The organism is Streptomyces sp. NPDC005494, from assembly GCF_042872025.1.
Taxonomy (GTDB): domain Bacteria; phylum Actinomycetota; class Actinomycetes; order Streptomycetales; family Streptomycetaceae; genus Streptomyces.
Map to the genome: position 1 here is coordinate 234,508 of NZ_JBIAJR010000001.1, position 228,846 is coordinate 463,353.

The following is a 228,846-nucleotide window of genomic DNA, read 5'->3' on the forward strand; positions in this document are numbered from 1 at the left end:
CAGCTCGACGGCCTGCTGCCCGTCCCCGGCCTCGCCGACGACGGAGTAGCCCTCTTCCTCCAGCATCTCCTTGAGGTCGAGGCGGATGAGCGCCTCGTCCTCGGCGATGACGACGCGGGTCGTCAGCGGCGGGACGTGCGACTTGTCGTCGTCGACGGCGTCTACGGGCTGGGGCGACTCGGGGGTGGTCACGGGGGCTCCTTGTTCCAGGGCAGGTACAGCTCCCACGAGCCTACCTAGCTACGATATGGTGACACTACGCAGGGCAGGCGATGCCCTTACTTTCCAAGGCCCCAGTACTCCAACTGGTTAGAGAGGCCGCTCTCAAACAGCGGACAGTGTGGGTTCGAATCCCACCTGGGGCACTTTTCCTTACTTTCCAAGACTGCAGCGAATTGATCTCAATCCACGAGATCGTGTGATCACCTTTCGCGATTCTGTCTCCGCGCCAGTTTCGTGCGTCAAGGTCGACAACGTGTACGACCTCGATACGCGCAAGCACGCTCTGGCGCTCGTCGCTCAAGGCTTCAGCCAGAACTCCGTGAGCAAGCAGACCGGGATCTCCCGGGCTGCCATCCGCTCCTGGCTTCAACGAATAGAGCCTCTCGGCTATGACCGGGCCGCCGAATGCCCTCGGTGCAGCAGCACCCCGAGGCTCCCCGACGACCCCGGCTCGTACTCATACCTGCTCGGCCTGTACCTCGGTGACGGCTGCATCAGTTCCGCCAAGCGGGGCGTCTACTCCCTCCGCATCGCGTGTGCCGACGCATGGCCAGGGCTCATCGACGCCTGTGTCACGGCGGTACAACGCGCGCGGCCGGCCAACAAGGTCTGCCGAGTGCAGAGCCAGGGCTGCCAGTACGTCACGAGCTTCAGTAAGCACTGGCCCTGCTTCTTTCCTCAGCATGGGCTTGGAAAGAAGCATGATCGCAAGATAGTCCTCGAAGCATGGCAACAAGAGATCGTGGACGCCCACCCCTGGGACTTCATCCGCGGTCTCATCCACTCCGACGGCTGCCGGGTCATCAACTGGACCACTCGACTCGTCGGCGGGGAGCGTAAGCGCTACGAGTACCCCCGATACTTCTTCACCAACAAGTCCGACGACATCCGCAAGTTGTGCAGTGACACTCTCACTGCGGTCGGCGTGGAGTGGACCACGCTCGCCCGCGGCAGCAACCCGTTCAACATCTCCGTAGCCCGACGGGCGTCCGTAGCTCTCATGGACGCTCACGTCGGGCCGAAGTACTGACGACCGTTGTCTACTTCGGGCTGTCGTCCTCGCCGATGTGGTGCACCCGTACCAGGTTCGTCGAGCCGGCGACCCCGGGCGGCGAGCCCGCCGTGATGACCACGATGTCGCCCTTCTGGCAGCGGCCGATCCTCAGCAGCTCCTCGTCCACCTGGGCCACCATCGCGTCCGTCGAGTCCACGTGCGGCCCGAGGAACGTCTCGACGCCCCACGTCAGGTTCAGCTGCGCGCGGGTGGCCGTGTCCGGGGTGAAGGCCAGGAGCGGGATCGGGGAGCGGTAGCGGGAGAGGCGCTTGACGGTGTCGCCGCTCTGGGTGAAGGCCACCAGGAACTTGGCGCCGAGGAAGTCACCCATCTCGGCCGCCGCGCGGGCGACCGCGCCGCCCTGGGTGCGGGGCTTGTTGCGGTCGGTGAGGGGCGGGAGGCCCTTGGCGAGGATGTCCTCCTCCGCCGCCTCGACGATGCGTGCCATGGTGCGGACGGTCTCGACGGGGTACTTGCCGACGCTGGTCTCGCCGGAGAGCATCACCGCGTCCGTGCCGTCGATCACGGCGTTGGCGACGTCGGATGCCTCGGCGCGCGTGGGCCGGGAGTTGTCGATCATCGAGTCGAGCATCTGGGTGGCGACGATGACCGGCTTGGCGTTGCGCTTGGCCAGCTTGATGGCGCGCTTCTGGACGATCGGGACCTGTTCCAGGGGCATTTCGACGCCGAGGTCGCCGCGGGCGACCATGATCCCGTCGAAGGCGGCGACGATGTCGTCGATGTTGTCGACGGCCTGGGGCTTCTCGACCTTGGCGATGACCGGGAGGTGACGGTTCTCCTCCTGCATGATGCGGTGGACGTCGTCGATGTCGCGTCCGGTGCGCACAAAGGAGAGGGCGATGATGTCGGCGCCGGTGCGCAGGGCCCAGCGGAGGTCTTCGATGTCCTTCTCGGAGAGTGCGGGGACGGAGACGGCGACTCCGGGGAGGTTGAGTCCCTTGTGGTCGGAGACCATGCCGCCTTCGATGACGGTGGTGTGGACGCGGGGTCCGTCGACCTGGGTGACTTCGAGGGTGACGCGGCCGTCGTCGATGAGGATGCGTTCGCCTGCGGTGACGTCGGCGGCGAGGCCGTCGTAGGTGGTGCCGCAGGTGTGGCGGTCGCCTTCCATGGGTTCGACGGTGATGGTGAAGTCGTCGCCGCGTTCAAGGAGTACGGGGCCTTCGGCGAAACGGCCGAGGCGGATCTTCGGGCCTTGAAGGTCGGCGAGGATTCCTACGCTGCGGCCGGTTTCCTCGGAGGCTTTACGAACGCGGTGGTAGCGCTCTTCGTGTTCGGCGTAGGTGCCGTGGCTGAGGTTGAGGCGGGCGATGTCCATTCCCGCTTCGACCAGTGCCTTGATCTGGTCGTATGTGTCGGTTGCGGGTCCCAGGGTACAAACGATTTTCGCTCGGCGCATGGTTCGAGCCTAGACCTTACCTGCGGGTAGGTATTTGTCTCTGCATGACTGCGCAACGGCCTTTGGGTTAAGGGTTATTGCCAACTGTTGAATTGTGCGGCGGGGTGCTCCGATGAGCGTGCCCGGGGCCGCGTCGGCCTGAGCGCGGGTTGTCGCTGGTCACCAGATCGCAACCTGCCCGGGGTGTTGCGGGTGGTGGTGGCTGGGCCAGAATCTACGCGCGTTGTTCGTACGAACGAGGAGTCAAGGATGCCGTTGAACCGTAGGACGTTTCTGGGCCGTTCGGCTGTCGCCGGTGCGGGTGTGGCGCTGGCCGGAGGGGTCGGTGCCGGGCCCGCGGCGGCCTCGGAGTCGCGGGGGCACGGTCACGGCCGTCCTGCGAAGCGGTACTCGTTCACCGTGATGGGGACGACGGACCTGCACGGGAACGTCTTCAACTGGGACTACTTCACGGACAAGGAGTTCGACGACAAGGCGCACAACGATGTCGGGCTGGCGAAGATCTCGACGCTGGTGGATCAGATCCGGGAGGACCGGGGGCGCCGCAACACGTTGCTGATCGACGCCGGGGACACGATCCAGGGCACTCAGTTGTCGTACTACTACGCGAAGATCGACCCGATCACGGCGAAGCGCGGTCCGGTGCATCCGATGGCGCAGGCGATGAACAAGATCGGATATGACGCGGCGGCGCTCGGGAACCATGAGTTCAATTACGGGATTCCGGTGCTGAGGAAGTTCGAGGAGCAGTGTGATTTCCCGCTGCTGGGTGCGAATGCGCTGGACGCGAAGACGTTGCGGCCGGCGTTCGCTCCGTATGTGATCAAGCGGATGCGGACGCCGCACGGCCGTGATGTGCGGGTGGCGGTGCTGGGGCTGACGAATCCGGGTATCGCGATCTGGGACAAGGCGAATGTGGGCGGGAAGATGGTGTTCCCGGGTCTTGAGGAGCAGGCGGCGAAGTGGGTGCCGAAGCTTCGTTCGATGGGCGCGGACGTGGTGATCGTTTCGGCGCATTCGGGTTCTTCGGGTACGTCGTCGTACGGGGACCAGTTGCCGTACGTCGAGAACGCGGCGGGTCTGGTGGCGGAGCAGGTGCCGGGGATCGACGCGATTCTGGTGGGTCACGCGCATTCGGAGATTCCCGAGTACTTCGTGACGAACAAGGAGACGGGGAAGCAGGTCGTTCTTTCGGAGCCGTTGAAGTGGGGGCAGCGGCTGACGCTGTTCGACTTCGATGTGGTGTGGGAGAAGGGCCGTTGGGTGGTCGAGAAGGTCGGTGCTTCGGTGCTGAACTCGAACACCGTGGAGGAGGACCCGCGGATCACGTCGCTGCTCGGTGACGAGCACCGGGAGGTCGTGGCGTATGTGAACCAGGTGATCGGGACGTCGGTGTCGGCGATGTCGACGGTGGATGCGCCGTGGAAGGACGAGCCGGTCATCGATCTGATCAACGTGGTGCAGGCGGAGACGGTGAAGGCGGCGCTGGCGGGCGGGGAGTACGCGGCGTTGCCGGTGCTGTCGCAGGCGGCGTGCTTCTCGCGTACGGCGGCGATTCCCGCCGGTGAGGTCACGATCAAGGATGCGGCGGGTCTGTATCCGTTCGAGAACACGCTGGAGGCGCGGCTGCTGACGGGTGCGCAGCTGAAGGATTATCTGGAGTACTCGGCGCGGTATTACGTGCAGACGGCTGCGGGGGTGCCGGTGGACACGGCGAAGCTGACGAATGCGGAGGGTATCCCGGATTACAACTACGACGTGGTGTCCGGGGTGACGTACGAGATCGATGTCGCGAAGCCGGTGGGTTCGCGGATCGTGGGGTTGTCGTTCGAGGGTGCGCCGGTGGATCCTGCGGCGCGGTTCGTGTTCGCGGTGAACAATTACCGGGCGAGTGGTGGGGGCAACTTCCCGCATGTGCCGGGGGCGAAGCAGCTGTGGGCGAATTCGGATGAGATCCGGAACACGATCATCGGTTGGGTCGAGGCGAAGGGGACGGTGGATCCGGCGGAGTTCGCGTCGGTGGACTGGCGTCTGACGCGGGACGGTGTGCCGGTGTTCTGACCGGTAGGCGGTCCGCTGTGATGGGGGCCGGTGTGATGCCGGCCCTGTGATGCGGGCCGGTGTGGGGCGGCCGTTCTCCTTCTGGGGAGCGGCCGCTTCTTCGTCCCCGGTGGAGTGGGCGGGTCAGACGGCTGCCAGGGTCGCGCTGAGTGCGAGCAGGACGAGTCCTCCCGTGGTGATGACGATTCCGAGGTATCTGTAGAACGCACGGCCGACGCCGTCGGTCTGGGTGAGGCCGAGGTTGCCGGTCAGCTGCGCCCTGGCGTGCAGGACGGCGCGTCTGCGTGTAAGCGTGGCGTCTATGGCGCCGCGGATGTCGAATGCCCATTTTCCTCCGTACCAGATGGCTGCGATTCCCAGCACGGCGAGGAGTGCCAGGGCTCCGGTGGGTGTGGAGTCGGCTGTGGTCGATGCGGTGATGATCATGGTGGGCATCGTGGCACCTGGAGGTCGTGGCCGACAGGCTTTCGTCGTGGGTTCCGGTCCTGGAGGGTCCGGCTCGGGGGGCCGGCGCCGGAGTGCGCCCTGCGGTCATGGCCTTGCGTGCTTCCTTCCCTCCGCTTCTCGCTTCTCCCCGGAGGTGCTCAGTGGTCTTGTGCGAGGTGCGTGGACGGGTTGCCCTGTCCGGGGACGGTGGTCGCTGTGTGGGGGGTGAGGCCGAAGGTGGTGAAGGCGGTGCGTTGTGGGAGGGGGTAGGGGGTGGTGCCGGTGAGGTTGTTGAGGATGGTGGCGCTGCGCCAGGCGGCGAGTCCGAGGTCGGGTGCGCCGACTCCGTGGGTGTGGCGTTCGGCGTTCTGGACGTAGATGTTGCCGGTGAGGGTGGGGTCGAGGTCGAGGCGGAAGTCGGTGTGGATGCGGGGGCGTCCTTGGGTGTCGCGGCGGATGTGGGGGGCGATGCCGGTGAGGAGGGTGTCGAGGGGGCGTTCGCGGTAGCCGGTGGCGAGGACGACGGCGTCGGTGGTGAGGCGGGTGCGGGTGGCCTGCTGGGTGTGTTCGAGGTGGAGTTCGATGCGGGTGCCGGCGCCTGAGAGCCGGCCTGCGGTGCGGACGCTGACTCCGGGGGTGAGGGTGGCGTCCGGCCAGCCGCCGTGGAGGGTGCGCCGGTAGAGCTCGTCGTGGATGGCGGAGATGGTGTCGGTGTCGATGCCTTTGTGGAGTTGCCACTGCTGGGGGACGAGGTGGTCGCGTACGTGTTCGGGGAGTGCGTGGAAGTAGTGGGTGTAGTCGGGGGTGAAGTGTTCGAGGCCGAGCTTCGAGTACTCCATGGGTGCGAAGGCCTGGGTGCGGGCGAGCCAGTGGATCTTCTCGGCTCCGCGGGGGCGGGCGCGGAGGAGGTCGAGGAAGATCTCGGCGCCGGACTGGCCTGAGCCGATGACGGTGATGTGGCCGGCTTCGAGGAGTTCGTCGCGGTGGTGGAGGTAGTCGGCGCTGTGGATGACGGGGACGCCGGGGGCTTGTGCGAGGGGGCGCAGGGGTTCGGGGATGAAGGGTGCGGTGCCGACGCCGAGGGCGATGTGGCGGGTGTGGGTACGGCCGAGTGCTTCGGTTTCTCCGTCGGGGCCGAGGCGGGTGTAGTCGACTTCGTAGAGGTCGCGGTCGGTGTTCCAGTGGATGGCGTCGATCTGGTGGTTGAAGCGGATGGTGGGGAGTTGTTCGCTGACCCAGCGGCAGTAGGCGTCGTATTCGGCTCGGTGGATGTGGAACTGCTCGGCGAAGTAGAAGGGGTAGAGGCGGTCTCGGGTGCGGAGGTAGTTGAGGAAGGTCCAGGGGCTGGTGGGGTCGGCGAGGGTGGTGAGGTCGGCGAGGAAGGGGACCTGGAGGGTGGCGCCGTCGATGAGGAGGCCGGGGTGCCAGTGGAAGGAGGGGCGTTGTTCGTAGAAGGCGGTGGTGAGGGCGTGGCCCGGGGTGGTGGGGAGGCCGTGGGCGAGGGCTGCGAGGGAGAGGTTGAAGGGGCCGAGTCCGATGCCGATGAGGTCGTGGGTCCGGTCGCCTTCGGGGGTGGTCCGGTCGGTCATCGGAGGGTGCTGCCTTCCGTGGTGGCGTGGGCGTGGGTGACGTGGGTGAGGAGTTGCCGGAGGTCGTCGGGGGTGGTGTGGGGGTTGAGGAGGGTGGCTTTGAGCCATAGGCGGTCGCCGGTGCGGGCGCGGCCGAGGACGGCGTGGCCTTGTTCGAGGAGGGTGCGGCGGATGGTGGCGACGGTGGTGTCGTCGGTGTGGGTGGGGCGGAAGAGGACGGTGCTGATGGTGGGGCGGGCGTAGAGGTCGAGTGCGGGCTGTTCGTCGATGAGGTCCGCGAGTTGGTGGGCGGTGGTGAGGGTGCGGTCGATGAGGTCGGCGAGTCCGTCGCGGCCGAGTGCCTGGAGGGTGACGGCGATCTTGAGGGCGTCGGGGCGGCGGGTGGTGCGCAGCGAGCGGCCGAGGAGGTCGGGGAGTCCGGCGTCGGTGTCGTCGTCGGCGTTGAGGTAGGGGGCGTGGTGGTGGAGGGGGTCGAGGTCGTGGTGGTGGGGTACGGCGAGGATGCCGGCTGAGGCGGGTTGCCAGCCGAGTTTGTGCAGGTCGAGGGTGACGCTGTGGGCACGGTGGAGGCTGCGTAGGGCGTGGCGGTGGGTGGGGCTGAAGAGGAGGGGTCCGCCGTAGGCGGCGTCGATGTGGAGTTCGGCGTCGTGGGTGGTGGTGAGGTCGGCGATGTCGGTGAGGGGGTCGATCTGGCCGGTGTCGGTGGTGCCTGCGGTGGCGGTGACGAGGAGGGGGCCGTCGTTGCGGATGAGGGCGTCGCGGAGTGCGGTGAGGTCCATGACGCCGGTGGGGGCGGGGATGACGACGGGTTGTGGGAGGCCGAGGAGCCAGGCGGCGCGGGTGATGCTGTGGTGGGCGTTGGCGGCGCAGATGGTCTGTACGGGCCCGTGGCGTTCGCGGGCGAGGAGGAGGGCGAGTTGGTTGGCTTCGGTGCCGCCGGTGGTGACGAGGGCGTCGGGGTGGGGGGTGTGGGGGTAGATCTCGGCGGCGAGTGCGGTGGTGAGGGTGGTTTCGAGGGCGGAGGCGGCGGGGGCCTGGTCCCAGGAGTCCATGGAGGGGTTGAGGGCGGAGGCGGCGAGGTCGGCTGCTGCGGCGAGGGCGAGGGGTGGGGTGTGGAGGTGGGCGGCGCAGTGGGGGTGTGCGGGGTCGGCGGCGCCTTCGGCGAGGGCGGTGACGAGGGTGCGCAGGGCGTGGTGGGCGCCGGTTCCGTGGTCGGGGATGAGGGGGCCGGTGGTGCGGTGGAGCTGGTGGGTGACGGTGTGGGGGCCGCCGGCGGGGAGGGGGCCGTTGCGGCGGGTGGCTCCGTCGTGGAGGGCTTGGAGGACGGTGTCGAGGAGGGGGCGCAGGTGGGCGGGGCCTGCGGTGCCTCCGGCGAGGGGCGGGGTGGGCATGGGTGGTGTGGTCCTTCGGGTGGGCGGGGGCGGTGGGGTCAGCTTGTCCGGATTTCGGAGGGGGCGGCCGAAGAGCCCAACGATCTGAACCCGAAAGGGGTACTGCTGTGCGGTGTGGGTGGGTGGGTGGCGGTGGGGCTGGTATAGGCGTTCGTCGCCCGTACGACTGTGCCCGGCCTTTCTGTCGAAGGGCCGGGCACAGGGGTGTTGCGGTGTGTGGGTCAGTGGGCTTCGCGTACGGCGAGTGCGCGGCGCAGGTCGTCGAGCTGGTCGGTGAGTTTGCGGCGGAGTGCGGGGGTGAGGGCGGGGTCGTCGAGGGTGGCGGTGCCGAGCCGGAGGCTGTCGGTGTCGATGGCGTGGGCGGGGAAGGCGTAGCGTCCGGCGGCTTCGGCCATGGCGGGTCCGCGGCGGGCGGCGAGGGCGGTGGCGTCGGGGTAGTAGCGGGCGACGTAGTCGTTCAGGAGGTCGCTCTGTTCGGGTTGCCAGAAGCCTTGGGCGGTGGCGGTGAAGAGGTAGTTGGACAGGGTGTCCTCGGTGAACATGGCCTGCCAGGCGGCTTCCTTGGCTTCGGGGGTGGGGAGGGCGGCGCGGCAGCGGGCGGCGCCTTCCTGTCCGGTGGCGCTGGGGTCGTTGCCGAGTTCGTGGGTGATGGCGGCTTCGTCGGTGGCGCCGAGGACGGCGAGGCGGGTGAGGATGCGCCAGCGGAGTTCGGGGTCGAGTTCGGGTCCGCCGGGGACGGTGCCTTCGGTGAGCCAGTTCTGGATGCCGTCGGGCTGGGTGGCGGCGTCGATGAAGTGGCGTACGGCGGTGAGGCGGAGGCCGGGGTCGGGGCTGCCGGGCGGGGTGCCGTCGTGGTGGGGTTCCCAGTCCTTGGCGGTGAGGCCTTCGGTGCGGCGTAGGAGGTCGCGGCAGAGGGAGGTGAGGGTGGCGAGGGCGGTGGGGCGGTCCTGGGGGGCGAGGTAGCGGTCGGCGATGTGGGTGGCTGCGAAGCCGAGGACGCCTTGGACGAGGGCGAGGTCGGTCTCGTACGGGAGGTGGGTGCGGGCGGCGGTGAGGTAGGTGGCGGGGTGGAGTTCGCCGTCGCGGACCATGTCGCGGGCGGTGTTCCAGAGGAGGGCGCGGGTGAGGGCGTCGGGGATGCCGGAGAGGTGGGTGAGGGCGGTGTCCCAGGACGGGGTGTCGAGGCGGATCTTGGCGTAGGTGAGGTCGTTGTCGTTGAGGACGACGAGGTCGGGGCGGCGGCCGGGGTGGGTGGCGGGGGTGCCGTCCTGGGGGATGTCGAGTTCGAAGCGGTCGCGCAGGACGAGTTGTTCGGTGCCTGTCTGGGTGTCGAGGCTGTGGTCGTAGGTGCCGACGGTGATGCGGTGGGGGCGGTTGCCGGTGCGGTCGACGGTGAGGTTCCAGCTGTTGCCGGTGTTCTCGACGTGGGCGGTGAGGGTGTCGATGCCGGTGGTGCGGAGCCAGCTGGTGGCCCAGGTGTGGACGTCGCGGTCGGTGGCGGTGGCGAGGCTGTCGATGAAGTCGGCGAGGGTGGCGTTGGCGAACTTGTGCCGGGTGAAGTGGGTGTTGATTCCGGCGAGGAAGTCCTTCTCGCCGAGCCAGGCGACGAGCTGGCGCAGGGCCGAGGCGCCCTTGGCGTAGGAGATGCCGTCGAAGTTGAGGAGGGCGGAGGCGGTGTCGGGTACGGAGTCGGGGTCGGGGGCGACGGGGTGGGTGGTGGGGCGCTGGTCGGCGTCGTAGCCCCAGCCCTTGCGGGCGACGCCGAAGTCGGTCCAGGTGTCGGTGAAGCGGGTGGCTTCGGTGAGGGTCTGGTAGCCCATGTACTCGGCGAAGGACTCGTTCAGCCAGATGTCGTCCCACCAGGTGAGGGTGACGAGGTCGCCGAACCACATGTGGGCCATCTCGTGGGCGATGACCATGGCGCGGGTCTGGCGTTCGGTGTCGGTGACGGCGGAGCGGTAGATGAATTCGTCGCGGAAGGTGACGAGTCCGGGGTTCTCCATGGCGCCGGCGTTGAATTCGGGGACGAACGCCTGGTCGTAGGAGTCGAAGGGGTAGGGCTCGTCGAACTTCTCGTGGTAGCGGTCGTAGCAGGCGCGGGTGATGCCGAGGATCTCGTCGGCGTCGGCGTCGAGGTGGGGGGCGAGGGAGCGGCGGCAGTGGATGCCGAAGGGCAGTCCGGCGTGGTGGGTGGTGACGGAGTGCCAGGGTCCGGCGGCGACGGCGACGAGGTAGGTGGAGATGGGTGGGGTGGGGGCGATGGTCCAGCGGCCGTCGGTGGCCTGGGTGGTGGTTCCGTTGCCGAGGACCGTCCAGCCGGTGGGGGCGGTGACGGTGATGTCGAAGACCGATTTGAGGTCGGGCTGGTCGAAGGCGGCGAAGACGCGCTGGACGTCGTCCATGAAGAGCTGGGTATAGACGTAGGTCTCGCCGTCGGCGGGGTCGGTGAAGCGGTGCATGCCTTCGCCGGTGCGGGAGTAGCGCATGGTGGCGTCGACGGTGAGGTCGTGGGGGCCTTCGGTGAGGCGGTCGAGGGGGTAGCGGTTCCCGTCGAGGCGTTCCGGGTCCAGCGGTTGTCCGTCGAGGCTGAGGGCGCGCAGGGTTTCCGGCTTGATCTCGACGAAGGTGTCTCCGGCCTCGTGGGCGGTGAACCGGATGGCGGTCCTGGAGTCGAAGGTCTCCTCGCCCGTGGTGAGGTCGAGGTCGACCGTGTACCGGTGTACGTCGAGGAGCTGGGCGCGGGTCTGCGCTTCGTTGCGCGTCAGTACGGACATGGCGCCCATGCTGCCGTACGGCCGGGGGCGTGTGCAGTGGGGTTCTCGCAGGGCTGACGGGCGGTGCGGGCCCGCTGCGCCACGGCGTGTCCGGGGGTGTGTGCGGGGTGCCGGCCGCCTGCGGCGGGGGTGCCGCACGCGGCCGGTTCGGGTCAGGCGTCGGGGCCCGCTGTCTCCTCGGCGATGCGCTCGTGGTGGCGGATGACTTCGGCGACGATGAAGTTCAGGAGCTTCTCGGCGAAGGCGGGGTCGAGCTTGGCGCTCTCGGCGAGCTGCCGCAGCCGGGCGATCTGGCGGGCTTCGCGGGCCGGGTCGGCGGGCGGCAGGTGGTGTTCGGCCTTGAGGTGGCCGACCTGCTGGGTGGCCTTGAAGCGCTCGGCGAGCATGTGGACGACTGCGGCGTCGATGTTGTCGATGCTTTCGCGCAGTCGGTTCAGCTCGGCGGTGGCGTAGGCGTCGATGTCGCTCGTGGTCATGGTCAGCGAGCTTAGACGCACCCGTGGTGGCCTGGTCGCGGGTGGGTGCGGGGGCCGGTCCGGCAGTGCCCGGCGGGCCGGGGCGGGTGGGTGCCGGGGCGGGCGCGTGGTCAGAGGGCCGGGTCGGGCCGGCTGTCGGGGGTGGTGCGTGCCTGGCGGTCGCGGAAGCGCACGGGCGGGGCGCCGACGCGGCGGGCGAAGAGGCGGGAGAAGTAGGCGGGGTCGTCGTAGCCGACGCGGCGGGCGACGGCCGCGACCGGCAGGTCGGTGGCGGCGAGCAGTTCCTTGGCGTGGCTGAGCCTGATGTTCAGCAGGTAGTCCTTGGGGGTGTGTCCGGTGGCTCGTTTCACGGCGGCGCGCAGTCCGGCGGGGGTCATGCCGTGGCGTGCGGCGTGTTCGGCGACGGTGAGGGGCTGGAGGGCGTCGCGGGCGAGGGCCTGGAGTACGGATGTGCCGTCGGGCCCGGTGTCGGCGCGTGCGCGGCGCAGGGCGACGAGGAGTTCGTGGAGTGCGGCGCCTGCTTCGACTTCGAGGAGGGGGTTGTCGTGGCGTGCGGCGCGGACGATGCGGCTGATGGCGGCGCGGGGGCCCGCGGTGTCGGTGAGGGGGACGAGCGGGCGGTCGGGTTCGATGTAGCCGAGTTCGGTGTAGGTGGTGGTGGCGGGGCCCGTGAAGTCGACGAAGCTCTCGTCCCAGCCGGTGGGGTCGGCGCCGTAGTGGTGGGGCGTTCCGGGGGTGAGCCAGATGAGGCTGGGTGCGGTGACGGCGGTACGGCGGCCGTCGGGGGCGGTGATCCAGCCGCTGCCGGTGTTGACGAGGACGGCTGTGTGGTGGTCGAGGGTGCGGGGGCCGACGGTGGGCAGGGCGCCGTGCTGGAGGCCGACACCGAGGCAGGCGAGGCCGAGGCGGTGGTGGCGGGGGCTGGGGGTGAAGAAGCGCATCCAGGTGTGGTGCACCGGTTTCGCCTCCTCGTGGGGCGTTGCGTCCAACTGTCGGCGGTCTTTCTCCATGGACCGGGGTGTGCCCGGGGGTGATGCTGAGGGCCGGTTCGGGGATCTCGCACTCAGGAGCGTACGAGCACGATGACTGACTTCCGCGTGGAGGACGACCACTTCCTGCTCGACGGGCGGCCGGTGCGGCTGCTGTCGGGGGCTTTGCACTACTTCCGGGTGCACGAGGCGCAGTGGGGGCACCGGTTGTCGATGCTGCGGGCGATGGGGCTGAACTGTGTGGAGACGTATGTGCCGTGGAATCTGCACGAGCCGCGGCCGGGTGAGTTCCGGGATGTGGGGGCGCTGGGCCGTTTCCTGGACGCGGCGCAGCGGGCGGGGTTGCGGGCGATCGTGCGCCCGGGGCCGTACATATGTGCCGAGTGGGAGAACGGTGGGCTGCCCGCGTGGGTGACGGGGCGGTTCGGGCGGCGGGTGCGGACGAGGGACGCGGGGTACGGGGCGGCCGTGGGGCGGTGGTTCGGGGAGCTGCTGCCGCAGGTGGTGGACCGGCAGGTCACGGGGGGCGGGCCGGTGCTCATGGTGCAGGTGGAGAACGAGTACGGGAGTTACGGCTCGGACGGGGTCCATCTGGAGGAGTTGGCGGGTCTGTTGCGGCGGTGCGGGGTGACGGTGCCGCTGTTCACGTCGGACGGGCCGGAGGACCACATGCTGACGGGGGGTTCGGTTCCGGGTCTGCCGGCCACGGCGAACTTCGGTTCGGGGGCGCGGGAGGCGTTCGGGGTGCTGCGCCGGCACAGGCCGCGGGGTCCGTTGATGTGCATGGAGTTCTGGTGCGGCTGGTTCGAGCACTGGGGCGGCGAGCGGGTGGTGCGGGATCCCGCGGGGACGGCGGCGGAGCTGCGGGAGATCCTGGAGTGCGGTGCGTCGGTGAATGTGTACATGGCGCACGGGGGGACGAACTTCGCCGGGTGGTCGGGGGCGAACCGTTCGGGTTCGCTGCAGGACGGGGCGTTGCTGCCGACGGTGACGTCGTACGACTACGGCGCGCCGGTCGACGAGTACGGGCGGGCCACGGAGAAGTTCTGGCGGTTCCGTGAGGTGCTGGCCGAGTACGGGGAAGGCCCGCTGCCGGAGTTGCCGGCGGAGCCGGTGGGGCTGCGTGGACGGGTGCGGGTGGAGTTGACGCGGGGTGCGTCGCCGGGGGATGTGCTGGAGGCGCTGGGCGATCCGGAGACGGCGGAGTCGGGGGTGCCGCCCACCTTCGAGGACCTGGGTGTGGACCGGGGTGTGGTGCGTTACCGGGTGGGTGTGCCGGGGCCGCGGCAGGCGTATCCGCTGGGTGTCACGGGGTTGCGGGACCGGGCTGTGGTGTACGTGGACGGGGTGCGGGCGGGGGTGCTCACGGAGGAGGACCACACGCTGGAGGAGCCGGTGGCGGGGCCCGCCGAGGTGGAGTTGTGGGTGGAGTCGCTGGGCCGGGTCAACTACGGGCCGCGGCTGGGCGAGCCGAAGGGCGTCACCGGCGGGGTGCTGCACGAGCGGCAGTTCCTGCACGGGGTGCGGGCACGGGCGCTGCGTCTGGACGCGTTCGAGGTGCCGGGAGCGGTGGACCGGGTGGTGTTCGAGGATGCCGGGCAGGTGGGACCGGTGGGCCTGTTCCGGGGGTCCTTCGAGCTGGCGGACGCGACGGGGACGGGGCACGCGGGGCTGGAACTGCCGGGCTGGACACGGGGGTTCGTGTGGGTGAACGGATTCTGCCTGGGCCGCTACTGGTCGGTGGGGCGCCGGCGTCCGTTGTACGTGCCGGGGCCGGTGCTCCGTGACGGAACCAACGAGGTGTGGGTGCTGGAGCTGGAGGCGGCGGGCGAGCTGTTCGTGGAGCTGGGCCCGGGTGCGCCCGTCGGGGAAGACGTCCCCGGGGAGGAACTGGACTGAGCGGGGCGGGAGGACCGCCACCGACCAGGGCGGCGCACCCGCACCGCCCACCGTCGCGCACCCGTACCGCCCCCCGTCGCACAGCCGCGCACCCGCACCGGCCACCGTCGCGCAGCCGCGCACCCGTACCGGCCACCGTCGCACGGCGGCGCACCCGTAACCGCCCTCCGTCGCACAGCCGCGCGCCCGTACCGGCACCGTCCGCGCGCGGCGCCGGTGACCCGGCCTACAGTGAAGGTCCGTCGAGGGCTGCCGGAGGGGGTCTGGACGTGAGCGAGGGAAGTGGCGGGGGCGGGCCGGTGGTCCACGGTTTCCCGCATCTCGACGCCGTACGGTCCGCGATCACGGCGCTGTACCGGCGTCTGTCCCCCGAGGGTGTGCGCTCGTACGCCGCGAGCCTGTCCCCCGCGGAGGTGGCCTTCTCCGACGTGGACGACCTGTATCCGGGCGCGCAGCGGGTGGCGGGCGCGCTGGTACGGCATCTGCGGCTGCCGCAGGCGCGTGTCGTCGTCGGCTTCCGGCGGATGGAGCACGCCGCGAGTGTCGAGCTCACGGCCGGGCCCGAGTACTTCGTCGAGCTCAACGACCGCTTCCGTACGCACCGGCGGGACATCGGCGCCGCGCTCGCGCACGAGATCACCCATGTGCTGCTGCACCGGCTGGGGTTGGAGCTCCCCGGTACCCGGGAGAACGAGATCCTCACCGACACGGTGACGGCCTACCTCGGGGCGGGCTGGCTCCTGCTCGACGCCTTCCGCCAGGACGCGGTCTCCAGCCAGAAGCTGGGCTATCTCACCCCCGAGGAGTTCGGCTACGTGCTCGCCAAGCGCGCGATGGTGTTCGGGGAGGACCCGTCGGTCTGGTTCACCAGCCCTCAGGCGTACACGGCGTACACCAGGGGGCGGGCGGAGGCGTTGCGTGATCTGCAGCGGCCGCCGCTGACCGCCGCGGGATGGGCGGGCCGGCGCCGCTACGCCAAGGAACGTCGGCTGGCCGGGGACCGTCCGGGCGCGGGCCGGGACCCGTCCCTTCCGTACGCCTTCGAGACCGGGGCGGAGGGGTTGCGGGTCTCCTTCACGTGCCCCGTCTGTCACCAGCGCGTCCGGGTCCCGGTCCGCGGCAGGACGCGGGCCCGGTGCGGGCTGTGCCGCACGGTCCTGGAGTGCGACACCTGAGCAGGGTTCGCGGACGGGTGGCCGTAGGGTCGGTGTATGACGAATCGTCCGGATGGTGTCGACAGCCTCTTCGAGGCGTTGTACGACGGTGAGAACGCCGTCGTCGGGGCGCTGCGTACGGGCGTCTCTGCCGAGTCGGCCGACGCGGAGGGGACGACCGCGCTGTATCTGGCGTCCGTGCAGGACCTTCCCGGAGCGGTGCGGCTGCTGCTGGCGGCGGGTGCGGACCCGAACCGGGCGAGCGGGCCGGACCAGGGCGACCTGCCGTTGTGCGGGGCGGCCTGCGGTGGCCACGCCGAGGTGGTCGAGGCGCTGCTGGCGGCGGGTGCCGAGCCCGATCTGAGCGAGGAGTTCGGCTTCACGGCGCTGCGCTGGGCTGCGGGCCTCGGTCATGCGCGGGTGGTGGAGATCCTGCTCGCCCATGGTGCGGACCCGGACCTGCCGGGCCCGCACGGCGAGGTCCCGCTGCTGGTCGCGGCCCGGCGGGGGTCGGTGCACACCGTGCGGGCTCTGCTCCGGCACGGTGCCGGCAACCTGGCACCCGCCTTGGAGGAGGCCCGGCGTGGGCCGGCGTCGGACGTGGAGCAGGAGCTGCGGAGCGCGCTGCGGAGCCTGTACGGGGACGAGGGGCACGCGTACGAGGTGCGCCGGGCGCCGCAGGACGGCGGGGTGACCGTCACGGTCGAACTGCTGCGGGACGGCGTGCCGTTCGCGTCGCAGGACCGGCAGACGGGGCACGGGGCGATCGCGACGCTCCTGGAGGACGCGCTGGGGCTGAGGGCGCCGTTCGAGGAGCTGGCGGTCAGGGCGTTGCGGGGCGGCGGGCCGGGGGTCGACAACTGGCTGGTGGCGGTGGGGACCCTGTGGCAGCGCGGCGACGAGGAGACGTTCCAGGCTGCCGCGGCCTGGACGGTGAGCGGGGATCCGCTGCGGCAGCTGTTCGGGGTGGACGTGCTGGCGCGGCTCGGGTTCCACGCGGGCGCCAGGCCGTTCGCCGAGCGGGCGGTGCCGCTGCTGCGTGAGCTCGCCCGGGCCGGGGCGCCGGTGGCGGCCGAGGCGGCGGTGCGTGCGCTGGGCATGTACGGGGAGGGGCCGGGGGACGCCGGGGGCGCGGGCCCCGGCGGATACGCGTAGGCGCCCGCACCGCCGGGCCGGCCCATGAGGCCGGCCCGGCTGTGGGGCGCCGGGCGTGGTGACGGGCGAGGCCGGTCACCACGCCCCGGTACCAGGGTTTTCGTACGGATCGGCGGGCTCGGCGAGCCCTGCGTGCTCCGGACGGGAGGGGCCCTAGGCGGCCCGGCGGCCACGCCCGGGCGCGTTGCCGCGCCCGGTGCCACCGGCGCGGCCGGAGCCGGCCGCGCGGCCTGAGGCGCCCGCGCCGCCGCGGGTCGCGCCGGTGCCCGGTGCGGCGGCCGAGCCCGCGCCCGTACCGCCACGACGTCCACGGCCTCGGCTGCCGGAGCGGAAGGACCCGCCGGTGCCCGCGCCGGAGCCGTTGCCCGTGCCGCGCGTACGAGGCTTGGGCTGCGTGGGCTGCGGAACCTCTATGACGACCGCGACACCGGACGGCTCACGGGCGCCCGTGATCTTGCTGAGCTCCTCGTCGCTGGACTTGATCCGGGTGGTGCGCGGCGCGATGCCCGCGTCCTGCATCAGCCGGGTCATGTCGCGCTTCTCCTCGGGCAGCACGAGCGTCACGACGCTGCCGGACTCCCCGGCGCGCGCCGTGCGCCCGCCGCGGTGGAGGTAGTCCTTGTGGTCGGTCGGCGGGTCCACGTTGACGACCAGGTCGAGGTCGTCGATGTGGATGCCGCGGGCCGCGACGTTCGTCGCGACGAGCGCGGTGACCTGGCCGTTCTTGAACTGGTCCAGCGTCCGGTTGCGCTGCGGCTGGGACCGTCCGCCGTGCAGGGCCGCGGCCCGCACACCGCTGGCGAGGAGCCGCTTGGCGAAACGGTCGGCGGCACGCTTGGTGTCGACGAACATGATCACCCGGCCCTCACGGGCGGCGATCTTCGTGGCGACGGCCTTCTTGTCGGTCTCGTCCAGGACGTGGAGCACGTGGTGCTCCATCGTGGTGACGGCACCGGCGGACGGGTCGACGGAGTGCACGACCGGGTCGGTGAGGAACATCTTGACCAGCCGGTCGATGTTCTTGTCGAGGGTGGCGGAGAAGAGCATCCGCTGCCCGTCGGGCTCGACCTGCTTGAGCAGCGCGACGACCTGCGGCATGAAGCCCATGTCGGCCATCTGGTCGGCCTCGTCGAGGACGGTGATCGCGACCTGGTCGAGTCGGCAGTCGCCGCGCTCGATGAGGTCCTTCAGCCGGCCGGGGGTGGCGACGAGCACTTCGGCGCCGCGGCGCAGCGCGCCGGACTGCCTGCCGATCGACATGCCGCCGACGACGGTGGCGACGCGCAGGTTCACGGCGGTGGCGTAGGGGGTCAGCGCGTCGGTGACCTGCTGGGCGAGCTCACGGGTGGGGACGAGGACGAGCGCCAGCGGGGCGTGCGGCTCGGAGCGGCGTCCCGCGGTGCGGGCGAGCAGGGCCAGGCCGAAGGCCAGGGTCTTGCCGGAACCGGTGCGGCCACGGCCGAGGATGTCCCGGCCGGCCAGCGAGTTCGGCAGGGTGGCGCCCTGGATGGGGAAGGGGTCGGTCACGCCCTGTGCGGCGAGGGTCTTCAGCAGCGCGGCGGGCATGTCCAGCTCGGCGAACGCCTCGACGGCGGGCAGCGCGGGAGTCATGGTCTCGGGCAGCGCGAACTCGCCGCCCTGCGCGGGCGCGGGCCTGCGGCGGGCGGGTGCCCTGCCGGCTCCACGGGTGTTCGCCTGCGGCCGGTTCGCTCCGCGCCCTGCGGTCGGGCGGTTGCGGGTCGGTCGGTCCTGGCGTTCGGAGCGGGTCATACGGAATTGCCCTCCTGGGGGATTCCTGGGATTGCTTGGTGTGTCTGCCGCCTGCTGCGGACTGCTCGATGTGCGCCCCAGGATGCATGCACAGAGCAGATGTCCCGGCGGAAAGGCCGACGGGAGCCGGACGAGCCGGAAACAGCACAAACCGGGGCCCGCACCTTGACGGTGCGGGCCCCGGTTGCGAGGTACGCGTCCGGAGATTAGGCCGGGACGATGTTCTCCGCCTGCGGGCCCTTCTGGCCCTGCGTGACGTCGAAGGAGACCTTCTGGCCCTCCTGGAGCTCACGGAAGCCCTGGGTGGCGATGTTGGAGTAGTGGGCGAAGACGTCGGCGCCGCCGCCGTCCTGCTCGATGAAGCCGAAGCCCTTTTCCGAGTTGAACCACTTCACGGTTCCAGTAGCCATGTCATTCTCCTAAAAGAGGTGCAGTGCCGGAAATCCGCACTTTACGAATTCCAAGTCGCCGCATTGAGCCCCATCCGGAGAAAGCCGGAAAACAATAAAGCGCCTGATGGAGGGTTCCCGTCAGGCGCACATAAAGTTCATGGGTACCAAAACTGCAACTGGGCAACCGTAGCACGTTCTGTCGCGGAGCGGCAGATCACTCCGTACCGGCGCGCCGGAGATTTCCGCCCGCGCGGTGGGTGGCGGGGGCTGTTCACGGTGGGTTCCCCACGCTTTCCCGCACGCCCCCCAGGCAGTTCCCCCAAGGGTCCACGGGGGTTCACCCGGCGACGGAGGCATGCGTTCCGGACGTCGGCCGGCAGCGGCGCGGGGCACGCACGGTTCACCTGAATGCCACACGCGCGCCCGCGCCACCGCGCGCGCGAGGAAGGGGGATTCCGCCGGATCCGCCCCGTACCGTCACCCGGATTCGCCCCACGCCGTTACGCCGTACGGGTGCCCCGGGCCCCCGGGCCGGGGAGGGGCTGCCGGAGCCCCGAGCGGCCCCCGAGCCGGGCGGTGTCCATCCACGCCAGGCGGCGTCATCCACGCCGGGTTGTGTCACCGCGCGGCGCGAGGCCGTCCAGCAGCAGGGCGAGGTACGCGTGGGCGAGGTCGGCGGGGCCGTGTGCGCCGTCCGGCCGGTACCAGGAGGCCGCACCCCAGACCGCGTCACCGATGAAGCGGGCGGTGAGCCCGATGTCGGGGCCGGCGCTGAGCGTCCCTTCGGCGGCTCCACGCTCCAGCGTGCGGAGCCACACGTCCTCGAACACCGGCTGAGCCTCCGCGAGGTACCGGAAGCGGGGCCGGGTGGCGAGGTGCGCCGCCTCGGTCCGGTAGATGGCGGCGGCCGCAGGGTTCCGCCCGATCTGCCGGAAGGACTCGGCCACCAGGGCTTCGAGCGTCTCCCCCGGGCCGAGTCCGGAGCCGAGCACGGTGTCGTACGCGGTCCGGAGCCCGGCCAGGAAGGTGGAGAGGATCTCGTCCACCATCGATTCCTTCGAATCGAAGTGGTGGTAGAGGCTCCCGGCGAGCATCCCCGCCTCGTCCGCGATCCCGCGCATGGTGGTGGCGTCGTACCCCTGCGCGGCGAAGACCTCTGCGGCGACGGCCAGCAGTTCGGGGCGACGCCCCGGCCGCGAGGCCGCCGTGGGCTTCTTCTTGGTAGGCACTCCCCCATTGTCCGCCCGGCCGCGGGCCGCCCGGGACCGCGTGCCCGCAGGTCAGGGCGTCACGACTCGCGGACCGGGCTGTCGTCGCCCCTCCTGCGCAGGGTGCGCAGCGGCCGGCCGGGGCGCCAGACCTGAAGGACGATGTCGTCGCCGTCGAGCCCGGTGCGGACGACCTCGGCGGGGTCCGCGCGGAAGAGGAGGAAGGGCTCGGGCGGGGTCACCTCCTCGACGAAACGGGCGCGTACGGCGGGGTCGGTGACCTCCACCGCCAGGCCGGAGACGCGGATGTCCCCGTCGGCCATCTCGGCGTCCGGGCCCGGATTGGCCTGGATGGCGAAGCGGGGGTCGCGGCGCAGGTCGAGTGCCTTGCGGGAGTTCGGCATCATGCCGAGCCACAGGGTGTCCATCCGGAACTCGACCTCCAGGCCGGTGACCCGGGGGGAGCCGTCCTTGCGCAGGGTCGCGAGGACGTGGTGCTTGTACAGCTGGAACCGCTTCTGCACGGTGTCGGCGAAGGCCGGCTCCGCCGCGCGGAAGTCCTGCCAGGTGCTGGGTGTGGTGCTCGATGTCATGGATGCCATCGAACCCCTTAATCAGGACATCTGCTGTCGGGCTTTGTCGCGTGTCCTGGGATCGGCGCGGGGAATCGTCCCTGTCCTGGTGTCCGCGCCTCGCAGCGCGGCCCCGCACCCTGTCACGGCGACGGGCGGCCACACCGCTGGAGCGCGCTCATCCGACGATCCCCTGGGCGCGTGCGGACGCCAGCCACTGCGGGAACTCGCCGACCAGCCGGTCGTAGAGCTCGGAGTCCGCGACGGCCCGGGGGTCGGGGCCCGCATGGAAGAAACCGGCGTTGTCGATGGGGCGTTTCTCCGGCACGGCCAGTTCGTCGAGTCTGCGCAGGAAGTCGAACTGCGAGCTGCGCTTGTCGCCGAAGCCGATGAACTGCCAGAACAGCGGCAGCTTCGCGGCTTTGCAGAGGTGGCGTTCCGCCGCGAACTTGCTGATCGGGCCGCCGTCCGTCTGGAAGACAACGAGGGCGGGTGCGGTCGAGCCGCTGTCGAGGTAGTGGTCGATGACGGCGTCCATGGCCAGGTGGTAGCTGGTCCTGCCCATGTGCCCGAGGCCGGCCACGATCGCGTCGATACGGCCGTGGTGGTTGTCGAGGGCTATGTCGGTGACGGCGTCGACGTCCGTGGAGAAGAAGACGACGGGTACCCGCCCGTCGTCGTACAGGTGGGCCGAGAGACCGAGGACCCGGTCGGCGAGGGCCTGGACGCTTCCGTCCTTGTAGTACTCCCTCATCGAGCCGGAGAAGTCGAGCACCAGGTGGACGGCGACCCGCTCACCGCTCAACCCGTGTTTCTCCAGGGAGATCTGCGCGCTCCGGTAGGGGCCCGCGAGCGCCGGGGCCTGCTCGTGGACCTTGCGCAGACTGATGGCCGGACCTGCGGGCGTGGGTGATCCGGTCATGCCGGCTCCGATCCGTGTGCGGGCTCGTGTGCCCTTGCGCCGGCGGGAGTTCAGAGCGTAGGACACCGGGCCCGGCCCCAGGTGTGCCGCTTCGCGGGGCGGTTCGCTATCTTGAGCTGCCGCCGCCCCAGCGGCCGCCCCTCCTGCCCGTCCACGAATGAAGGAGCCGGCCATGGAGGCCGCCGCCACCACGTGTTATCGCCACCCGTCGTACGAGACGTATGTGCGCTGCACCCGCTGCGACCGCTACATCTGCCCCGACTGCATGCGTGAGGCCGCCGTCGGCCATCACTGCGTGGAGTGTGTGAAGGAGGGGCAGCGCTCGGTGCGCCAGGCCCGCTCACTCTTCGGCGGTGCGGTGCCCACGGCCACCACTCCCCTGGTCTCGTACGTGCTGATGGCGCTGAACATCGTCGCGTACGTCGTCGAGGTGGTCCGGGCCGACACGGTGGACCGGTTCGGGATGCTCGGGGCGGTGCTGGTGGACCCGGCGGGCGGGCAGTACTACTACGAGGGCGGGACCTACCCCGGTTTCGAGCTGACGGGGGTGGCGGACGGGGAGTGGTACCGGCTGGTGACGGGGGCCTTCCTGCATCTGCCGCCCGACTCGTCGTTCGGTGTGATGCACCTCGTCTTCAACATGCTGGCGCTGTGGAATCTGGGCCGGGTCGTGGAGGGCCAGCTCGGCCGGGCGCGGTACCTGGCGCTGTATCTGCTGTCCGCGGTGGGCGGTTCGGTGCTGGTGTACCTGGTGTCGCCGGAGACGACGGCGGTCGGCGCCTCGGGGGCCATCTTCGGCCTGGCGGCGTCCTTCTACGTCATCAACCGCCGTCTGGGCCGGGACATGCGGGCGGTCAACCGCTTCATGGCCGGGTTCCTGCTGTGGATGGTGATCTCCGCCGCGTTCACCTCGTGGGAGGGCCACCTCGGCGGGCTGCTCACCGGTGGCCTGGTGACGTACGGACTGGCGTACGCGCCGGCGAAGCTCCGGACGTCCGCGGCCCAGCTGGCCGGTGGTGCGGTCCTGGTCGTGGTGCTGGCCGTCGTGGTCGCCGCGCGGACGGCCTCCCTGACGGGTGCGGCCTGACCAGGACCCGCGCGTCCGGCGGGACTTGGGGGAGGTGGCACGGGCCCTGTCCGGTGGACTACGTTGTCGCGATGACTACCGGGACGGCCTCGCGCCACACACGGATCGGTGACCCGGCTCTCCCCTGAGCGCCGTACGCGCCTGCGCGGGTCCGGACCGGGACCGAGGGTCCGGTGCCGCCGCGCGGGCTCCGCCTCCTGTCGTGCTGACCACAGTCCAGCACGTCGACCACGACAGGAGATCTCATGCGCACCCGGACACGGACACTGCACGTTCCCACCGCGGACGGCCGGGCCGACGCCTTCGCCGCCTTCCCCGACGACGGTGAGCGGCACCCGGGGGTACTGATGTACCCGGACGGCTTCGGGGTCCGCCCCGTACTGCGGGACATGGCCCGCGAGCTGGCGGGGCACGGCTATCACGTACTCGTCCCCAACCTCTTCTACCGGCACGGCCCGGCACCGGTGATCGAGCTTCCCGAACACATCGGGGAGGAGGCCAGGCAGACGCTCTTCGCCCGGCTGATGCCCCTGATCGAGGCGCACACGGCACAGCGCACCCTGAGCGATGCCGAGGCCTACCTCGCATTCCTCACCGGCCTGCCCGACGTCGGCACCGGACCGGTCGGGGTGACCGGCTACTGCATCGGCGGGCTCCTCGCGGTACGCACCGCCGCGGCGCACCCCGGCAGGGTGGCCGCCGTCGCCGCGTTCCACGGGCCCGTGGGCGCCGACGGGCCCGGCGGCCTCGCGGGGCTGACCGCCCAGGTCCACTTCGGCCACGCCGAGGGCGACATGACGCCGGAGTCGCTGGGCGAGCTCGACCGGGCCCTGGAGAAGGCGGGCGTCGGCTACACCTCCGAGGTCTACCCCGGCACCGTGCACGGCTTCACGATGGCCGACACGGACGCCTTCGACCCGGCCGCGCTGCGGCGCCACTGGGACCGGCTGCTGCCCCTGCTGGGACGCACGCTGTCCGACGGCTGAGGCCCCGGATCCCGCGGTCCTCCCCCGCCCCGCCCGTCCCCCTGCCGGCGAGGGGCGTGACGAGGAACCCGCCGGTCCACGGCGTGCGTACGCCTTCTGGGATCATCGTCCCATGGCAGGAGATCTCTCGGCGGGGGAACCCGGGTCCGGCGGGCCCGGTGAGGGCCCGCGCAGCCTTCTCCGGCGGCTGCACCCGCTCGACTGGCTGGCCGGCGTCCTGCTGGCCGTGGGGCTGCTCGCGGTGGTGACAGGGCTGCTGCCCCCGGAGCCCGCCGCTGCGGAGATGCGGCGCGTCGGGCCGCTGCTGGTGTTCCTCGGCACCGTGATCGTGATGGCCGAACTGACGGGCCGTGCGCAGGTCTTCGACGTGGTGGCGGCCTGGGTGGCGCGCGCGGGGCGGGGGCGGTATCCGCTGCTCTTCGGTCTCTGCGTGCTGTTCGCCTCGATCACCACGATCACGCTGAACCTGGACACCACGGCGGTGCTGCTCACCCCGGTCATGCTGGCGCTGGCCGGCCGGGTGGGGATCGCGGCGGTGCCGCTGGCGATGACGACGGTCTGGCTCGCCAACACCGCGAGTCTGCTGCTGCCCGTCTCGAATCTGACCAATCTCCTGGCGGCGGACCGGGTGGCGCTCTCGCCGTCCGGTCTCGCCGCGGTGATGTGGCTGCCCCAGCTCGCGGCGATCGCCGTGACGGCGGCGTGCCTGTGGGTCTTCTACTGGCGGCGGGGCCGGCGGGGCACCGACCGGTACGTTCCGCCGGACGCGCCGGTGGCCGGGGATCCGGTCCTGCTGCGGATCTGTGCGGTGGCCTGCGCGGGTTTCCTGCTGGCGATCCTGGTCGCGGACGTTCCGCTCTGGTCGGCGTCGCTGACGGCGATGGTGGTGGTCGTGGTGGCGTTCGCCGTGCGGCGCAGGCAGGAGCTGCGGCTGTCGCTGGTGCCGTGGCGGCTGCTGGTCCTGGTCCCGGGGATGTTCCTGGTGGTCGAGACGATCGACGCGCACGGGCTGCACGAGTTGCTGGAGTCGCTGCTGGGCACGGACGAGGGCTTCGTGGGGATGCTGCGGACGGCGGCGGTGGGGGCGGGGCTGTCGAACGTCCTGAACAACCTGCCGGCGTATCTGGCGGGCGAGGCGGTCGTGCCGGTGGGGAACCAGCAGCAGTTGCTGGCTCTGCTGATCGGCGTCAATGTGGGGCCGCTCGTCACTCCGTGGGCGTCGCTGGCGACGCTGCTGTGGTTCGAGCGGTGCCGCTGGCAGGGGACGCGGATCGCGATGGGCCGGTTCATGGGGACCGGTCTGGTGCTCGCGGTGACGGGCACCCTGGCCGCCGTGTGCGCGCTGGCGCTGGTCGGCTGAGCCCGCGGGGCCGTGGCGGGCCCCCGACACGCCGCAGCGCCCGCCCTGGTCCGGTCGGGGACGAGGCGGGCGCCGCGTTCAGTTCCGTACGCCGTTGTACGGGACGTCTGTGTGCCGTGGAGTCAGACCGTCAGTGAACGGTCCGTCGGGCGGATCGGGGCGGGCAGTGCGCTGGCCCCGGTGAGGAAGCGGTCCACGCCGCGCGCCGCGGAACGGCCCTCGGCGATGGCCCAGACGATGAGCGACTGGCCACGGCCCGCGTCACCGGCGACGTAGACGCCGTCGACGTTGGTCGCGTAGTGCTCGTCGCGGGCGATGTTACCGCGCTCGTCGAGTTCGAGGCCGAACTGCTGGACGAGGCCGTTGGCCTGGTCGGTGCCGGTGAAGCCCATGGCCAGGGTGACGAGCTGGGCCGGGATGACCCGCTCGGTGCCGGCCTTCTGCTCCAGCTTGCCGTCCTTGAACTCCACCTCGATGAGGTGCAGGGACTGGACGTTGCCGTCCTCGTCGCCCTCGAAGTGGGTGGTGGAGACGGAGTAGATCCGCTCGCCGCCCTCCTCGTGCGCGGAGGTGACCTTGTAGAGCATGGGGAAGGTCGGCCAGGGCTGGTTGGCGTTACGCTCCGCACCCGGCTGGGGCATGATCTCCAGCTGGGTGACGGAGGCCGCGCCCTGGCGGTGTGCGGTGCCCACGCAGTCGGCGCCGGTGTCGCCGCCGCCGATGACGACGACGTGCTTGCCCTCGGCGGTGATCGGGGAGACCGTCAGGTCGCCCTCCTGCACCTTGTTGGCGAGCGGGAGGTACTCCATCGCGAAGTGCACGCCGTTCAGCTCACGGCCCGGGACGGGCAGGTCGCGGGAGACGGTGGCACCGGCGGCGATGACGACCGCGTCGTAGCGGCGGCGGAGCTTGGCGGCGTCGATGTCCTTGCCGATCTCCACCTCCGTGCGGAACTTGGTGCCTTCCGCGCGCATCTGCTCGATGCGGCGGTTGATGTGCGACTTCTCCATCTTGAACTCGGGGATGCCGTAGCGGAGGAGTCCTCCGATGCGGTCCGCGCGCTCGAAGACGGCGACGGTGTGGCCGGCCCTGGTCAGCTGCTGGGCTGCGGCGAGACCCGCCGGGCCCGAGCCGATGACGGCGACGGTCTTGCCGGAGAGGCGCTCGGGCGGCTGCGGGGTGACGTCTCCGCTGTCCCACGCCTTGTCGATGATGCTGACTTCGACGTTCTTGATGGTGACGGCGGGCTGGTTGATGCCGAGGACGCACGCCGACTCGCAGGGAGCGGGGCACAGCCGGCCCGTGAACTCCGGGAAGTTGTTCGTGGCGTGCAGACGCTCCGACGCCGCCGACCAGTCCTCACGGTAGGCGTAGTCGTTCCACTCGGGGATGAGGTTTCCGAGGGGACAGCCGTTGTGGCAGAACGGGATGCCGCAGTCCATGCAGCGGCCGGCCTGCTTGCTGATGATCGGGAGCAGCGAACCAGGAACGTAGACCTCGTTCCAGTCCTTGACGCGCTCGCCGACGGGGCGGGTCTCGGCGACCTCGCGTCCGGTGGTCAGGAAGCCCTTGGGGTCAGCCATTGGTCGCCGCCTCCATCATCTTCTCGGTGGTCTCCTGCTCGGAGAGACCGGCGAGCTCAGCGGCGTCCTTGGCGGCGAGCACTGCCTTGTAGGTGGACGGGATGATCTTGCTGAAGCGGGCGACGGCGGAGTCCCAGTCGGCCAGCAGCTTCTCGGCGACCGTGGACCCGGTCTCCTCCTGGTGGCGGCGCACGACGTCGTGCAGCCACTGCTCGTCGGTGTCGTCGAGCGTCTCGACGGCGCCGATGTTGCCGGTGTTGACGTTGTCGAGGTCCAGGTCGATGACGTACGCGACACCGCCCGACATGCCTGCGGCGAAGTTGCGTCCCGTCTCGCCGAGGACGACCGCGTGACCGCCGGTCATGTACTCGCAGCCGTGGTCGCCCACGCCTTCCGAGACCACCGTGGCGCCGGAGTTGCGGACGCAGAAGCGCTCGCCGGTCCTGCCGCGGAGGAACAGCTCGCCGCCGGTCGCACCGTAGCCGATGGTGTTGCCGGCGATGGTGGAGTACTCGGCGAGGTGGTCGGCGCCGCGGTCGGGGCGGACGATGACGCGGCCGCCGGAGAGGCCCTTGCCGACGTAGTCGTTGGCGTCGCCCTCCAGGCGCAGCGTCACACCGCGCGGCACGAAGGCGCCGAAGGACTGGCCCGCGGACCCGGTGAAGGTGATGTCGATGGTGTCGTCGGGCAGGCCCGCACCGCCGAACTTCTTGGTGACCTCGTGTCCGAGCATCGTGCCGACGGTGCGGTTGATGTTGCGGATCGCGATCTGTGCCCGGACGGGCTGGGCGGCTTCGGCGCTGTCGGCGCCCAGGGCGTCGGCGGCGAGCTTGATCAGCTCGTTGTCGAGTGCCTTGGCGAGGCCGTGGTCCTGCTCGTTGACGCAGTGGCGCACCGCGCCCTCGGGGAGCTCGGGTACGTGGAAGAGGGGATCGAGGTCGAGTCCCTGGGCCTTCCAGTGGGTGACGGCCCGCTCGGTGTCGAGGAGTTCGGCGTGGCCGACGGCCTCCTCGATCGTGCGGAAGCCGAGCTCGGCGAGGATCTCGCGGACCTCTTCGGCGATGAACTCGAAGAAGTTGACGATGTACTCGGCCTTGCCGGAGAAGCGGTCACGCAGGACGGGGTTCTGCGTGGCGATGCCGACCGGGCAGGTGTCGAGGTGGCAGACGCGCATCATGACGCAGCCGGAGACGACGAGCGGCGCGGTCGCGAAACCGAACTCCTCGGCTCCCAGCAGTGCGGCGATGACGACGTCACGGCCGGTCTTGAGCTGCCCGTCGGTCTGCACGACGATGCGGTCGCGCAGGCCGTTGAGCAGCAGGGTCTGCTGGGTCTCGGCGAGGCCGAGCTCCCAGGGGCCGCCCGCGTGCTTGAGCGAGGTGAGCGGAGAGGCGCCCGTACCGCCGTCGTGGCCGGAGATGAGGACGACGTCCGCGTGGGCCTTGGAGACTCCGGCCGCGACCGTGCCGACGCCGACCTCGGAGACCAGCTTCACGTGGACGCGAGCCGCCGGGTTGGCGTTCTTGAGGTCGTGGATCAGCTGAGCCAGGTCCTCGATGGAGTAGATGTCGTGGTGCGGCGGGGGCGAGATCAGGCCGACACCCGGGGTGGAGTGCCGGGTCTTGGCGACCCACGGGTAGACCTTGTGGCCGGGCAGCTGGCCGCCCTCGCCGGGCTTGGCGCCCTGGGCCATCTTGATCTGGATGTCGTCCGCGTTGACCAGGTACTCGCTGGTGACACCGAAGCGGCCGGAGGCGACCTGCTTGATGGACGAGCGGCGTGCCGGGTCGTAGAGCCGCTCGGCGTCCTCGCCGCCCTCACCGGTGTTGGACTTGCCGCCCAGCTGGTTCATGGCGATGGCGAGGGTCTCGTGCGCCTCCTGGGAGATGGAGCCGTACGACATGGCGCCGGTGGAGAAGCGCTTGACGATCTCCGACGCGGACTCGACCTCGTCGATGGAGATCGGCTCGCGGCCGCTCTTGAAGCCGAAGAGTCCGCGGAGCGTCATGAGGCGCTCGGACTGCTCGTTGACCCGGCCGGTGTACTTCTTGAAGATGTCGTACCGGCGGTTGCGGGTGGCGTGCTGGAGGCGGAAGACCGTCTCCGGGTCGAACAGGTGCGGCTCACCCTCGCGGCGCCACTGGTACTCGCCGCCGATCTCCAGCGCGCGGTGCGAGGCGGAGATGCCGGAGGCGGGGTACGCCTTGGCGTGCCGGGCGGCGACCTCCTTGGCGACGACGTCGAGTCCGGCGCCGCCGATCTTGGTGGCGGTGCCGTTGAAGTACGTGGCGACGAAGGCGTCGTCGAGGCCGACGGCCTCGAAGACCTGGGCGCCGCGGTAGGAGGCGACGGTCGAGATGCCCATCTTCGACATGACCTTCAGGACGCCCTTGCCGAGGGCGTAGATCAGGTTGCGGATGGCCAGCTCGGGCTCGATGCCCTCGATGAACGTACCGGCGCGGACGAGGTCCTCGACGGACTCCATCGCGAGGTAGGGGTTGACGGCGGCGGCGCCGTAACCGATGAGCAGCGCGACGTGGTGGACCTCGCGGACGTCCCCGGCCTCGACCAGCAGGCCCACCTGGGTGCGCTGCTTGGTGCGGATGAGGTGGTGGTGGACGGCCGAGGTGAGCAGCAGCGAGGGGATCGGCGCGTGCTCGGCGTCGGAGTGCCGGTCGGACAGGACGATGAGGCGGGCGCCGTCCTCTATGGCGGCGTCGACCTCGGTGGTGATCTGCTCGATCCGGGCGGCGAGGGCGTCGCCGCCGCCGCTGACGCGGTAGAGGCCGGACAGGGTCGCGGCCTTCATGCCCGGCATGTCGCCGTCGGCGTTGATGTGTATGAGCTTGGCCAGCTCGTCGTTGTCGATCACCGGGAACGGCAGCGTGACGGCGCGACACGCGGCGGGGGTCGGCTCCAGGATGTTGCCCTGGGGGCCGAGGGTGGAGCGCAGCGAGGTGACGAGCTCCTCGCGGATGGCGTCCAGCGGCGGGTTGGTGACCTGTGCGAAGAGCTGGGTGAAGTAGTCGAAGAGCAGCCGGGGGCGCTCGGAGAGCGCGGCGATCGGCGAGTCGGTGCCCATGGAGCCGAGGGGCTCGCCGGCGGTGCGGGCCATCGGGGCGAGGAGGACGCGGAGCTCTTCCTCGGTGTAGCCGAAGGTCTGCTGGCGGCGGGTGACCGAGGCGTGGGTGTGGACGATGTGCTCGCGCTCGGGGAGGTCCTCGAGCTCGATCTCGCCGGTTTCCAGCCATTCGGCGTACGGGTTCTCGGCGGCCAGGGACGCCTTGATCTCGTCGTCCTCGATGATGCGGTGCTCGGCGGTGTCGACGAGGAACATCTTGCCGGGCTGGAGGCGGCCCTTGCGGACGACCTTGGAGGGGTCGATGTCCAGGACGCCGACCTCGGAGGACAGGACGACGAGGCCGTCGTCGGTGACCCAGTAGCGGCCGGGGCGCAGGCCGTTGCGGTCGAGGACCGCGCCGACCTGGGTGCCGTCGGTGAAGGTGACGCAGGCCGGGCCGTCCCAGGGCTCCATCATCGTGGAGTGGTACTGGTAGAAGGCGCGGCGGGCCGGGTCCATGGAGGCGTGGTTCTCCCATGCCTCGGGGACCATCATCAGCACCGAGTGCGGCAGCGAGCGGCCACCGAGGTGGAGCAGCTCCAGGACCTCGTCGAAGGACGCCGAGTCGGAGGCGTCCGGCGTGCAGACGGGGAAGATCCGCTCCAGGCTCTCCGCGCCGAAGAGGCTGGAGGCGAGCTGGGACTCGCGGGCCCTCATCCAGTTGCGGTTGCCCTTGACCGTGTTGATCTCGCCGTTGTGCGCGACGAAGCGGTACGGGTGTGCGAGCGGCCAGCTCGGGAAGGTGTTGGTCGAGAAGCGGGAGTGGACCAGCGCGACCGTGGTGGCGAAGCGGCGGTCGGAGAGGTCCGGGAAGAACGGCTCCAGCTGCCCGGTGGTGAGCATGCCCTTGTAGACGATCGTGCGTGCGGAGAGCGAGGGGAAGTACACCCCGGCCTCACGCTCGGCGCGCTTGCGCAGGACGAAGGCCTTGCGGTCCAGCGCGATGCCGGTGCTGCTCCCGTCGGCGACGATCAGCTGGCGGAACTCCGGCATGACGGCGCGGGCGCCGTTGCCGAGGATGTCCGGGGTGACCGGGACCTGGCGCCAGCCGAGGACGTCGAGGCCCTCCTCGGCGGCGATCTTCTCGATCTGCTTGACCGCGTCGGTGGAGTCCTCGGCGGGCAGGAAGGCGATGCCGACGGCGTAGGAGCCGGCCTCGGGGAGTTCGAACGAGACCTCTTCGCGGAGGAAGGCGTCCGGGACCTGAAGGAGAATGCCGGCACCGTCACCCGAGTCGGGCTCGGATCCTGTGGCGCCGCGGTGTTCGAGGTTGCGCAGTACGGTCAGCGCCTGCTCGACCAGCTCATGGCTGGCCACACCGGTCAGAGTGGCCACGAACCCGACGCCACAGGCGTCGTGCTCGTTACGGGGGTCGTACATCCCCTGCTGGGCGGGGCGACCGTCCATGGGCGACCAGGCGTCGGAACGCATCGGCTCTCCCGTCGTCGTCGTGGCATGTGCTGTGCCGAGGGACGACGCTGGCCCTCTGCGAAATTTCGTGCAGGTTACATGATGGAACGCTTCTCAAAAAGCGAATAGTCCGTTCCACCATGCGGACACCACGAAGCCGTGGTGGGGGTGGGTCATGATCGAACGCGTCCGTGTGGATCACTGTCCGGGGAGACCGCAGAGAGCAGGCGTCGTTGCCCGCGGTGTCTACGGCTATTGCCCAGCGGTCATCGAATCGAAACCGCCGGGTAACGGCTACTTATGTGTAGCGCTGCATAGCGTCTCACTTTAGGGTGCGCCTGCCCCATCCGCCCAGTGACGTGCGCCAAGACGTACGTCACACCGGTGCAACACCGCACGGCGCCCCGGAAGTCCCGCGCGTGCCGCCGGGTTCGGGGGCACCTCAGCCGACGGCCACGCCGAAGAGCGCGCCCAGTCCGTAGGTGATCGCCGCGGCGGCTCCGCCGAGCACGAGCTGGCGCAGTCCGCTGAACCACCAGCTCCGCGCCGTCACCCTGGCGACCACCGCACCGCAGCCGAAGAGGCCGACGAGGGCGAGCAGGACGGCGGGCCACAGCTGGGTCGCGCCGAGCAGGTAGGGCAGCACGGGGAGCAGGGCGCCGAGCGCGAAGGCGCCGAAGGAGGAGAAGGCGGCCACGAGCGGCGAGGGCAGATCGCCGGGGTCGATGCCGAGTTCCTCGCGGGCGTGGATCTCCAGGGCCTGTTCCGGGTCCCTGGACAGCTGCCGCGCGACCTCCTGGGCGAGCGCGGGCTCCACGCCGCGCGACTCGTACAGCGCGGCGAGCTCCTCCATCTCGTCCTTGGGGTGCTTGCGCAGCTCACGGCGCTCCACGTCGAGCTCCGCCTCGACGAGCTCACGCTGCGAGGCGACCGAGGTGTACTCCCCCGCGGCCATGGAGAACGCGCCGGCCGCGAGTCCGGCCATGCCCGTGATGACGATGGTCTGGTGCGAGACCGCCCCTCCGGCGACGCCGGTCATCAGGGCGAGGTTGGAGACGAGCCCGTCCATGGCGCCGAATACCGCGGGCCGCAGCCAGCCGCCGTTGACGTCACGGTGGGTGTGGTTGTCGCGGTGGGCCTCGTGCAGTACGGCGTCGGTCTCGATGATGGACACAGCTCTCCCCTTTTCCGGGAGCGGTGTCCCGATGTTCCTCCCCCGCTCCGCACCCTCGAAAGTACGCACGAAAAACGCCTCTCGCCAGCAAGGAAGGCCGAACTTACCTGCCGTGAGGGCATCACCCGGGCGGCCGATTTGTACGAAATGCGGGCCTCGCTGCCGCTCATTCGGGGAAGCCTCGTACATCCGGTGATTCCGGGTGGGAGCGAAGGGGCGACACGATGGAGCTCATGGCGGACGGCTCGGCGGCGGGTACGGCGGACCGGGCCCGGGGGGCGTTGCTGGGGCTCGCGGTGGGTGACGCGCTCGGCGCCCCGGCGGAGAACATGCGCCCGTCGGAGATCCGCCGCCGCTGGGGCCGTATCGAGGGCTTCGTCAGCGACGACCCGGCGGGGACCGACGACACGGAGTACGCGATCTTCTCCGGGCTGCTGCTGGCCAGGCACGGCTCGGCGCTCACGGTCTCGCACGTCGAACGGGCCTGGCACCACTGGATCGCCGATCTGGACGAGGGCCCCTTCCGCGGAGCGGGCTTCAGCGAGCGCGGCACCCTGGAGAATCTGCGGCGCGGTCTCGCCGCCCCCATCTCGGCCCAGCACCGGCACGCGTGGAGCGACGGTCTCGCGATGCGGGCGGCGCCGTTCGGTGTGTTCGCGGCGGGGCGGCCCGCCGAGGCCGCCCGGCTGGTCGCCGTGGACGGCCGGGTCAGCCATGACGGGGAGGGCATCTACGGCGGTCAGGCGGTGGCGGCCGGGGTGGCCGCCGCGATGGTGGGAGCGGGGCTCGCCTCGGTGATCGCGGCGGCGCTCTCGGTCGTGCCGATGGATTCCTGGACGGCCCGCTCGCTGCGCCGGGCGGTCTCGGCGGCCCAGCGCCCGTACCCGGACAGGCTGGCGGCGGAACGCGCGGTGCGTTCGGCGGTGGTGATCGGCGGCTACCCGTGGACGGACCTGGCGCCGGAGGCGGTCGGCCTCGCCTTCGGCGCCCTGACGGCGGCGCGCGGCGATTTCCGTGAGGCGGTGCTCACGGCCGTGAACATGGGCCGGGACGCCGACACCACCGCGGCCGTCGCGGGGGCGCTGGCCGGTGCCCTGCACGGGGCGTCGGCGATCCCCCGGGACTGGTCGGCGGCCATCGGGCCGGTGCGGGGCAGCTGCCTGCCGTCGATGCGCGGCTACCACGTCCTGGACATCGCGGAACTGCTGACGCCGGACGACGCCGAGGACCCCCGGCCCGCTCCGGGAGCCGTGGCCGCGTCCGCCCCTCTCCCCACCCCGCACGAGGCGCCCGGTACGCCGCGTTCCGGCGGGCGCTCCGGTGCGCCGGGTGCCGGAGCGGCGCCGCCCGGGGACCGGGCGTGGCAGGAGCCGGTCCGGCGTGCGGGGCGGGGCGTCCGGTGAGCGCCGCCCGCCCGGCCCCGCAGGGCGCGTCCACGTCGGCGCCGGACACCGCCCCTCACGTGGCCATCAGGATCACGGCCGCACCGGCCGCCACCGAGGGCGCCCGGGAGACGGGGTCGCCCGGCAGGCGGGCCAGGATCGAGGGGCTGCTGCTGGGGCTGGCGGCCGGGGACGCCGCGGGCTGGCCCGCCGCGCGGCACAGGGCGGCGAGGATGCCCGAGTGGACCAGGCGGCTCACCCGGGAGCTGGACACCTTCGCGGAGCAGAACGCGACGACGACGCTGCCCGTGCCCATCGCGCTCAACCAGCCGCCGGAGCCGCTGCGGCTCGGGCCGTCCGACGACGCCGAGTGGGCGGCGTTCGCCGCCCGCACCGTGCTGTCCGCGGCGGCGGACCACGCGCCGGGCCTCTCGGCGGCGCACCGGATGCGGGACGCGATCGACCGGTCGTGGAACGCGCTGGCCGCGAAGGTGGCCGCCGCGAGCGCCCGTGCGCCCGAGGTCGAGGCGGCGGTCCTGCCGCTGCGGGCCCGGATCTCCGTACGGGCCGGGCTCGGCAACCTCGCCGCCGGGCTGCGCCCGCCCGCCACCGGGCACGACAATCCGCACTACTTCGACGACGCGGCCTGCGTGCGGGCCGTCGTGCTCGCGGTCGTGCACCCCGGGGACCCGGCGGCGGCGGCCGAGCTCGCCGAGTTCGACGCCCGGTACACCCAGGACGGTGACGGGGTGCACGGCGCGCGCGCCCTCGCCGCCGCGATCGCCGAGGCGCTGGCCGGGTCGGATGTCGAGACCGTGGTGAACGCGGCGCTCGACCGGCTGCCCGAGGGCACCGAGATCGCCCGCAACGCCGTCCACGCCGTGCGGCTGGCCCGGGAGTTCGCGGACGAGGCGGCCGGCGCCTTCGCCCTCGTGCCCGTGCTGGAGCATCAGATCGTGGACCACGTCTACAGCTACGGGATCGCGGCGGCCGAGACCGTTCCGGTGGCCCTCGCCCTGACGACCGCGGCCCGGGGCGCCTTCGCCCAGGCGGTGCCCGCGGCGGCCTGCCTGTCTCGGGTCGCCGACTCCGCGCCCGCCCTGGCGGGGGCGCTGACCGGCGCGCTGGGCGGTGCGGCCACGGTGCCGGCGGGCTGGCGGGAGGCCTGCCGCACGCTGGCCGGGTGCGCGCTGCCCCGGCTCGCGGGGACGGACCTCATCGAACTCGCCGGGCTGCTCGCAGCCACGGAACCGGCGGCTCCGGGTGGACAATCCCGGCATGACACACAAAACATCCGAACTGCCCGAGGCGGCCACGACGCTCACCCTGGATGACCGCGTCACCGGAGCGCTGGTGGGCGCCGCCGTGGGTGACGCGCTCGGCGGTCCCGTCGAGGGCTGGACGCCCGAGCAGATCGCCGAGCGCCACGGCGGCAGGGTGACCGGGGTCGTCGGGCCCTGGTTCGGCGACGACTGGCGCACCGCCCGCCCCATCGCCCCGTACCACAAGGGCGACGGGCACGTCACCGACGACACCCTGATGACCCACGCGCTGGTGCGGGTGTACGAGACGGTGCGCGGCCACCTCGACGCGTACTCCGTCGCCGACCACCTCGTACCGGACCTGATGTCCCGGCCCCGGTGGATTCCGGAGCTGGAGGCGGAGGCGCTCCCCCTGCAGCGGATCTTCCTCGCCGAGAAGTGGATCGTCACACGGCTGCACTACGGTCACGCCGACCCCCGTGAGGCGGGTTCGGGGAACGTCGTCAACTGCGGGGCGGCCATGTACATGGCCCCGGTCGGGCTGGTGAACGCCGCGCATCCGGAGGCGGCGTACGCGGAGGCGCTGGACGTCGCGGGGGCGCACCAGTCCTCGTACGGGCGTGAGGCGGCGGGGGTGCTGGCCGCGGCGGTGGCCGCCGCGTGCGCCCCTGGCGCGACCCCGGCCTCCGTCGTCGAGGCCGCTCTGGCGCTCGCCAAGGACGGCACCCGCTCGGCGATCGAGTCGGTGTGCGAAGCGGCCTCCCGCTACACGGACTTCGAGTCCGCGCTGATCCCGCTGCGCGCCGCCGTCGCCCCCTTCGACACGGTGGGCCCGCACTACCGCGAGCCCTCGCTGGGCGCCCGGCGGCCCTCCCGGCTCCACTCCATCGAGGAGCTCCCGGTCGCGCTGGGCATGCTCCTCGTCGGCGGGGGCGACTACCGGCACACGGTGCTCGGGTCGGTCAACTACGGGCGGGACTGCGACTCGATCGCCACCATGAGCGGGGCGCTGGCGGGTGCGCTCCACGGCGAGCAGGCGATCCCCGCCGGATGGGTGAAGACGGTCGCCGACGCGAGCCGCCTCGATCTGCACGCCCCGGCGAAGGCCCTCGCGGAGGTCGCACGCGAGGTCTTCGCGCAGGACACCGCGCGGCGCCGGGCCCACGAGGCGGCCTTCGCCGCGCTGACGGGCGACGAACGGTGACCGTCCGCCTGACGTGGGTGCAGCCCGAGGACCTCGTGGGTCACGAGCTGCGCCAGGCCGCGCAGGACGGCAGGGACGCCGGGGAGATCGAGCGGTGCTGGCGCGAGGCGGGTGGCGCGCCTGCCCCGGAGCGCGCCGGCGCCTCGGAGCCCGGCGCGCCGCGCCGGCTGCGCGCCCTCGCCGAGCGGCTGCTCGACGAACTCGCCCTGCTCCGGAGCCCGCTGGCCGGGGACGAGCCGACCGCGCTGCCCGCGATCCGTGCCGCCTGCCCGCGCTGGCCCGCCCCCCGTAGCCGGCCGGCTGCCCTCGGGCCCGAGCGCCTGCACGCGGCGTGGCTGGGGCGGGCGGCGGGCTGTCTGCTCGGCAAGCCCGTCGAGAAGCTGCCGCTGGAGGGCATCCGCGCACTGGCGCGAGCCACCGGCAACTGGCCGCTCACCACCTGGTTCACCGCCCGGGGGCTGCCGGGGGAACTGGCCGCCGCCTACCCGTGGAACCGGCGCTCCGCCCCCACGTCCCTCGCCGAGAACATCGACGGGATGCCGGAGGACGACGACCTCAACCACCCCCTGCTCACCGTGTTGCTGCTCCAGAGATACAGACGCGGGTTCCGCACCTCCGACCTCGCCCGGCTGTGGCTCGACGAGCTCCCGGCGGGACGGGTGTTCACCGCCGAACGCGTCGCGTACCGCAATCTGCTCGACGGCGTCGAGCCGCCGGACACCGCGCGTCACCGCAACCCGTTCCGGGAGTGGATCGGCGCGCAGATCCGGGCGGACGTGCACGGCTGGACCCACCCCGGCGACCCGGGGGCCGCGGCGGAACAGGCGCACCGGGACGCGGCCCTCACCCACACGGCCAACGGCGTGTACGGGGCGATGTTCACCGCGGCAGCTCTGGCCGAGGCGGCGGGCGGCGAGACCGATGTGCACGGGTGCCTGGCCGCGGGGCTGCGTGTGGTGCCGCCCCGGTCCCGCTATGCGGGCGCCGTGCGCCTCGGCATCGACACGGCGCGTTCCGGGGAGGACTTCGACACGGTCGTGGACCGGCTCCACGCCGTCTACGCACCCACCCACCACTGGGTGCACGTGCTGCCCAACGCCGCGCTGCTGGCCGCCGCCCTCACCCGTGCGGACGGGGACTTCGGCCGCTCCATCGGCCTCGCGGTCTCCGGCGGCTGGGACACCGACTCCAACGGGGCGACGGCCGGCTCCCTCGCGGGCCTGCTCGCCGGCCGGTCCGCGGAGCTGCCCGACCACTGGACGGCCCCGCTCAAGAACCGCCTCGCCACGTCCGTATCCGGATTCGGCTCCATCGGCTTCGACACTCTCGCGGAACTGACCTACCAGGAGGTACACCGCCCATGACAGCGATCGCGGTGCTCGGCAGCACCAACATGGACGTGGTCGCCTACGTCGCCCGTGCACCCGGGCGCGGCGAGACCGTCACCGGACGCGAGCTGCGGACGGTCCCCGGCGGGAAGGGCGCCAACCAGGCCGTCGCCGCGGCCCGCGCCGGGGGCGAGGTGGTGATGATCGGCGCGGTGGGGACCGACGAGTACGGCTCCAGGCTCCGGACGAATCTGGAGCACGCGGGCGTGGACACGGATCTGCTGCACACCGCCGCCGGACCCAGCGGCACCGCGCACATCGTCGTCGACGACGAGGGGGCCAACGCCATCGTGGTGATCCCCGGCGCGAACGGCACCGTGACCGCACTCGGCCCCGGTGAGAAGGCGGCCGTCGCGGCGGCCGGCCTGCTGCTCCTCCAGCTGGAGCTCCCCATGACCGCCGTGACGGAAGGGGCCATGACGGCGAAGGCGGCGGGCGTCCGTACGATCCTCACGCCCTCCCCCGTACAGCCCCTGCCCGCCGGGCTGCTGGACTGCGTCGACCTGCTGGTCCCCAACGAGCACGAGGCCGCGGAGCTCACCGGGCGGACGGACCCCCGTGCGGCGGCCCAGCTCCTGCTGGGGCAGGTCCCCGAGGTCGTGATCACGCTCGGCCGCAAGGGCTGCCTGTACGCGGCCAGGGGCGGCGAGCCCGTGCTCTTCCCGGCTCCCGAGGTCACCGCCGTCGACACGACCGCGGCCGGGGACACCTTCGTCGGCACACTGGCGGTGGCGCTCGGGGAGGGCCGGCCCGTCCCCGAGGCGGTGGCCTGGGCCTCCTGCGCCGCGGCGCTCTGCGTGCAGCGGCCCGGTGCCTCGACGTCCATGCCCTACCGCAGTGAGATCGATGCCTCATGACCGCAGCCGCTCCCACGGGCCCGCCGCCGCTCGCCGGCCTGCGGGTCCTGGACCTCGCCACCCTGTTCGCCGGGCCCCTCGCGGCCACCATGCTCGGAGACTTCGGGGCCGAGGTCATCAAGGTCGAGCACCCCCGCAAGCCCGACCCGTCACGCGGCCACGGCCCCGCGAAGGACGGGATCGGCCTGTGGTGGAAACTGCTCGGCCGCAACAAGCGCACCCTGACCCTCGACCTGTCGAGTCCGGGCGGGCGGGACGTGCTGCTGCGGCTGGCCGCGGACACCGATGTGATCATCGAGAACTTCCGGCCCGGCACGCTGGAGCGCTGGGGCCTGGGCTGGGAGGAACTGCGGGAGGCCAATCCACGTCTGGTGCTGGCCCGGGTCACGGGCTTCGGCCAGTCGGGCCCGTACGCGCACCGCCCCGGCTTCGGCACGCTCGCCGAGGCGATGAGCGGCTTCGCCGCCGTCACGGGGGAACCGGACGGTCCGCCGACGCTTCCGCCCTTCGGTCTCGCCGACTCGATCGCGGCCCTCGCCACGGCGTACGCGGTGATGACGGCGCTGGCGGGACGTGACGTGACCGGGGGCGGACAGGTGGTGGACATGGCGATCATCGAACCGATCCTGACCGTGCTGGGGCCGCAGCCGCTCTGGTACGACCAGCTCGGCTACGTCCAGCCGCGCACCGGCAACCGCTCACGCAACAACGCGCCCCGCAACACCTACCGCACCGCCGACGGGCACTGGGTCGCCGTGTCGACGTCCGCCCAGTCGGTCGCGGAGCGCGTGATGCGCCTGGTGGGGCGCCCCGAGCTGATCGAGGAACCGTGGTTCTCCGCCGGGACGACCCGGGCCGAGCACGCCGACGAACTGGACGAGGCCGTGGGCCACTGGATCGCCCGGCGCACCCGGGAGGAGGCGGTGGACGCGTTCGAGAAGGCGGAGGCGGCGATCGCGCCGATCCATGACGTACGCGAGGTGATGGAGGACCCCCAGTACCGGGCGCTGGGCACGATCACGGAGGTCGAGGACCCGGAGCTGGGGACGCTGCGGATGCAGAACGTGCTCTTCCGGCTGTCGGAGACCCCGGGGGCGATCCGCTGGGCGGGCCGTCCGCACGGGGCGGACACGGAGGAGATCCTGGCGGAGCTCGGCCTCTCCGCGCCGAGGATCGCTGCGCTGCGGGACGAAGGGGCCCTGTGAGCGGCGGGGCGGTGGCGCTGACCTGGCTGTACGTGCCCGGGGACCGGCCGGACGTGGTCCGCAAGGCGCTCGGCGCGGGTGCGGACGTGGTGATCGTCGACCTGGAGGACGCGGTCGCGCCGGACCGCAAGGAGTACGCGCGCTCGGCGACGGCGGAGCTCCTCGCGGATCCCGTCACGGCGGACTCGATGGCGGTGCCGGTTCATGTGCGGGTCCACGGCGAGGAGGACGTGAAGGCGCTGGCGGGGCTGCCGGGACTGGCCGGGATGCGGCTCCCGAAGATCACGCACGCGGGTTCGGTGCACCATGTCGCGGCGCTGGCTCCGGGTGTGGCGCTGTACCCGCTGCTGGAGTCGGCTCTGGCGATCGAGCACGCGTACTCGATCGCGGGATCGCACCACGCCGTACGGGGCATCGCTCTGGGCGAGGCGGATCTGCGCGCGGACCTGGGGGTGCGGGACGACGCCGGGCTCGACTGGCCGCGCAGCCGCGTGGTCGTCGCGGCCCGGGCGGCCGGGCTCGCCCCGCCGGTGATGTCGGTGTACACGGACGTCCGGGACGTGTCCGGGCTCCGTGCGTCCTGCGCGCACGGCCGGGATCTGGGCCTGCTGGGCCGGGCGGCGATCCACCCGAGGCAGCTGCCGGTCATCGAGCGGGCGTTCCGCCCGACGGCCCGGGAGGTCGAGGCGGCGGAGCAGATCCTCGAGGCGTCCCGCGACGAGGCGGGCGCTCAGGCGCTGCCGGACGGAAGGTTCGTCGACGCGGCGGTGGTGGCGACCGCGGAACGTACGCTCTCGCTGGCGCGGCGCTGAGCCCCGGCACACGCGAAGGGGCCGCCGGACCTGTGCGGTCCGGCGGCCCCTTCAGCGGTCTGCGGAGCGTCAGCTCCTGTCGGCCTTCTGCGGTGAGCCGTCGCTCTCCGGTTCGGCCGCTTCCGTCTCCGTCGCCTCCGCGCCGGGGGCGTCGTCGGTGGATTCCTCGGAGGGAGCGTCCTCGGACGTGGAGTCCTTCCCGTCCTGCTCGTCCGGCCGTCCCGCGTCGGGCTCGACGATCTCCTCGCGGCCCGGGCGCTTCTTGGCCGAGATCACGATGTAGGTCACCGCCAGCACGAAGACGACGATCGCGGTCCAGACGTTGAGCCGGAGCCCCAGCACGTGGTGCGCCTCGTCGACGCGCATGTACTCGATCCAGCCGCGGCCGGCGCAGTACGCCGCGACGTAGAGGGCGAAGGCCCGGCCGTGTCCGAGCTTGAAGCGGCGGTCCGCCCAGATGACGAGCAGGGCGACACCGACACACCAGAGGGACTCGTAGAGGAACGTCGGGTGGTAGGTGCCCTCGACCCGGTTCGCCCCCTCGCTGATCTTCACCGCCCAGGGCAGGTCCGTCGGCTTGCCGTACAGCTCCTGGTTGAACCAGTTGCCCCAGCGGCCGATCGCCTGGGCGAAGGCGATCCCGGGTGCCAGGGCGTCCGCCCAGGCCGGGAGCGGGATCCCCCGGCGGCGGCAGCCGATCCAGGCACCGACCGCGCCCAGCGCGATGGCGCCCCAGATGCCGAGTCCGCCCTCCCAGATCTTGAAGGCGTCCACCCAGTTCTCACCGTCGCTGAAGTACAGCTGGTAGTCGGTGATGACGTGGTAGAGCCTGCCTCCGACCAGGCCGAAGGGAACCGCCCAGACGGCGATGTCGGCGACGGTGCCGGCTTTTCCTCCCCTGGCGATCCAGCGCTTGTTGCCGAACCAGACGGCGACGAAGACACCGATGATGATGCAGAACGCGTAGCCGCGGAGCGGGATCGGGCCGAGCTCGATCACCCCGGTCGACGGGCTGGGAATGTAGGCAAGGTTCATGACGAGGTCGACGCTACCCTGCCGGACGGGACGTACGGCAAGCCGTCCGGCAACTTCTGCATAACGAGGCCCTCCGGCGGAGTACCCGCCGAAGGGCCCTCCCGCTCTACGAGCCCGACGGTGTGGGCCTGACGGTGCCCGGCTTCTTGCCCTTGTTCGCCTCCGCGACCCACTTCTTGATGTTGGCCTCGGAAATCTGCTCGTCCCCCTTCTTGGGGAAGATCGAATCGCCGTTGAGCAGTGCCGTCGGGGTCCCCTGGAAGCCGCCCTCGGTGAAGGCCTTGTTCGACTTCTCGACCCAGCTGTCGTGCGTGCCGTCCTCCACGCAGCTGCGGAAGGCCGGCGTGTCGAGGCCGTCCACCTTGCCCGCGAGCTCGATCAGTTTGCTGTTCTCGCCGAAGGCGTCGTCGGTCTCGGCGGGCTGGTTGCTGTACAGGACGTCGTGGTACGGGGCGAACTTGCCGGCGTCCTGGGCGCAGGCCGCGGCGTTGGCCGCGCGCAGGGATCCGCTGCCGCCGAGGTTGCCGTCGATGATCGTCGCGAGGTGGTACTGCACCTTGAGCTGTCCGCTCTCCGCCAGCTCCGTGATCGTGTCCCGGAAGGCGTTCTCGAACTGGGCGCAGACCGGGCAGCGGAAGTCCTCCCAGATCGTGAGCGTGGACGGCGCGTCGTCCGCCCCGACCTGGAGGGCGAGTCCGTCCTCGCCCATGGCCCCGGACGGGGTGACGGCGGGTCCGGCCTCGCTGTCCTGGTCGTCCTTCCCGGCGTTGGCGGCGATCAGGCCGATCACCGCGGCCAGGGCCAGCACGCCCACCACGGCGGTCGCGACGATCAGCGTGCGGCGGCGGCGGTCCCGCGCCCGGTCCTGCTCACGCTGCTGGGCCAGCCGGTCGCGCGCGGCTCTTCTTCGGTCTTGGTTCTTCTCGCTCACACCGCGCAAACGAACCGGGGAGGCGCGCGAGCGCCTCCCCGGTCCCATGTCCACCCGTACGGATGACGAGCGCTGTCAGCGCTTTCGAACGCCTTCGGCCAGTTCGGCCGCCAGAGCGCGGACGGCGGCGAGGCCGGCTGCCTCGTCCGGTGCGTCCAGCATCCGCTTGACGAAGGCCGAACCGACGATCACCCCGTCGGCGAAGCCCGCGACTTGCCGGGCGTGCTCGGCGGTGGAGACACCGATGCCGACGCAGACCGGCAGGTCCGAGGTGGCGCGGGTGCGGCGGACGAGGTCCTGGGCCTGCTCGCCGACCGACTCGCGGGTGCCGGTGACACCCATCAGCGAGGCGGCGTAGACGAAACCGGTGCCCGCCTCCGTGATGGTGGCGAGGCGCGCGTCCTTGCTGCTCGGGGCGACGACGAAGACGGTGGCGAGGCCGTGCTTCTCCGCGTGCTCCCTCCACAGACCCGATTCCTGGACCGGCAGGTCGGGCAGGATGCACCCCGCGCCGCCCGCGTCGGCCAGCTCGGCGGTGAAGCGTTCGACGCCGTAGCGGTCGATCGGGTTCCAGTACGTCATGACGAGGATCGGCGCGCCCGTGGCCTCGTGGGCCTCACGGACCGTGCGCATGATGTCGGCGATCTTGACTCCGCCGCGCAGCGCGATGTCGTCGGCGGTCTGGATGACCGGCCCGTCGAGCACCGGGTCGCTGTGCGGGAGGCCCACCTCGATGACGTCGGCGCCGCCCGCGACGGCCGCCTTGACCGCGGCGATGCCGCCGTCGACGGTCGGGAAGCCGCCGGGGAGGTAGGCGATGAGCGCCGCCCGGTCCTCGGATGCCGCCTGCGCCAGCGTCGATTCGAGAAGCTCTCGGTTGCCGCTCACTTGGTGACCTCTTCCTCTCCGTCGGCCACGTCGGCCTCGACGACCGCGTCGGCGCCGTCGTACAGCCCGAAGTACCGCGCCGCCGTGTCCATGTCCTTGTCACCGCGGCCGGACAGGTTGATCAGGATCAGCCCGTCCTCGCCGAGTTCCTTGCCGACCTCCAGGGCTCCGGCCAGCGCGTGCGCGCTCTCGATGGCCGGGATGATCCCTTCGGTGCGGGACAGGAGGCGCAGCGCCTGCATGGCGGCGTCGTCGGTGACCGCCCGGTACTCGCCGCGGCCGACGTCCTTGAGGTAGGCGTGCTCCGGGCCGATGCCCGGATAGTCCAGGCCGGCCGAGATCGAGTACGGCTCGGTGATCTGGCCCTCCTCGTCCTGGAGGACGTAGGAGCGTGAGCCGTGCAGGATCCCGGGCTCGCCCGCGGTCAGGGTCGCGGCGTGCTCGCCGGTCTCGACGCCGTGTCCGGCCGGTTCGCAGCCGATGAGCCGGACGCCCGCGTCCGGGATGAAGGCGTGGAACAGGCCGATGGCGTTGGATCCGCCGCCGACGCAGGCGACCGCGGCGTCGGGCAGCCGGCCGGTGCGCTCCAGGATCTGCCGGCGGGCCTCGACACCGATCACCCGGTGGAAGTCGCGGACCATCGCCGGGAAGGGGTGCGGTCCGGCGACCGTACCGAAGAGGTAGTGGGTGCGGTCCACGTTGGCGACCCAGTCGCGGAAGGCCTCGTTGATGGCGTCCTTGAGGGTCCGGGAGCCGGACTTCACGGCGACGACCTCGGCGCCGAGCATCCGCATGCGCGCCACGTTGAGCGCCTGGCGCTCGGTGTCGATCTCACCCATGTAGATGGTGCATTCGAGCCCGAAGAGCGCGCAGGCGGTCGCGGTGGCGACACCGTGCTGGCCCGCGCCGGTCTCCGCGATGATGCGGGTCTTGCCCATGCGCTTGGTCAGGAGGGCCTGGCCCAGCACGTTGTTGATCTTGTGCGAGCCGGTGTGGTTGAGGTCCTCACGCTTGAGGAAGACGCGGGCACCCCCCGCGTGCTCGGCGAAGCGCGCGACCTCGGTCAGCGCGCTGGGACGGCCGGTGTAGTCGACCATGAGCGCGTTGAGTTCGGCTGCGAAGGCCGGGTCCGCCTTGGCCTTGTCGTACTCGACGGCCACCTCGTCCACGGCGGCGACCAGTGCCTCCGGGATGAACTTGCCACCGAACGCGCCGAAATAGCCCTCGGCGCTGGGGATCAGACCCTCGGGGTCCGGGATGAAGAAGTCGGACGACATACGAATTGCTCCTGGAGATCGCTACGGGTGTTCTCACCGTGTGCGCCGTGAGCGGAGCGCCGCGCCGGCCGGGTGAACGGTCGGTGCGGTGGGGTCGTGCGGGTCTCCCGGATGGACGGGGGACCTTCCCTGTACGGGATACGACGGCCGGGGCTCGCTACGGCGCGGACCCCGTGCGCCATCGCATGCCGTTGACCTGCCCCGGCTCGTCGCCGATCACGTACCGCACGCGCCTGCCGTGCACGCGCCGGGCGGGGGCGCGGCAGCCGCGTGGGCGGCAGCCGCGCGCCAGCGGCGCGTGCGGGTCCCGGGCCCCGGCCCCGGCGGGGCGCAGGCCCGGCCGGATGCGGGATGCGGGACGGTCGGCAGGCACGGGTGCGGTCAGCCCCGTCCGTGCCGCAGCGCGGGGTGGGCCCCGGCGGCGACCAGGTCGGCCACGGCTGCCCGCGGGTCACGGCCGGTGACCAGGGACTCGCCGACGAGCACCGCGTCCGCGCCGGCGTTGGCGTAGGCGATGAGGTCGTGCGGGCCACGGACGCCGGACTCGGCGACCTTGACGATGTGGTCGGGGATCTCGGGGGCGACGCGTTCGAAGACGGAACGGTCGACCTTGAGGTCCTTCAGGTTGCGCGCGTTGACACCGATGATCTTCGCTCCGGCGTCCACGGCGCGCTCCGCCTCCTCCTCGTCGTGCACCTCGACGAGCGGCGTCAGGCCGATCGACTCGGCGCGCTCGATCAGCGAGACCAGGGCCTCCTGGTCGAGTGCGGCGACGATCAGCAGGGCGAGGTCGGCGCCGTAGGCCCGTGCCTCCCACAGCTGGTACGAGGTGACGATGAAGTCCTTGCGCAGGACGGGGATGTCGACCTTGGCGCGGACGGCCTCCAGGTCGGCGAGCGAGCCTCCGAAACGGCGCTCCTCGGTGAGCACCGAGATGACGGATGCCCCGCCGGCCTCGTAGTCCGCGGCGAGCGCGGCCGGGTCGGCGATGGCGGCAAGGGCCCCCTTGGAGGGGCTGGAGCGCTTGACCTCGCAGATGACGGTCACGCCCTCGCCGCGCAGGGCGGCGACTCCGTCCTTGGCCTGGGGAGCGCGTGCGGCGCGTTCCTTGAGCTCGTCGAGGCTGACACGCGCCTGCCGCTCCGCGAGGTCGGCGCGAACGCCGTCAATGATCTCGTCGAGCACACTCACGCGAGCGGCCCCCTTCCGAAGCGGTGATAGGAACAAGGATCAGCCATCTCGATGGTATCCGCAGGAAGCCCCAGGGCTCGCATCCGGCGGCCGCACGTCCCACTACCTGGGCACTCAGGGTGCCAGGGCGGAGCCGAAGGGCAGGTTCCGCACCACGGAGAAGATCAGCAGCACCGCGCCGACGGCCCACCAGTGGACGGGCCTGAGCTCGATGCGCAGGGGCCGGCCCCGGCTCGCGCTCACCGTCCAGGCCAGCCAGACGGCCGCGAAGGCGACGTAGCCCACGACGGCCACGGCGTTGGCACCGAGGGCGGTGACGAGATCCCCGTGGGCGAAGGCATGGGCACTGCGGAGGCCGCCGCAGCCGGGGCAGAACACTCCGGTGAACCGGAGCATGGGGCAGACCGGGTAGTGGCCGGGCTCGTTGGGGTCGACGGTGGCCACGTAGCCGAAGGCTCCGACGACGGCGGCCATGACCCCGACGGGGGTCGCGAGCCTCCGCAGCCGGGAGGCCGGCGCGGGGGCCTGCGGGGGCACGGGACCGGGGGCGTGGGGCACGGGGGCCCGGTCGGGGGCTGCGGGAGAGGCTGAGGCGTCCACGCGCCGATTGTCCCCGCTCACGCGAAGAGGCGCAGCCCGGTCCGGGCTGCGCCTCGCGTCTCGTCCGGTGTCCGGCACCCGATCAGGCGGTGATCTGGGCCTCTGAGGCGCGGGCCCTGGCCGCCGCCATCTCGGCGGACTCCTTCGGCATGCCGAGGCCGGCCAGCTTCATGGCGAACCCGACGAGGCCGCCGAGGAGGACGACCGCGATACCGGCCCAGAAGCCGAGCGTGTTCGCCGCCACCATGAAGAGGCCCGCGATGCAGAAGCCGATGAAGGAGATGATGACGCCGGTCCAGGCGGCCGGGGTGTGTCCGTGGCTGCTGCCCGCCATGAGTTGCTCCTTGTTGGTGTTGCGCTGAAGGTGTCGCTGGGAAAGCTCACTGCCATTGTCCCGTACGCGCCGGTGGACGTGAGGCTCGGGGTCATGCCTCGCGCGTCGGGTCCTCGCCGCGGTCGAGCGCCTTCCACAGTTCCTCGGGGCGCTCGGGGTCCGGGGCGGTGCGGGCGGCCTTGCGGGGGCGGGGCGTGCCGTCGCGTTCGTACCGTCCCGACATCGTGGGCCAGCGGCTGCCGTAGCGCAGGGCCAGCAGGCCGGCGAGCAGAATCAGCAGGCCGCCGGCCGCGGTGACGTAGGGCCAGGCGGTGTGGCTGAGGGCCTCGATGGTGGCGGAGGTGTTGCCGGTGGTCTCGGCGGCCCGCTCGTCCAGCGCGGCGCTGTCGGAGGCGCCCGCCCAGGCGCTCAGTCCGGCGCCGAGGCCGCTGAGGGCCAGCAGGCCGGCGACCAGCTTCCGGCCTCCGCCGCGGACGGCGAAGACGGCGACGAGGGCGGCCAGGCCGACGACGGCCAGGGCCGCGGGGACACCGGTGACGTCCTGGCCGTCGGCGCTCAGGGGCAGGGTGCCGCCGCCGACGGCTGCCACGCCCTCGGCCCAGGTCTGGCCCGAGGCGAGGAGGACGGCGGTGGCGCCGGCCGCCCCGAGGAGCAGACCGGCGGCCAGGCTTCGGCGGCTTCCTGCGCTGTCGGGCGCGGAGGCGGCTCGGGCACGGGGCTGGGGTACGGGGACGGCACTCACGTACTCCACTATCCCCTACCGGTTCAATTCGCTCCGAGGCGGTTCGCCGTGTGCACGGCCCGCAGGACCGCGGCGGCCTTGTTGCGGCACTCGGTGTCCTCGGCGGCGGGATCGGAGTCCGCGACGATGCCCGCGCCCGCCTGGACGTACGCGGTGCCGTCGCGGAGCAGCGCGGTCCGGATCGCGATGGCGGTGTCGGAGTCCCCGGCGAAGTCGAGGTAGCCGACGCAGCCGCCGTACAGGCCCCGGCGGCTGGGTTCGAGCTCCTCGATGATCTGCAGGGCGCGCGGCTTGGGCGCGCCGGAGAGGGTGCCCGCGGGGAAGCACGCCGTGAGGACGTCGAAGGCGGTGCGGCCCTCGGCGACCCGTCCGGTGACGGTGGAGACGATGTGCATCACGTGCGAGTACCGCTCGACCGACATGAAGTCGACCACCTCGACACTGCCGGGTGCGCAGACGCGGCCCAGGTCGTTGCGCCCGAGGTCGACGAGCATGAGGTGCTCGGCGCGTTCCTTGGGGTCGGCGAGGAGTTCGTCGGCGAGCGCCTGGTCCTCCTGCGGGGTGGCGCCCCGGTGCCGGGTGCCGGCGATGGGGTGGACCATGGCCCGGCCGTCCTCGACCTTGACGAGCGCCTCGGGGCTGGAGCCGACGACGTCGAAGCCGTCGAAGCGGAAGAGGTACATGTACGGCGAGGGGTTGGTGGCGCGCAGGACCCGGTAGACGTCGAGCGCGCTGGCCGTGCACGGGGTCTCGAAGCGCTGGGAGGGCACGACCTGGAAGGCCTCGCCCGCCCTGATCCGCTCCTTGACGTCCTCGACGGCGTCCCGGAACGCCTGGCCGCCCCAGAGCGCGGTGTAGGGCGGGAGCTCGGAGGGCGGCAGGGCGGCGGGGACGTTCTCCACCGGCCGTGACAGGTCGCGCTCCATGGCGTCGAGCCGGGCGACCGCGTCCGTGTACGCCTCGTCGACGCCGGTGTCCAGGTCGTTGTGGTTGATCGCGTTGGCGATCAGCAGGACGGTGCCGGTGCCGTGGTCGAGCACGGCGAGGTCGGAGGTCAGCAGCATCGTGAGCTCGGGGAGCTTCAGGTCGTCGCCGCCGTGCTCGGTGATCCGCTCCAGACGGCGTACGACGTCGTAGCCGAGGTAGCCGACCATGCCGCCGGTGAACGGCGGCAGGCCGTCGTCGCCGACGAGGTCACGCGGGGTGTGCAGGGTCTCGACCGTGGCCCGCAGGGCCTGCAGCGGGTCCCCGTCGACGGGGACTCCGACGGGCGGGGTCCCGAGCCAGTGGGCCTGGCCGTCGAGGGCGGTCAGGGTCGCGGCGCTGCGTACCCCGATGAAGGAGTAGCGGGACCAGGTGCGGCCGTTCTCGGCGGATTCGAGGAGGAAGGTGCCGGGGCGTTCGGCCGCGAGCTTGCGGTAGAGCCCGACCGGGGTGTCGCCGTCTGCGAGGAGCCGGCGGCTGACGGGGATGACGCGCCGGTCGACGGCGAGCTTGCGGAAGGTCTCGAGATCCATGGCGGGTGACCTTACCGGGGGCCGGAGAGCGGAAGGACGTCCTCGTCGAAGCAGGTGCGGGCCCCTGTGTGGCAGGCCGCGCCCGTCTGGTCGACCTTGACCAGCACGGTGTCGGCGTCGCAGTCGAGGGCGACGGACTTCACCCGCTGGATGTGGCCGGAGGTGTCGCCCTTGACCCAGTACTCCTGCCGGCTGCGGGACCAGTAGGTGCAGCGGCCGGTGGTGAGGGTGCGGTGCAGCGCCTCGTCGTCCATCCAGCCGAGCATGAGCACCTCGCCCGTGTCGTACTGCTGGGCGATGGCCGGGACCAGTCCGTCGGGGCCGCGCTTGAGGCGGGCGGCGACGGCCGGATCGAGGTTGCTGGCGGGCGTGGGGCCGGGCGTGCTGGTCATGCGCCCCATTGTGCCGCGCCGGGCGACGCCGTCCGGCCGTGCGTCCACTGGGCGGACCGGGGGCGCCGGTCGTACGCTGGCGGGCATGTCGACCCATGCGAAGCGTGAACGTCTTCTGCTCGCCGACCTGTTGGAAGCGGCGGGTCCCGAGGCCCTGACCTTGTGCAACGGCTGGAAGACCCGTGACCTGGCCGCCCATGTCGTGGTGCGTGAGCGCCGCGCGGACGCCGCGGGCGGGATTGTGCTGGGCGCCCTGAAGAACCGGCTGGAGCGCATCCAGGCCGAGTTCGCCGCCAAGCCGTACGAGGAGCTGATCCAGCTCATCCGTACGGGTCCGCCGCGTATGTCGCCCTTCGGCCTCAAGCAGCTGGACGAAGCGGCGAACACCGTCGAGTTCTACATCCACGCGGAGGACGTGCGCCGGGCGCAGCCGGACTGGTCGCAGCGTGACCTCGATCCGGTCTTCGCCGACGTGCTGTGGTCGCGTACCGAGAAGACGGCCCGGATGCTGGGCCGCCGGGCCCCGGTGGGGCTGGTGCTGCGGCGGCCGGACGGCCAGACGGCGGTGGCCCACAAGGGCACCCCGGTGGTGACGGTCACCGGGGAGCCGGGTGAGCTGCTGCTGTTCGCCGCCGGGCGGCAGGACGCGGCGCGGGTGGAGCTGGAGGGCGACAAGGACGCGCTGGCCCGGCTGCACACGGCCGAGCTCGGTCTGTAGTCCGGGGTGGGTGGGGGCGGGGCCTCGCGGTCCCCGCCCCCACCGGCGGCTCAGACGCCGCCGCGCGCGCGGGCGGGAGCCCAGCGGGCCCGGTGGCGGTTACGCGTGTCCGGTGCGGCGTCCGGGTCACGCCCTGACCCGAGCAGTCCCAGCAGGAAGCCGGCGGGGATGGTGACCAGGCCCGGTGTCTGGAGCGGGAAGACGTCGAAGTCCCACTCCGGGAACAGGGCGACGGGCGTGCCGGAGAAGGCCGGCGACATCACCATCAGGACGCAGATGAGCGGAAGGGTCCCGTACACGGTCCACCGCACCCCCCGGGCGTTGAAGCCAGGCCTGAACAGGGCGTACAGCAGCACGGGCGGCAGGATGGACGCGGCGGCCGCGAACGAGAGCGAGAGCAGCACCTGGGGGTTGCGGTCGTGGGTGTACGCCGAGAGGAACACGGCGAACGCCCCGATCCCGGCCACGGCCCAGCGGGCGTGCCTGATCTCCCTGGCGGAGGCCTTGCCCTCGCCCTGGGCGCCGGACTTCAGCGTGAAGTCGCGTGCCAGGGACGAGGCGGCGGCCAGGGTGATCCCGGCGACCGCGGCCAGGGTGGTGGCGAAGGCGGCGCAGGCGACGAGGGCGAACAGCGGGCTGTCGCGCGGTCCGGTGGCACCGGGGTCCAGGGCGCCGGTCACCATCAGCAGGGCGGTGCCGCCCGCGGGGTCGGCGGCGTGCAGCAGATCCCTGCCGATGAGTGCGGAGGCGCCGAGCCCGACGACGACGATGCCCGCGCACAGCACGGCGACGGGGACCGTGGCCCACACACCGGCACGGCGGGCGGTCCAGGCGTCGCGGATGGGATGCAGCCGCATCATGATGTGCGGCATGCAGGCCGCGCCGAGCACGAGGGTGAGCTGGAAGCCGATCAGGTCGAGTCCTCCGGCGAGTCCGTGCCCGAACTGTAGCCCGGGGAGCGCGTAGTCGCCGCCCGCCTTGCTGCCGGCCTGGGCGGCGTCGAAGAGGGCGAACGGGGACCAGTCGAAGCGCGCGAGGACGAGCCCCGCGAGCAGGGTCACGGCGCCCAGGACGACGGCCACCTTGAGGATCTGGATGTAGCCGGTGCCGCGCATCCCGCCGAAGGCCGAGTAGCAGACCATGAGCGCGCCGCTGGCCACGGTGCAGCCGGTGAGCGCGCCGTCGGGGAGCCCGAACATGGCGGTCATGACGCGCCCGGCGGTGGTGAGCTGGACGAGCAGCAGCGGGGCCAGCACCACGAGCGTGGCCACCCCGAGCGCCCGGCGCACGGAGCCGTCGCCCAGCCTGTCGGCGAGGAAGTCGCCCATGGTGAACACGCCCTGACGGCGCAGGCGTTCGGCGAACAGGCGCATGACCAGGACGAGCGAGGCGACGGTGGCCAGGGCGAACAGCAGGCCGTCGAAGCCGGCGAGCGCGACGGATCCGGTGGTGGAGAGCAGGGTGGCGGCGGAGACGTAGTCCCCGGCGATGGCGAGACCGGCGCCGACGGGGCCCAGGGTGGCACCGCCCGCGTAGAAGTGCTCCGGGTCGTCCTGGTCGGCCGCGGCGAGTCCGCACAGCAGCAGGGACACGGCGACGAACGCGAGGAAGATGACGACGGCCAGGGAGCGGGCGTCGATCGCGCCGCTCACCGGGTTCGCTCCGCCGGTACGGCTCCACAAGGGGCAGCTGATGACATGCGCGCCATGGCACCAGGTGAGGCGTGTGCGGCACAGGGGGTACGAGCCGGGCGCGGCGCCGGTACAGCCCGCCGGCGCCCGAACTGTGCGCGGGCACAACGCCGTTGGGTGAACGGTGTGGTCCGGTCCGGCCCATCGGCACGGGTGCGGGATGCGGAGCGACCGGGTCCGGCGGCCGGTGCGGACCGGGACCCTGGTGGGGGGCGGCACGGCGGAGCGATCGGGTCCCAGGTGCAGGGGCGGCACAGCGGAGCGATCAGGCCCCCGGTGCGGGGGCGGCACAGCGGAGCGGCACGGCGGAGCGATCGGGTCCCAGGTGCAGCGGCGGCTCAGCGGAGCGATCAGGCCCCAGGTGCAGGGGCGGCACAGCGGAGCGGCCCTCCCCCCTGCCCGCACGGCGCCGCGCCGTTCCCCCGGGGGCCGCGGCCGGACAGCCGCGATCCCCCGCCCCGCTGCCCTCCGGCCGCGAGGCCGCGAGGCGGCACGGGCGGCGGCGGCACGGCGCCCGACAGCAGGACGGCGGGGGCGGGAGTGCCGGCGGATTCCGGTGGGCCGGGGTGGGCCGGCGCCTGGCGGATGCGAGCTCAGCCCGCCAGCAGCCGCCGTGCCGCCAGGGCCAGGGAGACCTCGACCGCGTCCGACGGCCTGGTCAGACAGCGCCCCGTGAGCTGCTCGAAGCGCCGCAGCCGGTTGAGCACGGTGTTGCGGTGGCAGTAGAGGCGCGCGCCCGCCCGCTGCGCGGAGCCGTCCGAGTCGAGCCAGGCGGTCAGCGTCTCGATGAGTACGTCCCGGTCGGCCGGGTCCAGCCGGTCCAGCGGTCCGAGGACGCGGTCGGCGAGTGCGGTGCCGAGCCCCGGCGACGACACGACGAGCGCCGCGGGCAGGTGTTCCTCCAGCAGTACGGTGCCGCCGGACGCCGGGCAGGCCCGCAGCGCGGTCTCGGCCAGGCGCCGCGCGTCACCGACGGCCGCGAGGCCATGGACGACCGAGCTGAGTCCCACCCGGGTTCCCGGAGGCGCCGTCAGTCCGGCTGCCAGCGCGTCGAGTTCGGCGGCGGGCTCGGTGGCCGGACCGGCACTGGGCGCCGTCTCGGTTTCTCCTTCGGCGGCTGGTTCCGCGTCGGCCGGTGCGGGCCCCGCTCCCAGCGGGAGGATGGCCAGTTCTACCTCGCCCGCCGAGTGCCAGAGCGCCGGGGTGTCGTCGGACAGGGTCACGGGCGGCTTGCCTGCGCCGTGCGGGGCGCGCCGGGCGGCGGCGACCGCGAGGACGGCGTACCGGCCGTGCACCGGGAGTCCCAGCATCGCGGCGGCGTCCGGCAGGTCGGCGATCCGGGCGGTGCCGTCCAGCAGGGCCGCCGTCATCAGGCGCTGACGGTTCTCGCGGCGCCAGGAGAGCCGGCGCTCGGCCTGGCGGTACGCCTCGGCCACCACGGCGCAGTGCTCGTCGACGAAGTTCCAGACGTCCGCGGCGACGTGGACGAGCAACCGTGTGTCCTCGGGGGACCGCCGCGCGGTGTCGTCGACCAGGTCCTGCCAGACCATCGCGCCGCCCATGCGGAAGGCGTGCATGACCGCGTCGAGCGGTACGCCCTGCTCGGCCCTGCTCTCGCCGATCCACCGGGAGGTGCGGTGGGCGGCCTCGCGGAACTCCCGGGGCTGGATGAGGGAGGCGACGTTGTGCCGCAGCGAGTGGTGGACCTCCTGCCAGATCTCGGCGGCCTCGGTCTCCATCGCGGCGCGGTAGGCGGGCTCCTGCTCCCGCAGCGCCTCGACCAGCCGGTCCGTGAGCTCCGGCAGGGTGTCCAGGAGCACCCGCGCCGCCCGGTGGAGCACGGCCACGGCGTCGCGGTCGGCGAGGGAGCGTGCGCGGTGCGGCATCGGGGTTACGGGGGGCGGTCCGTGCAGCGCCCTGATCCGTGAACGTACGACCTGTGGCATGGCGGCCTCCACCGGGAATCGGCCGGCTGCGGTGGGCCGGCCCCGGTGTGTGCCCGGCCCGGTGTTGGGCGGGCGCACACCGATTGATCCTGACGACCGCAGAATGGCATACCGCCCGGTCGGTACCTAGAGGTCTGCGCGGTTCTTCTCATCACGGTCCTGCAACCTCTCCCCGCCCCGGCGGTCCAGGAGCCGCGCGAGCTCGGTCCGGGACCGGACGCCGAGCGCGGCGAAGACGTTCCGCAGGTGGTGGTCGACGGTACGCGGGCTCACCGAGAGGCGCACCGCGACCTCACGGTTGGTCGCCCCCTCCGCGACGCAGCGGGCGATCCTCTGCTGCTGCGGGGTCAGCCCGGCCAGCGGGCCGGGGCCGCTCCGGTCGGGCGCGGCGTCCACCGCCTCCCCCGCCGCCCGGAGCTCCCCGCCGGCCCGCTCCGCCCAGACGCGGGCCGAGCAGCGCTCGAAGGCGACCAGGGCGTCGCGCAGCGGGCCCCGGGCCTCGCGGGTGCGGCGCAGCCGGCGCAGCAGCTGACCGTGGAGCAGCTGGGTGCGGGCCCGCTCGAAGTCGCCGCCCGCGCGGTCGTGGTGCGCCAGCGCCTGCTCGTAGCCCGCCGCCGCCTCCTCGGGCGGCGCGAGCAGCGCGCGGCAGCGGGCCAGCTGCGCGGGGACCTGCGGGTCGGTCGTCCGGGCGGTCCACAGGGCGAATTCGCGGAGGGCCGCGGAGAGTTCGGCGGCTCCTTCCTCCGCGCGCCCGGAGAGCACCATCGCCTCGATCCAGCACGGTACGGCGAGCATCCGGGTGGCGAAGTGGCCTGTACCCGGGCCGGGTCTGACCAGCGGACCGAGGCGGGCCGCGGCCTCGCCCGGCCGCCCGGCGGCGAGGTCCGCGCGGGCGACCGCCCAGGTGGCGAGCATGGCCGCCTGGGCCAGGCCGTGCGGTCCGGCGCCCGCGAGGGCCGCGTCGGCGTGGGCGGCGCACGCCTCGGCGGGCCCCTCCACGGACGCGGCGAGCGCGAGTACGGCGTGCAGATGGGTGGCGGAGTTCTGCTGTCCTGTACGCCTGGCCGCGTGCAGCCCCTCCAGCGCGTGGGCCCTGGCCCTGGCGTGCTGGCCCGCGCGCAGTTCGGCGTAGGCGAGCTGTTCCAGTGCGTGCGGCAGCAGGGCCTCGGGTCCCCGGGTCCGTACGGCTGCCAGCGCCCGGGCGCCCGCCCGGCAGGCGGCGTCCACCTCGCCGAGCACCAGGGCGGACGCGCCGGCCCGCAGGAGTTCGTCCGCGTCCTCGGCACGGTCCGCGGAGTCCAGGCAGCAGCGCAGCAGGGCGTGGCCACGGTCGGTGTGACCGGCGAGCACGGCGCACATGCCCGCCCGGTACTGCGCCATGGGGCGGTCGGCCGCGGCGACGGGGATGCGGTGCATGGCGTCCAGGTAGGCGATGGCGTCGCCCATGGCCCAGGCGGCCTCCGCGGCACCGAACAGCGCGTCCAGGGTGCGGCGGGCGTCGTGCGGGGCGAGGAGCTCCGCCGCGGTCAGCAGCGCCTCGCGTGCGTCGGCCGCCGGACCGTCGCCCAGGGCGAGCATGCCGCGTACGTAGGGCGCGGCACCCCCGGCGGGATGAGGGCCGACACGGGCCAGCATGGCGCGGGCACGGCCGGTGTCCCCGGCGAGCCGCGCCTGCTCGGCGGCGGCGGTGAAGCGTGCGGCGCGCAGGGTGTCGTCGGTGGAGAGCGCCGCGGCGCGGGCCAGCGCCGCGGACCGTTCGCCGTGCGGGCGCGGGGCGGTGGCCGCCGCCTCCAGCTGCGCGGCGAGGGCGGCGTCGGGGCCGGGGGCGGCGCAGGCCCGCTGGACCAGTGCGGGCAGCGGGGGTGAGCCGGGGCCGGCGAGCAGCCCGGCGAGCAGCTCGTGCACGGCCCTGCGGCGGCCGGGCAGTGCCCGGTGCAGGACCGCGCGGCGCAGCAGGGGGTGGCTGAAGTGGACCCGGCTGCCCGCCCGCTGGAGGGCGCCCACGGTTCCGGCGGGTGCGAAGAGGACCCGGTCCAGGTGGGCCGCGGCCAGTCCGGCGCGGGTGCCGGCCCGCAGGAGCAGTGCCGCGTCGGCGCCCGCGCCGTCGGGCTCGTGCTCCTCCGCCGCGGCGGCCAGCAGGAGCAGGGTGCGGGTGTCGGGAGAGAGCCCGTCCAGGTGTTCGGCGTGGGCGTCGAGGACGCTCTCCGCACCGGGCAGCGGGTACGGCAGGGCGGTGCGCCCGGCGAGCTGGCCCGGGGTGAGACGGCCGACGAGACCGGCCAGCAGCCGTGGGTTCCCGGCGGCCTCGCGCAGCAGTTCACTGCGTACGACCGGATCGATGTCGGCCGCGCAGTCGGTGAGCCGGTCCAGGAGGGCCGCCCCGGCGTCGTCGTCGAGCGGGCCGAGGCGGAGCGCGGGGAGGCCGGCGAAGGCCGTCTCGTCGGCGGCGCCGATCACCACCGCGACGCGGCTGCCCTCACCGAGCCGGCGCGCGGCGAAGCCCAGTGCGGCGCGGGAGTCCGGGTCCCAGGCGTGCGCGTCGTCCACGCAGACCAGCAGCGGCTGTTCGGCGCCCAGCTCCCGCAGCAGACCGAGCAGCCCGCCGGGGGTGATCCCGGAGCGCAGGACGGTGTCGGGGGCGACGGGCAGCGAACCGGGCGCCGAGCAGAGCAGGGCGTGCAGCCCGCTGTAGGGCAGCCGTTGCTCGGTGCGGGCCGCGGCGGCGTACACGACGGGGCCGCCGTGCCGGGCGCGGTAGTCGGCGGCGGTCTGCCGCAGCAGGGCGGTGCGGCCGAGGCCGGGGGGCGAGGTCAGCACGAGCGCTCCGCCGTCCCCTGCCCGCAGCCGTCCCAACAGGGTTTCCAGGATGGCGAGTTCACCGCTGCGGCCGTACAGCCGGAGCGGACTGTGCACGGTCGTCGATGGGGTCACACTTTCACGTTACTTCCGCGTAAACAGCGTCGGAAGGCTCGCGTCCGCTCCCCGTTTCCGGGTGGCCCCGAGCGGTGCGGGCTCCCAACGGAACGGCATCGGCACTGTGCCGGGGCACAGTCGCGGCGCTGCTCGCCGAACCCGCCCGTAACGTCGGTGCATGACTGATGAATTGCGTACACACGACGGTTTGACCCTGCGTTACTGGCACTGGTCGCGTGACCCGGACACGTCCCTGCCCCCGGTGGTGCTGCTGCACGGCTTCGCCGCGCACGCGCGGCTGAACTGGGAGGGGCCCGGGGTCGTGGAGGCTCTGGTCGCGCGCGGCCGGCGGGTGTACGCCCTGGACGCGCGCGGTCACGGCGAGTCGGACCGGCCGCACGACGAGACGCGCTACGGCGAGTCGCTGATGGCCCGTGACGTGCGTCTGCTCATCGATCGCACGGGCGCGGAGCGGGTGCACCTCGCGGGCTACTCGATGGGCGCGGTGGTGGCGGTACTGGCGGCGGCCGAGGACGAGCGTGTCAGCCGTCTGGTGGTCGGCGGCATCGGCGCGGGTGCGGTGGAGGTGGGGGGCCTGGACACCCGGGTGATGCCTCCGGAGCTGGTGTCCGCGGCGCTGACGGCCGAGGACGCGGCGGACGCGCCCGAGCGGACCAGGGCCTTCCGGGTGCTCGCCGACACGGCGGGGTGCGACCGGCTGGCGCTGGCCGCGCAGATCCGCGCGGTGCACCGGGACGCGCTGCCGCTGGACCGGATAGCGGTCCCGACGCTGGTGCTCGCCGGTGAGAGCGACCCGTTGGCGACCCGCCCGCAGGTGCTCGCCTCCGCGATCGCGGGGGCGGAGCTGACCGTGCTGCCGGGTGACCATCTGACGGCCGTGCGCGATCCCGGCTTCGCCGCGTCCATCGCGGAGTTCCTCTCGCGGGGGTGACCGGTCACGCACGAAGGGCCGGGCCGCGGTACGCGCGGCCCGGCCCCCGCCCGGCAACCGGGGCCGCCCCCTCCGTCAAGGGCCCCGGTCGCCCGGCACCCGGTCACGTACCGGACAGTCCCCCGTCGCGGGACGGTGGACGGCCTCGGTGGCGGGTCCCAGGGGTGCGGCGAGGGTGAACTCCGTGCAGGAAGCGGGTTCGTCGGCCAGAGCCGGGACCGTCGTCACGACGAGGCGTACGGCGCCGTCGTCCCGCCGGTCCACCCGCCAGGGGACGGCCCGCGCGATGCGGCCGATCTCGGCGTCCGCCAGTTCCCCGTCGTGCGCGGCGTCCGCCAACTGCCGGGCGAGGCCCACCACCTGGAGGCGCTGGTTCTCCGTGCGTGTGCGGTCGGCCCCCTCGGGCAACCGGTCCCCCAGCCACCACAGGAGCGTGCCCGCGACCGTCAGGACGAACACCGCCAGGGCGACCGGGACGAGGACGAGGGTGCCTGCCGGCCGGCGCGCCTTCGCAGCGCCGGCCGGCAGGCCCGTCGGAGGGTGTTCCGTGTGATCGGTCATGTCACCGACGGTGATACCCCATCACGAGGCCGTACGTCCGGGTACGGTCGGTCTCGGCTTTGTCACGGGTTCGCTCACCTCGTCTTCATCCCGCTTCGTCCCACCCCGTCCTCAGGAGGTGTGCGGGCAGTTCCCCCTGTACTCGGCGATGGTCAGGCTCGCCGAGGGCAGCGGGCAGAGGAACTGCTCGTAGCGGGTGTCGTTGTCGATGAACCGCTTCAGCCACGAGATGCTGTACTTCGCGATCGTCGTGTTCGACGTGTTCGGGGTGAAGTGGGTGGCACCGCGCAGCTCCAGGTACGCCTTGTCCAGCGAGCTGGGCAGCGAGTTGTAGAACGGCTGGGAGTGTGTGAGGACGGGGGCGATCGTGTCACCGTCCGCGCCGATGACCAGGGTCGGGGTCTTCACCTCGGGCCACGTCTTGTCCGTGTTCCAGCCGGTCAGCGGGATCGCGGCCTGGAGCGAGGGACGGTCCTTGGCAGCTTCGAGGGTGCCGCCGCCGCCCATGGAGTGGCCCATCACGCCCAGCCGGGACGAGTCGACCCGGCTGCGCACCGAGCTGCTCCCCGTCAGGTAGTCCAGCGCCGCGAGCAGCTGGTCACCACGGCTCGCCGGCTGGTCCAGCGTGGTGTTGGTGTCGATGGTGAACACCACGAAGCCCTGCGAGGCCAGACGCGGACCCAGCCACGCGATGCTCGACTCGTACGCGGTGAAACCGGGCGAGATGACCACGGCGCCGAACGTCCCGTCCGACGTGGACGTCGGGTAGTAGATCGTCCCGCCGCCGAATCCTCTGACGCTCAGTGAGGACACGGAGGTCTGGGAGGTGGCGTAGGAGCCGCGGAGTGCCTCGATGCTGGAGTTGCTCGGGGCGGGACCGCGCTCGTACGGGTTGTCGGCGGCCTGGGCGCCGCCCGGGACGAGCGCGGTGAGCAGACCGGCGGTCGCCACGGCGGCTGCCAGGGCGCCCCTGACGCCGCGGGAGCGGCTCCTGGACGTCCGGTGGCGGCTCGGGGAGATGTCGCCGGAGGGGAGGTGCTGCTGCACGGGTGTTCCTCTCGGTAGGGGCGTCACCTCACCGCGGCGGACCGAGGCCCCGTCGTCCGGGGGCCTTCGGGGTTCACCGCGTCGGTTGGCGCCGTCATTCGCTGGCCTGCCGCCACTGTCGCGGTGGGCGCCCCGCGCGGACATCGGCGAGATCGCCGGTCTTGGCTCCGGCACCGCGCGGGAGCCGGTGGCCGGACCGCCCGCGATTCGGTAGCCGGACCACGCGCGATTTGGTGGCCGGACCGCGCGCGACCCGGAGGCCCGACCACGGCAGCGCGGAGGGCCGGACCGCGTGGTGCGGTCCGGCCCCGGTGCTGCCGGTCAGGAGGTGGTTCCGGTCAGGAGGTGTGCGGGCAGTTGCCCTTGTACTCGGCGATGGTCAGGCTCGTCGAGGGCAGCGGGCAGAGGAACTGCTCGTAGCGGGTGTCGTTGTCGATGAACCGCTTCAGCCACGAGATGCTGTACTTCGCGATCGTCGTGTTCGACGTGTTCGGGGTGAAGTGGGTGGCACCCCGCAGCTCCAGGTACGCCTTGTCCAGCGAGCTGGGCAGCGAGTTGTAGAACGGCTCCGAGTGCGTGGCGACGGGGGCGATCGTGTCACCGTCCGCGCCGATGACCAGGGTCGGGGTCTTCACCTCGGGCCACGTCTTGTCCGTGTTCCACCCCGTCAGCGGGATCGCCGCCTGGAGCGACGGGCGGTCCTTCGCGGCCTCCAGCGTGCCGCCACCGCCCATGGAATGGCCCATCACCCCGAGCCGCGAGGCATCGATCCGGGTGCGCACCGAGCTGTCCTGCGTGAGGTAGTCCAGTGCGGCGAGCAGCTGGTCACCCCGGCTGGCGGGCTGGTCGGCCGTGGTGTTGGTGTCGATGGTGAACACCACGAAGCCCTGTGACGCCAGACGCGGACCCAGCCACGCGATGCTCGACTGGTAGGCGGTGAAACCGGGCGAGATGACCACGGCGCCGAACGTCCCGTCCGACGTGGACGTCGGATAGTAGATCGTCCCGCCGCCGAAGCCCCGAACGCTCAGCGAGGACACGGAGGTCTCGGACGTGGCGTACGAACCGCGGAGTGCCTCGATGCTCGAATTGCTCGGCGCCGGACCACGCTCGTACGGGTTGTCGGCGGCCTGGGCTCCGCCCGGGACGAGCGCGGTGACCAGACCCGCTGTCGCCGCGGCGGCCGCGACGGCGAGCCTGACGGTGCGGGAGCGGCTCTTGGACATCCGGTGGCGGCGCGGGGAGACGTCGCCGGAGGGGAGGTGCTGCTGCACGAGGGGGGATCCTCTCGGTTGTGGCGCACCACACCGCGGCAGCCGAAGCACCTTTTCGCCCGGGGGCGTTCAGGATTCGGGGGAGCACCGCGTGGGTGGCGCCGTCATGTGCTGACGGCGCCACTCTGGCGGCGCGCCCCGCGTGCGGGCATCGGCGAGATCGCCGGTGTCCGTACCCCGCTCTCTCGCTGACCGAGGTCAGCGAACGGGCTTCCCGGCCTCGCGCAGAGCGCCCTTGACCTCGGAGATTCGCAGGTCACCGAAGTGGAAGACGGACGCGGCGAGTACCGCGTCGGCCCCCGCGTCGATGGCGGGCGGGAAGTCGGAGAGCCGGCCCGCGCCGCCCGAGGCGATGACGGGGACGGTGACGTGTGCCCGTACCGCCTTGATCATCTCGGTGTCGTAGCCGTCCTTCGTGCCGTCGGCGTCCATCGAGTTGAGGAGGATCTCCCCCGCTCCGAGCTCGGCGGCCCGGTGCGCCCACTCGACCGCGTCGATGCCGGTGCCCCTGCGGCCCCCGTGCGTGGTCACCTCGAAGGTGCCCTCGGGGGTGCGCCGCGCGTCGACGGAGAGCACGAGCACCTGGCGCCCGAAGCGTTCGGCGATCTCGCGGATGAGCTCGGGGCGGGCGATGGCGGCGGTGTTGACCCCGACCTTGTCGGCGCCGGCGCGCAGCAGCTTGTCGACGTCGTCGGTAGTGCGGACCCCGCCGCCGACGGTGAGCGGGATGAAGACCTGCTCGGCGGTGCGGCGCACCACGTCGTACGTCGTCTCCCGGTCACCGCTGGAGGCGGTGATGTCGAGGAACGTCAGCTCGTCGGCGCCCTCTGCGTCGTAGAGCTTCGCCATCTCGACGGGGTCGCCCGCGTCGCGCAGGTTCTGGAAGTTGACGCCCTTGACGACGCGGCCGTTGTCCACGTCCAGGCAGGGGATGACCCGTACGGCGAGCGTCATCGCGCACCTGCCCGGTAGGCCTCGACCTCGACCTCGACGACCAGGGAGGGGTCGACGAAACCGGAGACGATGATCATGGAGGCGGCGGGGCGCACGTCGTCGAAGAGCTCCTTGTGGGCGCGGCCCACCTCGTCGACGTCGCGTGCGTGCGTGATGTACATCCGGTTGCGGACGACGTCCTCGCGGCCGAGTCCGACCTGCTTGAGCGCGTCGAAGGCGACCTGGAAGGAGGCCACGGCCTGCTCGTACGGGCTGCCCGCGGAGACCTGGCCGTTGACCACCGACGTGCAGCCGGAGACCAGGACGAGGCCGCTCGGGAGCTCCACCGCGCGGGAGTAGCCGAACTTCTCCTCCCACGGCGCCCCCGAGGAGACGCGGCGTACGGAGTCCGTCATGCGGCGACCGCCTTGAGGGCCTCTTCGAGGGTGAACGCCTTCGCGTACAGCGCCTTGCCGACGATGGCTCCCTCGACGCCTTCGGGGACGAGCAGGGAGATCGCGCGCAGGTCGGCGAGCGAGGAGACACCGCCGGAGGCGACGACCGGACGGTCGGTGGCGGCGCAGACGTCGCGCAGGAGGGCCAGGTTGGGGCCCTCCAGCGTGCCGTCCTTGGCGATGTCGGTGACGACGTAGCGGGCGCAGCCCTCGGAGTCGAGGCGGGCGAGCGTCTCGTAGAGGTCGCCGCCGTCGCGGGTCCAGCCGCGGCCGCGCAGGGTGGTGCCCCGGACGTCGAGGCCGACGGCGATCTTGTCGCCGTGCTCGGCGATGACCTTGGCGACCCACTCCGGGGTTTCCAGGGCGGCGGTGCCGAGGTTGACGCGGCGGCAGCCGGTGGCGAGCGCGGCGGCGAGCGAGGCGTCGTCGCGGATGCCCCCGGAGAGCTCGACCTTGATGTCCATGGCGCCGGCCACCTCGGCGATCAGCGCGCGGTTGTCACCGGTGCCGAAGGCGGCGTCCAGGTCGACGAGGTGGAGCCACTCGGCGCCGGCGCTCTGCCAGGCGAGGGCCGCTTCCAGCGGGGAACCGTAGGAGGTCTCGGAGCCGGATTCGCCGTGGACGAGGCGGACGGCCTGACCGTCGCGGACGTCTACGGCGGGGAGCAGTTCAAGCTTCGGCATTACAGCGTCTCGATCCAGTTGGTCAGCAGCTGGGCGCCGGCATCGCCGGACTTCTCGGGGTGGAACTGGGTGGCCCACAGCGCGCCGTTCTCCACGGCGGCCACGAACCGCTCTCCGTGCGTGGCCCAGGTGACCTTGGGGGCACGGATCTTGGCGTTGGTCACTTCGAGGGACCAGTCGTGCGCCGCGTAGGAGTGCACGAAGTAGTAGCGGGCGTCGGCGTCCAGGCCCGCGAAGAGCTGGGACCCCTCGGCGGCCTCGACGGTGTTCCAGCCCATGTGCGGGACGACGTCGGCCTTCAGCGGTCCGACGGTGCCGGGCCACTCGTCGAGGCCCTCCGTCTCGACGCCGTGCTCGATGCCGCGCTCGAACAGGATCTGCATCCCGACGCAGATGCCCATGACGGGGCGGCCGCCGGAGAGCCGGCGGCCGACGATCCAGTCGCCGCGGGCCTGCTTCAGCCCGGCCATGCAGGCGGAGAAGGCGCCGACGCCGGGCACGAGCAGCCCGTCGGCGTTCATCGCGGTGTCGAAGTCGCCGGTGATCTCCACGTCTCCGCCGACATGGGCGAGTGCCCGCTCGGCCGAACGGACGTTGCCGAAGCCGTAGTCGAAGACGACGATCTTTTTCTTGTCACTCACAGTGCCACCTCAGTCCCAGAGTCCCTGGATCCGCATGACGCCCGCCACCAGGCACATCACGGAGCCGATCCCGAGGAGTACGACGACGCCCTTGGGCATGCCCTGCTTCCAGAAGGAGTAGACGCCGCCGGCCAGGAAGAGGCCGACGACGATCAGAACGGTGTTGAGGCCGGTCACAGGGCGCCCTTCGTGGACGGAAGGATCCCGGCTGCGCGCGGGTCGTGCTCGCTGGCGTACCGCAGGGCGCGGGCCAGTGCCTTGAACTGGCACTCCACGATGTGGTGGGCGTTGCGGCCGTACGGGACGTGGACGTGCAGGGCGATCTGCGCCTGGGCGACGAAGGACTCCAGGATGTGCCGGGTCATCGTCGTGTCGTACTCGCCGATCATCGGCGCCATCTTCTCCGGCTCGGTGTGCACCAGGTAGGGGCGGCCGGAGAGGTCGACGGTGACCTGGGCGAGCGACTCGTCCAGCGGGACGGTGCAGTTGCCGAAGCGGTAGATCCCGACCTTGTCGCCGAGCGCCTGCTTGAAGGCGGCGCCGAGCGCGAGGGCGGTGTCCTCGATGGTGTGGTGCGAGTCGATGTGCAGGTCGCCCTCGGTCTTGACCGTGAGGTCGAAGAGCCCGTGGCGGCCGAGCTGGTCGAGCATGTGGTCGTAGAAACCGACCCCGGTCGAGACGTCGACCTTGCCGGTGCCGTCGAGGTTGATCTCGACGAGCACGGAGGTCTCCTTGGTGGTCCGCTCCACTCTTCCTACGCGGGCCTCGCGAGTCATGCGTCGTGCTCCTTCTTCAGTTCGCGCACCGCATCGAGGAACGCGTCGTTCTCTGCCGGGGTTCCCGCGGATACCCGCAGCCATCCCGGTACGCCGTTGTCCCGGACCAGGACGCCCCGGTCGAGGATCTGCCGCCAGGCGGTGTGGCTGTCGGCGAAGCGCCCGAACTGGACGAAGTTGGCGTCCGAGTCGGTGACGGCGAAGCCGAGCTCCCGCAGTCCTTCCACCAGCCGGTCGCGCTCGCTCTTGAGCTGCGCGACGTACCCGAGAAGGGTATCGGTGTGCTCCAGGGCGGCGAGCGCGGTGGCCTGGGTGACGGAGGACAGGTGGTACGGCAGGCGCACCAGCTGGACCGCGTCGACGACGGCCGGGGCCGCCGCGAGATAGCCGAGGCGCAGACCGGCGGCGCCGAAGGCCTTGGACATGGTGCGGGAGAGCACCAGGTGGGGGCGGCCCTCGATGAGCGGGAGCAGCGAGGGGTGGTGGCTGAACTCGCCGTACGCCTCGTCCACGACGACCATCGACGGCCGGGCGGCCTGGGCGGCGTCGTAGAGCTCCACGACGGTCTCGGCGTCCACGGCGGTGCCGGTGGGGTTGTTGGGCGAGGTGATGAAGACGACCTCGGGCCGGTGCTCGGCGATGGCCTTCTTCGCGGCCTCCACGTCGATGGTGAAGTCCTCGTTGCGCGGTCCGGAGATCCAGCCGGTGCCGGTGCCGCGTGCGATGAGGGCGTGCATGGAGTAGGAGGGCTCGAAGCCGATCGCGGTGCGCCCGGGCCCGCCGAAGGTCTGCAGGAGTTGCTGGAGGACCTCGTTGGAGCCGTTGGCGGCCCATACGTTCCCGGGGCCGACCTCGTGCCCCGCGGTGCGGGTGAGGTAGCGGGCGAGCTCGGTGCGGAGCTCCACCGCGTCACGGTCGGGGTAGCGGTTGAGGTTTCGGGCGGCCTCGCGGACCCGCTCCGCGATGCGGTCGACGAGCGCGTCGGGCAGCGGGTACGGGTTCTCGTTGGTGTTCAGCCGGACCGGTACGTCGAGCTGGGGCGCTCCGTACGGGGACTGGCCGCGGAGCTCGTCGCGGATCGGGAGTGCGTCCCACGCGTTCGGGGGGGTGCTGCTGTTCGTCACGCCTGCGGAACCTTCCAGCCGAACCTGGCCTTGAGCGCGGCGCCGTGCGCGGGGAGGTCCTCCGCCTCGGCGAGGGTGACCACGTGGTGGGTGACCTCGGCGAGGGCGTCGCGGGTGTAGTCGACGATGTGGATGCCGCGCAGGAAGGACTGCACGGACAGGCCCGAGGAGTGGCAGGCGCACCCGCCGGTGGGCAGGACGTGGTTGGAGCCGGCGCAGTAGTCGCCGAGGGAGACGGGAGACCAGGGGCCGACGAAGACGGCTCCGGCGTTGCGGACCCGGTCGGCGACGGCGGCGGCGTTCTCCGTCTGGATCTCCAGGTGCTCGGCGGCGTACGCGTCGACGACCTTGAGGCCGTCCTCCAGGTCGTTGACCAGGACGATCGCGGACTGGCGCCCGGCGAGCGCGGGCTCGATCCGGTCGGTGACGTGCTTGGTCGCGGCGACCTGCGGCTTCAGCTCGGCCTCGGTGGCGGCGGCGAGCTCCTCGGAGTCGGTGACGAGGACGGCCGCGGCCATGGGGTCGTGCTCGGCCTGGCTGATCAGGTCGGCGGCGACGTGCACGGGGTCGGCGCTCGCGTCGGCGAGGATGGCGATCTCGGTGGGTCCCGCCTCGGCGTCGATGCCGACGCGGCCCTTGAGGAGGCGCTTGGCCGCGGCGACGTAGATGTTGCCGGGGCCGGTGACGAGGTTCACGGGCAGGCAGTCCTCGGTGCCGTACGCGAACATCGCGACGGCCTGGGAGCCGCCCGCGGCGTACACCTCGTCGACGCCGAGGAGGGCGCAGGCGGCGAGGATCGTGGGGTGCGGCAGGCCGCCGAACTCCTTCTGCGGCGGGGAGGCGACGGCGATGCCCTCGACGCCCGCCTCCTGGGCCGGGACGACGTTCATCACGACGGACGAGGGGTAGACCGAGCGTCCGCCGGGGACGTAGAGCCCGACGCGCTCGACGGGCACCCACTTCTCGGTGACCGTGCCGCCGGGGACGACCTGGGTGGTGTGCGTGGCGCGGCGCTGTTCGCGGTGGACGAGGCGGGCGCGGCGGATCGACTCCTCGAGCGCCGCCCGCACGGCGGGGTCGAGGCGCTCCAGCGCCCCGGCGATCGCGTCGGCGGGGACCCGGATCGACCCGACCCGCACACCGTCGAATTTCTCTCCCCACTCGATCACTGCCGCGGAGCCACGATGGCGTACGTCCTCGCAGATGGGCCGCACCGTCTCCAGGGCGGCTTCCACGTCGAACTCGGCACGGGGCAGCAGGTCGCGCAGGTCGCCGCCCTCGGGGAGGGCGGTGCCGCGCAGATCGATTCGAGAGATCACACCGCAATTCTCTCAGACCGGTTCCGGCGCCCGGTCGCCCGTATCACTGGCTGATACATGCCCCGGCTGTCACTGCTGACCGTTAGCTTTCACACGGTCACACAGAGGGAAGAACGACTGTACGAAGCGCGGGCGGACCGCGCGGGCGGAGGTGAGGCAGTGACCGAACCGCACGACGGCGAGATCCCCGACGGGCTCAGCGCGGCGGAGCTGGGTATGTGGCAGTCCTTCCGGAACGGCACGACCTACGATCTGCGCTCCCACGACCCGGTGCGCGACGATCCCTTCGCGCCGCACATCTGGGGGCCGGAGCGCAGCGTCGGGGCCAGGACGGTGGCGCGGCTGCTGCTGAGCGGGCCGCCGGCCCGGCCGGGGCGGGTGGCGGCCCTGAAGCTCCGGGGCGTACGCATCACGGGCAAGCTGGATCTGGCGGGCGGCCGTGTCTCGCCGTACGTCGAGCTGACCGGCTGCCGCTTCGAGCAGGAGGTGGTGGTCCCCGAGTGCCATTTCACGACGCTGCGGATGGTGGGCTGCGCGGTGCCGCGGCTGGACGCGGCCCGGCTGCACACGGAAGGCGATCTGCATCTGCCGCGTTGCCGGATCGAGCGCGGCATCCGGTTGACGGACGCCCAGATCGGGACGGATCTGCTCATCAACCAGCTCGGCGTCGGACCCGACAGACGCGGGCGCGCCTTCGTCGGCGACGGGATGTCGGTCGCCCAGGACCTGCAGGCCGAGATGATCGAGACGCGTGGCGAGCTGAGCCTGCGCGGGGCGAAGGTCGGGGGTTCGCTGAGCCTGCGCGGGAGCCGGCTGCGCGCGTCGGACGGGCGGCGGGCGCTGAACGCCCCGCAGCTCAGCGTGGAGCGCACGCTGTACATGACGGAGGCCTGGGTGAGCATCGACACGGGGAACCAGGGCACCACTCCCCCGTTCGGCATCGCCCGTGGCGGCCCCGCGCGCGGGACGCGTGCGCAGGTCTTCGAGTGCCGGGGCGCGGTGCGGCTCGACGACGGGCGCTTCGGTGACGCGGTGGACCTGCACAAGGCCCGGTTCGTCCTCGCCGGGCGTGAAGAGCTGTCGCTGCGCAGGATCGTCACGCCGGAGCTGCGCTTCAACGCGGAGCGCCCGCAGGAGGGCCGGGTCGTACTGAACGGCGCGAAGGTCGTCACGCTGATCGACGTGTCGACCAGCTGGCCGGGGCCGGGCGGCCTGGCGATGGGCGGCTTCGTCTACGAGAACCTCGTGCCCTACGGTCACTTCCCGCTGTCCCGGCGCCTGGAGTGGGTGCTGGCGGCGACCCCGGAGTACGTCCCCGAGCCGTACGAGCGCCTCGCGACGGTGCTCCGCAGCTGCGGGGAGGACGCGGACGCCCGCGAGGTGCTGCTGGCCAAGCAGCGGCGCCGGCGCGAGACCCTGCCGCCCGCGGGCAGGATCTGGGGCTATCTCCAGGACTGGACGGTGGCGTACGGCTACCGGCCGGGGCGTGCCCTGGTGTGGATGGCGGTGCTGTGGGCGGCGGGTGCGGTGGCCTTCTCGCAGTACCACCCGGAGTCGATCAAGGGGGACGAGCATCCGCAGTGGAACCCGGCGCTGTACGCCCTGGATCTGCTGGTGCCGGTGATCAATCTCGGTCAGGACGGCTACTGGCTGCTGGAGGGCGGCTGGCAGTGGACGGCGGCGGCGCTGGTGCTGCTCGGGTGGATACTGGCCACGACGGTGGCGGCGGGTGCCTCGCGGCTGCTGCGCCGCGGCTGAGGCCGGGGGCTCCCGCTTCGGTGCGGAGCCCTGGCCACCACCCGCTCGAACGGCCGGTCGACGCCCGGCAGGGCGGGCGGTCCCCGTCGACGGGAAGGTCTGATTCCGGCCGCCCGCGAGCGCTTCCTTTGCCCTTTCTTGACCTCGCCCAGGGCAACCCTTCCACTCGCTACAGAAGCTTCACAGTGCCCCTCTGGCGCCGCCCCCACCAGGGCTTTTCAATGGTCTGCACCATGGCTTTCCTCCGCGCCCTGCTGGGTTCCGCGCGCGCGTTCCGGTACGGCCCCGGGCTGTCCGCCGGGCTGCCGTCGGACGACGCGGTGCTGCTCGACGCCCCCGACGAGCGGCTCTCCCCGGCCCTGGTCGCGGCCGCCCTGGGAGACTTCGAGCCCGCCGCCAAGCTCATGGCCACGACCCGGGACGCCACCGACTGGGAGAGCCGCGACCGCTGCCTCGGCCGGCTGGTCGCCTTCGCCCGCAGCCGGGACGGCTGGCTCACCGGCTGGCTGGCCGCGTCCCCGCGCGACCCGGACGCCCTGCTGGTGAAGGCGGCCCTGGCGGTACGCCGCGCCTGGGAGTCCCCCGCCCACGCCGAGCTGCTGCGCGATGTCGGCCCGCTGATCACGGCGGCGGCCGAGGCGGACCCCCGTGACCCGGTGCCGTGGCGGCTGGCGCTCGACCACGCCCGGGGCACCCACGCGCCGCACACGGTCTTCGAGACGCTCTGGGAGCAGGCCGTACGCCGTTCCCCGCACCACTACGGCAGCCATGTCGCCGCGCTCCGGTACCTCTCGGCGCAGTGGTACGGCTCCCACCGCGAATGCTTCGACTTCGCCGAGCGGGCGGCCGAGGACGCCGCCGGGGATTCCCTGGTGCAGGCGCTGCCCGTACGCGCGGCCTACGCCCTGCTGCGGGACGAGAGGGCCTTCGCGCGGGCGACCTCCGTGCAGCGGGACCGGATCGACGACGCCGCCGACCTCGCGATCGGGCTCTCGGCGGCCTTTCCGGCCGGTGACCCCTGGCCCGCCGAGGTCCGCAACCTGCTCGCCTACGTCCTGGTCGCGCGGGGCCGCTCGGCCGACGCCCTGGAGCAGTTCCGGCTGATCGGGCCGTACGCCACCTCCTTCCCCTGGGCACACGTGACCGGGGAGGCGCTCGGCGGTTTCCTCGACGCGCGGGCCACCGCCCGGCTCCGGGTGGCCTCTTCCACGCCGCTGCGCGGGAGGCCGGAGCGCGTCGGGCGCCGTGGCCATTAGGCTTGGCCGCTGTGACCACCGCTCGCCTGCCCCTCTTCCCGCTGAACGCGGTGCTGTTCCCCGGCCTCGTGCTGCCGCTCAACGTCTTCGAGGAGCGTTATCGCGCCATGATGCGTGAGCTGCTCGAGATCGACGAGGACGAACCGCGCCGCTTCGTGGTGGTCGCGATCCGCGACGGCCGCGAGACCGCCCCGACGGCCACCGGGATGCCGGACACGGTCGCCACCGCGCCTCCTGCCGAACGGGCTCCGGCCGACGGCTTCGGACCCGATCCGATCCAGACCTTCCACCGGGTCGGCTGCGTCGCGGACGCGGCGAAGATCCGTGAGCGGGCCGACGGCAGCTACGAGGTCCTGGCGACGGGCACCACGCGCGTCCGGCTCCTCTCCGTCGACGCGAGCGGCCCGTTCCTGACGGCCGAGGTCGAGGAACTGCCCGAGGACCCGGGGAAGGCCGAGGACGAGACGTCGCCACCGGACGAGGCCGGGGCTCTCGCCGAGGGTGTCCTGCGGGCCTTCCGCAGCTACCAGAAGCGGCTGGCCGGGGCCAGCGAGCGTTCGCTGACGACGAGTTCGGACCTGCCGGACGACCCGTCCGTCGTCTCGTACCTGGTGGCCGCCGCCGCGGTGCTCGACGTCCCGTCGAAGCAGCGGCTGCTCCAGGCACCGGACACGGCGACCCGTCTGCGCGAGGAACTCGCCCTTCTACGCAAGGAGACCGCCGTGATCCGGCATCTCCCGTCGCTGCCGGCGATCGACCTGACCCGCGGCCCCACGCACCCCAACTGACCCGAGGACGAGCCAGGTGGCGAAGAAGTCCAGGAAACAGCAGCCCGGCGGCACCCCGGCCACGGTCGCCCTGACCACGGCGGGCACCGCGTTCACCGTCCACTCCTACGAGCACGACCCGTCCTCGCCGTCCTACGGCGAGGAGGCCGCCGAGGCCCTCGGCGTCTCACCGGACCGGGTGTTCAAGACCCTGGTCGCCGACGTGGACGGCGAACTGGTCGTCGCGGTCGTGCCGGTCGCGGGTTCGCTGGACCTGAAGGCGCTGGCGTCGGCGGTCGGCGGCAAGCGGGCCGCCATGGCTGACCCGGCCGCCGCGGAGCGCACCACGGGCTACGTACGGGGCGGAATCTCCCCGCTGGGCCAGCGCAAGCGACTGCGTACGGTGCTGGACGCGTCGGCAGGCTCCCATCCGACGATCTGTGTCTCGGCGGGCCGCCGCGGCCTGGAGGTCGAGCTGTCCCCCGCCGACCTGGCGACCTTGACGGACGCGTCCCTGGCTCCGATCGGCCGGGCCTAGCGGAGCCCGCGCGGGGAGCGCACGGAATGCGGCCCCGGACGCGGCCGTTGTCACGGAGGTGAACACATTCTCCTCAGCCGTGGGCGACGGACCGGGTGACCGGATCTCCGTCCGCGAACGGCTGGACGCGGAGCGCCGCGACACGGAGGCCCGTATCGCGGCGCTGCACGGTGACTTCGACGCGATCGTCGAGGCGAACGCGCTGGTGGCGGTCGACGACGAGCACGACCCGGAGGGATCGAGCACCGCCTTCGAACGGGCTCACACCGCCTCGCTGCTGGCTCGGGCGCGGGACCACCTGGCCGAGGTGGACCGGGCGCTGAAGCGGCTGGAGCGGGGCGACTACGGCCGCTGCGAGGGGTGCCATGAGCCGATCCCGCCGGGCCGCCTGGAGGTGCGTCCGGCGGCGACGACCTGTGTGCGGTGCGCCGCGGGCACGGGCCGCTGAGCCCGGCCGCGGCCGCCCCGACGGAGCCTCCGGGCGGGCACTCAGTGCTTGAAGGTGTCCTTCGCCTTCTCCTTGGTACCGCGGCCCTTGCCCCGGGCCTCCAGCGCCGCACCCTTGGCCGCCGTGGTCTCGTCACCCACCGCGTGGGCCACCTTGCGGACGGCCTTCCCGACGATCTGCTCGGTCTTGGCCTTGGTCTTCTCTCCGGCACTCATGTCGGTCCTTTCGTCGGTGCTCATCCACCGCATGCCCGTGCGACCGGGGCGGAAACGCCCCGAGCGGAAACGCCCCGAGCGGAAGCGGCCCGCGGGGGAGCGCTACGAGCCGTCCGACGGCCGGCCGCCCCCGGGCGCCTGCCCCTCGGCGGAGCCGGGCGCCGCGCCTTCGGCACCACCGGGCGTCTGCCCGTAGGCGCCGCCGGGTGCCACGTCGTGAGCGCCGTACGGGGACATCCACTCGGGCTCGGGGTCCCGCGGCCCGAACAGGGCCGTCAGCCCCAGGTGCACGATCATCGCCGCGACGGGCCAGGCGAGCATCCCCGCCCCCACCGCGTGCAGCTCCAGCGGTGCGTCGAACGTGACTCCCTTGCCGACCTCCTTGGCGTGGGCCACCACGTCCGACGTGGGTCCGAACCAGGTCCCGATCCCCCACGCCAGGAGTGAACCGAGCAGGCCGCCCAGAGCGAGTCCGACCACCAGCGGGATCCCCCCGCGCCTGCGGAACAGGAAGACGGCGAGGCCCGAGACGAGTCCGAAGGCCAGGGCGAGCAGCACGAAGGTGCCGTCGGCGCCGATGGCCTCCTCGCCCTCACTGTTCTTGAGGAAGACCGCCGTGTCGTCGGAGACGAGCGGCACCCTCGGCGCGAGCCACAGCCAGAGGAGTCCGAGGACCAGGCCCGCCACCGTCAGCAGGGCGGCGATCGCCGCGCCCTGCCGGAGCTCCACACGCCGCTCGTCCGCGCCCGGCCGATCGGCGGGCACGGCGTGCGAGCCCGCGGGCGGGCCCTGCCAGGGGTCGTTCGGCTGGGGCTGGTGCGGCGGCGTCAACGGTGCGGTCACGGTGCCATCGTGCCAGGCGTGTCCGGGTACCGCCTCACCGGACCGCCGCACGGCGGTACGCCCATGTGGCGACCGCCAGCGACAGCACACCGACCGCCGCGCACACCGCGAGGTCGAGGGCGACGACCGCCCAGTCGGGGTGCGCGTCGAAGGAGCGGGACAGCGCCTCGACGCCGTACGTCGAGGGGAGCAGGTCGCGCGCCCACCCCACGGGGCCGGGGAGCCGCTCGGCCGGGAGCACACCCAGCAGCAGCGCCGCGGACATGCCCAGCTGCCCGAGCAGCGTCGCCAGTTCCTGCCTCGGTGCCAGCAGCCCGAGCGCGGCGCCGAGGCCGGAGAGCGCGGCCCCGGAGAGCGGGATGACCGCGACGAGGACCCAGAGGTGCGTCATCGGCAGCCCGAACAGGGCGCTGCCCGCCACGGCCGTGACGATCGTGCCGGGCACGGTGAACGAGGCGTACGCCCCCGCCGCGCCCAGCACCACGGCGGCCGGCGGCACCGGCAGCGTGGCGTAGTGGTCGAGCCCGCCCCCGGCCCGGAGCTGGCCGAAGTACTGGGCGAGCAGATTGAGCGCGACGAAGGCCACGACCAGCACGCTGGCCCCGGCGACGACGGCCCGCGCCTCCGCGCCGCCGTCGACGACGCCACGCATCAGCACCATGATCCCGACGGACTGGAAGGTCGCGACGAACAGCAGCGGGATCCGGGCGACCCGCGCGCGTGACAGCTGCGCCCGGTACACGGCGGCCAGCGAGGGCAGCAGCCTGGCGCGGGGCGCGAGGGGGGCCGGGGCGGTGCGGGCGGGCCGGCCGGTCCGTACCGAGGGGCTCCGCGGTTTCGTACCGGACACCTGCGCCGGCTCCGTGGGAACGATGCTCGTCACCTGGCACAGCTCCCGTCGGACTCCGACACGTTCACCTTCACGTTCATGCTCACGCCTTCACCAGCCCCTCGGTGGCACGGGCCGCGTCCCCGCCGAGCGCCAGATAGACGTCCTCCAGGCTGGGAGTGGCCAGCGTGAAGTCGTCCAGCGAGGAGAACGCGGCCCCACCGGTCACGGCGGCGACCGCGGCCCGCGCCTCGTCGGCACCGAGCCGCAGCACCCAACGGCGCCCGGACTCCTGTGCGGAGGCGCGCAGCGCGGCGACCTCGGGAACGTCCAGCGGCGCGCGCTCGCGCCACACCAGCTCGACCCGGACCTCGCCCGCGACCCGTTCCTTGAGCCCGGACGGGGTGTCGCAGGCGATGACCTTGCCGCGCTCCATGACGGCGACCCGGTCGAGGACCGTCTCGGCCTCGATGACGTTGTGGGTGACGAGCAGCACCGTCACTCCGTGCTCGGCCCGCCGCCGGTCGACGGCGGACCAGACGGAGCGGCGGGCGACGGGGTCCATCCCGGTCGTCGGCTCGTCCAGCACCAGGACGGGACGCTCCCCCACCAAGGCGGTGGCGAAGCAGGCCAGCCGGCGCTGACCGCCCGACAGTTTCTTCAGCGGGCGCCCGGCGAGCTCGGTGAGCCCCAGCTCCTCCAGCACCTCGTCGCGGGCGACCCGCGCCTCCCGCACCGGCAGGCCGCGGAGGCGCCCGGTGGTCTCGGCGGCGAGCGACACGGTCAGTTCGTCGAGGGCGGTGGACTCCTGCCCGAGGTACCCGATGAGCCGGGAGGCCCGCTCGGGGTGGCGTACGAGATCGTGTCCCAGCACCTCGACGCTTCCGGAGTCGGGGCGCATCAATCCGGTGAGCTGGCGCACGAGCGTGGACTTGCCCGCGCCGTTGGGTCCGAGCAGCCCGAAGATCTCGCCGCGCCGGACGTCGAGGCCGACCCCGTCGGTGGCGCGCACCTCGGGGGTGGCGGCCCGGCCGCGTCGGCCGCGGACGGCGGGGTAGGTCTTGACCAGATCACGCACCGCGCACACGGTCCCGGTCCCGGTCTGTGCCTGTGCTGTGCCCGTACTCACGAGGTACGAGAGTACGGGGTCGGATGCCCCGTATTGCGTCCGGGGCATCGCTGAGGCGCCCCGCTCACTCCCCCACGGGGGCGTGCTCGGCGGCGGCCCGTACGTCGATCTCGCGCCAGAACCCCGCCCTGATGGCATAGCGGTCGTGCTCGTCGATCTGGTCGTCCTTGTGCGCGAGCAGGCCGAAGCGCGCCGCGTACCTCAGCAGTTCGCCGTCGATGCGGTGCGGGATGCGGGGGTACATCGTGGACAGTTTCTGCAGGTGGACGGTCTCCGGCAGCCGTTCCATCCAGCGCCGGGCGAAGACCTGGCCGACCTCGAAGGGGTCGCCGCCGACGGTGGTGATGTCCTCCTCACGGTCCGCCCACCGCTGCTCCGCGCTCGTGAGCTGGGCCAGGGTGGGCAGCGACGCGGTCTCGGCGGGCTCGCCGACCGGCCCGCCGCGCTCCACCCAGCCCCTGTCGGAGGACCAGCGCAGGGTGGCGTTGGGCGCGGGCGGCGCTGCGGGGGCCTGCGCGGCCCGGTCGCCGGGGGCGCGCAGGCCGGCCAGGTCCTTGGGTGTCGGGACGCCCTTGTGACCGGGCGCGGGCTGGGGATGCCGCACGGTGTCACCGGCCGGTGCGGCGGTGCCGTTGCGGGCCGCGGCGGCCTGGGCCTCCGAGGCGCGCTCGGCCGAGGCCGCGAGGGCCGCCTCGGGCAGCGGTGCGGAGAGGATCGCGGCGATCTCCGGGCGCGGGACGGGCGAGGGCGCGCACACGCCGCCCGTCTCCTTGGCCCGTACGGCCTTGGTGATCCAGGCCCGGTCGAGCACCCGTCGTTCGTCGGCCTCGGCCACGAGGTCCTCGGACTGGTTGTAGTCGCCGTCGGCGGCCTGGACCGCCCAGAGGTGGACGGCGACGCCGTGCTCCTTGGCGGACATGAGGCCGGGCAGCAGATCGCCGTCACCGGTCACGAGCACCACGTCGGAGCAGGCGCGGTTCCTGGCCAGTTCGGTGAGCTCGGCGTGCATGGCCGCGTCGACGCCCTTCTGCGCCCACCGGCCGTCACTGCGGGTGAGTGCGCCCAGCCGAACCGTCACCCTGGGCATGACCCGCAGCCTGCGGTGCTCGGGCTGCGGTACGCGGTCGGGGGCGCCGTCGAACCAGTAGATGCGCAGAAGGGGCTGTTCCGTATCTGCCTCGGCGCGCTCGCGCAGGCCCTGGATCAGAGCCGCGTGGTCCACGGTGATGCGGGAACGGGCGGGCTCTCCGGCCAGCAGACTCGCGGCTGCGCCCAGCAGGTAGCCGGCGTCCACCAGGACGACGCAACGGTCCACGCGTTCCACCCTCTTCCAGGAGTCGGGAGCGGAGTCAGCGGGTCCGGACATGGGGGGTGGACCCGCTCACCCGGGGAAACCGGGTTTCGCTCACTCAGGGTTTCCTTCGAGTCTGCCCGACGGCAGGGGGGTTAAGGTCCGGAACTCGATCATCGGCGTGGCGGATCCGGAAAACGGCGCATGATACCTCCCCTACTACACTGGGTAATGATCCAACATGCGGCCTTTGTGGTGATATGTGAGTCTGACAGCGGTTCTGGACCCCCCGGATCTCTCCACAGGAGGTATCACCATGGCGAAGAACAAGAATCGCAAGCAGAGCCAGCCCGACCGCGCGTCCGCGGCGGAGCGCGGCGCCGAGCAGGCCAAGTCGACGGCGTACGAGTCGCAGACACAGCCCCAGTCACAGGCTCAGGGCAGCCCGGCCGACGTCGCCCGCAAGCACCAGAAGCGTTTCGGCCACAACTGACGGCCCGCCGGGCCGACAGGCCGAGAGGGGCGCCCCGCCGACCGGCGGGGCGCCCCTCTCGCGGTTCCGGGGGAGGACGGGCCGTCAGCCGGCCAGGCAGGACGGGCCGAGCAGCACCTTCAGGTCACCGAAGAGGGCCGGGTCGGGCTTCACGCGGTGCCGGTCGAGCCGGAGCACGGTGGTCTTGCGCGGCCCCTGGAGCCTGATGCGCACCTCGGTGTCGCCGCGGTGGTTGTTCAGGACCTCGCCGAGCCGGCTGACCATGGGCGGGGTGACCCTCACCGTGGGGATGGTCAGGACGACGGGTGCGTTGGACCCGGCGTTGGAGATGTCGGGGACCTGCATCTCCATGGCGACCAGGCGCGGCACGTCCTCGCGCTTGTCGAGGCGCCCCTTGACGAAGACGACCGTGTCCTCGACGAGCTGGGTCGAGACCAGCTGGTAGGTCGCCGGGAAGAACATGCATTCGATGGAGCCCGCGAGGTCCTCGACGGTCGCGATGGCCCAGGCGTTGCCCTGCTTGGTCATCTTGCGCTGGAGGCCGGAGATGATGCCGCCCACGGTGACGATGGCGCCGTCTGCGTGCTCACCACCGGTGAGCTGGGAGATCGCCGCGTCCGACTTGTCGGACAGGACGTGTTCCAGGCCGAAGAGCGGGTGGTCGGAGACGTAGAGGCCGAGCATCTCGCGTTCCTGAGCGAGCAGGTAGGACTTCTCCCACTCGATGTCGGAGAACTCCACGTCGAGGCCGAAGCCCGGCTCGTCGCTCGCCTCGTCGCCCATGCCGCCGAAGAGGTCGAACTGCCCCTCGGCCTCCTTGCGCTTGACCTGCACCACGTTGTCGATCATCGGCTCGTGGTGGGCGACGAGCCCCTTGCGGGTGTGTCCCATCTCGTCGAAGGCGCCGGCCTTGATGAGCGATTCGATGGTGCGCTTGTTGCAGACGACCGCTTCGACCTTGTCGAGGAAGTCCGGGAACGAGGAGTACTTCCCCTTCGCCTTGCGGCACCTGATGATCGAGTCGACGACGTTCTGCCCGACGTTGCGGACGGCGGTCAGCCCGAAGAGGATCACGTCGTCACCCTGGGCGGCGAAGTTCGACTCGGACTCGTTGACGTTCGGCGGGAGCACCTTGATGCCCATGCGCCGGCACTCGTTGAGGTAGACGGCCGACTTGTCCTTGTCGTCCTTCACGGAGGTCAGCAGGGCGGCCATGTACTCGGCGGGGTAGTTGGCCTTGAGGTAGGCGGTCCAGTAGGTGACCAGGCCGTACGCCGAGGAGTGCGCCTTGTTGAAGGCGTATCCGGCGAAGGGCACCAGCACGTCCCAGAGCGCCTGGATGGCCTGGTCGGAATAGCCGTTCTTCTTGGCGCCCGCCTGGAAGAGGACGAAGTTCTTCGCCAGCTCCTCCGGCTTCTTCTTGCCCATCACGCGGCGCAGGATGTCGGCCTCGCCGAGCGAGTACCCGGCGATGATCTGGGCGGCCTTCTGGACCTGCTCCTGGTAGACGATGAGGCCGTAGGTCAGGCCGAGCGTCTCCTTGAGCGGCTCCTCCAGCTCCGGGTGGATCGGGGTGATCTCCTGGCGGCCGTTCTTGCGCTCCGCGTAGTTCGTGTGCGAGTTCATTCCCATCGGGCCCGGCCGGTAGAGGGCCGAGACGGCGGAGATGTCCTCGAAGTTGTCGGGCTGCATCTGGCGCAGCAGCGAGCGCATGGGGCCGCCGTCGAACTGGAACACGCCGAGCGTGTCACCGCGGCAGAGCAGCTCGTACGTCTTGGGGTCGTCCAGCGGGAGGGCGAGCATCTCCAGCTCGACGCCCTTGTTGGCCTTCACCATCTTGATGGCGTCGTCCATGATCGTCAGGTTGCGCAGGCCGAGGAAGTCCATCTTCAGCAGGCCGAGCGACTCGCACTGGGGGTAGTCCCACTGCGTGATGGTGACGCCGTCGGTGTGCCGCACCCAGACCGGGGCGTGGTCGACGATGGGTTCGCTGGACATGATCACGCCGGCGGCGTGCACGCCCATCTGCCGGACGAGGCCCTCCACGCCCTTGGCGGTGTCGATGACCTTCTGGACGTCCGGCTCGTTCTCGTACATCCCCCGGATCTCGCCCGCCTCGCTGTAGCGGGGGTGCTTCGGGTCGGTGATGCCGCTGAGGTCGATGCCCTTGCCGAGCACGTCGGCGGGCATGGCCTTGGTGAGGCGGTCGCCCATCGCGTAGGGGTATCCCAGCACGCGGGCGGAGTCCTTGATGGCGTTCTTGGCCTTGATCTTGCCGTAGGTGCCGATCATGGCGACCTTGTCGGCCCCGTACTTCTCCGTCACGTACCGGATCACCTCGACGCGCCTGCGCTCGTCGAAGTCGATGTCGACATCGGGCATGGAGACGCGCTCGGGGTTGAGGAAGCGCTCGAAGATCAGCCCGTGGGTGATCGGGTCGAGGTCGGTGATGCCCATGGCGTACGCGACGATCGATCCGGCGGCGGAACCACGGCCGGGGCCCACCGCGATGCCGTTGTTCTTGGCCCACATGATGAAGTCGGCGACGACGAGGAAGTACCCCGGGAACCCCATCTGGATGATGATGTCCATCTCGTACTCGGCCTGCTTCTGCCGGTCCTCGGGGACGCCGCCCGGATAGCGGCGCTCCATCCCGACGCGGACCTCCTCCTGGAACCAGGTGACCTCGGTGAAGCCTTCCGGGATCTCGAACTTCGGCATCAGGTCGCGCTTCTCGAACATGCCGGTGGTGTCGATCTGCTGCGCGACCAGGAGGGTGTTGGCGCAGCCCTCCTGCCAGGCGTCGGAGGAGTCGACGGCGTACATCTCCTCCGTCGTCTTGAGGTAGTAGCCCGTCCCGTCGAAGCGGAAGCGGTCCGGGTCGGAGAGGTTCTTGCCGGTCTGGATGCAGAGCAGGGCGTCGTGCGCGGTCGCCTCGTGGGCGTAGGTGTAGTGCGAGTCGTTCGTCACCAGCGGGGGGATGTTCAGCTTCTTGCCGATTTCGAGGAGCCCGTCACGGACCCGGCGCTCGATCTCGATGCCGTGGTCCATCAGCTCCAGGAAGTACTTGCCCTCGCCGAAGATGTCCTTGTAGTCGGAGGCCGCCTGGACGGCCTCGTCGAACTGGCCGAGCCGCAGCCGGGTCTGCACCTCGCCCGAGGGGCACCCGGTGGAGGCGATCAGCCCCTCGGACCACTGGGAGATGGTCTCCTTGTCCATGCGCGGCCACTTCTGCAGCCAGCCCTCGGCGTACGCGTCCGAGGAGAGCCTGAAGAGGTTGTGCAGCCCCGTGCTGTTCGCCGCCCAGATCGTCTTGTGGGTGTAACCACCCGAACCCGAGACGTCGTCCCGCTTCTGGTGCGGCTGGCCCCACTGGATCTTCCGCTTGTGCTTGCGGGACTCGGGGGCGACGTACGCCTCGATCCCGATGATCGGCGTCACCCCCGCCTTCTTGGCCGAGTGGAAGAAGTCGTAGGCGCCGTGGAGGTTGCCGTGGTCGGTCATGGCGATGTGCGACATGCCCATGTCGTTGGCCGCCTCGAACATGTCCTTGAGCCGCGCGGCACCGTCCAGCAGCGAGTACTGGGTGTGGACGTGCAGGTGCGTGAAGGGCGGCTTGCTCACGGCGCTGTGCCTCCGGAATTCGGTGAAAGTGTGGCGCGAGGCGTCCCGGCGAGGGGTGGTGGCCGGGTGACGGACGGGCGATGACGGGTTGGGGGGACAGCGTGGAAGTCTACGTCGCCGAGGTGACGGACGACGGGCACTCCGGGGTACGGTCGCGCGTTGGAAGACCGGGGACGCCCGTCCCTTTTGTCATGAACGCCATGTACCAGGAGGCACCCAGCGATGTCGGACACGCAGACCGGCGCGGAGCAGCGCGGGGAGCAGATCCTCGCCGTTTTCGACACCGCGTTCGGGCAGCTCCTGGCGGCCGACCCCGCGGCGTTCCGGGTGAAGTTCCGCAAGATGGCGGGCTCGGCCTTCGCGTTCTACCGGGGTTCGGCGGGCCTCTTCTACGCCGACATGGACCACGAGCGGCACGGCGGCGCCTACCTGGACGAGCGCACGAGCAGGGTGTGGATCCACGGCGATCTGCACGCCGAGAACTTCGGCACGTACATGGACGCCAACGGCCGGCTCGTATTCAACGTCAACGACTTCGACGAGGCCTACGTCGGCCCCTTCACCTGGGACCTCAAGCGCTTCGCCGCCTCCGTGGCCCTGATCGGTTACGCGAAGGCGCTGAGCGACGAGCAGATCTCCGAGCTCGTCCGGGTCTACGCCGCCGCCTACCGGGAGCGCATCCACGCCCTGGCGACGGGCGCCAAGAACGACGAGGTACCGCCGTTCACTCTGGACACGGCGGACGGTCCGCTGCTCGGCGCGCTGCGTGACGCCCGGGCGCTGACCCGGTTCGGGCTGCTGGACTCGATGACGGAGATCCGGGACTTCGAGCGCCGGTTCAGCGCGGACGGCGGTGCGATCGACCTCGACGCCGCGACGCGCTACAAGGTGCTCGCCGCGTTCGACGGCTATCTGGAGACCTTGCCGGAGTCGAGCCTGACCCGGCCCGACTCCTACCGGGTGAAGGACGTCGTCGGCCGCCGGGGCATCGGCATCGGGTCGGCCGGCCTGCCGTCGTACAACATCCTCCTGGAGGGCAACAGCGACGCCCTGGAGAACGACGTGGTGATCTACCTCAAGCAGGCACAGACGCCCGCCGTCTCGCGGCACATCACCGACGCGGCGGTGCGGGACTACTTCCAGCACGAGGGCCACCGCACGGTGATCTCCCAGCGGGCCCTGCAGGCGCACGCCGACCCGTGGCTGGGCTGGACCGAGCTGGACGGGGCCGGACAGCTGGTCGCCGAGGTCTCCCCGTACGCGGTGGACCTGGACTGGTCCGACATCGACGAGCCGGAGGAGATCGCGGCGGTCGTCGCCGACCTCGGCCGGGCCACGGCCACGATGCACTCGGCGGCGGACGACGAGAGCGGGCACTCCCTGGTGCCGTTCTCCACGGAGCGCGCCATCGACGCGGCCATCGCCGCCGACGAGGAGGGCTTCGGGGAACTGCTGGTCGACTTCGCCCACAGCTACGGCGCCCGGTCCCGCGCCGATCACCAGATCTTCGTGGACCTCTTCCGCAACGGCCGCATCCCGGGGCTGTGAGGGCCGTCGCACGCCCTTAGGGACCGCTTACAGGTTCACATGACACACTCTCCGGCGATGGACGTATCAGGGACGCAGATCAGAGCGGTACGCGCGGCGCTGTTCACCGCGCTCGTCGTCACGCTCTCCTCCGCCTCCCATGTGCTGCTCTCCCGGGTCCCGCTGCCGCTGACGGCGGTCGGCCTGCTGGCCGGCGCCGTCTTCGCCGTGGCGTTCACGCTGGCGGGCCGGGAGCGCGGGTTCGGGGCGATCGCCGGGCTGCTCGTCCCCCTGGAGCTGGCCGCCGACACGGTGTTCACCACCGGCCAGCACCTCTGTTACGGGGCGGCGGGCGGCCCGATCGCCGGTCCGCTGCGCTCGGTGGGCGTGGACGTGCTCTGCGGCGGAGACGCCGGTACGGCGGACAGGCTCTCCGGTGTGGCCGCGGTGGGCACCCCGCTGGCCGGGGTGACCGCCTCGGGCGACCACGCCGCCGCGATGCTCGCCTCACCGGGGCCCGCCGTGCCGTGGCTGCTGCTGGCGGCGCACGTGACGGTCGGCCTGCTCGCCGCGGCCTGGCTGCGGCGCGGGGAGGCGGCGCTGGCGGGGCTGCTGGCCTCGGCCGCCGCCTTCGCCTTCCGTCCGCTGCTGACCGCGTTCGCCGTGGCGGCCGCACCCGGGCGCGGGACGCGGTCCGGTGCCCGCAGCGCGGGCCGGCCGCACCCGCTCGCCCCGGCCCGGTTCCTGGTGCACTCCGTGGGCCGCAGGGGCCCGCCGCCCCTGGCCTGTACCTCTGCCTGAGTACGCGGAAGACCCCCCTGAACCGTCCCACGCCTTACGGAGCACCCATGAGCAAGCGCAACAGCCAGGCCAGCAAGTCCGCCGCCCGCGAGCGGCTGCGCGAGGAGCGCGAGCGCCAGGCCAAGAAGGACAAGGCACGCAAGCAGATCGTCGTCGGTGTCTCGGTCGTGGCCGTGCTGGCGATCGCCGGCGGTGTCAGCTACGGCGTGATGCAGCTGAACAAGCCCTCCGCCTGGGAGGCCGCGGCGGACGCGAAGAACGTCACCGCGCCGAAGAACACCTCGGGTGACGACGGCACGACCGTGGTGATCGGCGAGTCGAGCGCCAAGAAGACCCTGGAGCTGTACGAGGACTCGCGCTGCCCGATCTGCGCCACCTTCGAGCAGACGGTCGGCGAGACCGTGGCCAAGGACGTCGAGGCCGGCAAGTACAAGATCAAGTACGTGGGCGCGACCTTCATCGACAACTCGGACAACGGCGAGGGCTCGAAGAACGCCCTGAGCGCGCTGGGCGCCGCGCTCGACGTGAGCCCGGAGGCCTTCCTGGACTACAAGGCCGCGCTGTACTCCGCGAAGTACCACCCCGAGGAGGCGAACGACAAGTTCGCCAAGGACAGCTACCTGATCGAGGTGGCGGACTCGGTGGACGCGCTGAAGGGCAACAAGGCCTTCCAGAAGGACGTCGAGGACGGCACGTACGACGCCTGGGCGATCAAGATGTCCAAGGCCTTCGACAAGAGCGGGGTGGAGGGCACGCCGACCCTGAAGATGGACGGCAAGACCCTGACCGCCGAGGGCAGCAAGAACGCCCCGATGACGGTCGCCGACTTCGAGAAGGCGATCACCAAGGCCCTGAAGGGCTGACCCGCTCCTGCGGGGCCGCGGGTCCGGCGCGCACGGACCCGCGGCGTGCGGTCGACCGTACGGGCCGGCGGATGACCCGCGGCGGCCGAGGAGGGCTCCGGGGCCGGCCACGGTCCGGCAGGAGAACTCACGGCCGGGCGGCGACGACGGACGTAACTCCTGGCGACATCCGGCCATCAGGCGGGCGAACTTCCCTTGTTCGCCCGCCTGTTCGTCCTACCCGCCAGTAGGGTGATCGGCCGTGACCAGACGACACCTCTCCGCCGCACCCAGCCGCCGCACCGTCGTGAAGGCCGCCGCCGCCACCGCGGTCGCCGCCCCGGTGCTCGCCGCCACCAGCGCTCGTGCCGCCGACGGCCCGGCCTTCCTGCACGGCGTCGCCTCCGGCGACCCGCTGCCCGACGGCATCCTCCTGTGGACCCGCGTCACCCCTTCGCCGGACGCCGTTCCCGGCTCCGGCTCCGGCGCCCCGGCAGGGGTGGTCTGGGAGGTGGCCGAGGACAAGGCCTTCACCCGGGTCGCGGCCCGGGGCACGGCCGTCGCACGGGCCGAGGCCGACCACACCGTGAAGGTCGACGTCCGGGGACTGCGCCCGGCCACGACGTACTGGTTCCGCTTCGCGGCGGCACCCCCCGGCGGGCCGGAGGGCGGTCAGGGCGTCCTCTCCCCCGTCGGCCGCACCCGCACGGCGCCCGCCGCCGGGGCCGACGTCACCGGAATCCGGTTCGGCGTGGTGTCCTGTGCCAACTGGGAGGCCGGCTGGTTCTCCCCGTACCGCCATCTCGCGGCCCGCGCCGATCTGGACGCCGTGCTGCACCTGGGTGACTACATCTACGAGTACGCGCCCGGCAGTTACCCGACGCAGGACACCGTCGTACGCCCCCATGCCCCGCTCCACGAGATCACCACCCTCGCCGACTACCGCCTGCGGCACGCCACGTACAAGACGGACACCGACCTCCAGGCCCTGCACGCCACGCATCCGGTGATCGCGATCTGGGACGACCACGAGTTCGCCAACGACGCCTGGTCGGGCGGAGCCGAGAACCACACGCCCGGCGCCGAGGGCGACTGGGCCGCCCGGGTGGCCGCCGCGAAGCAGGCGTACTTCGAGTGGATGCCGGTCCGGGCGTCGACGGAGGGCACCGTCTACCGGCGCCTGAGCTTCGGACGGCTGGCCGAGCTGCACCTGCTCGACCTCCGCAGCTTCCGTTCCGAGCAGGCGTCGGTCGGCGACGGAGCGGTCGACGACCCTGCGCGCTCGATCACGGGCCGGGCCCAGCTGGACTGGCTGAAGGCCGGACTGGCGGCGTCGGACGCCCGCTGGAAGCTGGTGGGCACCTCGGTGATGATCTCGCCGGTGGCCTTCGGCGCGCTCCCGGCCGAACTGCTGGCGCCCCTCGCGGAGCTGCTGGGACTCCCCGGGGAGGGTTTGGCGGTCAACGTCGACCAGTGGGACGGCTACACCGACGACCGCAAGGAGTTGATCTCCCATCTGCGGGACCGGGGCATCACCGACACCGTCTTCCTGACCGGCGACATCCACATGGCGTGGGCCAACGACGTCCCCGTGAAGGCGGCGACGTACCCGTTGTCCCCGTCGGCGGCGACCGAGTTCGTGGTGACGTCGGTGACCTCGGACAATCTGGACGACATCCTGCGCGTCGCTCCCCGCACCGTCTCGGTGGTCGCCGCGGCGGCGGTCAAGGCCGCCAACCGTCACGTGAAGTGGGTGGACATGGACTCGCACGGCTACGGAGTCCTGGACGTGACGGCCGAGCGCTCCCAGATGGACTACTACACGGTGTCCGACAAGACGAGCAGGGACGCGACGTCCTCCTGGGTCCGCTCGTACCGGACACTCAGCGGCACGCAGAAGACGGAACGGGCCGGCGCACCGGTGCGCTGACCGATCAGTTCCGGCCATCCGCCGCTCCGGGCCCATGGTGACTGCCCGTCACGCAGGGCGGTGTGTCCACGTTTCCGAACCGGGACACATCGCCCGCCGACATTGCACTGCACATGACATTTTCTTTCCAAACTCCGAGATCGACCGAAGTTTTTCTCGGCATTGTCCTCATACGCACCAGCATTGATTGGGCCTGATCGTCCCTCATCGACACGTGACATGGGCACGTAACCTCCCGGCGGCGGGTGAGGAACCACCTCCCCCACATGTCCGCGAGGAGTCATCGTGCGCGCTCTTGTACGCATATCAGACCGTTTGCGCCGCCCCGCCCTGAGCATCGCCGCGCTGGCCGGAACCCTGGCCCTGGCTCCGCTCTCCGCCGCCCCCGGCAGCGCCGCGGCGGCCGCCCCGGCCTCACAGGAGTGCGCCACCACCACGAGCGCGACGGCGCGCGAGGCCCACCCCGGCGGGTCGGGCCACGCCGCCGAGCCCAACGAGGTCAGCGCGGCCAAGGCCAAGGCCATGGACGCGGACCTGAAGGAGAGACTGGCGGACCGAAGAGTGACCGGCTCCGCGCTCGCCGCGGGAGCGACCGTCCCGGTCTACTTCCACGTGATCCACTCCGGGACGACGGGCAAGCTCTCCGCGACGCAGATCAACAACCAGCTCGCCGTGCTCAACGCCGCGTACGCAGGTCAGGGCACCGGGAACACCGACTCCGGCTTCCGCTTCACCCTCGCCGCCACGGACTACACGGACAACGCCGCCTGGTACAACCTGAGCTCGGGTTCGAGCGCCGAGAAGGCGATGAAGACGGCGCTGCGCAAGGGCGGTGCCGGCGCGCTCAACGTCTACACCGCCAACCTCGGCGGCGGCCTCCTGGGCTGGGCCACCTTCCCGAGCTCCTACCGGTCGAACCCGTCGATGGACGGCGTGGTGGTCCTCGACACCTCGCTGCCGGGCGGCGCGGCGACCAACTACGACGAGGGGGACACGGCCACCCACGAGGTCGGTCACTGGATGGGGCTCTACCACACCTTCCAGGGCGGCTGTAACGGCAACGGCGACTACGTCGGCGACACCCCGGCCGAGAAGAGCCCGGCCTACGAGTGCCCCACCGGCCGTGACACCTGCACCAGCAAGGCCGGCGCGGACCCCGTCCACAACTTCATGGACTACACGTACGACGCGTGCATGTACCAGTTCACCGCGGGCCAGGTGCAGCGCATGAGCGACAGCTGGACCGCCTACCGGGCAGGCTGACCCGGCAGCACCGTCACGGGGGCCGCGCACCGGTGTGCGCGGCCCCCGTCCGTGGTCACAGCGTGGCGAGGAAGCCGAGCGAGACCTTCCACGTCAGGTCGGCGGCGTCCTGGTCGAAGTCGGGGAGGTCCGCGTCGGTGTACAGGTGTCCGGCGCCGGGATAGCGGTAGACCTCGACGTCCGCGCCCGTGCGCTGCATCTGGAGGTACCAGCTGTTCAGCCAGTCGTGCGACTCGAACGGGTCGGGGTCGGCCACGTGCAGTTGCACGGGCAGTTCGTCCACCGTGGCGTTCTCCGCGATGTCCGAGGTGCCGTGGAGCAGCAGCAGCCCGCGCGCCTTCGCGTCGCCGAGGGCGAGGGTCTGCGCCACCGACGCCCCGAAGGAGAACCCGGCGTAGACGAGGCCCTGGTCGGAGTAGGGCGCGGCGGCCAGCACGGCGCGCCTGAGCAGCTCGTCCTTGCCCACCTGGTCCTTGAAGGCCATTCCCTCCTCGACGGTGTCAAAGGTGTGCCCCTCGAAGAGATCGGGCACGCGCACCTCGTGCCCGGCCGCACGCAGCCGGTCGGCAGCCGCGTGCACAGCGGGCCGCAGACCAAAGGTCGAGTGGAAAAGCATGATGTTCATGAGGCCCATGGTGCCAGCTGTGCCTTGATGCTTGGAGGACGACGGAATGGAGAACACACTGCGACCGCTCCTGGTCGTGGGCGGATCACTGGCGATCACGCTGGCCGTGGGCTGGTTGGTCGACCAGCTGCTCCGGCGCGCCGACAGCCGCCATCACGAGACCCCGGTCTGGGGTCTGCTCCGCCTCTGCCGGCCACCCCTGCAGGTCGTGCTCTGCACCGCGCTGCTGCGGGCCAGCTTCGGACAGCTCCGGCTCGAAGTGGTGCGGGACCACCGGGCGGCGATCGGCCAGGTCCTGACCCTGGTGCTCATCGCGGCGTCGGCCTGGCTCGTGATCCGCGCCGCCGCCACCGTCGTGCAGTCCTCGTACGCCCGCTACGCGACCTCCACCCGTGATCCCGCCCGCGTGCGCCGGGTCCGGACCCAGGTCACCCTGATCCAGCGCGTGGTCACCGCGGTGGTCGCGACGGTCGCCGCCGCCGCGATGCTGCTCACCTTCCCCGCGATGCGCACGGTCGGCACCTCGATGCTCGCCTCGGCCGGTGTGCTCGGCATCGTGGCCGGTGTCGCCGCCCAGTCGACGCTCGGGAACCTCTTCGCCGGCTTCCAGATCGCCTTCGGCGACATGGTGCGCATCGGGGACACCGTCGTCGTGGACGGGGAGTGGGGCACGGTGGAGGAGATCACCCTGACCTTCCTCGCGGTGCGGACCTGGGACGAGAGGCGGATCACGATGCCGGTGTCCTACTTCACCAGCAGGCCGTTCGAGAACTGGTCGCGCGGCGGGGTCCAGATGACGGGCACGGTCTTCTTCCAGCTCGACCACTCGGCGCCCATCAGGGCGATGCGCGACCGGCTGCGGGACATCCTCGGCGACTGCGGCGCCTGGGACGGCCGGGACTGGTCCCTGGCCGTCACCGACACCACCCCCACCACCATCGAGGTGCGGGCGGTGGTCACCGCGAAGGACGCGGACGACATCTGGACGGTGCGCTGCGCCGTGCGCGAGCAGATGATCGGCTGGCTCCGGGACAACCATCCGTACGCGCTGCCCCGGGTGGTGACCTCGCCCGCCGCTCTGCCGCCGGGCGACCACTGGCGGGAGCTGACGGGTGCGGACACCGGCCGCCCCGTCAACGGCCATGTGCCGACCCCGGAGAAGGCCCCCCGCACCGGGCGCGGCTGAACCGCCGTGGTCCCGCGGCCTCAGCGCAGACTGCGTACGTCGAGGTAGCGCAGCACCCGGTCGACGACCTCCGGGTCCGATCCTGGCTCGCTGCGCGCCGACAGCACCTCGTGACGGGCGGCCGACAGCAGCTCACGCTGGACCCGGGCGAACGCCTTGAAGCGCTCGGCGCGCCGGGCGTACGCCTCACGCCGCTCGTCGTCCACCATGTCGGGGCTGATCCGCGCCCCGATGTCGTAGGCGGCGCGCTGGAGGCGCTCCAGGACCTCCTCGGGCAGGTCCTCGACGCCCTCGATCTCCTTGAGCCGGTGCTTGGCCGCCTTCGCCGCCCGGATCGCGAGTTCCCGTTCCAGGGCCTGTTCCGCCTCCGTGTCCGCCCGGACGCCGAGCTTCCGCACGAGCCACGGCAGGGTCAGGCCCTGGAACACCAGCGTGGCCATGATCACGGCGAACGCGACGAAGATGATCTCGTCCCGTCCGGGGAAGGGTTTCCCGTCGTCCGTCTCCAGCGGGATCGCCAGGGCCAGTGCCACCGAGGCCACCCCGCGCATCCCCGCCCACCACATGACGACGGTCTCGCGCCAGGTGGTGGGGATCTCCTCGCTGTAGTCGCGGCGGGTGTGCAGCCGCTTGGCGAGCCAGGTGGCCGGCAGCAGCCACAGGAGCCGTACGCCGACGACGACCGCGACGATCGCCAGCCCCCAGCCGACGAGACGCAGTGCGTGTCCGTCGGCGGTGCCGAAGACGCTGTGGAGTTCCAGCCCGATGAGGCCGAAGGCGACACCGGTCACCAGGGTGTCGACGATCTCCCAGAACGACCGGCCGGTGAGCCGCCCCAGGACGTCGTCGGCGTCCGCCGTGTGCTCGGCGAGGAAGAGCGCGGTGGTGAGGACGGCCAGCACGCCGGAGCCCATCAGCTCCTCGGCGAGGACGTAGCTGACGAAGGGCACCAGAAGCGTCAGGCCGACCTGGAGGGTGGCGTCGCCCAGCAGCCCCATCAGTTTGATGGTCAGCCAGCCGAGCACCAGGCCCACGGCCACCGCGACGACCGCGGACAGGACGAGGAGGCCGAACGCCTGGGGGAGCGAGAAGGTGCCGCTGACGGCGGCGGCGATCGCCACGTGGTAGAGCACGATGGCCGTGACGTCGTTGAACAGCCCCTCCCCCTCCAGGATCGACACGAGCCTGCGTGGCAGTCCGACCGAGCCCGCGATCGCCGTGGCCGCGACCGGGTCGGGCGGGGCGACGAGCGCGCCGAGGGCCACGGCGGCGGCGATGGGCAGACCGGGCACCAACGCGTTCGCGACCGTGGCGACGGCCGCGGTCGTGACGAAGACGAGGGCGACCGCCAGCAGGAAGATCGGCCGCTTGTTGGCCGCGAACTGCCGCCAGGAGGTGCGTTGCACCGAGGCGTAGAGCAGCGGGGGCAGCAGCGCGGGAAGGATGATCTCCGGCGGGATGTCCACGTCCGGGACGAAGCTCGCGAAGGCCATGGCGACCCCGGCGAGCGTCATCAGCACCGGTGCGGGGAGGCGCAGCCGCTCCCCCAGCGGCACCGTGACCACCGCTCCCAGGAGAAGCAGGAGCAGGAGTGCCATCTGGTCCACGTGGTGCCTTCCGCAGCGGGCCGGGCTCGACGGCCCGTCGATCAGCCGGTCAGGCCTCCCAGCGTGCCACGCGGTACCGGCGGACCTGTGGCACCCCCGTGCGGGCCGTGGTCAGAGCGTGCGGCGCATGGCGCGGTGCGGCATCCCGGCGTCCGGGAACTCGGGGCCGTACGCCGTGTAGCCGAGCCGCTCGTAGAAGCCGAGCGCGTGGGTCTGGGCGTGCAGGTCCACGGCGGCCAGGCCCAGCGCGCGGGCCTCGTCCTCGATGGCGCGGACCAGTGCCGCCCCGACACCCAGGCCGCGGGCCGCGCGGGTCACCGCGAGCCGGCCGAGCGACCCGACGGTGTGGTCCCCGCCGGTCTTCCCCGCCGCGTCCTCACCGTGCAGCAGCCGTCCCGTGCCGAGCGCGGAGCCGTCCGCCGCCACGGCGAGGACGTGCACCGCCGTCGCGTCGTGGGCGTCGTACTCGATCTCCTCGGGCACCTGCTGCTCGCCGACGAACACGTCCTTGCGGACCTGGAAGCAGGCCGCGAGGTCGGTCTCGGCGAGGGCCCTGCGCGTGCTGTACGGGGCCGTCGCCGCGGTCACCGGCTCTCCGCCTCGATCGTGTCGAGGGCCCGGCTCAGGTCCTCCGGGTAGCCGCTCTCGAATTCCACCCAGCTGCCGTCGGAGGGGTGCTCGAAGCCGAGCCGGACCGCGTGCAGCCACTGCCGGGTCAGGCCGAGCCGCTTGGCCATGGTGGGGTCGGCGCCGTAGGTCAGGTCGCCGACGCACGGGTGCCGGTGGGCGGACATGTGCACCCGGATCTGGTGGGTGCGCCCGGTCTCCAGCTTGATGTCGAGCAGGCTGGCCGCGCGGTAGGCCTCGATGAGGTCGTAGTGCGTCACGGAGGGCTTGCCCTCGGCGGTGACGGCCCACTTGTAGTCGTGCTGGGGGTGACGGCCGATGGGGGCGTCGATGGTGCCGCTCATCGGGTCGGGGTGGCCCTGCACGAGCGCGTGGTACTTCTTCTCGACGACCCGGTCGCGGAACTGGGTCTTGAGCAGCGTGTAGGCCCGCTCGGACTTGGCGACGACCATGAGGCCGGAGGTGCCGACGTCCAGCCGGTGCACGATGCCCTGGCGCTCGGCGGCGCCGGACGTCGAGATGCGGTAGCCGGCCGCGGCGAGGCCGCCGATGACGGTCGTGCCGGTCCAGCCGGGGCTGGGGTGGGCGGCGACACCGACCGGCTTCATGATGACGACGATGTCGTCGTCGTCGTGGACGATCTCCATGCCTTCGACGGGTTCGGCGACGATCTGGACGGGAGCGGCTGCCTGCGGCATCTCCACTTCCAGCCAGGCACCGCCGTGCACCCGCTCGGACTTCCCGGCGATCGCACCGTCCACCTGGACCTTCCCGGCAGCCGCGAGCTCCGCGGCCTTGGTGCGGGAGAAACCGAACATACGGGAGATGGCGGCGTCGACGCGCTCGCCCTCCAGACCTTCGGGTACGGGCAGGGTGCGGACCTCGGGATACGTACTCACCTGTCGAGTATGCCTTGCGCCCGCTAGTCCTTGTGCACGGTGCCGTCGGGGTCCAGGCCCCTGAAGGAGAGGATCACGATGAGGATTCCGCCGCACACGATGGCGGAGTCGGCGAGGTTGAAGACGGCGAAGTGCTTGGGGGCGATGAAGTCGACCACGGCGCCTTCGAAGACGCCCGGCGCGCGGAAGATGCGGTCGGTGAGGTTGCCGAGCGCCCCGCCGAGCAGCAGTCCGAGCGCGATGGCCCAGGGCAGGCTGTAGAGCTTGCGGGCCAGCCGGATGATGACGACGATCACGACGGCCGCGATGGCCGTGAAGATCACCGTGAACGCCTCGCCGATCCCGAAGGCGGCACCCGCGTTGCGGATCGCGTCGAACTTCAGCCAGTCGCCGATGATCTCGATCGGCTCCTCGTGCTCCAGCTTCGCGACCACGAGCATCTTGCTGCCCAGGTCCAGCAGATAGGCCAGGACGGCCACCACGAGGAGGACCAGGACCTTCTTCCCGCCCCGGCCGCCGGCCGTGCCGTCGCCGTCGACGGGGGACGAGCCTCCGGCGGGCTGCTGGGGCTCCGCTCCGTCAGCCCCCTCGGCATCGGGGATATCCGGCGTACCGATGATGCGCTCCGCCTCTGCCACGTGAGTCCCTCAACCTAGGTGCCTGACTGAGGACGAGGGTACGACACACCCGGGCGATCGGGGGCCTCCGGCCCCGGTCCGCGGGCACGGGCCCGCACGGGCGGGAGGCGGTCGCGCCGGGGTCCCGGTGCCCCGGCGCGACGCGGACGGGAAGCCCTACCCCCGGCGCTCCTGCTTCTGCTTGTCCTCCACGCAGAGCGTGGCCCTCGGGAACGCCTGCATCCTGGCCTTGCCGATCGGCTTGCCGCAGACCTCGCAGAGCCCGTACGTCCCCGCGTCGAGCCGGGCGAGCGCGCGCTCGGTCTGGTCCAGGGTCTCCTGGGCGTGGGCCGCGAGGGACAGCTCGTGCTCGCGGGTGATGTTCTTCGTACCGGTGTCCGCGTCGTCGTGGCCCGCGCCGTCGCCGGAGTCGCGCATCAGGCCCGCCAGGGCCTCTCCGGAGGCCTCCAGCTCGGCCCGCAGCCGTGTGACCTCGCCGGTCAGCTCGGTCCGCGCCTCCTCGACCTCCTCCGCGGTCCAGGGGTCCTCCCCGGGCCTGACGGCGAGGTCTCCCGGCGCGGTCGCCGCGGCGACCCGGGCGGGGGGCACCGCGGTCGCGGTTCCCTCTCCGCCAGCCGTGGACCGGGCCGCGCTCTTCTTGGCTACCACCGTGTGGGCTCCTGTCTGCTCGGCGGCCTCAGCCGCCCCCGTGGCCTTCTTCGAAGCCTTCTCGGCTGCGTCGGTTCCGGCCGTGCTCTTCTTCGCCGTGCTCTTCCTGGCCGCGGTCTTCTTCGCCGCTTTCTTCGCCGCCTTCTTCGCCGGTTTCTCCCGGGCCGTCTCCGGGCTGGGCTCTTCGGCCGCTTCGTGGGCCTTCTCCCCGGCAGCCGCAGCCGTGGATGCTTCGGACGCCGTTCTCGATGCGGCGGTCTTCTTCGCCACCATGGCCGCGGCCCCTTCACATATTGTGATCTTGCACGCGAATCGTGCTGGGACGATAAATCGACCCCAGCCTCGCGGCAACGGGGCACGCCGCCGGTTCGCCCCTCCCCGCGGCAGGGCAGCGGCGCGCCTGCAACCGTTGTGCCCAGCTCCCCGCCCGGTAATCCGCCTCGGCCTGCTCTCCGGGACTCCGTCCGTCCCGACTGGCCATTCGGGTCAAGCCCCGCCCCGCGAACAAACCGGTCGGCCGTCGCCCGTACGGGCCCGTACACTGGCCGCAGCGAGAGGCATGGATGGGACGAGTAGCGTCGTACGCAGCCCGCAGCGACCCGGGGACGGTGGAAGCCCGGGGGCGAGCGCGCCGTGAAGATCACCCCGGAGCCGCCGGAAGAACGCCTTGCACCGTGGGCTCCACGGGGACAAGGCCACTAGACCCGGCATCGCGACCCCAATGAGGGGGCCACGGGCGCACGCCCGGGGCCAAGGAGGGTGGTACCGCGGGAGCTGATCCGGCTCTCGTCCCTCCGACGGAAGTGGAAGACGTCCGCCGGAGGAAGCCCGCACATGACATCGCCGCAGTACCGCCAGGTACCCGCCCAGGTCGACCTGCCCGCCCTCGAGCACGCCGTGCTCGACTTCTGGCGCGACAGCAAGGTCTTCGCCAAGAGCCTCGAACAGTCCGAGGGCCGTCCCGAGTGGGTCTTCTACGAGGGCCCGCCGACCGCCAACGGCATGCCCGGTGCCCACCACATCGAGGCCCGCGTCTTCAAGGACGTCTTCCCGCGCTTCCGGACCATGCAGGGCTACCACGTCGGCCGGAAGGCCGGCTGGGACTGCCACGGCCTGCCGGTCGAGCTCGCGGTGGAGAAGGAGCTGGGCTTCAACGGCAAGAAGGACATCGAGGCCTACGGCATCGCGGAGTTCAACGCGAAGTGCCGCGAGTCCGTCACCCGCCACACCGACGCGTTCACCGAGCTCACGACCCGCATGGGGTACTGGGTCGACCTGGACGACGCCTACCGCACGATGGACCCGGAGTACGTCGACTCCGTGTGGTGGTCGCTGAAGGAGATCTTCAACAAGGACCTGCTGGTCCAGGACCACCGCGTCGCCCCCTGGTGCCCCCGCTGCGGCACCGGCCTGTCGGACCACGAGCTCGCCCAGGGGTACGAGACGGTCGTCGACCCCTCGGTCTTCGTGCGCTTCCCGCTGACGAGCGGGCCGCTGGCCGGCGAGGCCGCGCTGCTCGTCTGGACGACGACCCCGTGGACCCTGGTCTCCAACACCGCCGTCGCCGCGCACCCCGACGTGACCTACGTCGTCGCGACGGACGGCTCGGAGAAGCTGGTCGTCGCGCAGCCGCTGGCCGAGAAGGCGCTCGGCGAGGGCTGGGAGCTCACCGGCGAGACCTTCACCGGCCGCGAGATGGAGCGCTGGACGTACGAACGCCCCTTCCAGCTGGTCGAGTTCCCGAGCGAGGCGCACTTCGTCGTCAACGCCGAGTACGTCACGACGGAGGACGGCACGGGTCTGGTCCACCAGTCCCCCGCGTTCGGCGCCGACGACCTCCTGGTCTGCAAGGCGTACGGCCTCCCCGTGGTGAACCCGGTCCGCCCGGACGGCACCTTCGAGGAGGACCTCCCGCTGGTCGGCGGCGTCTTCTTCAAGAAGGCCGACGAGGCGCTCACCGAGGACCTGGCGGCGCGGGGCAAGCTCTTCCGCCACGTCCCGTACGAGCACAGCTACCCGCACTGCTGGCGCTGCCACACGGCCCTGCTGTACTACGCGCAGCCGTCCTGGTACATCCGCACCACGGCGGTCAAGGAGCGGCTGCTCCAGGAGAACGAGAAGACCAACTGGTTCCCGGAGTCCGTGAAGAACGGCCGCTTCGGCGACTGGCTGAACAACAACGTCGACTGGGCACTGTCCCGCAACCGCTACTGGGGCACCCCGCTGCCGATCTGGCGCTGCGAGGACGACCACCTGACCTGTGTCGGCTCCCGCGCCGAGCTCTCCGAGCTCACCGGCCGCGACCAGTCGGACCTGGACCCGCACCGCCCGTTCATCGACGAGATCACGTTCACCTGCTCGCACGAGAACTGCCAGCTGGAGGCGTACCGCGTCCCGGAGGTCATCGACGCCTGGTACGACTCGGGCTCGATGCCGTTCGCGCAGTGGGGCTACCCGTACAAGAACAAGGAGATCTTCGAGAGCCGCTACCCGGCGCAGTTCATCTCGGAGGCCATCGACCAGACACGCGGCTGGTTCTACACGCTGATGGCCGTCGGCACGCTCGTCTTCGACAAGTCGAGCTACGAGAACGTGGTGTGCCTCGGTCACATCCTCGCCGAGGACGGCAGGAAGATGTCCAAGCACCTGGGCAACATCCTCCAGCCGATCCCGCTGATGGACCAGCACGGTGCCGACGCCGTCCGCTGGTTCATGGCGGCGGGCGGTTCCCCGTGGGCGGCACGCCGCGTGGGCCACGGCACGATCCAGGAGGTCGTCCGCAAGACGCTCCTCACCTACTGGAACACGGTGGCCTTCCAGGCCCTGTACGCCCGTACGTCGAACTGGGCGCCCTCCGCGGCCGATCCGGCTCCCGCGGACCGTACAGTCCTCGACCGCTGGCTCCTGGGCGAACTGGGCACTCTGGTGAACGAGGTCACGACGGCGCTGGAGAGCTACGACACCCAGCGCGCCGGCAAGCTGCTCTCCGCGTTCGTCGACGACCTCTCCAACTGGTACGTGCGCCGCTCGCGCCGCCGCTTCTGGCAGGGCGACAAGGCCGCGCTGCGCACCCTGCACGAGGTCGTGGAGACGGTCACGCGCCTGATGGCCCCGCTGACCCCGTTCATCACCGAGCGGGTCTGGCAGGACCTGATCGTCCCGGTGAGCCCCGACGCCCCTGAGTCGGTGCACCTGTCGTCGTGGCCGACGGCGGACCCTGCGTCCATCGACCCGGCCCTGTCCTCGCAGATGGCTCTCGTACGGCGCCTGGTCGAGCTCGGACGCGCGACGCGTGCCGAGTCGGGGGTCAAGACCCGCCAGCCCCTCTCGCGGGCCCTGGTGGCGGCCTCCGGCTTCGAGTCGCTCGGCCCGGAGCTGCGCGCGCAGATCACGGAGGAACTGAACGTCTCCTCCCTCGCCTCGCTCTCCGAGGTCGGCGGATCACTCGTGGACACCACGGCCAAGGCGAACTTCCGCGCGCTGGGCAAGCGCTTCGGCAAGGGCGTCCAGGCGGTGGCCAAGGCCGTCGCGAACGCCGACGCCGCCGCGCTGTCCCTGGCGCTGCGTGAGGGCACCGCCTCGGTCGAGGTGGACGGGGAGCGGGTCACCCTCGCCCCGGACGAGGTCATCATCACGGAGACCCCCCGCGAAGGCTGGTCGGTGGCGTCCGACTCCGGCGCGACGGTCGCCCTGGACCTGGAGATCACCCCGGAGCTCCGGGCGGCGGGACTGGCCCGCGACGCGATCCGGCTGATCCAGGAGGCCCGCAAGAACAGCGGCCTGGACGTGGCGGACCGGATCGCGGTCCGCTGGACTTCGGCGTCCCCCGAGACGGCCGAGGCCCTGACCGCCCACGCGTCGCTGATCGCGGACGAGGTCCTGGCGCTGGACTACGCGCAGGGTGAGGCGGACGACACGTACGGCACGCCGTTCGAGGATGAGGGTCTGGCCCTCACGTTCCGCCTCCGCAAGACGGAGCGGTAAGCGGGAGCACGCCCGAAGGGGCCCGGCCGGACACCTCGTCCCGGCCGGGCCCCTTCGTCGTTCCGGCCCGCCTCCATTCCGGCCGGCCCTCCGAGGCAGCCCCCCGCGACAGGCGTGCGCCCGCCCCCGGGGCCCACCGCCCGATCCGGCCCGTCCGGGCAGAACCATGGTCCGGGGGCGGGGGCGGGGAGAGGGAAGAGGGGAGGGGAGGAGAGGAGAGGAGAAGAGCACCGCCGCAGGCACCCCGCCCGCCCCGGCTGCGCCCACGCCAAAGGGCCGGGCCCCGGGGAAAACCCCGGGGCCCGGCCCTCAGCCTGCCGACGGCTACGCGCTCAGCGAGCGCGCACCGCTCAGTTGTCGTCCTCGTCGATCAGGAAGCCGCGCATCGGCGACGGAGCCTGCTGCATCGGCTGCGGGGCCTGCGGCCTCACCGGTGCCATCGGCTGCGTCATCGCGGGCGACATCTGCTGCTGGCCGCCGCCGTACGACGGTCCACCACCCATCGACTGGTTGCCACTGCCCATCTGCGGGCTGCCGTGACCACCGTGGTTGCCGCCCATGGTGTGCCCCATCGCACCCGCGCCGGCCGGAGCCAGCGAAGGCGACGGCGGCAGCGAAGCGGCGGCGGGGGTACGCGGCGGAGCCAGCGAGTCGTCGGCCTGGGTCTCCAGCTGACGCAGCTGGCTCTCCAGGTAGGACTTCAGGCGGGTCCGGTACTCGCGCTCGAAGCCACGCAGGTCCTCGACCTTGCGCTCCAGCGTCGCGCGGGCCGACTCGAGCGAGCCCATCGCCACGCGGTGCTTCTCCTGCGCGTCCCGCTCCAGGGCGTCGGCCTTGGCACGGGCGTCACGCTCGAGGCCCTCGGCACGGCTGCGCGCCTCGCCGACGATCTTGTTGGCCTCGGAACGGGCCTCCGCGATCGCCTGGTCGGCGGTCTGCTGGGCAAGGGAGAGGACACGGGCGGCACTGTCGCCACCGGGGCCCTGACCGGGCTGCTGCATCTGCTGCATCTGCTGCTGCTGCATCTGCTGCTGCGGAGCGTGACCACCCATGGGACCGCCCATCGGGCCACCCATGGGACCGCCCTGCATCGGGCCGGGGCCGTGCGGGCCCTGCGGACCGGGACCGTGGCCGCCCTGGGGACCATGGCCGCTGGGACCGGCAGGCAGCTGCGGAGCGCCACCGGGCAGCTGGGGGGGACCCATCTGCGGGGGCTGCTGCTGCACCGGCGGACCAGATATGGCGGCGGGCACCGGGGCACCGGGCCTGTCCTGCTGTTCCGGGGGTTTACGCATGCCCTGCTGCTGCTGGTTCTGCGCGGCCGCACGCGTGGCGGCGGCCAGCTTGGCGCGCAGGTCCTCGTTCTCACGGAGCAGACGGGTCAGCTCCGATTCGACCTCGTCGAGGAAGGCATCGACCTCGTCCTCGTCATAGCCTTCTCGGAGGCGGACGGTCGTGAACTGCTTGTTCCGCACGTCCTCGGGGGTCAGCGGCATCTCTTCTTCACCTCTACGTAGTCGTCGGCAGTCGGCAAGACCGTATCGTTCACACGCTGCTCGCAAATTTGCCCACGAGGCTGAGCAGTATGTAGACGATGATCATCAGAACGAAGAAGGACAGGTCAAGTGCCACGCCCCCGAGACGCAACGGCGGTATGAACCGCCGCAGAAGCTTCAGCGGTGGATCGGTGACAGTGTAAGTGCCCTCGAGAACGATCACCATCGCCTTGCCTGGCTGCCATGAACGTGCGAACTGGAAGACATAGTCCATGACCAGCCGGAAGATCAGCACGATGAGGAAACACATCAGCGCGATATAGACCACATCCAGTGCGACGCCCATGTCCCGCGCTTCCCTCTCCCCTGGCTCTCGTTGCCCGGCCTACCGGCCGGGTTTGTTCCCGGTGTTCTCAGCTCTGGTTGAAGAACCCGCCCTCTGCGATGCGGGCCTTGTCCTCCGCCGTGACATCGACGTTAGCAGGCGACAACAGGAACACCTTCTGCGTCACGCGCTCAATGCTGCCATGGAGACCGAAGACGAGTCCCGCGGCAAAGTCGACAAGTCGCTTCGCATCGGTGTCGTCCATCTCCGTGAGGTTCATGATCACCGGAGTGCCCTCACGGAAGTGTTCCCCGATGGTACGGGCCTCGTTGTAGGTCCTGGGGTGCAGCGTGGTGATCCGGTAGGGCTCCCGCTCGGACACGACCTTGGGCATGATCACCGGTGCGTTCTTCTCCATGTTCGGGCGGTCAGGTGTGATGGATGCCACGGGTGCGATTCGGGCGGGTCGTCCGCTTTCCGCCGGGAGCTGAACCGGCTCCCGGGGCGCGGGAGGCTGCACCGCTCGTACCGGTTCGTCCCTTTCCCGCTCCACCTGGTGGGCGGGCTGGTGCCGGCGCCGGTCACGTTCGGGCTCCGGCTCGGGTTCGAATTCGTCGTCGGGGTCGAACCCCGGACCGTCGTACCCATCGTCCTCCACGAGGCCGAGGTAGACCGCCATCTTGCGCATCGCGCCGGCCATGCTCCGAGTCCTCCGCTCTGTGGTGGATCGGCATTCGTGTCACCAAGTGCCCGAGATCCACTCCGGCCTGCCCGCGAGGAGCGGGAATGACCATATTTTCTGCTGTGGTCCGACTTGCTTCGCGACGTTACCCGAGCCGGGGTCGGACTCCGAGTACCGCCGTACCGACGCGTACATGTGTCGCTCCGGCCGCAACCGCGTCCTCGAGATCCGCACTCATCCCAGCAGAGACCATGTTCGCAGCCGGATGGTTCCCGCGCAGGCGGGATGAGATTTCCATCAGCCGGTCGAACGCGGCCCGTTGCCGGCCGGCGTACGGACCCGCGAGCGGGGCGACGGTCATGAGGCCGTCGAGTCTCAGCCCCGGCGCGGCCTCGACGGCGTCGGCCAACTCGCCGATCGCGTCGGGCGCGACACCGCCCCGGTCTCCGCGCTCGCCGCTCCCGGCGTCGAGTGCGACCTGGATGAGGCAGCCGAGTTCGCGCTCGCCCCGCACCGCCGCCGCGGAGAGTGCGGTGACCAGCTTCACGCGGTCCACCGACTGCACCACACCGGCATAACCGGCCACGGAGCGAACCTTGTTGGTCTGCAACTGACCGACAAAGTGCCATGTGAGGGACAGATCCGCACATGCGGCGGCTTTTGGCGCCGCGTCCTGATCGCGGTTCTCCGCGACCTGACGCACACCGAGTTCGTGCAGAATGCGCACGTCGCTCGCGGGGTAGGTCTTGGTGACGACGATGAGCGTCACCTCTTCCCGCTTGCGGCCCGCCGCGGCACAGGCGGAAGCGATACGTTCCTCCACCCGTGCCAGGTTCGTGGCGAGTTGAGTCCTGCGATCCGTCATGTCCTATCCGTCCAACCAGACATATCCGGCGAGCCGTCCCGTGGTGCGGTCGCGGCGGTACGAGAAGTGATCGCCCGATTCGAGGGTGCAGAACGGCGAACGGTGCCGGTCGACGACGCCGAGCGCGTCGAGCTGGGCGTGCACCCCGGCCGTGACGTCCACCGCCGGGGTTCCCCAGCTGGTCCGGGACCACGCCGCCGGGACGGCCTGCGCGACCTCGGCGCGCATCTGCTCCGGCACCTCGTAGCACCGGCCGCAGACCGCCGGGCCGGTGTGCGCGACGATCCTGGCCGGTTCGGCGCCGAGCGCGGTCATGGCCTCGACCGCGGCCGGGACGACTCCCGCGACCAGGCCGGGCCTTCCCGCGTGGGCGGCGGCGACGACCCCGGCCACCGGATCGGCCAGCAGTACGGGTGTGCAGTCGGCGGTGAGGACCGCGAGCGGAAGTCCCCGCCGGGCGGTCACCACGGCGTCCACGGCGGGGATCTCCGAGGCGTCGCCCCAGGGACCCTCGACCACGGCCACGTCGCGCCCGTGCACCTGGTTCATCCAGACGACCCGCGCCGGGTCGAGGCCGAGGGCCCCTGCCGCGCGGGCCCGGTTCGTGACGACAGCGGCGGGGTCGTCGCCGACCGCGCCGCCGAGATTGAGCTCCTCGAACGGAACGGCGCTCACTCCGCCCCACCTGTCGGTGAAAGCGAAGTGGGCGCCGCCCGCCGAAGACTCCGCGGCCTCGGCCGCGTGCTGCGGACCTATCACTTCAAGAAGTCCGGTACGTCCAGCTCTTCGGCCTGACTGTCCTGGTAGGGACGGGCCGTCGGGACGTGCGGAGGGGAGACCGGCGGCAGCGAGGTCTCGTTCACCACGGGCGCCGGCTCGGCCGGGGCCTGCGGCTCCTCGCGCGGGGGCACGGAACCCAGCCCGCTCGTCTGACGCACCGGCTCCGCGGCCCGGGCCGGCGGAGCCGGCTCCTCGCGCTTGCCGGCGCCGGCCCCGAGGACGTTCTCCCGGCGGGCCGGCGGCTGTCCGCCGTCGAAGCCCGCGGCGATGACCGTGACCCGGACCTCGTCGCCCAGCGCGTCGTCGATGACCGCGCCGAAGATGATGTTCGCCTCGGGGTGTGCCGCCTCGCTCACCAGCTGCGCGGCCTCGTTGATCTCGAAGAGACCGAGGTCGCTGCCACCGGAGATGGAGAGCAGGACACCGCGGGCGCCGTCGATGGACGCCTCCAGGAGCGGCGAGGAGATCGCCATCTCCGCCGCCGCCACCGCGCGGTCGTCGCCGCGGGCGGAGCCGATGCCCATGAGCGCCGATCCGGCCTCGGACATGACCGACTTGACGTCGGCGAAGTCGAGGTTGATCAGACCCGGGGTCGTGATGAGGTCGGTGATGCCCTGGACACCCGAGAGCAGCACCTGGTCGGCCGACTTGAAGGCGTCGAGCACGCTGACCTGGCGGTCCGAGATGGACAGCAGCCGGTCGTTGGGAATGACGATGAGGGTGTCGACCTCTTCGCGGAGCTCGGCGATGCCGTCCTCCGCCTGGTTCGCGCGCCGCCGGCCCTCGAAGGTGAACGGGCGGGTGACCACACCGATCGTCAGGGCGCCCAGCGAGCGGGCGATGTTGGCGACGACGGGTGCGCCGCCGGTGCCGGTGCCGCCGCCTTCTCCGGCGGTGACGAAGACCATGTCGGCCCCCTTGAGGACCTCCTCGATCTCCTCACGGTGGTCCTCTGCCGCCTTGCGACCGACGGCCGGGTTCGCCCCGGCTCCGAGGCCACGGGTGAGTTCACGGCCGACGTCGAGCTTGACGTCGGCGTCGCTCATCAACAGTGCCTGCGCATCGGTGTTGATCGCGATGAACTCGACGCCCTTGAGGCCGACCTCGATCATTCGGTTGATGGCATTGACACCACCGCCGCCGACACCGATGACCTTGATGACTGCGAGGTAGTTCTGCGGTGCTGCCACGTCGAAGGCCTCTCGCCTCGAGTTACGTGTCGTCGCTTGGCGGTAGTCCCGCCGCGACGACGGATGCCGATTGGGTCGGTCCGGACGCCGACCCAAACCCTAACCTTGAAGTTTAGGGTTACCAGTGTGTCTGCTTCATGGACTCTTCCGAACAGGACACTAAGTCGACAAGTGGCGCGCGTTCAACGAACACGCCGAACCTCCCGTTTTTCTTTTCACCCTATGTGATCACCCGTAGCGCTGACCAACCAGGGGGCTGGCCAGGCCAAACGTGCGTCAACTCTTCGACGCCGCAGGGGCGCTGGGTGCACTCACGTCGAAGTGTCCCGCTTTGGGAGACGCTTTCATGAGAGCGGTGAGTACCCGCGCCTTCACGGGCCCCTCCTCGCTGCTCCCCCACATCACCGTGCGGCCACGGGTCAGTTCGAGAACGGCGGAGTCGTACGAGGTGACCCGCACCGACTCGGTCTCCCTGGCCACCTTCCCCGGAAGGTCGCCCGCGATGCGGACCGCTTCCCGCACCAGCCGGTCACCGCCGAAGCGGCGCAGACTGGCCGACCGGTCCGGCGTCAATTCCAGCAGCGGCACATGCGGGGGCGCTTTGTCCACGGTTGCGAAGCGCACGCCCTTCGCGTCCACTTCAATGAACTTTCCGCCCTTTTCGACCAGCAGGACGGGCTTTCGTTCCGTCACTTTAAGGCTGATTCCGTGCGGCCATGACCGTACGACATCCACGGAGTCGACACGAGGCAACTTCTGGCGCAACCGGTCCGCGATCGCGCCGGTGTCCACGGAGATCAGCGGGGCGCCGACGGGGGCGTCCGCGGCCGCCTCCACCTCGGTGCGGGTCAGGACTCCCGTGCCGGTGATCGTCACCTGCTCCAGGCGCAGCCAGGACGAGCCGTAGAGCACCCAGACCGTGGCCGCGGCGGTCAGCGCCAGGCCGGCCGCGGCCAGGATCAGGCGGGTGCGTCCGGTCAGCCGGCTCTTCTGCGGGCCGATGTGCGGAGGGCGGGCCGGGGTGTCGGCCCGTTCGGCGTCACCGCGCTGGGCAGTCGTCGGTCCGGCCACGCTCGCTCCTTCGCCGGACCCGGGGCTTCCGCCCCGGGTCCGCACCGCCTCACGCCTGGCGGCGTGCGGCAATCGCCTCGTACACCATGCCGACGAGGAGGTCGTCGGCGTCCCGTCGCCCGAACTCCGCGGCGGCACGGGACATCTCGTACAGCCTGTGCGGATCCGAGAGCACCGGAAGGACGTTGCCCTGCACCCATTCCGGGGTGAGCGCCGCGTCGTCCACCAGCAGGCCGCCGCCGGCGTTGACCACCGGCTGGGCGTTGAGCCGCTGTTCGCCGTTGCCGATGGGCAGCGGGACGTAGGCGGCGGGGAGCCCGACGGCGGAGAGTTCGGCGACGGTCATCGCGCCCGCGCGGCAGAGCATCATGTCGGCCGCGGCGTACGCGAGGTCCATCCGGTCCACGTACGGTACCGGGATGTAGGGCGGCATCCCGGGCATGTTGTCGATGCGCGGCAATTCGTTCTTCGGGCCGACCACGTGCAGGATCTGGATTCCGGACCGCTGGAGCAGCGGTGCGATCCGGGTGACCACCTCGTTGAGGTGGCGTGCGCCCTGCGAGCCGCCCGAGACGAGCAGCGTGGGCAGATTCGGGTCGAGCCCGAAGGCGGCGCGCGCCTCGGGGCGGACCCGGGCCCGGTCGAGGGTGGCGATGGTGCGGCGCAGCGGGATGCCGATGTAGCGGGCGCCGCGCAGCTTGCTGTCCGGGGTGGAGACGGCTACGCCGTGGGCGTAACGCGAACCGATCTTGTTGGCCAGGCCCGGCCGGGCGTTGGCCTCATGGACGACGATGGGGACGCCGGCGCGCTTGGCCGCGAGATAGCCGGGCAGGGCGACGTAGCCGCCGAAGCCGACCACGCAGTCCGCCTTGGTGCGCTCCAGGATCTGCTCGGCGGCCTTGATGGTGCCGCGCAGCCGCCCCGGGACGGTGATCAGCTCGGGTGTGGGCTTGCGCGGCAGCGGTACGGCGGGGATCAGTGCCAGGTCGTACCCCCGCTCGGGTACGAGCCTGGTCTCGAGTCCGCGTTCCGTGCCGAGGGCAGTGATTCCCACGGTCGGGTCCTGCCTCCGCAGGGCGTCTGCGAGGGCAAGCGCGGGCTCGATGTGCCCGGCGGTCCCCCCGCCGGCGAGTACGACATGCACCGAAATTCACCGCTCTCCGGACGGACGCTTCGTGACGCGCCGTCTCATCGTCTTCCATCTGACCCCGGGCCTCCGCATGGCCAGGGCCGCTCTCGCCGCAGGGTCCTCTCGCGCGAAGGCGATCATGAGCCCGACAGCGAACATGGTCGGCAGCAGGGCCGAGCCCCCGTAGGAGAACAGCGGAAGCGGGACACCGGCGATCGGCAACAGGCCGAGCACCGCACCGATGTTGATCACGGCCTGCGCCGTGATCCAGGTGGTCACGCCTCCGGCTGCGTACCTCACGAAGGGGTCCTCCGTGCGTCCGGCCACGCGGATACCCGCATAGCCTAGAGCCGCGAAGAGGGCCAGTACCGACAGCGTCCCCGCCAGACCCAGTTCCTCCCCGGTGATGGCGAAGATGAAGTCGGTGTGCGGTTCAGGTAGTTGCCCCCATTTTTCCACACTCGCGCCGAGCCCGGAACCGAACCATCCGCCGGACGCGAGAGCGTAGATTCCGTGCACCGCCTGCCAGCACGAGTCCCCCGGGCCGGGTTCGGAGGCGCCGATGCAGGCGAGCCTGGACATCCGGTTGGGGCTGGTCTTGATGAGGACGAAACCGATGAGACCGGCGAAGGCGAGTACACCGGCGAAGAGCCGGGTGGGGGCGCCGGCCAGCCAGAGAAGGCCGAAGAGGATCGCTGTGAGGATGATCGCTGTCCCCATGTCCCCGCCGAGCATGATCAGCCCGAGCAGCATGAAGGCGACCGGCACGAGCGGCACGAGCATGTGTTTCCACTGCGTCAGCAGCCGCTTGTCCTGTTTGCGGGCGAGCAGGTCCGCGCCCCACAGGATGAGGGCCAGCTTGCCGAACTCGCTCGGCTGGAGCTGGAAGGGCCCGCCCAGATAGATCCAGTTCTGGTTGCCGTTGACCGACATCCCTATCCCCGGCACCTGTACCAGGACCATCAGGAAGACCGTGCCCATGAGCAGCGGGTAGGCCAGCGCCCGGTGGAGTTTGACCGGCATCCGGGAGGCCAGCAGCATCAGCGCGGCCCCGATGACGGCCGCGATGAACTGCTTGCGGAAGAAGTAGGTGCTGGGCCGGGCGAGTTCCAGCGCCTTGATCATCGAGGCGGAGTAGACCATCACGAGGCCCAGCACGGTGATCAGCAGGCTCGACCCGAGAATCAGGTAGTACGCGGTCAGAGGGCGGTCCCAGGCCCGTCGTGCCCGCTCGTAGGTCCGCCGCACCCCGGCGCCCCGGCGCGGCCGGGGCTGCTGCCCTCCTCCGGCCCTCGGTGTTCCGCCTCCGCGTGGTGCGGAGGGCCGCCTGGGCCCCGCTGCGGGCCGGCTCCGCAGGGCGAGCCCCGGGACGGCTCCCGCACCCGCGGGCAGCGGTCCGGCGAACAGGGGCGGGGTGAGCGCGCCGCTGATGGCCGAGGCCGCCCGTGAGCGGTCGGCTCCACGCGCGGCTGCGCTCTCGTCGGCCGGCATTGTCGCTGTCCCCTCCACTGCTCGTGCCCGGGGTCCGGCGCCGGGCCCCCGGCGGTGCCGCACGCCGTCCGGCCCGGGGGCCGGTCACCGTTCCCGGTCACCGTTCCCGGTCACCGGGACCGTACGCCGCTGAGGCCGGGGCCGTCAGGCGCTCTCGCCGGAGAGTCCGCGGACCGCCTCCGCGAACGCCTCGCCCCGCTTGTTGTAGTTGACGAACATGTCCATCGAGGCACAGGCCGGGGCCAGCAGCACGGTGTCACCGGGCTCTGCCAGACCGGCCGCTTCGCGTACCGCCTCGGACATCGCACCAGTGTCGGTCCGGTCGAGGTCGACCACCGGTACCTCGGGGGCGTGTCGCGCCAGGGCTTCGCGGATCAGCGCCCGGTCGGCGCCGATCAGCACGACGCCCCTCAGCCGCTTCGCGGCCCCGGTGACGAGCTCGTCGAAGGTGGCGCCCTTGGCGAGGCCCCCGGCGATCCACACGATCGGCTCGTAGGCCGCGAGGGATGCCTCGGCCGCGTGCGTGTTGGTGGCCTTGGAGTCGTCGATGTACGTGACTCCGTCGACGTCCGCGACGTGCTCGATGCGGTGCGCGTCCGGACGGAAGGCCCGCAGCCCGTCGCGCACGGCGGCAGGCGGGACGCCGAAGGCGCGGGCGAGCGCCGCGGCGGCCAGGGCGTTGGCGATGTTGTGCGGGGCCGGCGGCTGGACGTCGCCGACCTCCGCGAGCTCCTGGGCGTTCTTCTGCCGGTCGGCCACGAAGGCGCGGTCGACCAGGATGCCGTCGACCACTCCGAGCTGCGAGGGCGCGGGCGCGCCGAGGGTGAAGCCGATCGCCCGGCAGCCCTCCTCCACGTCGGCCTCGCGTACGAGGTCCTCCGTGGCCCCGTCCTGCGCGTTGTAGACACACGCGACGGTGTTGCCCTCGTAGATCCGCCCCTTGTCTGCGGCGTAACCGGCCATGGAACCGTGCCAGTCGAGGTGGTCGGGGGCCAGATTGAGCACGGCCCCGGAGTGGGCGCGCAGGGAGGGGGCCCAGTGCAGCTGGTAGCTGGAGAGCTCGACGGCGAGCACGTCGTACGTCTCGTCGCCGAGCACCGCGTCCAGCAGCGAGACCCCGATGTTGCCGACCGCGGCCGTGCGCAGTCCCGCTGCCTCCAGGATCGAGGCGAGCATCCGCACGGTCGTGGTCTTGCCGTTGGTGCCGGTGACCGCGAGCCAGGGTGCGGCGTCGGGGCCCCGCAGCCGCCAGGCGAGCTCGACGTCACCCCAGACGGGGACGCCCGCCTCGGCGGCTGCCAGGAAAAGGGGCTTGTCCGGCTTCCATCCGGGAGCCGTGACGACGAGCTCGGTGGACTCGGGCAGGGTCGCCCCGTCGCCGAGGCGCACGGTGATCCCGTCCGCCTCCAGCTCCGCGGCCTGGGCCCGGGAGCGCTCGTCGTCGCCGTCGTTGACGACGGTGACGAGGGCACCCCGCTCGTGCAGGGCGCGGGCGGCGGGGATTCCGCTCACCCCGAGCCCGGCGACCGTGACGTGCTTGCCCTGCCAGTCCACGTTGCTCACTTCTTGGCTGCCCATCCCGCGTAGAAGAGGCCGAGTCCGACGATCACGCACATGCCCTGGATGATCCAGAAGCGGACCACGACCAGGACTTCGGACCAGCCCTTGAGTTCGAAGTGGTGCTGCAGCGGTGCCATCCGGAAGACCCGCTTGCCGGTCATCTTGAACGAACCGACCTGGATGACCACGGACATGGTGATCATCACGAAGAGGCCGCCGAGGATGGCCAGCAGGAACTCGGTGCGGGAGCAGATCGCGAGACCGGCGAGCGCCCCGCCGAGAGCGAGCGAACCGGTGTCACCCATGAAGATCTTCGCGGGTGAGGTGTTCCACCACAGGAAGCCGAAGCAGGCACCCATCAGCGCGGAGGCGACGACCGCGAGGTCGAGCGGGTCGCGTACCTCGAAACACGCCTGGGGGTTGGTCAGGGTGGTCGCGTTGGCGCACGACTCCTGGAACTGCCACAGCCCGATGAAGGTGTACGCGCCGAAGACCATCACCGACGCGCCGGTGGCCAGGCCGTCCAGACCGTCCGTCAGGTTCACGCCGTTGGACATGGCGAGGATCATGAACAGCGCCCAGACGACGAACAGCACCGGTCCGATGGACCAGCCGAAGTCCTCGACGAAGGAGAGCCGGGTGGATGCCGGGGTGTTGCCCCTGATGTCGGCGAACTGCAGCGAGAGGACGGCGAACGCGATGCCGACGATCAGCTGGCCGGCCATCTTCGCCTTGGCCCGAAGACCCAGCGAGCGCTGCTTGACGATCTTGATGTAGTCGTCGAGGAAACCGACGAGGCCCATCCCGGCCATCAGGAACAGGACGAGGACGCCGGAGAAGCGCATCTCCTCGCCGGTGATCACCTTCGCCAGGACGTACGCGATGATCGTCGCCAGGATGAAGGCGATACCACCCATGGTGGGGGTGCCCTTTTTACTGCCGTGGGTACGCGGGCCGTCGTCCCGGATGAACTGCCCGTAGCCCTTGCGGGCCAGAAGTTTGATCAGCAGCGGAGTGCCGACCAGGGTCAGGAAGAGCCCTATGGCCCCCGCGAAGAGGATCTGCCTCATCGGACGGCGACCTCGCCCTCGGTCGTCTCCAGCAGTGACAGGGCGACCTTCTCCAGGCCGACCGACCGGGACGCCTTCACCAGCACGACGTCTCCCGGGCGCAGTTCACTGCGCAACAGGTCGACGGCCGCCTGTGCGTCGGACACGTGCACCGACTCCTCACCCCACGAACCCTCGTTATATGCGCCCAGTTGCAGCCAGGAGGCTTCTCTTCCCCCGACAGCGACGAGCTTGCTGACGTTGAGCCGGACGGCGAGCCGTCCGACCGCGTCGTGCTCGGCGAGCGACGAGTCGCCGAGCTCGGCCATCTGACCGAGCACCGCCCACGTGCGCCCCCCGGCTGCCCGTCGGGCCTTGCCCATGGCGGCCAGCGCACGGAGTGCGGCCTTCATGGATTCGGGGTTCGCGTTGTAGGCGTCATTGACGACCGTCACACCGTCCGGACGCTCGGTGACCTCCATGCGCCAGCGGGAGAGGGTGCCCGCCCCGGAGAGCGCATCGGCGATCTCAGTCACGGACATGCCCAACTCATGGGCGACGGCGGCCGCGGCGAGCGCGTTCGACACGTGGTGCTCACCGTACAGGCGCAAGGTCACGTCGCTGCACCCGGTGGGTGTGTGGAGCTCGAAAGCGGGGCGGCCGTCGTCCGTGAGCCGCACGTTCTCTCCCCGTACGTCCGCATCCGGGGCCTCTCCGAAGAGCAGCACCCGGGCTTTTGTGCGGGACGACATCGCCCGCACGAGCGGGTCGTCGGCGTTGAGGATCGCCGCGCCGTCCTCCGGGAGGACCTCGACGAGCTCACCCTTGGCCTGGGCGATCGCCTCCCGGCTGCCGAACTCGCCGATGTGGGCGCTGCCCACGTTGAGAACAAGCCCGATGCTCGGCGGCGTCAGGTTCGCGAGGTAGTGGATGTGGCCGATACCGCGCGCCCCCATCTCCAGCACCAGGTGGCGGGTTTCCGCCGTCGCCCGCAGCGCGGTGAGGGGCAGGCCGATCTCGTTGTTGAGGGAGCCCGGCGTCCAGACGGTGGGCGCCTTGCGCTCCAGCAGCTGGGCGATGAGGTCCTTCGTGGACGTCTTGCCCGCCGATCCGGTGAGCGCGACGACAGCGGTGCCGAGGCGCTCGACGACGGCGCGTGCCAGGGCGCCGAGCGCCGCCACGACGTCGTCCACGACGATCGCCGGGACGCCGACGGGGCGCGCGGCCAGCACCGCGGTCGCGCCCGCCTCGACGGCGCCCTGCGCGTAGTCGTGGCCGTCGACCCGCTCACCCGCGAACGCGGCGAACAGGGAGCCCTGCCGCACCTCCCGGGAGTCGATGACGACGGGGCCGGTGACGGTGACGGACGGGTCCGGTACGTCGTACGGCTGCCCGCCGACGATTCCGGCGATCTCGGCGAGGGAAAGGGCGATCACTTGGTCATCCCTGACTGTTGTTCTCGTGGGTGTGTACGCGGTCCTGAGAGGTGTGCACGGTGCTCGCACGCCCCAGGGAACGCTCGATGGCCTCGCGCAGGACCTTCCGGTCGTCGAAGGCGCGGACCACTCCGTGGACGTCCTGGCCCTGCTCGTGTCCCTTTCCGGCCACCAGCACGGTGTCGCCGGGCTCGGCCCGGGCGACCGCGGCGGCGATGGCCGCGGCCCGGTCCGCGTCGACGAGCACGTCGCCGCGCTCATGGACGGGCACCTCGGCCGCGCCGGACAGCATGGCGGCGAGGATCGCGAGGGGGTCCTCGGAGCGGGGGTTGTCCGAGGTCAGTACGGCGGTGTCGGCGAGCCGGGCCGCGGCGGCACCCATCGGGCCACGCTTGGTCGTGTCACGGTCACCGCCGCAGCCGAGCACGATGTGCACCCGGCCCTCGGTGACCTTCTGCAGGGAGCGCAGGACGGATTCGACGGCGTCGGTCTTGTGCGCGTAGTCGACGACGGCGAGGTACGGCTGTCCCGCGTCGACGCGTTCCAGCCGTCCGGGGACCCCCGGGACAGCCGCGACACCGTCGGCGGCGGTCTGCGGGTCGACACCCGCGACGGCCAGGGTGACGATCGCCGCGAGGGTGTTGGCCACGTTGAAGGGGCCCGGCAGGGGGGCCTTCGCGGTGATCCGCTCGCCCTTGGGGCCGACCACGGTGAAGGTGCTGTCCTGGGGACCGACCTCGACACCCTCGGCCCGCCACTCGGCGTCGGGGTGGCCCTCCGCGGAGAACGTGACGACCGGGACGGACGCCTCCTCGACCAGCCTGCGGCCGTACTCGTCGTCGAAGTTGACGACACCGAGCTTGCTGCGCTCCGGCGTGAACAGCTGCGCCTTGGCCTGGAAGTAGTCCTCCATCCCGGAGTGGAACTCCATGTGCTCCGGGCTGAGGTTGTTGAAGACGGCGACGTCGAAGACGCAGCCGTCGACCCGGCCGAGCACGAGGGCGTGGCTGGAGACCTCCATGGCGACCGCCTCGACCCCGCGTTCGCGCATGACGGCGAACAGGGCCTGGAGATCGGTGGCTTCGGGGGTGGTGCGCTCCGACTTGATGCGCTCGTCGCCGATCCGCATCTCGACGGTGCCGATCAGCCCGGTGCTGCGTCCGGCACCGCGCAGGCCGCCCTCGACGAGGTAGGCCGTGGTGGTCTTGCCGGACGTTCCGGTGATGCCGATCTGGAGGAGGCCGGCGCCGGGCCGTCCGTAGATCTCCGCCGCGAGGTCTCCCATCCGGCCGCGCGGGTTCTCCGTCACGAGGACCGGGAGGCCGGTGGCGGCGGCGCGCTCTGCGCCCGCCGGGTCGGTGAGGATCGCGGCCGCGCCGAGGCCGGCGGCCTGTGCGGCGAAGTCCGCGCCGTGGAAGCGGGCACCGGGCAGGGCCGCGTACACGTCCCCGGGGCGTACGGCTCGCGAGTCGTGGGTGATGCCGGTGACCTCACCGGCGTCCTGCGGTCCTGCGCCGAGCCGGGCTGCCAGCTCTCCGAGGGAGGTCGGCGTGAGCCGGTCCGGTCGGGGCGCTCCCGGGTAGTTCACAGGCGCGTCCTTCTGAGTGGTTTGGCACTGATCAGGGTGGGGCACGGCGGTGAGCGTACCGGGCGGACCCGGCCTCTCGCGAAGTGAGGGGCCGGGGTTGCGGTACTTCTCGTTCCGGTTCCCGGGATCAGGGGTGATGGTCGTCACTGAGGGTTCCCCCGAGTCACTCGCCGGGCTTGAAGGACACCGGCAGCCGGGCGGGAGCGCTGCCGGAGGGAGGGGTCTGGAGGGTCTTGAGGGCGAACTCCATGACCTTCTTGTAGATCGGGCCGCAGATCTGTCCGCCGAAGTAGCTGCCCTTGGTGGGGTTCTGGATGGCGCAGTAGACGGTGATCTGCGGATCGTCCGCGGGCGCGAAACCCGCGAAGGAGGCGGTGTAGCCCTTGTAGACACCGCGTACGGGGTCGACCCGGTTGGCCGTGCCCGTCTTGCCCGCGACCCGGTAGCCCTGGATGTGGGCCTTCGTCCCGGTGCCTTCCCGGTCGTCCACGACGGACTCCAGCATCTTCGCCAGGGTCTTGGCGGTCTTCTCGCTGACCACCCGGGTGCGTTCGGGGGCTTCGGACGCGCTGTAGTTGCCGTCCGCGTCCTTGGTGCCGCGGACCAGGGTCGGCTCGATCCGGACCCCGCCGTTGGCGATCGTCTGGTAGACCGAAGCGGCCTGCATGGCGTTGAGCGAGAGGCCCTGGCCGAACGGGATCGTGTACTGCTGCGAGGTCGACCAGTCCTGCGGCTTGGCGAGGATGCCGGGCGACTCGCCCGGGTAGTCGAGCCCCGTGGTGCTGCCGATGCCGAATTTACGCAGGTAGGAGTGCAGGACCTTGTTGGCCTCCGCCTGGGTCCTGCCGAGCTGGCCGGTGGCCAGGATGGTGCCGATGTTGCTCGATTTGGCGAGTACGCCGTTGAGCGTGAGGTACCAGGTGGGGTGGTCGATGTCGTCCCGGAAGAGCCGGTCGCCGCGGTGCAGCCGGTTGGGCACGGTGACGTGCGTCCCGGGTGTCGCGGCCCCTTCCTCCAGCACGGCGGCCATCGACATGACCTTGCTGGTGGAGCCCGGTTCGTACACGTCCTGGAGCGCCGCGTTGCCCAGGGCCGTCGTGTCGCTCCGCGTGAGGTCGTTGGGGTCGTAGCCGGGGGCGTTGGCCATGGCCAGGACCTCGCCGGTCCTGGTGTTCTGCACGACCACGTAGCCGCGGTCCGCCTCGGACTTCTCGACCTGGTCGGCGATGGCGCGCTGGGCCGCCCACTGGATGTCGCGGTCGATCGTCAGCTCGACGTCGGTGCCCGCGACGGCCGGGATCTCCGTGGAGCCGGCCGTGGGGACGGGACGGCCGCCCGCCTGGGCGTAGCGGATCTTGCCGTCCTCGCCCTGGAGCTGCCCGTTCAGCTGTGCTTCCAGGCCGCCGCCGCCCTTGCCCTCGGCGTTGACGAACCCCAGTATCCCGGCGGCGAGGCCGCCGTTCGGGTAGACCCGCTTGGTGGTGGGCTCCTGGAGGACTCCGGCCAGCACGTTGGCTCCGGGGCCCCCGGCGGCCTTGTCCTCGGCCGCCTTCTCCGCGAAGACGGACTTGAGGTCCTTGATCTGCTTCCAGACCTGCGGGGTCTGGCGGCGCGCCAGCACCGTGTAGCGGCTCCTGGGGGTCGAGAGCTTCTCGGCGAGCTCCGCCTCGTCCTTGCCGAGGATCGGGGCGAGCAGCGCCGCCGCCTGCTGCGGGGCGTCCGGCGCCTTGCTGTCCTCGGGAGTGAACAGCTTCGGGTCGGCCGTGATGTCGTGCGCGTCGACGCTGGTGGCCAGGGCGATACCGCTGCGGTCGGTGATCTCTCCGCGTTCGGCCGCGATCGTGTATTCGAGGTAGCGGTTCTTCTCGGCCTTCGCGGCGTAGGTGGCGGCGTCGACGGCCTGGACCTGGAGGAGCCGTACGACGAACGCCAGCATCACCAGCGTCAGGCAGAGGCTGATCAGCCGGAGCCTGGGCCGTGGGCTGCCCAGGCGGATGGACTGCGGGGATCCGCCGCGCCGCTTCCGGGCCGCGGCAGGCCGCCGCGTGGCCGGACGGCCGGCGGGCCGGGGCCGGCCCGATCCGCTCGCCGCGTTACGGGGGCGCGCGGGGCCGGGTACGCGACGGCGCGGCGGTTCCTTGGACGGCACTGCGTCACCTGCCGGGGCTGGTCGAGGGCGATGTCGAGGGTGAGGGGGTGAGGGTCGCGGAGGGCGCCGGGGTGGACGCGGCGGAGGCCTGCGAGGCGGACCCGGACGGGGAGGCCGAGGCGGAGGGCGTGCTCGCCGCCGGTTCGGGGGCCGCCGTGGGTGACGGTGCGGCGGTGGCGCGCTCCGGTACACCGCTGACGGTGCCGTCCGGGTTCAGGAAGGCGGGGCTGCCGCCGGGCACCATGCCGAGCTCCCTGGCGCGGCGTTCCAGCGCGTCGGGCTCGGAGTAGCTGTCCACGTCGCGCTGGAGGGCCTGCTGATCGTCGGTGAGCTCGGTCGTCTCCCGCTCCAGCTTGCTGAGCCTGAACGATCCTTCGTTGAGTGCCGAGTTCAGCAGGAGGAGCGAGATCAGGCCACCGGCGAGCAGCAGCACGACCAGCAGGACGAAGGGGGTACGGGCAGCGGTGCTCGGCCCCGACGGCATCAGCCGTGCGAGGCGGCCGGCCCGCCCCTTCATCTGCTCGGCCGTCCCGGTCACGGCGTCGCCACCGCCCTCACCGGCGTCCGGCCGGGCGGGCGGGGGGCGCTCATCGCTCCTCCTCGCGGATCCGCTGGGCGCCGCGCAGCCTGGCGGGAGCGGCGCGCCGGTTCTCGGCGACCTCCTCCTCGGTGGGCAGTTCGGCGCCTCGGGTGAGCAGCTTCAGCCGGGGCTGGTAGCGCTCGGGGACCACGGGCAGTCCGGGCGGCGCCGTGTTGGCGGCGCCTGCGGCGAAGACCTGCTTGACGAGCCGGTCCTCCAGCGAGTGGTAGGAGAGGACCGCGATCCGGCCACCGACGGCGAGACTGGCCACCGCGGCCGGAATGGCCCGCTCCAGGACGGTGAGTTCGCCGTTGACCTCGATGCGCAGGGCCTGGAAGGTGCGCTTGGCCGGATTTCCTCCGGTGCGCTTGGCGGCCTGCGGAAGGGAGTCGCGGATGAGCTCGACGAGACGGGCGCTGTTGGTGAAGGGTTCCTTCGCGCGCTCACGCACGATGGCCGACACGATGCGCTTGGCCTGCTTCTCCTCGCCGTAGGCGCGCAGGATCCGCACGAGTTCACCCGGCGGGTAGGTGTTGAGTACCTCGGCCGCGCCGATGCCGGTCGTCTGGTCCATGCGCATGTCGAGCGGCGCGTCCTGGGCGTAGGCGAAGCCGCGGTCGGCCTCGTCCAGTTGCATCGAGGAGACACCCAGGTCGAACAGCACGCCCTGGACCTTGGGGATGCCGAGTCTTTCGAGCACCTCGGGCAGCTCGTCGTAGACGGCGTGCACCAGGGTGGCCCGGTCGCCGTACGGTGCGAGGCGCTCACCGGAGAGGCGCAGCGCCTCCTTGTCACGGTCCAGGGCGACGAGCCGGGCGTCGGGGAAGGCGGCGAGCATGGCCTCGCTGTGCCCGCCGAGCCCCAGGGTGCAGTCCACGACGACGGGGGGCTGCGGGCCTGTCGCCTCCAGAGCCGGGGCCAGCAGGTCCAGGCATCGCTGGAGCATCACCGGGACGTGTCGGGTCTGGCTCAATGCGCCCTCTCAGGCTCTGTCCCGTGATGGCCGCACGTGCGGTCTGGTCCCCGCCCGCTCGGAAGGGGAGGTCCGCCGGCGCCGGGGAAGGGGCGTCGGCCGACCACGAGCGGGAGAGGGCCGGGCCGCATGTACGCCGCACATCACAGGAACTCGAAGTAAAAAATGCGGAATGTGCAGGCGTGTCGGTAACTTCGCGTCACTTTAGTCCACCCTGCCATCCGATCCATTCCCGATCAACGAACGGCGCAGCGCGTCGTACCGCCTGAGCGATGCGGCGAACCTCACCCGGTCGGGCGTCCGGGCGTGAGGCTTGTGGGTTACCTCACAACAAGCCACGTTGACGTTCTTTGTCCCCTTCCACAGCACGCCGGGAGCAATGGCGGAGGATAACGTCATGGTTATGTCGACTTCTGCGCAGTCTTCCGCCGAGACCGATTCCCCCACCACCTCCGGTGCCCCGTCCGGAGAGACAGTCACCGACCGTCTGGTCGACCTGAACACGCGTTACGCGGAGGCGTTCACCGACCCGGGCATGGACGCGCGACCCGTACTGAAGGTCGCCGTCGTCGCGTGCATGGACGCCCGCCTCGACCTCCACCGGGCGCTGGGCCTGGAGCTGGGTGACTGTCACACCATCCGCAACGCGGGCGGCGTGGTCACCGACGACGTCCTGCGGTCGCTGACCATCAGTCAGCGCGCGCTCGGCACCCGCAGCGTCATCCTCATCCACCACACGAACTGCGGCATGGAGTCCCTCACCGAGGACTTCAGGCGGGAGCTGGAGCTCGAGGTCGGGCAGCGCCCGGCCTGGGCCGTGGAGGCCTACTCGGACGCCGACCAGGACGTCCGGCAGTCGATGCAGCGTGTGCGCACGTCACCCTTCCTCCTGCACACGGACGACGTCCGCGGATTCGTCTTCGACGTGACCACGGGCAAGCTGCGCGAGATCCTCCCCGCCTCCTGAAGTCCCCCGACATACGGACCACATCCGGCATATCGCCCCCAGTTGTCCACAGGCGAGTGACACGAAGCGGTAACGGCAACAAGAATGCGGGTGTGACATCTCTCCGGGTCCTCCGGAGAGTGTCCGTATTTCGGAGCGGGCCGGGCGGCTCTGTGCGTCGGCCCGTGCACAAGGGGCCGAGGAGGGCCGGGTGACGACCTATGACGATCGAGCGAGCCTCACAGATCTGACCACGACAGCGGAGCGGGTGCGCAGGTCGGTCGAGGGTGTGATCGAGGGCAAGCCTGAGGTCGTACGGCTCTCGCTGACCGTGCTGCTCGCCGAGGGGCACCTCCTCATCGAGGACGTGCCCGGGGTCGGCAAGACGATGCTGGCCAAGGCGCTGGCGCGGTCCATCGACTGCTCGGTGCGGCGCATCCAGTTCACACCGGATCTGCTGCCCTCCGACATCACCGGGGTGTCGATCTTCGATCAGCAGCGGCGTGACTTCGAGTTCAAGCCCGGCGCGATCTTCGCCCAGATCGTGATCGGCGACGAGATCAACCGTGCCTCGCCCAAGACCCAGTCGGCGCTGCTGGAGTCGATGGAGGAGCGGCAGGTCACGATGGACGGCCAGACCTATGAGCTGCCCGATCCCTTCATGGTCGTCGCCACGCAGAACCCGGTCGAGATGGAGGGCACGTATCCGCTGCCCGAGGCTCAGCGCGACCGGTTCATGGCCCGTGTCTCGATCGGGTACCCGAGCGCGGAGGCCGAGCTGCAGATGCTCGACGTGCACGGCGGCGCCTCACCGCTGGACGACCTGCAGCCGGTGGCCCACGCCCACGACATCGTGAAGCTGATCGAGGCGGTGCGCATGGTCCACGTGGCCGAGTCCGTCCGGCGGTACGCGGTGGAGCTGGTGGGCGCCACCCGCCGGCACCCGGATCTCAGACTCGGGGCGTCCCCGCGCGCGACCCTCCATCTCCTGCGGGCGGCCAAGGCCTCGGCGGCGCTCGCCGGGCGTGACTACACCCTGCCGGACGACGTCCAGGCCCTCGCGGTGCCGGTGCTCGCGCACCGCCTGCTGCCCACGGCGCAGGCGCAGCTCAACCGCCGTACCTCCGAGCAGGTCGTGCTCGACATCCTCCAGCGCACCCCGGTGCCGACCTCGGGTGGCGCTGCCGCCCCGGCACAGCCCCAGCACCGGCCCGGCGGCCCGGTGTACGGCCCGCAGCCCGGCGCCCGGCGGCTGTGATGACGGCCGGTGGGCCCGGCCCTGTGGACGAAGGCGACGACAAGGGCGGCCTGCGGGCGGCTCTGAGCGGGCTGACGACGCGGGGCCGGTCGTTCCTCGCCGCCGGGGTGGCGGCGGCCGCCTGCGCCTACGTCCTCGGCCAGGGTGATCTGCTGCGGGTCGGTCTGCTGCTTGCGGTGCTCCCGCTGGTCTGCGTCATCGTGCTCCACCGGACCCGCGACCGGGTGGCAGGCAGCCGGCGGCTGTCCCCGTCCCGGGTGCCGGCGGGATCGGAGTCGCGGGTCCATCTGCGTATGGAGAACGTCTCGCGGCTGCCCACGGGCCTGCTGATGCTCCAGGACCGCGTCCCCTACGTGCTGGGCCCCCGGCCCCGGTTCGTCCTGGACCGGGTGGAGGCGGGCGGTGTCCGGGAGGTGTCCTACCGAGTCCGGTCCGATCTGCGCGGGCGCTATCCGCTGGGGCCGCTCCAGCTGCGGCTCAGCGATCCCTTCGGCATGTGCGAGCTCACGCGTTCCTTCAGCGCCTACGACACCCTCGTCGTCGTCCCCCGTACCGAGCCGCTTCCGGCGCTGCGGCTGGCCGGTGAAGCCTCCGGGTACGGCGACGGAAGGCAGCGTTCGCTGGCACTGGCGGGCGAGGACGACACCATTCCGCGCGGCTACCGCCACGGCGACGACCTGCGGCGGGTCCACTGGCGGTCCACCGCGCGCTACGGCGAGCTGATGGTGCGCCGGGAGGAACAGCCGCAGCGGGCCAGGTGCACGGTGCTCCTGGACACCCGGCGGATCGCCTATGAGGGCGCTGGGCCCGGGTCGGCCTTCGAATGGGCCGTGGCCGGGGCGGCCTCCGCCCTGCTCCACATGCTGGAGCGCGGCTTCGCGGTGCGGCTCCTCACGGACGACGGGAGCACCGTGCCCGGCGAGACCGCCGAGGGCTATGCGGGATCGACCCAGGATTCCGCGGATTCGGCGGGCCTGATGATGGACACCCTGGCGGTCGTCGACCACTCCGACGGGGGCGGCATCTCCCGCGCCCACGACGTGCTCCGGGGGAGCAACGAAGGGCTGCTGGTGGCGTTCTTCGGTGATCTCGACGAGGAGCAGAGGGCCGTGGCGGCCAGGATGCGGCAGCGCAGCCGCGGGGCCGTCGCGTTCGTGCTCGACAGCGACGACTGGGCGCGCGGCAGGACCGCCGCTCCGGCGGCTCCGGCCGCCGAGCGCCTGCGGGTGCTGAGGGAAGCGGGATGGACAGCGGTGCCGGTGCCGCCCGGGGCGGAGCTCTCCCGGCTCTGGCAGCAGGCGGGCCAGGAGCACTCCGGCACCGGATCGACGACAGGGTTCTCCGGGGGATGGTCATGAGTGGTCGTACCCGACTGGCGCTGTGCGCCTTCGTGGCCACGATGCTGGCGGCGGGGGCGCTGCTGCCTCTGGTCGAGACGTCGAAGTGGGTGCTGCAGGCCGGTTTCCTGCTGGCCGTCCAGACCGGTGTGGGCGCGCTCGCCCGCCGGATGCGCCTCGCGCGGATACTGACGGTCTCCCTCCAGGTGGCCGTCACCCTCGTGACGCTCACGGTGGCGTTCGCCAGGGGCCACGCCCTGTTCGGTGTGCTGCCCGGTCCGCAGGCGGTCCAGCACCTCGCCGACCTGCTGACCGCGGGCGCCGACGACGTCAGCAGGTACGCCATCCCCGCACCTGCGACGGACGGCATCCGCCTGATGCTGATCGGCGGTGTGCTGCTCATAGGCCTCGCCGTGGACGTCCTCGCGGTGACCTTCCGCACGGCCGCACCAGCCGGACTGCCGTTGCTCGCCCTCTACTCGGTGGCGGCCGGGCTCTCCGACGGCGGCGCGGGATGGCTCTGGTTCACGCTCGCCGCGTGCGGGTATCTGCTGCTCCTGCTGGCCGAGGGCCGGGACCGGCTGTCCCAGTGGGGGCGGGTCTTCGGCGGTGTGTCCCGTACGTCGAACGGTCTGGCCGCCGGTTTGGAGGGCTCGGGACGTGCCCTCGCCCCGGTCCGCACGGGACGGCGTATCGGCGCGGTGGCGCTGGGCATCGCACTGGCCGTCCCCGCCGCCCTTCCCGCGCTGGACGGCGGGCTCCTGGGCGGCACGGGCGGCGGGACGGGCCGGGGTGGAGGCGGAGGGACGATCTCGGCGGTGAATCCGCTGGTCTCCCTCCAGAACAACCTCAACCAGCCGGAGAACCGGGAGGTGATGACGTATCGCACCAACTCCGCGAGCCCGCAGGACTTCTATCTGCGCATTCTCGCGCTGGACCAGTTCAGCGGCGGCGAGTGGCGGCCGTCGACCCGCCGGCTGAGGGATGTGCCGGACCGGCTGCCTCAGCCGAGCGGGCTGGGCACGGATGTCGCCGTCACCGAGATCCGGACGAACATCTCGGCCTCGCGTTCGTACCAGCAGACGTATCTGCCGCTCCCCTACCCGGCGAGCGAGGTGGACGTCCAGGGCCGCTGGAGGTACGAGCCCGAGGGGCGCACCCTCGTCGGTGACGACGGCCAGACGACGGGCGGCGCCCGCTACGAGGTCAGCAGCCTGGTGGTGGAGCCCACGGCCTCGCAGCTGGGCGCGGCGAGAGCACCGCGTTCGGAACTGGTCCGTGAGTACACCCGGCTCCCCGCGTCGCTCCCCGACGTGGTCGAGGAAACGGCCGAGCGGGTCACGGAGGGCGCGGCCGACGACTACGAGCGGGCCGTGAAACTCCAGGACTGGTTCGCTTCCGGGGGCGGTTTCCGTTACGACACGACGGTGACCTCGGGGACCGGCACGACGGCGATCGAACGGTTCCTGAAGGAGAAGGAGGGCTTCTGCGTCCACTTCTCCTCCACGATGGCCGCGATGGCCAGGGCGCTGGGAATTCCGTCCCGGGTCGCGGTGGGCTTCACGCCCGGCACGGTCCAGGCCGACGGTTCGGTGTCGGTGGGGCTGCGGGACGCGCACGCCTGGCCCGAGCTGTACTTCGAGGGCGTGGGGTGGACCCGCTTCGAGCCGACTCCGTCCCGCGGAAGCACCCCGGCGTACACCCGGCCGGACGTGCCCTCCCAGGACCCGAGCGATCCCGCGCTGCCCACGGACGGTGCCTCCGTGGCGCCGACGGCTGCTCCCTCCGCGTCGGAGTCGTGCCCGGCGCAGGAGCGCCGGCAGGGCCAGTGCGGTGTGGCCCCGGTTCCCGGTGCGGTGGATTCGGCCGATCCGGGGACGCCGGTCGGTGAGGTGGTCCTGTGGGTCCTGGGCTCCCTGGCGGTGCTGACGCTCCCGTTGCTGCCGATGCTCTGGCGACTACGGGCGCGGAGCCGCCGGCTGGGTTCCCCCGGCCGTACGACCGCGGACGCCACCCCACGGCCGGGCCAGGCCGCGGACGGTTCCGTACGACCGGCTGGCTTCGACGGCGCGGCGGACTCGGGGGCCCGCCCCGGGCGGCTCGGTTCCTCCGGCCGTACCTCCGCGGATGCCGCCGCACGGGTGATGGCCGCCTGGCGGGAGATGACCGACACGGCCTGGGACCACGGCATCGTCCCGGACGAGTCGCAGACCCCTCGCAAGGCCGCGGCCCGTGTCGTACGACTGGGTGGCCTCGACGGAGCTGCGGCCTCGGCGGCCCACCGGCTGGCGGGTTCGGTGGAGCAGGTGCTGTACGCCCCGGAGCCCCGCGCGGTCGCCGGGTCGGCGGAGGACGTGCGGGAGGTACGGGCGGGGCTGTGGGCCTCGGCCGGCCGCTGGGGCAGGGTGCGGGCGACGCTCGCTCCCCGTTCCGCCGTTCGGGTGATCTGGGCGATTTCGGAGGGACGGGCGGAGCTCGGCCGGAGGTGGTCGGACCGGCTGGGACGTGCCGGCTGGGCGGCGCGTCTGCGCAGGCCGTCGCGGCAGCAGGGCTGACGCCGGGATCGGGCCTCGACCTGCACCGACAGGCCCCAGGCCCGGTCCCGCGCTCACCCACTCCGGTGCTCCCGGGACCCTCGGCATCGCCGCCCGGCACTCCCGGCGCCCACGCCTTCCCCGGCTCACCGGCTCCCGCCCAGCCGGCGGTCATGCCAGGCCGGGGCCGCGGCCCTCGATTCGGGCCGGGCCCAATGACGTGAGTCAGGGTTGGTCTGAAAGTCACGGAGCCCGGCCGGTGCCGGTGTGCGGCAGGCGCCGCCCGTGCCCCGCCTCCACCCCCGTACCGGCCGACACCGGTCCCGCACCGGCCGTGAGCCGGCAACGCGTGAGGGGCGGTCGCAGAGTGCGACCGCCCCTCACGTGGGGTCCAGCGTCAAGTTCTCGGTGTGCGCGCACCGCGTCGCAGGCCGGGGGGTGTCCACCGGCCGGGGCGCAAAGCGCTCACTGGCCCTGTTCGTCGCGGCGGCGCTGCCACCGCTCTTCGATCCGGTTCATCATCGACCGGCGCTGCCTGGGGTGTCGGCGTTCGCCTCCACCCCCGCTCGCACTCCCGGCCGGCTGCTGCTCACCGGGCTTGGGCGCCTTGCGCCACCCGGTGACCGCCAGCACGGCGCAGCCCAGCATGACGAGGAAACCCGCCACGCTGACCCAGGTCTGCTGGAAAACCATTCCGGCCATGAGGAGCGCGATACCCACCAGAAAGCCGACCACCGCCTGGTAGACCCGTCGCCGGGTGTACCTGCGCAGCCCGCTTCCCTCAAGCGCTGTAGCGAACTTGGGATCTTCGGCGTACAGCGCTCGCTCCATCTGCTCGAGCATTCGCTGCTCGTGCTCCGAGAGCGGCACGGAGTCCTCCTCGTCGTCGGCCGCGGGGGCGACCGGTATGCGGCCCTTCCAGGATAGGCAGGGATTCGCCCCCGTGAAACCCGCCCTCTAGCCATAGCCAGTCCGGACCGCCATGTCGGCTCGGCTGCTGAGGCGTAGATTCCCCGACCTCCGATCCGTCATGCCGGATGGTGTCACCCGATCATACGGGGCTCGCGGCCCGATCGGGTGTTCTGGGCGGTACTCCGTCTGCAGCTGCGTTGCTGATCAGCCGTGCTCCGGCCACTCCGTGTCCACGCCCGTGCGGGCCCGCCGTCACGGCCTAGGCGCGCTTCTCCCCCAGAACGTGCAGCTGGGTCGCCACGGCCTGGAAGGCCGGCAGTTCCGCCACGGCCGCCTCCAGCCTGAGAAGCTCCTCCATCGCACCGGGCTCGGTGTCCACGAGAACGCCGGGAACGAGGTCGGCGAAGACCCGCACACCGTGCACGGCGCCCACCTCGACACCCGCGTCGGTGACCAACTCCGTCAGCTGGCCGGTGGTGAACCTGCGGGGCACGGGGTCGCCGCCGCCCCACCGTCCCGCCGGGTCCGTCAGCGCCTGCCTGGCCTCCGCGAAGTGTCCGGCGAGCGCCCGCGCCAGGACGGCACCGCCGACGCCGGCGCCGAGCAGGCTGAGCGCGCCGGACGGGCGGAGCGCGTCGACCGCGTTCCGCACGCCCTCGGCGGGGTCGTCCACGTACTCCAGGACGCCGTGGCAGAGGACCGCGTCGTAGCTGTCGCGCTCCACCACGTCGAAGAGGCCGAGGATGTCGCCCTGGACGCCCCGCACCCGCTCGGCGACCCCGGCCTCGTCCGCACGGCGCTCCAGCGCGAAAAGGGCGTTGGGGCTGGGGTCGACCACGGTGACCCGGTGCCCGAGGCGGGCGACGGGCACCGCGAAATTGCCGGTGCCGCCGCCCGTGTCCAGTACGTCCAGGGTTTCCCTGCCGGTCGCCTTGACCCGGCGCTCGAGAGCGTCCTTGAGAACCTCCCAGACCACGGCGGTACGGAGGGAGGCGCGGGGGCGCAGCTGGTCCGACACGGCGATTGACTCCTCGGCGCGGTGCCGCCACGGACGGCGGAGCGTGAACGGTGCAGGTGGTACGGGTCCTCTCCACCCTATTGCCTCGCACCGCCCCGACAGTCACTCCCCGTCCCGCCGCCGGCCCGCCCCGTCCCTCCGGGGGTTCGGCAGCACGGGCTGGAGGGACAGCAGCCGCTCGACCAGCCGCAGAAACACGGCGACGTCGCGCAGCAGATCATCGGCGTCCCGGCTGGTGGCGGCGCCAGGTATACCGGCCTCCGCACGGGCCCTGCGCCCGGCCCCGGAGGCGAACAGGGCGCTCCACTCCGTCAGTTCGGGAGCGATGTCCGGCAGCACCTCCCAGGCGCTGCGGATGCGCTCCCTGCCGCGGCGGCCGGTCTCGGGCCGGCCGCGGGCGGCGAGGACGGCGGCGGCGGTACGCAGCGCGGCGAGGTGCGCGGTGGCGTAGCGCTCGTTGGGCACGGCGAGTGTGGCGGCCTCCTCCAGGCCGGTGTGGGCCTGGGCGAGGAGATCGAGGGCGGCGGGCGGTGCCGTGGTGCGGCGCAGCACGGGGTGGACGTCGGTTGCCGGACCGGTCAGTGAGGGGGCAGGGCTGACTGCGCGGCGCCGCGGGGCGGCGGCTGCGGACGAGCTGGCCATGACGAACCTCCTGTCGTCGTGTGACGGCTTCGTGGCCGTCTGCATCCATCGTGACGCCCCCCACTGACAATCCCTCAGAACCACCCTCTGACCTGCCACTTTGCTTCGCGCACGAGTTCGGGCTAGCTTTTTGCACTGACTGGTCAGTTCAAAAGACGGGGGTGAGGTCGTGGACGGCCCGCACGGGGCGGCAGTGAGCGCCGAGGACTTCGGACTGAAGGGACCTCGCGGCTGGGCCTTCCAGGGCGTCGGGTTCTCCGCCGCTCCCGGAACACTCGTCGCGGTCGAGGGGCCCTCCGGCTCGGGCCGCACCTGCCTGCTGCTCGCGCTCACCGGCCGGATGCGTGCCACGTCGGGCCGTGCCGAGGTGGGCGGCGAGCGCCTGCCGGGGCGGCTCGCGGCCGTACGCCGGTTCAGCGCGCTCGGCCCGGTTCCCGGGGTGAGCGAGCTGGACCCCTCCCTCACCGTCGCGGAGCACCTGCGGGAACGGGCTCTGCTGCAGCGGCGTTTCGGCGCCTCGCCGCGCGCCCTGCTGCGCTCCCGTGCCGTGCGCGCCGCCACGTCGCGGGCCACGGTCGACACCGCGCTGGAGGCCGCCGGGCTGGACCTCGCGGCGCTACCCAAAGCCGAACGGACCTCCGTACGCGACCTGGAGCGTCTGGAGGCGCTGCGCCTGTCCGTCGCCCTCGCGCTGACCGGTCGCCCCCGGCTCCTCGCGGTGGACGACACCGACCTCAAGCTCTCGCCCGCCGAACGCTCGCAGGCCTGGGAGCTGCTGCGCGCCCTCGCCGCCGGCGGGACCACCGTGCTGGCCGTGTGCAGCGAAGCACCGGAGGACGCCCTGACGGTCCACACCCGCCCGGCGACCGGGGCCGCTCGCCCCGCCGGCGGCACGACCACGGAGAAGGAGACGGCCGATGCGATCGCCGAAACTGGCCGCGCTTGAGCTGCGGAGGTTCGGCAGGGGCCGGATGCCGCGTGCCGCACTCGTCGCACTGCTCCTGCTGCCGCTGCTGTACGGAGCCCTGTACCTCTGGTCGTTCTGGGACCCGTACGGCCGGCTCGACCGCATCCCCGTCGCGCTGGTCAACGAAGACAGGGGCACGGACACCGGAGGGGAACACCTCGCGGCCGGGGACGAGATCTCCGGCAGGCTCCTCGACTCCCGGGTCTTCGACTGGCACGAGGTCGGCTCCGCCGAAGCCGAACGGGGCGTCGAGGACGGGACGTACTACCTCTCCCTGACCATGCCGCCGGACTTCAGCGAGCGGATCGCGTCGAGCGCCGGGGACACCCCGGAGACCGGCGCCCTCCAGGTCCGTACGAACGACGCCAACAACTACATCGTCGGCCAGATCTCCAGGACGGTGTTCGCCGAGGTCCGCAGCGCCGCGTCGGCCAAGGCCTCGCGCGGCTTCCTGGATCGGATCTTCATCAACTTCTCCGGCCTGCACGACGCCACCGCGAAGGCGGCCGAGGGCGCCGACGACCTCCGGAGCGGTGTCGAGAAGGCGAAGAAGGGCTCCAAGGAACTCGCGGAGGGCCTCAAGGACGCCAAGGCGGGCAGCGGGAAACTCTCCAAGGGCGTCACCCGGCTCGACAAGGGCGCGGGCGAACTGGCCACGGGATCCCGGCAGGTCGCCGACGGCACCCAGCTCCTCGCCGACAAGGCCGGCAAGGCCGCAGCCGACGTACGCCCCTTCCTGAAGGACAACGGCAAGGCCATCGGCGACGCGGCACGCCTGGTCGCCGACTCGTCGAAGGCCGTACGGGACAACCTCGACCTGCTGGTCGAGGCGGCCCCCGGCGCCGCGACCGCCGCCCACACGGCCTCCGGCGAGCTCTCCGAGGTCTACCGCACGCGCTGCGAGGACCAGCCGGTTCCCGACCCCGGGGTCTGCCCCCAGCTGAAGCGCGCGGTGACGGCGGCGGCGGACGTCGCCGCGGTGGCCGACGACGTGAACGCCCTGGTCACGGACCAGAAGGGCGATCTCAACAAGCTGCGTACGCAGCTGGCCACGCTGGAGAAGCAGGCCGACGCCCTCGCGAAGCGCTCACCGCACCTGGACACGGACCTGGAGTCCGCCGTCGCGAGGATCAACAAGCTCAACACCGGCGCGCACAAGGTCGCCTCGGGTGCCGGCACGCTCCACACCGGACTGGGCACCGCCAGAACGGGCGCCGGGGACCTGGACGCCGGGGTGAAGAAGCTGAAGACGGGCGCCACGAGCCTGAAGAGCGGGCTGTACCGGCTGGGCGACGGTTCGGCGACGCTCGCCCAGGGGCTGAACGACGGGGTCGGGAAGATCCCCGACTACGACAAGGAGGACCGCGACGCCCGTACCGGTGTGATGGCCGACCCGGTGCGGCTGGCCTCGTCATCGCTGCACGCGGCGCCCAACTACGGCACCGGCTTCGCCCCTTACTTCATCCCGCTCTCCCTCTGGGTGGGCGCGATGGTGGCGTACATGCTCATCCAGCCGCTCAACCGGCGGGCACTCTCGGCCGGGGCCCCGGCCTGGCGCATCGCCTTCGCGGGCTGGCTGCCGGTCGCCGCGATCGGCCTGCTCCAGGTGGCCGCCCTGATGGCGGTGCTGCACTGGCGGCTCGGTCTGCAGATGACGCACGCCGCCGGGACGCTCGCCTTCCTGGCCCTGGTCACGTGCTGCTTCGCCGCGATCGTGCAGTGGCTCAACGCCCGCTTCGGCGCGGCGGGGCGGATCCTGGTGCTCGCGGTGCTGATGCTCCAGCTGACCTCGGCCGGCGGCACGTACCCCGTCCAGACCAGTCCCGGGTTCTTCGGGGCGATCCACCCCTTCCTGCCGATGACCTATGTCGTGGAGGGGCTGCGGCGGCTGATCACGGGCGGCGGGCTCGGCCCGGTCTGGCAGGGCTGCGCCGTGCTGCTGGCCTTCACGGCGGGCGCGCTGGCGCTGACCGCCCTCTCCGCCCGCCGCAAGCAGGTGTGGACGCTGGACCGGCTCCACCCGGAGCTGAGTCTGTGACCGCGTCCGCACCTGTGAGAATCGGGGGCATGGACAGCAGTAGCACCACGCGCCGCCAGGCCACCCGGCAGAAACTCTACGAGGCGGCCGTCACCCTCATCGCGGAAAAGGGCTTCTCGGCGACCACGGTGGACGAGATCGCCGAGCGGGCCGGGGTCGCCAAGGGCACGGTCTACTACAACTTCAAGAGCAAGACCGAGCTCTTCGAGGAGCTGCTGCGCCACGGCGTCGGCCTGCTCACCCAGTCGCTGCGCTCCGCCGCCGAAGGGACGGACGCCCGCGGCGGCACCCGGGTGGAGGCGCTGGACGCGATGATCCGGGCCGGCCTGGTCTTCATCGACCGCTACCCGGCTTTCACGCAGCTGTACGTCGCGGAGCTCTGGCGCACCAACCGAGCCTGGCAGTCGACCCTCCTGGTGCTGCGTCAGGAGGCGGTCGCCGTCGTCGAGGGGGTGCTCAGGGAGGGCGTGGCCAACGGGGAGCTCAGCGAGGAGATCGACATCCAGCTGACGGCAGCGGCCCTGGTGGGGATGGTGCTCGTGGCGGCGCTCGACTGGCAGGCGTTCCAGCCGGAGCGGACGATCGACGACGTGCATTCCGCCCTGTCCCTGCTGCTGCACGGCCGCGTCAGCGGGCACTGAGCCGAAGCGGGCACCGAGGCCCGGAAGCGGCACCGGGGCCCGGAGGCCGGAAGGCCACCAGGGCGACGGGCCACGCGAGAACGCCGGTCCGGTGGAATTCGATCCCCCCGAATTCCGCCGGACCGGCGTCCCGTTCCGCCGCGAAGCTCTCCCCCGTGACCCCGTCCCCCATGGTCCCGGAGCTCCGCGCCGTGTGCCCCCGTTGCGTCCGGGGTGCAGCGCCGTTCCGCCGCCCCGTGCCGGCGGTCCGGGCGCCGCGCCCCTTCCGTGGTCACCACTCTTCCGTCTGCGCAGGTGAGAGCCCATCCGCGCCCCTACTCATCTCGACGCCTAGGTAGGGATACTCAGCCCTGGGTGGCAGGGCCCACCCGCGCACCGGTCCGGCTGGCTACGATCGCGTCCGTGTCCGTACTCCCCCTGGTGTTCACAAGTGGCTGGGCCAGCGGGATCAACGCCTACGCGGTGATCCTGCTCCTCGGTCTCTTCGGCGCGACCGGTCTCAGCGACGAGGTGCCCGATGCGCTGCAGCGCACGGATGTGCTCGTGGCCGCCGCGGTGCTCTTCCTGTGCGAGGCGGTCGCCGACAAGATCCCGTACGTGGACTCGGCCTGGGACACCGTGCACACGGTGGTGCGGCCCGTGGCCGGGGCGGTCGTCGCGGCCCTGCTGGCCGGTGGGAGCGGGTCTCTGCCGGAGGTCGCGGCCGGAGCCGTCGGCGGCTCGACGGCGCTGATGAGCCACCTGGTGAAGGCGGGTACCAGGATGGCGGTCAACACCTCGCCCGAACCCTTCAGCAACATCGGGGTCAGCCTCGCCGAGGATCTGGGCGTCGCCGGGATCATCACCTTCGCGATCTTCAACCCCGTGGCCGCGGCCGCCGTCGCCGCGGTCCTGCTCCTGCTCGGCCTGGTGATACTGGTCTTCCTCGCCTCCCGCATCCGCCGGTTCCTGCGGCGCAGGGCGCAGCGCCGCGAGGAGAGGCGTCCGGCGGCGGAGGACTGGCACCGGCCTCCTGGGTGACGTGTCGGTGGCACCCCGTAGGGTCGGTCACATGGCACGAATTGCGGTGATCGGCGCCGGGGTGGGCGCGATGGCGACGGCAGCCCGGCTCTCCGTGGCAGGCCACCGGGTGACGGTGTACGAGCGGTCCGAGACCTACGGCGGCTCGCTCGGCCGGTATGCCCGTGACGGCTTCGTCTTCGACACCGGCCCCGGCCTGCTGCACCTGCCCGCGGTCTACCGCGACCTGTTCGTGAAGACGGGCAAGGAACCGCTGGAGCGGTGCGTCACGCTGACCCAGGTGGATCCCGCGAGCCGTCACGTCTTCGCCGACGGCACCACGGTGTCGCTGCCCAACGCCTCCAGGGCCGGGGTCGTCGGCGCGCTGGACCAGGCGCTCGGGGGCGGGGCCGGAGCCCGCTGGGGGGATTTCCTGGACCGGGCCGGGACGGCGTGGGACCGGTCGCGCAGGCCCCTGCTGGAGGAACCGCTGCGCGAGGACCCGCGGGTGCTGGGCCGCGACCCCTACCCCTCGGTCCGCCGGCGCAGGCTGCTGCGCTCCCCCCTGGTGGCGGGGACGGTGGCGGAGATCGGCGCCTGGGAGCTGACGGACCCCCGGCTGGCAGCACTGCTCGACGGCTACGCCCTGTCGTACGGGCTCGACCCCCGCCGCGCCCCGGCCGCCGCCGCTCTCCTCCCGTACATGGAGGAGACCTTCGGCAGCTGGTACGTCGCGGGTGGCATGCGGGCCCTGGCCGACGCGGTGTACGAGCGGTGCCTGGCCCGCAAGGTGGAGTTCGTCCTCGGCGCCGAAGTCGTCCGGGTCACCGAGAAGGACGGCAGGGCGGCGGGGGTCGAGCTGGCGGACGGCAGGAGCGTGGAGGCCGCCCATGTCGTCCTGGGCGCACAGCCGGGGCCCGGTCTCGTGCCGGGACCGCCGCAGGCGCGCAGCGGGGTCCGGGAGACCCCGGTGCCCGGCCGGTTCCTCGTCCTGCTGTCGCTGCGCGGCGCCCGCGAGCCCGGTGCCGCGCACCGGACCGTGGTGCACGCCGGGGACCCCGCCGCGGAACAGGAGGCGGTGTTCGGCGGCCGGACGGCCGAGCGGCCCACGGTGACGGTCCTGCGGCCCGACGATCCGTCCACCCGCCCCGACGAGGAGCACGAGGCGGTGACCCTGATGGTGACGGTGGCCCCGCACGGTCCCGTCGACTGGACGGACGCGGCGCTGCGCGAACGCTTCGCGGACTCGGTGATCGGCCAGGCCGCCGGAGCGGTCCCCGGTCTGCGCGAGCGGATACTCCACCGCGAGATCCGCACGCCCGCCGAGACCTCGGCCGACACCGGCGCCGAGGGCGGTTCGGTGCCCGCCCCGGCCCTGGCCGGGGCGGGAGGCGCCTTCCTGCACGCCGCGAACCGCACTCCGCTGCCGGGCCTGTACCTGGCCGGCGGCTGGTCCCACCCCGGCGGCGGACTGGCGCACGCCGGGATGTCGGGGGCCCTGGTCGCGGGACTCGTGGTGGAGGGCGACGACTTCCGCGGCTCCCGATGAGCCGCGGCCTGTCGGGTGCCGGCCGGTCGCCGGGTCAGTAGCGGTACTGCTCGTTCTGGCCGGCGTCGTAGCCGTTCCCGTACGGGGCGGGCTGCGCGGGTGCCTCGGGGGGCAGCGGGGGGTACTGCTCACGCTCACGCTGCTGCGGGACCCACACACCGCCCGGCGGGGTGTCGGAGGCGTACTGCCCGGCATAGGGATCGGCCGGCTGCTGCGCGGCGCCGTAGGAGTCGTAGCCGCTGTCGTAGGAGTCGTACGAGAGGTACTGCCCGGCTCCCGGGGCGCCGCCCGTTCCGATGTACGGGTCGGAGTAGGCCGCGTAGCCCGCCTGGTCCGTGCCGTAGTCGTACTGCCCCGCGTAGGTGCCCTGGCCCTGGTGGGTGTCCTGGCTCTCGTAGCCGCCCTGGGTGTACGGGTCCTGGGACGGCTGCTCGTAGCCGTTGTACGGGTCGTAGGCGGCGTACTGCGGCTGCGCGCCGTGCTGGTCCTGCCCGTGCTGGTCGTGCTGGTCCTGCCGGCCACCGCCGGTCCGCGACTCGTCGGTGTAGATGCCGTACTGCCCGGTGTCGTCCGGCATCGGCTGCGGCTCGTAGACCGCCGAGGGGGCTGCCTGCGGCTCCGGGGCGCCCTCGTACTCCAGGCCGGAGACCTCGAGGGTGGGCTTCGCGCCGCCCTGGGCGGCCCCGCCGCGACGGCGGCGGCTCTCGCCCGGGCTGCCGCCTATGGCCCATCCGGTCGAGAAACCGCGCCGGAAGGAGAGCGTCACATAGGTCTGCCCGGTCGCGAAGGCGATGGCCCCGAGGGCGATCACCAGCACGGAGGGGATGAGCACACCCAGGACGACGCCCAGGAAGCCCGCGAAGGCGAGCAGACGCCAGCGCAGCCGCGCCTTGTACTGCAGCAGCACCTCGCCCAGCAGCCACAGCGCCACTATGCCGAATGCGATGTAGAGGACCGTCCAGCCCACGCCCGCCCCCTCCTGCGGCCACCGCCCCGGTTGGTGGCGGGTACGGCCGGTCAGGACTGCTTGTGCAGTCCGAGATTCTCGTAGATCTCGAGTGTCGCCGTCGAGTTGTTGAGCGTGATGAAGTGCAGCCCCGGGACACCCTCGGAGATCAGCTTCGCGCAGAACTCCGTGGCGAACTCGATGCCAATGGAGCGTACAGCCGCCGGGTCGTCCTTCGCGGCGAGGATGCGTTCTTTCAGTGCGGACGGCAGGGACGCGTTGCTGAGCTGGGCGAATCGTTCCAGTTGTTTCACGCTGGTGAGCGGCATCACCTCGGGAATGACCGGGGTCTCGCAACCGGCGGCGACCACACGGTCACGCATCTGGAGATAGCTCTCCGGGTGGAAGAACATCTGGGTGATCGCGTAGTCGGCGCCGGCCCTGCACTTGTCGACGAAATGCCTGACGTCGGAGTCCCAGTCGGACGACCGCGGATGCATTTCGGGAAAAGCGGCGACGCCGACGCAGAAGTCGCCGGCCTCCTTGATGAGCCTGACGAGATCGGCGGCGTACCGCACCCCCTGCGGGTGCTCGATCCACTCGCCCATCGGGTCGCCGGGCGGGTCACCGCGCACCGCGAGGATGTTGCGGATCCCGGCGTCCGCGTACTGCCCCACCATGTTGCGCAGCTCGGCGATCGAGTGGTCGACCGCGGTGAGGTGGGCCACCGGGGTGAGCGTGGAGTCCGCGGCGATCTGCTGGGTCGCCCGCACGGTCCCGGCACGGGTCGACCCGCCGGCCCCGTACGTCACGGAGACGAAGCTCGGTCCCACCGCCTCTACCCGGCGCAGGGCGTTCCAGAGGTTCCGCTCGCCCTTCTCGGTCTTGGGCGCCCAGAACTCGAACGAGTAGGACATCTCGCCGGTCGCGAGGAGCTCACGCACGGTGCGCGCGTGATCCGTCCTGGTGGAAGGTGTACCAAGGGCCATACCGGGAGGTTAACCAGGGCCTGGCGGTACCCCAACCATAGACAGGAATTTGTCCGGAATGAGGCGGATTTTGTCCACCCCTCGGACATCTCCCCTTCACCCGTCACCCGGCCCGCTGGAAGACGGGCCTCCGGTTCAGCTGGAGCGCTCCCTGATGCGCCGTGCGAGGGCTTCGGTCGCCGCCGCCGGATCGGCGGCCTCGGTGATGGCGCGCACGACGACGACGCGGCGTGCTCCGGCGTCCAGGACCTCGTCCAGATTGCCGGCATCGATTCCGCCGATGGCGAACCACGGCCTTGTCGTGCCGAGCGAGGCCGCGTAGCGCACGAGGCCCAGGCCCGGCGCGTGCCGGCCGGGCTTGGTCGGCGTGGGCCAGCAGGGGCCCGTGCAGAAGTAGTCGACGCCCGTCTCGGCGGCGGCGGCGTCGACCTCGGCCTCCGCATGGGTGGAGCGCCCGATCACGGTCCCCTCGCCCAGGACGGCGCGGGCGGCGGGCACCGGCAGGTCACCCTGCCCGAGGTGCAGTACGTCGGAGCCGATGGCGTGGGCGACGTCCGCCCTGTCGTTCACCGCCAGGAGCGCACCGTGGCGCTTGCAGGCATCGGCGAACACAGCCAGGTGGTCCAGCTCCTCGGCCGCCTCCATGCCCTTGTCGCGCAACTGGACGATGTCGACCCCGCTGGACAGCACCGCGTCGAGGAATTCGGGGAGATCACCCTGTCGCTTCCGGGCGTCCGTGCACAGGTAGAGCCGGGCGTCGGAGAGCTGGGAGCGAGGCGTGGACATGATGGATTCCCCCGTCGGTGCGTCGATGGATCACTGGTACGTCGGAGAACGGACGAGCCGGTAACGGCGGAGTGCGGGCCGCGTGTGTCACGGCCCGCACCCCGCTCACGGTCGCCCGGTCAGACGGCGAGCGCCTGGGCCCGGCGCTTCACCTCCGTACCGCGATTCTCGCTCAGGGCCTGCGCCGGGGTTCCGGGCAGGGTCGGGTCGGGGGTGAAGAGCCACTCCAGCATCTCTCCGTCGTTGTAGCCGTCGTCCCTCAGGAGCGTCAGGGTCCCTGCGAGACCCTTGACCACCTTGGTGCCGTCGATGAAGGCGGCAGGCACCTGGAGCGTCCGGTTCTCACCACGGCGTACGGCGATGAGCTGGCCTTCCTTGACCAGCTGCCGCACGCGCGTCACCTCGACATCGAGCATTTCCGCGATGTCGGGAAGGTGGAGCCAGGCGGGGACGAGAGCATCGATCTTTGCGTCAATCTCGGTCACAAGGACAAGCGTGCCATCCCGGACCGACAGCCGGTAGCCGGGCCGGGCGTACGAGGCCGCGCCTACTCCGCGAGAGCCGCCGATTTCAGCGGTACGGAGGAGTCGGCCGCCTTCACGGGATCGATCCGGGCCCCTGCTTCGACGAGCCGGCGCCCCTGGGCCAGATCGCGCGGCCTGCTGACGGCCAGCACGGCGACCAGGACTTCCCCGCGCAGCCAGCAGACCGTCCAGGACGGGTCCGCGGGGTCGCCCCGCCACAGCAGGGTGTCGGCCCCGGCGTGGTGCCCGGCGTACTGCACGAAGCGGCCGAACTGCTCGGACCAGAAGTAGGGCACCGGGTCGTACGTCCTGGCCACACCGTCGGCGAGGGCGGCGGCGACCGCCCGGGGGCCCTGGAGCGCGTTGTCCCAGTGGTGCACGAGCAGCCGGACCCCGTAACGGGCGGAAGGGAACGACGCGCAGTCGCCCACCGCGTGGACGTCGGGCAGCGAGGTGCGCAGCGAGCTGTCCGCGGTGACCGACCCGTCCGGCCCCAGGGCGATGCCGGAGTCCGCCAGCCAGCGCGTGGCGGGCCGCGCGCCGATGCCGACGACGACCGCCCCGGCGGGCACGGTCCGGCCGTCCGTGAGGTGGACGGCGCCCGGCTCCACGCGTGCGACCCGTGCCCCGGTGAGGAGTTCGGCTCCGCTCTCGGCGTACCAGGCGGCCATCGGGGCGGCGACCTCGGCGGGCATGGTGCCGGCGAGGGGGCGGTCGGCGGCCTCGACGACGGTCACCGCACACCCGGCCGCGCGCGCCGCGGTGGCGAACTCGGCACCGATCCAGCCCGCTCCGACGATCACCACGTCGTGCTGCCGTTCCAGGACGGGCCGCAGCCGGGCGGCGTCGTCGAGGGTGCGCAGGAGATGCACGCCGGGCACACCTTCGGAGCCGGGCAGCACCACGGGTTCCGCCCCGGTGGCGAGGACGAGTGCGTCGTAGCCGACAGGGCCCTCGGGGGTGTCCAGCTCGTGGTCGGCCGCGCGCAGGCCGGTCACGTCGAGCCCCAGGCGCAGGGTGATGTCGAGGGCCTCGAAGTCGACGTCGAAGGCGGAGTCCTCGGCCTTGCCGAGCAGCACCGCCTTCGACAGGGGCGGCCGGTCGTAGGGCTGGTGCGGTTCCGCGCCGATGAGGGTGACGGCGCCGGTGAAGCCCTGTTCGCGCAGGGCCACCGCCGTCTGCACACCCGCCATGCCCGCGCCGACGATCACGACGTCGCGGGGCGGGGCTCCCGCCGCCCGGTCCTGTGTCTGCTCGCTCACCCGTCCACCCTAGTCACCTGGCGTGACGTCAGCCCGCGAGCTCCTCGACCACGCTCGTCCCGCTGCCCTCCTGGGACTCCCATTCCCACTTCTCGTCGAGGCGCACGCGCCCGTCGGGGAGTTCCGTGACCGTCGAGACGCAGTGCCCGGAGGACGTCGTGCCGTCCTGCTTCAACTGGACGTAGCGGAAGTCCAGTACGTCGGCTTCCCGGGTGCCGACGAGGTGTCCGCGGACGACGTCACCGCCCTCGTAGTCGGCCCATATACGGCCGTCCCGCTCGTGATAGGTGAAGCGGGTCCGGGTGCCGACCTGCCCGGGGGCCTGGTCGGCGACGGGCGAGAGGACGAGTCCGTCGAGTGAACGGGCCACGGGTACTGCTCCCTTACTGGCTTCGGGCGGTGGGGTTTAGGCTGGCCACCGTAAGGCACTCGCGGGAGTCCGGACGCACCGGGCTGAGAGGGAGGCTGGCCGGCCTCCGACCGTACGAACCTGATCCGGGTCATGCCGGCGAAGGGAGGGGCTGGACGCCCATGCACATCTCCGCACGGAGTTCCGACGTCCTGGTCATCGGCGGCGGTATCATCGGCCTGGTGACCGCCTGGCGGTCGGCCCAGCGCGGTCTGCGCACCGCGCTGGCCGACCCGGAACCCGGCGGCGGCGCCGCGCAGGTCGCCGCCGGGATGCTCGCCGCCGTCACCGAACTCCACTACGGCGAGCAGATGCTGCTCGGCCTGAGCCTCGCCTCGGCGGCGCGCTATCCGGCGTTCGTGGCAGAGCTGGAGGAGGCGAGCGGGCAGGAGACCGGCTTCCGGACCTGCGGCACGCTGGCGGTGGCCCTGGACTCCGACGACCGGGCCCATCTCCGGGAGCTGCACGCCCTGCAGGAGCGTTCAGGGCTTGAATCGGAGTGGCTAAGTGGCCGCGAGTGCCGTCGTCTGGAGCCGATGCTCGCCCCCGGTGTGCGCGGCGGGCTGCGGGTCGACGGCGACCACCAGGTGGACCCCAGGAGGCTCGCCTCGGCACTGGTCACGGCCTGCGAGAGGGCCGGGGTGGTCTTCCACCGGGCCTGGGCGCAGCGCCTCTCCTCCACGGGAGGCCGTGCGACGGGCGCGGTCCTCGCGGACGGTACGGTGCTGGCCGCCGGCCAGGTCGTACTCGCCGGCGGGAGCCTCAGCGGCCGGCTCGCCGGACTGCCCGATCCGGTCGTGCCGCCGGTGCGTCCGGTCAAGGGGCAGGTGCTCCGGCTGACCGTGCCCCCGGCGTACGCCCCCTTCCTCAGCAGGACGGTCCGGGCCGTCGTCCGCGGCAGCCAGGTCTACCTCGTGCCGCGTGCCGACGGTGAACTGGTGGTGGGCGCCACCACCGAGGAGATGGGCTGGGACACCACCGTGACCGCGGGCGGTGTCTACGAGCTGCTGCGCGACGCCCATGAGCTGGTGCCCGGCATCACCGAACTCCCGCTGAAGGAGACGCGGGCCGGGCTGCGGCCCTCCTCGCCCGACAACGCGCCGCTGCTCGGCCCCACCGCGATGCCCGGGCTGCATCTCGCCACCGGGCACCACCGCAACGGGGTGCTGCTGACGCCCGTGACCGGTGACGTGATGGCCCATGTGCTGACCACCGGTGAGCTGCCCGAGGCGGGCCGCCCCTTCGCCCCGCACCGTTTCGGCCGTTCCCCCCTGACCGCATCCCCCGAAGCCCTCGCGCCGCAGGAGCAGCCCGCATGACACAGCCCGCGCCCGGTCCCGGCACCGTCCCCGCCGTCGCACCCGTCACCGCCCCGGTCTCGATCTCCGTCAACGGGGAACCCCGCACCGTCCCCGCGGGCACCGCGCTGGACGCCCTGGTCGCGACGCTGACCACGGCCCACTCCGGTGTCGCCGCCGCGGTCGACGAGGCGGTCGTCCCGCGCGGCGCGTGGGCCGCCACCACGCTCGTGGAGGGCAACCGCGTCGAGGTGCTCACCGCGGTCCAGGGAGGCTGACCATGTCCGACGATCTCCTCGCTCTCGGCTCCTCCACGTTCTCGTCGCGGCTCATCATGGGAACGGGCGGGGCGCCGAGCCTCGACGTGCTGGAGCGCTCCCTGATCGCCTCCGGCACCGAACTGACCACCGTCGCGATGCGCCGGCTCGACCCCACCGTGCAGGGGTCCGTCCTCTCCGTACTGGAGCGCCTCTCCATCCGGGTCCTGCCCAACACGGCGGGCTGCTTCACCGCCGGGGAGGCGGTGCTCACCGCCCGGCTGGCCAGGGAGGCGCTCGGCACCGACTGGATCAAGCTCGAGGTGGTCGCCGACGAGCGGACCCTGCTGCCCGATCCGATCGAGCTGCTGGACGCCGCGGAGGCACTGGTCGACGACGGCTTCACGGTCCTGCCGTACACCAACGACGACCCCGTCCTGGCCCGCAGGCTCCAGGACGTGGGGTGCGCGGCGATCATGCCGCTCGGCTCCCCCATCGGCTCGGGCCTCGGCATCCGCAATCCGCACAACTTCCAGCTGATCGTCGAGCAGGCCGAGGTCCCGGTGATCCTGGACGCCGGGGCGGGCACGGCGTCGGACGCGGCCCTGGCGATGGAGCTGGGCTGCGCCGCCGTGATGCTCGCCTCGGCGGTGACCCGGGCGCAGGAACCGGAGCTGATGGCCGCGGCGATGCGCCACGCGGTCGAGGGCGGGCGCCTGGCGTACCGCGCGGGGCGCATCCCGCGCCGCCACTTCGCCGAGGCCTCCTCCCCCGTCGGCGGCCGGGCGGTGCTGGACCCGGAGCGCCCCGCCTTCTGAAAGACCCGCACGCGAGGCCCCGCCGGTCACGACCCGTGCATGCCCCTGTCACGGCTCGGCTCCAGAACGACTGCCCGGTACCCCTGGCCCATCCGTGGTGTCCGTGGCAGCTCGTAGACTCGCTCCGTGGACACGACCCTCCAGGACCCCCTTGTCGGGCAGCTGCTCGACGGCCGCTATCGCATCGACGCACGCATCGCCGTCGGCGGTATGGCCACGGTCTACCGGGCCGTGGACACCCGCCTGGACCGTGTGCTGGCCCTCAAGGTGATGCATCCGGCGCTGGCGACCGACGCCGCGTTCGTCGAGCGCTTCATCCGTGAGGCGAAGTCCGTCGCGCGGCTCGCTCACCCGAACGTGGTGGGCGTGTTCGACCAGGGCGCCGAGGGCGCGTACGTCTACCTGGCGATGGAGTACGTCGCGGGGTGCACCCTGCGCGACGTGCTGCGCGAGCGGGGCGCCCTGCAGCCCAGGGCCGCGCTGGACATCCTGGAGCCGATCCTCGCCGCGCTCGGGGCCGCGCACCGGGCGGGCTTCGTCCACCGCGACATGAAGCCGGAGAACGTCCTGATAGGGGACGACGGCCGGGTGAAGGTCGCCGACTTCGGCCTCGTACGCGCCGTGGGCACCGCCACGGACACCACCGGCTCGCTCCTGGGGACGGTCTCCTACCTCGCCCCGGAGCAGATCGAGCAGGGCACCGCCGACACCCGCTCCGACGTGTACGCCTGCGGTGTGGTGCTGTACGAGATGCTCACGGGAGGCAAGCCGCACTCCGGTGACACCGCCGCACAGGTCATCTACCAGCACCTCAACGAGGACGTCCCGCCCCCGTCGCTCGCCGTCCCCGGCCTGGCCGCCGGCCTGGACGAGCTGGTGGCGACGGCCACCGCGCGCAACCCCGAGCTGCGTCCGCACGACGCGGTGGCCCTCCTCGCCCTGTCCCGTGAGGCGCGCGGCGCGCTCACCGGGGAACAGCTGGACGCGATGCCCCCGCAGGCCCTCGCGGAGACGCGCGACGCCGGTGAGGACCGCACGAGCGTGATCCCCCGGGTGATACCGGCCGGCCAGGGCACCGCACACCACACCAGCCGGCTGGAGATGCCCCCTGCCCTGCCGCCGGACCAGGGGCGCGTCCGGCGCGGGATGTCCTTCGCCGGGGGTGGTCGTCGCGGGGTGTACGCCGCGCTCGTCGCGCTGCTGCTCGTGCTGGGAGCCGGCGCGGGCGTCTGGTACATCAACTCGGGACAGTTCACCCGGGTCCCCTCTCTCCTGGGCCAGACGCAGAGCGCGGCGGAACAGCGGCTCTCGGACGCCGGACTGGACCTCAAGGGGGTCCAGCGCGCCTACAGCGACACGGTCGAGCGCGGCAAGGTGGTCAGCAGCGATCCCGGCTCGGGCGACCGGATCCGGAACAACGACGCGGTGGAGCTGGTGATCTCGCGTGGCCCGGAGATCGTGAAGGTGCCCGACGTCGAGGGCCTCTCGCTCGGTGACGCCCGGCGCGACCTGAAGAAGGCGGGGCTGGCTCCCGGGATGGTGACCCGGGAGTTCAGCGAGGAGACCGGCCGGGGTGAGGTGATCCGTACGGACCCGGCCATGGGCACGGAACGGCGCCCCGACTCCGCGGTCGCGCTGGTGGTCAGCAAGGGCAGCCCGGTCGACGTCCCCGACGTCACGGGCCTCGGCGTCGAGGAGGCGGAGGCCGCCCTCGACGAGGCGGGTCTGAAGGCGAAGGTCCTGTCCGAGCGGGTCCACGCCCCCGAGGCCGAGGGCGAGATCGCGCGGCAGACGCCCGGCAGCGGCGCGGAGGCCGCGGAGGGCGACACCGTGGAGCTGACGGTCTCCAAGGGGCCGCGCATGCTCGCTGTCCCCGATGTCACGGGCAAGGACGTCGACGAGGCGCGGAGCACACTGGAAGAGGCGGGGTTCGAGGTCAACGTCGACCGCCCGCTCCTCTCGTTCAGCGACACGGTCGGGAGCCAGTCGGTGGAGGGTGGGGAGAAGGCCGCCGAAGGCTCCACGATCACCATCAGGACCAAGACCCTCTGAGAAGCACCGAGGACTGACAGCACATGCGCAATCCCGTAGGCGGTCACGTGCCGGTGGCCGGCGGACTCGCCAAGGTCGGCCTCGGCTACGCACGCGAGCTGGCGGCCGAGACCGTGCAGGTCTTCGTCGCCAACCCGCGAGGCTGGGCCACTCCGTCCGGGAACCCGGCGCAGGACGAGCTGTTCCGTGCCGAGTGCGCCGCCGAGTCCGTTCCCGCGTACGTCCACGCTCCGTACCTGATCAACTTCGGCTCGCACACGGAGGCCACGGTCGAGCAGTCGGTCCTGTCCCTGCGCCACTCGCTGCGGCGGGCCAGGGAGATCGGCGCCCTGGGTGTGGTGGTGCACACCGGGTCCGCGACGGGCGGACGGCCGCGTTCCGACGCCCTCGCCCAGGTGCGTACGCACATGCTTCCGCTGCTGGACGAGCTGACCCATGACGACGACCCGTTCCTGCTCCTGGAGTCGACCGCAGGCCAGGGCTCCTCGCTCTGTTCACGGACGTGGGACTTCGGTCCGTACTTCGAGGCCCTGGACTCCCACCCCAAGCTGGGGATCTGCCTGGACACCTGCCACATCTACGCGGCGGGGCACGACCTGACCGGTCCCACGGGAATGCGCCAGACCCTGGATCTCCTGGTGGAGACGGTGGGTGAGGGCCGGCTGAAGCTGATCCACGCCAACGACTCCAAGGACGTGGTGGGGGCGCACAAGGACCGGCACGAGAACATCGGCGCGGGTCACATAGGCGCCGAGCCGTTCCGTGAGCTGTTCTCACACCCGGCGACCGAAGGCGTCCCGCTGATCATCGAGACGCCCGGCGGCAAGGAAGGTCACGCGGCGGACGTGGCGCGGCTGAAGGAGCTCCGGGACGCCCGCTGACGGGCGGGGGCGCCCGGGTGGCCCCGGCACCGCCTCGGTGCGGGGGCGTCAGAGCTCGGGGCCGTCCCCCGGCTCCTCCTGGTAGGAGTAGCGCTGCTCGCTCCACGGGTCGCCGATGTTGTGGTAGCCGCGCTCTTCCCAGAACCCGCGGCGGTCGGCGGTCATGTACTCGATGCCCCGGACCCACTTGGGGCCCTTCCAGGCGTACAGGTGCGGCACGACGAGACGCAGCGGAAATCCGTGTTCCGCGGTGAGCAGTTCACCGTCCTTGTGGGTGGCGAACAGCGTCAGGTCGGACGTGAAGTCCGCCAGCCGCAGATTCGAGCTGAACCCGTATTCCGCCCAGACCATGACGTGGGTGACCTGAGGCGCGGGCGGAGCGAGTTCCACGATCTCGCGGGCCAGGATTCCGCCCCATTCAGCTCCGAGCATGCTGAATTTGGTCACGCAGTGGAGATCCGCCTCGACGGACGAGAAGGGCAGCGCGGAGAATTGCTGGTGATTCCAGCAGTGCTTGTCCCCGTCGGCCGTTGCCCCGAAGACCCGGAACTCCCAGCGGTCGGGCTTGAATTTGGGCACGGGCCCGTAATGGGTGACCGGCCAGCCGCGCTGCAGCCGCTGACCCGGCGGAAGCCCGGACTGCTCTGCTGTGCCGCGTTCCCGGCTTTCCGGATGACCCATGCCTCCATGGTGACAGACAGGCAGGGGTGGTCATGACCAGGGGAGAGTGGATTCGGGCAACTCATACTAAGCATGCACTTACTGGACGACCACGTGGCGCGATGCGAGGATGCGCGCACACGTACCCCGTTCACGGTGGAAGGAGCCTCTGCGATGCAGGGCGACCCCGAGGTCCTCGAGTTCCTGAACGAACAGCTGACCGCCGAATTGACTGCCATCAATCAGTACTTCCTGCACGCGAAGATGCAGGACAACTTCGGCTGGACGAAGCTCGCCAAGTACACCCGGGCCGAGTCGTTCGACGAGATGAAGCACGCGGAGATCCTCACCGACCGGATCCTGTTCCTGGACGGGCTGCCCAACTACCAGCGGCTCTTCCACGTGCGGGTCGGCCAGACGGTCACCGAGATGTTCCAGGCCGACCGCCAGGTCGAGGTGGAGGCGATCGACCGCCTCAAGCGGGGAATCGAGGTCATGCGCGGCAAGGGGGACATCACCTCGGCGAACATCTTCGAGTCCATCCTGGAGGACGAGGAGCACCACATCGACTACCTCGACACCCAGTTGGAACTCGTGGAGAAGCTCGGCGAGCCGCTCTACATCGCCCAGCTGATCGAGCAGCCCGAGAGCTGATCCGGCCCGGACCGTGCGCGCGGGCCGCGGATGCGGCCGCGAAGCCCCTCAGGCGGCGTCGGAGAGCCTGCCGTCCGGCACGGCGGCGAAGGTGGCGACGGGCGCACCGGCCGGGGCGCCCGCCGGCGCCGTACGTCCCTCGACGAGGTCACGGCGCGGGCAGTCCCCCCGGCCGAGCAGTGCCTGGATCCTGCGGACGCAGCCGCCGCAGTCGGTACCGGCCTTGCAGGCGGAAGCGATCTGGCGGGGTGTGCACGCTCCGCCGTCCGCATGCTGCTTGACCTGGTCCTCCGTGATGCCGAAGCAGGAGCAGACGTACATGCGGTTCACCTCCCGACGGGTCGATCGCTGCGCCGTCCCGAGGTCTCGGTGAGGCTAACCTAACCTTACCCGGGACCCCTCTCCCGCAAAAGCCCCGGTACGCCCGTGGGGCACGGATCACATGGATCCGTGCCCCACGGGCGTCACTCACGGTGATTCCTACTGGTCGCGGTACATCTCGGCGACGAGGAAGGCCAGGTCGAGCGACTGGCTGCGGTTGAGGCGCGGGTCGCAGGCGGTCTCGTAGCGCTGGTGGAGGTCGTCCACGAAGATCTCGTGGCCGCCGCCGACGCACTCGGTGACATCGTCACCGGTGAGCTCCACGTGGATGCCGCCCGGGTGCGTCCCGAGCTCCTTGTGCACCTCGAAGAAGCCCTTGACCTCGTCCAGGACGTCGTCGAAGCGGCGCGTCTTGTGGCCGGATGCGGCCTCGAACGTGTTCCCGTGCATCGGGTCGGTCACCCACACCACCGTGGCACCGGAGGCGGTCACCTTCTCGACGAGCTCGGGGAGCTTGTCGCGGACCTTGTCGGCGCCCATGCGGACGATGAAGGTCAGCCGGCCGGGCTCGCGGTCGGGGTCGAGGCGGTCGATGTAGCCGAGTGCCTCGTCGACGGTGGTCGTCGGGCCGAGCTTGATCCCGATGGGGTTGCGGATCTTCGACGCGAACTCGATGTGCGCGCCGTCCATCTGCCGGGTGCGCTCACCGACCCAGACCATGTGGCCCGAGGTGTCGTAGAGCTGGCCGGTGCGTGAGTCGGTGCGGGTCAGGGACGACTCGTAGTCGAGCAGCAGCGCCTCGTGCGAGGCGTAGAACTCGACCGCCTTGAACTCGGCCGGGTCCGTGCCGCACGCCTTCATGAAGTTCAGCGCGTTGTCGATCTCGCGGGCGAGCGCTTCGTAACGCTGGCCGGAGGGCGAGGACTTCACGAAGTCCTGGTTCCAGGCGTGCACCTGGCGCAGGTCGGCGTAACCGCCGGTGGTGAAGGCGCGGACCAGGTTCAGCGTGGAGGCGGACGCGTGGTACATCTGCTTCAGCCGCTGAGGGTCCGGGACACGGGCGGCCTCGGTGAATTCGAAGCCGTTGACGGAGTCGCCGCGGTAGGTCGGCAGCGTCACGCCGTCACGGGTCTCGGTCGGCTTCGAGCGCGGCTTGGAGTACTGCCCCGCGATCCGGCCGATCTTCACGACCGGCACGGAGGCGGCGTAGGTGAGGACGGCGCTCATCTGGAGCAGCGTCTTCAGCTTGGCCCGGATGTGCTCGGCCGACACGGCGTCGAAGGCTTCGGCGCAGTCGCCACCCTGCAGCAGGAACGCCTCGCCCTTGGCGACGGCTCCCAGGCGGGCGCGCAGCTGGTCGCACTCGCCCGCGAAGACGAGCGGCGGATACGACTCGAGGTCCGCGAGTGCTTCGCGCAGGGCCTCGGCATCGGGGTACTCGGGCTGCTGCGCCGCGGGAAGGTCTCGCCAGGTGTGGCCACCGGCGACGGAGGTATTGGCGTTCACGGTCACGCTCCCAACATTACGGGGTCCCGGGGCGCGTCCATCCGGGCGCTCAGCAAATGAGACGCCCGCTCGTTTGTCCACGGCATCCGCTAGGGTTCGTGCCATGTTCGCGCAGACGACCCAGAACTGGTGGTGGACCGCTCATCCGGCGGCCCGCTGATTCATCGCGCGTACAGACTTCGCGAAGGCCGCCCGAGGGGCGGCCTTCTCTGCGTTTCGGAGCCGGGAGCCGTTCCTCCATCAGGAAGGAACGCCCATGCCCGACCGCCCCGCAGATCTCCTGTCCGCCCTGCTCGGGGAGGACGCCCCGCCCTTCGCCCTGCTGCGCAGACGTACACCCGGACGGGACCACGACACCGTCGAGGTCCTGATCGGCGAGGTGCGGGAGGTGGAGCGGCTCGCGGAGATCCCCGTCGGCCCCCTGCCCTCGCTGGCGCTGGTGCCGTTCCGGCAGATCAGGGAGCGCGGCTTCGACGTACGCGACGACGGCACCCCGCTCTCCGTGCTCGTCGCCACCGAGGTGTACGAGCTGCCACTGGCCGAGGTGCTCGCCCAGCTGCCCCGCCACGCGGTGCGCGTCGAGGGCGGCTCCTTCGACGTCCCCGACGCGGAGTACGAGGACGTCGTCCGCCGGGTCGTCGAGGACGAGATCGGCCGGGGCGAGGGCGCGAACTTCGTGATCCGCCGGACCTTCGGCGGTGAGATCCCCGGTTTCGGCCGCGCCGACGCCCTGGCCCTGTTCCGCAGGATGCTCGCCGACGAGCGGGGCGCGTACTGGACGTTCGTCGTGCACACGGGAGGCGGCGCCGGTGCGGCGTCCCAGCAGGGCGGCCGGACCCTGGTCGGCGCCAGCCCCGAGGCACATGTGCGGATGAGCGGCGGCACGGTCGTGATGAACCCGATCAGCGGGACCTACCGCTACCCGGAGGAGGGGCCGGGGGCCGAGAGCCTGCTGGCGTTCCTCGGTGACCGCAAGGAGACGGAGGAGCTCTCCATGGTGGTCGACGAGGAACTCAAGATGATGTGCACGGTCGGGGACATGGGCGGCGTGGTGATCGGGCCACGGCTGAAGGAGATGGCGTATCTCGCGCACACCGAGTACGAATTGCGCGGGCGCTCCTCGCTCGACGTGCGCGAGGTCCTGAAGGAGACCATGTTCGCGGCGACCGTCACCGGCTCCCCGGTGCAGAACGCCTGCCGGGTGATCGAGCGGTACGAACCGGGAGGCCGCGGTTACTACGCGGGCGCGCTGGCCCTCCTGCGCCAGGAGCCCGGTGGGGCGCAGACCCTGGACTCGCCGATCCTGATCCGCACCGCCGACATCTCGGCCGAAGGCCGGCTGAGCGTGCCGGTGGGGGCGACGCTGGTACGCCGTTCCGATCCTGCGGGCGAGGTCGCCGAGACCCATGCGAAGGCGGCCGGCGTCCTGGCGGCGCTGGGTGTCAGGCCGGGCAGACCCGAGGCGGAGGCGAGCCGGCCGCGACTGGCGTCCGACCCACGGGTGCAGGCGGCCCTGGACGACCGCCGTGGTGGACTCGCGCCCTTCTGGCTGCGGATGCAGGAGCGCACGCGGGACCTGTCCGGCCACGCTCTGGTGGTGGACGGCGAGGACACCTTCACGGCGATGCTGGCGCATCTGCTGCGCTCCTCGGGCCTCGGGGTCTCGGTGCACCGCTACGACGAGCCCGGACTGCGGGAGAGGGCGCGGGCGCACAGAGGGCCCGTGGTCCTGGGTCCCGGCCCCGGCGATCCGGGCGACGTCGCGGACCGGAAGATGCGGCTGCTGCGGGAGATGGCGGCCGAGCTCGTGCGGGAGCACCGGCACGGGCTGCTGGGCGTCTGCCTCGGCCATGAGCTGATCGCGGCGGAGCTAGGCCTGGAGATCGTACGGAAGCCGGTCCCTTACCAGGGGACGCAGACTCGGATCGATCTGTTCGGCAGGCCCGAGACCGTGGGCTTCTACAACAGCTTCACCGCGCACTGCGACGACGCGGCGGCTGCGGAGCTCGGTGCGCACGGCATCGAGGTGAGCCGGGAGCGGACGTCAGGGGAGCTGCACGCACTGCGGGGCACCGGCTTCGCCTCGGTGCAGTTCCACCCGGAGTCGGTGCTGACCCTGCGCGGCTCCACGATCGTGACCGAGCTGCTGGCGGCACTGCCGGTGCCCGGCTGAGGAACCGGCGGGACCGGACCGGTCCGGCCCCGGTCCGGTCCGCCGGGTCCGGTCCGCCGGGTCCGGGCCGCCGGGTCCGGGCCGCCGGGTCCGGGCCGCCGGGTCCGGGCCGCCGGGTCCGGGCCGCCGGGTCCGGGCCGCCGGGTCCGGGCCGGCGGGGCCGGGCCTGCTCGCTTCGGCCGGACCGGCTCGCTTCGGCCGGGCCTGGCCGAACTGGCATATGCCAATTGACAACTTCGGTTGCCATGGGTGAGTGCGGTAACTAAAGTTGTCGGCATGACATCGACCGAGGTCACCCACACGGAACTGACCGCACTGGAGAAGTCCCTCTGCGAGGCCCTGGCCCCGCTCGCGACGGCCCTGCGCGCCCGGAGCACCGGGCTCCCCGAGGACCGCATGTGGGCCGCGGACCCCGTCGAGGTGTCGTTGTCGGTACTCGAGGGCTGGAAGGTGGTGGACGCGGCGGTCGCGCGGCTGACGGCACAGGCGGCGCGGACCGCGGGCTCCTACGGGGCGAGTTACGAACAGTTGGGTGCGGCCTGGGGCATAACGCGCCAGGGTGCCCGCAAGAAGTGGCCCGACGCGGTCAGCAGACCGGCCGCGGTGGCCGAGCCGGGCAGGGTCGAGCTGTTCGGAGGTACGGCCGAGCTCTTCCTGGAGCCGGCCTCGGGCGGCTGGCGGTGGACCGGGCGGGGAGCGGACGGCACCCACGGCACAGCGGACGAGGCGCTGCACTGCGGCACGAAGGAGGAGGCGGCCGCTTATGCCGGGGCGTTCCTGAAGGACCACACCGGCGACCCGGCCGGTTAGGGAGTGGGGGGCGCCGGGACGAGGAAGTTGTCGCTGCGGCGTCCCGCCAGGTAGTCGGTGACGTTCTGCACGGTGGCCTGGATGATCTGCCCCACGGCGTCCCGCGTGTAGTACGCCTGGTGCGAGGTCACGATGACGTTGGGGAAGGTGACGAGCCGCGCCAGGGTGTCGTCGTCGATGCCCTCCAGCGACTTGTCGACGTAGAAGAGCCCCGCCTCCGCCTCGTACACGTCGAGCCCGACACCTGAGAAGCGGCCGGCCCGGAGCTCGGCGACGAGCGCGCGGGTGTCGATGAGGCCGCCGCGGCTGGAGTTGACCAGAATCGCGTCGTCGTTCATCAGGGCCAGGGCTTCCTCGCCGATGATGTGCTGGGTGGCGGGCAGGAGCGGCACGTGGAGGCTGATCAGATCGGCCTCGGCGAAGAGCTGCTCCTTGTCCACATAGGTCATGCCGAGCGCGGTGCAGGCGGGGTTCTCGACCACGTCCCAGCCGAGGAGATTCATGCCGAAGCCATGAGCGATCCGGGTGAACGCCTCGCCGATCTTTCCGGTGCCGACCACACCCGCCGTGCGGCCGTGCATGTCCCGCCCGAGGAGCCCGTCGAGGCGGAAGTCGAAGTCCCGGGTCCTGCTCACCGCGCGGACGATGCGGCGGTTGACGGCCATGGCCAGGGTCCAGGCGAACTCGGCGACCGATTGGGGGGAGTAGTAGGAGACCCGGGCGACGCGCAGGGCGAGCCGTGCGGCGACGTCGAGATCGATGTTGTTGAACCCGGTGGAACGCTGGGCGATCATCTGCGTGCCGCCTGCCGCGAGGGTCTGCAGGACGGGGCCGCCGAGGTCCGCGTTGACGCTGGTGGAGATGATCTCGTAGCCCGCGGCGATCGGAGCGGTGTCGGCGGTCAGGAAGACGTCCAGGCACCGGACGTCGTGCAGGCCTGCGAAGGCCTCCTCGATCAGGGGCTTCTCATCGGCCTGCACGCCGAATGCCAGGATTTCCACGACGTCTCCCAGGTGGAGGGTGGGGCGGGCGGTCCTCGCGAATATACGGCCCGCGCCTCCCACGCGCCGCCCGGCCGCCACGCCCCGTCCGGCCGGAGATGGGACGGCCGGGCGGGGCGCGTCGGGGTCACTCAGCCGAAGAAGACCTCCGCCTCGGCGTACAGGGCCGGATCGACCGTCTTGAGGCGGGCCGTGGCCTCGGCGATCGGAACCCGCACGATGTCCGTGCCCTGCAGGGCGACCATGGTGCCGAAGGCGCCTTCGTGCACCGCGTCGACGGCGTGCAGTCCGAAGCGGGTGGCGAGCCAGCGGTCGAAGGCACTGGGCGTGCCACCCCGCTGGACGTGACCGAGGACCGTGGTCCTGGCCTCCTTGCCCGTCCGCCGCTCGATCTCCTTGGCCAGCCATTCACCTACGCCGGAGAGCCGGACATGACCGAACGGGTCGTGGGAGTCGTCCTTGAGGATCACCTCGCCGTGCGCGGGCGCCGCGCCCTCGGCGACCACCACGATCGGCGCGTAGCTCGCCCGGAAGCGGGAGGTGACCCACTCGCAGACCTGGTCGGTGTCGAAGCGCTGCTCGGGGATGAGGATGACGTTGGCCCCGCCCGCCAGGCCGGAGTGGAGGGCGATCCAGCCTGCGTGGCGGCCCATCACCTCGACGACGAGGACCCGCATGTGGGACTCGGCCGTGGTGTGGAGCCGGTCGATGGCCTCGGTCGCGATGCCCACGGCGGTGTCGAAGCCGAAGGTGTAGTCGGTCGCCGAGAGATCGTTGTCGATGGTCTTGGGTACGCCGACGCATTTGATGCCGTACTCGTCGGACAGCCTCGCCGCGACGCCGAGCGTGTCCTCGCCGCCGATCGTGATCAGGGAGTCCACCTCGTGCTCGGCAAGGCTGTCCCTGATCCGGCGGACCCCCTGTCCGGCGTACTCGGGATCGAAGGGATTGGTCCGGGAGGAGCCGAGGATGGTGCCGCCGCGCGGCAGGATGCCGCGCACCGCGGCCACGGACAGCGGCACGGTCTGCCCTTCGAGGGGCCCGCGCCAGCCGTCCCGGAAGCCGGTGAAGTCGTAGCCGTACTCCTGCACGCCCTTGCGGACGATGGCGCGGATGACCGCGTTGAGCCCGGGGCAGTCGCCGCCCCCGGTCAGTACTCCGACCCGCATAGGAAGCATCCCTTCGCCGAAGTGAGCTCGCTACGGGCCACGCTAATGGTGACCCAGGTCACTTCGGGATGGGTGGGACGTTCAAATCCGTTGCGCTGCACGGCTGTTGTCACCCCGTGCGACATCGCGTGGTGCGGCATCACCCCGCGCGACGTCGCAGCAGATACCTCACACGTCGTCGAGGCCGGCTTCGATCGCATAGCGCACCAGCTCCACCCGGTTGTGCAGCTGGAGCTTGCCCAGGGTGTTCTGGACGTGGTTCTGCACCGTGCGGTGGGAGATGACCAGCCGCTCGGCGATCTGCTTGTACGAGAGCCCCTTGGCGACCAGTCTCAGGACCTCCGTCTCACGGTCCGTGAGCTGCGGGACCTTCGGCTGGTCGGGAGCGGCCGGGGCCGGGTCTGAGGCGAGCCGGCGGTACTCGCCGAGGACCAGTCCGGCCAGGCCCGGTGTGAAGACCGGGTCGCCCGCCGCCGTCGCGCGCACGGCGTCGGTCAGCTCCTGGGTGCTGGCGGACTTGAGCAGGTAGCCGGTGGCACCCGACTTCACCGCCTCCAGCACGTCGGCGTGCTCGCCACTGGCGGAGAGCACCAGCACCCGCAAGCCGGGGTTGGAACCCACGAGCTCCTTGCACACCTGGACGCCGGGCATGCCCGGCAGGTTCAGGTCGAGCACCAGGACGTCCGGGGTCACAGCCCTGGCACGGCGCACGGCGCCCGGGCCGTCCCCCGCCGTGGCGACGACGTCGAACCCGGACTCGGTCAGGTCGCGGGCGACGGCGTCGCGCCACATCGGGTGGTCGTCGACCACCATCACCCTGATGGGCCGTTCCTCGGACGCCTGCGTGTTCGGTGTACTCATCGGGCCGTTCCTGCCTTCCCCCGTGAAACCTTCGGAATCTTCAACTCGACCTCGGTGCCCTGGCCGGGGACCGAGATCAGCTCTGCCGTGCCGCCCAGATCGCGCAGCCTCCCGCGGATGGAGAGGGCGACTCCGAGCCTGCCCTCCTCCTCCGCCTGGTCGAGCCGCCCCTCCGGGATGCCCGGGCCGTCGTCCCGGACCGTGACGATCACCGCGTCCGGCTCGTCCTCGACCAGGATCCACGCCTGGGCGTCCGCCCCGGCGTGGACCCGCACGTTGTCCAGCGCGGCGCTCACCGCCGCGGCGAGTTCACGCGCCGCCGCGGCCGGGAGCAGCACCGGGGCTCCGGGCTCCGCGAAGACGACCCGGGAACCCGCGTGCACGGCGAGCAGGGAGCGCAGGTCGCACGGGGCCTGCTCGTCCTCGTCGGCGCGTTCCAGGTCCCCGGTGTCCACCGCCCGGACGACCGCGCCCTCGGCGCTGTCCTCGGAGACCCTGGTCGCGGGCACCAGACCGCTGGAGACGAGGGTGCGCAGGGCGACCTCCTGCTCCCCCGCCATCCTGCCGAGCTCCGCCGCCTCGCCGCCCAGGGCCGTACCCCGTCGCTGGACCATGGCCAGGACCTGCAGGACGCTGTCATGGATGTCGCGGGCCAGCCGCTCCCGCTCCCGGGTGGCGGCCTCGATCTCGAGGGCGCGCGCCAGGGTGCGTTCACTGGCGCGGGCGACCTCGACGACGTAGCCGATGGCGATGGACGCGACCCAGACCAGCACGACGTTGTGGAAGGTGTCCTCACTGGGCTCACCGCGCTCGACGATGTTGGCGACGGCCACGAGCGTGGAGGCGAAGGCCGCCCAGCGCCAGCCCCCCTTGAGCGCGAAGGCGAGGACGGAACCCGCGGTCCAGATCGAGGGAAGTGTCGGCCCGTCGACGTGCTGCGCGTCGAAGTCCGCCAGGGGCGTCAGCAGGATCCCGACGAGGGCGACGACGAGGTCCAGGCCCAGGAACCGCTTGGTGCAGCTCGCCGCGTTGGCCACCCTGGGCAGCGTGACGAGCGTCCAGAGGGCGAGGAACGCCAGGTAGGCGACGACCACCCAGGGCCGCTCGAACTTCTCGCTGCCGAAGCCCGCGAGCAGCGCCGCGTAGACCAGCGTCAGCACGCGGTACGCGGTCAGCGCCCGCCACAGCGGCTGTTCCACCGACATCCGTACGACCCGTACACGTCCGGCCATGTCCCCTCCCCCGGTTCCCGCCCCTGCCGTGCTGCCCGCCCCGGAGGGTGGGCGACGCGCTCACGCGCCCGGCCGATCCGTTCCCTTTTGCTTCGCCTCTTCGGCGATCCGGCGCTTGGCCGCGGTCGCGTAGACGTCCACGTACTCCTGGCCGGACAGCTTCATGATCTCGTACATGACCTCGTCGGTGACCGAGCGCAGGATGAACCGGTCCCCGTCCATGCCGTGGTAGCGGCTGAAGTCCAGGGGTTGGCCGATCCTGATGCCCGGGCGCATCAGCCTGGGCACCAGCTGGCCCGGAGGCTGGATCTTCTCGGTGTCGATCATCGCCACCGGGATGACGGGCGCACCGGTGGCGAGGGCCACCCTCGCCAGGCCGCCGGGCTTGCCCCGGTAGAGCCGCCCGTCGGGCGAACGGGTGCCCTCGGGATAGATACCGAAGAGCCCGCCGCTCTCGATGACCTGGATGCCCGCCCTGATGGCCGCGTCCCCGGCGCCCCTGGCGCCCGAGCGGTCCACCGGGAGCTGGCCCACACCCTTGAAGAAGGCAGCGGTGAGCTTGCCCTTCACCCCGGGCGAGGTGAAGTACTCCGACTTGGCGATGAAGGTCACCTTGCGGTCGAGCACCGCAGGCAGGAAGAAGGAGTCCGAGAACGACAGGTGGTTGCTCGCGAGGATCGCCGGCCCCTGCGCGGGAATGTTCTCCAGGCCCTCCACCCACGGCCTGAAGGCGAGCTTCAGGGACCCGCCGATGGAGAACTTCATTGCGCCGTAGATCAACTCGGGTGCCTCCTGTGTGCTGTCGACAGACCTTAACCTGTGGGGCAGCGCCCTCTTCCGCCCGGCACGGAGGCCACCTCACGCGTGCCCCCGGGGCAGCCGTCCCACGCGTGATCCCGGCAGGTGGCCCCCGCTGGGGCGGTGACGGCCCTGGTCGGTGTCGGTCCGGTCGCGTACGGTGAAGTCATCCTTTTGCACACCCCCCGCACCCCGCCCGCTTCATGAACAGGAGACCCCGGTGCCGGTCCTCCCTGGAGCCGAGCCGTTCCGCCACGAGGGCGGAGAGGTCGGCGTCCTCCTCTGTCACGGATTCACGGGTTCGCCGCAGTCGCTGCGCCCCTGGGCCGACTATCTGGCGGAGCGGGGGCTGACCGTGTCCCTCCCCCTGCTGCCAGGGCACGGCACGCGCTGGGAGGACATGGCCGTCACGGGCTGGCAGGACTGGTACGCGGAGGTCGACCGGGAGCTGCGCGCGCTGCTGCAGCGGTGCGAGCAGGTCTTCGTCTTCGGCCTGTCCATGGGCGGGGCCCTGGCGCTGCGCCTCGCCGCGAAGCACGGCGACGAGATCGCGGGCCTGGTGCTGGTGAACCCGGCGAACAAGGTCCACGGCCTCTCCGCGTACGCCCTGGCGGTCGCCCGGCATCTGGTGCGGACGACGAAGGGGCTGACCAGCGACATCGCGCTGGAGGGCTCCGAGGAGGTCGGTTACGACCGCGTTCCGCTGCACGCCGCCCACTCCGTACGGGCCTTCTTCCGGCTCGTCGACGCCGATCTGCCCCAGGTGACCCAGCCGCTCGTGCTGCTGCACAGTCCGCAGGACCATGTCGTCCCGCCGGCCGACTCGGCGCGGATCCTCAGCCGGGTCTCGTCCCGGGACGTCGAGGAGATCGTGCTGGAACAGAGCTACCACGTCGCGACGTTGGACCACGATGCGGAGCGGATCTTCGACGAGAGCTTCCGGTTCATCGGCCGCCTCGCACCCGATGCCGGCAAGAAGGGGAGCACGTCCGGTGGCTGAGCACGACGCGGAGCGCGCGGGCAGTGACGAGGAGCGCGAGCCGCGCCCCACGGAGGGGACGGCCGTTCCCGAAGGCACCGATGCGGCACGGCCGCTCGACGAGGCCGCGGCCTGGGAGGCGATCGTGGCGGGTTACGGCGAGGAGCCGCCTGACCCGCCGGGAGCCAAGCCGTTCAAGTCGATCGAGGACCTGGCCCTGCTCGAGGACGATCAGCTGAACGTCCTGGACCCGGCACAGGAGTCCGGCACCGGCGAGGACGCGGACAAGGGCACGAGCGGGAAGGCCCCGGTGAAGCCGCCGGAGCAGAAGCCGCTCGGCGGCTCGGTGGTCTTCGCCCCCGGGGTCGCCGGTCCGCGCGACTACGGCCTGGCAGAGCCCCGGGACTCGGACACCGACGACCCGGACGACAGCGAGGAGGGACATTTCGTCCCGCCGGAGCCGCCGCCGCTACCCGAGGCCGACGTGACAGCGAAGTTCGCCTGGCTCGCGGTGGTGGGCGGACCGGTGCTGATGCTGGTCGCCGTGCTGATGCAGTGGGAGATGACGTGGTGGCTCACCACGCTCTCCATCGGCGGTTTCCTGGGCGGTTTCGCCACCCTGGTGGCCCGTATGCCCCACGACGACGAAGAGGACGACGACCCGGGCCGCGGCGCGGTCGTCTGAGCGGGCTCCGCGCCGGCCCGGCCGCCTGCGCGGTCGTCCGAGCGGGCTCCGCGCCGGACGCCCTCCGGGTCGCCGGATCCGGGCGGCCGGAGCGGAGCCGTCGGCCCTTCGTGCGCCGCCGCCGGTCGTCCGGTCCCCGGTCGTTCAGTCCCCCGCCGGCACTCGCAGGGCGGCCAGGACGGGCAGATGGTCCGTGGCCGTCAGCAGATCGGCGTCCTCGATGCCCGGCAGCGCCTCGGGGACGCCGCAGCCGAGCACCTCGATGCCACCGGTCGCGAACACCGCGTCGATGCGCTTGCTGGGCGCGCCGGGCGGGAAGGTGTTCTCGCCGCCCCACGGCCGCACGGTCCGGCAGTCCTGGAGCCGGCCGGCCAGCCGCCGGAACGCGCCCCCGTCCGGTACGTCGTTGAGATCGCCGGCCACCACCGCGTGCCGGACGCCCATCGCGTCGACCCGGTCCAGCAGCAGCCCCGCCTGAGCCTGCCGCTCCTCGCGCTGCAGACTCAGATGACAGCTCACGACGCCGAGCCTGGCCCCGGCGAACCGTACGACGGCCGTGGCGAGACCGCGGCGGTGGAGGCCCGGGGTGAGGGGCAGCAGCACGTCCTCGGTCCGTTCCACCGTGGCGCGCAGGGAGCAGAGCAGCATCGGCCCGGCCGCGGTCGCCCCGCCGCTGAGCATCACCAGGTCGGTCATGGCGGCGAGCCGGGCAGCGGCCTTGCGCCAGCGGAAGAAGCGCGGGGCCTCCTGGACGCACACGAGATCGGGGGCGCAGGCGCGGATGACACGGGCCAGGGCCTCGGTGTCGTCACGCAGCGAGCGGACGTTGTAGCTGAGCACCCGGATGACGGCCGAACCGTCCGGCTCGGTACGGGAGTCGGGCAAGGACATCGGCGTGGTGACCATGGGACGCACGATACGACGGACGCCCGCCGCTCCCCGGAGGGCGCGACGGGCGTCGGACATGCCGTGGTGGTGGTCAGCCCTGGCGTGCCAGGTCCGCCGCGCCCACCAGACCGGCCTTGCCGCCCAGTTGGGCTGCGAGGACCTGCGCGTGCGGACGCCATTCGCCGCCGATCAGCCAGCGCCGGAAGGACTTGCGGATCGGGTCGAGGACCAGTTCGCCCTCGTCCGAGACGCCGCCCCCCACGATGAAGGCCGACGGGTCGAAGAGCGAGGCGAGGTCGGCCAGGCCTGCTCCGGCCCAGCGGGCCAGCTCACGGAAGGAGTCGACGGCCACCGGGCAGCCCTGGCGGGCGGCCTCGCTGATGTGCTTGCCCTCGATGCCCTCCAGGGATCCGTCGCCGAGTCCCAGCAGGATCGTGGCGTTCTCCGGGGTGGCGTTGGCGCGCTGCTTCGCGTACCGCACGAGGGCACGCCCGGAGGCGTACTGCTCCCAGCAGCCCTGGCTGCCGCAGCCGCACAGCAGGCCGTCCGGGACGACCCGGATGTGACCGAATTCCGCCGCCACACCGAAGCGTCCCCGGCGCAGCTTGTTGCCGATGATGATGCCGCCGCCGAGGCCGGTGCCGAGCGTGATGCAGATGACGTCGTCGTGGCCCTGGCCGGCGCCGAAGCGGTATTCGCCCCAGGCCGCCGCGTTGGCGTCGTTCTCGACGACGACGGGAAGGCCGACGCGCTGCTCGACCTTGTCCTTGAGCGGCTCGTGACGCCAGTTGATGTTCGGGGCGAACAGCACGGTCGCGCGCTTGTCGTCGACGTATCCGGCCGCGCCGATGCCTACGGCCTCGACGTCGTGTCCCTCGCTCGCTCCCGACACGGCGGAGCTGATCGCGTCCACGATGCCTTCGGCGGTCGGCGGGGTCGATACCTTGAACGTCGAGAGGATCCGGCCCTCTTCGTCGACCACTCCAGCCGCGATCTTCGTGCCGCCGATATCGACGCCGATGGTGAGTCCCATGAATCCCTCAGTTTCGGTCGAGCCCCGCTACGGCCAACCGTACCCGAGCCGGGGACGGGTATTTCCTGTCCAGGGTCAGTCCAGGTCGATGTGTTCGCTGCCGCCGGTGCCCTCGTCACGCGGGTCCGAGGGGTCCTGGGCGGCCTTCTTCGCAGGACCGGGGGTGCTTCCGGTGCCGCCGGAGGTGCCCCCGGCGCCCTCGGTGCCCTTGGTCCAGCGGCCTTCCTGGCCCTCGACCGCGGAGCGGTAGGCGGCCAGCAGCTCGTTCCCCGCGGCGGCGAGATGGTCGAAAAGCTCCGGATTGCGCTCGATCACAGGTTCGACCGCCGACTTGGCCTGACGGATCACCTGCTGGACGGTGCCCTGGGCGGCCATGCCGAGCAGCGGCGACTGGAGCGAGGAGACCTTGTCGGCCACCGCGTCGATCAGCTTGCGCAGCTCTTCGGCGGCGGACCCCGGCTGCTGTCCGTACTGGGCCCGTCGTCGGGCCTTCTCCGCTTCGAGGTCCTCGGCGCAGGCCTCCGCCCACGCGTCGTCGTCGACGGGACGATCGGTGGCTTCACTCATGGCGGACTCCTGCGGCGCGGTTGTCTGCGTGACCGTACGGGCCACGTACTACCGACGTTACCCGAACGGTGGTACCCCGTTCATTGTGTCCGGGGCCAGAGCGCGGGGTCAGGCCTGAACCGGACACGCAGGACGCCTTCGGTGAGCGCCGCCCCCGCGACGGTGCAGCGTCGCAGTGCGGACTCCAGGCGCACGATCCGGTGGAACGGACCTGCCGTGAGCAGCAGTTCGTCGCCCCTCCGGACCAGCTTGAGGTCCTCCTTGACCGCGCCGGGCAACGGCAGGCACCAGGCGATGACGCCGTCCCCGTCGTCCTCGGTCCACCAGGGGTTCCCGGCGTGTCCCGGCGGGCGTTCGTCCGGTGCGCAGTGCTCCGCGAGCACGGCCAGGTCCTCGGCGGTGCGCGGGTCCCGGCCGAGGTGGGCGCTCTCGCGTACGGGCGTCGCGGGTGCCCACTCCTGCCGCCAGTGGTCCAGGCACTTGTCCTGCCGGGCGGAGAGGTCGGCGAACCACGGGTCGGCGGAGTGACGGGGCAGGATCCGGGAGGCCACGACGGCGTCGACGCGCAGTCCGTGCAGGGCGAGCCCGGTGCGGGCGGCGCTCAGCGCGTCCTCGGCGGCCTGCCCTGGTTCGGCGACCAGCCGGACGGTGGTCGCGCCGTCCTCGATCAGGGCTTCGACGGCGGCCAGTTCCGCGTCCTTGCGGGCGGCGGCCTCGTACAGCCACCGGGCCGGCATGGGGACGCCGGCGAGCTGGGCGAGCACCGGGCGCAGAGCCCTGGCGGCCTGGCGTTCCCTGGGCAGGAGCCGCCGGAGGTAGCGGCGCAGCTGGGCCGGGAGCGCGAGCAGGGCGAGCGCCTCGGTCAGCGGGGGCAGGTCGACGACGAGGGTCTCGTAGCCTTCCCGCGCCCAGTCGCCCTCGGCCACCCGGCGCAGGGTGTGCAGGAGCGCGAGCTGCGGGGCGCCGGGCAGTTCGGTGAGTTCCTCGCCGTCCAGCCGGTTGGCGCCGAGCAGGTCGAGCACGCCGGAGGCCCGCTCCTGAAGGTCCAGGAGTTCGCCCCGGAAGTGCGCGGCGGAGTCGACGCGGACGTGGAAGAGCCGCTCGGCGGCCTCCACAGGCCCTGGACCCTCCGGGAAGGCGGGTACCGCGTCGGAGGAGACGAGAAGGGTGCGCCGGCCGCCACGCGCCGATGCGAGCGCGGTGGCGGCCGCCACGGTGGTACGGCCCGCGCCGCCGGGGCCGGTGACGAGGACCGTACGCACGAGGTCAGACCCTCGGGACGGACTCGACGCGCTTCTTCAGCCCGGCGAGGGCGCGGTCGATGATGACCTTCTCCGCCTTGCGCTTGATCATGCCGAGCAGCGGGATCTTGACGTCCACGGCCAGGCGGTAGGTGACCTCGGTGCGGTCGCCCTCGCCCAGCGGCGCCAGCGCGTAGCTGCCGTCGAGGGCGCGCAGCATCTGGGACTTGACGAGGGTCCAGCCGACTTCGTAGGGGCTGTTCCACGTGTAGGCGAGGACGTGGTCGTCCTTGATCGCTCCGGCGTCCAGGACGAGCCGGACCTGCTCGGCGCGGCCCTGGTCGTCGGTGGCCAGGATCTCGGCCTCCTTCACCTCGCCGGTCCACTCGGGGTAGCGGGCGAAGTCGGCGATCACTCCCATGACGTCGGCCGGCGCCGCCTCGATCGTGATGCTCGAGCTGGTGTGTTCAGCCATCGCCGTGGCCCTCCAGTGCGGTGTACCGGTCGCGTTCGGCAGAGGCCTGCCGTGTGCAGGCTATCGCGTGTGCACGGCGTCCCCGCCCGCGCCCCGGCCCGTGACCGGCGGCCGTGTCTCACCACTCCAGGGCCCACGGCCGCCCGGTCGAGGCGAAGTGGCCGACGTTGACGCACTCCGTGACGCCGATACGCATCCGGCGCACCAGGGGCTGATGGACATGGCCGAAAAGGGCGTAGCGGGGACGGGTGCGGCGGATGGCCTCCAGGAGCGCACGGCTGCCCCGCTCGAAGCGCCGGGCGACGGTGTCGTACGTCAGCTCCGGCACCTCGGGCGGGATGTGCGAGCACAGGACGTCGACCGGACCGAGCGCCTCGACCTTGGCCGCGTACTCCTCGTCGCTGATCTCGTACGGCGTGTTCATCGGGGTCCTGAGGCCGCCGCCGACGAAGCCGAACACCCTGCCGCCGATCTCGACCCGCTCGCCGTCCAGGACGGTGATACCGGCATGGGCGTACTCCGGCCAGAGGGCGGGCACGTCGACGTTGCCGTAGGTGGCGTACGTAGGGGTGGGCATGGCGGCGAACATCTCCGCGTACTGCTTGCGTACGGCGGACAGGATCGCGGCATTACGGTCCCGGCCGGCCCAGAGCTCACGGCCGAACGCGCGCGCTTCCTCGAAGCGGCGCGCGGTGCGCAGCTCGACGATGCGGTCGGCGTTCTCCTTGCCGAAGAGGTCGGGGAAGATCCCGCGCGAATGGTCCGCGTAGTCGAGGAAGAGGACCAGGTCGCCGAGGCAGACGAGCGCGTCCGCGCCGTCCCCGGCGCGCGCCAGCGCCTCCGTGTTTCCGTGCACGTCACTGACCACGTGCACGCGTGTCCGCCGAGTGGTGATCGTGTGGGGATTGCGCGGTGTGCCGACTCGCATGCGGATCACCCTAGGTCTCCGCGCGGCGCTCTGGGTAGAGGCCGCCGGACCTGCGATTACTTCCGGATCGGGACACGGGTGGACTAATGTGCGCCGAAGAACCACCGATATGTGTGATGCATAAGACATCTGGCCGGAACCCCCTTTCCGGAACCGAGTACCGGTGGGTAACGTCCGGCCAGTCCAGTCGTGCTCACCCCACTGAGCATCTGCCAGTCTTGGACCGATCCGGTACGTCGCACAGAGCCGTGGAACCGGAGCCCGATGAGGAGCAGCAGTCTTGCGCGAGTTCAGCCTTCCGGCCCTGTACGAGGTCCCTACGGACGGCAACCTGACGGATCTCATCCGCCGCAACGCCGCTCAGCATCCCGATGTCGCGGTGATGAGCCGGAAGGTCGCCGGCGTCTGGACCGACGTGACGGCCACCCAGTTCCTCGCTGAGGTCGAAGACACCGCCAGAGGCCTCATCGCGGCGGGCATCCAGCCCGGCGACCGGGTCGCGCTCATGTCCCGCACCCGCTTCGAGTGGGTCCTGCTGGACTTCGCGATCTGGAGCGCGGGCGCGGTCACCGTGCCGGTCTACGAGACCAGCTCCGCCGAGCAGGTGCAGTGGATACTCGGCGACTCGGGCGCCGTCGCGGTCGTCGTGGAGAGCGACGCCCACGCCCGGTCCGTGGCCGCCGTACGCGACCGGCTCCCCGGGCTCCGGCACGTCTGGGAGATCGACCGGGGCGCGGTCGGCGAGCTGGTGGCCTCCGGCGCCGAGGTCTCCGACGAGACCCTGGACCTGCGCATGGTCAGCGCCAAGGCCGACGACCCGGCGACCATCGTCTACACCTCCGGCACGACCGGCCGTCCCAAGGGCTGTGTGCTGACGCACCGCAGCTTCTTCGCGGAGTGCGGCAACATCGTGGAGCGGCTGAAGCCCCTCTTCCGTACCGGTGAGTGCTCCGTCCTCCTCTTCCTGCCCACCGCGCACGTCTTCGGCCGGCTGGTCGAGATCGCCTCGGTGATGGCCCCGATCAAGCTCGGCTGTGTGCCGGACATCAAGAACCTCACCGATGAGCTGGCCTCCTTCCGTCCGACGCTGATACTCGGCGTCCCCCGGGTCTTCGAGAAGGTCTACAACTCGGCACGGGCCAAGGCCCAGGCCGACGGCAAGGGCAAGATCTTCGACCGCGCGGCCGACACGGCGATCGCGTACAGCCGCGCGCTGGGCACGCCCCAGGGCCCCTCGATGGGCCTGAAGGTCAAGCACAAGGTCTTCGACAAGCTGGTGTTCAGCAAGCTGCGGGCCGTGCTCGGCGGTCGCGGCGAGTACGCGATCTCCGGCGGCGCGCCGCTCGGTGAGCGGCTCGGCCACTTCTTCCGCGGCATCGGCTTCACGGTTCTGGAGGGCTACGGCCTGACGGAGAGCTGTGCCGCCACGGCCTTCAACCCGTGGGACCGGCAGAAGATCGGCACGGTCGGCCAGCCGCTGCCCGGCTCGGTCGTACGGATCGCGGACGACGGCGAGGTGCTGCTGCACGGCGAGCACCTGTTCACCGGGTACTGGCAGAACGAGTCGGCGACGGCGGAGGCCCTGGCCGACGGCTGGTTCCACACGGGTGACATCGGCACGCTCGACGAGGACGGCTATCTCGCGATCACGGGCCGTAAGAAGGAGATCATCGTCACGGCGGGCGGCAAGAACGTCGCCCCCGCGGTGATCGAGGACCGGATCCGGGCACACGCCCTGGTCGCCGAGTGCATGGTGGTGGGCGACGGGCGGCCGTTCGTCGGCGCGCTGCTCACCCTGGACGAGGAGTTCCTCTCCCGCTGGGCCGAGGAGAACGGCAAGCCGGCCGGGTCGACCGCGGTGTCGCTCCGCGAGGACCCCGACCTGCTGGCGGAGGTCCAGCGGGCCGTGGACGACGGGAACGCCGCGGTCTCCAAGGCGGAGTCGGTGCGCAAGTTCCGCATCCTGGCCTCGCAGTTCACCGAGGAGGCGGGCCACATCACCCCCTCGCTGAAGCTGAAGCGCAACGTCGTGGCGAAGGACTTCGCGGACGAGGTCGAGTCGATCTACCGCGGCTGAGCCCGCACCCGCCCGACGAGGAGGGGGCCCGTACCCGGCCGGGTACGGGCCCCCTCCTCGTGGTCGTCCCGAGCCGCGTCCCCGGCCCGTACCCCAGGTGTCAGAGCAGCGTCCTGAGCTTCTCGGCGAGCAGGTCCCAGCGCCACTTCTCCTCGACCCACTCCCGGCCCCGCTCCCCCATGCGGCGGCGCAGTCCGGGGTCCTGGAGCAGCGTGACGATGCGATCGGCGGAATCCTCGGCGGAGCCGCCCCGGACCACCCAGCCCGTCTCCCCGTCCAGGACGGCGTCGGGGGCTCCGCCGGAGTCTCCCGCGACGACCGGCAGCCCGGTCGCGGACGCCTCCAGATAGACGATGCCGAGGCCCTCCACGTCGAGCCCGCCGCGCCGGGTGCGGCAGGGCATGGCGAAGACGTCGCCGGCGCCGTAGTGCGCGGGCAGTTCCTCCCAGGGCACGGGCCCGGTGAAGCGGACGGAGTCCTCCACACCGGTCTCGGCGGCCAGCTTCTTCAGCTGGCCGGCGTACGGCCCGCCGCCGACGACGAGCAGGACCGCGTCCGGCACCCGTGCCAGGATCGCCGGCATGGCGAGGATGAGCGTGTCCTGGCCCTTGCGCGGCACGAGCCGTGAGACGCACACGACGACGGGCCGGTCCGCGAGCCCGAGCCGGGCCCTGACGCGGTCACCGCCGGACGCCGGGTGGAAGGTCTTCTCGTCGACCCCGGGCGGCAGCTGGACCATCCGGTCCGCGGCCCTGCCGGTGAGCGCCCCCGCGATCCTGGACCGGGTGTACTCGCCGAGGTAGGTGAGGGTGTCGGTGCCTTCCCCGATGCGGCGCAGCAACTGGCGGGATGCCGGCAGCTGCGCCCATCCCGCCTCGTGGCCGTGCGTGGTGGCCACGATCCGGCGGGCACCGGCCCTGCGCAGCGCGGGAGCCATCAGCCCGAGCGGAGCGGCGGCGCCGAACCACACGGAGGAGCAGCCGTGCTCCCGCAGCAGCCGGACCGCCTGCCGGGTCGCCCCCGGGGTCGGCAGGAGCATCGTCGTACGTTCGCGTACGACGGTGAAGGGCTGCTCGGCGTCGAAGGCCGCGGTGGCCTCGGCACCCTCCGCGCCGCGCTTCCAGGTGGATGCGTACACGACGAGCTGCTCGGGGTCCAGACGCAGCGCCATGTTGTGCAGGAATGCCTGGATGCCGCCGGGGCGGGGCGGGAAGTCGTTCGTCACGATCAGGGTCTTGTCCATCGCCGCCGACAGTACCGGGCTCCTCGACGGCCCTGCCTGACGGCTCCCGCACAGCCTGGGCCTGCATCATGGCGTGCATGACGGTCAGGACGGGTACGAGCGGCCGGGCAGGCCGGGGTCTGTGCCTCGCCGTGTGGGGCCTCACGCGGGCGGTGCTGCTGCTCTGCGTCTTCAAGGTGTTCACGGTGCCGGGCCCCGACGTCACGAGCGACGTCTCGGTGATCTACCGGGGCTGGTACGAGGTGCTCCGCGCCGGTTCGTATCCGCTGGACGACGTCACCTGGCAGTACCCGCCGGCCGCCGCCCTGGCGGTGCTGTCCCCCGGCCTGCTGCCGTTCCTGGAGTACGCCTCCGCGTTCTTCGTCCTCGTCCTCCTGTGTGACGCGCTGGTCCTCGGACTGCTGGTGTACGCGGGCAGCCGTCCGGGCATGCGGAACGCGGGTGCGTGGCTGTGGGTGGCGGGTGTGCCGCTGCTGGGGCCGACGGTCTACGCCCGGTACGACCTGATGGTGACGGCGGTCGCGGTGGCGGCGCTGCTGGCGGGCGTGCGGCACCCCAGGGTGCTGGGGGCGCTGGCCGCCTTCGGGACGCTGCTGAAGGTGTGGCCGGTGCTGCTGCTGGCGGGTACGGCCCGGGGGCGGGCGACGCGGCGGTCCTGGTCCGCGGCGGGGGTGACGGCCGCCGTGCTGGTCCTGGTCTCGGCGGCCGCGCTGCCCGGCGCGTTCGCGTTCCTGACCTTCCAGCGCGACCGCGGACTGGAGATCGAGTCGCTCGGCGCGCTGGTCTTCCATGTGGCGCGGCAGTTCGGCTGGGAGGGCCATGTGGAGCTGCGGTACGGCTCCATGGAGTTCTCCGGTCCGCATGTGGCGCTGGTGAGCACGCTGGCCCTGGCGCTGAGCGTGCTCGCCTTCGGCTGGCTGCTGCTGTGGCGGCTGCGGGCCAGGACGTTCGCGGTGCACACCCCGGCGGACGCCGCGTTCACCGCGGTGCTGCTGTTCACGGTGACCAGCCGCGTCATCAGCCCCCAGTACATGGTGTGGCCGCTCGGGGTGGCCGCGGTGTGCCTGGCGTTCCGGGGCAGCCGGACGGCGCTGCCCGCGTGCCTGGTGCTGCTGGCCACCGGGGTCACCCTGCTGGAGTTCCCGCTCGGCTTCGCCCATGTGGTGGCGAGCGACGGGGAGGGCGTGGCCCTCATGGCCGTACGCAACGGTCTGCTGGTCGCGGCGACGCTGATCGCCGCGCGACGGCTGTGGCGGGACACCGTGCCGGGAGGGCGGCAGGGGCGCGTGGCGGCCGGAGAAGTCAGCCGAGCCGGTCGCGCAGATACTCCCGCCAGCGCGCCGTGAACTCCTGGGGCGTGGTGCCGAGCACCGACTGCATGGCGTGCTCCACCGCCCCGTCCCGACCGGAACGGCTCCCCACGGCCTTGTAGAAGGCGATGAGCTCCTCCTCGCCCCAGTCCCGCGCGATCAGCTCACAGGCCAGCCAGCCGCTCTCGTACGCCCGGGACAGCCGGTCCGCGTCCTCACCGAAGCCGAAGTCCCCGTCCGTGGGCAGGTCCGCGGGCAGGTCGCCGCTCCGCACGGCCTCGGTGAGCTCCGGGGCGAGCTCCTGGGCCGTACGGCTCTCCCCAAGGTAGGCGGCCCGGTCGGCGAAGCCCTCGGAGAGCCAGACCGGGGTGGCGGCCGAGGTGTGGGCGCGCGTCGCGACGTGCGTGGTCTCGTGGGTGAGGACGACCCGCTGCCCGAAGTCGCCGAGCGTGCCGTACGCCTGCGGGTTGACGATCACCCGGTCCGCGGGGGCCCGGCCGCTGCCGCCGACCTTGCCGGTGGTGACGGCGGCCATGCCCCGGTAGCTGGCCACCGGAGAGCCGAGCAGCGCCGCCATGTCGTCCACGGTCTCGGGCACGAGCACCACCACGCGCTCCGCCCAGGGTTCCGGCCAGGCACCGGAGACGGCCGGGACCGCCCGGTCGGCGGTGGCCGCGATGCGGCGCAGCTCCTGGGCCGGGCGGCCGACCCCCAGGACGAGGCTGTGCGTGCCGCGTACGACCTCGACGTCGCCCTGCTGCCAGAGTTGTCCCGGCCCGTCGCCGGCGGCCCGGTCGGCGGAGATGTACCAGCCCCGGGCGTCGCCGCGGCGGACCAGCTCCACCGTGCGGGAGCTGGACATGGGGGCCTTGTCGTAGCCCTCGATCCGGTAGCGCAGCTCGACCTCGGCGGTGACCCGGTCCGCCCCCTCGGCGCTCACGCTCTCGACCCGGTAGGCCCAGGACTCCAGCGGTACGTCGGCGAGGTTGCCCAGCTCGGTGCGCTGGGCCGCGCGGAACGCCGTGGCGCGCGGGTCGAGGGCTGCCAGGTACGCCTCGGTGTCGTGCGCCAGGAGCGCGGCGGCCCGGCGGTCCAGGGCCGCCCCCACCTCCTGGGTGGTGATGCCGCCGGCGGTGTTCTCGGGCGCGGAGCACGCGGGCGCCAGCAGCAGGGCGGCGAGCACGGCACCCGCCGTGCACCGCCGTCCGCGGGTGCGCCCCCGCCCTGCGTCCTGCGCCGTGACAGCCATCCTGCCGATCGTACGGTCAAACGCGCGTGACCGAGGAGACGGGCATCATGCCGACGGGGTCGTAGCGCACCGGGGCGCCGGGGTAGGGGGCGTGGATGACCTGGCCGCCGCCCGCGTACATCCCGACGTGGCTCGCGTCGGCGCGGTAGACGACCAGGTCGCCGGGTTGCGCCTGGGAGAGCGGCACCGTGCGGCCCGCGTACCGCTGGGCCTGCGAGGTCCGGGGCAGGGCGACCCCGGCCTGCGCGTACGCCCACTGCATCAGCCCGGAGCAGTCGAACCCGGCGGGACCGTTGGCGCCCCACACGTACGGCTTGCCGAGTGCCTGCCGGGCCGCCATGAGGGCCGCCAGGCCGCGTGCCGAGCCGGGCCCCGCCACGGGGGGTGTCCCGTCGCGGCCGGAGCGCGAGGCGCGGCCGAGGGACGCGCGGTCGGCGGCGGGCAGCGAGCTCAGCAGCTGCCGGGCGGTGGCCAGCTTGCCCTCCACGGTGCGCTTGTGGCGTGCCACGGCAGCCCGGTCGCGCTCCAGAGCGGCGAGGGCGCCGGCGGCCTCCGCGCGGCTCTGGGCGATCCTGCGCTGTGCCGCGCGGAGCTTGTGCAGTGTCAGTGCCCGGCGCTCACCGGCCCGCTCCAGGGCTGCCGCCCGGTCCAGGTAGGTGTCCGGGTCCGAGGAGAGCAGCAGCGCGACCGAGGGGTCGATGCCGCCGGCGCGGTACTGGGCCACGGCCATCGATCCGAGCGACGCGCGCATCTCGTTGATGTCCTGCTGGGTGCGGGCCGCCGATTCCTGGGCCCTGGCGACCTTGCCGCGCATCCGGTCCATGTTCTCCCGGGCGGCGTTGTAGCGCTCGGTGGCCCGTTCGGCCTCCCCGTACAGCCGGTCGACGGCGGCCCTGGCCGTCTCGCGGGTGTCCTCGGGGGCGGCGCCCGCCGGTGCGGCGCCGAGACCGGCGGCCGCGGTGGCCGCGGCCGCCGACAGGACGGTTGCCCGGACGCCTCGGTTGAGGCCGGGCCGGGTGGGGCGGCGATGCGAGACCACAGGAAGCCGCACTCCCTTCCGCTGTACGCAGATGTGCGCAGCCCCTGCCGCCCGGGAGGGCGGACCGACGACCGGGAGCTGCGCGGCAGCGCAGAGAGTAACCGGACGATCACGCAGTGACCAAAGGCCACGCCGGAACGCGAAGGGGGCACCGTACGGCGGCGCCCCGCCGGTGACCTGGGTCTCCGGCGGGGCGGGGCGTCAGCGAAGGGTGCGGCGATTCGCCCGTTCGGGCGTCAGACGCGCACGCCGAACTGGAAGGAGCCCAGGTACTCCATGGCCTCGTACCGGACGACCTGGCCCGGGTACGGCGCGTGCAGGACCTGGTTGTTGCCCGCGTACAGGCCCACGTGCGAGGTGTTGCTGAAGAAGACCAGGTCGCCCGGCTTGAGGGCGCTGCGGCCGATCCTGACACCGTCGTTGACCTGGGTGTACGTGGTGCGGGTGATCTGGACGCCGGCCTGGGCGTAGGCCCACTGGGTCAGACCCGAGCAGTCGTACGAGTTGGGGCCGGAGCCGCCGGAGACGTACGGCTTGCCGAGCTGGGTGGCGGCGGCCTGGAGGGCGGCGGCACCACGGGCGGACGCGGGGACCTCGTTGCCGAGCTCGACCCGGTCACCGGCGGCACGGCTGGCGCGCTCCTGGTCCTCGGCCATCTTGGCCCGCTCGGCGGCGGTGAGGGTGTTCAGCAGCTTCTGGGCGGCGGCCAGCTTGCCCTGGTACTTCTTCTTGTTCTCGTTCAGCGTCTTGCGGACGTCGGCGAGGTCGGCGAGCTTGCCCTGCGCCTCCTTGCGCTGCTGCGCGAGGGTCCGCTGCTTCGCCTGGATCTTCTGCAGCGACTCGGCCTGCTTGGCCGTCAGCTGGTCCAGCGCGGAGGCCTGGTCGAGGAAGCTGTCCGGGTCCGAGGAGAGCAGCAGCTGGACGGACGGGTCGAGACCACCGGAGCGGTACTGCGCGGTGGCGAGCGAACCGAGCTCGCCGCGCAGGGTGTTGAGCTCGTCCTGGCCGCGGGCGACCTTGTCTTGGAGCGCGTCGGCCTGCTTCTTGAGCTTGTCCTGCTGCTCCTTGGCCCCGTTCGCCTTCTCGGTGGCGACCTCGGCCTCGTGGTAGAGCTTGTCGACCTTCTCCTTGACCTCACTCTTGGTGGGCTTGGGGTCGGCGTGCGCCGCCTGGGAAGTCAGGGCCACGGCTGCGGCGGCGGTCGCGGTGAGCACGGTCACGCGGGTGCGGCTCGGCTGCTTGGGACGACGGTGGGACGCCACGAAGGCGAGCTCCTTCTTCCTCGAGCCGCCTACCGGGTTGTGGGGGGACAGACGTGAATCCCCGGCTCCGTGCACGTCACGGACTCGGCGGTTCCTTCGCCGTCACCCCGGGTGGGCGATCAACCGTGCGAAGGTTCGAGGCCTGACCCTAGTGACCATCTTGTGATCAGTTCAAATCCTCACGAGCAAAATCTCGTCACACCAGGCACTTCTTTACTTTCATCACACTGGGTGTAGCAGCGAGTTGACGGTACGTTCCATAAATTCCGGCAAGTCACTCAAGCCACACAAGACGCCTCAGACACGCGAAAGGCGCTTCAGGAGCAAGACGGACGCGACGGGCCTCGCCCCCGCCTTCGCGACACCGTCGGCGACCTCACGGTCGGTGGAGACCACGACGACGGGTCTGCCCGGCGGTTCGGCGCGCGCCAGCTGCCGGATCAGCTCGTCGGCGGTGACGCCCGCCTTGCTGAAGAGCACGCGCACTCCGCGCGGCGGTGCGAGCAGGACCGGCGCGGCCAGTTCGGCCCCGTCGAAGACGCAGGTCATCTCGGCACCGGTCTGGGCCGCGAGGACCGAGAGTCCGCCCAGGAGGCGCAACCGCTGCTTCTCCAGCGGCATCTGCGGATAGCCTGTCTTGGTGACGTTGTAGCCGTCCACGATCAGATGCGCCTGCGGCAGCGCGAGCAGCTGGTCGAGCAGCGCCGGGTCGGTCTCCGAAAGCGCCCTGGCCGCGATGTCCTTGGGCGACATCCGGCCGGGCTCGACCGCGTCGACGCCGTCAGCGGGCCGGATCGAGGAGGGCGGCAGGGCGAGTTCACGGCGGAGCCCCTGCGCCGCGTCGAGCACGGTGTCCAGGAGCAGCCTGAGGCGCATGTCCTCGACGGAGCGCCCCTCCCTGGCCGCACGGCGCCCGGCCTCGACAGAGGCCTCCGCCTCGGCCAGCCGCGCCTTCAGCCGACGGGTCTCGCTCTCGGCGGCGGACACCTGGGCCGCGGCCTCGGCCCGCACACCGTCGGCCTCCGCACCGGCCTTGCGCAGGGCGGCCTCACCGCGCTTGACCTCGCTGAGGGCGCTGCGCAGCTTGCGGTGCAGCGATTCGGTCTCCTTGCGGGCCGCCTCGAGCTCCGACCGCAGCCGCTCGGTGTCGGCCCTGGTCTGGCCGCGGGCGCGGTCGAGTTCCTCGCGCAGCCGCTCCAGCTCCCGCCGGGTCTCCTCGTCCGCGCGCTCGGCGTGCGCGCGCTGGACCTCCTCGCCGGCCGCCGCCACCAGCTTGACCCAGCCCGACGGCCGCAGCACGTAGGCCGCGGCGGCCACGTCCACGGGATCGGCGGCGGCGGGCGGCGCACCCGACTTCAGCGCGTCGGCCAGCTCCGGCTGGGTCTGGACGACCCGTTCGGCGATGCGCCGGCGGAACGCGGGGTCGCTCTCCAGCGCCGCCGCCATCGCGTTACCCGCGAACTTGGCCCGCCTGCTCGGGGTGAAACGGGCGTACTGCCGGAGCTGGGCGGGGAGTTCGCCGACGGTCAGACCGCCGAAGGCGTCCGAGACCAGCGCCACCACCTTGCGGCGCACGCCCTCCGGCAGGGGACGGTCGAGCGACTCCGCGGTGCCGTCGGCCGCGTCGGCCGGTTCGGCGCCGCCTGTCGGCTGCTCCACCATCCATCACCCCAATATGTCTGTCCGCGCAGCTCCGTCAGGAGTCGGCGCCCGGCCTGGCGACCAGCTCGATCTGGTCCACCGCGTTGCACCAACGGCAGCGCACCGACTCGATGGTCTCACTGACCACCTCGCGCTCCTCGACACTCGACTCCCCGGCCAGGTCGAGATGGACGTACTCCACGACCTTCGACGAGCGGGTCACATCGAAACGGGTGAGGTTGCCGCAGAGCGTGCAGCGCCAGCGGGTCCCGTCCGTCGGCTGGGGAACCGTCGTCATCGTTGCGTCCTCTTTCGTCGTTCGTCGAGTGTGGTGCGTGTCCAGGTCTTCGATCTCGCGGTGCGCCGTCGAACTGCGGATGTCCTGCGGTAACCCTACGGCCTCGCGCATACCTATCGGCACGGCGAGGCGGTCTGTCCCGTTCTCGCCTGGTGCGTCATGCTCTGTACGTGACCGATTGGCGGAAAGTCGACTGGCGGGAGCGGGCCAGGGAGCTCGGAACCGCGGCCAGCGCGGGTGGTGCCCCCGTCACGTACGGGCTCATCGCGCTGTGCTGCGCGGTGTTCCTGGTCAGCCCCCTCTCCGGCTTCAACCCCGTCTACGGCAGTGCCGACAGCCTGCTGGCCGCGCAGGCCGGGTACTTCGAGCGGTGGGGCGTGATCCCCAGCGAGCTCGTGGCCGGCTCCGTGCGCGCGACGCTGACCCCGCTGACCGCGCTCTTCGTGCACGGCAGCTGGCTGCACCTGCTGGGCAACATGCTGTTCCTGTACGTGTTCGGCGCGATGGCCGAGGAGCGGATGGGCCGGATCGAGTTCAGCGTCTTCTACGTCGCGTGCGGCTACTTCGCCCTCGTGGCCTACGCGGTGGTGCACGCGGATTCCGACCAGACCCTGGTGGGAGCGTCCGGGGCGATCTCCGCGGTGCTCGGCGCGTTCCTCTACCTCTTCCCCCGCGCCCGGGTCACCAGCCTCTTCCCCTTCCTGTTCTTCCTGCCGCTGCGCTTCCCCGCCTGGATCGTGCTCGTGTTCTGGTTCGTCCTGCAGTGGCTGGCGGCCCGGAGCGCGGGCAGCGGCCCGGGCGTGGCGTACCTCGCGCACGTCGCGGGCTTCGCGGCCGGGTTCCTCTACGCCTGGGTGCGTTTCCGGGGTGGTACTAGAGTGAAGTCTCCAGCCACGGCCACTGAGGGAGAAAGCCAGCCGTGATCACCGCGATCGTGCTCATCAAAACCAGCGTGGACCGGATTCCCGAGATCGCCGAGGCCATCGCGGCGCTGGACAGCGTCAGTGAGGTCTTCTCGGTCACCGGTACGTACGACCTGATCGCCATGGTCCGGGTGCCCCGGCACGACGATCTGGCCGACGTCATCCCGGGCCGCATCAGCAAGATCCCGGGTGTGGAGGCCACCGACACCCACGTCGCCTTCCGGACGTACTCGCAGCACGACCTCGAGGCGGCCTTCGCCATCGGTCTCGACGCCTAGTACGGCCGACGGCTCCGGCCGGGCGGGGGAGGTGCCTGCCTCCCCCGCCCGGCCGGAGCCGTGTCGTTTCCGTTCAGACCTGGGCCGCGCCGCGGTCGGGGACGCAGCGGCCGTCCTCGGTGCGGTAGGTCCAGCGGGCACCCTTGCCGACGAGCTCCCGGACCGCGCCCAGGAACCGCTCGACGTGCTCGTCCGGCGTACCCGCCCCGAAGCTCACCCGGATGGCGTTGAGCGACCGCTCCCCCGGCGCGGCCTCGGGCGCGCCGCACTCGCCCGGGTCCTGCGGCTCACTGCCGAGCAGGGTGCGCACCAGCGGGTGGGCGCAGAACAGTCCGTCGCGCACCCCGATGCCGTACTCCGCGGAGAGTGCCGCCGCGAAGTGCGAGCTGTTCCAGCCCTCGACCACGAAGGAGATGACGCCGACCCGCGGGGCGTCGTCGCCGAACAGCGAGAGCACCCTGACCTCGGGCACGTCGGCGAGGCCCTCACGGACCCGGGAGACCAGCTGCTGCTCCCGTGCGACGAGCCGGTCGAAGCCCGCCTCCGTCAGGGCCTTGCAGGCGGAGGCGATGGAGTAGACACCGATGACGTTGGGCGAGCCGGCCTCGTGCCGGGCGGCGGTGGTGTGCCACTCGACGTCCACGCCGCCGTCGGCGCGCCGGGCGACCTTGCGGGAGGCGCCACCGCCCGCGAGGTACGGCTCGGCGTCCCGCAGCCAGTCGGTACGGCCCGCGAGCACGCCCGAGCCGAAGGGCGCGTAGAGCTTGTGCCCGGAGAAGGCGACCCAGTCGACGTCCAGCTCCGCGATGTCCACCGGGTGGTGGGGCGCCAGCTGCGCCGCGTCGAGCACGATCCGCGCACCGTGCGCGTGGGCGGCGGCCGCGAGCTCCTTCACCGGCCACAGCTCACCGGTGACGTTGGACGCGCCGGTGACACAGACCAGCGCGGGGCGTGAGCTCGGGGAAGGGGCGCGGCCGGCGAGGGCCTTCTCCAGCGTGGCGACCGCCTGGGCGGGGGTGTGCGGGGCGTCGAGGTAGGTCACCCGGGCGTCACGCCACGGCAGCAGCGAGGCGTGGTGCTCGGTCTCGAACACGAACACCTCGCAGCCGGCGGGGAGCGCGGCGGCGAGCAGGTTGAGGGAGTCGGTCGTCGAGCGGGTGAAGACCACCTGGTCGTCCGCGCGGCAGCCGAGGAACTCCGCGACGGTCACGCGGCTGCTCTCGAAGAGGTCGGTGGAGAGCTGCGAGAGGTAGCCGGCCCCGCGGTGCACGCTGCCGTAGTACGGGGCGTAGGCGGCAACGTCGTCCCAGACCCGCTGGAGAGCCGGAGCACTGGCCGCGTAGTCGAGGGCCGCGTACGTGACATCTCCGCCCGTGACGAGCGGAACGGTGACATCCGCACCCAGAACCGGCAGCGGGGCACAAATGGACTGGTCGACGGCAGCGGTGGAGACAGACATGGCGAACTCCCGTAAGAGGCAGGCGAAATCCTCGCGCCGGCAGTCATGAAGAGACGCGGCAGCGCGTGGAGAGAGAAAAAGGGTGCGCGGAGAAGGGCGTTGAGCCCTATCGCATTCGCTTGCTCACAAGAGGCTCCCTGGGACCAGGACCCCAAGGGGTGGCATCCGACGATGCCGAGGGGCCCGCGCTTGCCGCAGACCTCGCTGCCTGCGGCCTGGTCTTCACCCGGGGCACCCCGCCACGGACGGAGGGTTGCCGGACAGCGGGCCGGGGCCGTAGTCGCTGTCACTCATGACCTGCGCAGCATCTTGCCACAACGGCCGCCACGCGCAGGGGCGCAGTCCGCGATGCGGACTGCGCCCTTCCTCACATCGGGTGCGCCGTCAGGCGTTGCTGGCCGCCACCCAGCGCTCCAGAGCCCGCTTGGCGGCGCCCGAGTCGATCGACTCCGCGGCCCGCACCATCTTGGCCGCCAGCTGCTCGTTCAGCGTGCCCTCGCCCTGGTCCGACGCGACCAGCGCGGCGGCGGAGTTGAGCAGCACCGCGTCACGGACCGGGCCGGTCTCCCCGTCGAGCAGCCGCCGGGCGACGTCCGCGTTGTACGAGGCGTCGGCGCCGCGCAGCGCCTCGACGGGCACCAGCTCCAGGCCGACGTCACGCGGGTCGAAGGTCTCCTCGCGCACGGCTCCGTCGCGGACGACCCAGACCCGGGAGGTCGCCGTGGTCGTCAGCTCGTCCAGGCCGTCGTCGCCGCGGAAGACCAGGGCCGAGTTGCCCCGGCCGGCCAGCACCCCCGCGACGATGGGCGCCATCTTCACGTCGGCCACCCCGATGGCCTGGGAACGCACCCGGGCCGGGTTGGTGAGCGGGCCGAGGATGTTGAAGGTGGTCTGGGTGCCGAGCTCCTTGCGGGCCTTGGCCGCGTACCGGAGAGCCGGGTGGAACTTCACGGCGAAGCAGAAGGTGATGCCCGCCTCCTCGGCGACGGCGACCACGCGCTGCGGAGTCAGCTCCAGGTTCACGCCCAGCTTCTCCAGCACGTCGGAGGCGCCGCTCGCCGAGGAGGAGGCGCGGTTGCCGTGCTTGACGACCTTGGCTCCGGCCCCGGCGACGACGATCGCCGACATGGTGGAGATGTTGACCGTCTTGGCCATGTCGCCGCCGGTCCCCACGATGTCGACCGTGTGGCCGGGCACGTCGATGGTGTGGGCGTGTTCGTACATGGCGCGGACCAGGCCCGTGACCTCGTCCACGGTCTCACCCTTGGCCCGCAGCGCCACGGCGAAGCCGGCGATCTGCACGTCGGTCGCCTCGCCGCTCATGATGCGGTCCATGGCCCACGCGGTGTCGTCCGCGCCCAGGTTCTCGCCGCGCAGCAGGGGGGTCAGCACGCCGGGCCAGGTACGGGCCGCCACGCTGTCGCCGCCGTCCGGGGTCACAACGTTCATGGTCCGCTCCTGGGTCCACAGCCGATACAAGGGTTGTCTCCCACCTTATCCAGGCCCCGGGACAGCGAAGAGCCCCGTCCATCGGATGGACGGGGCTCCTGCTGTGGCGTTCAGCTGAGGTGATCAGTGGTGGCCGTGGCCGCTGGTGATCTCCTTGTACTCCTCGGCGGTGGGCTTGGCGATCTGGTTGTCCTCGCCGTAGTAGCTCTTGCTGAGCCTGACCCGCAGCTTCTGGAGTGCCGACGGCTTGCGCTCGACACCGTTCGCGTCGACCGTCGGGCCGATCTCGAGCGGCTTGTACTGCTCGTGCGCGGTGAGCGTGTGCAGCTGCTCCGGACCGAGCGGCTCGTGGATCTCCACGAACTCACCGTGCGGCAGGCGCTTGATGGTGCCGGACTCGCGTCCGTGCAGCACCTTCTCCTTGTCGCGGCGCTGGAGGCCGAGGCAGATGCGCCGGGTGACGACGAACGCGAGGACCGGGCCGACGAAGAAGGCGATCCGTACGAACCAGCTGATGGCGTTGAGCGACAGGTGGAAGTGGGTCGCCCAGATGTCGTTGCCACCGCCGACCAGCATCACGAAGTAGATCGTGATCCAGGCGACACCCAGACCCGTACGGGTCGGAGCGTTGCGCGGACGGTCCAGGATGTGGTGCTCGCGCTTGTCCCCGGTGATCCAGGACTCGATGAACGGGTAGAGCGCCAGCGCCGCGAGGATCACACCGAAGAGGACCAGCGGGATCAGTACGCCCAGGACCAGCGTGTGGCCCCAGAGGTTGATCTCCCAGCCCGGCATCACACGGACGAAGCCTTCGGCGAAGCCCATGTACCAGTCCGGCTGGGCGCCCGTGGACACCTGGTCGGGACGGTAGGGGCCGAGTGCCCAGATCGGGTTGATCGTGGCGATCGCCGCGATGATCGCGATGAAACCGAAGACCAGGAAGAAGAAGCCTCCGGCCTTGGCCATGTACACCGGGAGCAGCGGCATGCCGACGACGTTCTTGTTCGTGCGGCCGGGACCCGCGAACTGCGTGTGCTTGTGGAAGAAGACCAGGATGAGGTGGCCGACCACGAGCCCGAGCATGATGCCCGGCAGCAGCAGGATGTGGATCGAGTAGAACCTCGCGATGATGTCCGTGCCGGGGAACTCCCCGCCGAACAGGAACATCGAGATGTACGTACCGACGATCGGCATCGACAGGATGGCGCCCTGCGTGAAGCGCACACCCGTACCGGAGAGCAGGTCGTCCGGGAGCGAGTAGCCGGTGAACCCGGTGAACATGCCGAGGACGAACAGCAGGAAGCCGAACAGCCAGTTGATCTCACGCGGCTTGCGGTACGCACCGGTGAAGAACACCCGGAACATGTGCACGAACATGCCGGCGAGGAAGATCACCGCTGCCCAGTGGTGGATCTGCCGGACGAGCAGACCACCGCGGACGTCGAAGCTGATGTCCAGCGTCGAGGCGTAGGCCTCGGACATCCGGATGCCCTGCATCGGCTCGTACGAGCCGTGGTAGATGACCTCGTTCATGCTCGGGTGGAAGAACAGCGTCAGGTACACACCCGTGAGGATGATGATGATGAAGCTGTAGAGGCAGATCTCACCGAGCATGAAGGACCAGTGGTCCGGGAAGATCTTGCGCATGTTGGCCTTGGCCAGGCCGTAGATGCCGAGCCGGCCGTCCGCCCAGTCGGCGACCCGCTCACCGGCGGGCGCCTTGCGCTGTGTTTCCGTCGCAGTACTCATCCGCGCTCCCAGAAGGCAGGACCGACGGGCTCTTCGAAGTCACCGAGCGCCTCGAGGTTGCCCTCGCTGTTCACACCGATCCGCAGCTGCGGAAGGGCGTGACCGGCCGGACCGAAGATGACGCGGGCGCCGTCGGAGAGGTCGAAGGTGGACTGGTGGCACGGGCAGAGCACGTGATGCGTCTGCTGCTCGTACAGGCTGATCGGGCAGCCGACGTGGGTGCAGATCTTGGAGAAGGCCACGATTCCCTCGTGGGCCCACTCGCGCTCGCGCTTGTCCTTGATGTTGTCCGGCTCGATGCGGACGATCATCAGGGCGGCCTTGGCGATCTGCGACTGGAAGTCGTGCGCGTCCTCCTCCAGGCCCTCGGGCATGGCGAAGGTCAGCGAACCGACGACGACGTCCTCGGGACGCAGCGGCTCCATGGTGTTCATGTTGACGAGCAGCTTGCCCTTGGCCCACAGCGTCGAGCGGAGCTTCTTCTCCGGCAGCGGACCCAGGTCGCGCAGCAGCACCACGCCGGAGAGCGGCACCAGGGCCAGCGCGCCGAACATGGTGTTCCGGATCAGCTTCCGCCGGCCGATCGCGGACTCACGGGCGCCGTCCGCGAAGTCGGCCATGACCTTGGCCTTGACCTCGGGCGTCGCCTCGATCGCGTGCCGGTCGTCGGCGACCTCCACGTCGGACATCAGGGTGCGCGCCCAGTGGACGGCACCCGCGCCGATGCAGAAGAGCGCGAGACCCAGGGTCAGACCCAGGGAGAAGTTGAGCGCGCTCACATGCCCGAACGGCCAGATGTAGACGATCTTGTCGACCGGGAAGATGACGTAGGAGGCGATGAAGCCGACCGTCGCCAGCATGGACAGCGTGAACATGAACGCGACGGCCCGCTCGGAGCGCCTCGCTGCCCGCTCGTCGATGTCCTGGATGCGCGGCTTGTGGGCCGGCAGACCGGGGTTGGCGAACGGGTCGTCCGCCACCTTCACCGCGCCGTGCGCGGTGCCCTGCTCGACCGGCAGGTTCTCTTCTGGAATCTGTTGGCTACTCATGACTTCTTGGCCTTAGCGGTGTGGGCCGCGACCCAGACGGCGATGGCGACCAGGCCGCCCAGGCCGAAGATCCAGCCGAAGAGACCCTCACTGACGGGGCCGAGGCCACCGAGCGAGAGGCCACCGGGGGTCTCGGACTCATCACCGTTGACGGTCTTGATGTACGCGATGATGTCTTTCTTCTCCTGCTCCGGCATCGTGGTGTCGGGGAAGGAGGGCATGCTCTGCGGGCCGGTCTGCATGGCCTCGTAGATGTGCTTCGGGCTCACGCCTTCCAGGCTCGGGGCGTACTTGCCGTTCGTCAGCGCGCCGCCCTCGCCGGTGAAGTTGTGGCACTGCGCGCAGTTGGTACGGAACAGGTCGCCGCCCTTGGCCACGTCCGCGCCGGCAGGGTCGACCTGACTCTCGGTCGGCGTGATCGGACCGGCGCCCAGCGACGCGACGTACGCCGCGAGCTGGTCGATCTCGGCCTGGCTGTAGATGACCTTCTTCTTCGGTACCTGGGCGCCCGGCTGCTGGGCCGGCATACGTCCGGTGCCGACCTGGAAGTCGACGGCCGCGGAGCCGACGCCCACGAGGGACGGCCCGTCGGTGGTGCCCTGACCGCCGGATCCGTGGCAGCTGGCACAGCCCACGGAGTAGAGCTTCTTGCCCTCGTCGATGGCGAGGGACTGGGCGGTGTCGTCGGCCTGCGCCTTACCCGCAGGCGCGAACGCGGCGTACAGCCCCCCGGTAGCCGCCAGCGCGAGGAGTAGTACGACGACTGCCGCCAGCGGATGGCGTCGTCGTGCGGAGAGCTTTTTCACGGATTACCCCGGTGTCAGGATCTTCTGCGTCGATGATGGGTGGGTGCGAGCCCGGTTACTTGATCATGTAGATCGTGGCGAACAGGCCGATCCAGACGACATCGACGAAGTGCCAGTAGTAGGACACGACGATGGCTGCGGTGGCCTGCTCATGGGTGAATCTCGAGGCCGCGTATGTCCTGCCCAGTACGAGCAGGAAGGCGATGAGACCGCCTGTCACATGCAGACCGTGGAAGCCGGTCGTCAGGTAGAACACCGAGCCGTACGGGTCGGAGGACAGGGAGAGACCCGCCTCCTTGACCAGCTCGGTGTACTCGAGGACCTGGCCTCCGATGAAGATCGCACCCATCACGAACGTGATGATGAACCAGGTGCGGAGCTTCTTCACATCGCCCCGCTCCGCGGCGAAAACGCCGAGCTGGCAGGTGAGAGAGGAAAGCACCAGGATCGTGGTGTTCGTCGCCGAGAACGGGAAGTTCAGATGGTGAGCCATCTCCTTCCAGTGATCGGGTCCCATCACCGATCGCAGGGTGAAGTACATCGCGAAGAGGGCCGCGAAGAACATCAGCTCGGAACTCAACCAGATGATGGTTCCGACGCTGGTGAGGTTCGGTCGATTGACCGACGGGTGCGCGTGCCCGGTTTCTACTGTCGTTGCTGTCGCCACGACCGACATTATGTCGGTCGCTTATCCCGCCCTCACTCCGGGGGGTGCCGTTCGGTGTGTCAGCGGTGTGTGTCCTCACCGAACGGCCCATCGAATCGCTGTCTTTACCGGTGCTGACAGGCTGTCCGCCGGAGTACGATCCGCCCATCGGTTCATGCCCCGAGAGCCCCGAAGACACAGACGTCACGGAGGAACAATGCAGCCGACCGCCACGGTCCTGGTCTACAGCGACAACGCTCACACCCGCGAGCAGGTGAGGCTGGCAGCCGGGCGCAGGCCTGCGGCGGACGTGCCACCGGTGCAGTTCCTGGAGTGCGCCACCCTGCCCGCCGTGCTGAGCGCGCTGGACCGGGGTGGCATCGACGTCTGCGTGCTGGACGGCGAGACGGCTCCGGCGGGCGGCATGGGTGTCTGCCGGCAGATCAAGGACGAGATCTTCGACTGCCCGCCCGTGCTGCTGCTGATCGGGCGCCCTCAGGACGCCTGGCTGGCCACGTGGAGCCGTGCGGACGCCGCTGTGACGCATCCCGTCGACCCGGTCGACTTCTCGGACGCGCTGGCCTCCCTGCTGCGCCACAGGCTGTCCGTAGGCGCCTGAGGCGAAGGGGCCCCGATCCCCTTCGCGGTGTCCGTGCGGGGCGCTGCGCACTCCGGGCCGGATCAGACCTGGGGGCGCAGCCGCGCCGTCTGGACGTCGGTGCCGGTGTCCGTGCTGTCGGTGTCCGGCGTGCCGCCGCCGTGCAGGGCGCTTCCCTTGAGCCAGGCGTCCCAGGTCAGGTTCCAGTCACCGAAGCCGTTGTCGAACGGCGTCATCATCTCGCCGTCGCTGCCCACGACCTTGACGATGTCACCTTCGCGCACGGTCTCGAAGAACCATTCGGCATCGGCGGTGCTCATGCCCGTGCAGCCGTGGCTGACGTTGGCGTTGCCCTGTGAACCGGTGGACCAGGGCGCGGCGTGGACGTACTCGCCGCTCCAGGTGACGCGGGTGGCCCAGTAGACGGGCAGGTCGTAGGACTCCGAGGAGCCCGCGGCGATGCCGATGCTCTCGCCGCGCATGCGTACGAACTGTTCCTTGGCCAGCACGACCTTGACGCCGTTGCGCGTGTCGAAGCCGGGCTTGCCCGTGGTGACCGGGATGGTGTTGATCACTTCACCGTTGCGCAGGACTGTCATGGAGTGGTCCGAGGCATCGGTGATGGCTTCTATGCGATCGCCGGTCGTGAGTTTGAGGGGCTTGGTCTCGGCGCCGTGGAGGGCGCCGGTGACCTTGATGCCCTTGAGGTTGCTGCGGAGGTCGATGCTGGCGCCGGCCGGCCAGTACTCCTTCGGCCGGTAGTGCAGCGTCTTGGCGTCGACCCAGTGCCAGGAGCCCGTGACGGCGGGGGCGGACCGGACCTGGAGCCCGCGCTCCACGGTGGCCCTGGCCGCCCGGTCGGTGACCGGAGCGCTGAGTTCCGCTGTGAGGGGCTGTCCGACGCCGTAGGTGCCCGCCTGCGGGCCGAAGGAGACCTTCAGGAGCTTCTTGGCCGCCGCCGTTCCGAAGGCGTACGTACGGCTGCCAGGGGCGCCGTCGCCGTTCTCGGTGGAGACCTTGACGGTGTATCGGGTGCCGGCGGCGAGGGAGGTGGTGGCGTGCCAGCGCTTCCCGTCGGCGTCCAGTTCACCGGCGAGGTGACGGCCTTCGGCGTCCACGGCCGTCACGTCCGTGATCTTGGCGTCGTCCTCCTTGACGGTGACCTCGAGGGGGGTGTCGGGGTCGGCCGTGCTGTCCTTGGCCGGCCCGTTGAAGGAGATGAGGTCGGCCGCGTCGTGGGGCTTCAGCGACAGCGGATGACCGTCGGGCTCGCCACAGGCGGTCGCACCAGCGACCAGGGTCACGACCAGCAGGGTGCAGCTCACTACGGTGCGGATGCGCGGCGTGTGGTTCATGAACCCACGCTAAGAAGATTCATCCGATCCAGCGCGTTCAGTGACTGCAAACGGGGGCCCGGCCCGCTCATCACTGAGCGGTCCGGGCCCCCGTACGGGTGCTGCGCGTCCTCGGACGGCGTGTCCTACTGGGTGCGGTTCTCGCCCCTGTAGTACTCGAAGACCCAGCCGAAGAGGCCGATCAGGAGCAGCGGGGCCGAGAAGTAGGCCAGCCACCAGCCGAACACGACGGACATGAAGAGGAACGCGCCGCCGATGGCCAGCGAGAGCGGCTGCCAGCTGTGCGGCGAGAAGAAGCCCACCTCACCGGCTTCGTCCGCGACATCGGCCTCCTTGTTGTCCTGGGCCATCGCGTCGACCCTGTTGGCCGTGAAGGCCAGGTAGAAGCCGATCATGATGGTCAGTCCGAAGGACAGGACCAGTGCGGTGGTGCCGACCGGCTCCTTCGACCAGACGCCGTAGGTGACCGCCATGGCCAGCATGAAGATGCTCAGCCAGATGAAGAGCTTGCCCTGGATCTTCACTTGCCGTCCTCCTTGCCACCGACGAGGACCTTGTCACCCTCGGACAGGTGATCCAGCTGCTCGAGCGCCGCGATCTCCGGGTGGTGCAGGTCGAACGCCGGGGATTCGGAGCGGATGCGCGGCAGGCTGAGGAAGTTGTGCCGCGGGGGCGGGCACGACGTCGCCCATTCGAGCGAACGGCCGTAGCCCCACGGGTCGTCGACCTCGATCTTCTTGCCGTACTTGGCGGTCTTCCAGACGTTGTAGAAGAACGGCAGGATCGACAGTCCGAGCACGAACGAGGAGATCGTCGAGATCGTGTTGAGGGCGGTGAAGCCGTCGGCGGCGAGGTAGTCCGCGTAACGACGCGGCATGCCCTCGGCACCGAGCCAGTGCTGCACCAGGAAGGTGCCGTGGAAGCCGATGAACAGCGTCCAGAAGGTGATCTTCCCGAGCCGCTCGTCCAGCATCTTGCCGGTGAACTTCGGCCACCAGAAGTGGAATCCGGCGAACATCGCGAAGACCACGGTGCCGAAGACGACGTAGTGGAAGTGCGCGACGACGAAGTACGAGTCGGAGATGTGGAAGTCCAGCGGCGGCGAGGCCAGGATCACGCCGGTCAGACCACCGAAGGCGAAGGTGATCAGGAAGCCGACCGACCAGAGCATCGGTGTCTCGAAGGACAACGATCCCTTCCACATCGTGCCGATCCAGTTGAAGAACTTCACACCGGTCGGTACCGCGATGAGGAATGTCATGAAGGAGAAGAACGGCAGCAGCACACCGCCGGTGACGTACATGTGGTGGGCCCACACCGTCACCGAAAGGCCGGCGATGGCGATCGTCGCGCTGATCAGACCGATATAACCGAACATCGGCTTGCGGCTGAACACCGGAATGATCTCGGAAATGATTCCGAAGAATGGTAGCGCGATGATGTACACCTCTGGATGGCCGAAGAACCAGAAGAGGTGTTGCCAGAGCAATGCGCCGCCGTTGGACGCGTCGAAGATGTGTGCGCCGAATTTACGGTCCGCCTCCAGCGCGAAGAGCGCGGCGGCGAGGACCGGGAAGGCCAGCAGGACCAGGACACCGGTCAGCAGGACGTTCCAGGTGAAGATCGGCATGCGGAACATCGTCATGCCGGGCGCGCGCATGCAGATGATCGTGGTGATGAAGTTGACCGACCCGAGGATCGTGCCGAAGCCGGAGAAGGCCAGACCCATGATCCACATGTCGGCGCCGACGCCCGGCGAGCGGACCGCGTCCGACAGCGGGGAGTAGGCGAACCATCCGAAGTCGGCGGCACCCTGCGGGGTGAGGAAGCCGGCGACCGCGATCAGCGAACCGAAGAGGTACAGCCAGTACGCGAACATGTTCAGCCGCGGGAACGCCACGTCGGGCGCGCCGATCTGCAGCGGCATGATCCAGTTCGCGAAACCGGCGAACAGCGGCGTCGCGAACATCAGCAGCATGATCGTGCCGTGCATCGTGAACGCCTGGTTGAACTGCTCGTTCGACATGATCTGCGTACCCGGACGGGCCAGCTCGGCGCGCATGAAGAGCGCCAGCAGACCGCCGATGCAGAAGAAGGCGAACGATGTGACCAGGTACATCGTGCCGATCGTCTTGTGGTCGGTGGTGGTCAGCCACTTGACGACGACACTTCCCGGCTGCTTGCGCCGTACCGGCAGCTCGTCCTCGAACGAGTCGTCTGCTGCCGCGGCACCCTGGGATTCGTTGAGGATGCTCACAGTTTGTTCGTCTCCGCATTCCTGGCCGGGTCCGTCTGCTCGATGCCTGCCGGCACGTAGCCCGTCTGACCCTTCTCCGCCAGCTCCTTGAGGTGCTGCTGGTAACGCTCGGGAGAAACGATCTTGACGTTGAAGAGCATCCGGGAGTGGTCGACGCCGCAGAGCTCGGCGCACTTACCCATGTAGGTGCCCTCCTTCGTCGGCGTGACCTCGAAGGAGTTGGTGTGGCCCGGAATGACGTCCTGCTTCATGAGGAACGGCACCACCCAGAAGGAGTGGATGACGTCACGCGAAGTCAGGATGAAACGGACCTTCTCGCCCTTCGGCAGCCACAGGGTCGGACCCGGGTTGCCGTTCTGCGGGTTACGCGTACCGGGGACGCCCACGTCGTAGACGCCGCCGGCGCCCGCGGGGAAGTCGTCGCGGTACTTGTCGGGGATGGCGTCGAGTTCCTTCGGGATCTCGCTGCCGGCGGAGGGCTGGCCCTCCACCTTCTCGATGTAGTTGAAGCCCCAGCTCCACTGGTAGCCGACCACGTTGATGGTGTGGGCGGGCTTGGGAGTGAGCTCCAGGAGCTTCGATTCATCGCGCGCGGTGAAGTAGAACAGCACCGAGACGATGATGAGGGGAACCACTGTGTACAACGCCTCGATGGGCATGTTGTACCTGGTCTGCTGAGGTACCTCCACCTTGGTCCTGCTACGCCGGTGGAAGATGACGCTCCAGATGATCAGCCCCCAGACAAGGACACCCGTGGCGAGCGCTGCCGCCCACGAGCCCTGCCAGAGGGAGAGGATCCGAGGGGCCTCTTCCGTTACCGGGGTGGGCATACCGAGGCGGGGAAAATCCTCCCAGTTGTATGAACAACCGGAGGCCGTCGCCAGGACCAGGCCCGCAGTCAGCACCTGCGGCAGCTTCCGCCGCATCGGGCGCCGCGACGAGCGGTCGGAGCCGTTGGGACTCACGTAGCGCCTTCCCGAGAGTCTCGCCCGCACGGTCGGCGCGGCCGTCTCGCTTGGTCGGTCGCCGGCCCTGACGCGGGCAGGGGTTTGGATGTTTATGCGGACCAAACCCTACTGGACGCTATTTGGGGTCGCGCGGGGAGGGTGCCCAACGCGCCGCCCGACACCCCGAAGGGGTGGAATCCGAGCCTCCGGCCGTCATCTGACGCCCCCTCTTCCCACCCCCACGGCACTCCCACCCCTGGTCGCGTCCCCCTGCGGGCTAGCGTGGCGGCGTGCCCTACTTCGACGCGGCTTCCTCCGCCCCCCTGCACCCCGTCGCCCGCCAGGCCCTGCTTGCCTCACTGGACGAGGGCTGGGCCGATCCCGCCCGGCTCCACCGCGAGGGCCGGCGGGCCGCCATGCTCCTGGACGCGGCCAGGGAGACCGCGGCGGAGGCGGTCGGCTGCCGTCCGGACGAGCTGGTCTTCACCTCGTCCGGCACCCGGGCGGTGCACTCGGCGGTGTCCGGATCGCTTGTCGGCCGTCGGCGTGTCGGACGCCATCTGGTGCTGTCGGCCGTCGAACACTCCTCCGTCCTCCATTCGGCCGCCGCACTGGAGGCGGCGGGCGGGTCGTTCACGGAGGTGCCGGTGGACCGGGCCGGGGCGGTGGACGCCTCGGTGTACGGCCGCGCACTGCGCCCGGACACCGCGCTGGCCTGTCTGCAGTCCGCCAACCACGAGGTCGGGACCGTGCAGCCGGTGGCGGAGGTGGCCGAGGTCTGCGCCGAGGCGGGGGTCCCCTTGCTGGTGGACGCCGCCCAGTCGCTCGGCTGGGGCCCCGTGCGGGGCCGCTGGTCACTCCTGGCCGCCTCCGCCCACAAGTGGGGCGGGCCGGCCGGGGTCGGGCTTCTCGCCGTACGCAAGGGCGTCCGGTTCGCCCCCCAAGGGCCGGTCGACGAGCGGGAGTCGGGCCGGGCAGCGGGGTTCGAGAACATCCCGGCGATCGTGGCCGCCGCCGCCTCGCTGCGGGCCGTACGCGCGGAGGCCGCGGCCGAGGACGCGCGGCTGCGCGCACTGGTGGACCGCATCCGTGCCGCGGTGGCGGACCTGGTGCCGGACGTGGAGGTGACCGGCGATCCGGTGCGGCGGCTGCCTCACCTGGTCACCTTCTCCTGTCTCTATGTCGACGGAGAGACTTTGCTACACGAGCTGGACCGGGCCGGATTCTCCGTTTCGTCCGGTTCGTCCTGCACGAGCAGCACGCTGACACCCAGCCATGTCCTGAAGGCGATGGGGGTGCTCACGGAAGGGAACATCCGCGTGTCGCTGCCGGCCGGGACTTCGGAGGACGAGGTCGACGGCTTCCTCGGCGTGCTGCCGGGCGTGGTGGCCGAGGTCCGGGAGCGGCTCGGCGCCCCCGCCTCGCCCGCCGCCTCCCCCACGCCCCGGGCGTCGCTGGTGGTCGACGCGCTGGGCCGGCGCTGCCCGGTCCCGGTGATCGAGCTCGCAAAGGTGATCGGAGAGGTACCCGTGGGCGGCACGGTGACGGTGCTCGCCGACGACGAGGCCGCCCGGCTGGACATTCCGGCCTGGTGCACGATGCGCGAACAGGAGTACGTGGGTGAGGAGCCGGCGGACCGCGGCTCGGCCTATGTGGTGCGCCGGCTCCTGTGACCCGTACGCCAGGTCAGGAGAGGTGCTTGCGGACCTCGGTGGCGGCCTCGTCGCCGTACGCCTTGGTGAAGCGGTCCATGAAGTGGGTGCGGCGCAGGGTGTACTCCTGGGTGCCCACGGTCTCGATGACCAGGGTGGCGAGCATGCAGCCGACCTGCGCGGCGCGTTCCAGGTTCACGCCCCAGGCGAGGCCCGAGAGGAAGCCGGCGCGGAAGGCGTCGCCGACGCCGGTCGGGTCCGCCTTGCGCTCCTCCTCGGCACAGGCGACCTCGATGGGGTCGTGGCCGGCCCGGTCGATACGGACGCCACGGGCGCCGAGGGTGGTGACGCGGTGGCCGACGCGGGACAGGATCTCCTCGTCGCTCCAGCCGGTCTTGGACTCGATGAGCCCCTTCTCGTACTCGTTGGAGAAGAGGTACGTCGCGCCGTCGAGAAGGATCCGGATCTCCTCGCCGTCCATCCGGGCGATCTGCTGCGAGAAGTCCGCGGCGAACGGGATGCCCCGCAGACGGCACTCCTCCGTGTGGCGGAGCATCGCTTCGGGGTCGTCGGCGCCGATGGAGACGAGGTCGAGCCCGCCGACCCGGTCGGCGACGCTCTTGAGCTCGATCAGCCGGGCCTCACTCATCGCGCCCGTGTAGAAGGAGCCGATCTGGTTGTGGTCCGAGTCCGTCGTGCAGACGAAGCGGGCCGTGTGCAGGACCTCGGAGATCCTGACCGAGCCGGTGTCGACACCGTGCCGGTCGAGCCAGGCCCGGTAGTCGTCGAAGTCCGCCCCGGCGGCACCGACCAGGATCGGCTCCGTTCCGAGCAGACCCATGCCGAAGGCGATGTTGGCGGCCACGCCCCCGCGGCGCACGTCGAGGTTGTCGACGAGGAAGGAGAGGGAGACCGTGTGCAGCTGGTCCGCGACCAACTGGTCGGCGAAACGGCCGGGGAAGGTCATCAGGTGGTCGGTGGCGATGGAGCCGGTGACTGCAATGCGCACGGCGAGGATGCTCCTGCGGATGGCGGACGGGACGCGGTGAGCGTGCCCGCCCGGAACGGCATGACAGTTCACGCTACCCGCTTCGGCGATCTCGCTCGAAGGGGCAAAACTACCCGATAGTAGGTCTTTCTACCTGAGCTCCACTCTGCGTACGGTGCGGATATGTCGAACACCATTCTTCCGCGTGAGTCCGAGATGAGCCTGGCCGAGCTGCGCGGCGACTGCGCGCGGATGGCTCCGCACTGGGTCGTACCCGCCAGGACCGCCACGGAGCCGGTGGAGCCCTCCCGTATCCACGGGGTCACCGTGCCGCCGTCCTCCGCCCGGCTGATCGACGCCATGTCCGACTACGGGGACTGATCGGGGCGGCTCCCCCGCGCAGGCGGGTGGAACCGCACGCTCCTCCGCCCCGTCCCACCGGTGTCCCCACGCCGGGGACGGACGATGCGCCAGTGACGGCCAGGCAGCCGAAGGAGCGATCCGGTGAGCACCGAGCGACCCGAGAATGACGTGACCGGCCCACGGCGGCGGCGTTCGCCGCTCGCCGTGGCCACGGTGGCCGCAGCCGTGCTGCTGACCGGGGGCGGGGCGGCCTACTGGGCCTCCACGGCCGCGGGCGACGCCGGTACGGACGCCGGGCGGCCTGCCGCGGACGGCACACCTCCGCCCCTGGCACTGGACCTCGCGGACGGCCCCTCGGCGCCGTCACAGGGCATCGCGCCGGGAGAACCCGACCCGCACGGCGGCGCGGTCGTGTACCGCTCCGAGGGGGTGCTGCCCGAAGGCCCCGGCACGGCCGCCGTCCACCGGGCGGAGGGCACGGTGAGCGCGGCCGAGGTGACACGGCTGGCAAAGGCTCTCGGGCTGCCGGGCACGCCCCGCGCGGAAGGCGCGGCCTGGAAGGTGGGCAGCGAGGGGGACGGGTCGGGGCCCTTCCTGCGGGTCGACAAGCAGGCGCCGGGAACCTGGACGTTCGCGCGGTACGCCGTGGGCGGCACGGATGGCTGCGAGTCCGCCGGGACCTGCTCGAAGCGCGGCACGGCTCCGTCCGGCTCCCCCGTGGGCGAGAAGGCCGCGAAGGCGGCGGCGGTTCCGGTGCTGAAGGCCGTGGGGCAGGACGGCGCCGCTCTCGACGCGCGTCAGCTGATGGGTTCCGTACGGGTGGTGAACGCCGACCCCGTGGTCGGAGGACTGCCGACCTACGGCTGGCCGACCGGGATCCAGGTGGGCGCGGACGGTGAGATCGTCGGCGGCAGCGGGCATCTGAAGGGGCTGGAGAAGGACGACAGCTATCCGGTGCTCGCCGCGCAGGACGCACTCAAGCAGCTGAACGCGGAGAGCTCGCGGGCGGCGAAGGGCGGCATCGGCGGCTGCGCGACCCCGGTGCCCCTGGAAGACGACTCGGTCGAGGGCGGTCAGCCGGAGGGCGGTCCGGCCTCGCCGGAGGCGGGCTGCGAGGCGCGGCAGGACACACCGCCGCCCACCACGATGACGGTCGAGAAGGCCACGTTCGGGCTCGCCGCCCGGACCTCGGCCGGGGAGCCGGTCCTGGTGCCCTCGTGGCTGTTCTCCGTACGGCCCGACGGGGGCGGCCCGGAGCGCACCGTCGTACAGGTCGCGGTGGATCCGGAGCACCTGGCTCCGGACGCGAGCAGTCCCGCTCCGGAGCCCACGCGGGACCCGGCGGACCGGGGTACGGAGATCCTCTCGTACAGCTCGGACGGCCGGACGCTGGAGGTCACCTTCTGGGGCGGCGTGTGCAGCACCTACGAGGCCGGCGCCACGGAGGACGGCAAGCGGGTCCGGGTCACGGTCGTCGAGTCGCAGCCGGAGCCGGGGAAGGCGTGCATCATGATCGCCAAGGAGCTGACCCGGACGGTGACACTGGACGCGCCGCTGGACGGCCGGACCGTGGTCGACGCGGACACCGGCCGGACGGTGCCGCGCGCCTGAGCCCCCGCGCGGCACGGCGGTCACGCGAAAGGCCGCCGTGCGAGGCGGAGGGCCGCACGGCAACGCGAAGCGGCGGCGCTCCCGGGAAGGGGAGCGCCGCCGCTTTCGTACGACCCGGGCTCAGCTGAAGGAGTCACCACAGGCGCAGGAACCCGTGGCGTTCGGGTTGTCGATCGTGAAGCCCTGCTTCTCGATGGTGTCCACGAAGTCGACAGAGGCACCGCCCAGGTACGGGGCGCTCATCCGGTCGGTGACGACCTTGACGCCTCCGAAGTCCTTCACGACGTCCCCGTCGAGCGAGCGCTCGTCGAAGAAGAGCTGGTAGCGCAGGCCCGAGCAGCCTCCGGGCTGCACGGCGACGCGCAGCGCGAGGTCGTCCCGGCCTTCCTGCTCCAGCAGGGCCTTGACCTTGGCTGCGGCGGCGTCGGACAGGAGGATGCCGTCGCTCACGGTGGTGGTCTCGTCCGATACGGACATCTGCTTCTCTCCCGGGTTGTACGGACTGCTTGCCGACGGTTGCAACCGTCGGGGCCGCGGATTCATTCCGGGCCAGGCGCGTGTCTGTTCACCTTCATGCTCGCACACCACCCCGGCCGGGGGATGCGTCACATCGACGCTATCGGCATCGTCAAGCTGACACGAAGCGGTTATGATAGATAGCGTCAATTAGACGAAAAGGCGTTTCGCAGAAAAGAAAGGGTGCGTGTCGTGACCACCGCCCAGCCCCTGGATGTCCAGCCCACGCCCCTCGCCCTTCTGCTGCTCGGCCGCGAGGCCGACCCGCGGAGCGAGCGCGGGGTCGAATGCCCCGGCGACCTGCCCTCCCCGTCCGACCCGGACCTGGTGGCACGGGCGCGCGCGGCCAAGGAGAAGCTCGGGGACAAGGTCTTCGTGCTCGGCCACCACTACCAGCGCGACGAGGTCATCCAGTTCGCCGACGTCACCGGTGACTCCTTCAAGCTCGCCCGGGACGCGGCGGCACGGCCCGAGGCGGAGTACATCGTCTTCTGTGGCGTGCACTTCATGGCGGAGTCCGCGGACATCCTGACCGGCGACGACCAGAAGGTCGTCCTGCCCGACCTGGCCGCGGGCTGCTCGATGGCCGACATGGCCACCGCGGAGCAGGTCGCCGAGTGCTGGGACGTGCTGACGGAGGCCGGGGTCGCCGAACAGGTCGTGCCGGTCTCGTACATGAACTCCTCCGCGGACATCAAGGCCTTCACAGGCCGGCACGGGGGCACGATCTGCACCTCGTCCAACGCGAAGCGGGCGCTGGAGTGGGCCTTCGAGCAGGGCGACAAGGTCCTCTTCCTGCCCGACCAGCACCTGGGCCGGAACACAGCCGTGCGGGACATGGGGATGTCCCTGGAGGACTGCGTCCTCTACAACCCGCACAAGCCGAACGGCGGGCTGACCGCGCAGGAGCTGCGCGACGCGAAGATGATCCTGTGGCGCGGGCACTGCTCGGTGCACGGGCGCTTCTCGGTGGAGTCCGTCGAGGACGTCCGGGCGCGGATTCCGGGCGTCAACGTGCTGGTGCACCCGGAGTGCAAGCACGAGGTGGTGGCCGCCGCGGACTACGTGGGTTCGACGGAATACATCATCAAGGCGCTGGAGGCGGCTCCGGCCGGTTCCAAGTGGGCGATCGGTACGGAGCTGAACCTCGTCCGGCGGCTGGCCAATCGTTTCGCCGCGGAGGACAAGGAGATCGTCTTCCTCGACAAGACGGTCTGCTTCTGCTCGACGATGAACCGGATCGACCTGCCGCACCTGGTGTGGACCCTTGAGTCGCTGGCCGAGGGCAACCTGGTCAACCGGATCCAGGTCGACGCCGAGACGGAGAAGTTCGCGAAGCTGGCGCTCGAGCGGATGCTGGCGCTGCCGTAGGGCTGCTCGGGGGCTCTGCCCCGGACCCCCCGCCGAAAGGGGAAGGCCCCGATGCCGTCGCACGGCATCGGGGCCTTCCCGTTTGCTGCGGGCCTCCGGTCAGGCCTTCGCGGGCTCCGGCTCCTCGGAGGCGGGCTCCTGGGCCGCATCCGGGGTGTTGCCGCCGGACTTCGCCTCGCGCTTGGCCGCTTTCTTCTCCGCGCGGCGCTCCTTGCGGAGCTCGACCATCGCGTAGAGCGTGGGCACCAGGAGCAGGGTGAGCAGCGTGGAGGTGATCAGACCGCCGATCACCACGACCGCCAGCGGCTGGGAGATGAAGCCGCCTTCGCCGGTGACGCCGAGCGCCATCGGCAGGAGGGCGAAGATCGTCGCCAGTGCCGTCATGAGGATCGGGCGCAGACGGTGACGTCCGCCCTCGACGACCGCCTCGACGACGCCCATGCCCTGCGACCTGTACTGGTTGATCAGGTCGATGAGCACGATCGCGTTGGTCACCACGATGCCGATCAGCATCAGCATGCCGATCATCGCCGGGACGCCCATCGGGGTTCCGGTGGCGACGAGGAGACCGATGGCGCCGGTCGCCGCGAAGGGGATGGAGACCAGCAGGATCAGCGGCTGGATGAGCGACCTGAAGGTGGCCACCAGCAGCATGAAGACGATCGCGATGGCCGCCAGCATGGCCAGGCCCAGCTTCATGAAGGCGTCGTCCTGGTCCTGCGACACGCCGCCGATGGTCGCGGTCGCGCCCTCCGGGAGGTCCAGGTCGTCGATCTTCGTCTGGAGCGAGGTGCTGACCGCGCCCGTGTTGTCGCCGGTCGGCTTGGCGGTGATCGTCGCCGCGCGCTGGCCGTCGATCCGGGTCATGGAGACCGGGCCGGGGACCAGCTCGACGTCGGCGATCCGGCCGAGTGTGACGGGACCGAGCGGCAGGGCCTTCAGTTCCGCCATCGTGGTGGCCGGGTGCGCCGACTTCACCAGGACGTCGCGCTCGGCGTCGTCCATGATCACCTTGCCGGACGGGGTGCCGCGCACCGCGCCGGCGACCGCGGCGCCGAGCGTGGCCTGGTTGAATCCCGCGTCGGCCGCCTTGTCGGTGGCCTTGACCGAGATGCGCGGGACGCTCTGTGCGAGGTCGCTCTGGACGTCGGTGACGTCGTCGAGCTTCGCCACCTCGGCCCGCACCGCCTCGGACGCCTTCTTCAGGACGTCCGCGTCGGCGGCCTTGACCACGACGCTCAGGTCCTGGCTGGCGAAACCGTCACCCGCGGCGATCGTGGTGTCGCCGATGCCGTCGAGCTTGCCGAGGGCCTCGTCGATCCGCTCCTGGGTGGCGTCGAAGTCCGCCGAGTCCTTCAGGGTGATCTGGTAGGACGCCTGGTTGGCACCCGTGCCGCCGCCGAAGGCGGCCATGAAGCCGGAGGACCCGACCGTGACCTGGTAGTCCTCGACACCGGAATCCGACGCGAGGACCTTCTCGACCTTCTTCGCCGCCTCGTCGGCCGCCTCCAGGCTCGTGCCGGGAGTCAGCTCCTGCTTGACGGAGAGGACCTCCTGCTCACCCTGGTCGAAGAAGTTCGTCTTGAGCAGGGGGGCCATGCCGAGGGTGCCGAACAGGACCACGAAGGCGATGACGATGCTGGTGACACGCCGCCGGGTCGCGAAACGCAGCACCGGGACGTAGATGCGCTGGAGCCGGCTCGCGGCTTCCTTCTCCTCGGCCTTGCGGCGTGCCGCGTCCGGGTCGCCGTCGGTGCCCTTGGGGGCCCGCAGGAACCAGTACGACAGGACCGGTACGACGGTCAGCGAGACCAGCAGCGAAGCCAGCAGCGCCGCCGTGACGGTGAGGGAGAACGAACCGAAGAGCTGGCCGACCATGCCGCCGACCAGGCCGATGGGCAGGAAGACCGCGACGGTGGTGAGCGTGGACGAGGTGACCGCGCCGGCGACCTCCTTGACGGCGGTGGTGATCGCCGAGTGGCGCTCCTCGCCGTAACCGAGGTGCCGCTTGATGTTCTCCAGGACCACGATGGAGTCGTCGACGACGCGGCCGATCGCGATGGTCAGCGCGCCGAGCGTGAGCATGTTCAACGACAGGTCACGGGTCCAGAGCACGATCAGCGCCAGGACCACGGAGAGCGGGATGGAGACCGCGGTGACCAGGGTGGAGCGGATCGAGGCGAGGAACACCAGGATCACGACGACCGCGAAGAGCAGGCCGAGCGCGCCTTCGGTGGTCAGGCCGGAGATCGCCTTGGAGACGGCGGGCCCCTGGTCCGAGACGACCGTGAGCTCGGCACCGGCGCCGAGGTCCTTGCGCAGGTCGGGAAGCTTGTCCTGGACGGCGTCCGAGATGGCGACGGCGCTGCCGTCCTGGTCCATCGTCGCCATGACGGCGAGGCTCGGCTTGCCGTTCGTGCGGGTGATGGAGGCGGCGGTGGCGGGCTCCTGCTTCACCGTGGCGACGTCACCGACACGGACCGGCTTCCCGCTCTCACCCGTCGCCGGGTTCTGCGCGGAGACCTTGAGGTCCTCGATCTCCTCGAGCGAGGTGAACGAGCCGCCGACCTGGATGGTGCGGCTCTTGCCCGACTCGGCGAAGGAGCCGGCCGGGACGGTGGCGCCTCCCGCCTGGAGGGCCTGGGCCAGCGAGGCGGCGTTCAGACCCGCCGCGGCGAGCTTCTTGTCGTCCGGGACGACGGCGACCTGGAGGTCCTGGACGCCGTCCACCGTGACCTGGCCGACGCCGTCGATGTCCTCGATGGCAGGGACGACCGTGCGGTCCAGCTGGTCGGCGAGCGCCTGCTGGTCCTTGTCGGAGGTGACGGCGAGGACGACGGTCGGGATGTCGTCCGTGGAACCGGCGATGACCTGCGGGTCCACGTCGTCGGGCAGCTGGATGCGGGCACGGTTCACGGCCTGCTGGATGTCGGCGACGAGCTGCTTGGTGCCTTCGTCACCGAAGTCGAAGGTCGCCATGATGACGGCGTTGCCCTCGCTGGCGGTCGAGGTGATGCCCTCGACGCCGTCGACCGCCTTGATGCTGTTCTCGAGGGGTTCGACGACCTGCTTCTCGACCACGTCGGGAGACGCGCCCTGGTAGGGCGCCAGCACCGACACCATCGGGAGCTCGATGGTGGGCAGCAACTGCTGCTTGAGCTGCGGGATCGCGATCGCGCCGAACACGAGCGCGACGATCGAGATCAGCCCGATCAGGGCCCGTTGCGCGAGGCTGAATCTGGACAGCCAGGACATGGGTGGGTCTCTCTTCTGTGGCGTACGCGGCAGGTGGGCGGCTGTTCGGCGACGCACATGGTCACGACGGCGACACATGTGGACGCGGGGACACAGCCCGCCCACCTATACGTTCGCCGATCCCTCGAGCGAATTCGTCGGCCCGCGGGTTGCTTTCTCGTTCCGCGCATACCGCAGCTGGAGTAGCCGGAACTCCACCCGTCACTCCACCCTGGGACGAACCAGGCCCGATTCGTACGCGATGACCACCAATTGCGCCCGGTCCCGTGCTCCGAGCTTCGCCATGGCCCTGTTCACATGGGTCTTCACGGTGAGGGGACTGACGGCGAGCCGGTCGGCGATCTGGTCGTTGGAATGACCGCCCGCGACCAGCACCAGCACCTCGCGCTCGCGCCCCGTGAGCGCCGCCAGGCGCGCGGAGTACTCGGCGGAGTCCCGGCCCTCGCCCGCACCCCCGCCCTGCGCGAGGAAGTTGGTGATCAGGCCCTTGGTGGCCGCCGGGGAGAGCAGCGCCTCTCCGGCGGCGGCGATGCGGATGGCGTTGAGCAGTTCCTCCGGCTCGGCCCCCTTGCCGAGGAAGCCGGAGGCGCCGGCGCGCAGCGCCTGCACCACGTACTCGTCGACCTCGAAGGTGGTCAGCATGACGATCCGTACGCCCGCGAGGTCCGGGTCCGCGCTGATCGTCCGGGTCGCGGCGAGTCCGTCGGTGCCCGGCATCCGGATGTCCATCAGGACGACGTCGGCCCGCGTCGAACGGGCCAGCGCCACGGCCTGTGCCCCGTCCGCGGCCTCGCCGACGACCCGCATGTCGGGCTCGGAGTCGACCAGGACGCGGAACGCGCTGCGCAGCAGTGCCTGGTCGTCCGCGAGCAGCACCTTGATGGGCGTCATGCGCATCCCCCCGTCCTCCCCGCCGTGCCCGGCCCTTCCGGCGCGCCTGCGCGGGCGGTGACCGGCAGGATCGCATGGACCCGGAAGCCGCCCCCGTAACGGGGTCCCGCCGTGAGCGTGCCGCCGAGCGCGGTGACGCGCTCGCGCATGCCGATCAGGCCGTGGCCGCCGCCGTCGTCCGCTCCTGGGGCGGGGACCGCGCCCCCGCCGCTGTCCAGGACGGTGATCTCGGCGGTCCCCCCGACGCGTACGACGCTCACCTCGGCCTTGGCGCCGGGGCCCGCGTGCTTGCGTACGTTGGTCAGGGCCTCCTGGATGATCCGGTAGGCCGCGAGGTCGGCCGCGGCCGGGAGCGGGCTGTCCCGGTCGGTGCAGGCCACCTCGACGGGCAGACCGGCGTTGCGGAACGTCTCCACCAGCGCGTCCAGGAGGGCGAGCCCGGGCGCGGGTTCGGTCGGCGCCTCCGGGTCGCCGGACTGGCGCAGCAGGCCGACCGTGGCCCGCAGTTCGTTCAGCGCCGAGCGGCTGGCCTCCCGTACGTGGGCGAGTGCCTCCTTGGCCTGGTCGGGGCGCTTGTCCATGACGTGCGCGGCGACTCCGGCCTGGACGTTCACCAGGGCGATGTGGTGGGCCACGACGTCGTGCAGGTCCCGGGCGATCCGCAGCCGTTCCTCGGCGACCCTGCGGCGCGCCTCCTCGTCGCGGGTGCGCTCCGCGCGCTCGGCCCGTTCCCTGATCGCGTCGATGAACGCCCTCCTGCTGCGCACCGCGTCCCCCGCCGCTCCGGCCAGGCCCGTCCAGGCGAGGACCCCGAGGTTCTCCTGGCTGTACCAGGGGCTGGCTCCGGCCACCATGGCGGTCACGGTCAGCACCCCCATCGTCAGCAGACCGGCGCGCCAGGTGGTGGGGCGGTCGGTGCCGGCCGCGATGGTGTAGAGCGCGATGACCGTGCTCATCACGACGGGGGCGGGCGGGTCCATCAGGAGGAATTCGGCGGTCGACAGCAGGCCGGTCACGGCGAGCACCGTCACGGGCCTGCGCCGGCGCATGACGAGCGCCCCTGCGGCGAGCACCATCAGGAGCACGCTCGACGGTTCGGGGGTCCGGGTGCCGAAGACGGGTCCGCGGCCCGGGTTCTGCTCGGCGAAGGACGCGCAGATCATGCAGGCGAGCACGGCGGCGGCGAGCCACGCGTCGAAGGCGAGGGGGTGGCCGCGCAGCCAGCGGCGGGCACGCACGAACCCGGTTCCGAGGGTGGTCACGTCGGACAACGGTACGGCGTGCCCTCGACGGCCGGGTCCTGGCGATGTGCGGGGCCGTCACGGAGGGGGTGCACAGCGTGGTGCCCCGCGCCGGCCGGAGCCGGGGCGGGGCACCACGAGGAGTGCGGAACGGGCAGGCCCGTCAGCCGGGGATCAGCCCGCCGTCGCGGAGCATGGAGCGCACGTCTTCGAGGGTGGCGTCGGGTGCCGGAAGGATCAGCTCGGAGGGCTCCAGGGAGTCGTCCGGGAGCGGGGAGCCGAGCTCGCGCACCTTGTCCAGGAGCGCGTGGAGCGTGGTGCGGAAGCCGGGCCCGTCACCGCTCTCCATCTCCGCGAGGAGTATGTCGTCCAGCTCGTCGAGCTCGGCCACATGGCTCTCGGCCAGGCTGACCTGGCCCTCCCCCATGATCCGTACGATCATGACGCCGTCCTCACTGCTTGTCGAACTTGTGCGGGGACTGCTGCGACTGCGGTGCAGCGTCCTGCGCACCGCCCTCGATGGCCTGCTGCTGCCCGGCGGAACCTCCTGCCAGCTCCGCCTTCATCCGCTGCAGTTCCAGTTCCACATCCGTACCACCGGAGATCCGGTCCAGCTCGGCGGCGATGTCGTCCTTGGCCGTGCCGGACGGGTCGTCCAGGGCTCCGGAGGCCAGCAGTTCGTCGATGGCTCCCGCGCGTGCCTGGAGCTGCTGGGTCTTGTCCTCGGCCCGCTGGATCGCGAGGCCGACGTCGCCCATCTCCTCGGAGATGCCGGAGAAAGCCTCACCGATCCGGGTCTGGGCCTGGGCCGCGGTGTAGGTGGCCTTGATGGTCTCCTTCTTCGTGCGGAAGGCGTCGACCTTGGCCTGCAGGCGCTGGGCCGCGAGGGTGAGCTTCTCCTCCTCGCCCTGCAGCGTCCGGTGCTGCGTCTCCAGGTCGCTGACCTGCTGCTGCAGGGCGGCGCGCCTGGACAGCGCCTCGCGGGCCAGGTCCTCGCGGCCGAGCGCGAGTGCCTTGCGGCCCTGGTCCTCCAGCTTGGACGACTGGCCCTGCAGCTGGTTCAGCTGCAGCTCGAGCCGCTTGCGCGAGGTCGCCACGTCGGCGACACCGCGCCGTACCTTCTGGAGCAGTTCGAGCTGCTTCTGGTACGAGTAATCGAGGGTCTCGCGCGGATCCTCGGCCCGGTCAAGGGCCTTGTTTGCCTTCGCGCGGAAGATCATTCCCATACGCTTCATGACACCGCTCATGGGCTTCGCGCGCCCCCTTCTGACGGACTGAGCTCCAGCACTCCAACAGAACCCACAGTACGGGCCCTGTCTCCATTACCGCACTGTTCGAGCACGGATGTGCTCCTACCCAAGGACGACTGCCGCCCGCGACCACTCCCGCGCAAGGAGTAGACGAACCTCGGGGAAAGCCGGGGCGACGTCCGTTCTGCCCCTGTCGGGACACTTTTCAGGACGCGGGCCGTTGCCGGATCGTTCCCGGCCGGTCCTCGGTTGCCGCGACCGACCCCGTACCCTTGGGTTTTGTGTTCCGTAGCCGCTCCAAGGAAGAGAAGGCCCCCACCGGCAAGGTGACGGCGGACCTCTCCAAGACGCCCCGCGACCCTCAGGCTCCCAAGGGTCGCCCCACCCCCAAGCGCAGCGACGCCCAGACGCAGCGCCGGCGTGCCTCCAGTGGCGCGCCGACCGACCGCAAGGAGGCCGCGCGGCGCCAGCGCGAAGCCCGCCGGGCGGACATGGCCCGTCAGCGGGAGGCGCTCGCCTCCGGCGACGAGCGCTATCTGCCCGCGCGGGACAAGGGCCCCGTGCGGCGCTACGTCCGCGACTTCGTGGACTCGCGCTTCTGCATCGCGGAGTACTTCCTGCCGCTCGCGGTGATCATCCTGATCCTCAGCGTGATCCAGGTGCAGAACATCCAGAACATCTCGCTGCTGCTCTGGCTCGGCGTGATCGTGCTCATCGTCGTCGACTCCATCGGCCTCGGTCTCCGGCTCAGGAAGCAGCTGGCCCAGCGCTTCCCCGACACCCCCAAGCGCGGCGCGGTGGCCTACGGCCTGATGCGCACGCTCCAGATGCGCCGTCTGCGTCTTCCCAAGCCGCAGGTCAAGCGGGGAGAGCGGCCCTGAGCACGGAGACCTCCGGCTTCACGGGGGTTTCCGCCCAGTGGCTGGGTGGGCTCGGCGGACTGCGTAACACCGTCCGCCAGGAGCTCGTCGCCCGGCAGCTCGACGAGCAGATAGCCGCGCGCTTCCCCGTGGGGCAGCGGCTGCGGGTGCTCGACGTCGGCATGGGCCAGGGCACGCAGGCCCTGCGCCTGGCGCGGGCCGGGCACTCCGTGACGGGCCTGGAGTCCGACGCCGAGATGCTCCGGACCGCGCGGGAGTCCCTCGCGGGCGAGCCCGAGGGCATCCGGGAGCGGGTGCGGCTCATCGAGGGCGACGGCCGTGACACCGGGGTGCACTTCCTGCCCGGCAGCTTCGACGTGGTGCTCTGCCACGGCGTGCTGATGTATGTGCCCGAGCCGGATCCGATGCTGGCCGGCCTGGCCAGGATGCTGGCGCCCGGCGGCCTGCTCTCGCTGCTCGTGCGGAACGCGGACGCGCTGGCCATGCGGCCCGGGACGGCCGGCGACTTCGGCGCGGCCCTCGCCGCGTTCGAGACGGACACGTACACGAACAGGCTCGGCCTCTCCGTCCGTGCGGACCGGCTCGACGCGCTGCGGTCCACGCTCGCCGGGATCGCAGCCCCGCTGCACGCCTGGTACGGCGTGCGGGTCTTCACGGACAACGTGAGCAACGACGCGGAGCTGCCCGGCCCCGAGGAGCTGGCGAAGATCTTCGCCGCGGAGGACCGGGCGGGCCGGACGGACCCGTACCGCGGGATCGCCGCGCTGCTGCACCTGTGCGGGGTACGCGGCTGACACGGCCAGGACCGTACGCCTGATCGGCCCACCAGGGCAGGCCGTCGGGGCGGGTCCTGGCGATACTCCGGGCATGGACGCATCCCCTTCCCGCAGCCGGGTTCGCCGCTCGCTCACGCCGCCGGCCGCCGGTGTCTGCCTGATCGCCCTGGCGGTCGGCTGCGCGGGACCGCCCTCCGCCCCCACGGCCGCCCCGGCCCGCCAGGAAGTGGTGTCCCGGGCGGCGGGCGATCTGGAGGAGCAGTACCAGAACGTCATCCGGGACGTGCTGCCCTCCGTGGTCCAGGTCGGCGCGGGGGACGGGCTCGGGTCGGGCATCGTCTACGACGGCAGGGGCCATGTCGTCACCAACGCGCATGTGGTGGGCGACGAGAAGAGTTTCGACGTCAGTGTCGCCACCGGTGAGCAGGTGCTCAAGGCGTCCCTGGTCTCCAGCTATCCGGAGCAGGACCTCGCCGTCATCAGACTCGACGACGTCCCCGAGGGGCTGCGGGCCGCGAAGTTCGGCGACACCGACGAGGTCGAGGTCGGTCAGATCGTCCTGGCGATGGGCTCACCGCTAGGCCTGTCCAGCAGCGTCACCCAGGGCATCGTGTCGGCCGTGGGCCGGACCGTCAGCGAGAGCGGCTCGGGCGGTGGCACCGGGGCGACGCTCGTCGACATGGTGCAGACCTCGGCGGCCATCAACCCGGGAAACAGCGGCGGCGCCCTGGTGAACCTCGACAGCGAGGTGATCGGCATCCCGACCCTCGCGGCGACCGACCCGCAGCTGGGCGGCAGCGCGGCCCCCGGCATCGGGTTCGCCATCCCGGTCTCGATGGTGCGGACGGTCGCCGACCAGATCATCAGGTCCGGGAAGGTCACGGACTCGGGCCGGGCGGCCCTGAACATCACGGGCCGCACCGTGGTGGACGACGACTACCAGCCGGCCGGCGTCGCGATCGTCAGCGTCCAGGACGGCGGGGCCGCGCAGAAGGCGGGTCTGCGCGTCGGGGACGTCGTCACGAAGGTCGACGACGACCGGATCACGACGATCACGTCGCTCTCGGAGGCCCTGGCGGGCGCCGAGCCGGGCGAGAAGGTCACGGTGACGTACACACGAGGGGGCTCGGCGAGGACGGCCGACGTCACCCTGGGCGAGATCTGAGCGCCGGTCAGGGGCGGGACGGCCGACGGGCCGTGGCCCGCCCGGACGCGGGGGCGCGGGCGGGCCGGGAGGCCTCAGTCGGCCTGGAGGCTCATCGGCCCGTAGATCTTCGTCGTGTCCTCGAAGAGGGTCACCTGGTCGGCGCCGCCTTCCAGGAGCTCCTTCCAGAACTCACCGATCCAGGACTCCGCGTCGCCCTGGGTCGTGAACTCCTCCGGCTGCAGCGCCGGCTCCGTCTCCGTACCGTCGGACTTCTCGAACCGCCACGTCCACGCCATGTCCGCCTCCTGGGTCACGTTGCTCCCCGAAGACTAGTGGGTGTCCCGGCCGCGCAGGTGGTTCATGGACACGGGAGGATCAGAGCGTGGAACTGACTCTGCTCGGCACAGGCGCCCCCGACGGGCTGCCGCGGCCCGACTGCCCTTGCGCCGTCTGCGCGTCCTCCCGTGGTGCGCGGGCGCGCGCGGCGACCGCGCTGCTCGTCGACGACGCGCTGCTGCTCGACCTCACCCCGGGCGCCGTGTTCGCCGCCGCCCGGGCGGGCCGCTCGCTCGCCGCCGTACGCCAGGTGCTGCTGACCCACCCTCACGACGGCCCCGCGATGGAGCTGCCCGCCTCGCTGCCGCCGGCGGGACGGATCCCGGACGGCCAGGAGCTGACTCTGATCACCGGTCACCGGGTGCGGGCCCTGGCGATGGACGCCCCGGGCACGGGCTACGAGGTGACGTCAGCGGACGGTGAGCGCCTGCTCTACCTGCCGCCCGGGGCCTCCCCCGCCGGTCTGGCCGCCCCCGTCGCGGAGCCGTACGACATGGTCGTGTGCGACGTGATCGCGCGGCCGGACGCGGTGGCCCGGCTGCGGGCGGTGGACGCCGTCGGGGCGGCCACCGAGATCGTCGCCGTGCACCTGGACCATGACGCGCCGCCCGGCGCCGAACTGGACCGCCGCCTCGCCGCGGGCGGGGCGCGGGCGGTGCCGGACGGGACGACGCTGCCGGTGGGCGCCTACCACGCCGTGCCCGAGGTGCCCCGGCGCACGCTGGTAACGGGCGGCGCCCGCTCGGGGAAGTCGGTGGAGGCCGAACAGCGCCTGGAGACCTTTCCCGAGGTGGTGTACGTGGCGACGGGCGGCCGCCGCCACGGGGACGCGGAGTGGGAGGCCCGGATCGGGCTGCACCGGGACCGCAGGCCCGCCGCCTGGCGCACCGAGGAGACGTGCGAGCTGACGGGTCTGCTGGAGGAGGACGGCCCGCCGCTCCTGATCGACTGTCTGTCGCTGTGGCTGACCGACGCGATGGACCGGGCCGGCGCGTGGGACGACGAGCGCTGGGCCGGCGGCGGGGAGGAGAAGCTCCGCGAACGGGTCGCCGAGCTGGTCCGCGCGGTGCGCGGCACACGCCGTACGGTCGTCGCCGTGACCAACGAGACCGGCTCGGGCGTGGTCCCCGCGACGGCTTCAGGGCGGCGCTTCCGGGACGAACTGGGCCGTCTGAACGCGGCGTTCGCCGCCGAGTGCGAGCACGTGCTGCTCGTGGTGGCGGGACAGGCGCTGGTGCTGCGCGGCTGAGCGCCGGGCGGGTACGGGCGGGGGACGCGGGGCTGATCGCCGGGCGGGGGCGAGCCGGGATGCGGGGCTGGTCGCCGGGCGGGTGCGAGCCGGGATGCGGAAAGAAGTGCCGGGTACTGTTCCGCACAGGAGCCCCCGGGCGGGTTCCGGCCCACCTGTGACGACCCGCGAGGCAGATCCCCGTGAATCTGGACGACTTCTCCGACCTGATCGAGCGCCCCGACGGGGGTGTACGGCGTGACGCCGAGGAACGCCGGGAGCGGCTGGCCGTTCCCGGCGGGGCTCTCGGCCGCCTCGACGAGCTGGGTGAGTGGCTGTCGGCCGCTCAGCAAGCGGTACCCGTCAAGCCGGTCGACCGGCCGCGCGTGGTGCTGTTCGCAGGCGACCACGGGGTGGCGGAGCTGGGGGTGTCCGGCCGGGCCGCCGGCTCCGCGCACGAGCTCGTACGGGGGGTGCTGGACGGGGCGAGTCCCGTCGCCGTGCTGGCCCGGCGCTTCTCCGTCCCGGTGCGGGTCGTCGACGCCGGTCTGGACTGCGATCCGGCGCTGCTGCCCGAGGCGGTCGTACGCCACCGGGTGCGGCGCGGCAGCGGGCGGATCGACGTCGAGGACGCTCTGACGGCTGAGGAGGCCGAGCAGGCCGTGCTTCTCGGGATCCGCGTCGCCGACGAGGAGGCCGACTCCGGCACCGATCTCGTGGTGCTGGGCGATCTGAGCGTCGGCGGTACGACGGCGGCCTCGACCCTGATCGCGGCCCTGTGCGGCACGGACGCCTCGGTGGTGACCGGGCGCGGCGGCGCCGGCATCGACGATCTGGCGTGGATGCGCAAGTGCGCGGCGATCCGGGACTCGCTGCGCCGCGCCCGGCCGGTCCTCGGTGACCAGCTGGAGCTGCTGGCGACGGTCGGCGGCGCCGATCTGGCCGCCATGACGGGGTTCCTGCTGCAGAGCGCGGTGCGCCGGATGCCCGTGGTGCTGGACGGAGTGGTCTCGGCGGCCTGCGCGCTGGTGGCCCAGCGGGCGGCGTTCCGGGCGCCGGACTGGTGGCTCGCGGGGCAGCTGAGCGGGGAGCCCGCGCAGCTCAAGGCCCTGGACAGGATGGCGCTCACCCCCCTGCTCGACCACGGTGTGACCGTGGGCGAGGGCAGCGGGGCCCTGCTGGCGCTGCCCCTCGTCCAGGCCGCCGCGGCGCTGGCGGCGGAGCTGCCCGAGCGTCCGCGGGAGCCCGCCGTCGAGGACGACACGGAAGACGACGCGGAGGGCGAGGCGGAGGGCGAGCACACCGAGGCGCCCTCGCGGGAGCCTGCCGGGGACGGCCGCCCCGCGGACCCCACCGCCTGACGCTCAGGGGCCGCTGCCGGGGCGGGGGCCCGGCAGCGGGGTGCGGTCCGGTGCCCCGCCGATGAGGTCCTGGAAGCGGCGTCGCGGGCCCGCCCAGCGCACGTCGTGGTGATAGGCCCTCAGCACCGCCCTGGCGCGGGCGCGGTGGCGGCGGCGGTAGAAGCGCTTCGCCCACAGCGAGGCGGGCCGGGCCAGCCGGAGCGCCCCCACCAGCGCGACGAACGGGACGAGGGTGCCGATCACAGCCATCCGGGCCTTGCCCTTGAACAGGGCGATCAGCACGAAGGCGAAGTTGAGGACGTAGGTCAGGATGACCGTCAGCCGGTTCTGCTGCTGCTCGCCGCTCAGCTCGTCCACGCCGAACGGCGAGAAGCCGCCGAGCACCAGCAGGACGAGCGAGGCCGTGAGGACCACGACCTCCACGCTCTGACGGCCCTCCTCCGTCCAGTACACGTCGTCGAGGTGCAGGATCAGGGCGAACTCGTCGAGTACGAGGCCGGCCCCGACGCCGAAGACCACGGCGAAGGTCGAGGCGGCGACCCCACGCTGACCGCTGGCGACCGCCCCGAAGCCGCCGACGACCGTGAGCACCACGCCCGGCACCACGTGGTGCACGTGCACTCCGCCGGGCGTGATGTTGCGGAACGGCCCCTTCCCGGCCCTGATCAGCCGGGTGATCATCCGGGTGATGGCGAAGGTCAGCACGAAGGCGCTCAGGGCGATCAGCAGCGGGAGCTTGCCCGGCTCGACGATGTTGTTCTGGAACCAGTGACCCATGCCACCTCCGCCCGACTGTCATCACATGAGGCTTTTGGGCCACTTTGCACAATCTAGCGTGTGCGCGCACCGGTTAGCCTGCGCGCCGTGACCTCCCTGAACCTCCACGGCATACGTTTCGCCTTCGGCACCCTGACGGCGCTGCCCGTCCGCGTCTCCCGCTGGGACCGCGGCGCGGCGCGCGCGGGCATGCTGTGCGCCCCGCTCGCCGGGCTGGCCGTGGGTCTGCTCGCCGCCGTGCCGGGGGTGCTGCTCCTGCTCGGCGGGTCGGGTCCGCTGACGGCGGCGGTCGCCTCCGCCGCGCTTCCCGCCGCGCTGACACGAGGGCTGCACCTGGACGGGCTCGCCGACACCGCCGACGGGCTCGGCAGCGCGAAGCCGGCCGAGGACGCGCTGCGGATCATGAAGCAGTCGGACATCGGGCCGTTCGGTGTGATCACCCTGGTCCTCGTCCTGCTCGCCCAGGTCGCGGCGCTGTTCGAGCTCTACGGCCGGGGCTGGGCCGACGGGGCGCTGGGCACGGTCGCCGCCGCCGTCACGGCCCGGCTCGCGCTCACGCTGGCCTCGCGGCGGGATGTCCCGCCCGCCCGGCCGGAAGGCCTCGGCGCGGCCGTCGCCGGTACCGTGCCGCCCCTGCGCGCGCTGGCCGTCTGCTGCGCGGTCGTCCTGTGCTGCGCGGGTGCGGGCGCACTGCTCGGCGGATACGGTGCCGCTCTTCACCACGCCCTCGCCGTTTCGGCCGGCCTCGTGGCGGCGCAGCTGATGCTGGGTCACTGCGTGCGCCGCTTCGGCGGGGTGACGGGTGACGTTTTCGGGGCACTGGAGGAGACAGCGGCGACGGCGGCCCTGGTGGCCCTGTCACTGGGCTGAGGACCCGTCCCGTTCACGCGCCCGGCACCTGGACGGCCCGCCCCCGTCAACCGGACGCATGGGCGCGCGTAGGCTCATTCCCGGCACATTGCGGCGGCGTCTACGATGCGCCGGGCCCGGTCGGCCACCCCCTCGACCAACACAGGCCGGCACACAACTCAACGGAAGCGAGATTTCACCACCGTGACAGCTCTCACTCTCAGCACCTCAGGTGCGGCGACGCTGCGCGCCGACGCACTGGTCGTCGGCGTCGCCAAGGCCGCTGGGTCCAAGTCTGGGGGCCTGGTCGTGGCACCGGGCGCCGAAGCAGTGGACAAGGCGTTCGACGGAAAGCTCGCCACCGTCCTGGAGACCCTGGGCGCCTCCGGTGCCGAGGGCGAAGTGACCAAGCTCCCCGCGCCCTCGGGCCTCAAGGCACCGGTCGTCCTCGCGGTCGGTCTCGGTCCGGTCCCGGCGAAGGACGACGCGTACGACGCCGAGACACTGCGCCGGGCCGCGGGCAGCGCCGCCCGTGCGCTGAAGGGTTCGAAGAAGGCCGGCTTCGCGCTGCCGACGGAGTCCGCCGAGGACGCCGGGGCCATCGCGGAGGGCGCGCTCCTGGGCGCGTACGCCTTCACCGCCTACCAGGGCGGCGAGAACCGGCTCGCGCCGAAGAAGTCCGCGGGCAGCGACGCGAAGCTGCCGCTCGCCGAGGTCACCCTGCTCGGTGGCAAGCCGCGCGACAAGGCGTTCAAGGCCGCTGCCGAGCGCGCCGTCGCGGTCACCGAGGAGATCAACCGGGCCCGCGACCTGATCAACACCCCGCCGAACGACCTGTACCCCGAGTCCTTCGCCGCCGTGGCCACCGCCGCGGGCAAGGAGCACGGCATCAAGGTGCAGGTCCTCGACGAGAAGGCGCTCGTCAAGGGCGGCTACGGCGGCCTGCTCGGCGTCGGCCAGGGTTCCACCCACGGCCCGCGCCTGGTCAAGCTGGCCTACACCCACCCGAAGGCGGAGAAGACGCTCGCCCTGGTGGGCAAGGGCATCACCTACGACTCGGGCGGCATCTCGCTCAAGCCGGCCGGGCACAACGAGACGATGAAGTGCGACATGAGCGGCGCCGCCGCCGTGTTCGCCGCCGTCGTCGCGGCCGCCCGCCTCGGTCTCCGGGTCAACGTCACCGGCTGGCTGGCTCTCGCCGAGAACATGCCGTCCGGCAACGCCACCCGCCCGGGCGACGTGCTGCACATGTACAGCGGCAAGACCGTCGAGGTCCTCAACACCGACGCCGAGGGCCGGCTGGTCCTGGCCGACGCGCTGACCCGCGCCTCCGAGGAGAAGCCGGACGCGATCGTGGACGTGGCGACCCTGACGGGCGCGATGGTCCTGGCGCTGGGCAACCGCACCTTCGGTGTGATGGCCAACGACGACGCGTTCCGTACGTCGATCCACGAGATCGCGGAGGAGGTCGGCGAGGCCTCCTGGCCGATGCCGCTCCCCGCCGACCTGCGCAAGGGCATGGACTCCCCGACCGCCGACATCGCCAACATGGGCGAGCGGATGGGCGGCGGCCTGGTGGCCGGTCTGTTCCTCCAGGAGTTCGTGGGCGAGGGCATCGCCTGGGCGCACCTGGACATCGCGGGCCCGGCCTTCCACGAGGGCGCGCCGTACGGCTACACACCCAAGGGCGGCACCGGCTCCTCGGTCCGCACCCTGGTGCGACTGGCCGAGCGCACCGCGGCCGGCGACCTCGGCTGACGTCCGGCACCGGCGTCCTCCCGCGGATTCCGCGCGCGGATCGCGCGTGTCACACACGGCCCCGGGCATACGTCCGGGGCCGTGGGCGTTCACCTCAGTGGCTCTGACCGGTTTCTCCGGAAATCCGTACGCCTCGGTAACCGTCCGGGCCCGGTCTTCGTCCGGCTCGGAGCAGGGGCCCGCGTCCCGTCCGCCCGCAACAAGTGCGAAGATGGGTTCTCGGCAGGACAGGGCCCCCACCACAGGGCCGAATAACGCAAGCGGCCGAACACCAGCCGACCGGCCGGTCACACCCCAGCGACGGGGCCCGGCGTACGGCGCACATGCATGGAGGACGTGACGTGGCGAACGACGCCAGCACCGTTTTCGACCTAGTGATCCTCGGCGGTGGTAGCGGCGGTTACGCCGCGGCCCTGCGCGGAGCTCAGCTGGGCCTGGACGTCGCACTGATCGAAAAGGGCAAGGTCGGCGGCACCTGCCTGCACAACGGCTGCATCCCCACGAAGGCGCTGCTGCACGCCGGCGAGATCGCCGACCAGGCTCGCGAGGCCGAGCAGTTCGGTGTGAAGGCCACCTTCGAGGGCATCGACATGGCGGCCGTCCACAAGTACAAGGACGACGTGATCTCGGGCCTGTACAAGGGTCTGCAGGGTCTTGTCGCCTCGCGCAAGGTGCACTACATCGAGGGTGAGGGCCGGCTCTCGTCGCCCACCTCGGTGGACGTCAACGGCCAGCGTGTCCAGGGCCGCCACGTGCTGCTGGCGACCGGCTCCGTGCCGAAGTCGCTGCCCGGCCTGGAGATCGACGGCAACCGCATCATCTCCTCGGACCACGCGCTGAAGCTCGACCGTGTGCCGAAGTCCGCGATCGTCCTGGGCGGCGGTGTCATCGGCGTCGAGTTCGCATCGGCGTGGAAGTCCTTCGGCACCGACGTCACCATCGTCGAGGGCCTGAAGCACCTGGTCCCCGTCGAGGACGAGAACAGCTCCAAGCTTCTTGAGCGCGCCTTCCGCAAGCGCGGCATCAAGTTCAACCTCGGCACCTTCTTCGACAAGGCCGAGTACACGCAGGACGGCGTGCGCGTGACCCTCGCCGACGGCAAGACCTTCGAGGCGGAGCTGCTGCTGGTCGCGATCGGCCGCGGTCCGGTCTCGCAGGGTCTGGGCTACGAGGAGGCGGGTGTCGCGATGGACCGCGGCTACGTCCTCGTCGACGAGTACATGCAGACCAACGTCCCGACGATCTCTGCCGTCGGTGACCTCGTCCCGACCCTCCAGCTCGCCCACGTCGGCTTCGCCGAGGGCATCCTGGTGGCCGAGCGCCTGGCCGGTCTCAAGACCGTCCCGGTCGACTACGACGGCGTGCCGAAGGTGACGTACTGCCACCCCGAGGTCGCCTCCGTCGGCATCACCGAGGCCAAGGCCAAGGAGATCTACGGTGCGGACAAGGTCGTCGCGCTCAAGTACAACCTCGCGGGCAACGGCAAGAGCAAGATCCTGAAGACCGCGGGCGAGATCAAGCTCGTCCAGGTCAAGGACGGTGCCGTGGTCGGCGTCCACATGGTCGGTGACCGTATGGGCGAGCAGGTCGGCGAAGCGCAGCTGATCTACAACTGGGAGGCGCTGCCGGCCGAGGTCGCGCAGCTCATCCACGCCCACCCGACGCAGAACGAGGCGATGGGCGAAGCCCACCTGGCCCTGGCGGGCAAGCCTCTCCACTCCCACGACTGATCCAGTCCCGGGGACGACCGACCACTTCCGCACTTTCGTAAGGAGCAACTGAAACCATGTCGGTTTCCGTAACCCTTCCGGCGCTCGGCGAGAGCGTCACCGAGGGCACTGTCACCCGTTGGCTGAAGGCCGAGGGCGAGCGCGTCGAGGCCGACGAGCCGCTGCTCGAGGTCTCGACCGACAAGGTCGACACCGAGATTCCGGCGCCCGCCTCCGGCGTCCTGTCGTCCATCAAGGTCGCCGAGGACGAGACCGTCGAGGTCGGCGCCGAGCTGGCCGTCATCGACGACGGTTCGGGCGCGCCCGCCGCCGAGGCTCCGGCCGCCGAGGCTCCGGCCGCCGAGCCGGAGGCCGCTCCGGCTCCGGCCGAGGAGGCCCCGGCCCCCGCCGCCGAGGCTCCCGCCCAGGAGGCACCCGCCGCCGCTCCGGCCGGTGGTGCGTCCGGTACCGACGTCACCCTGCCGGCGCTCGGCGAGAGCGTCACCGAGGGCACCGTCACCCGCTGGCTGAAGGAGGTCGGCGAGGAGGTCACGGAGGACGAGCCCCTGCTCGAGGTCTCCACGGACAAGGTCGACACCGAGATCCCCGCCCCGGCCTCCGGCGTGCTGCTGGAGATCGTCGTCGGTGAGGACGAGACCGCCGAGGTGGGCGCCAAGCTCGCCGTCATCGGCGCTCCCGGTGCCGCTCCGGCCGCCGCTCCGGCAGAGGCCGCCCCGGCCCCCGCCGCCGCTCCGGCTCCGGCTCCCGCCCAGGAGGCTCCGGCCGCCCCGGCACCGGCCGCTCCCGCCCCGGCTGCTCCGGCTGCTCCGGCTCCCGCCGCCCCGGCCCCGGCTGCTCCGGCTCCGGCCGCCGCCGCCCCGGCTCAGGCCGCTCCGGCCGCGCCCGCCGGTGACGACGGCGCCTACGTCACGCCGCTGGTCCGCAAGCTCGCCGCCGAGAACGGCGTCGACCTGGGCTCGGTCAAGGGCACCGGCGTCGGCGGCCGTATCCGCAAGCAGGACGTAGTGGCCGCCGCGGAGGCCGCCAAGGCCGCCGCAGCCGCTCCGGCTCCGGCCGCCGCCGCTCCCGCGGCCAAGGCCGCGCCGAAGGTCGAGGCGTCGCCGCTGCGCGGTCAGACGGTCAAGATGACCCGCATGCGCAAGGTCATCGGCGACAACATGATGAAGGCCCTGCACTCGCAGGCCCAGCTGACCTCGGTCCTCGAGGTCGACATCACCAAGCTGATGAAGCTGCGCAACCAGGCGAAGGAGTCCTTCGCCGCCCGTGAGGGCGTCAAGCTGTCCCCGATGCCGTTCTTCGTGAAGGCGGCGGCCCAGGCGCTGAAGGCCCACCCGGTCGTCAACGCCCGGATCAACGAGGACGAGGGCACCATCACGTACTTCGACTCGGAGAACATCGGCATCGCCGTGGACGCCGAGAAGGGTCTGATGACCCCGGTCATCAAGGGTGCGGGCGACCTGAACATCGCCGGTATCGCGAAGAAGACCGCGGAGCTGGCCGGCAAGGCCCGCGGTGGCGGCCTCACCCCGGACGACATGTCCGGTGCCACCTTCACGGTCAGCAACACCGGCTCGCGCGGTGCGCTGTTCGACACGGTCATCGTGCCGCCGAACCAGGCGGCCATCCTGGGCATCGGTGCCACGGTCAAGCGTCCGGCGGTCATCGAGACCGCCGAGGGCACCGTCATCGGCGTCCGTGACATGACCTACCTCTCGCTCTCCTACGACCACCGTCTGGTGGACGGCGCGGACGCCGCCCGTTACCTGACCACGGTCAAGGCGATCCTCGAGGCGGGCGAGTTCGAGGTCGAGCTCGGTCTCTGAGCAGTACAGCTGTAACCAGCCTCACCAGCGGCGCCCCCGTCCGGAACACCTCCGGGCGGGGGCGCCGCCGTATTGTCTAGACACCACCGGTCACCTCCGGCCGCCGCGTCGGCCCCGGCAGCACCGGTTCGCCCCCGAAGGAGCACCTCATGACCCCGCCCGTCGTCCACTCGCTGCGCGAACAGATCCGCGAGCACATCGTGGAAGGGATAGTCAGCGGGCGCTGGAAGCCGGGCGAGCGGATCGTGGAGCGCCGTATCGCCACCGAGCTGGAGGTCAGCCAGACGCCGGTGCGTGAGGCGCTGCGCGAGCTGGAGACCCTGCGGCTGATCGAGTCGGCCCCCAACAAGGGCGTACGGGTGCGCAACCTCACCGCGGCCGACCTGGAGGAGAGCTACCCCGTGCGGGCCGGCCTGGAGCAGATCGCGGCGGAGCTGGCGGCCCCGTCACTCGCGGAGGACTGCTCGGCGCTCACCCCGCACGTGGCCGCCCTGTACGAGGCGGACCGGCTGGCCGACGGCGAGGCCCAGGTGCGGCACACGGTGGCCTTCCACCGGGAGATGGTGCGGGCCGCCGGGAACGCCGTGCTGCTGCACACCTGGGAGGGGCTGGGCATCGAGGTGTTCACCGCTCTGTCCATCCGCTGGCTGGGGACGGTGCAGAAGTCCTACGCGGAGGAGCACGAGGCGCTCATCGAGGCGTTCCAGCGGCGCGACCCGCAGATCTCCGTGCTGGTGAAGCAGCACGTCCTGGGGTGCGCGCCGCGCGCCTGAGCGCCGGTTCGGGCGTACTGCCCATCTGCGTCGCGTGGTGCTCCTTCGTGCAGGTCAGCGCCCGTTTCGCCCCGTTGATCCCGTCACTCCGTGCCCCCTTTCGCGGCACCGCATGCCACTTTTCTTCATATCGAGAAGTTTTCCCCTTCACCCTTTGATCGATCATCGATCGGCGACTTACAGTTCATCAGCGGGCCCACCGGCCCGATCGCCCTGTCCTGCCAGTCAGGGCCTTCTCCACCCCCTCCCACTCCGGAAGGCGGCGATCATGACCGACCCCGTAGCAAAGCTTCCGAGCGAGCTCGACCAGCTCCCGGACCGCGACCCCGAGGAGACCGCCGAGTGGGCGGCCTCCCTGGACGCCGTCACCAAGGCCGCGGGCCCGCACCGTGCCGCGTACCTCATGCGGCGTTCGCTCCAGCACGCGGAGGGCGCCGGCATCGCGCTGCCCAAGCTGCTGGAGACCGATTACGTCAACACCATCCCCACCTCCGCCGAGCCCGCGTTCGACGGCGACCTGGAGATGGAATCGAAGATCACCGCGTGGAACCGCTGGAACGCGGCCGCGATGGTGACCCGCGGCGCCCGGTACGGCGTCGGCGGTCACATCGCCACGTTCGCCTCGGCGGCGTGGCTGTACGAGACCGGCTTCAACCACTTCTTCCGCGGCAAGGAAGGTGACGGCTCCGGCGACCAGCTCTACATCCAGGGCCACGCCTCGCCCGGCATCTACGCCCGCGCCTTCCTCGACGGCCGCCTCTCCGAGCAGCAGCTCGACAACTTCCGCCAGGAGTCGGGTGGCGACGGCCTGCCCTCCTACCCGCACCCGCGGCGGCTGCCCTGGCTGTGGGAGTTCCCCACCGTGTCGATGGGCCTCGGCCCCCTCTCGGCGATCTACCAGGCGCGCTTCAACCGCTACCTGACCAACCGCAAGATCAAGGACACGTCGAACTCGCACGTCTGGGCCTTCCTGGGCGACGGCGAGATGGACGAGCCCGAGTCGACCGCCGCCCTCGCCCTCGCGGCCCGTGAGCAGCTCGACAACCTGACCTTCGTCATCAACTGCAACCTGCAGCGCCTCGACGGCCCGGTCCGCGCCAACTTCCGCGTGGTCCAGGAGCTGGAGGGTGCCTTCCGCGGTGCCGGCTGGAACGTCGTCAAGACGCTCTGGGGCAGTGCGTGGGACGAGCTGTTCCAGCTGGACACCACGGGTGCGCTGATCCGCCGCCTGCGCCAGGTCCCGGACGCGCAGTTCCAGACGTACGCGACGCGCGACGTGGCCTACATCCGCGAGCACTTCTTCGGCGCCGAGCCCGCGCTCGCCGAGCTGGCGAAACTCCTGAGCGACGCGAAGATCGCCGAGTGTTTCTACAGCTCCCGCGGCGGCCACGAGGCCCGCAAGGTGTACGCGGCCTACCGTGCCGCGCTGGAGCACAAGGGCGCGCCGACCGTGATCCTGGCCCAGACGGTCAAGGGCTACACGCTGGGCAAGGGCTTCGAGTCCAAGAACGCCAACCACCAGATGAAGAAGCTGTCGATCGACGAGTTCAAGAGCATGCGCGAGCTGCTCGGCCTCCCGATCCCGGACAGCGCCTTCGAGGACGGTCTGGTCCCCTACGGCCACCCGGGCGCCGACTCCCCCGAGGTCCGCTACCTCCAGGAGCGCCGTGCCGCCCTCGGCGGCCCGGCCCCCGCCCGCCGGGTGCACGCGGTGGCGCTGCCCGAGCCCGAGGAGCGCGCCTTCAAGGCCCTGTACAAGGGGTCCGGCAAGCAGGAGATGGCGACCACCATGGCGTTCGTCCGCCTGGTGAAGGACCTGATGCGGGACAAGGAGACCGGCAGGCGCTGGGTTCCGATCGTCCCGGACGAGGCCCGTACCTTCGGTATGGAGTCACTGTTCCCCTCGGCCGGCATCTACTCGCCGCTCGGCCAGACGTACGAGCCGGTCGACCGCGACCAGCTGATGTACTACAAGGAGGCCAAGGACGGCCAGATCCTCAACGAGGGGATCACCGAGGCCGGCGCCATGGCCGACTTCATCGCCGCCGCTTCGTCGTACGCGACGCACGGCGAGACGATGATCCCGTTCTACATCTTCTACTCGATGTTCGGCTGGCAGCGGACCGGCGACCAGATGTGGCAGCTCGCCGACCAGCTCGGCAAGGGCTTCATCGTCGGTGCCACCGCCGGCCGTACGACCCTGACGGGTGAGGGTCTGCAGCACGCGGACGGCCACTCGCACCTGATCGCGTCCACGAACCCGGCGTCGCTCAACTACGACCCGGCGTTCGCGTACGAGATCGCGGTGATCGTCAAGGACGGTCTGCGGAGGATGTACGGCCCCCAGGCCGAGGACGTCTTCTACTACCTGACGGTCTACAACGAGCCCAAGCAGCAGCCCGCGATGCCGGAAGGCGTCGAGGAGGGCATCGTCAAGGGCCTGTACCGCTTCAAGGAGGGCACGCCCGCCACGGCGGACGCGCCGCGTCTCCAGCTCATCGGTTCGGGTACGGCGATCCACTGGGCCCTGGAGGCCCAGGAGCTGCTCGCCGCCGACTGGGGTGTCACGGCCGACGTCTGGTCCGCCACCTCGTGGGGCGAGCTGCGCCGCGACGCGCTGGAGTCCGACGAGGCGCTGCTCCGCGGTGAGGAGCGCGTGCCGTACGTGACGCAGGCGCTCTCCGGCGCCCCGGGCCCGGTCCTCGCGGTCAGCGACTGGATGCGCGCGGTCCCGGACCAGATCAGCCAGTGGGTGGAGCAGGACTGGTCCTCGCTCGGCACGGACGGCTTCGGCCTCTCCGACACCCGCGCGGGCGCCCGTCGGCACTTCGGTGTCGACCCGCAGTCCGTCACGGTCGCCGCGCTGGCGCAGCTGGCGCGGCGCGGCGAGATCCCGGCCTCGAAGGTCAAGGAGGCCCGGGAGAAGTACGGGATGTGACGCACGCGGGGGCGGGTACCGGGTCGCCCGGTGCCCGCCCCCGCCGTTGTCACCGGGCGCCCCCACAATGGGTTCCATGCGTGCTGCCCGGCTCATCAAGATGGTGCTGCTCCTGCAGTCCCGGCCCGTCATGACCGCCGCCGAGCTGGCGCGGGAGCTGGAGGTGTCGGAGCGCACCGTGACCCGGGACGCCCAGGCGCTCTCCGAGGCGGGCGTGCCCGTGTACGCCGACCGGGGCAGGACCGGCGGCTACCGGCTCGTGGGCGGCTACCGGACCCGGCTGACCGGGCTGGCCCGTCACGAGGCCGAGGCCCTCTTCCTGTCCGGACTGCCCTCCGCGCTGCGCGAGATGGGGCTCGACGACGCGGCCTCGGCCGCCCGGCTGAAGGTCTCGGCCGCCCTGCTGCCCTCGCTGCGCGACGCCTCCCGCAGCGCCGCCCAGCGCTTCCACCTGGACGCCCCGGGCTGGTACCAGGAACCGGTCACCCCCGAGCTGCTGCCCGCCGTCGCGGAGGCCGTCTGGGACGACCGGACGGTCCGGGCCCGTTACCGCCGGCCGTCGGGCGAGGTGGAGCGTGAGCTGTCCCCGTACGGTCTCGTGCTCAAGGCGGGCGTCTGGTATCTGTGCGCCAGGGCCGGGGACGACTTCCGGGTGTACCGGATCGACCGGTTCACCGCCGTCGCCGTGTCCGAGGAACGCTTCGTCCGGGACGAGGACTTCGACCTCCCCCGCTTCTGGACCGAGCGCGCCGCGCAGTTCGCCCGGTCGATCCTGCGCGGCGAGGTGACCGTACGGCTCTCCGAGGCGGGCTGGCGGCAGCTGCCGCGCGCCGTGGACCGGGCCGCCGCCGACGACGTGCTGGCCGGCGCGCCGGCCCCGGACCGGGACGGCCGGCGCACGGTCGTGCTGCCGGTCGAGTCCGAGGAGGTGGCGTACGCCCAGCTGCTCGCGCTCGGACCGGAGGTGGAGGTCCTCGCACCCGCGTCCCTGCGCGAACGTTTTGCCGGTACCGCCGAACGACTGCGCGACCTCTATCGCTGAAGTGGCCGGGAAATGACGCCGAAGGCCTCATTTCGGTGTCTGAGCGTGCGTCGTCCCGCGTCGGGGCAGATGCTGGACCCGTGATGGACGAGACGGAGTTCTGGGAGATCATCGACAGCACCCGCGAGGCCGCCGAGGGCGACCCCGAGGATCACGCCGATCTGCTCGTCGACCGGCTGGTGCGGCTCGACCCCGACTCCGTGCTGGATTTCGGGCGGCACTTCGAGGCCCGCTACAACCGTGCCTACCGCTGGGACCTGTGGGGCGCGGCGGCCGTGCTGCTGGGCGGGGCGGGCGACGACGCGTTCGACTTCTTCCGCTGCTGGCTGATCGCGCAGGGGCGCGAGGTCTTCGAGGGCGCGGTGCACGATCCGGACTCCCTCGCCGAGCTCCTCGACGACTTCGACGACGAACTGGACGGCGACGGCGAGGAGCTCGGCTACGCCGCCGACGAGGCCTACGAGCAGCTCACCGGGGTGGTCGCCCCCGATCTGGGGCTGCCTCCGCAAGCCGCCGATCCGGCGGGTACGCCCGTCTCCTTCGACCACGCCGCGCTGGCGGAGCGGTTCCCGGCGCTCTGGGAGCGCTTCGGGCCGGTCTGAGGCTCAGTCCGCGAGGGAACGGCCCATCAGGACGTCGTCGACGTAGCGCCCGCCGAGGAGGAACTCCCCCGGCAGCACGCCCTCGACGGTGAAGCCCTCCGCCGCGTAGAGCGCCCGGGCGGGTGCGTTGTGTCCGAGCACGCGCAGGGTGAGCCGCCCGGCGCCCTGACGGCGGGCCTCGGCGTACGCGGCGCGCAGCAGCGCCCGCGCGACCCCGTGGCGCCGGGCCCAGTCGGCGACGGCGAGGCCCTGTATCTGGCGTACATGGGCGTTGCAGGCGAGCGGGGTCGGCCGGGCCAGCCTGATGTAGCCGGCGATGTGCGTCCCGTCGGAGCCGGTGACGGCCTCGGCCAGCAGGAACTCCTCGGGCCGGTGCCGTGCGTCGAAGAAGGGCTCGTAGGGCGGCATCGGACGGGGCTGCACGGCGTGGAGGGTCGACCATGTGGCACGGTCGAGCTCGCCGAGGGCGGCCTCGTCGCGTGGCACTGCGAGGCGGACGGGGAGAAGGGACCGGATCTGCGGCGCGGACATGCGCGCCACTGTGCCACGCGTGTCCCGTGTGACTGAAGGCACATGGGGCAGGATGGACGCCATGCTGCGTTCCCGTATCGCCGTCACCGGGTCGACCGGACTCATCGGAGCCGCACTCGTGCGCTCGCTGCGCGCCGACGGGCACGAGGTGGTCCGCCTCGTGCGGCGCCCGGCCGCCACCGGCGACGAGGTGGAGTGGGACCCGAAGCGCCAGTACGTCGACGCGGCGGGCCTGGTCGGCTGCGACGCGGTCGTCCACCTCGCGGGCGCGGGAGTCGGGGACCACCGCTGGACCCAGGAGTACAAGCGCGAGATCCGCGACAGCCGGGTGCTGGGCACCGCCGCGGTCGCCGAGGCCCTGGCCTCCCTCGACACCCCTCCGAAGGTGCTGCTCTCCGGGTCCGCCATCGGCTACTACGGGGACACCGGGGACCGCGCGGTCGACGAGGGCGCGCCGCCCGGCGAGGGCTTCCTGCCGTCGGTGTGCGTGGACTGGGAGGAGGCCACGGCCCCGGCGGAGGAGGCGGGCGTCCGGACGGTCCACGCACGGACCGGGCTGGTCGTCTCGCGGGAGGGCGGGGCCTGGGGCCGGCTCTTCCCGCTCTTCAAGGCCGGGCTCGGCGGGCGCATCGGCAACGGCCGGCAGTACTGGAGCCACATCGCGCTGCACGACCACATCGCGGCGCTGCGGCACATCCTGGACACCGAGACGCTTTCCGGTCCGGTGAACCTCACCGCCCCCTCCCCCGTCACCAACGCGGAGGTGACGGCCGCGATGGGCCGGGCGCTGCGGCGGCCGACCCTGTTCACCGCCCCGGCGCCCGCGCTGCGGCTCGCGCTCGGGGAGTTCGCCGGGGACGTACTGGGCAGTCAGCGGGTCCTCCCCGGCCAACTTCTGGACTCGGGCTTCACGTTCGCCTTCCCCGGCATCGACGACGCCATCCGGGCCGCGCTGCGCTGACGGCGTGCCCCGAGGGGCGCCGGGCGGGCCGCCGTGCGACCCCGTGCACCGGTGCCCTGGGTGCGTGCGACTGCGCCGGACTCGGCCAAGGTCCTAGCCTCGACCCGAACTGGGGCTTTCCGGGGGCCCGTCGGGGGCAGTAGCTCCCCACCAGTCGCACCGACTCGGGGAGGGGCACGTGATCGGGGCACACACAGCGGACCACGCGGATGTGGTCGTCATCGGGGCCGGGATCGCCGGCCTGTCGGCCGCGCACCAGCTCGTCAGCGCGGGAGTGAACGTCACCGTCCTGGAGGCCGCCCCACAGGTGGGCGGCCGGATGGCGACTTACGACGTGGACGGGTTCCGGCTCGACCATCTGGGCCCGGTGCTCTGTTCCGCGTACGCGGAACTGGACACCACTGCGGCATTCGGCGGGCTGGTCCTACGGGACTTCGCCCCCGGGGTGCTCGTCCACAGTGGGGGGCGGCAGTACCGCGCCGGAGACGTACGGAGCGCGCGGGGCGCACTTCGGGCCGTGCGCTCCCGATCGAGCGCCCCTCACGCGCCCCTGGGCGGGGCGATCGAACAGGCCAGGCTCGGCGCGTGGCTGACCCGTCTCGCGACGGCTCCGGAGTCCCGCGTCGCGGCCCGCCCCGAGCGAGCGGCGCTCGCGGCCCTGGCCGGGCGCGGGCTCTCCCCCAGGACCGTGAGCGGCTTCCTGCGCCCGCTGCTCTCGGCGCTGCTCGGCGACCCCGGGCTCACCACGTCGAGCCGGTGCGCCGAACTCGCCCTGCGCGACTACGCGCGCGGCCGGCTCTGCGTGCCCTCGGGCGGTTCCGCGACGCTGCCCGGGCTGCTGGCGGACGCCCTGCCGCCCGGGACGGTGCGCACCGGGGTCCATGTGACGGCAGCGGACATCACCTCCGTACGCACCAAGGAGCACGGCGAGTTGAGCTGCCGTTCGCTGTTGCTGGCCACCGGGGCGGGAGCAGCCGCCGAACTCCTGCCGGGGCTGCGGATGCCCGGGTTCCACCCGGTGACGGTCCTGCACCACACGGCTCCGCAGGCCCCGCCGACGGGGGCGCGGCTGCTGCTGGACGCGGACCGCTCGGGGCCCGTCTCGCACACGGCGGTGATGAGCGCGGTCGATCCCTCGCGCGCACCGGCCGGCCGCACCCTGATCACCTCCACGGTGCTCGGGCCGCCCCCGGCGGACCTGGACAGGACGGTCCGCGCCCACCTCGCCACGCTGTACGGCACGCCCACGCACGACTGGGAGCTGCTGGCCGCCCGTCACGACCCGGAGGCCGTCCCCGCGATGCCGCCCCCGCACGATCCACGCCGGCCGGTCCGCCTGCTGGCCGGGCTGTACGTGTGCGGCGACCACCGTGACACCAGCACCGTGCAGGGCGCCCTGCGCTCGGGCAGGCGCGCGGCCTCGGCGATCCTCGACGACCTGGGGGTGGGCCCGCGCCACGGCGACGGGCCCGCGCTGCCCGCGGCGGCGTAGGGGTCACCCCAGGGCGGCCACCCGGTCGCGGTATCCCCGCACGGCGACGGCGTCCCGGTAGGGCTCCAGCCGCCGCTCGAAGTCGCGTACGTACTCCGTGGCGCGCACCGACCGCATCTCGGCCGCCTGCTGGGCCGCCTCGGCACCCAGCAGGCAGGCCTGGTCGAGCTCGCCGAGCCCGAGCCGCGCGGAGGCGAGCACCACCCGGCAGAACAGCCGGCTGCGGGCGTACGCCGGCGCGCGCAGCTGGAGCGAGCGCTCTGCGTGCTGGGCGGCGACGCGGTACTGCTGCAGATCGCGGTGGCAGTGGCCGAACTCGTCGGCGAGCTGGGCCTCGTCGAAGTAGCGGCCCCAGTACGGCACGTCGTCCCCGGGCCGGGCGGCCTGGAGCGCGCGTTCCGCCCGTACGAGGGCGGCGACACAAGCGCGGGTCTCACCGAGGACACCGTGCCCGCGCGCCTCGACGGCGTGCAGCAACGCCATGACGACGGGCGGCGCGGACGAGCCGATGCCCTGCTGGGCTACCCGGGCGAGCTGGACGGCTTCCCTGCCGTGTCCGAGATAGACCGCCTGACGGCTCATCGTGATCAGGACGAAGGCACCGTACGCCCGGTCCCCGGCGGCCTGGGCCAGCCGTAGCGCCTGGACGAAGTAGCGCTGGGCGAGTCCGTGCGCGGCGATGTCGTACGAGGTCCAGCCCGCCAGCCGGGTCAGATCGGCGGCAGCGGAGAACAGACGGCGGCCGACCGCCTCGCCGTAGGTCCCCCGGAGCATGGGTTCGGCCTCGTGTTCCAGATAGCGGACGAGTGCCTGCCGGGCATGACCGCCGCCGTAGGTGTTGTCCAGCGTCCGGAAGAGCTCGCCGACGGAGCGGAGCGCCGCGACGTCACCGCTGCCGACGCGCTGGCCCGCGCCGCGATCGGTCTGCCGCTGACGCGGTACGCCCAGGGGCGGCGCCGCCGCGGGCGCCGGCGGACGCACGGGTCCGGGCCCGCGTGTCCCGCCGGCCCGGACGGCCCCCTGCACGCCGGTGCCGTGCGCCGCGCCGGGGCCGGCGGGCGCGGCCGGGGAGCCGGGCACCTGTCCCGGTGCCTGTCCTTGTGCCTGACCTGGCGCCTGTCCTGGCGCCTGGAGGGTGCCGGTCCCGTTGCTTCCGGTGCCGTGGCCTCCGCCGGCCCGCTGGAAGCCGTGCGGTGCCCTGGGACCGTGGGCATCGGCGGGGGTGCGGGGCGCGGGAAGACCTCCCGCGCCGTTGACCCGGTCCTGCGGCTCCGCCCGGCCGCCCCATTCGTCGGCCCGCCCGATGAGCCAGTCCCTGCTGGGCACGACCAGCCCGGCCGGGGTGAACGCGATCTTGCGCAGCTCCGCGTGGCTGCCGGAGTCCTTGCGCCAGAGCCCGCTGACGATGTCGACGGCCTCCGCGGGCGTGGCCGCGAACTCCAGGCCGGCGTAGACGGGCGCGCACGCGTCCAGGCCCAGGTCCTGGGCGGAGAGCCGGCGTCCGAGCCGTCGCGTGAAGACCTCGGCGATCAGCGCGGGGGTGGTGCCCCGTGGCTGCTGGCCGCGCAGCCAGCGGGTCACCGAGGTCTTGTCGTATCGCAGGTCGAGTCCGTGTTCGAGACCGAGCTGGTCCACCCGGCGGGCCAGCCCCGCGTGGGAGAAACCGGCTTCCGCGATGAGCGCAGCGAGCCGCCGGTTCGGGGTTCGCTGCGGAGGTCGTTCCGACATCAGCTGTAAGGTCTCCTGCCTTCGGCGCCGGGCGGGCAGCCCTTACGGGCTCCCCCACGAGTGGGAGCGGGCGAGCCCGTCATGGAACGGCGCGAACTTAACCGCCCCGGCGGCGACGCCAGCCGCCTTCGCTCCACGTTCATCCGATCGTGTGAGGATTTCCGGATCGCTGACGGAGTCCGGTGCGTGGACCGGCGGGGGCCCGGTGCGCGAGCGGCCGGACGTCACCTGCCGGACCTGGTCCCCCGGAGCGGTCGTACAGTGGCTCAGGGCGCACATCAGTGCAAGGTGGTGGCTCCGGGGACACCCCCCGGCCTTCCGTCACCGCGAGTAGGGAGGCACCCGAGTGAGTGAGCTGCGGTTCGTCCGTCTGGGCTTCGGTGAGGACCGGGTCGACTACCAGGAGGCCTGGCAGAAGCAGCGCGAGGTGCATGCCGCCCGGTTCGAGGACACCGTCCCCGACACGTGCCTTCTCCTCGAGCACCCCTCCGTCTACACGGCCGGACGGCGTACGACCGAGAGCGAGCGTCCGCTGGACGGGACCCCCGTCATCGACGTGGACCGCGGCGGGAAGATCACCTGGCACGGGCCCGGGCAGCTCATCGGCTACCCGATCCTGAAGCTGCCCCGCCCGGTGGACGTGGTCGCCCACGTCCGCCGCCTGGAGGACGCCCTGATCCGCACGGCCGCCGAGTTCGGCGTGGAGACCAGCCGGGTCGAGGGCCGCAGCGGCGTCTGGGTGCTCGGTGACCCCGTCGAGGACCGGCCCTCGCTCGGCGGACTCTCCCTGGACTTCGACCCCCGGCTGCACGACGAGGAGTTCGACCCCCGGCTGAACGGTCCCGAGTACGCGCCGTCCAACGCGGGCCAGCGCCGCGAGGACCGCAAACTGGCCGCGATCGGCATCCGGGTCGCCAAGGGCGTGACCATGCACGGCTTCTCGCTGAACGTGAACCCCGACAACACCTCGTTCGACCGGATCGTCCCGTGCGGGATCAGGGACGCGGGCGTGACCTCGCTCTCGTACGAACTCGGCCGCGAGGTCACGATCGACGACGTGCTCCCGGTCGCCGAGAAGCACCTCCGGGACGTCCTGGAGAACGCGGAACTCGCGCCCCGCCCGGTCGGGACCGCCGCGACCGCCGCAGCCCCGGCCTGAGACGCCTGTAGGGGCCACGGGAATAGGCCCCGTCGGCCACAGGTTGGGCAGACGTAAGAGCGTTCTAACGACGGGCGTACCCTGGTGTTCGCCGAAGATTCCAATGCAGCGAAAGCAAAGGGGAGTGCCGGAGTGTCCGCTGTCGCACCCGACGGGCGCAAGATGTTGCGCCTCGAGGTCCGGAACAGCCAGACCCCCATCGAGCGCAAGCCCGAGTGGATCAAAACCCGGGCGAAGATGGGCCCCGAGTACAACCAGCTGCAGAAGCTCGTGAAGAGCGAGGGTCTGCACACGGTGTGCCAGGAGGCCGGCTGCCCCAACATTTTCGAATGCTGGGAGGACCGCGAGGCCACCTTCCTCATCGGCGGGGACCAGTGCACACGGCGCTGCGACTTCTGCCAGATCGACACGGGCAAGCCCGAGGCCCTGGACCGTGACGAGCCGCGCCGCGTGGGCGAGTCCGTCGTCACGATGGACCTGAACTACGCCACCATCACCGGCGTCGCCCGCGACGACCTGGAGGACGGCGGTGCTTGGCTGTACGCGGAGACCGTGCGCCAGATCCACACGCTGACGGCGGAGCGGGAGGCCGGCGCGACCAAGGTCGAACTGCTGATCCCCGACTTCAACGCGGAGCCCGAGCAGCTTGCCGAGGTCTTCTCCTCGCGCCCCGAGGTGCTCGCGCACAACGTCGAGACGGTGCCGCGGATCTTCAAGCGGATCCGGCCCGGCTTCCGTTACGAGCGCTCCCTGGAGGTCATCACCCGGGCCCGTGAGGCCGGTCTGGTGACGAAGTCCAACCTGATCCTCGGCATGGGCGAGACCCGCGAGGAAGTCAGCGAGGCGCTCCAGGACCTGTACGACGCGGGTTGCGAGCTCATCACGATCACGCAGTACCTCCGCCCCTCCGTGCGGCACCACCCGGTCGAGCGCTGGGTGAAGCCGCACGAGTTCGTGGAGCTGAAGGACGAGGCCGACGCGATCGGTTACTCGGGCGTCATGTCGGGCCCCCTGGTGCGTTCCTCCTACCGCGCCGGCCGCCTCTTCCAGCAGGCGATCGAGCGGCGCGGAGCGGCGGCCACGGCGGCACCGGCCGTGTGAATCCGCGCACAAGACACTACTGAGCGGTAACAGCTGCGACGACGCGGCCCCTACAGCTCCCGCAGGTCGGGGGCCCGTATGGGCCGCGTCGGCGTGCGCGACGCCGAAATCAGGGTTTCATTGGTGTTTGACCGACCGGTCATGCACTGGTAACACCGAGCAGTGACCCTAGGTACATACGCGGTGGCTCCCGTGGTCGCCGTCGTCATTGCTTCCCGCTACTCAGTGCGCGCCGGACGCGCGCATCCGCTCCGAGGGGGAACACCCACGATGCACGCAGCACCGGTTCGCGCCAACACCATCCCGACCGTCGCCACGGCGCTCCGCGCCGTCGAGTCGCTGCTGCTGAGCAGCGGCCAGCGCACCGCCCGCCAGAACGCCTGGACGGCGGTCCTGGAGGACCGCCGCAGGGCCAAGGACCGGGTCGAGGCGGAGCATGTGCTCCGGGCTGTGGCCGACCTCCGTTCCTAGGTCACTCCGTCGCCACGTAAACTTCGGTACATGGCGAGGAAGGCAAACACTGAAGGCGCGGACAGCGCCGAGAACGCGGGGCGGCTCAAGCAGATCGCCCTGACCTACAAGATGACCAGGCGGACCGACCCCAAGGTGGGTCTTGTGGTCGCCGGCGTGGGAATCATCACCTTCGGTGTCCTCCTCGGGATCGGTTTCCTGATCGGCCACCCTGTCTACGCGGGCATTCTGGGCTTCGTCCTGGCTCTCCTCGCGATGGCGATCATCTTCGGGCGGCGTGCCGAGCGCGCGGCCTTCGGGCAGATGGAGGGACAGCCGGGCGCCGCCGCGGCCGTGCTGGACCGGGTGGGCCGTGGCTGGACCACGACCCCGGCGGTCGCGATGAACCGCAGCCAGGACGTCGTCCACCGGGCGGTCGGCAAGGCCGGCATCGTGCTGGTGGCGGAGGGCAACCCGAACCGGGTCAAGAGCCTGCTGGCGGCCGAGAAGAAGCGGATGGCCCGCATCGTCGTCGACGTACCGGTGCACGACATCATCGTGGGTGACGGCGAGGGGCAGGTGCCGCTCAAGAAGGTACGCACCACCATGCTGAAGCTTCCGCGGGTCCTGACCGGCCCGCAGGTGACCGCGGCCAACGACCGGCTGCGGGCGATGGGCGACCTGATGAGCAACATGCCGCTGCCGAAGGGCCCGATGCCGAAGGGCATGCGGATGCCGCGCGGCGGAAAGATGCGCTGACCGCGCATACAGAAGAGAGCGGCCCCGGACGAGTTCGCCGTCCGGGGCCGCTCTCTTCTGTATGCGCGCGTCCTGTCGCGCCGTCCGGCAGCCCGGCGGCGGACCGCTCAGACGCGGACCTGCACGGCGCGGGCCAGCCGGTCGTGGAGGCCTCGGCCGTCGCGGTCCCACACGATCGCCGGGATCACCAGGAGCAGCAGCACACTGCGGAGGGCGACCCGCACGACGCCGAGCCGGGCGCCGTCCTCGGCGATGACGCGCAGACCGAGGATCCGCTTGCCCGGTGTGGAACCGATGGTTCCGACCGTCAGCAGGCTCATGACGAGGAAGACGCCCAGCGCCCAGTTCCCGGCCGCCTGCTGGTCACCGGCAGCGAGCAGCCCGTATGCGATCAGCATGCACACCGCCCAGTCGATGAAGAGGGCCCCGAAGCGCCGGCCGAGAGGGGCGATCGAGCCCGGGCCGTCCTGGGGCAGACCGAGGCGCTCGCCCCGGTAACCGAAGTCGGCGCCCATTTCCTCGGCGGCCGCGCGCGGCCCCGAGAGCCACGATCCGATTGCTTGCCTGTTGTCCACCCGTCCACGGTACTGCGCCCGCGTTTGCCCCTGGCCGGGCGGGGCACGGAACAGGGCGTTGAGGTGCCACCCACAGCCGCCCCGGTTAACTTGGGCGAAACAAATGGGTCATGCTTGAGAAATCCGGCCTGCCTATGGTCGGGTCCAGCGTGTGCCACCGCACTGGCCGCACAATGAGCTGCAACCCCGCCCTTTCCCGGGTCGGGAGTAGGAGGAGTTGGATGTTCCAGAACGCCGACGAAGTCCAGAAGTACATCGCCGACAACGACGTCAAGTTCATCGACGTCCGGTTCTGCGACCTGCCGGGTGTGATGCAGCACTTCACGATCCCGGCGGCGACCTTCGACCCGGCCGAGGAACTGGCTTTCGACGGCTCGTCGATCCGCGGCTTCCAGGCCATCCACGAGTCCGACATGGCGCTCCGTGCCGACCTGTCGACGGCCCGTGTCGACCCGTTCCGCCGCGACAAGACGGTGAACGTCAACTTCTTCATCCACGACCCGATCACCGGCGAGCAGTACAGCCGTGACCCGCGGAACGTGGCCAAGAAGGCCGAGGCCTACCTCGCCTCGACCGGCATCGCCGACACCGCGTACTTCGGCCCCGAGGCCGAGTTCTACGTCTTCGACAACGTCCGCTTCCAGACGTCGGCGAACGAGAGCTTCTACCACATCGACTCCGAGGCCGGCGCCTGGAACACCGGTGCGGTCGAGAACAACCGGGGTTACAAGGTCCGCTACAAGGGCGGCTACTTCCCGACCCCGCCGGTCGACCACTTCGCCGACCTGCGCGCCGAGATCTCCATGGAGCTGGACAAGAACGGCCTCCAGGTCGAGCGCCAGCACCACGAGGTCGGCACCGCCGGCCAGGCCGAGATCAACTACAAGTTCAACACGCTGCTCGCCGCGGCCGACGACCTGATGCTGTTCAAGTACATCGTGAAGAACGTCGCCTGGCGCAACGGCAAGACCGCGACCTTCATGCCGAAGCCGATCTTCGGTGACAACGGCTCGGGCATGCACGTCCACCAGTCCCTGTGGTCCGGCGGCTCCCCGCTGTTCTACGACGAGCAGGGTTACGCGGGCCTCTCGGACATGGCGCGCTACTACATCGGCGGCATCCTGAAGCACGCCCCGTCGCTGCTGGCGTTCACCAACCCCACGGTGAACTCCTACCACCGCCTGGTCCCCGGCTTCGAGGCCCCGGTCAACATGGTGTACTCGCAGCGCAACCGCTCCGCCGCGATGCGTATCCCGATCACGGGCTCCAACCCGAAGGCCAAGCGCGTCGAGTTCCGCGCCCCGGACCCGTCGTCCAACCCGTACCTGGCGTTCTCGGCACTGCTGATGGCCGGCCTCGACGGCGTCAAGAACAAGATCGAGCCGCCGGAGCCGATCGACAAGGACCTCTACGAGCTGGCTCCCGAGGAGCACGCCGGCGTCCAGCAGGTCCCGACCTCGCTCCCGGCGGTCCTCGACGCCCTCGAGCAGGACCACGAGTACCTCCAGGCCGGTGGCGTCTTCACGCCGGACCTGATCGAGACGTGGATCGACTACAAGCGCACCAACGAGATCGCCCCGATCCAGCTGCGCCCGCACCCGCACGAGTTCGAGCTGTACTTCGACCTCTAGGGGTCACGAGCTCACCGGTATGCCCAAGGGCCGCCGTCCCCACGTGGGGGCGGCGGCCCTTCGGCGTACCGGCTCCTGCCCGCTCAGTCCGTCAGCAGCTCCCGCAGCTCCGCCACCGCCTCGCGGAGCCGGTCGGCGAAGCCGTGCATCTGGTCGGCCACGGTCAGCGGGGTGCTCAGGTAGAGGTTGAAGCGCTCCGGCAGCAGGACGTAGGCGATCCCGATGCAGCGGCTGCTCGTGGAGCCGAAGCCGAAGTACTGGATGTTCTCGGAGGGCGCCGAACTGGTGCTGAGGTAGTCGTCCCGCATGACGAGCCAGCCCGGGGAGCGGTACAGGGCGGGCTGCTCCCGCACGCCGAGCTCCTCCCCGCGGCGGCGCTGGATCAGCTCCAGTTCCCAGAGGTGCTGCTCGGGGGCCTGGCCCGCCTGGCACTCCTTGGCCCGCGCCACATGGGCCGCGGCCGCCGCCCGGAAGGCGGCGCGGCGCGTGTCGCGGTCGGCGGCGGGGTCGTCCATCGCCGCGACGAAGGCGGGCATCTCGGGCGTGACGACGCGCATCGCCTCGGTGCGGCCGTGGCGGTACTGCCGGGTGGCGATCGACTCGTAGGTGGCGCCCAGGTGGCCCTTCGCGCGCTGGTGGGCCAGTTGGTAGGCGGCCTGGACGAAGGCGTCCGGGGAGACTCCGAGGGCCTTGGCCGCGGTGCTGCCGAAGTCGTCGAACGACACGGTACGGGTGGCCGTGTCGTGGCCGTACGCGGCGAACGACTCGGCCGCCGAGCGGACCTGGGCCCGGAGCCCCTCGTCCAGTTCGAAGGTCAGGGGGTGCGGCACCGGCTCGCCCTGGGAGCGCGCTCCGGACCGGCGGGAGTGTTCGTCCGGGGTGGTGCCGAGGAGGGCGTCGGTGAAGCTCAGGACGGTCGTGCCGTCCAGCTCGCAGTGCTCGACGTTGATGCCGGCCCGGCCGTCCGCGAAGACGACGAAGGAGACGGCCTTGTCGAACCAGCGGTTGCCCCGGTCCCCGTGGAGCAGTTCGTCGCAGGCCGCCTGGATGTCCGCGGGTGCGAAGTCCTCCAGGCAGACGCAGAAGAGGGCGGTCTCGATGTCCTCCAGCGTCCGGGCGTTGGAAGGGTGGCCCGCGAGGAGCGACTGCCGGGCCTCCGCCCATTCGGCGCGCGCCATCGTGGTCAGGTGGCCTGCCCGGTCCTCCTCGGCCGTGTGCACGTCGGCCTTGGTCACGGCGCGCAGTGCGGCTTCGATCTCGTCGAGGCTGTGGGGCACGCCGTCGGGGCCGAGCACGTCCAGCCGGAACATGGTGCCGCGGTGGAGAACCACGATGTGCCGGGCCGTGGAAGGGCCGGGCTCCCGCTCGCTGTAAGGGGCGCGCACGCTGTCCAGCGGTACGCCGGGGATGCGGGTCGTGGAGAAGAGGTAGGCGTTCTGCACCATCGACTGCGGTACGCCGCGCTGCTCCACCGGCGCGATGAGCCCCTGGTCGAGCCGGTGCTTGTAGTGCAGGGCCCCGGCGACGAGTCCTGCGGCCCGTTCGAGCTGCCCGAGGCCGGTGTCCCGGAACAGGAAGAAGAAGTTGGCGTTCAGCGCGATCCGGTCGCGGCGGCCGAGATAGCGGTACGGCCAGAAGGTGTCGAGCCAGCTGTGCACGCCGTCCGTCGCGTCGTACTCCTCCAGCGCCGCGTGCAGAATCCTGCCGGGGCCGTCCGGCCGGAGGAACGCGGTGACCTCGGCCTGTGTCGCCTCGCGCTCCTCGGCGGTCAGAAGGGGGGCGCACCAGGCGAGGAACCTCTCGCAGCTCGCCTCGAGTGTGGGCAGCGGCACGCGCGGCAGGCTTCCCTCACGGGCGAAGGTGGCACCGGCTGACGCTTCCTGACTGACGTTCAATGCGGCTCTCTCTTCTCGGTCGGTGCGGCTGGGGGCTTCTGCTACGGGCGCGAGGGCCTGGAGAGGTAGAGCTGAGCGTAGAGCCAGCCGTCCTCCTCCAGGCCGCTCGCGTCCACACCCGCCTCGGCCATGCTGTCGAGGACACGTGTCCGTTCCCGCGGATCGGCGAACCTCCGCTGCTTGAAGACCTCGTTCACCCGGGTCGTCCGGTAACCCAGATCCGCCAGGGCGTCCTCCACGGCGCCGAAGGGGAACATCCGCAGGACGAAGTGGGCCATCCAGGGGAGGCGGCCGTCCTGCGCCCGGACGACCCGGGTGAGGGTGCGCTCGGTGACGTAGCCGACGCAGCCCGTCGAGATCACCAGGTCCGTCCCGGCGAGCCGCTCCCGCTGGGCGGGGGTGGGGTCCTCCGCCTCCAGGTCGGCGTGGACGGTGTCGTCGAGGAACCCGGCTTCGCGCGCGTAGGCGAGGGCGGGGGTGGAGGCGTCCAGGCCGGTGAAGCGCAGGGCGTGCGCGGGGCTGCGGGAGCGGGAGAAGTCCTGGTCGCGGGCGAGGAGTCCGGCCCTGGACGTCGGGCCGGTGCCGTCGTAGCGGGCGTAGAGCTCGTCCATGGTGGCGTCGTACTTGAGCAGGGCGGCGTTGATCCCGTACGAGCAGCCGATGTCCAGCACTCGGGGGACGGCCACCCGCTCCGTCTCCCGGTACTCCTTGATCATCTTGGCGAAGTAGGGCTTGGCCAGCTGGGGGACGCAGTAGCCGAGCGGGCGGAGCACCTGGAAGTAGGTGCGCGGGTCGGGCGCGGTGTAGATGTGGTCCAGCGAGACTTTTCCGGACGCGTCGAAACGCAAGGGGCTTCTCCTCGGTGGATCGCGTGGCGGGGGCGGGGGCGGTGCCGGAGAGCGCTCGTCAGTCCAGGAGCTGGTCGCCCCGCACGGCCCGGCCTTCCGCGGCCCGGTGTTCGGGCAGGACACGGCCGAAGAGCTGGCGGGTCCGTGCCACGCTGCCGATGACACCCGGGCGCTCGCTGTAGGCGAAGATCGCGCTGTGGCGCGCGAGACCGCCCCGGACGGGGCTGACCCGGTGCAGCGAGTAGCGGCCCTTGAAGAGCTGCAGGTCACCGGGGCGCAGGGGCAGGCGCCGGGTCAGGCGTTCACCGCGGCCGTCCAGGACGTCCCGCACGTCGTCGAAGCGTTCGTCCTCGGCGGACCTGATGTTCGGGCAGTACTCGAAGGACCCGCCCTCCTCCGCCTCCTGGGTGAGCATGCTGACCGTGTACTCGTTGGTGTCGAAGTGCCAAGGGTGTTCCGCGCCCGGCCGTACGACGTTGAGGACGAGCCCGGAGAGCGGGTCGGCCAGCTCGTACAGGCGGGGCAGCCCGAAGCAGTCGGCGACGAAGCGGCGGAACGACTCGTGGGCGTAGAGCCTGCTGATGAGCGATCCGGCCGGGACGCGGTCACGTGCGACGAAGGCGTTGCCGCGCTCGAAGGTGCGCCGGCCGGGGTGGCCTTCGGGCAGGGCGGCGTCCACGTCGATGTTGTAGACGTTGACGGTCTCCACGTCGAAGTACGCCTGCGGGGCGATGGCCGCGCACTCCTCGCGCAGGACCTCGTGCAGCGAGGGACGGATGAAGTCCGGCAGCACGGTGCACCCGACGTCGGAGAGTTCGTGTCCTGCCCGTGCGACCACTTCCCGGGCTTCGCGGCTTCCGGGGTCCGACAGGGGGTAGCGGTCCGTGTCGACCACCTGGTCGAGCGTGATGGCTTGCAGAGTGCTCATACGACCTCTCCACGCGCACGTCGGTAACTCAACTGATGAGTAACAGAGTTGAAGTTCCCACAGCGCCGCCCCGTTGTCTGTGACACGTCACACTTCTGGTCCGCGTGTGCCGTGGTCAGAGGCGGGGCGAGCCCTCGGATCCGCGCGGTCAGCCGAGGTCGATCACAGGGCGGGCGTTGAAGTCCGCGAACATGTCCTCACCCTCCGGCCCGCCGAGGAACTCGGCCGTCGCGGGATTGCGGTTGGCGGTGGCCAGCGGCAGCCATTCGAGCAGGGTGCCGTAGCCGCCGCAGACCGCCTCTCCCCCGTCGCCGCCGTATACGAAACCGGAGTCCGAGGTCATCTCCGCGCTGTCGTACACGTCGTAGGCGATACGCAGCCCGAAGGCGTTCGGCAGACGGTGCGGACCCTCGCCGGCTCCGTACGGGGAGACATCCGCCGGGCATGCGGCGCCCCAGCGGAACAGCGTGGTGGCCCCCGCACCACAGGCGTGCTCCCACTCGTCCGGGCACGGCAGCCGCAGGCCTCGTCCGGCGAACAACGCGGGTACCTGGGCGGGGACTTCCGGGAGCCGCACGGCCTCGACCGCCATCAGCACGGCGGGGAGGGTGACCGTGCGGCGGGGGGTCAGCACGCGCGCCAGGCAGTCGCGCGGGTCGGCGTCGAAGCCGAATCCGCCCGCCAGGCTCTCCTCCTGGTAGGAGAGGAGCTGCTCGGGGAGCGGCTGCCAGGCTTCCACGTCGAAGCCGACGGTGACCTCTCCGCCCGGTATCAACGCGTACTGCTCACCCTCCCGTTCGATCACGGCTCGGTGCGGGAGGCCCGTCCCCTGCGGGACGGCCTCCAGCCGGACGAGCCGGCCGTCCACCTGGCGGGCGGCCTCCTCGGCGTACCGCGTGCACGCGGCCGGATCCATGGCGTGCCAGCGGGCGAGGGTGAGGTCGGCGAGTGACATGGCGTGCAGTCTCGCATCCGCCCCGACGGGGTGGACGGGCACCCGCGCCCCCGGGACTCGGGGGCGCGGGCGGGGCGGTCAGCGGCCGTTACGGATCAGGGCGCGGACCATGCGGCAGGTGGTGTCGGACGGGCGGTGCATGGCGAGGCGCTCGGCCGCCGCGCGTATCCGGGCGTTGCGGGCGCTCGACGGCTGGTACACGCCGGTGTCGAGCAGGGCGATGGCCAGACGCATGGCCTTGAGGCGGCGGTTGTGCGAGACATACCACTCGCGGGGCCTGCCCGCGGGGAGCGACTTCTTCCGAAGGGGCGTGTGGAGCGGCTCGGTCGTGACTGTGGCGACGGCCATCGGCAACCTCCTGGCGCGGTGGTGGAACCCTCACGAACTCCCCCTATTCTACTGCCCCCCACTGACAATCAGCCCTGGCCAGAGGCTGTTTCGCGGATCCCTCCCGTACCCTGGGCCCCATGGAGATCTGGATCAATCCCGCCTGTTCGAAGTGCCGCAGCGCGGTGAGTCTGCTCGACGCCGAGGGCGCCGAATACACCGTCCGCCGTTACCTGGAGGACGTGCCGTCGCCGGAGGAGATCCGGGCCGTGCTCGACCGTCTCGGGCTGGAGCCGTGGGACATCACCCGCACCCAGGAGGCGGAGGCGAAGGAGCTCGGGATCAAGGACTGGCCGAAGGACGCGGGTTCGCGTGACCGGTGGATCACGGCGCTGGCGGAGCACCCGAAGCTGATCCAGCGCCCGATCATCACCGCGCAGGACGGCTCGGCGGTCGTGGCGCGGACGGACGAGGCGGTCAGGGACGCGCTCGGGCGCTGAGGGACTCCTCCCCGCCCGCCTTCCCTCCCGGCTCCGACCGCGGCGCCCGGCCGGTCGTTCGGGCCCGGCCCGGCCCAGGGGTGGACGGGCCCAGCGGTGGACGGCCAGGACGGGCGACGGCCCCCGCGGCGCTTCGGCCTACCTCTGCGCTTCCGCCGACGTCTGCGCTTCGGCCGCCTGCCCCTCGGCCGGCGTCTGCCCCTCGGCCTAGGCCTGCGCCTGCGCCTGCGCCTCCGCTTCCGCTTCCGCTTCCGCGAGGATCTCGGTGAGCCGGAGCCCGAACCGTGCGTCACAGGGGTGTGCGACCCCCGTACGCGCCGCGTCGGCCAGCGCGTCCACGGCCGCACCGAAGGCGCCGAGGGCGTCGCCGCCTCCCGTGGGCAGGGAGGCCACTCCCCGCACGCCGCGGAATTCGACCTCGGTGCCCACCGCACCCGGCGGCCCGTCCAGCGCGAGTGTCACCGTGCTCGACGCTCCGGAGGTGTGGCGCAGCAACAGGTGCGTGGTGTCCGCCGGGCCCCGGGCGGACACCACCTCCGTGACGTCGCCGAGGACCGGCATCAGGACCGAGAGGGCGTGCGGGCCGACGTCCCACAGGCCGCCCTTCTCCCGGCGCCACGGCGAGGCCGCGAACTCGTTGGCCTCGCCCTCGGCGAACAGCGCGCCCATCCACAGGGCCCTGGCCGTGAACCAGCCGCCCGTCGCGGCCTGTTCGTCGATCCACCCCGCGGTGCCCGGGGCGAACCGGAGCGTGCAGAAGACCACGGAGGCGACCCCGGCCCGCTCGGCGG

At 71.6% G+C, this 228,846-nt stretch carries 206 protein-coding genes, 1 tRNA gene and 2 riboswitches (2 of these 209 cut by a window edge); of the genes, 81 read left to right on the forward strand and 126 right to left on the reverse strand.

Annotated features, from left to right (window positions below; all coding sequences use genetic code 11):
• A protein-coding gene (locus ACFYQ6_RS01090) for a response regulator (RefSeq protein ID WP_145802285.1) crosses the window boundary here: on the reverse strand, positions 1-192 show its beginning. 465 nt of this gene lie to the left of the window's left edge; the window shows 192 of its 657 coding nt (coding positions 1-192); it begins with the start codon at positions 190-192; the stop codon falls past the left edge of the window.
• A 98-nt stretch (positions 193-290) separates the two neighbouring features.
• On the opposite strand from ACFYQ6_RS01090, the gene ACFYQ6_RS01095 reads away from it, so the two are divergent.
• Positions 291-365, forward strand: a tRNA-Leu gene (locus ACFYQ6_RS01095).
• Positions 366-475: 110 nt separating this feature from the next.
• Positions 476-1,252 carry a helix-turn-helix domain-containing protein gene (locus ACFYQ6_RS01100; protein ID WP_388759607.1) on the forward strand — a complete coding sequence of 259 codons (777 nt, stop codon included), beginning with the start codon at positions 476-478 and terminating at the stop codon, positions 1,250-1,252.
• Between the two features lie 10 nt (positions 1,253-1,262).
• Here the strand turns inward: ACFYQ6_RS01100 and pyk are convergent, their stop codons facing one another.
• Positions 1,263-2,696, reverse strand: a complete 1,434-nt coding sequence (pyk, locus tag ACFYQ6_RS01105; RefSeq protein ID WP_388759610.1) for a pyruvate kinase — start codon at positions 2,694-2,696, stop codon at positions 1,263-1,265.
• Between the two features lie 249 nt (positions 2,697-2,945).
• Here pyk and ACFYQ6_RS01110 point away from each other — a divergent pair, with 249 nt between their 5' ends.
• Positions 2,946-4,757 (forward strand): bifunctional metallophosphatase/5'-nucleotidase, encoded by a 1,812-nt coding sequence (locus tag ACFYQ6_RS01110; RefSeq protein WP_388760894.1) that lies wholly within the window; start codon positions 2,946-2,948, stop codon positions 4,755-4,757.
• A gap of 123 nt (positions 4,758-4,880) precedes the next feature.
• Here ACFYQ6_RS01110 and ACFYQ6_RS01115 read toward each other — a convergent pair whose 3' ends face one another.
• The 6 genes from ACFYQ6_RS01115 to ACFYQ6_RS01140 all read right to left on the reverse strand — a co-directional run bounded on the left by ACFYQ6_RS01115 (position 4,881) and on the right by ACFYQ6_RS01140 (position 12,369).
• Positions 4,881-5,183 carry a hypothetical protein gene (locus tag ACFYQ6_RS01115; protein WP_388759613.1) on the reverse strand — a complete coding sequence of 101 codons (303 nt, stop codon included), beginning with the start codon at positions 5,181-5,183 and terminating at the stop codon, positions 4,881-4,883.
• Between the two features lie 158 nt (positions 5,184-5,341).
• Positions 5,342-6,772: a SidA/IucD/PvdA family monooxygenase gene (locus tag ACFYQ6_RS01120; protein ID WP_361583307.1), complete on the reverse strand. Its 1,431-nt coding sequence runs from the start codon at positions 6,770-6,772 to the stop codon at positions 5,342-5,344.
• Positions 6,769-8,163 (reverse strand): pyridoxal phosphate-dependent decarboxylase family protein, encoded by a 1,395-nt coding sequence (locus tag ACFYQ6_RS01125; RefSeq protein ID WP_388759616.1) that lies wholly within the window; start codon positions 8,161-8,163, stop codon positions 6,769-6,771. Before ACFYQ6_RS01125 ends, ACFYQ6_RS01120 begins: the two co-directional genes overlap by 4 nt.
• Before the next feature lie 221 nt (positions 8,164-8,384).
• Positions 8,385-10,937 (reverse strand): aminopeptidase N, encoded by a 2,553-nt coding sequence (pepN, locus tag ACFYQ6_RS01130; protein WP_361583312.1) that lies wholly within the window; start codon positions 10,935-10,937, stop codon positions 8,385-8,387.
• A gap of 152 nt (positions 10,938-11,089) precedes the next feature.
• Complete coding sequence (locus tag ACFYQ6_RS01135) at positions 11,090-11,413, reverse strand: chorismate mutase (RefSeq protein WP_145802271.1); 324 nt, start codon at positions 11,411-11,413, stop codon at positions 11,090-11,092.
• Between the two features lie 110 nt (positions 11,414-11,523).
• Positions 11,524-12,369 (reverse strand): AraC family transcriptional regulator, encoded by an 846-nt coding sequence (locus ACFYQ6_RS01140; protein WP_361583468.1) that lies wholly within the window; start codon positions 12,367-12,369, stop codon positions 11,524-11,526.
• Between the two features lie 126 nt (positions 12,370-12,495).
• Here ACFYQ6_RS01140 and ACFYQ6_RS01145 point away from each other — a divergent pair, with 126 nt between their 5' ends.
• The 3 genes from ACFYQ6_RS01145 (at position 12,496) to ACFYQ6_RS01155 (ending at position 16,610) form a co-directional block, all read left to right on the forward strand.
• Complete coding sequence (locus ACFYQ6_RS01145) at positions 12,496-14,301, forward strand: beta-galactosidase family protein (protein ID WP_388759621.1); 1,806 nt, start codon at positions 12,496-12,498, stop codon at positions 14,299-14,301.
• A 269-nt stretch (positions 14,302-14,570) separates the two neighbouring features.
• Entirely contained in the window at positions 14,571-15,476 is a 906-nt protein-coding gene (locus tag ACFYQ6_RS01150) for a hypothetical protein (protein ID WP_388759624.1), read from the forward strand.
• Between the two features lie 36 nt (positions 15,477-15,512).
• On the forward strand, positions 15,513-16,610 hold the full coding sequence (locus ACFYQ6_RS01155) for an ankyrin repeat domain-containing protein (RefSeq protein WP_388759627.1): 1,098 nt from the start codon (positions 15,513-15,515) through the stop codon (positions 16,608-16,610).
• A gap of 153 nt (positions 16,611-16,763) precedes the next feature.
• Here ACFYQ6_RS01155 and ACFYQ6_RS01160 read toward each other — a convergent pair whose 3' ends face one another.
• The 5 genes from ACFYQ6_RS01160 to ACFYQ6_RS01180 form a co-directional block, all read right to left on the reverse strand.
• Positions 16,764-18,380: a DEAD/DEAH box helicase gene (locus ACFYQ6_RS01160; RefSeq protein ID WP_388759630.1), complete on the reverse strand. Its 1,617-nt coding sequence runs from the start codon at positions 18,378-18,380 to the stop codon at positions 16,764-16,766.
• Between the two features lie 206 nt (positions 18,381-18,586).
• Entirely contained in the window at positions 18,587-18,790 is a 204-nt protein-coding gene (locus tag ACFYQ6_RS01165; protein ID WP_015607926.1) for a cold-shock protein, read from the reverse strand.
• Positions 18,791-19,371: 581 nt separating this feature from the next.
• Entirely contained in the window at positions 19,372-20,001 is a 630-nt protein-coding gene (locus ACFYQ6_RS01170; protein ID WP_361583327.1) for a TetR/AcrR family transcriptional regulator, read from the reverse strand.
• Between the two features lie 59 nt (positions 20,002-20,060).
• Positions 20,061-20,582: a pyridoxamine 5'-phosphate oxidase family protein gene (locus tag ACFYQ6_RS01175; RefSeq protein ID WP_361583330.1), complete on the reverse strand. Its 522-nt coding sequence runs from the start codon at positions 20,580-20,582 to the stop codon at positions 20,061-20,063.
• 148 nt (positions 20,583-20,730) lie between these two features.
• Positions 20,731-21,474, reverse strand: a complete 744-nt coding sequence (locus ACFYQ6_RS01180) for a VWA domain-containing protein (protein ID WP_388759635.1) — start codon at positions 21,472-21,474, stop codon at positions 20,731-20,733.
• Positions 21,475-21,646: 172 nt separating this feature from the next.
• On the opposite strand from ACFYQ6_RS01180, the gene ACFYQ6_RS01185 reads away from it, so the two are divergent.
• The 3 genes from ACFYQ6_RS01185 to ACFYQ6_RS01195 all read left to right on the forward strand — a co-directional run bounded on the left by ACFYQ6_RS01185 (position 21,647) and on the right by ACFYQ6_RS01195 (position 24,907).
• Positions 21,647-22,561, forward strand: a complete 915-nt coding sequence (locus ACFYQ6_RS01185) for a rhomboid family intramembrane serine protease (protein ID WP_388759638.1) — start codon at positions 21,647-21,649, stop codon at positions 22,559-22,561.
• 245 nt (positions 22,562-22,806) lie between these two features.
• The gene (locus ACFYQ6_RS01190) at positions 22,807-23,547 is read left to right on the forward strand and encodes a dienelactone hydrolase family protein (RefSeq protein WP_388759641.1); all 741 of its coding nucleotides are present in this window, start codon (positions 22,807-22,809) and stop codon (positions 23,545-23,547) included.
• A gap of 112 nt (positions 23,548-23,659) precedes the next feature.
• Complete coding sequence (locus tag ACFYQ6_RS01195; protein ID WP_361583341.1) at positions 23,660-24,907, forward strand: SLC13 family permease; 1,248 nt, start codon at positions 23,660-23,662, stop codon at positions 24,905-24,907.
• A gap of 122 nt (positions 24,908-25,029) precedes the next feature.
• Here the strand turns inward: ACFYQ6_RS01195 and ACFYQ6_RS01200 are convergent, their stop codons facing one another.
• From ACFYQ6_RS01200 to ACFYQ6_RS01210, 3 genes are all read right to left on the reverse strand, one after another.
• Positions 25,030-26,490, reverse strand: coding sequence for a glutamate synthase subunit beta (locus ACFYQ6_RS01200; protein ID WP_361583344.1), 1,461 nt, complete (start codon positions 26,488-26,490; stop codon positions 25,030-25,032).
• A complete protein-coding gene (gene gltB / locus ACFYQ6_RS01205; RefSeq protein ID WP_361583347.1) occupies positions 26,483-31,042 on the reverse strand; it encodes a glutamate synthase large subunit in 4,560 nt (1,519 codons plus the stop codon). Before gltB ends, ACFYQ6_RS01200 begins: the two co-directional genes overlap by 8 nt.
• A gap of 421 nt (positions 31,043-31,463) precedes the next feature.
• Entirely contained in the window at positions 31,464-32,195 is a 732-nt protein-coding gene (locus ACFYQ6_RS01210) for a VIT1/CCC1 transporter family protein (RefSeq protein ID WP_361583350.1), read from the reverse strand.
• 224 nt (positions 32,196-32,419) lie between these two features.
• On the opposite strand from ACFYQ6_RS01210, the gene ACFYQ6_RS01215 reads away from it, so the two are divergent.
• The 7 genes from ACFYQ6_RS01215 to ACFYQ6_RS01245 are packed head-to-tail and all read left to right on the forward strand — an operon-like array spanning position 32,420 to position 40,305.
• A complete protein-coding gene (locus ACFYQ6_RS01215; protein WP_361583353.1) occupies positions 32,420-33,598 on the forward strand; it encodes an ADP-ribosylglycohydrolase family protein in 1,179 nt (392 codons plus the stop codon).
• Entirely contained in the window at positions 33,595-34,911 is a 1,317-nt protein-coding gene (locus ACFYQ6_RS01220; protein ID WP_388759646.1) for an ADP-ribosylglycohydrolase family protein, read from the forward strand. Before ACFYQ6_RS01215 ends, ACFYQ6_RS01220 begins: the two co-directional genes overlap by 4 nt.
• The gene (locus ACFYQ6_RS01225) at positions 34,856-36,043 is read left to right on the forward strand and encodes an ADP-ribosylglycohydrolase family protein (protein ID WP_388759649.1); all 1,188 of its coding nucleotides are present in this window, start codon (positions 34,856-34,858) and stop codon (positions 36,041-36,043) included. The genes ACFYQ6_RS01220 and ACFYQ6_RS01225 overlap by 56 nt, the downstream gene beginning before the upstream one ends.
• Positions 36,040-37,407 (forward strand): ADP-ribosylglycohydrolase family protein, encoded by a 1,368-nt coding sequence (locus tag ACFYQ6_RS01230; protein WP_388759651.1) that lies wholly within the window; start codon positions 36,040-36,042, stop codon positions 37,405-37,407. The genes ACFYQ6_RS01225 and ACFYQ6_RS01230 overlap by 4 nt, the downstream gene beginning before the upstream one ends.
• Positions 37,404-38,288 carry a ribokinase gene (gene rbsK, locus ACFYQ6_RS01235; protein ID WP_361583362.1) on the forward strand — a complete coding sequence of 295 codons (885 nt, stop codon included), beginning with the start codon at positions 37,404-37,406 and terminating at the stop codon, positions 38,286-38,288. Before ACFYQ6_RS01230 ends, rbsK begins: the two co-directional genes overlap by 4 nt.
• On the forward strand, positions 38,285-39,493 hold the full coding sequence (locus tag ACFYQ6_RS01240; protein WP_388759654.1) for a CaiB/BaiF CoA transferase family protein: 1,209 nt from the start codon (positions 38,285-38,287) through the stop codon (positions 39,491-39,493). Before rbsK ends, ACFYQ6_RS01240 begins: the two co-directional genes overlap by 4 nt.
• Positions 39,490-40,305: a CoA ester lyase gene (locus ACFYQ6_RS01245; RefSeq protein ID WP_361583368.1), complete on the forward strand. Its 816-nt coding sequence runs from the start codon at positions 39,490-39,492 to the stop codon at positions 40,303-40,305. Before ACFYQ6_RS01240 ends, ACFYQ6_RS01245 begins: the two co-directional genes overlap by 4 nt.
• 69 nt (positions 40,306-40,374) lie before the next feature.
• Here the strand turns inward: ACFYQ6_RS01245 and lgt are convergent, their stop codons facing one another.
• The 11 genes from lgt to hisI all read right to left on the reverse strand — a co-directional run bounded on the left by lgt (position 40,375) and on the right by hisI (position 49,212).
• Positions 40,375-41,340 carry a prolipoprotein diacylglyceryl transferase gene (gene lgt, locus ACFYQ6_RS01250; protein ID WP_388759657.1) on the reverse strand — a complete coding sequence of 322 codons (966 nt, stop codon included), beginning with the start codon at positions 41,338-41,340 and terminating at the stop codon, positions 40,375-40,377.
• A gap of 106 nt (positions 41,341-41,446) precedes the next feature.
• Positions 41,447-42,271 carry a thioredoxin domain-containing protein gene (locus ACFYQ6_RS01255; RefSeq protein WP_361583374.1) on the reverse strand — a complete coding sequence of 275 codons (825 nt, stop codon included), beginning with the start codon at positions 42,269-42,271 and terminating at the stop codon, positions 41,447-41,449.
• A 75-nt stretch (positions 42,272-42,346) separates the two neighbouring features.
• The gene (gene trpA, locus ACFYQ6_RS01260; RefSeq protein WP_388759660.1) at positions 42,347-43,159 is read right to left on the reverse strand and encodes a tryptophan synthase subunit alpha; all 813 of its coding nucleotides are present in this window, start codon (positions 43,157-43,159) and stop codon (positions 42,347-42,349) included.
• On the reverse strand, positions 43,156-44,436 hold the full coding sequence (gene trpB, locus ACFYQ6_RS01265; RefSeq protein WP_361583379.1) for a tryptophan synthase subunit beta: 1,281 nt from the start codon (positions 44,434-44,436) through the stop codon (positions 43,156-43,158). The genes trpA and trpB overlap by 4 nt, the downstream gene beginning before the upstream one ends.
• A 157-nt stretch (positions 44,437-44,593) precedes the next feature.
• Positions 44,594-44,809, reverse strand: coding sequence for a tryptophan biosynthesis modulator TrpM (trpM, locus tag ACFYQ6_RS01270; RefSeq protein ID WP_388759663.1), 216 nt, complete (start codon positions 44,807-44,809; stop codon positions 44,594-44,596).
• 8 nt (positions 44,810-44,817) lie between these two features.
• Entirely contained in the window at positions 44,818-45,627 is an 810-nt protein-coding gene (gene trpC / locus ACFYQ6_RS01275) for an indole-3-glycerol phosphate synthase TrpC (RefSeq protein ID WP_361583382.1), read from the reverse strand.
• Between the two features lie 114 nt (positions 45,628-45,741).
• Positions 45,742-46,227, reverse strand: coding sequence for a DUF2752 domain-containing protein (locus tag ACFYQ6_RS01280; RefSeq protein WP_388759666.1), 486 nt, complete (start codon positions 46,225-46,227; stop codon positions 45,742-45,744).
• Positions 46,228-46,309: 82 nt separating this feature from the next.
• The gene (locus ACFYQ6_RS01285; protein ID WP_361583384.1) at positions 46,310-46,561 is read right to left on the reverse strand and encodes an HGxxPAAW family protein; all 252 of its coding nucleotides are present in this window, start codon (positions 46,559-46,561) and stop codon (positions 46,310-46,312) included.
• A 91-nt stretch (positions 46,562-46,652) separates the two neighbouring features.
• The gene (locus tag ACFYQ6_RS01290; protein ID WP_361583387.1) at positions 46,653-47,312 is read right to left on the reverse strand and encodes a TIGR02234 family membrane protein; all 660 of its coding nucleotides are present in this window, start codon (positions 47,310-47,312) and stop codon (positions 46,653-46,655) included.
• 14 nt (positions 47,313-47,326) lie between these two features.
• On the reverse strand, positions 47,327-48,820 hold the full coding sequence (locus ACFYQ6_RS01295) for an anthranilate synthase component I (protein WP_361583389.1): 1,494 nt from the start codon (positions 48,818-48,820) through the stop codon (positions 47,327-47,329).
• A gap of 11 nt (positions 48,821-48,831) precedes the next feature.
• The gene (gene hisI, locus ACFYQ6_RS01300) at positions 48,832-49,212 is read right to left on the reverse strand and encodes a phosphoribosyl-AMP cyclohydrolase (protein ID WP_145802224.1); all 381 of its coding nucleotides are present in this window, start codon (positions 49,210-49,212) and stop codon (positions 48,832-48,834) included.
• An 85-nt stretch (positions 49,213-49,297) separates the two neighbouring features.
• Here hisI and ACFYQ6_RS01305 point away from each other — a divergent pair, with 85 nt between their 5' ends.
• The gene (locus ACFYQ6_RS01305; protein ID WP_361583392.1) at positions 49,298-49,930 is read left to right on the forward strand and encodes a TIGR03085 family metal-binding protein; all 633 of its coding nucleotides are present in this window, start codon (positions 49,298-49,300) and stop codon (positions 49,928-49,930) included.
• A gap of 50 nt (positions 49,931-49,980) precedes the next feature.
• Here ACFYQ6_RS01305 and ACFYQ6_RS01310 read toward each other — a convergent pair whose 3' ends face one another.
• The 3 genes from ACFYQ6_RS01310 to ACFYQ6_RS01320 form a co-directional block, all read right to left on the reverse strand.
• Positions 49,981-51,582: a cation acetate symporter gene (locus ACFYQ6_RS01310; protein WP_361583394.1), complete on the reverse strand. Its 1,602-nt coding sequence runs from the start codon at positions 51,580-51,582 to the stop codon at positions 49,981-49,983.
• A gap of 632 nt (positions 51,583-52,214) precedes the next feature.
• Positions 52,215-53,567, reverse strand: a complete 1,353-nt coding sequence (locus ACFYQ6_RS01315) for a helix-turn-helix domain-containing protein (RefSeq protein ID WP_361583397.1) — start codon at positions 53,565-53,567, stop codon at positions 52,215-52,217.
• Between the two features lie 126 nt (positions 53,568-53,693).
• A complete protein-coding gene (locus tag ACFYQ6_RS01320; protein WP_361583400.1) occupies positions 53,694-56,498 on the reverse strand; it encodes a LuxR family transcriptional regulator in 2,805 nt (934 codons plus the stop codon).
• A gap of 160 nt (positions 56,499-56,658) precedes the next feature.
• Here ACFYQ6_RS01320 and ACFYQ6_RS01325 point away from each other — a divergent pair, with 160 nt between their 5' ends.
• On the forward strand, positions 56,659-57,432 hold the full coding sequence (locus tag ACFYQ6_RS01325; RefSeq protein ID WP_361583403.1) for an alpha/beta fold hydrolase: 774 nt from the start codon (positions 56,659-56,661) through the stop codon (positions 57,430-57,432).
• Between the two features lie 75 nt (positions 57,433-57,507).
• Here the strand turns inward: ACFYQ6_RS01325 and ACFYQ6_RS01330 are convergent, their stop codons facing one another.
• The 11 genes from ACFYQ6_RS01330 to hisD all read right to left on the reverse strand — a co-directional run bounded on the left by ACFYQ6_RS01330 (position 57,508) and on the right by hisD (position 66,245).
• Entirely contained in the window at positions 57,508-57,993 is a 486-nt protein-coding gene (locus ACFYQ6_RS01330; RefSeq protein ID WP_361583406.1) for a hypothetical protein, read from the reverse strand.
• A 111-nt stretch (positions 57,994-58,104) separates the two neighbouring features.
• Positions 58,105-59,040 (reverse strand): dienelactone hydrolase family protein, encoded by a 936-nt coding sequence (locus tag ACFYQ6_RS01335; protein WP_361583409.1) that lies wholly within the window; start codon positions 59,038-59,040, stop codon positions 58,105-58,107.
• A 338-nt stretch (positions 59,041-59,378) separates the two neighbouring features.
• Positions 59,379-60,314, reverse strand: coding sequence for a serine aminopeptidase domain-containing protein (locus tag ACFYQ6_RS01340; RefSeq protein ID WP_361583412.1), 936 nt, complete (start codon positions 60,312-60,314; stop codon positions 59,379-59,381).
• 198 nt (positions 60,315-60,512) lie between these two features.
• Positions 60,513-61,268 (reverse strand): imidazole glycerol phosphate synthase subunit HisF, encoded by a 756-nt coding sequence (gene hisF, locus ACFYQ6_RS01345; RefSeq protein ID WP_361583415.1) that lies wholly within the window; start codon positions 61,266-61,268, stop codon positions 60,513-60,515.
• Positions 61,265-61,663, reverse strand: a complete 399-nt coding sequence (locus ACFYQ6_RS01350) for a RidA family protein (protein ID WP_361583418.1) — start codon at positions 61,661-61,663, stop codon at positions 61,265-61,267. Before ACFYQ6_RS01350 ends, hisF begins: the two co-directional genes overlap by 4 nt.
• A complete protein-coding gene (gene priA / locus ACFYQ6_RS01355; protein ID WP_361583421.1) occupies positions 61,660-62,385 on the reverse strand; it encodes a bifunctional 1-(5-phosphoribosyl)-5-((5-phosphoribosylamino)methylideneamino)imidazole-4-carboxamide isomerase/phosphoribosylanthranilate isomerase PriA in 726 nt (241 codons plus the stop codon). Before priA ends, ACFYQ6_RS01350 begins: the two co-directional genes overlap by 4 nt.
• A complete protein-coding gene (gene hisH, locus ACFYQ6_RS01360) occupies positions 62,385-63,026 on the reverse strand; it encodes an imidazole glycerol phosphate synthase subunit HisH (RefSeq protein ID WP_361583424.1) in 642 nt (213 codons plus the stop codon). Before hisH ends, priA begins: the two co-directional genes overlap by 1 nt.
• A gap of 9 nt (positions 63,027-63,035) precedes the next feature.
• On the reverse strand, positions 63,036-63,203 hold the full coding sequence (locus ACFYQ6_RS01365; protein WP_028440214.1) for a hypothetical protein: 168 nt from the start codon (positions 63,201-63,203) through the stop codon (positions 63,036-63,038).
• Positions 63,200-63,802 carry an imidazoleglycerol-phosphate dehydratase HisB gene (hisB, locus tag ACFYQ6_RS01370; RefSeq protein WP_356736035.1) on the reverse strand — a complete coding sequence of 201 codons (603 nt, stop codon included), beginning with the start codon at positions 63,800-63,802 and terminating at the stop codon, positions 63,200-63,202. Before hisB ends, ACFYQ6_RS01365 begins: the two co-directional genes overlap by 4 nt.
• Positions 63,799-64,926, reverse strand: a complete 1,128-nt coding sequence (locus tag ACFYQ6_RS01375; protein WP_388759677.1) for a histidinol-phosphate transaminase — start codon at positions 64,924-64,926, stop codon at positions 63,799-63,801. Before ACFYQ6_RS01375 ends, hisB begins: the two co-directional genes overlap by 4 nt.
• Positions 64,923-66,245, reverse strand: coding sequence for a histidinol dehydrogenase (gene hisD, locus ACFYQ6_RS01380; protein ID WP_361583431.1), 1,323 nt, complete (start codon positions 66,243-66,245; stop codon positions 64,923-64,925). The genes ACFYQ6_RS01375 and hisD overlap by 4 nt, the downstream gene beginning before the upstream one ends.
• A 159-nt stretch (positions 66,246-66,404) precedes the next feature.
• Between hisD and ACFYQ6_RS01385 the strand changes: the two genes are divergently transcribed.
• The 5 genes from ACFYQ6_RS01385 to ACFYQ6_RS01405 all read left to right on the forward strand — a co-directional run bounded on the left by ACFYQ6_RS01385 (position 66,405) and on the right by ACFYQ6_RS01405 (position 71,012).
• A complete protein-coding gene (locus ACFYQ6_RS01385) occupies positions 66,405-68,003 on the forward strand; it encodes an oxidoreductase (RefSeq protein ID WP_361583434.1) in 1,599 nt (532 codons plus the stop codon).
• A gap of 221 nt (positions 68,004-68,224) precedes the next feature.
• Positions 68,225-69,259 (forward strand): hypothetical protein, encoded by a 1,035-nt coding sequence (locus ACFYQ6_RS01390; protein ID WP_361583437.1) that lies wholly within the window; start codon positions 68,225-68,227, stop codon positions 69,257-69,259.
• An 11-nt stretch (positions 69,260-69,270) separates the two neighbouring features.
• Positions 69,271-70,047, forward strand: a complete 777-nt coding sequence (locus tag ACFYQ6_RS01395; RefSeq protein ID WP_361583440.1) for an LON peptidase substrate-binding domain-containing protein — start codon at positions 69,271-69,273, stop codon at positions 70,045-70,047.
• Between the two features lie 16 nt (positions 70,048-70,063).
• Positions 70,064-70,564, forward strand: a complete 501-nt coding sequence (gene ybaK, locus ACFYQ6_RS01400; RefSeq protein ID WP_361583442.1) for a Cys-tRNA(Pro) deacylase — start codon at positions 70,064-70,066, stop codon at positions 70,562-70,564.
• A gap of 79 nt (positions 70,565-70,643) precedes the next feature.
• Positions 70,644-71,012, forward strand: a complete 369-nt coding sequence (locus tag ACFYQ6_RS01405) for a TraR/DksA family transcriptional regulator (RefSeq protein WP_388759682.1) — start codon at positions 70,644-70,646, stop codon at positions 71,010-71,012.
• Between the two features lie 41 nt (positions 71,013-71,053).
• On the opposite strand, the gene ACFYQ6_RS01410 is transcribed toward ACFYQ6_RS01405, so the two are convergent.
• The 5 genes from ACFYQ6_RS01410 to ACFYQ6_RS01430 form a co-directional block, all read right to left on the reverse strand.
• Positions 71,054-71,227 (reverse strand): hypothetical protein, encoded by a 174-nt coding sequence (locus tag ACFYQ6_RS01410; RefSeq protein ID WP_015576813.1) that lies wholly within the window; start codon positions 71,225-71,227, stop codon positions 71,054-71,056.
• Positions 71,228-71,329: 102 nt separating this feature from the next.
• On the reverse strand, positions 71,330-72,070 hold the full coding sequence (locus ACFYQ6_RS01415) for an ABC transporter permease (RefSeq protein ID WP_361583448.1): 741 nt from the start codon (positions 72,068-72,070) through the stop codon (positions 71,330-71,332).
• Between the two features lie 34 nt (positions 72,071-72,104).
• Complete coding sequence (locus tag ACFYQ6_RS01420; protein ID WP_388759685.1) at positions 72,105-72,953, reverse strand: ABC transporter permease; 849 nt, start codon at positions 72,951-72,953, stop codon at positions 72,105-72,107.
• A 49-nt stretch (positions 72,954-73,002) separates the two neighbouring features.
• On the reverse strand, positions 73,003-73,986 hold the full coding sequence (locus ACFYQ6_RS01425; protein ID WP_361583480.1) for an ABC transporter ATP-binding protein: 984 nt from the start codon (positions 73,984-73,986) through the stop codon (positions 73,003-73,005).
• 106 nt (positions 73,987-74,092) lie between these two features.
• A complete protein-coding gene (locus tag ACFYQ6_RS01430) occupies positions 74,093-75,352 on the reverse strand; it encodes an NYN domain-containing protein (RefSeq protein ID WP_388760898.1) in 1,260 nt (419 codons plus the stop codon).
• Between the two features lie 283 nt (positions 75,353-75,635).
• Between ACFYQ6_RS01430 and ACFYQ6_RS01435 the strand changes: the two genes are divergently transcribed.
• Positions 75,636-75,812, forward strand: coding sequence for a hypothetical protein (locus ACFYQ6_RS01435; protein ID WP_361583451.1), 177 nt, complete (start codon positions 75,636-75,638; stop codon positions 75,810-75,812).
• Positions 75,813-75,896: 84 nt separating this feature from the next.
• Here the strand turns inward: ACFYQ6_RS01435 and dnaE are convergent, their stop codons facing one another.
• Positions 75,897-79,436, reverse strand: coding sequence for a DNA polymerase III subunit alpha (gene dnaE / locus ACFYQ6_RS01440; protein WP_388759688.1), 3,540 nt, complete (start codon positions 79,434-79,436; stop codon positions 75,897-75,899).
• A 222-nt stretch (positions 79,437-79,658) separates the two neighbouring features.
• Here dnaE and ACFYQ6_RS01445 point away from each other — a divergent pair, with 222 nt between their 5' ends.
• The 5 genes from ACFYQ6_RS01445 to ACFYQ6_RS01465 all read left to right on the forward strand — a co-directional run bounded on the left by ACFYQ6_RS01445 (position 79,659) and on the right by ACFYQ6_RS01465 (position 85,799).
• The gene (locus ACFYQ6_RS01445) at positions 79,659-80,984 is read left to right on the forward strand and encodes a DUF2252 domain-containing protein (RefSeq protein ID WP_361570213.1); all 1,326 of its coding nucleotides are present in this window, start codon (positions 79,659-79,661) and stop codon (positions 80,982-80,984) included.
• A gap of 57 nt (positions 80,985-81,041) precedes the next feature.
• Positions 81,042-81,764 (forward strand): hypothetical protein, encoded by a 723-nt coding sequence (locus ACFYQ6_RS01450; protein WP_388759691.1) that lies wholly within the window; start codon positions 81,042-81,044, stop codon positions 81,762-81,764.
• Positions 81,765-81,811: 47 nt separating this feature from the next.
• Positions 81,812-82,627, forward strand: coding sequence for a DsbA family protein (locus tag ACFYQ6_RS01455; protein WP_361570219.1), 816 nt, complete (start codon positions 81,812-81,814; stop codon positions 82,625-82,627).
• Positions 82,628-82,868: 241 nt separating this feature from the next.
• A complete protein-coding gene (locus ACFYQ6_RS01460; protein WP_388759695.1) occupies positions 82,869-84,536 on the forward strand; it encodes an alkaline phosphatase D family protein in 1,668 nt (555 codons plus the stop codon).
• Positions 84,537-84,821: 285 nt separating this feature from the next.
• Positions 84,822-85,799, forward strand: coding sequence for a zinc metalloprotease (locus ACFYQ6_RS01465; protein ID WP_361570225.1), 978 nt, complete (start codon positions 84,822-84,824; stop codon positions 85,797-85,799).
• A 55-nt stretch (positions 85,800-85,854) separates the two neighbouring features.
• On the opposite strand, the gene ACFYQ6_RS01470 is transcribed toward ACFYQ6_RS01465, so the two are convergent.
• Positions 85,855-86,433 (reverse strand): dienelactone hydrolase family protein, encoded by a 579-nt coding sequence (locus ACFYQ6_RS01470; protein WP_361570228.1) that lies wholly within the window; start codon positions 86,431-86,433, stop codon positions 85,855-85,857.
• A 37-nt stretch (positions 86,434-86,470) separates the two neighbouring features.
• On the opposite strand from ACFYQ6_RS01470, the gene ACFYQ6_RS01475 reads away from it, so the two are divergent.
• The gene (locus tag ACFYQ6_RS01475; RefSeq protein WP_361570231.1) at positions 86,471-87,610 is read left to right on the forward strand and encodes a mechanosensitive ion channel domain-containing protein; all 1,140 of its coding nucleotides are present in this window, start codon (positions 86,471-86,473) and stop codon (positions 87,608-87,610) included.
• A 20-nt stretch (positions 87,611-87,630) separates the two neighbouring features.
• Here the strand turns inward: ACFYQ6_RS01475 and ACFYQ6_RS01480 are convergent, their stop codons facing one another.
• From ACFYQ6_RS01480 to ACFYQ6_RS01500, 5 genes are all read right to left on the reverse strand, one after another.
• Positions 87,631-89,217: a Na+/H+ antiporter gene (locus ACFYQ6_RS01480; RefSeq protein WP_361570234.1), complete on the reverse strand. Its 1,587-nt coding sequence runs from the start codon at positions 89,215-89,217 to the stop codon at positions 87,631-87,633.
• Positions 89,218-89,328: 111 nt separating this feature from the next.
• Positions 89,329-89,805, reverse strand: coding sequence for a GNAT family N-acetyltransferase (locus ACFYQ6_RS01485; RefSeq protein ID WP_361570237.1), 477 nt, complete (start codon positions 89,803-89,805; stop codon positions 89,329-89,331).
• The gene (locus ACFYQ6_RS01490; protein WP_361570240.1) at positions 89,802-90,743 is read right to left on the reverse strand and encodes an RluA family pseudouridine synthase; all 942 of its coding nucleotides are present in this window, start codon (positions 90,741-90,743) and stop codon (positions 89,802-89,804) included. Before ACFYQ6_RS01490 ends, ACFYQ6_RS01485 begins: the two co-directional genes overlap by 4 nt.
• Positions 90,744-90,766: 23 nt before the next feature.
• Positions 90,767-91,381 carry a signal peptidase II gene (lspA, locus tag ACFYQ6_RS01495; RefSeq protein WP_361570242.1) on the reverse strand — a complete coding sequence of 205 codons (615 nt, stop codon included), beginning with the start codon at positions 91,379-91,381 and terminating at the stop codon, positions 90,767-90,769.
• Positions 91,382-91,537: 156 nt separating this feature from the next.
• Positions 91,538-92,302 carry a TraR/DksA family transcriptional regulator gene (locus ACFYQ6_RS01500; RefSeq protein WP_388759702.1) on the reverse strand — a complete coding sequence of 255 codons (765 nt, stop codon included), beginning with the start codon at positions 92,300-92,302 and terminating at the stop codon, positions 91,538-91,540.
• A 561-nt stretch (positions 92,303-92,863) separates the two neighbouring features.
• Between ACFYQ6_RS01500 and ileS the strand changes: the two genes are divergently transcribed.
• Positions 92,864-96,013, forward strand: coding sequence for an isoleucine--tRNA ligase (gene ileS, locus ACFYQ6_RS01505; RefSeq protein WP_388759706.1), 3,150 nt, complete (start codon positions 92,864-92,866; stop codon positions 96,011-96,013).
• A gap of 350 nt (positions 96,014-96,363) precedes the next feature.
• On the opposite strand, the gene ACFYQ6_RS01510 is transcribed toward ileS, so the two are convergent.
• From ACFYQ6_RS01510 to rsmH, 16 genes are all read right to left on the reverse strand, one after another.
• Complete coding sequence (locus ACFYQ6_RS01510; protein ID WP_356735991.1) at positions 96,364-97,509, reverse strand: DivIVA domain-containing protein; 1,146 nt, start codon at positions 97,507-97,509, stop codon at positions 96,364-96,366.
• A gap of 49 nt (positions 97,510-97,558) precedes the next feature.
• Complete coding sequence (locus tag ACFYQ6_RS01515) at positions 97,559-97,855, reverse strand: YggT family protein (RefSeq protein WP_145802170.1); 297 nt, start codon at positions 97,853-97,855, stop codon at positions 97,559-97,561.
• A gap of 67 nt (positions 97,856-97,922) precedes the next feature.
• Positions 97,923-98,534 (reverse strand): cell division protein SepF, encoded by a 612-nt coding sequence (locus tag ACFYQ6_RS01520; protein ID WP_145802169.1) that lies wholly within the window; start codon positions 98,532-98,534, stop codon positions 97,923-97,925.
• Positions 98,535-98,661: 127 nt separating this feature from the next.
• Positions 98,662-99,381: a YggS family pyridoxal phosphate-dependent enzyme gene (locus ACFYQ6_RS01525; protein WP_361570252.1), complete on the reverse strand. Its 720-nt coding sequence runs from the start codon at positions 99,379-99,381 to the stop codon at positions 98,662-98,664.
• A gap of 3 nt (positions 99,382-99,384) precedes the next feature.
• A complete protein-coding gene (gene pgeF / locus ACFYQ6_RS01530) occupies positions 99,385-100,140 on the reverse strand; it encodes a peptidoglycan editing factor PgeF (RefSeq protein ID WP_361570255.1) in 756 nt (251 codons plus the stop codon).
• Positions 100,137-101,351: a cell division protein FtsZ gene (gene ftsZ, locus ACFYQ6_RS01535; protein WP_361570258.1), complete on the reverse strand. Its 1,215-nt coding sequence runs from the start codon at positions 101,349-101,351 to the stop codon at positions 100,137-100,139. Before ftsZ ends, pgeF begins: the two co-directional genes overlap by 4 nt.
• A gap of 276 nt (positions 101,352-101,627) precedes the next feature.
• A complete protein-coding gene (locus ACFYQ6_RS01540; RefSeq protein ID WP_361570261.1) occupies positions 101,628-102,422 on the reverse strand; it encodes an FtsQ-type POTRA domain-containing protein in 795 nt (264 codons plus the stop codon).
• 49 nt (positions 102,423-102,471) lie between these two features.
• Positions 102,472-103,566 (reverse strand): undecaprenyldiphospho-muramoylpentapeptide beta-N-acetylglucosaminyltransferase, encoded by a 1,095-nt coding sequence (gene murG / locus ACFYQ6_RS01545; protein ID WP_145802162.1) that lies wholly within the window; start codon positions 103,564-103,566, stop codon positions 102,472-102,474.
• A 6-nt stretch (positions 103,567-103,572) separates the two neighbouring features.
• Positions 103,573-105,042, reverse strand: a complete 1,470-nt coding sequence (ftsW, locus tag ACFYQ6_RS01550) for a putative lipid II flippase FtsW (protein ID WP_361570264.1) — start codon at positions 105,040-105,042, stop codon at positions 103,573-103,575.
• Between the two features lie 144 nt (positions 105,043-105,186).
• A complete protein-coding gene (gene murD, locus ACFYQ6_RS01555; protein ID WP_361570267.1) occupies positions 105,187-106,620 on the reverse strand; it encodes a UDP-N-acetylmuramoyl-L-alanine--D-glutamate ligase in 1,434 nt (477 codons plus the stop codon).
• Complete coding sequence (mraY, locus tag ACFYQ6_RS01560) at positions 106,602-107,672, reverse strand: phospho-N-acetylmuramoyl-pentapeptide-transferase (protein ID WP_361570270.1); 1,071 nt, start codon at positions 107,670-107,672, stop codon at positions 106,602-106,604. Before mraY ends, murD begins: the two co-directional genes overlap by 19 nt.
• Positions 107,669-109,087: a UDP-N-acetylmuramoyl-tripeptide--D-alanyl-D-alanine ligase gene (murF, locus tag ACFYQ6_RS01565; protein WP_361570273.1), complete on the reverse strand. Its 1,419-nt coding sequence runs from the start codon at positions 109,085-109,087 to the stop codon at positions 107,669-107,671. Before murF ends, mraY begins: the two co-directional genes overlap by 4 nt.
• A 4-nt stretch (positions 109,088-109,091) precedes the next feature.
• Positions 109,092-110,822: a UDP-N-acetylmuramoyl-L-alanyl-D-glutamate--2,6-diaminopimelate ligase gene (locus tag ACFYQ6_RS01570; RefSeq protein WP_388759715.1), complete on the reverse strand. Its 1,731-nt coding sequence runs from the start codon at positions 110,820-110,822 to the stop codon at positions 109,092-109,094.
• 16 nt (positions 110,823-110,838) lie between these two features.
• On the reverse strand, positions 110,839-112,824 hold the full coding sequence (locus ACFYQ6_RS01575; protein ID WP_361570279.1) for a penicillin-binding protein 2: 1,986 nt from the start codon (positions 112,822-112,824) through the stop codon (positions 110,839-110,841).
• A 4-nt stretch (positions 112,825-112,828) separates the two neighbouring features.
• Complete coding sequence (locus ACFYQ6_RS01580) at positions 112,829-113,362, reverse strand: septum formation initiator family protein (protein WP_388759719.1); 534 nt, start codon at positions 113,360-113,362, stop codon at positions 112,829-112,831.
• A 49-nt stretch (positions 113,363-113,411) separates the two neighbouring features.
• Entirely contained in the window at positions 113,412-114,377 is a 966-nt protein-coding gene (gene rsmH, locus ACFYQ6_RS01585; protein WP_361570285.1) for a 16S rRNA (cytosine(1402)-N(4))-methyltransferase RsmH, read from the reverse strand.
• 403 nt (positions 114,378-114,780) lie between these two features.
• Between rsmH and ACFYQ6_RS01590 the strand changes: the two genes are divergently transcribed.
• The 4 genes from ACFYQ6_RS01590 to ACFYQ6_RS01605 all read left to right on the forward strand — a co-directional run bounded on the left by ACFYQ6_RS01590 (position 114,781) and on the right by ACFYQ6_RS01605 (position 120,473).
• Positions 114,781-115,344: a carbonic anhydrase gene (locus ACFYQ6_RS01590; protein WP_361570287.1), complete on the forward strand. Its 564-nt coding sequence runs from the start codon at positions 114,781-114,783 to the stop codon at positions 115,342-115,344.
• Between the two features lie 190 nt (positions 115,345-115,534).
• Positions 115,535-116,581: an AAA family ATPase gene (locus ACFYQ6_RS01595; protein ID WP_388759723.1), complete on the forward strand. Its 1,047-nt coding sequence runs from the start codon at positions 115,535-115,537 to the stop codon at positions 116,579-116,581.
• Positions 116,581-117,939 (forward strand): DUF58 domain-containing protein, encoded by a 1,359-nt coding sequence (locus tag ACFYQ6_RS01600; protein WP_361570293.1) that lies wholly within the window; start codon positions 116,581-116,583, stop codon positions 117,937-117,939. The genes ACFYQ6_RS01595 and ACFYQ6_RS01600 overlap by 1 nt, the downstream gene beginning before the upstream one ends.
• Positions 117,936-120,473, forward strand: coding sequence for a DUF3488 and DUF4129 domain-containing transglutaminase family protein (locus tag ACFYQ6_RS01605; RefSeq protein WP_388759726.1), 2,538 nt, complete (start codon positions 117,936-117,938; stop codon positions 120,471-120,473). Before ACFYQ6_RS01600 ends, ACFYQ6_RS01605 begins: the two co-directional genes overlap by 4 nt.
• Before the next feature lie 444 nt (positions 120,474-120,917).
• On the opposite strand, the gene ACFYQ6_RS01610 is transcribed toward ACFYQ6_RS01605, so the two are convergent.
• The 3 genes from ACFYQ6_RS01610 to ACFYQ6_RS01620 all read right to left on the reverse strand — a co-directional run bounded on the left by ACFYQ6_RS01610 (position 120,918) and on the right by ACFYQ6_RS01620 (position 123,024).
• Positions 120,918-121,322: a DUF3040 domain-containing protein gene (locus ACFYQ6_RS01610; protein ID WP_361570299.1), complete on the reverse strand. Its 405-nt coding sequence runs from the start codon at positions 121,320-121,322 to the stop codon at positions 120,918-120,920.
• Positions 121,323-121,623: 301 nt separating this feature from the next.
• A complete protein-coding gene (locus ACFYQ6_RS01615) occupies positions 121,624-122,382 on the reverse strand; it encodes a class I SAM-dependent methyltransferase (protein ID WP_388759729.1) in 759 nt (252 codons plus the stop codon).
• A 102-nt stretch (positions 122,383-122,484) separates the two neighbouring features.
• Positions 122,485-123,024 carry an SAV_6107 family HEPN domain-containing protein gene (locus tag ACFYQ6_RS01620; RefSeq protein ID WP_361570304.1) on the reverse strand — a complete coding sequence of 180 codons (540 nt, stop codon included), beginning with the start codon at positions 123,022-123,024 and terminating at the stop codon, positions 122,485-122,487.
• 169 nt (positions 123,025-123,193) lie between these two features.
• Here ACFYQ6_RS01620 and ACFYQ6_RS01625 point away from each other — a divergent pair, with 169 nt between their 5' ends.
• From ACFYQ6_RS01625 to ACFYQ6_RS01645, 5 genes are all read left to right on the forward strand, one after another.
• A complete protein-coding gene (locus ACFYQ6_RS01625) occupies positions 123,194-123,970 on the forward strand; it encodes an ATP-binding cassette domain-containing protein (RefSeq protein ID WP_388759732.1) in 777 nt (258 codons plus the stop codon).
• Positions 123,942-126,029, forward strand: coding sequence for a YhgE/Pip domain-containing protein (locus ACFYQ6_RS01630; protein WP_361570310.1), 2,088 nt, complete (start codon positions 123,942-123,944; stop codon positions 126,027-126,029). Before ACFYQ6_RS01625 ends, ACFYQ6_RS01630 begins: the two co-directional genes overlap by 29 nt.
• Before the next feature lie 29 nt (positions 126,030-126,058).
• Complete coding sequence (locus ACFYQ6_RS01635; RefSeq protein WP_361570313.1) at positions 126,059-126,670, forward strand: TetR/AcrR family transcriptional regulator; 612 nt, start codon at positions 126,059-126,061, stop codon at positions 126,668-126,670.
• Positions 126,671-127,072: 402 nt separating this feature from the next.
• Positions 127,073-127,690: a DUF4126 domain-containing protein gene (locus ACFYQ6_RS01640; protein ID WP_361570316.1), complete on the forward strand. Its 618-nt coding sequence runs from the start codon at positions 127,073-127,075 to the stop codon at positions 127,688-127,690.
• Positions 127,691-127,721: 31 nt separating this feature from the next.
• Positions 127,722-129,218, forward strand: coding sequence for a phytoene desaturase family protein (locus tag ACFYQ6_RS01645; RefSeq protein WP_388759736.1), 1,497 nt, complete (start codon positions 127,722-127,724; stop codon positions 129,216-129,218).
• A 34-nt stretch (positions 129,219-129,252) separates the two neighbouring features.
• On the opposite strand, the gene ACFYQ6_RS01650 is transcribed toward ACFYQ6_RS01645, so the two are convergent.
• The 6 genes from ACFYQ6_RS01650 to ACFYQ6_RS01675 form a co-directional block, all read right to left on the reverse strand.
• Positions 129,253-130,185 (reverse strand): hypothetical protein, encoded by a 933-nt coding sequence (locus ACFYQ6_RS01650; RefSeq protein WP_388759738.1) that lies wholly within the window; start codon positions 130,183-130,185, stop codon positions 129,253-129,255.
• A gap of 50 nt (positions 130,186-130,235) precedes the next feature.
• Complete coding sequence (gene metF, locus ACFYQ6_RS01655; protein WP_361570325.1) at positions 130,236-131,153, reverse strand: methylenetetrahydrofolate reductase [NAD(P)H]; 918 nt, start codon at positions 131,151-131,153, stop codon at positions 130,236-130,238.
• Between the two features lie 135 nt (positions 131,154-131,288).
• On the reverse strand, positions 131,289-131,939 hold the full coding sequence (thiE, locus tag ACFYQ6_RS01660) for a thiamine phosphate synthase (RefSeq protein ID WP_361570328.1): 651 nt from the start codon (positions 131,937-131,939) through the stop codon (positions 131,289-131,291).
• A 119-nt stretch (positions 131,940-132,058) separates the two neighbouring features.
• Positions 132,059-132,424, reverse strand: a complete 366-nt coding sequence (locus ACFYQ6_RS01665) for an Rv2175c family DNA-binding protein (protein ID WP_361570331.1) — start codon at positions 132,422-132,424, stop codon at positions 132,059-132,061.
• Positions 132,425-132,486: 62 nt separating this feature from the next.
• Entirely contained in the window at positions 132,487-133,725 is a 1,239-nt protein-coding gene (locus ACFYQ6_RS01670; RefSeq protein WP_361570334.1) for an FAD-dependent oxidoreductase, read from the reverse strand.
• Positions 133,726-133,753: 28 nt separating this feature from the next.
• On the reverse strand, positions 133,754-134,095 hold the full coding sequence (locus ACFYQ6_RS01675) for a hypothetical protein (protein ID WP_361570336.1): 342 nt from the start codon (positions 134,093-134,095) through the stop codon (positions 133,754-133,756).
• Between the two features lie 51 nt (positions 134,096-134,146).
• Positions 134,147-134,259, forward strand: a riboswitch (TPP riboswitch).
• Here ACFYQ6_RS01675 and thiO point away from each other — a divergent pair.
• The 5 genes from thiO (at position 134,257) to ACFYQ6_RS01700 (ending at position 139,440) form a co-directional block, all read left to right on the forward strand.
• Positions 134,257-135,453, forward strand: coding sequence for a glycine oxidase ThiO (gene thiO, locus ACFYQ6_RS01680; RefSeq protein WP_388759743.1), 1,197 nt, complete (start codon positions 134,257-134,259; stop codon positions 135,451-135,453). (Overlaps the previous riboswitch by 3 nt.)
• Positions 135,450-135,710: a sulfur carrier protein ThiS gene (gene thiS, locus ACFYQ6_RS01685; protein ID WP_361570342.1), complete on the forward strand. Its 261-nt coding sequence runs from the start codon at positions 135,450-135,452 to the stop codon at positions 135,708-135,710. The genes thiO and thiS overlap by 4 nt, the downstream gene beginning before the upstream one ends.
• A 2-nt stretch (positions 135,711-135,712) precedes the next feature.
• Positions 135,713-136,507 (forward strand): thiazole synthase, encoded by a 795-nt coding sequence (locus ACFYQ6_RS01690; RefSeq protein ID WP_361570344.1) that lies wholly within the window; start codon positions 135,713-135,715, stop codon positions 136,505-136,507.
• 126 nt (positions 136,508-136,633) lie between these two features.
• Complete coding sequence (gene pknB, locus ACFYQ6_RS01695) at positions 136,634-138,559, forward strand: Stk1 family PASTA domain-containing Ser/Thr kinase (protein ID WP_388759747.1); 1,926 nt, start codon at positions 136,634-136,636, stop codon at positions 138,557-138,559.
• A 23-nt stretch (positions 138,560-138,582) separates the two neighbouring features.
• Positions 138,583-139,440 carry a deoxyribonuclease IV gene (locus tag ACFYQ6_RS01700; RefSeq protein ID WP_361570350.1) on the forward strand — a complete coding sequence of 286 codons (858 nt, stop codon included), beginning with the start codon at positions 138,583-138,585 and terminating at the stop codon, positions 139,438-139,440.
• Between the two features lie 48 nt (positions 139,441-139,488).
• Here ACFYQ6_RS01700 and ACFYQ6_RS01705 read toward each other — a convergent pair whose 3' ends face one another.
• Complete coding sequence (locus ACFYQ6_RS01705; protein ID WP_361570353.1) at positions 139,489-140,121, reverse strand: sulfite oxidase-like oxidoreductase; 633 nt, start codon at positions 140,119-140,121, stop codon at positions 139,489-139,491.
• 153 nt (positions 140,122-140,274) lie between these two features.
• Here ACFYQ6_RS01705 and bfr point away from each other — a divergent pair, with 153 nt between their 5' ends.
• Positions 140,275-140,754, forward strand: a complete 480-nt coding sequence (gene bfr, locus ACFYQ6_RS01710; RefSeq protein ID WP_007451289.1) for a bacterioferritin — start codon at positions 140,275-140,277, stop codon at positions 140,752-140,754.
• A 48-nt stretch (positions 140,755-140,802) separates the two neighbouring features.
• Here bfr and ACFYQ6_RS01715 read toward each other — a convergent pair whose 3' ends face one another.
• Together ACFYQ6_RS01715 and ACFYQ6_RS01720 are read right to left on the reverse strand one after the other, a co-directional pair.
• Positions 140,803-141,075: a (2Fe-2S)-binding protein gene (locus tag ACFYQ6_RS01715; RefSeq protein WP_361570356.1), complete on the reverse strand. Its 273-nt coding sequence runs from the start codon at positions 141,073-141,075 to the stop codon at positions 140,803-140,805.
• A gap of 159 nt (positions 141,076-141,234) precedes the next feature.
• Positions 141,235-142,581, reverse strand: a complete 1,347-nt coding sequence (locus ACFYQ6_RS01720) for a class II 3-deoxy-7-phosphoheptulonate synthase (RefSeq protein ID WP_356735917.1) — start codon at positions 142,579-142,581, stop codon at positions 141,235-141,237.
• 103 nt (positions 142,582-142,684) lie between these two features.
• On the opposite strand from ACFYQ6_RS01720, the gene ACFYQ6_RS01725 reads away from it, so the two are divergent.
• From ACFYQ6_RS01725 to ACFYQ6_RS01735, 3 genes are all read left to right on the forward strand, one after another.
• Positions 142,685-142,741, forward strand: a complete 57-nt coding sequence (locus ACFYQ6_RS01725) for a trp operon leader peptide (protein ID WP_124277238.1) — start codon at positions 142,685-142,687, stop codon at positions 142,739-142,741.
• Positions 142,742-142,837: 96 nt separating this feature from the next.
• A complete protein-coding gene (locus ACFYQ6_RS01730) occupies positions 142,838-144,754 on the forward strand; it encodes an anthranilate synthase family protein (protein WP_388759753.1) in 1,917 nt (638 codons plus the stop codon).
• Between the two features lie 276 nt (positions 144,755-145,030).
• The gene (locus ACFYQ6_RS01735) at positions 145,031-145,564 is read left to right on the forward strand and encodes a hypothetical protein (protein WP_361570362.1); all 534 of its coding nucleotides are present in this window, start codon (positions 145,031-145,033) and stop codon (positions 145,562-145,564) included.
• Here the strand turns inward: ACFYQ6_RS01735 and ACFYQ6_RS01740 are convergent.
• From ACFYQ6_RS01740 to ACFYQ6_RS01760, 5 genes are all read right to left on the reverse strand, one after another.
• Positions 145,561-146,565, reverse strand: a complete 1,005-nt coding sequence (locus ACFYQ6_RS01740) for a 2-hydroxyacid dehydrogenase (protein ID WP_361570365.1) — start codon at positions 146,563-146,565, stop codon at positions 145,561-145,563. The two genes, ACFYQ6_RS01735 and ACFYQ6_RS01740, sit on opposite strands and share 4 nt — an antisense overlap.
• Before the next feature lie 131 nt (positions 146,566-146,696).
• Complete coding sequence (locus ACFYQ6_RS01745) at positions 146,697-147,734, reverse strand: 6-phosphofructokinase (protein ID WP_361570368.1); 1,038 nt, start codon at positions 147,732-147,734, stop codon at positions 146,697-146,699.
• Positions 147,735-147,902: 168 nt separating this feature from the next.
• Positions 147,903-148,595 (reverse strand): response regulator transcription factor, encoded by a 693-nt coding sequence (locus ACFYQ6_RS01750; RefSeq protein WP_361570371.1) that lies wholly within the window; start codon positions 148,593-148,595, stop codon positions 147,903-147,905.
• The gene (macS, locus tag ACFYQ6_RS01755) at positions 148,592-149,827 is read right to left on the reverse strand and encodes a MacS family sensor histidine kinase (RefSeq protein WP_361570373.1); all 1,236 of its coding nucleotides are present in this window, start codon (positions 149,825-149,827) and stop codon (positions 148,592-148,594) included. Before macS ends, ACFYQ6_RS01750 begins: the two co-directional genes overlap by 4 nt.
• Positions 149,828-149,887: 60 nt before the next feature.
• Positions 149,888-150,607: a lysophospholipid acyltransferase family protein gene (locus ACFYQ6_RS01760; protein ID WP_388759760.1), complete on the reverse strand. Its 720-nt coding sequence runs from the start codon at positions 150,605-150,607 to the stop codon at positions 149,888-149,890.
• 238 nt (positions 150,608-150,845) lie between these two features.
• On the opposite strand from ACFYQ6_RS01760, the gene ACFYQ6_RS01765 reads away from it, so the two are divergent.
• Complete coding sequence (locus tag ACFYQ6_RS01765) at positions 150,846-151,625, forward strand: alpha/beta hydrolase (protein WP_388759763.1); 780 nt, start codon at positions 150,846-150,848, stop codon at positions 151,623-151,625.
• Positions 151,618-152,289: a hypothetical protein gene (locus tag ACFYQ6_RS01770; protein WP_361570382.1), complete on the forward strand. Its 672-nt coding sequence runs from the start codon at positions 151,618-151,620 to the stop codon at positions 152,287-152,289. The genes ACFYQ6_RS01765 and ACFYQ6_RS01770 overlap by 8 nt, the downstream gene beginning before the upstream one ends.
• 144 nt (positions 152,290-152,433) lie before the next feature.
• On the opposite strand, the gene ACFYQ6_RS01775 is transcribed toward ACFYQ6_RS01770, so the two are convergent.
• The 6 genes from ACFYQ6_RS01775 to ACFYQ6_RS01800 all read right to left on the reverse strand — a co-directional run bounded on the left by ACFYQ6_RS01775 (position 152,434) and on the right by ACFYQ6_RS01800 (position 157,421).
• The gene (locus ACFYQ6_RS01775; protein WP_388759765.1) at positions 152,434-153,195 is read right to left on the reverse strand and encodes an endonuclease/exonuclease/phosphatase family protein; all 762 of its coding nucleotides are present in this window, start codon (positions 153,193-153,195) and stop codon (positions 152,434-152,436) included.
• Between the two features lie 73 nt (positions 153,196-153,268).
• The gene (locus ACFYQ6_RS01780) at positions 153,269-154,210 is read right to left on the reverse strand and encodes an ROK family glucokinase (RefSeq protein ID WP_361570387.1); all 942 of its coding nucleotides are present in this window, start codon (positions 154,208-154,210) and stop codon (positions 153,269-153,271) included.
• 75 nt (positions 154,211-154,285) lie between these two features.
• Complete coding sequence (locus ACFYQ6_RS01785) at positions 154,286-154,777, reverse strand: DUF5304 domain-containing protein (protein WP_361570390.1); 492 nt, start codon at positions 154,775-154,777, stop codon at positions 154,286-154,288.
• An 80-nt stretch (positions 154,778-154,857) separates the two neighbouring features.
• Positions 154,858-156,039 carry an ArsA-related P-loop ATPase gene (locus ACFYQ6_RS01790; RefSeq protein ID WP_361570393.1) on the reverse strand — a complete coding sequence of 394 codons (1,182 nt, stop codon included), beginning with the start codon at positions 156,037-156,039 and terminating at the stop codon, positions 154,858-154,860.
• A 4-nt stretch (positions 156,040-156,043) separates the two neighbouring features.
• Positions 156,044-156,493, reverse strand: a complete 450-nt coding sequence (locus ACFYQ6_RS01795; protein ID WP_388759771.1) for an SRPBCC family protein — start codon at positions 156,491-156,493, stop codon at positions 156,044-156,046.
• A 118-nt stretch (positions 156,494-156,611) separates the two neighbouring features.
• On the reverse strand, positions 156,612-157,421 hold the full coding sequence (locus ACFYQ6_RS01800) for a metallophosphoesterase (RefSeq protein WP_361570396.1): 810 nt from the start codon (positions 157,419-157,421) through the stop codon (positions 156,612-156,614).
• A gap of 280 nt (positions 157,422-157,701) precedes the next feature.
• Here ACFYQ6_RS01800 and ACFYQ6_RS01805 point away from each other — a divergent pair, with 280 nt between their 5' ends.
• Positions 157,702-159,498, forward strand: a complete 1,797-nt coding sequence (locus ACFYQ6_RS01805) for an AMP-dependent synthetase/ligase (protein ID WP_361570399.1) — start codon at positions 157,702-157,704, stop codon at positions 159,496-159,498.
• Positions 159,499-159,598: 100 nt separating this feature from the next.
• Here the strand turns inward: ACFYQ6_RS01805 and ACFYQ6_RS01810 are convergent, their stop codons facing one another.
• Complete coding sequence (locus ACFYQ6_RS01810) at positions 159,599-160,741, reverse strand: glycosyltransferase family 4 protein (RefSeq protein ID WP_388759775.1); 1,143 nt, start codon at positions 160,739-160,741, stop codon at positions 159,599-159,601.
• 77 nt (positions 160,742-160,818) lie between these two features.
• Between ACFYQ6_RS01810 and ACFYQ6_RS01815 the strand changes: the two genes are divergently transcribed.
• On the forward strand, positions 160,819-162,087 hold the full coding sequence (locus ACFYQ6_RS01815; protein ID WP_361570405.1) for a glycosyltransferase family 87 protein: 1,269 nt from the start codon (positions 160,819-160,821) through the stop codon (positions 162,085-162,087).
• Here the strand turns inward: ACFYQ6_RS01815 and ACFYQ6_RS01820 are convergent.
• The 5 genes from ACFYQ6_RS01820 to ACFYQ6_RS01840 form a co-directional block, all read right to left on the reverse strand.
• Positions 162,044-163,300 (reverse strand): hypothetical protein, encoded by a 1,257-nt coding sequence (locus tag ACFYQ6_RS01820; RefSeq protein ID WP_361570407.1) that lies wholly within the window; start codon positions 163,298-163,300, stop codon positions 162,044-162,046. The two genes, ACFYQ6_RS01815 and ACFYQ6_RS01820, sit on opposite strands and share 44 nt — an antisense overlap.
• A gap of 16 nt (positions 163,301-163,316) precedes the next feature.
• Positions 163,317-164,339 (reverse strand): NlpC/P60 family protein, encoded by a 1,023-nt coding sequence (locus ACFYQ6_RS01825; protein WP_388759779.1) that lies wholly within the window; start codon positions 164,337-164,339, stop codon positions 163,317-163,319.
• 236 nt (positions 164,340-164,575) lie between these two features.
• Complete coding sequence (locus tag ACFYQ6_RS01830) at positions 164,576-165,601, reverse strand: NlpC/P60 family protein (RefSeq protein WP_361570413.1); 1,026 nt, start codon at positions 165,599-165,601, stop codon at positions 164,576-164,578.
• A 297-nt stretch (positions 165,602-165,898) separates the two neighbouring features.
• On the reverse strand, positions 165,899-167,260 hold the full coding sequence (locus ACFYQ6_RS01835; protein ID WP_361572321.1) for an NYN domain-containing protein: 1,362 nt from the start codon (positions 167,258-167,260) through the stop codon (positions 165,899-165,901).
• 37 nt (positions 167,261-167,297) lie between these two features.
• Positions 167,298-167,540 carry a hypothetical protein gene (locus ACFYQ6_RS01840; RefSeq protein WP_145802061.1) on the reverse strand — a complete coding sequence of 81 codons (243 nt, stop codon included), beginning with the start codon at positions 167,538-167,540 and terminating at the stop codon, positions 167,298-167,300.
• A gap of 152 nt (positions 167,541-167,692) precedes the next feature.
• Here ACFYQ6_RS01840 and ACFYQ6_RS01845 point away from each other — a divergent pair, with 152 nt between their 5' ends.
• Entirely contained in the window at positions 167,693-168,463 is a 771-nt protein-coding gene (locus ACFYQ6_RS01845) for a rhomboid family intramembrane serine protease (protein WP_388759784.1), read from the forward strand.
• The gene (locus ACFYQ6_RS01850; RefSeq protein WP_326765141.1) at positions 168,460-168,741 is read left to right on the forward strand and encodes an Lrp/AsnC ligand binding domain-containing protein; all 282 of its coding nucleotides are present in this window, start codon (positions 168,460-168,462) and stop codon (positions 168,739-168,741) included. Before ACFYQ6_RS01845 ends, ACFYQ6_RS01850 begins: the two co-directional genes overlap by 4 nt.
• Positions 168,742-168,814: 73 nt before the next feature.
• Here the strand turns inward: ACFYQ6_RS01850 and ACFYQ6_RS01855 are convergent, their stop codons facing one another.
• From ACFYQ6_RS01855 to ACFYQ6_RS01880, 6 genes are all read right to left on the reverse strand, one after another.
• Positions 168,815-170,200, reverse strand: a complete 1,386-nt coding sequence (locus ACFYQ6_RS01855) for an aminotransferase class V-fold PLP-dependent enzyme (protein ID WP_388759788.1) — start codon at positions 170,198-170,200, stop codon at positions 168,815-168,817.
• A gap of 180 nt (positions 170,201-170,380) precedes the next feature.
• Positions 170,381-170,498: riboswitch (SAM riboswitch) on the reverse strand.
• A gap of 86 nt (positions 170,499-170,584) precedes the next feature.
• A complete protein-coding gene (trpD, locus tag ACFYQ6_RS01860; RefSeq protein ID WP_361570423.1) occupies positions 170,585-171,649 on the reverse strand; it encodes an anthranilate phosphoribosyltransferase in 1,065 nt (354 codons plus the stop codon).
• Positions 171,650-171,772: 123 nt separating this feature from the next.
• A complete protein-coding gene (locus ACFYQ6_RS01865) occupies positions 171,773-173,398 on the reverse strand; it encodes a cytochrome bc complex cytochrome b subunit (RefSeq protein ID WP_361570426.1) in 1,626 nt (541 codons plus the stop codon).
• Positions 173,395-174,447 (reverse strand): Rieske 2Fe-2S domain-containing protein, encoded by a 1,053-nt coding sequence (locus tag ACFYQ6_RS01870; RefSeq protein WP_361570428.1) that lies wholly within the window; start codon positions 174,445-174,447, stop codon positions 173,395-173,397. The genes ACFYQ6_RS01865 and ACFYQ6_RS01870 overlap by 4 nt, the downstream gene beginning before the upstream one ends.
• Positions 174,444-175,253, reverse strand: a complete 810-nt coding sequence (locus ACFYQ6_RS01875; protein WP_145802047.1) for a c-type cytochrome — start codon at positions 175,251-175,253, stop codon at positions 174,444-174,446. Before ACFYQ6_RS01875 ends, ACFYQ6_RS01870 begins: the two co-directional genes overlap by 4 nt.
• Before the next feature lie 55 nt (positions 175,254-175,308).
• Positions 175,309-175,929 (reverse strand): heme-copper oxidase subunit III, encoded by a 621-nt coding sequence (locus ACFYQ6_RS01880; protein WP_014045480.1) that lies wholly within the window; start codon positions 175,927-175,929, stop codon positions 175,309-175,311.
• Positions 175,930-176,116: 187 nt separating this feature from the next.
• Here ACFYQ6_RS01880 and ACFYQ6_RS01885 point away from each other — a divergent pair, with 187 nt between their 5' ends.
• Positions 176,117-176,518, forward strand: a complete 402-nt coding sequence (locus ACFYQ6_RS01885; RefSeq protein WP_361570432.1) for a hypothetical protein — start codon at positions 176,117-176,119, stop codon at positions 176,516-176,518.
• A 62-nt stretch (positions 176,519-176,580) separates the two neighbouring features.
• On the opposite strand, the gene ACFYQ6_RS01890 is transcribed toward ACFYQ6_RS01885, so the two are convergent.
• From ACFYQ6_RS01890 to coxB, 4 genes are all read right to left on the reverse strand, one after another.
• Entirely contained in the window at positions 176,581-177,852 is a 1,272-nt protein-coding gene (locus ACFYQ6_RS01890; RefSeq protein WP_361570435.1) for an Ig-like domain-containing protein, read from the reverse strand.
• Positions 177,853-177,977: 125 nt separating this feature from the next.
• The gene (locus tag ACFYQ6_RS01895; protein ID WP_145802041.1) at positions 177,978-178,376 is read right to left on the reverse strand and encodes a cytochrome c oxidase subunit 4; all 399 of its coding nucleotides are present in this window, start codon (positions 178,374-178,376) and stop codon (positions 177,978-177,980) included.
• Entirely contained in the window at positions 178,373-180,109 is a 1,737-nt protein-coding gene (gene ctaD, locus ACFYQ6_RS01900; protein WP_361570438.1) for a cytochrome c oxidase subunit I, read from the reverse strand. Before ctaD ends, ACFYQ6_RS01895 begins: the two co-directional genes overlap by 4 nt.
• Positions 180,106-181,074 carry a cytochrome c oxidase subunit II gene (gene coxB, locus ACFYQ6_RS01905; RefSeq protein ID WP_361570440.1) on the reverse strand — a complete coding sequence of 323 codons (969 nt, stop codon included), beginning with the start codon at positions 181,072-181,074 and terminating at the stop codon, positions 180,106-180,108. Before coxB ends, ctaD begins: the two co-directional genes overlap by 4 nt.
• A 272-nt stretch (positions 181,075-181,346) precedes the next feature.
• Between coxB and ACFYQ6_RS01910 the strand changes: the two genes are divergently transcribed.
• Positions 181,347-182,729: a cysteine desulfurase/sulfurtransferase TusA family protein gene (locus tag ACFYQ6_RS01910; protein WP_388759797.1), complete on the forward strand. Its 1,383-nt coding sequence runs from the start codon at positions 181,347-181,349 to the stop codon at positions 182,727-182,729.
• A 13-nt stretch (positions 182,730-182,742) separates the two neighbouring features.
• Here ACFYQ6_RS01910 and ACFYQ6_RS01915 read toward each other — a convergent pair whose 3' ends face one another.
• Positions 182,743-183,717: a carbohydrate kinase family protein gene (locus ACFYQ6_RS01915; protein WP_361570446.1), complete on the reverse strand. Its 975-nt coding sequence runs from the start codon at positions 183,715-183,717 to the stop codon at positions 182,743-182,745.
• 162 nt (positions 183,718-183,879) lie between these two features.
• On the opposite strand from ACFYQ6_RS01915, the gene ACFYQ6_RS01920 reads away from it, so the two are divergent.
• Entirely contained in the window at positions 183,880-184,077 is a 198-nt protein-coding gene (locus ACFYQ6_RS01920; protein WP_361570449.1) for a hypothetical protein, read from the forward strand.
• 123 nt (positions 184,078-184,200) lie between these two features.
• A complete protein-coding gene (locus tag ACFYQ6_RS01925; protein ID WP_361570452.1) occupies positions 184,201-185,670 on the forward strand; it encodes a hypothetical protein in 1,470 nt (489 codons plus the stop codon).
• 120 nt (positions 185,671-185,790) lie between these two features.
• Here the strand turns inward: ACFYQ6_RS01925 and ACFYQ6_RS01930 are convergent, their stop codons facing one another.
• Positions 185,791-186,147 (reverse strand): iron-sulfur cluster assembly accessory protein, encoded by a 357-nt coding sequence (locus ACFYQ6_RS01930; protein WP_014045490.1) that lies wholly within the window; start codon positions 186,145-186,147, stop codon positions 185,791-185,793.
• Between the two features lie 222 nt (positions 186,148-186,369).
• Between ACFYQ6_RS01930 and nadA the strand changes: the two genes are divergently transcribed.
• Positions 186,370-187,557, forward strand: a complete 1,188-nt coding sequence (gene nadA, locus ACFYQ6_RS01935) for a quinolinate synthase NadA (protein ID WP_361570456.1) — start codon at positions 186,370-186,372, stop codon at positions 187,555-187,557.
• A gap of 99 nt (positions 187,558-187,656) precedes the next feature.
• On the opposite strand, the gene ACFYQ6_RS01940 is transcribed toward nadA, so the two are convergent.
• The 5 genes from ACFYQ6_RS01940 to ACFYQ6_RS01960 all read right to left on the reverse strand — a co-directional run bounded on the left by ACFYQ6_RS01940 (position 187,657) and on the right by ACFYQ6_RS01960 (position 194,179).
• Positions 187,657-190,812 (reverse strand): efflux RND transporter permease subunit, encoded by a 3,156-nt coding sequence (locus ACFYQ6_RS01940; protein WP_388759802.1) that lies wholly within the window; start codon positions 190,810-190,812, stop codon positions 187,657-187,659.
• A gap of 201 nt (positions 190,813-191,013) precedes the next feature.
• On the reverse strand, positions 191,014-191,703 hold the full coding sequence (locus ACFYQ6_RS01945; RefSeq protein WP_361572324.1) for a response regulator transcription factor: 690 nt from the start codon (positions 191,701-191,703) through the stop codon (positions 191,014-191,016).
• Positions 191,700-192,965, reverse strand: a complete 1,266-nt coding sequence (locus ACFYQ6_RS01950; protein ID WP_361570462.1) for a histidine kinase — start codon at positions 192,963-192,965, stop codon at positions 191,700-191,702. Before ACFYQ6_RS01950 ends, ACFYQ6_RS01945 begins: the two co-directional genes overlap by 4 nt.
• Before the next feature lie 142 nt (positions 192,966-193,107).
• The gene (locus ACFYQ6_RS01955; RefSeq protein WP_361570465.1) at positions 193,108-193,386 is read right to left on the reverse strand and encodes a hypothetical protein; all 279 of its coding nucleotides are present in this window, start codon (positions 193,384-193,386) and stop codon (positions 193,108-193,110) included.
• Positions 193,387-193,396: 10 nt separating this feature from the next.
• A complete protein-coding gene (locus ACFYQ6_RS01960) occupies positions 193,397-194,179 on the reverse strand; it encodes a PspA/IM30 family protein (protein ID WP_361570468.1) in 783 nt (260 codons plus the stop codon).
• 296 nt (positions 194,180-194,475) lie between these two features.
• Here ACFYQ6_RS01960 and ACFYQ6_RS01965 point away from each other — a divergent pair, with 296 nt between their 5' ends.
• The 3 genes from ACFYQ6_RS01965 to ACFYQ6_RS01975 all read left to right on the forward strand — a co-directional run bounded on the left by ACFYQ6_RS01965 (position 194,476) and on the right by ACFYQ6_RS01975 (position 197,016).
• A complete protein-coding gene (locus ACFYQ6_RS01965; protein WP_356735834.1) occupies positions 194,476-195,075 on the forward strand; it encodes a DUF3043 domain-containing protein in 600 nt (199 codons plus the stop codon).
• 59 nt (positions 195,076-195,134) lie between these two features.
• Positions 195,135-195,869, forward strand: a complete 735-nt coding sequence (locus ACFYQ6_RS01970; protein WP_361572327.1) for a methyltransferase domain-containing protein — start codon at positions 195,135-195,137, stop codon at positions 195,867-195,869.
• A gap of 73 nt (positions 195,870-195,942) precedes the next feature.
• Positions 195,943-197,016 (forward strand): S1C family serine protease, encoded by a 1,074-nt coding sequence (locus ACFYQ6_RS01975; RefSeq protein WP_388759807.1) that lies wholly within the window; start codon positions 195,943-195,945, stop codon positions 197,014-197,016.
• A 74-nt stretch (positions 197,017-197,090) separates the two neighbouring features.
• On the opposite strand, the gene ACFYQ6_RS01980 is transcribed toward ACFYQ6_RS01975, so the two are convergent.
• Complete coding sequence (locus ACFYQ6_RS01980; RefSeq protein ID WP_033300039.1) at positions 197,091-197,294, reverse strand: hypothetical protein; 204 nt, start codon at positions 197,292-197,294, stop codon at positions 197,091-197,093.
• Between the two features lie 86 nt (positions 197,295-197,380).
• On the opposite strand from ACFYQ6_RS01980, the gene ACFYQ6_RS01985 reads away from it, so the two are divergent.
• Together ACFYQ6_RS01985 and cobT are read left to right on the forward strand one after the other, a co-directional pair.
• On the forward strand, positions 197,381-198,583 hold the full coding sequence (locus ACFYQ6_RS01985; protein ID WP_388759810.1) for a bifunctional adenosylcobinamide kinase/adenosylcobinamide-phosphate guanylyltransferase: 1,203 nt from the start codon (positions 197,381-197,383) through the stop codon (positions 198,581-198,583).
• A 182-nt stretch (positions 198,584-198,765) separates the two neighbouring features.
• Positions 198,766-199,923 (forward strand): nicotinate-nucleotide--dimethylbenzimidazole phosphoribosyltransferase, encoded by a 1,158-nt coding sequence (cobT, locus tag ACFYQ6_RS01990; RefSeq protein ID WP_361570478.1) that lies wholly within the window; start codon positions 198,766-198,768, stop codon positions 199,921-199,923.
• Positions 199,924-199,926: 3 nt separating this feature from the next.
• On the opposite strand, the gene ACFYQ6_RS01995 is transcribed toward cobT, so the two are convergent.
• Positions 199,927-200,700, reverse strand: coding sequence for a hypothetical protein (locus ACFYQ6_RS01995; RefSeq protein ID WP_361570481.1), 774 nt, complete (start codon positions 200,698-200,700; stop codon positions 199,927-199,929).
• Positions 200,701-200,787: 87 nt separating this feature from the next.
• On the opposite strand from ACFYQ6_RS01995, the gene ACFYQ6_RS02000 reads away from it, so the two are divergent.
• From ACFYQ6_RS02000 to ACFYQ6_RS02035, 8 genes are all read left to right on the forward strand, one after another.
• Positions 200,788-201,570 (forward strand): adenosylcobinamide-GDP ribazoletransferase, encoded by a 783-nt coding sequence (locus ACFYQ6_RS02000; RefSeq protein WP_388759815.1) that lies wholly within the window; start codon positions 200,788-200,790, stop codon positions 201,568-201,570.
• A gap of 183 nt (positions 201,571-201,753) precedes the next feature.
• Positions 201,754-203,307, forward strand: coding sequence for a leucyl aminopeptidase (locus ACFYQ6_RS02005; RefSeq protein ID WP_388759818.1), 1,554 nt, complete (start codon positions 201,754-201,756; stop codon positions 203,305-203,307).
• 341 nt (positions 203,308-203,648) lie between these two features.
• Positions 203,649-205,037, forward strand: a complete 1,389-nt coding sequence (gene lpdA, locus ACFYQ6_RS02010) for a dihydrolipoyl dehydrogenase (RefSeq protein WP_356735820.1) — start codon at positions 203,649-203,651, stop codon at positions 205,035-205,037.
• Positions 205,038-205,093: 56 nt separating this feature from the next.
• Entirely contained in the window at positions 205,094-206,860 is a 1,767-nt protein-coding gene (sucB, locus tag ACFYQ6_RS02015; protein ID WP_388759821.1) for a 2-oxoglutarate dehydrogenase, E2 component, dihydrolipoamide succinyltransferase, read from the forward strand.
• A gap of 149 nt (positions 206,861-207,009) precedes the next feature.
• The gene (locus tag ACFYQ6_RS02020; RefSeq protein ID WP_361570493.1) at positions 207,010-207,633 is read left to right on the forward strand and encodes a GntR family transcriptional regulator; all 624 of its coding nucleotides are present in this window, start codon (positions 207,010-207,012) and stop codon (positions 207,631-207,633) included.
• A 268-nt stretch (positions 207,634-207,901) separates the two neighbouring features.
• A complete protein-coding gene (gene aceE / locus ACFYQ6_RS02025; protein ID WP_361570496.1) occupies positions 207,902-210,571 on the forward strand; it encodes a pyruvate dehydrogenase (acetyl-transferring), homodimeric type in 2,670 nt (889 codons plus the stop codon).
• A 76-nt stretch (positions 210,572-210,647) separates the two neighbouring features.
• Positions 210,648-211,613, forward strand: a complete 966-nt coding sequence (locus ACFYQ6_RS02030; protein WP_361570499.1) for a YafY family protein — start codon at positions 210,648-210,650, stop codon at positions 211,611-211,613.
• Between the two features lie 83 nt (positions 211,614-211,696).
• Positions 211,697-212,215, forward strand: a complete 519-nt coding sequence (locus tag ACFYQ6_RS02035) for a DUF4240 domain-containing protein (protein ID WP_361572330.1) — start codon at positions 211,697-211,699, stop codon at positions 212,213-212,215.
• A gap of 3 nt (positions 212,216-212,218) precedes the next feature.
• On the opposite strand, the gene ACFYQ6_RS02040 is transcribed toward ACFYQ6_RS02035, so the two are convergent.
• Positions 212,219-212,746, reverse strand: coding sequence for a GNAT family N-acetyltransferase (locus ACFYQ6_RS02040; RefSeq protein ID WP_361570502.1), 528 nt, complete (start codon positions 212,744-212,746; stop codon positions 212,219-212,221).
• Between the two features lie 61 nt (positions 212,747-212,807).
• Here ACFYQ6_RS02040 and ACFYQ6_RS02045 point away from each other — a divergent pair, with 61 nt between their 5' ends.
• Both ACFYQ6_RS02045 and ACFYQ6_RS02050 read left to right on the forward strand, forming a co-directional pair.
• Positions 212,808-213,707: a TIGR01777 family oxidoreductase gene (locus tag ACFYQ6_RS02045; RefSeq protein WP_388760902.1), complete on the forward strand. Its 900-nt coding sequence runs from the start codon at positions 212,808-212,810 to the stop codon at positions 213,705-213,707.
• A 178-nt stretch (positions 213,708-213,885) separates the two neighbouring features.
• Positions 213,886-215,199: an NAD(P)/FAD-dependent oxidoreductase gene (locus tag ACFYQ6_RS02050; RefSeq protein ID WP_361570505.1), complete on the forward strand. Its 1,314-nt coding sequence runs from the start codon at positions 213,886-213,888 to the stop codon at positions 215,197-215,199.
• Positions 215,200-215,202: 3 nt separating this feature from the next.
• On the opposite strand, the gene ACFYQ6_RS02055 is transcribed toward ACFYQ6_RS02050, so the two are convergent.
• Complete coding sequence (locus tag ACFYQ6_RS02055) at positions 215,203-216,927, reverse strand: regulator (protein WP_361570508.1); 1,725 nt, start codon at positions 216,925-216,927, stop codon at positions 215,203-215,205.
• A gap of 346 nt (positions 216,928-217,273) precedes the next feature.
• Between ACFYQ6_RS02055 and lipB the strand changes: the two genes are divergently transcribed.
• The 4 genes from lipB to ACFYQ6_RS02075 all read left to right on the forward strand — a co-directional run bounded on the left by lipB (position 217,274) and on the right by ACFYQ6_RS02075 (position 220,396).
• Entirely contained in the window at positions 217,274-218,086 is an 813-nt protein-coding gene (lipB, locus tag ACFYQ6_RS02060; RefSeq protein ID WP_361570511.1) for a lipoyl(octanoyl) transferase LipB, read from the forward strand.
• A gap of 132 nt (positions 218,087-218,218) precedes the next feature.
• Positions 218,219-219,187 carry a lipoyl synthase gene (lipA, locus tag ACFYQ6_RS02065; RefSeq protein ID WP_361570514.1) on the forward strand — a complete coding sequence of 323 codons (969 nt, stop codon included), beginning with the start codon at positions 218,219-218,221 and terminating at the stop codon, positions 219,185-219,187.
• A 270-nt stretch (positions 219,188-219,457) separates the two neighbouring features.
• A complete protein-coding gene (locus ACFYQ6_RS02070) occupies positions 219,458-219,658 on the forward strand; it encodes a hypothetical protein (RefSeq protein ID WP_361570516.1) in 201 nt (66 codons plus the stop codon).
• Positions 219,659-219,688: 30 nt separating this feature from the next.
• Positions 219,689-220,396: a DUF4191 domain-containing protein gene (locus ACFYQ6_RS02075; RefSeq protein ID WP_073747606.1), complete on the forward strand. Its 708-nt coding sequence runs from the start codon at positions 219,689-219,691 to the stop codon at positions 220,394-220,396.
• A 107-nt stretch (positions 220,397-220,503) separates the two neighbouring features.
• Here the strand turns inward: ACFYQ6_RS02075 and ACFYQ6_RS02080 are convergent, their stop codons facing one another.
• Positions 220,504-220,971: an RDD family protein gene (locus tag ACFYQ6_RS02080; protein ID WP_361570521.1), complete on the reverse strand. Its 468-nt coding sequence runs from the start codon at positions 220,969-220,971 to the stop codon at positions 220,504-220,506.
• 221 nt (positions 220,972-221,192) lie between these two features.
• On the opposite strand from ACFYQ6_RS02080, the gene glnA reads away from it, so the two are divergent.
• Positions 221,193-222,602 (forward strand): type I glutamate--ammonia ligase, encoded by a 1,410-nt coding sequence (gene glnA, locus ACFYQ6_RS02085; RefSeq protein WP_356735792.1) that lies wholly within the window; start codon positions 221,193-221,195, stop codon positions 222,600-222,602.
• A gap of 83 nt (positions 222,603-222,685) precedes the next feature.
• On the opposite strand, the gene ACFYQ6_RS02090 is transcribed toward glnA, so the two are convergent.
• From ACFYQ6_RS02090 to ACFYQ6_RS02110, 5 genes are all read right to left on the reverse strand, one after another.
• A complete protein-coding gene (locus ACFYQ6_RS02090; RefSeq protein WP_361570524.1) occupies positions 222,686-224,434 on the reverse strand; it encodes a choline/carnitine O-acyltransferase in 1,749 nt (582 codons plus the stop codon).
• Positions 224,435-224,538: 104 nt separating this feature from the next.
• Positions 224,539-225,345 carry a class I SAM-dependent methyltransferase gene (locus ACFYQ6_RS02095; RefSeq protein WP_361570527.1) on the reverse strand — a complete coding sequence of 269 codons (807 nt, stop codon included), beginning with the start codon at positions 225,343-225,345 and terminating at the stop codon, positions 224,539-224,541.
• A 58-nt stretch (positions 225,346-225,403) separates the two neighbouring features.
• Complete coding sequence (locus ACFYQ6_RS02100; protein ID WP_361570530.1) at positions 225,404-226,273, reverse strand: arpA protein; 870 nt, start codon at positions 226,271-226,273, stop codon at positions 225,404-225,406.
• 148 nt (positions 226,274-226,421) lie between these two features.
• Entirely contained in the window at positions 226,422-227,228 is an 807-nt protein-coding gene (locus tag ACFYQ6_RS02105; RefSeq protein ID WP_388759830.1) for a hypothetical protein, read from the reverse strand.
• Positions 227,229-227,306: 78 nt separating this feature from the next.
• Positions 227,307-227,576, reverse strand: coding sequence for a hypothetical protein (locus ACFYQ6_RS02110; protein ID WP_361570536.1), 270 nt, complete (start codon positions 227,574-227,576; stop codon positions 227,307-227,309).
• 119 nt (positions 227,577-227,695) lie between these two features.
• Between ACFYQ6_RS02110 and ACFYQ6_RS02115 the strand changes: the two genes are divergently transcribed.
• Positions 227,696-228,055, forward strand: a complete 360-nt coding sequence (locus ACFYQ6_RS02115) for an arsenate reductase family protein (RefSeq protein WP_361570538.1) — start codon at positions 227,696-227,698, stop codon at positions 228,053-228,055.
• A 207-nt stretch (positions 228,056-228,262) separates the two neighbouring features.
• Here the strand turns inward: ACFYQ6_RS02115 and ACFYQ6_RS02120 are convergent, their stop codons facing one another.
• Positions 228,263-228,846, reverse strand: partial view of a Gfo/Idh/MocA family protein gene (locus tag ACFYQ6_RS02120; RefSeq protein ID WP_388759835.1) — the 3' portion only. 355 nt of this gene lie beyond the right edge of the window; only the last 584 of its 939 coding nucleotides appear in the window; its start codon lies off the right edge, out of view; it ends in the stop codon at positions 228,263-228,265.

Excerpts from the sequence above, each read along its gene's own strand:
- pyk (WP_388759610.1), bottom strand. The coding sequence starts at position 2,696 with ATGCGCCGAGCGAAAATCGTTTGTACCCTGGGACCCGCAACCGACACA.
- ACFYQ6_RS01110 (WP_388760894.1), top strand. The coding sequence starts at position 2,946 with ATGCCGTTGAACCGTAGGACGTTTCTGGGCCGTTCGGCTGTCGCCGGT.
- ACFYQ6_RS01115 (WP_388759613.1), bottom strand. The coding sequence starts at position 5,183 with ATGATCATCACCGCATCGACCACAGCCGACTCCACACCCACCGGAGCC.
- ACFYQ6_RS01120 (WP_361583307.1), bottom strand. The coding sequence starts at position 6,772 with ATGACCGACCGGACCACCCCCGAAGGCGACCGGACCCACGACCTCATC.
- ACFYQ6_RS01125 (WP_388759616.1), bottom strand. The coding sequence starts at position 8,163 with ATGCCCACCCCGCCCCTCGCCGGAGGCACCGCAGGCCCCGCCCACCTG.
- pepN (WP_361583312.1), bottom strand. The coding sequence starts at position 10,937 with ATGTCCGTACTGACGCGCAACGAAGCGCAGACCCGCGCCCAGCTCCTC.
- ACFYQ6_RS01135 (WP_145802271.1), bottom strand. The coding sequence starts at position 11,413 with ATGACCACGAGCGACATCGACGCCTACGCCACCGCCGAGCTGAACCGA.
- ACFYQ6_RS01145 (WP_388759621.1), top strand. The coding sequence starts at position 12,496 with ATGACTGACTTCCGCGTGGAGGACGACCACTTCCTGCTCGACGGGCGG.
- ACFYQ6_RS01155 (WP_388759627.1), top strand. The coding sequence starts at position 15,513 with ATGACGAATCGTCCGGATGGTGTCGACAGCCTCTTCGAGGCGTTGTAC.
- ACFYQ6_RS01160 (WP_388759630.1), bottom strand. The coding sequence starts at position 18,380 with ATGACCCGCTCCGAACGCCAGGACCGACCGACCCGCAACCGCCCGACC.
- ACFYQ6_RS01165 (WP_015607926.1), bottom strand. The coding sequence starts at position 18,790 with ATGGCTACTGGAACCGTGAAGTGGTTCAACTCGGAAAAGGGCTTCGGC.
- ACFYQ6_RS01175 (WP_361583330.1), bottom strand. The coding sequence starts at position 20,582 with ATGGCATCCATGACATCGAGCACCACACCCAGCACCTGGCAGGACTTC.
- ACFYQ6_RS01180 (WP_388759635.1), bottom strand. The coding sequence starts at position 21,474 with ATGACCGGATCACCCACGCCCGCAGGTCCGGCCATCAGTCTGCGCAAG.
- ACFYQ6_RS01185 (WP_388759638.1), top strand. The coding sequence starts at position 21,647 with ATGGAGGCCGCCGCCACCACGTGTTATCGCCACCCGTCGTACGAGACG.
- ACFYQ6_RS01190 (WP_388759641.1), top strand. The coding sequence starts at position 22,807 with ATGCGCACCCGGACACGGACACTGCACGTTCCCACCGCGGACGGCCGG.
- ACFYQ6_RS01195 (WP_361583341.1), top strand. The coding sequence starts at position 23,660 with ATGGCAGGAGATCTCTCGGCGGGGGAACCCGGGTCCGGCGGGCCCGGT.
- ACFYQ6_RS01200 (WP_361583344.1), bottom strand. The coding sequence starts at position 26,490 with ATGGCTGACCCCAAGGGCTTCCTGACCACCGGACGCGAGGTCGCCGAG.
- gltB (WP_361583347.1), bottom strand. The coding sequence starts at position 31,042 with ATGCGTTCCGACGCCTGGTCGCCCATGGACGGTCGCCCCGCCCAGCAG.
- ACFYQ6_RS01215 (WP_361583353.1), top strand. The coding sequence starts at position 32,420 with ATGGAGCTCATGGCGGACGGCTCGGCGGCGGGTACGGCGGACCGGGCC.
- ACFYQ6_RS01225 (WP_388759649.1), top strand. The coding sequence starts at position 34,856 with ATGACACACAAAACATCCGAACTGCCCGAGGCGGCCACGACGCTCACC.
- rbsK (WP_361583362.1), top strand. The coding sequence starts at position 37,404 with ATGACAGCGATCGCGGTGCTCGGCAGCACCAACATGGACGTGGTCGCC.
- ACFYQ6_RS01240 (WP_388759654.1), top strand. The coding sequence starts at position 38,285 with ATGACCGCAGCCGCTCCCACGGGCCCGCCGCCGCTCGCCGGCCTGCGG.
- lgt (WP_388759657.1), bottom strand. The coding sequence starts at position 41,340 with ATGAACCTTGCCTACATTCCCAGCCCGTCGACCGGGGTGATCGAGCTC.
- trpB (WP_361583379.1), bottom strand. The coding sequence starts at position 44,436 with ATGTCGTCCGACTTCTTCATCCCGGACCCCGAGGGTCTGATCCCCAGC.
- ACFYQ6_RS01285 (WP_361583384.1), bottom strand. The coding sequence starts at position 46,561 with ATGGCGGGCAGCAGCCACGGACACACCCCGGCCGCCTGGACCGGCGTC.
- ACFYQ6_RS01295 (WP_361583389.1), bottom strand. The coding sequence starts at position 48,820 with ATGGATCTCGAGACCTTCCGCAAGCTCGCCGTCGACCGGCGCGTCATC.
- hisI (WP_145802224.1), bottom strand. The coding sequence starts at position 49,212 with ATGACCAGCACGCCCGGCCCCACGCCCGCCAGCAACCTCGATCCGGCC.
- ACFYQ6_RS01305 (WP_361583392.1), top strand. The coding sequence starts at position 49,298 with ATGTCGACCCATGCGAAGCGTGAACGTCTTCTGCTCGCCGACCTGTTG.
- ACFYQ6_RS01315 (WP_361583397.1), bottom strand. The coding sequence starts at position 53,567 with ATGCCACAGGTCGTACGTTCACGGATCAGGGCGCTGCACGGACCGCCC.
- ACFYQ6_RS01325 (WP_361583403.1), top strand. The coding sequence starts at position 56,659 with ATGACTGATGAATTGCGTACACACGACGGTTTGACCCTGCGTTACTGG.
- ACFYQ6_RS01330 (WP_361583406.1), bottom strand. The coding sequence starts at position 57,993 with ATGACCGATCACACGGAACACCCTCCGACGGGCCTGCCGGCCGGCGCT.
- hisF (WP_361583415.1), bottom strand. The coding sequence starts at position 61,268 with ATGACGCTCGCCGTACGGGTCATCCCCTGCCTGGACGTGGACAACGGC.
- ACFYQ6_RS01350 (WP_361583418.1), bottom strand. The coding sequence starts at position 61,663 with ATGACGGACTCCGTACGCCGCGTCTCCTCGGGGGCGCCGTGGGAGGAG.
- priA (WP_361583421.1), bottom strand. The coding sequence starts at position 62,385 with ATGCCGAAGCTTGAACTGCTCCCCGCCGTAGACGTCCGCGACGGTCAG.
- hisB (WP_356736035.1), bottom strand. The coding sequence starts at position 63,802 with ATGACTCGCGAGGCCCGCGTAGGAAGAGTGGAGCGGACCACCAAGGAG.
- ACFYQ6_RS01390 (WP_361583437.1), top strand. The coding sequence starts at position 68,225 with ATGGTCTGCACCATGGCTTTCCTCCGCGCCCTGCTGGGTTCCGCGCGC.
- ACFYQ6_RS01410 (WP_015576813.1), bottom strand. The coding sequence starts at position 71,227 with ATGAGTGCCGGAGAGAAGACCAAGGCCAAGACCGAGCAGATCGTCGGG.
- ACFYQ6_RS01435 (WP_361583451.1), top strand. The coding sequence starts at position 75,636 with ATGGCGAAGAACAAGAATCGCAAGCAGAGCCAGCCCGACCGCGCGTCC.
- ACFYQ6_RS01445 (WP_361570213.1), top strand. The coding sequence starts at position 79,659 with ATGTCGGACACGCAGACCGGCGCGGAGCAGCGCGGGGAGCAGATCCTC.
- ACFYQ6_RS01450 (WP_388759691.1), top strand. The coding sequence starts at position 81,042 with ATGGACGTATCAGGGACGCAGATCAGAGCGGTACGCGCGGCGCTGTTC.
- ACFYQ6_RS01455 (WP_361570219.1), top strand. The coding sequence starts at position 81,812 with ATGAGCAAGCGCAACAGCCAGGCCAGCAAGTCCGCCGCCCGCGAGCGG.
- ACFYQ6_RS01470 (WP_361570228.1), bottom strand. The coding sequence starts at position 86,433 with ATGGGCCTCATGAACATCATGCTTTTCCACTCGACCTTTGGTCTGCGG.
- ACFYQ6_RS01475 (WP_361570231.1), top strand. The coding sequence starts at position 86,471 with ATGGAGAACACACTGCGACCGCTCCTGGTCGTGGGCGGATCACTGGCG.
- ACFYQ6_RS01500 (WP_388759702.1), bottom strand. The coding sequence starts at position 92,302 with ATGGTGGCGAAGAAGACCGCCGCATCGAGAACGGCGTCCGAAGCATCC.
- ileS (WP_388759706.1), top strand. The coding sequence starts at position 92,864 with ATGACATCGCCGCAGTACCGCCAGGTACCCGCCCAGGTCGACCTGCCC.
- ACFYQ6_RS01510 (WP_356735991.1), bottom strand. The coding sequence starts at position 97,509 with ATGCCGCTGACCCCCGAGGACGTGCGGAACAAGCAGTTCACGACCGTC.
- ACFYQ6_RS01515 (WP_145802170.1), bottom strand. The coding sequence starts at position 97,855 with ATGGGCGTCGCACTGGATGTGGTCTATATCGCGCTGATGTGTTTCCTC.
- ACFYQ6_RS01520 (WP_145802169.1), bottom strand. The coding sequence starts at position 98,534 with ATGGCCGGCGCGATGCGCAAGATGGCGGTCTACCTCGGCCTCGTGGAG.
- ACFYQ6_RS01525 (WP_361570252.1), bottom strand. The coding sequence starts at position 99,381 with ATGACGGATCGCAGGACTCAACTCGCCACGAACCTGGCACGGGTGGAG.
- ftsW (WP_361570264.1), bottom strand. The coding sequence starts at position 105,042 with ATGCCGGCCGACGAGAGCGCAGCCGCGCGTGGAGCCGACCGCTCACGG.
- murD (WP_361570267.1), bottom strand. The coding sequence starts at position 106,620 with ATGGGCAGCCAAGAAGTGAGCAACGTGGACTGGCAGGGCAAGCACGTC.
- mraY (WP_361570270.1), bottom strand. The coding sequence starts at position 107,672 with ATGAGGCAGATCCTCTTCGCGGGGGCCATAGGGCTCTTCCTGACCCTG.
- ACFYQ6_RS01590 (WP_361570287.1), top strand. The coding sequence starts at position 114,781 with ATGTCGACTTCTGCGCAGTCTTCCGCCGAGACCGATTCCCCCACCACC.
- ACFYQ6_RS01600 (WP_361570293.1), top strand. The coding sequence starts at position 116,581 with ATGACGGCCGGTGGGCCCGGCCCTGTGGACGAAGGCGACGACAAGGGC.
- ACFYQ6_RS01605 (WP_388759726.1), top strand. The coding sequence starts at position 117,936 with ATGAGTGGTCGTACCCGACTGGCGCTGTGCGCCTTCGTGGCCACGATG.
- ACFYQ6_RS01620 (WP_361570304.1), bottom strand. The coding sequence starts at position 123,024 with ATGGCCAGCTCGTCCGCAGCCGCCGCCCCGCGGCGCCGCGCAGTCAGC.
- ACFYQ6_RS01630 (WP_361570310.1), top strand. The coding sequence starts at position 123,942 with ATGCGATCGCCGAAACTGGCCGCGCTTGAGCTGCGGAGGTTCGGCAGG.
- ACFYQ6_RS01635 (WP_361570313.1), top strand. The coding sequence starts at position 126,059 with ATGGACAGCAGTAGCACCACGCGCCGCCAGGCCACCCGGCAGAAACTC.
- ACFYQ6_RS01645 (WP_388759736.1), top strand. The coding sequence starts at position 127,722 with ATGGCACGAATTGCGGTGATCGGCGCCGGGGTGGGCGCGATGGCGACG.
- metF (WP_361570325.1), bottom strand. The coding sequence starts at position 131,153 with ATGGCCCTTGGTACACCTTCCACCAGGACGGATCACGCGCGCACCGTG.
- thiE (WP_361570328.1), bottom strand. The coding sequence starts at position 131,939 with ATGTCCACGCCTCGCTCCCAGCTCTCCGACGCCCGGCTCTACCTGTGC.
- thiO (WP_388759743.1), top strand. The coding sequence starts at position 134,257 with ATGCACATCTCCGCACGGAGTTCCGACGTCCTGGTCATCGGCGGCGGT.
- thiS (WP_361570342.1), top strand. The coding sequence starts at position 135,450 with ATGACACAGCCCGCGCCCGGTCCCGGCACCGTCCCCGCCGTCGCACCC.
- ACFYQ6_RS01690 (WP_361570344.1), top strand. The coding sequence starts at position 135,713 with ATGTCCGACGATCTCCTCGCTCTCGGCTCCTCCACGTTCTCGTCGCGG.
- ACFYQ6_RS01700 (WP_361570350.1), top strand. The coding sequence starts at position 138,583 with ATGCGCAATCCCGTAGGCGGTCACGTGCCGGTGGCCGGCGGACTCGCC.
- ACFYQ6_RS01705 (WP_361570353.1), bottom strand. The coding sequence starts at position 140,121 with ATGGGTCATCCGGAAAGCCGGGAACGCGGCACAGCAGAGCAGTCCGGG.
- bfr (WP_007451289.1), top strand. The coding sequence starts at position 140,275 with ATGCAGGGCGACCCCGAGGTCCTCGAGTTCCTGAACGAACAGCTGACC.
- ACFYQ6_RS01715 (WP_361570356.1), bottom strand. The coding sequence starts at position 141,075 with ATGTACGTCTGCTCCTGCTTCGGCATCACGGAGGACCAGGTCAAGCAG.
- ACFYQ6_RS01730 (WP_388759753.1), top strand. The coding sequence starts at position 142,838 with ATGCCCGACCGCCCCGCAGATCTCCTGTCCGCCCTGCTCGGGGAGGAC.
- ACFYQ6_RS01735 (WP_361570362.1), top strand. The coding sequence starts at position 145,031 with ATGACATCGACCGAGGTCACCCACACGGAACTGACCGCACTGGAGAAG.
- ACFYQ6_RS01745 (WP_361570368.1), bottom strand. The coding sequence starts at position 147,734 with ATGCGGGTCGGAGTACTGACCGGGGGCGGCGACTGCCCCGGGCTCAAC.
- ACFYQ6_RS01750 (WP_361570371.1), bottom strand. The coding sequence starts at position 148,595 with ATGAGTACACCGAACACGCAGGCGTCCGAGGAACGGCCCATCAGGGTG.
- macS (WP_361570373.1), bottom strand. The coding sequence starts at position 149,827 with ATGGCCGGACGTGTACGGGTCGTACGGATGTCGGTGGAACAGCCGCTG.
- ACFYQ6_RS01775 (WP_388759765.1), bottom strand. The coding sequence starts at position 153,195 with ATGGTCACCACGCCGATGTCCTTGCCCGACTCCCGTACCGAGCCGGAC.
- ACFYQ6_RS01780 (WP_361570387.1), bottom strand. The coding sequence starts at position 154,210 with ATGGGACTCACCATCGGCGTCGATATCGGCGGCACGAAGATCGCGGCT.
- ACFYQ6_RS01785 (WP_361570390.1), bottom strand. The coding sequence starts at position 154,777 with ATGAGTGAAGCCACCGATCGTCCCGTCGACGACGACGCGTGGGCGGAG.
- ACFYQ6_RS01795 (WP_388759771.1), bottom strand. The coding sequence starts at position 156,493 with ATGGCTGAACACACCAGCTCGAGCATCACGATCGAGGCGGCGCCGGCC.
- ACFYQ6_RS01800 (WP_361570396.1), bottom strand. The coding sequence starts at position 157,421 with ATGCGAGTCGGCACACCGCGCAATCCCCACACGATCACCACTCGGCGG.
- ACFYQ6_RS01810 (WP_388759775.1), bottom strand. The coding sequence starts at position 160,741 with ATGGACAAGACCCTGATCGTGACGAACGACTTCCCGCCCCGCCCCGGC.
- ACFYQ6_RS01815 (WP_361570405.1), top strand. The coding sequence starts at position 160,819 with ATGACGGTCAGGACGGGTACGAGCGGCCGGGCAGGCCGGGGTCTGTGC.
- ACFYQ6_RS01820 (WP_361570407.1), bottom strand. The coding sequence starts at position 163,300 with ATGGCTGTCACGGCGCAGGACGCAGGGCGGGGGCGCACCCGCGGACGG.
- ACFYQ6_RS01840 (WP_145802061.1), bottom strand. The coding sequence starts at position 167,540 with ATGACGACGGTTCCCCAGCCGACGGACGGGACCCGCTGGCGCTGCACG.
- ACFYQ6_RS01855 (WP_388759788.1), bottom strand. The coding sequence starts at position 170,200 with ATGTCTGTCTCCACCGCTGCCGTCGACCAGTCCATTTGTGCCCCGCTG.
- trpD (WP_361570423.1), bottom strand. The coding sequence starts at position 171,649 with ATGAACGTTGTGACCCCGGACGGCGGCGACAGCGTGGCGGCCCGTACC.
- ACFYQ6_RS01865 (WP_361570426.1), bottom strand. The coding sequence starts at position 173,398 with ATGAGTACTGCGACGGAAACACAGCGCAAGGCGCCCGCCGGTGAGCGG.
- ACFYQ6_RS01870 (WP_361570428.1), bottom strand. The coding sequence starts at position 174,447 with ATGAGTAGCCAACAGATTCCAGAAGAGAACCTGCCGGTCGAGCAGGGC.
- ACFYQ6_RS01880 (WP_014045480.1), bottom strand. The coding sequence starts at position 175,929 with ATGTCGGTCGTGGCGACAGCAACGACAGTAGAAACCGGGCACGCGCAC.
- ACFYQ6_RS01885 (WP_361570432.1), top strand. The coding sequence starts at position 176,117 with ATGCAGCCGACCGCCACGGTCCTGGTCTACAGCGACAACGCTCACACC.
- ACFYQ6_RS01890 (WP_361570435.1), bottom strand. The coding sequence starts at position 177,852 with ATGAACCACACGCCGCGCATCCGCACCGTAGTGAGCTGCACCCTGCTG.
- ACFYQ6_RS01920 (WP_361570449.1), top strand. The coding sequence starts at position 183,880 with ATGTCGAACACCATTCTTCCGCGTGAGTCCGAGATGAGCCTGGCCGAG.
- ACFYQ6_RS01930 (WP_014045490.1), bottom strand. The coding sequence starts at position 186,147 with ATGTCCGTATCGGACGAGACCACCACCGTGAGCGACGGCATCCTCCTG.
- ACFYQ6_RS01940 (WP_388759802.1), bottom strand. The coding sequence starts at position 190,812 with ATGTCCTGGCTGTCCAGATTCAGCCTCGCGCAACGGGCCCTGATCGGG.
- ACFYQ6_RS01945 (WP_361572324.1), bottom strand. The coding sequence starts at position 191,703 with ATGACGCCCATCAAGGTGCTGCTCGCGGACGACCAGGCACTGCTGCGC.
- ACFYQ6_RS01955 (WP_361570465.1), bottom strand. The coding sequence starts at position 193,386 with ATGATCGTACGGATCATGGGGGAGGGCCAGGTCAGCCTGGCCGAGAGC.
- ACFYQ6_RS01960 (WP_361570468.1), bottom strand. The coding sequence starts at position 194,179 with ATGAAGCGTATGGGAATGATCTTCCGCGCGAAGGCAAACAAGGCCCTT.
- ACFYQ6_RS01975 (WP_388759807.1), top strand. The coding sequence starts at position 195,943 with ATGGACGCATCCCCTTCCCGCAGCCGGGTTCGCCGCTCGCTCACGCCG.
- ACFYQ6_RS01980 (WP_033300039.1), bottom strand. The coding sequence starts at position 197,294 with ATGGCGTGGACGTGGCGGTTCGAGAAGTCCGACGGTACGGAGACGGAG.
- ACFYQ6_RS01995 (WP_361570481.1), bottom strand. The coding sequence starts at position 200,700 with ATGGGTCACTGGTTCCAGAACAACATCGTCGAGCCGGGCAAGCTCCCG.
- sucB (WP_388759821.1), top strand. The coding sequence starts at position 205,094 with ATGTCGGTTTCCGTAACCCTTCCGGCGCTCGGCGAGAGCGTCACCGAG.
- ACFYQ6_RS02020 (WP_361570493.1), top strand. The coding sequence starts at position 207,010 with ATGACCCCGCCCGTCGTCCACTCGCTGCGCGAACAGATCCGCGAGCAC.
- aceE (WP_361570496.1), top strand. The coding sequence starts at position 207,902 with ATGACCGACCCCGTAGCAAAGCTTCCGAGCGAGCTCGACCAGCTCCCG.
- ACFYQ6_RS02030 (WP_361570499.1), top strand. The coding sequence starts at position 210,648 with ATGCGTGCTGCCCGGCTCATCAAGATGGTGCTGCTCCTGCAGTCCCGG.
- ACFYQ6_RS02035 (WP_361572330.1), top strand. The coding sequence starts at position 211,697 with ATGGACGAGACGGAGTTCTGGGAGATCATCGACAGCACCCGCGAGGCC.
- ACFYQ6_RS02040 (WP_361570502.1), bottom strand. The coding sequence starts at position 212,746 with ATGTCCGCGCCGCAGATCCGGTCCCTTCTCCCCGTCCGCCTCGCAGTG.
- ACFYQ6_RS02045 (WP_388760902.1), top strand. The coding sequence starts at position 212,808 with ATGCTGCGTTCCCGTATCGCCGTCACCGGGTCGACCGGACTCATCGGA.
- ACFYQ6_RS02055 (WP_361570508.1), bottom strand. The coding sequence starts at position 216,927 with ATGTCGGAACGACCTCCGCAGCGAACCCCGAACCGGCGGCTCGCTGCG.
- ACFYQ6_RS02070 (WP_361570516.1), top strand. The coding sequence starts at position 219,458 with ATGCACGCAGCACCGGTTCGCGCCAACACCATCCCGACCGTCGCCACG.
- ACFYQ6_RS02075 (WP_073747606.1), top strand. The coding sequence starts at position 219,689 with ATGGCGAGGAAGGCAAACACTGAAGGCGCGGACAGCGCCGAGAACGCG.
- glnA (WP_356735792.1), top strand. The coding sequence starts at position 221,193 with ATGTTCCAGAACGCCGACGAAGTCCAGAAGTACATCGCCGACAACGAC.
- ACFYQ6_RS02100 (WP_361570530.1), bottom strand. The coding sequence starts at position 226,273 with ATGAGCACTCTGCAAGCCATCACGCTCGACCAGGTGGTCGACACGGAC.
- ACFYQ6_RS02105 (WP_388759830.1), bottom strand. The coding sequence starts at position 227,228 with ATGTCACTCGCCGACCTCACCCTCGCCCGCTGGCACGCCATGGATCCG.
- ACFYQ6_RS02110 (WP_361570536.1), bottom strand. The coding sequence starts at position 227,576 with ATGGCCGTCGCCACAGTCACGACCGAGCCGCTCCACACGCCCCTTCGG.
- ACFYQ6_RS02115 (WP_361570538.1), top strand. The coding sequence starts at position 227,696 with ATGGAGATCTGGATCAATCCCGCCTGTTCGAAGTGCCGCAGCGCGGTG.